Annotated in this window: 214 protein-coding genes (1 of these 214 only partly in view); 105 read left to right on the forward strand and 109 right to left on the reverse strand. The window is 45.5% G+C overall.

The features are described 5' to 3' along the window. Positions 1-205: 205 nt before the first annotated feature. Genes J4N44_RS24840 through J4N44_RS24865 form a run of 6 tightly spaced genes read left to right on the forward strand, consistent with a single transcriptional unit; the run spans position 206 to position 7,201 of the window. Positions 206-1,162, forward strand: coding sequence for an AAA family ATPase (locus J4N44_RS24840; RefSeq protein WP_045486434.1), 957 nt, complete (start codon positions 206-208; stop codon positions 1,160-1,162). A gap of 14 nt (positions 1,163-1,176) precedes the next feature. Continuing rightward, a complete protein-coding gene (locus J4N44_RS24845; protein WP_005452842.1) occupies positions 1,177-2,103 on the forward strand; it encodes a DUF58 domain-containing protein in 927 nt (308 codons plus the stop codon). Positions 2,104-2,143: 40 nt separating this feature from the next. Beyond that, positions 2,144-2,620, forward strand: coding sequence for a DUF4381 domain-containing protein (locus J4N44_RS24850; protein WP_005452844.1), 477 nt, complete (start codon positions 2,144-2,146; stop codon positions 2,618-2,620). Beyond that, complete coding sequence (locus J4N44_RS24855; protein ID WP_017189581.1) at positions 2,613-3,617, forward strand: vWA domain-containing protein; 1,005 nt, start codon at positions 2,613-2,615, stop codon at positions 3,615-3,617. The genes J4N44_RS24850 and J4N44_RS24855 overlap by 8 nt, the downstream gene beginning before the upstream one ends. After that, positions 3,610-5,550, forward strand: coding sequence for a vWA domain-containing protein (locus tag J4N44_RS24860; protein ID WP_152164486.1), 1,941 nt, complete (start codon positions 3,610-3,612; stop codon positions 5,548-5,550). The genes J4N44_RS24855 and J4N44_RS24860 overlap by 8 nt, the downstream gene beginning before the upstream one ends. A 4-nt stretch (positions 5,551-5,554) precedes the next feature. Continuing rightward, positions 5,555-7,201: a BatD family protein gene (locus J4N44_RS24865; RefSeq protein WP_252045367.1), complete on the forward strand. Its 1,647-nt coding sequence runs from the start codon at positions 5,555-5,557 to the stop codon at positions 7,199-7,201. 67 nt (positions 7,202-7,268) lie between these two features. Here J4N44_RS24865 and J4N44_RS24870 read toward each other — a convergent pair whose 3' ends face one another. The 5 genes from J4N44_RS24870 to J4N44_RS24890 form a co-directional block, all read right to left on the reverse strand. Beyond that, the gene (locus J4N44_RS24870) at positions 7,269-9,335 is read right to left on the reverse strand and encodes a sensor domain-containing diguanylate cyclase (RefSeq protein ID WP_038899360.1); all 2,067 of its coding nucleotides are present in this window, start codon (positions 9,333-9,335) and stop codon (positions 7,269-7,271) included. Between the two features lie 371 nt (positions 9,336-9,706). Beyond that, positions 9,707-10,456: a phosphate ABC transporter ATP-binding protein PstB gene (gene pstB / locus J4N44_RS24875; protein WP_005452851.1), complete on the reverse strand. Its 750-nt coding sequence runs from the start codon at positions 10,454-10,456 to the stop codon at positions 9,707-9,709. A 60-nt stretch (positions 10,457-10,516) separates the two neighbouring features. After that, positions 10,517-11,380: a phosphate ABC transporter permease PstA gene (pstA, locus tag J4N44_RS24880; protein ID WP_009697868.1), complete on the reverse strand. Its 864-nt coding sequence runs from the start codon at positions 11,378-11,380 to the stop codon at positions 10,517-10,519. Between the two features lie 22 nt (positions 11,381-11,402). Further along, complete coding sequence (gene pstC, locus J4N44_RS24885) at positions 11,403-12,335, reverse strand: phosphate ABC transporter permease subunit PstC (RefSeq protein WP_005452855.1); 933 nt, start codon at positions 12,333-12,335, stop codon at positions 11,403-11,405. 98 nt (positions 12,336-12,433) lie between these two features. Then, a complete protein-coding gene (locus tag J4N44_RS24890; RefSeq protein ID WP_005452857.1) occupies positions 12,434-13,255 on the reverse strand; it encodes a phosphate ABC transporter substrate-binding protein in 822 nt (273 codons plus the stop codon). Positions 13,256-13,588: 333 nt separating this feature from the next. Here J4N44_RS24890 and J4N44_RS24895 point away from each other — a divergent pair, with 333 nt between their 5' ends. Then, positions 13,589-15,232: a methyl-accepting chemotaxis protein gene (locus J4N44_RS24895; protein ID WP_009697869.1), complete on the forward strand. Its 1,644-nt coding sequence runs from the start codon at positions 13,589-13,591 to the stop codon at positions 15,230-15,232. A gap of 218 nt (positions 15,233-15,450) precedes the next feature. Here the strand turns inward: J4N44_RS24895 and J4N44_RS24900 are convergent, their stop codons facing one another. Continuing rightward, positions 15,451-15,642, reverse strand: coding sequence for a hypothetical protein (locus J4N44_RS24900; protein ID WP_029788223.1), 192 nt, complete (start codon positions 15,640-15,642; stop codon positions 15,451-15,453). Between the two features lie 493 nt (positions 15,643-16,135). After that, positions 16,136-17,479, reverse strand: coding sequence for a DEAD/DEAH box helicase (locus J4N44_RS24905; RefSeq protein WP_017818510.1), 1,344 nt, complete (start codon positions 17,477-17,479; stop codon positions 16,136-16,138). Between the two features lie 423 nt (positions 17,480-17,902). On the opposite strand from J4N44_RS24905, the gene J4N44_RS24910 reads away from it, so the two are divergent. After that, positions 17,903-18,151 (forward strand): Lpp/OprI family alanine-zipper lipoprotein, encoded by a 249-nt coding sequence (locus J4N44_RS24910; protein ID WP_005441096.1) that lies wholly within the window; start codon positions 17,903-17,905, stop codon positions 18,149-18,151. A 26-nt stretch (positions 18,152-18,177) separates the two neighbouring features. Here J4N44_RS24910 and J4N44_RS24915 read toward each other — a convergent pair whose 3' ends face one another. The 4 genes from J4N44_RS24915 to J4N44_RS24930 are packed head-to-tail and all read right to left on the reverse strand — an operon-like array spanning position 18,178 to position 22,293. After that, positions 18,178-19,104: a L,D-transpeptidase family protein gene (locus J4N44_RS24915; RefSeq protein ID WP_252045368.1), complete on the reverse strand. Its 927-nt coding sequence runs from the start codon at positions 19,102-19,104 to the stop codon at positions 18,178-18,180. A gap of 6 nt (positions 19,105-19,110) precedes the next feature. Further along, positions 19,111-20,526, reverse strand: a complete 1,416-nt coding sequence (gene phrB / locus J4N44_RS24920; protein WP_029788225.1) for a deoxyribodipyrimidine photo-lyase — start codon at positions 20,524-20,526, stop codon at positions 19,111-19,113. Positions 20,527-20,549: 23 nt separating this feature from the next. Then, a complete protein-coding gene (locus J4N44_RS24925) occupies positions 20,550-21,353 on the reverse strand; it encodes a MerR family transcriptional regulator (RefSeq protein WP_252045369.1) in 804 nt (267 codons plus the stop codon). Further along, a complete protein-coding gene (locus J4N44_RS24930) occupies positions 21,343-22,293 on the reverse strand; it encodes a YbgA family protein (RefSeq protein ID WP_005452880.1) in 951 nt (316 codons plus the stop codon). Before J4N44_RS24930 ends, J4N44_RS24925 begins: the two co-directional genes overlap by 11 nt. A gap of 397 nt (positions 22,294-22,690) precedes the next feature. Between J4N44_RS24930 and deoD the strand changes: the two genes are divergently transcribed. The 4 genes from deoD to J4N44_RS24950 all read left to right on the forward strand — a co-directional run bounded on the left by deoD (position 22,691) and on the right by J4N44_RS24950 (position 28,160). After that, positions 22,691-23,401, forward strand: coding sequence for a purine-nucleoside phosphorylase (gene deoD, locus J4N44_RS24935; protein ID WP_005375140.1), 711 nt, complete (start codon positions 22,691-22,693; stop codon positions 23,399-23,401). A gap of 68 nt (positions 23,402-23,469) precedes the next feature. Then, the gene (locus J4N44_RS24940; RefSeq protein WP_009702545.1) at positions 23,470-24,939 is read left to right on the forward strand and encodes an L-lactate dehydrogenase; all 1,470 of its coding nucleotides are present in this window, start codon (positions 23,470-23,472) and stop codon (positions 24,937-24,939) included. 169 nt (positions 24,940-25,108) lie between these two features. Then, on the forward strand, positions 25,109-26,593 hold the full coding sequence (locus J4N44_RS24945; RefSeq protein WP_252045370.1) for a tetratricopeptide repeat protein: 1,485 nt from the start codon (positions 25,109-25,111) through the stop codon (positions 26,591-26,593). Further along, complete coding sequence (locus J4N44_RS24950; protein ID WP_033008588.1) at positions 26,577-28,160, forward strand: GGDEF domain-containing protein; 1,584 nt, start codon at positions 26,577-26,579, stop codon at positions 28,158-28,160. Before J4N44_RS24945 ends, J4N44_RS24950 begins: the two co-directional genes overlap by 17 nt. 49 nt (positions 28,161-28,209) lie before the next feature. Here J4N44_RS24950 and J4N44_RS24955 read toward each other — a convergent pair whose 3' ends face one another. Beyond that, entirely contained in the window at positions 28,210-29,100 is an 891-nt protein-coding gene (locus J4N44_RS24955) for a DMT family transporter (RefSeq protein WP_005452886.1), read from the reverse strand. A 146-nt stretch (positions 29,101-29,246) separates the two neighbouring features. Between J4N44_RS24955 and J4N44_RS24960 the strand changes: the two genes are divergently transcribed. From J4N44_RS24960 to J4N44_RS24980, 5 genes are all read left to right on the forward strand, one after another. Continuing rightward, the gene (locus J4N44_RS24960; RefSeq protein ID WP_009697879.1) at positions 29,247-29,633 is read left to right on the forward strand and encodes a DUF3302 domain-containing protein; all 387 of its coding nucleotides are present in this window, start codon (positions 29,247-29,249) and stop codon (positions 29,631-29,633) included. Then, positions 29,633-30,763, forward strand: a complete 1,131-nt coding sequence (locus J4N44_RS24965) for an HlyD family secretion protein (protein ID WP_005452888.1) — start codon at positions 29,633-29,635, stop codon at positions 30,761-30,763. The genes J4N44_RS24960 and J4N44_RS24965 overlap by 1 nt, the downstream gene beginning before the upstream one ends. Positions 30,764-31,073: 310 nt before the next feature. Next, entirely contained in the window at positions 31,074-31,622 is a 549-nt protein-coding gene (locus tag J4N44_RS24970; RefSeq protein ID WP_005452889.1) for an ECF-type riboflavin transporter substrate-binding protein, read from the forward strand. A gap of 6 nt (positions 31,623-31,628) precedes the next feature. Then, positions 31,629-33,386, forward strand: coding sequence for an ABC transporter ATP-binding protein (locus J4N44_RS24975; protein ID WP_005452890.1), 1,758 nt, complete (start codon positions 31,629-31,631; stop codon positions 33,384-33,386). Then, positions 33,383-34,222 (forward strand): energy-coupling factor transporter transmembrane component T family protein, encoded by an 840-nt coding sequence (locus tag J4N44_RS24980; protein WP_252045371.1) that lies wholly within the window; start codon positions 33,383-33,385, stop codon positions 34,220-34,222. The genes J4N44_RS24975 and J4N44_RS24980 overlap by 4 nt, the downstream gene beginning before the upstream one ends. Before the next feature lie 87 nt (positions 34,223-34,309). On the opposite strand, the gene J4N44_RS24985 is transcribed toward J4N44_RS24980, so the two are convergent. Next, positions 34,310-35,491 (reverse strand): MFS transporter, encoded by a 1,182-nt coding sequence (locus J4N44_RS24985; RefSeq protein ID WP_009697882.1) that lies wholly within the window; start codon positions 35,489-35,491, stop codon positions 34,310-34,312. A 347-nt stretch (positions 35,492-35,838) separates the two neighbouring features. Here J4N44_RS24985 and J4N44_RS24990 point away from each other — a divergent pair, with 347 nt between their 5' ends. Continuing rightward, positions 35,839-36,582, forward strand: a complete 744-nt coding sequence (locus tag J4N44_RS24990) for a metalloregulator ArsR/SmtB family transcription factor (RefSeq protein ID WP_252045372.1) — start codon at positions 35,839-35,841, stop codon at positions 36,580-36,582. Positions 36,583-36,633: 51 nt separating this feature from the next. On the opposite strand, the gene napH is transcribed toward J4N44_RS24990, so the two are convergent. Together napH and napG are read right to left on the reverse strand one after the other, a co-directional pair. Next, complete coding sequence (napH, locus tag J4N44_RS24995) at positions 36,634-37,488, reverse strand: quinol dehydrogenase ferredoxin subunit NapH (protein WP_017818501.1); 855 nt, start codon at positions 37,486-37,488, stop codon at positions 36,634-36,636. Then, positions 37,488-38,258, reverse strand: coding sequence for a ferredoxin-type protein NapG (gene napG, locus J4N44_RS25000; protein WP_005452896.1), 771 nt, complete (start codon positions 38,256-38,258; stop codon positions 37,488-37,490). The genes napH and napG overlap by 1 nt, the downstream gene beginning before the upstream one ends. Before the next feature lie 683 nt (positions 38,259-38,941). Here napG and J4N44_RS25005 point away from each other — a divergent pair. Beyond that, positions 38,942-39,442, forward strand: coding sequence for a GNAT family N-acetyltransferase (locus J4N44_RS25005; protein WP_152164494.1), 501 nt, complete (start codon positions 38,942-38,944; stop codon positions 39,440-39,442). 91 nt (positions 39,443-39,533) lie between these two features. Here the strand turns inward: J4N44_RS25005 and J4N44_RS25010 are convergent, their stop codons facing one another. Beyond that, complete coding sequence (locus J4N44_RS25010) at positions 39,534-40,523, reverse strand: phosphotransferase (RefSeq protein ID WP_252045800.1); 990 nt, start codon at positions 40,521-40,523, stop codon at positions 39,534-39,536. Then, a complete protein-coding gene (locus tag J4N44_RS25015) occupies positions 40,523-40,798 on the reverse strand; it encodes a GNAT family N-acetyltransferase (RefSeq protein WP_005452902.1) in 276 nt (91 codons plus the stop codon). Before J4N44_RS25015 ends, J4N44_RS25010 begins: the two co-directional genes overlap by 1 nt. A gap of 142 nt (positions 40,799-40,940) precedes the next feature. Here J4N44_RS25015 and J4N44_RS25020 point away from each other — a divergent pair, with 142 nt between their 5' ends. After that, positions 40,941-41,687, forward strand: coding sequence for a flagellar brake protein (locus tag J4N44_RS25020; protein WP_017189597.1), 747 nt, complete (start codon positions 40,941-40,943; stop codon positions 41,685-41,687). A gap of 63 nt (positions 41,688-41,750) precedes the next feature. Here the strand turns inward: J4N44_RS25020 and J4N44_RS25025 are convergent, their stop codons facing one another. The 3 genes from J4N44_RS25025 to J4N44_RS25035 form a co-directional block, all read right to left on the reverse strand. After that, a complete protein-coding gene (locus J4N44_RS25025; RefSeq protein WP_252045373.1) occupies positions 41,751-43,379 on the reverse strand; it encodes a methyl-accepting chemotaxis protein in 1,629 nt (542 codons plus the stop codon). Between the two features lie 207 nt (positions 43,380-43,586). Next, the gene (locus tag J4N44_RS25030) at positions 43,587-45,215 is read right to left on the reverse strand and encodes a methyl-accepting chemotaxis protein (RefSeq protein WP_005452908.1); all 1,629 of its coding nucleotides are present in this window, start codon (positions 45,213-45,215) and stop codon (positions 43,587-43,589) included. A gap of 227 nt (positions 45,216-45,442) precedes the next feature. Continuing rightward, complete coding sequence (locus J4N44_RS25035; RefSeq protein ID WP_005452910.1) at positions 45,443-47,803, reverse strand: Lon protease family protein; 2,361 nt, start codon at positions 47,801-47,803, stop codon at positions 45,443-45,445. A 197-nt stretch (positions 47,804-48,000) separates the two neighbouring features. Here J4N44_RS25035 and J4N44_RS25040 point away from each other — a divergent pair, with 197 nt between their 5' ends. Beyond that, positions 48,001-48,498: a hypothetical protein gene (locus tag J4N44_RS25040; RefSeq protein ID WP_005452911.1), complete on the forward strand. Its 498-nt coding sequence runs from the start codon at positions 48,001-48,003 to the stop codon at positions 48,496-48,498. Between the two features lie 101 nt (positions 48,499-48,599). Next, a complete protein-coding gene (locus J4N44_RS25045) occupies positions 48,600-50,231 on the forward strand; it encodes an ABC transporter ATP-binding protein (protein ID WP_252045374.1) in 1,632 nt (543 codons plus the stop codon). A gap of 282 nt (positions 50,232-50,513) precedes the next feature. Here the strand turns inward: J4N44_RS25045 and J4N44_RS25050 are convergent, their stop codons facing one another. Together J4N44_RS25050 and J4N44_RS25055 are read right to left on the reverse strand one after the other, a co-directional pair. Next, positions 50,514-52,553, reverse strand: a complete 2,040-nt coding sequence (locus tag J4N44_RS25050; RefSeq protein WP_252045375.1) for a prolyl oligopeptidase family serine peptidase — start codon at positions 52,551-52,553, stop codon at positions 50,514-50,516. Positions 52,554-52,690: 137 nt separating this feature from the next. After that, the gene (locus J4N44_RS25055) at positions 52,691-53,590 is read right to left on the reverse strand and encodes a LysR family transcriptional regulator (protein ID WP_005452914.1); all 900 of its coding nucleotides are present in this window, start codon (positions 53,588-53,590) and stop codon (positions 52,691-52,693) included. Between the two features lie 156 nt (positions 53,591-53,746). On the opposite strand from J4N44_RS25055, the gene J4N44_RS25060 reads away from it, so the two are divergent. Continuing rightward, positions 53,747-55,438, forward strand: coding sequence for an L-lactate permease (locus J4N44_RS25060; protein WP_005452915.1), 1,692 nt, complete (start codon positions 53,747-53,749; stop codon positions 55,436-55,438). A gap of 291 nt (positions 55,439-55,729) precedes the next feature. Beyond that, positions 55,730-56,869 carry an FMN-dependent L-lactate dehydrogenase LldD gene (lldD, locus tag J4N44_RS25065; protein WP_005452916.1) on the forward strand — a complete coding sequence of 380 codons (1,140 nt, stop codon included), beginning with the start codon at positions 55,730-55,732 and terminating at the stop codon, positions 56,867-56,869. A 66-nt stretch (positions 56,870-56,935) separates the two neighbouring features. Here lldD and J4N44_RS25070 read toward each other — a convergent pair whose 3' ends face one another. Continuing rightward, positions 56,936-57,283, reverse strand: coding sequence for a helix-turn-helix domain-containing protein (locus J4N44_RS25070; RefSeq protein WP_005452917.1), 348 nt, complete (start codon positions 57,281-57,283; stop codon positions 56,936-56,938). 349 nt (positions 57,284-57,632) lie between these two features. On the opposite strand from J4N44_RS25070, the gene J4N44_RS25075 reads away from it, so the two are divergent. The 5 genes from J4N44_RS25075 (at position 57,633) to fusA (ending at position 64,322) form a co-directional block, all read left to right on the forward strand. Then, positions 57,633-58,736 carry a mechanosensitive ion channel family protein gene (locus J4N44_RS25075; RefSeq protein ID WP_029788240.1) on the forward strand — a complete coding sequence of 368 codons (1,104 nt, stop codon included), beginning with the start codon at positions 57,633-57,635 and terminating at the stop codon, positions 58,734-58,736. A 170-nt stretch (positions 58,737-58,906) separates the two neighbouring features. Beyond that, complete coding sequence (locus J4N44_RS25080; protein ID WP_252045376.1) at positions 58,907-59,791, forward strand: LysR family transcriptional regulator; 885 nt, start codon at positions 58,907-58,909, stop codon at positions 59,789-59,791. 179 nt (positions 59,792-59,970) lie between these two features. Beyond that, positions 59,971-60,975 carry an N-acetyltransferase DgcN gene (dgcN, locus tag J4N44_RS25085; RefSeq protein ID WP_252045377.1) on the forward strand — a complete coding sequence of 335 codons (1,005 nt, stop codon included), beginning with the start codon at positions 59,971-59,973 and terminating at the stop codon, positions 60,973-60,975. A gap of 26 nt (positions 60,976-61,001) precedes the next feature. Beyond that, positions 61,002-61,988, forward strand: coding sequence for an N-acetyl-D-Glu racemase DgcA (gene dgcA, locus J4N44_RS25090; protein ID WP_252045378.1), 987 nt, complete (start codon positions 61,002-61,004; stop codon positions 61,986-61,988). Between the two features lie 309 nt (positions 61,989-62,297). Then, on the forward strand, positions 62,298-64,322 hold the full coding sequence (gene fusA, locus J4N44_RS25095) for an elongation factor G (protein ID WP_252045379.1): 2,025 nt from the start codon (positions 62,298-62,300) through the stop codon (positions 64,320-64,322). A gap of 73 nt (positions 64,323-64,395) precedes the next feature. On the opposite strand, the gene J4N44_RS25100 is transcribed toward fusA, so the two are convergent. The 4 genes from J4N44_RS25100 to J4N44_RS25115 form a co-directional block, all read right to left on the reverse strand. Next, positions 64,396-64,590, reverse strand: a complete 195-nt coding sequence (locus tag J4N44_RS25100) for a hypothetical protein (protein WP_009697894.1) — start codon at positions 64,588-64,590, stop codon at positions 64,396-64,398. Between the two features lie 101 nt (positions 64,591-64,691). Continuing rightward, positions 64,692-64,898, reverse strand: a complete 207-nt coding sequence (gene nqrM / locus J4N44_RS25105; RefSeq protein WP_005452936.1) for a (Na+)-NQR maturation NqrM — start codon at positions 64,896-64,898, stop codon at positions 64,692-64,694. After that, the gene (locus J4N44_RS25110) at positions 64,898-65,395 is read right to left on the reverse strand and encodes a NifB/NifX family molybdenum-iron cluster-binding protein (protein WP_005452938.1); all 498 of its coding nucleotides are present in this window, start codon (positions 65,393-65,395) and stop codon (positions 64,898-64,900) included. The genes nqrM and J4N44_RS25110 overlap by 1 nt, the downstream gene beginning before the upstream one ends. Next, positions 65,392-65,682, reverse strand: a complete 291-nt coding sequence (locus J4N44_RS25115; protein WP_005452940.1) for a DUF134 domain-containing protein — start codon at positions 65,680-65,682, stop codon at positions 65,392-65,394. The genes J4N44_RS25110 and J4N44_RS25115 overlap by 4 nt, the downstream gene beginning before the upstream one ends. 341 nt (positions 65,683-66,023) lie before the next feature. Between J4N44_RS25115 and J4N44_RS25120 the strand changes: the two genes are divergently transcribed. The 3 genes from J4N44_RS25120 (at position 66,024) to J4N44_RS25130 (ending at position 69,238) form a co-directional block, all read left to right on the forward strand. Next, a complete protein-coding gene (locus tag J4N44_RS25120; RefSeq protein WP_005452943.1) occupies positions 66,024-67,016 on the forward strand; it encodes an ABC transporter substrate-binding protein in 993 nt (330 codons plus the stop codon). 88 nt (positions 67,017-67,104) lie between these two features. Continuing rightward, positions 67,105-68,004, forward strand: coding sequence for an ABC transporter permease (locus J4N44_RS25125; RefSeq protein ID WP_029788247.1), 900 nt, complete (start codon positions 67,105-67,107; stop codon positions 68,002-68,004). After that, positions 67,997-69,238 carry a quaternary amine ABC transporter ATP-binding protein gene (locus J4N44_RS25130; RefSeq protein ID WP_009697898.1) on the forward strand — a complete coding sequence of 414 codons (1,242 nt, stop codon included), beginning with the start codon at positions 67,997-67,999 and terminating at the stop codon, positions 69,236-69,238. The genes J4N44_RS25125 and J4N44_RS25130 overlap by 8 nt, the downstream gene beginning before the upstream one ends. Before the next feature lie 69 nt (positions 69,239-69,307). Here the strand turns inward: J4N44_RS25130 and J4N44_RS25135 are convergent, their stop codons facing one another. Next, positions 69,308-69,523, reverse strand: a complete 216-nt coding sequence (locus J4N44_RS25135) for a hypothetical protein (protein WP_005452947.1) — start codon at positions 69,521-69,523, stop codon at positions 69,308-69,310. A gap of 198 nt (positions 69,524-69,721) precedes the next feature. On the opposite strand from J4N44_RS25135, the gene J4N44_RS25140 reads away from it, so the two are divergent. Continuing rightward, positions 69,722-70,231 carry a copper resistance protein NlpE gene (locus tag J4N44_RS25140; protein ID WP_005452949.1) on the forward strand — a complete coding sequence of 170 codons (510 nt, stop codon included), beginning with the start codon at positions 69,722-69,724 and terminating at the stop codon, positions 70,229-70,231. Positions 70,232-70,407: 176 nt separating this feature from the next. Here the strand turns inward: J4N44_RS25140 and J4N44_RS25145 are convergent, their stop codons facing one another. From J4N44_RS25145 to J4N44_RS25155, 3 genes are all read right to left on the reverse strand, one after another. After that, on the reverse strand, positions 70,408-72,075 hold the full coding sequence (locus J4N44_RS25145; protein ID WP_045486354.1) for an ABC transporter substrate-binding protein: 1,668 nt from the start codon (positions 72,073-72,075) through the stop codon (positions 70,408-70,410). Positions 72,076-72,219: 144 nt separating this feature from the next. Next, positions 72,220-72,834, reverse strand: coding sequence for an outer membrane beta-barrel protein (locus J4N44_RS25150; RefSeq protein WP_045486351.1), 615 nt, complete (start codon positions 72,832-72,834; stop codon positions 72,220-72,222). 167 nt (positions 72,835-73,001) lie between these two features. Then, complete coding sequence (locus tag J4N44_RS25155) at positions 73,002-73,886, reverse strand: LysR substrate-binding domain-containing protein (RefSeq protein WP_005452955.1); 885 nt, start codon at positions 73,884-73,886, stop codon at positions 73,002-73,004. A 94-nt stretch (positions 73,887-73,980) separates the two neighbouring features. Here J4N44_RS25155 and J4N44_RS25160 point away from each other — a divergent pair, with 94 nt between their 5' ends. After that, on the forward strand, positions 73,981-74,886 hold the full coding sequence (locus J4N44_RS25160; protein ID WP_252045380.1) for a DMT family transporter: 906 nt from the start codon (positions 73,981-73,983) through the stop codon (positions 74,884-74,886). A 121-nt stretch (positions 74,887-75,007) separates the two neighbouring features. On the opposite strand, the gene J4N44_RS25165 is transcribed toward J4N44_RS25160, so the two are convergent. Beyond that, the gene (locus J4N44_RS25165) at positions 75,008-75,667 is read right to left on the reverse strand and encodes an alpha/beta hydrolase (protein WP_252045381.1); all 660 of its coding nucleotides are present in this window, start codon (positions 75,665-75,667) and stop codon (positions 75,008-75,010) included. Positions 75,668-75,962: 295 nt separating this feature from the next. On the opposite strand from J4N44_RS25165, the gene J4N44_RS25170 reads away from it, so the two are divergent. Then, complete coding sequence (locus J4N44_RS25170; protein WP_252045382.1) at positions 75,963-77,054, forward strand: substrate-binding periplasmic protein; 1,092 nt, start codon at positions 75,963-75,965, stop codon at positions 77,052-77,054. A gap of 81 nt (positions 77,055-77,135) precedes the next feature. Here J4N44_RS25170 and J4N44_RS25175 read toward each other — a convergent pair whose 3' ends face one another. From J4N44_RS25175 to J4N44_RS25185, 3 genes are all read right to left on the reverse strand, one after another. Continuing rightward, entirely contained in the window at positions 77,136-77,654 is a 519-nt protein-coding gene (locus tag J4N44_RS25175; RefSeq protein ID WP_252045383.1) for a glycine zipper 2TM domain-containing protein, read from the reverse strand. Between the two features lie 220 nt (positions 77,655-77,874). Continuing rightward, positions 77,875-78,222 carry a GlpM family protein gene (locus tag J4N44_RS25180; RefSeq protein WP_009699273.1) on the reverse strand — a complete coding sequence of 116 codons (348 nt, stop codon included), beginning with the start codon at positions 78,220-78,222 and terminating at the stop codon, positions 77,875-77,877. An 18-nt stretch (positions 78,223-78,240) separates the two neighbouring features. After that, entirely contained in the window at positions 78,241-78,600 is a 360-nt protein-coding gene (locus J4N44_RS25185) for a hypothetical protein (RefSeq protein ID WP_005452972.1), read from the reverse strand. Between the two features lie 227 nt (positions 78,601-78,827). Between J4N44_RS25185 and J4N44_RS28230 the strand changes: the two genes are divergently transcribed. Then, complete coding sequence (locus J4N44_RS28230; protein WP_005452974.1) at positions 78,828-79,010, forward strand: hypothetical protein; 183 nt, start codon at positions 78,828-78,830, stop codon at positions 79,008-79,010. A gap of 65 nt (positions 79,011-79,075) precedes the next feature. On the opposite strand, the gene pncB is transcribed toward J4N44_RS28230, so the two are convergent. Beyond that, entirely contained in the window at positions 79,076-80,386 is a 1,311-nt protein-coding gene (pncB, locus tag J4N44_RS25190) for a nicotinate phosphoribosyltransferase (RefSeq protein WP_005452976.1), read from the reverse strand. A 390-nt stretch (positions 80,387-80,776) separates the two neighbouring features. On the opposite strand from pncB, the gene J4N44_RS25195 reads away from it, so the two are divergent. Beyond that, complete coding sequence (locus J4N44_RS25195; RefSeq protein ID WP_009697909.1) at positions 80,777-81,502, forward strand: NUDIX domain-containing protein; 726 nt, start codon at positions 80,777-80,779, stop codon at positions 81,500-81,502. 31 nt (positions 81,503-81,533) lie between these two features. After that, positions 81,534-82,187: a nicotinamidase gene (locus J4N44_RS25200; RefSeq protein WP_005452981.1), complete on the forward strand. Its 654-nt coding sequence runs from the start codon at positions 81,534-81,536 to the stop codon at positions 82,185-82,187. Between the two features lie 99 nt (positions 82,188-82,286). On the opposite strand, the gene sodC is transcribed toward J4N44_RS25200, so the two are convergent. The 3 genes from sodC to katE1 form a co-directional block, all read right to left on the reverse strand. Then, a complete protein-coding gene (sodC, locus tag J4N44_RS25205; protein ID WP_017818482.1) occupies positions 82,287-82,799 on the reverse strand; it encodes a superoxide dismutase family protein in 513 nt (170 codons plus the stop codon). A gap of 27 nt (positions 82,800-82,826) precedes the next feature. Next, positions 82,827-83,291: an ankyrin repeat domain-containing protein gene (locus tag J4N44_RS25210; protein ID WP_009697911.1), complete on the reverse strand. Its 465-nt coding sequence runs from the start codon at positions 83,289-83,291 to the stop codon at positions 82,827-82,829. A 100-nt stretch (positions 83,292-83,391) separates the two neighbouring features. After that, a complete protein-coding gene (katE1, locus tag J4N44_RS25215) occupies positions 83,392-84,906 on the reverse strand; it encodes a catalase KatE1 (protein ID WP_252045384.1) in 1,515 nt (504 codons plus the stop codon). Between the two features lie 259 nt (positions 84,907-85,165). Between katE1 and J4N44_RS25220 the strand changes: the two genes are divergently transcribed. The 3 genes from J4N44_RS25220 to J4N44_RS25230 all read left to right on the forward strand — a co-directional run bounded on the left by J4N44_RS25220 (position 85,166) and on the right by J4N44_RS25230 (position 87,542). Further along, positions 85,166-85,522 (forward strand): VOC family protein, encoded by a 357-nt coding sequence (locus J4N44_RS25220; RefSeq protein ID WP_172581126.1) that lies wholly within the window; start codon positions 85,166-85,168, stop codon positions 85,520-85,522. Positions 85,523-85,710: 188 nt separating this feature from the next. Further along, the gene (locus J4N44_RS25225) at positions 85,711-86,514 is read left to right on the forward strand and encodes an alpha/beta hydrolase (RefSeq protein WP_005452997.1); all 804 of its coding nucleotides are present in this window, start codon (positions 85,711-85,713) and stop codon (positions 86,512-86,514) included. A 134-nt stretch (positions 86,515-86,648) separates the two neighbouring features. Next, on the forward strand, positions 86,649-87,542 hold the full coding sequence (locus tag J4N44_RS25230) for a DMT family transporter (protein WP_050902581.1): 894 nt from the start codon (positions 86,649-86,651) through the stop codon (positions 87,540-87,542). A gap of 101 nt (positions 87,543-87,643) precedes the next feature. On the opposite strand, the gene manA is transcribed toward J4N44_RS25230, so the two are convergent. The 3 genes from manA to malX all read right to left on the reverse strand — a co-directional run bounded on the left by manA (position 87,644) and on the right by malX (position 91,695). Then, entirely contained in the window at positions 87,644-88,831 is a 1,188-nt protein-coding gene (manA, locus tag J4N44_RS25235) for a mannose-6-phosphate isomerase, class I (protein WP_252045385.1), read from the reverse strand. A gap of 21 nt (positions 88,832-88,852) precedes the next feature. Next, complete coding sequence (locus J4N44_RS25240) at positions 88,853-90,031, reverse strand: MalY/PatB family protein (RefSeq protein ID WP_252045386.1); 1,179 nt, start codon at positions 90,029-90,031, stop codon at positions 88,853-88,855. A 92-nt stretch (positions 90,032-90,123) separates the two neighbouring features. Further along, positions 90,124-91,695 carry a maltose/glucose-specific PTS transporter subunit IIBC gene (malX, locus tag J4N44_RS25245; protein WP_005436347.1) on the reverse strand — a complete coding sequence of 524 codons (1,572 nt, stop codon included), beginning with the start codon at positions 91,693-91,695 and terminating at the stop codon, positions 90,124-90,126. Positions 91,696-91,932: 237 nt separating this feature from the next. Between malX and malI the strand changes: the two genes are divergently transcribed. After that, positions 91,933-92,955: a Mal regulon transcriptional regulator MalI gene (gene malI / locus J4N44_RS25250; protein ID WP_005453001.1), complete on the forward strand. Its 1,023-nt coding sequence runs from the start codon at positions 91,933-91,935 to the stop codon at positions 92,953-92,955. Here the strand turns inward: malI and J4N44_RS25255 are convergent. Then, positions 92,952-93,692, reverse strand: a complete 741-nt coding sequence (locus tag J4N44_RS25255; RefSeq protein WP_050902639.1) for a DeoR/GlpR family DNA-binding transcription regulator — start codon at positions 93,690-93,692, stop codon at positions 92,952-92,954. The genes malI and J4N44_RS25255 overlap by 4 nt on opposite strands. A gap of 91 nt (positions 93,693-93,783) precedes the next feature. Next, positions 93,784-94,173: a VOC family protein gene (locus J4N44_RS25260; protein ID WP_005453003.1), complete on the reverse strand. Its 390-nt coding sequence runs from the start codon at positions 94,171-94,173 to the stop codon at positions 93,784-93,786. Between the two features lie 158 nt (positions 94,174-94,331). Between J4N44_RS25260 and J4N44_RS25265 the strand changes: the two genes are divergently transcribed. Further along, positions 94,332-94,808 carry a peptide-methionine (S)-S-oxide reductase gene (locus J4N44_RS25265; protein WP_038899326.1) on the forward strand — a complete coding sequence of 159 codons (477 nt, stop codon included), beginning with the start codon at positions 94,332-94,334 and terminating at the stop codon, positions 94,806-94,808. Positions 94,809-94,960: 152 nt separating this feature from the next. Here the strand turns inward: J4N44_RS25265 and J4N44_RS25270 are convergent, their stop codons facing one another. The 10 genes from J4N44_RS25270 to J4N44_RS25315 all read right to left on the reverse strand — a co-directional run bounded on the left by J4N44_RS25270 (position 94,961) and on the right by J4N44_RS25315 (position 106,746). Further along, positions 94,961-96,373, reverse strand: a complete 1,413-nt coding sequence (locus J4N44_RS25270) for an alginate export family protein (RefSeq protein WP_005453010.1) — start codon at positions 96,371-96,373, stop codon at positions 94,961-94,963. Between the two features lie 101 nt (positions 96,374-96,474). After that, on the reverse strand, positions 96,475-98,061 hold the full coding sequence (locus J4N44_RS25275; RefSeq protein WP_005453012.1) for a PTS transporter subunit EIIC: 1,587 nt from the start codon (positions 98,059-98,061) through the stop codon (positions 96,475-96,477). A gap of 3 nt (positions 98,062-98,064) precedes the next feature. After that, the gene (locus tag J4N44_RS25280) at positions 98,065-99,471 is read right to left on the reverse strand and encodes a Sapep family Mn(2+)-dependent dipeptidase (RefSeq protein ID WP_252045387.1); all 1,407 of its coding nucleotides are present in this window, start codon (positions 99,469-99,471) and stop codon (positions 98,065-98,067) included. Positions 99,472-99,530: 59 nt separating this feature from the next. Beyond that, the gene (gene rpiA, locus J4N44_RS25285) at positions 99,531-100,226 is read right to left on the reverse strand and encodes a ribose-5-phosphate isomerase RpiA (protein WP_009697920.1); all 696 of its coding nucleotides are present in this window, start codon (positions 100,224-100,226) and stop codon (positions 99,531-99,533) included. Beyond that, positions 100,226-102,223: a transketolase gene (gene tkt, locus J4N44_RS25290; RefSeq protein ID WP_252045388.1), complete on the reverse strand. Its 1,998-nt coding sequence runs from the start codon at positions 102,221-102,223 to the stop codon at positions 100,226-100,228. Before tkt ends, rpiA begins: the two co-directional genes overlap by 1 nt. A gap of 12 nt (positions 102,224-102,235) precedes the next feature. Beyond that, the gene (gene tal, locus J4N44_RS25295) at positions 102,236-103,189 is read right to left on the reverse strand and encodes a transaldolase (RefSeq protein ID WP_252045389.1); all 954 of its coding nucleotides are present in this window, start codon (positions 103,187-103,189) and stop codon (positions 102,236-102,238) included. A 4-nt stretch (positions 103,190-103,193) separates the two neighbouring features. After that, the gene (locus J4N44_RS25300) at positions 103,194-103,928 is read right to left on the reverse strand and encodes an HAD family hydrolase (RefSeq protein ID WP_017189624.1); all 735 of its coding nucleotides are present in this window, start codon (positions 103,926-103,928) and stop codon (positions 103,194-103,196) included. A 23-nt stretch (positions 103,929-103,951) separates the two neighbouring features. Beyond that, positions 103,952-105,109, reverse strand: a complete 1,158-nt coding sequence (locus J4N44_RS25305) for an iron-containing alcohol dehydrogenase (RefSeq protein ID WP_005453032.1) — start codon at positions 105,107-105,109, stop codon at positions 103,952-103,954. A gap of 71 nt (positions 105,110-105,180) precedes the next feature. Continuing rightward, positions 105,181-105,891, reverse strand: a complete 711-nt coding sequence (locus J4N44_RS25310) for a ribulose-phosphate 3-epimerase (RefSeq protein WP_005453033.1) — start codon at positions 105,889-105,891, stop codon at positions 105,181-105,183. 9 nt (positions 105,892-105,900) lie between these two features. Further along, on the reverse strand, positions 105,901-106,746 hold the full coding sequence (locus J4N44_RS25315; RefSeq protein ID WP_069687812.1) for a Cof-type HAD-IIB family hydrolase: 846 nt from the start codon (positions 106,744-106,746) through the stop codon (positions 105,901-105,903). A 212-nt stretch (positions 106,747-106,958) separates the two neighbouring features. Here J4N44_RS25315 and ulaR point away from each other — a divergent pair, with 212 nt between their 5' ends. The 8 genes from ulaR to J4N44_RS25355 all read left to right on the forward strand — a co-directional run bounded on the left by ulaR (position 106,959) and on the right by J4N44_RS25355 (position 123,237). Then, complete coding sequence (ulaR, locus tag J4N44_RS25320; RefSeq protein WP_005453036.1) at positions 106,959-107,735, forward strand: HTH-type transcriptional regulator UlaR; 777 nt, start codon at positions 106,959-106,961, stop codon at positions 107,733-107,735. A 291-nt stretch (positions 107,736-108,026) separates the two neighbouring features. Further along, positions 108,027-108,467 (forward strand): PTS sugar transporter subunit IIA, encoded by a 441-nt coding sequence (locus tag J4N44_RS25325; protein ID WP_252045390.1) that lies wholly within the window; start codon positions 108,027-108,029, stop codon positions 108,465-108,467. Between the two features lie 11 nt (positions 108,468-108,478). Next, entirely contained in the window at positions 108,479-109,879 is a 1,401-nt protein-coding gene (locus tag J4N44_RS25330; RefSeq protein WP_252045391.1) for a PTS fructose transporter subunit IIBC, read from the forward strand. Between the two features lie 121 nt (positions 109,880-110,000). Continuing rightward, positions 110,001-112,832 (forward strand): GH92 family glycosyl hydrolase, encoded by a 2,832-nt coding sequence (locus J4N44_RS25335; RefSeq protein WP_252045392.1) that lies wholly within the window; start codon positions 110,001-110,003, stop codon positions 112,830-112,832. A gap of 133 nt (positions 112,833-112,965) precedes the next feature. Next, positions 112,966-115,386: a GH92 family glycosyl hydrolase gene (locus J4N44_RS25340; RefSeq protein ID WP_025534386.1), complete on the forward strand. Its 2,421-nt coding sequence runs from the start codon at positions 112,966-112,968 to the stop codon at positions 115,384-115,386. Positions 115,387-115,432: 46 nt separating this feature from the next. Continuing rightward, a complete protein-coding gene (locus J4N44_RS25345; RefSeq protein WP_252045393.1) occupies positions 115,433-118,138 on the forward strand; it encodes a GH92 family glycosyl hydrolase in 2,706 nt (901 codons plus the stop codon). Positions 118,139-118,210: 72 nt separating this feature from the next. Next, a complete protein-coding gene (locus J4N44_RS25350) occupies positions 118,211-120,667 on the forward strand; it encodes a GH92 family glycosyl hydrolase (RefSeq protein ID WP_005453046.1) in 2,457 nt (818 codons plus the stop codon). 89 nt (positions 120,668-120,756) lie between these two features. Continuing rightward, positions 120,757-123,237 (forward strand): GH92 family glycosyl hydrolase, encoded by a 2,481-nt coding sequence (locus tag J4N44_RS25355; protein WP_252045394.1) that lies wholly within the window; start codon positions 120,757-120,759, stop codon positions 123,235-123,237. A gap of 64 nt (positions 123,238-123,301) precedes the next feature. Here the strand turns inward: J4N44_RS25355 and J4N44_RS25360 are convergent, their stop codons facing one another. Both J4N44_RS25360 and J4N44_RS25365 read right to left on the reverse strand, forming a co-directional pair. Continuing rightward, a complete protein-coding gene (locus J4N44_RS25360; RefSeq protein WP_029788275.1) occupies positions 123,302-123,667 on the reverse strand; it encodes a VOC family protein in 366 nt (121 codons plus the stop codon). An 81-nt stretch (positions 123,668-123,748) separates the two neighbouring features. Continuing rightward, positions 123,749-124,615 carry a LysR family transcriptional regulator gene (locus J4N44_RS25365; RefSeq protein WP_252045395.1) on the reverse strand — a complete coding sequence of 289 codons (867 nt, stop codon included), beginning with the start codon at positions 124,613-124,615 and terminating at the stop codon, positions 123,749-123,751. Between the two features lie 103 nt (positions 124,616-124,718). Between J4N44_RS25365 and J4N44_RS25370 the strand changes: the two genes are divergently transcribed. Continuing rightward, positions 124,719-125,330 carry a LysE family translocator gene (locus J4N44_RS25370; RefSeq protein ID WP_252045396.1) on the forward strand — a complete coding sequence of 204 codons (612 nt, stop codon included), beginning with the start codon at positions 124,719-124,721 and terminating at the stop codon, positions 125,328-125,330. 108 nt (positions 125,331-125,438) lie between these two features. Beyond that, positions 125,439-125,789, forward strand: a complete 351-nt coding sequence (locus J4N44_RS25375; RefSeq protein ID WP_017189635.1) for a rhodanese-like domain-containing protein — start codon at positions 125,439-125,441, stop codon at positions 125,787-125,789. Positions 125,790-125,869: 80 nt separating this feature from the next. On the opposite strand, the gene J4N44_RS25380 is transcribed toward J4N44_RS25375, so the two are convergent. After that, complete coding sequence (locus tag J4N44_RS25380; RefSeq protein ID WP_252045397.1) at positions 125,870-126,952, reverse strand: AarF/UbiB family protein; 1,083 nt, start codon at positions 126,950-126,952, stop codon at positions 125,870-125,872. Positions 126,953-127,080: 128 nt separating this feature from the next. After that, the gene (locus tag J4N44_RS25385) at positions 127,081-127,950 is read right to left on the reverse strand and encodes an SDR family oxidoreductase (RefSeq protein ID WP_069217764.1); all 870 of its coding nucleotides are present in this window, start codon (positions 127,948-127,950) and stop codon (positions 127,081-127,083) included. A 187-nt stretch (positions 127,951-128,137) separates the two neighbouring features. Between J4N44_RS25385 and J4N44_RS25390 the strand changes: the two genes are divergently transcribed. Then, positions 128,138-128,683, forward strand: coding sequence for a TetR/AcrR family transcriptional regulator (locus J4N44_RS25390; RefSeq protein WP_017818455.1), 546 nt, complete (start codon positions 128,138-128,140; stop codon positions 128,681-128,683). Between the two features lie 92 nt (positions 128,684-128,775). Here the strand turns inward: J4N44_RS25390 and J4N44_RS25395 are convergent, their stop codons facing one another. Further along, entirely contained in the window at positions 128,776-129,726 is a 951-nt protein-coding gene (locus tag J4N44_RS25395) for a LysR family transcriptional regulator (RefSeq protein WP_252045398.1), read from the reverse strand. A 189-nt stretch (positions 129,727-129,915) separates the two neighbouring features. On the opposite strand from J4N44_RS25395, the gene J4N44_RS25400 reads away from it, so the two are divergent. The 3 genes from J4N44_RS25400 (at position 129,916) to J4N44_RS25410 (ending at position 133,456) form a co-directional block, all read left to right on the forward strand. After that, on the forward strand, positions 129,916-130,731 hold the full coding sequence (locus tag J4N44_RS25400; protein WP_180826913.1) for an enoyl-CoA hydratase/isomerase family protein: 816 nt from the start codon (positions 129,916-129,918) through the stop codon (positions 130,729-130,731). A 216-nt stretch (positions 130,732-130,947) separates the two neighbouring features. After that, positions 130,948-131,379, forward strand: coding sequence for a DUF2000 domain-containing protein (locus tag J4N44_RS25405; RefSeq protein WP_252045399.1), 432 nt, complete (start codon positions 130,948-130,950; stop codon positions 131,377-131,379). A gap of 340 nt (positions 131,380-131,719) precedes the next feature. After that, a complete protein-coding gene (locus J4N44_RS25410) occupies positions 131,720-133,456 on the forward strand; it encodes an ABC-F family ATP-binding cassette domain-containing protein (RefSeq protein WP_252045400.1) in 1,737 nt (578 codons plus the stop codon). Between the two features lie 45 nt (positions 133,457-133,501). Here the strand turns inward: J4N44_RS25410 and J4N44_RS25415 are convergent, their stop codons facing one another. Both J4N44_RS25415 and J4N44_RS25420 read right to left on the reverse strand, forming a co-directional pair. Further along, positions 133,502-134,386 carry a glutathione S-transferase C-terminal domain-containing protein gene (locus tag J4N44_RS25415; protein ID WP_252045401.1) on the reverse strand — a complete coding sequence of 295 codons (885 nt, stop codon included), beginning with the start codon at positions 134,384-134,386 and terminating at the stop codon, positions 133,502-133,504. Between the two features lie 63 nt (positions 134,387-134,449). Beyond that, entirely contained in the window at positions 134,450-134,989 is a 540-nt protein-coding gene (locus J4N44_RS25420; protein ID WP_039840493.1) for an NADPH-dependent FMN reductase, read from the reverse strand. Positions 134,990-135,138: 149 nt separating this feature from the next. Between J4N44_RS25420 and J4N44_RS25425 the strand changes: the two genes are divergently transcribed. Then, positions 135,139-136,089: a LysR family transcriptional regulator gene (locus J4N44_RS25425; protein WP_252045402.1), complete on the forward strand. Its 951-nt coding sequence runs from the start codon at positions 135,139-135,141 to the stop codon at positions 136,087-136,089. A gap of 117 nt (positions 136,090-136,206) precedes the next feature. Here the strand turns inward: J4N44_RS25425 and J4N44_RS25430 are convergent, their stop codons facing one another. The 6 genes from J4N44_RS25430 to J4N44_RS25455 form a co-directional block, all read right to left on the reverse strand. Beyond that, positions 136,207-136,638 (reverse strand): VF530 family protein, encoded by a 432-nt coding sequence (locus J4N44_RS25430; RefSeq protein WP_005436283.1) that lies wholly within the window; start codon positions 136,636-136,638, stop codon positions 136,207-136,209. 165 nt (positions 136,639-136,803) lie between these two features. Then, positions 136,804-138,408, reverse strand: a complete 1,605-nt coding sequence (locus J4N44_RS25435; protein ID WP_078609968.1) for an ABC-F family ATPase — start codon at positions 138,406-138,408, stop codon at positions 136,804-136,806. 206 nt (positions 138,409-138,614) lie between these two features. Further along, positions 138,615-139,073, reverse strand: a complete 459-nt coding sequence (locus tag J4N44_RS25440; RefSeq protein WP_009702257.1) for a hypothetical protein — start codon at positions 139,071-139,073, stop codon at positions 138,615-138,617. A 13-nt stretch (positions 139,074-139,086) separates the two neighbouring features. Next, entirely contained in the window at positions 139,087-140,760 is a 1,674-nt protein-coding gene (locus J4N44_RS25445) for an LruC domain-containing protein (RefSeq protein ID WP_252045403.1), read from the reverse strand. A gap of 236 nt (positions 140,761-140,996) precedes the next feature. Beyond that, the gene (locus J4N44_RS25450) at positions 140,997-141,416 is read right to left on the reverse strand and encodes a VOC family protein (protein WP_252045404.1); all 420 of its coding nucleotides are present in this window, start codon (positions 141,414-141,416) and stop codon (positions 140,997-140,999) included. A 4-nt stretch (positions 141,417-141,420) separates the two neighbouring features. Then, the gene (locus J4N44_RS25455) at positions 141,421-142,221 is read right to left on the reverse strand and encodes a PhzF family phenazine biosynthesis protein (RefSeq protein ID WP_252045405.1); all 801 of its coding nucleotides are present in this window, start codon (positions 142,219-142,221) and stop codon (positions 141,421-141,423) included. A 346-nt stretch (positions 142,222-142,567) separates the two neighbouring features. Between J4N44_RS25455 and J4N44_RS25460 the strand changes: the two genes are divergently transcribed. The 8 genes from J4N44_RS25460 to cydX all read left to right on the forward strand — a co-directional run bounded on the left by J4N44_RS25460 (position 142,568) and on the right by cydX (position 148,951). Further along, positions 142,568-143,524: an MBL fold metallo-hydrolase gene (locus J4N44_RS25460; protein WP_252045406.1), complete on the forward strand. Its 957-nt coding sequence runs from the start codon at positions 142,568-142,570 to the stop codon at positions 143,522-143,524. Further along, entirely contained in the window at positions 143,514-143,828 is a 315-nt protein-coding gene (locus tag J4N44_RS25465; protein WP_005453102.1) for a hypothetical protein, read from the forward strand. Before J4N44_RS25460 ends, J4N44_RS25465 begins: the two co-directional genes overlap by 11 nt. Continuing rightward, positions 143,816-144,682 (forward strand): MbnB/TglH/ChrH family RiPP precursor modification enzyme, encoded by an 867-nt coding sequence (locus tag J4N44_RS25470; protein ID WP_010453176.1) that lies wholly within the window; start codon positions 143,816-143,818, stop codon positions 144,680-144,682. Before J4N44_RS25465 ends, J4N44_RS25470 begins: the two co-directional genes overlap by 13 nt. After that, positions 144,675-145,406 (forward strand): HvfC/BufC family peptide modification chaperone, encoded by a 732-nt coding sequence (locus J4N44_RS25475; protein WP_252045407.1) that lies wholly within the window; start codon positions 144,675-144,677, stop codon positions 145,404-145,406. Before J4N44_RS25470 ends, J4N44_RS25475 begins: the two co-directional genes overlap by 8 nt. Next, entirely contained in the window at positions 145,403-146,002 is a 600-nt protein-coding gene (locus tag J4N44_RS25480; RefSeq protein ID WP_009697956.1) for an HvfX family Cu-binding RiPP maturation protein, read from the forward strand. Before J4N44_RS25475 ends, J4N44_RS25480 begins: the two co-directional genes overlap by 4 nt. Positions 146,003-146,091: 89 nt before the next feature. After that, a complete protein-coding gene (locus tag J4N44_RS25485) occupies positions 146,092-147,687 on the forward strand; it encodes a cytochrome ubiquinol oxidase subunit I (protein WP_252045408.1) in 1,596 nt (531 codons plus the stop codon). 9 nt (positions 147,688-147,696) lie between these two features. Further along, positions 147,697-148,833 (forward strand): cytochrome d ubiquinol oxidase subunit II, encoded by a 1,137-nt coding sequence (gene cydB, locus J4N44_RS25490; protein WP_009701255.1) that lies wholly within the window; start codon positions 147,697-147,699, stop codon positions 148,831-148,833. 10 nt (positions 148,834-148,843) lie between these two features. Beyond that, entirely contained in the window at positions 148,844-148,951 is a 108-nt protein-coding gene (gene cydX, locus J4N44_RS25495; protein ID WP_005453120.1) for a cytochrome bd-I oxidase subunit CydX, read from the forward strand. Between the two features lie 75 nt (positions 148,952-149,026). On the opposite strand, the gene J4N44_RS25500 is transcribed toward cydX, so the two are convergent. The 6 genes from J4N44_RS25500 to J4N44_RS25525 all read right to left on the reverse strand — a co-directional run bounded on the left by J4N44_RS25500 (position 149,027) and on the right by J4N44_RS25525 (position 152,729). Continuing rightward, positions 149,027-149,521, reverse strand: coding sequence for a GNAT family N-acetyltransferase (locus J4N44_RS25500; RefSeq protein ID WP_009697959.1), 495 nt, complete (start codon positions 149,519-149,521; stop codon positions 149,027-149,029). Positions 149,522-149,616: 95 nt separating this feature from the next. Continuing rightward, positions 149,617-150,084 carry an Sbal_3080 family lipoprotein gene (locus J4N44_RS25505; RefSeq protein ID WP_009697960.1) on the reverse strand — a complete coding sequence of 156 codons (468 nt, stop codon included), beginning with the start codon at positions 150,082-150,084 and terminating at the stop codon, positions 149,617-149,619. Positions 150,085-150,228: 144 nt separating this feature from the next. Then, positions 150,229-150,693 (reverse strand): NUDIX domain-containing protein, encoded by a 465-nt coding sequence (locus J4N44_RS25510; RefSeq protein WP_252045409.1) that lies wholly within the window; start codon positions 150,691-150,693, stop codon positions 150,229-150,231. A gap of 30 nt (positions 150,694-150,723) precedes the next feature. Continuing rightward, entirely contained in the window at positions 150,724-151,053 is a 330-nt protein-coding gene (locus tag J4N44_RS25515; RefSeq protein WP_005453130.1) for a hypothetical protein, read from the reverse strand. A 141-nt stretch (positions 151,054-151,194) separates the two neighbouring features. Further along, positions 151,195-151,743 carry a nuclear transport factor 2 family protein gene (locus tag J4N44_RS25520; RefSeq protein WP_252045410.1) on the reverse strand — a complete coding sequence of 183 codons (549 nt, stop codon included), beginning with the start codon at positions 151,741-151,743 and terminating at the stop codon, positions 151,195-151,197. An 11-nt stretch (positions 151,744-151,754) separates the two neighbouring features. Further along, complete coding sequence (locus tag J4N44_RS25525) at positions 151,755-152,729, reverse strand: alpha/beta hydrolase (protein WP_252045411.1); 975 nt, start codon at positions 152,727-152,729, stop codon at positions 151,755-151,757. Between the two features lie 191 nt (positions 152,730-152,920). Between J4N44_RS25525 and J4N44_RS25530 the strand changes: the two genes are divergently transcribed. Continuing rightward, the gene (locus tag J4N44_RS25530) at positions 152,921-153,826 is read left to right on the forward strand and encodes a helix-turn-helix transcriptional regulator (RefSeq protein WP_252045412.1); all 906 of its coding nucleotides are present in this window, start codon (positions 152,921-152,923) and stop codon (positions 153,824-153,826) included. A 2-nt stretch (positions 153,827-153,828) separates the two neighbouring features. Here J4N44_RS25530 and J4N44_RS25535 read toward each other — a convergent pair whose 3' ends face one another. After that, positions 153,829-154,776, reverse strand: a complete 948-nt coding sequence (locus tag J4N44_RS25535) for a helix-turn-helix transcriptional regulator (protein WP_252045413.1) — start codon at positions 154,774-154,776, stop codon at positions 153,829-153,831. Positions 154,777-155,083: 307 nt separating this feature from the next. Between J4N44_RS25535 and J4N44_RS25540 the strand changes: the two genes are divergently transcribed. Further along, positions 155,084-156,328: a dipeptidase gene (locus J4N44_RS25540; protein ID WP_252045414.1), complete on the forward strand. Its 1,245-nt coding sequence runs from the start codon at positions 155,084-155,086 to the stop codon at positions 156,326-156,328. A gap of 61 nt (positions 156,329-156,389) precedes the next feature. Here the strand turns inward: J4N44_RS25540 and J4N44_RS25545 are convergent, their stop codons facing one another. Both J4N44_RS25545 and J4N44_RS25550 read right to left on the reverse strand, forming a co-directional pair. Beyond that, positions 156,390-158,813, reverse strand: a complete 2,424-nt coding sequence (locus J4N44_RS25545) for a formate C-acetyltransferase/glycerol dehydratase family glycyl radical enzyme (protein ID WP_252045415.1) — start codon at positions 158,811-158,813, stop codon at positions 156,390-156,392. A 2-nt stretch (positions 158,814-158,815) separates the two neighbouring features. Then, complete coding sequence (locus J4N44_RS25550) at positions 158,816-159,757, reverse strand: glycyl-radical enzyme activating protein (RefSeq protein ID WP_045387086.1); 942 nt, start codon at positions 159,755-159,757, stop codon at positions 158,816-158,818. Between the two features lie 256 nt (positions 159,758-160,013). On the opposite strand from J4N44_RS25550, the gene J4N44_RS25555 reads away from it, so the two are divergent. Further along, positions 160,014-160,688 (forward strand): fructose-6-phosphate aldolase, encoded by a 675-nt coding sequence (locus J4N44_RS25555; RefSeq protein ID WP_009697968.1) that lies wholly within the window; start codon positions 160,014-160,016, stop codon positions 160,686-160,688. Between the two features lie 238 nt (positions 160,689-160,926). Here the strand turns inward: J4N44_RS25555 and J4N44_RS25560 are convergent, their stop codons facing one another. From J4N44_RS25560 to J4N44_RS25575, 4 genes are all read right to left on the reverse strand, one after another. Next, positions 160,927-161,355: a ribosomal maturation YjgA family protein gene (locus J4N44_RS25560; protein ID WP_085319610.1), complete on the reverse strand. Its 429-nt coding sequence runs from the start codon at positions 161,353-161,355 to the stop codon at positions 160,927-160,929. Then, complete coding sequence (gene creD, locus J4N44_RS25565) at positions 161,342-162,682, reverse strand: cell envelope integrity protein CreD (RefSeq protein ID WP_252045416.1); 1,341 nt, start codon at positions 162,680-162,682, stop codon at positions 161,342-161,344. The genes J4N44_RS25560 and creD overlap by 14 nt, the downstream gene beginning before the upstream one ends. 75 nt (positions 162,683-162,757) lie before the next feature. Then, complete coding sequence (gene creC / locus J4N44_RS25570) at positions 162,758-164,200, reverse strand: two-component system sensor histidine kinase CreC (RefSeq protein ID WP_239924924.1); 1,443 nt, start codon at positions 164,198-164,200, stop codon at positions 162,758-162,760. Beyond that, positions 164,200-164,910 carry a response regulator gene (locus tag J4N44_RS25575; RefSeq protein WP_017189660.1) on the reverse strand — a complete coding sequence of 237 codons (711 nt, stop codon included), beginning with the start codon at positions 164,908-164,910 and terminating at the stop codon, positions 164,200-164,202. Before J4N44_RS25575 ends, creC begins: the two co-directional genes overlap by 1 nt. 261 nt (positions 164,911-165,171) lie before the next feature. Here J4N44_RS25575 and J4N44_RS25580 point away from each other — a divergent pair, with 261 nt between their 5' ends. Next, complete coding sequence (locus J4N44_RS25580) at positions 165,172-165,684, forward strand: DUF2799 domain-containing protein (protein ID WP_009697974.1); 513 nt, start codon at positions 165,172-165,174, stop codon at positions 165,682-165,684. A gap of 26 nt (positions 165,685-165,710) precedes the next feature. On the opposite strand, the gene J4N44_RS25585 is transcribed toward J4N44_RS25580, so the two are convergent. Then, complete coding sequence (locus J4N44_RS25585) at positions 165,711-166,169, reverse strand: GNAT family N-acetyltransferase (RefSeq protein WP_252045417.1); 459 nt, start codon at positions 166,167-166,169, stop codon at positions 165,711-165,713. 91 nt (positions 166,170-166,260) lie between these two features. After that, entirely contained in the window at positions 166,261-166,731 is a 471-nt protein-coding gene (locus tag J4N44_RS25590) for a GNAT family N-acetyltransferase (protein ID WP_026000275.1), read from the reverse strand. Between the two features lie 132 nt (positions 166,732-166,863). Here J4N44_RS25590 and J4N44_RS25595 point away from each other — a divergent pair, with 132 nt between their 5' ends. Further along, the gene (locus J4N44_RS25595) at positions 166,864-168,054 is read left to right on the forward strand and encodes an MFS transporter (RefSeq protein ID WP_252045418.1); all 1,191 of its coding nucleotides are present in this window, start codon (positions 166,864-166,866) and stop codon (positions 168,052-168,054) included. Next, positions 168,029-169,000 (forward strand): HTH-type transcriptional regulator YidZ, encoded by a 972-nt coding sequence (gene yidZ / locus J4N44_RS25600; protein ID WP_005453192.1) that lies wholly within the window; start codon positions 168,029-168,031, stop codon positions 168,998-169,000. Before J4N44_RS25595 ends, yidZ begins: the two co-directional genes overlap by 26 nt. A gap of 44 nt (positions 169,001-169,044) precedes the next feature. Here yidZ and J4N44_RS25605 read toward each other — a convergent pair whose 3' ends face one another. Beyond that, the gene (locus J4N44_RS25605) at positions 169,045-169,935 is read right to left on the reverse strand and encodes an alpha/beta hydrolase (protein WP_005453194.1); all 891 of its coding nucleotides are present in this window, start codon (positions 169,933-169,935) and stop codon (positions 169,045-169,047) included. Positions 169,936-170,083: 148 nt separating this feature from the next. Between J4N44_RS25605 and J4N44_RS25610 the strand changes: the two genes are divergently transcribed. After that, positions 170,084-171,001, forward strand: a complete 918-nt coding sequence (locus tag J4N44_RS25610) for a LysR family transcriptional regulator (RefSeq protein WP_009699284.1) — start codon at positions 170,084-170,086, stop codon at positions 170,999-171,001. Between the two features lie 8 nt (positions 171,002-171,009). Here J4N44_RS25610 and J4N44_RS25615 read toward each other — a convergent pair whose 3' ends face one another. Both J4N44_RS25615 and J4N44_RS25620 read right to left on the reverse strand, forming a co-directional pair. Continuing rightward, positions 171,010-171,885 carry an aspartoacylase gene (locus tag J4N44_RS25615; protein ID WP_252045419.1) on the reverse strand — a complete coding sequence of 292 codons (876 nt, stop codon included), beginning with the start codon at positions 171,883-171,885 and terminating at the stop codon, positions 171,010-171,012. 61 nt (positions 171,886-171,946) lie between these two features. After that, positions 171,947-172,825 carry a 6-carboxytetrahydropterin synthase gene (locus tag J4N44_RS25620; RefSeq protein ID WP_005453207.1) on the reverse strand — a complete coding sequence of 293 codons (879 nt, stop codon included), beginning with the start codon at positions 172,823-172,825 and terminating at the stop codon, positions 171,947-171,949. 202 nt (positions 172,826-173,027) lie between these two features. Between J4N44_RS25620 and J4N44_RS25625 the strand changes: the two genes are divergently transcribed. From J4N44_RS25625 to J4N44_RS25660, 8 genes are all read left to right on the forward strand, one after another. Continuing rightward, the gene (locus J4N44_RS25625) at positions 173,028-173,897 is read left to right on the forward strand and encodes a DMT family transporter (protein ID WP_050902860.1); all 870 of its coding nucleotides are present in this window, start codon (positions 173,028-173,030) and stop codon (positions 173,895-173,897) included. A gap of 392 nt (positions 173,898-174,289) precedes the next feature. After that, positions 174,290-176,464 (forward strand): FUSC family protein, encoded by a 2,175-nt coding sequence (locus tag J4N44_RS25630; protein ID WP_005453210.1) that lies wholly within the window; start codon positions 174,290-174,292, stop codon positions 176,462-176,464. Positions 176,465-176,474: 10 nt separating this feature from the next. Next, positions 176,475-178,160 carry a TolC family protein gene (locus J4N44_RS25635; RefSeq protein ID WP_252045420.1) on the forward strand — a complete coding sequence of 562 codons (1,686 nt, stop codon included), beginning with the start codon at positions 176,475-176,477 and terminating at the stop codon, positions 178,158-178,160. Beyond that, on the forward strand, positions 178,160-178,363 hold the full coding sequence (locus J4N44_RS25640; protein ID WP_005453214.1) for a DUF1656 domain-containing protein: 204 nt from the start codon (positions 178,160-178,162) through the stop codon (positions 178,361-178,363). The genes J4N44_RS25635 and J4N44_RS25640 overlap by 1 nt, the downstream gene beginning before the upstream one ends. Positions 178,364-178,375: 12 nt before the next feature. After that, positions 178,376-179,263: an HlyD family secretion protein gene (locus tag J4N44_RS25645; protein ID WP_005453216.1), complete on the forward strand. Its 888-nt coding sequence runs from the start codon at positions 178,376-178,378 to the stop codon at positions 179,261-179,263. 19 nt (positions 179,264-179,282) lie between these two features. Then, on the forward strand, positions 179,283-179,969 hold the full coding sequence (locus J4N44_RS25650; protein ID WP_005453218.1) for a potassium channel family protein: 687 nt from the start codon (positions 179,283-179,285) through the stop codon (positions 179,967-179,969). After that, positions 179,962-181,107, forward strand: coding sequence for an AI-2E family transporter (locus tag J4N44_RS25655; RefSeq protein WP_005453220.1), 1,146 nt, complete (start codon positions 179,962-179,964; stop codon positions 181,105-181,107). The genes J4N44_RS25650 and J4N44_RS25655 overlap by 8 nt, the downstream gene beginning before the upstream one ends. 193 nt (positions 181,108-181,300) lie before the next feature. Further along, positions 181,301-181,972 (forward strand): DUF2057 domain-containing protein, encoded by a 672-nt coding sequence (locus tag J4N44_RS25660; protein WP_252045421.1) that lies wholly within the window; start codon positions 181,301-181,303, stop codon positions 181,970-181,972. Between the two features lie 63 nt (positions 181,973-182,035). Here the strand turns inward: J4N44_RS25660 and J4N44_RS25665 are convergent, their stop codons facing one another. The 3 genes from J4N44_RS25665 to J4N44_RS25675 form a co-directional block, all read right to left on the reverse strand. Continuing rightward, positions 182,036-182,872 (reverse strand): outer membrane beta-barrel protein, encoded by an 837-nt coding sequence (locus J4N44_RS25665; protein WP_252045422.1) that lies wholly within the window; start codon positions 182,870-182,872, stop codon positions 182,036-182,038. A 126-nt stretch (positions 182,873-182,998) separates the two neighbouring features. Further along, complete coding sequence (locus J4N44_RS25670; protein ID WP_009697987.1) at positions 182,999-183,442, reverse strand: RDD family protein; 444 nt, start codon at positions 183,440-183,442, stop codon at positions 182,999-183,001. Between the two features lie 118 nt (positions 183,443-183,560). Further along, positions 183,561-184,325 carry a ferredoxin--NADP reductase gene (locus J4N44_RS25675; protein WP_009697988.1) on the reverse strand — a complete coding sequence of 255 codons (765 nt, stop codon included), beginning with the start codon at positions 184,323-184,325 and terminating at the stop codon, positions 183,561-183,563. Positions 184,326-184,534: 209 nt separating this feature from the next. Here J4N44_RS25675 and J4N44_RS25680 point away from each other — a divergent pair, with 209 nt between their 5' ends. After that, entirely contained in the window at positions 184,535-184,987 is a 453-nt protein-coding gene (locus J4N44_RS25680; RefSeq protein WP_114092016.1) for an acyl-CoA thioesterase, read from the forward strand. A 1,632-nt stretch (positions 184,988-186,619) separates the two neighbouring features. Here the strand turns inward: J4N44_RS25680 and J4N44_RS25685 are convergent. Next, positions 186,620-186,838 (reverse strand): VF530 family protein, encoded by a 219-nt coding sequence (locus J4N44_RS25685; protein ID WP_005436214.1) that lies wholly within the window; start codon positions 186,836-186,838, stop codon positions 186,620-186,622. Positions 186,839-186,970: 132 nt separating this feature from the next. Between J4N44_RS25685 and J4N44_RS25690 the strand changes: the two genes are divergently transcribed. Further along, entirely contained in the window at positions 186,971-187,900 is a 930-nt protein-coding gene (locus J4N44_RS25690; protein ID WP_029788322.1) for a LysR family transcriptional regulator, read from the forward strand. On the opposite strand, the gene J4N44_RS25695 is transcribed toward J4N44_RS25690, so the two are convergent. Both J4N44_RS25695 and nfsB read right to left on the reverse strand, forming a co-directional pair. Continuing rightward, positions 187,897-188,187 (reverse strand): putative quinol monooxygenase, encoded by a 291-nt coding sequence (locus J4N44_RS25695; protein WP_005436210.1) that lies wholly within the window; start codon positions 188,185-188,187, stop codon positions 187,897-187,899. The genes J4N44_RS25690 and J4N44_RS25695 overlap by 4 nt on opposite strands. A gap of 5 nt (positions 188,188-188,192) precedes the next feature. Continuing rightward, the gene (gene nfsB, locus J4N44_RS25700; protein WP_252045423.1) at positions 188,193-188,846 is read right to left on the reverse strand and encodes an oxygen-insensitive NAD(P)H nitroreductase; all 654 of its coding nucleotides are present in this window, start codon (positions 188,844-188,846) and stop codon (positions 188,193-188,195) included. Between the two features lie 195 nt (positions 188,847-189,041). Here nfsB and J4N44_RS25705 point away from each other — a divergent pair, with 195 nt between their 5' ends. Together J4N44_RS25705 and J4N44_RS25710 are read left to right on the forward strand one after the other, a co-directional pair. Beyond that, positions 189,042-190,478 carry a helix-turn-helix domain-containing protein gene (locus J4N44_RS25705; protein WP_154202934.1) on the forward strand — a complete coding sequence of 479 codons (1,437 nt, stop codon included), beginning with the start codon at positions 189,042-189,044 and terminating at the stop codon, positions 190,476-190,478. 129 nt (positions 190,479-190,607) lie between these two features. Next, positions 190,608-193,265 carry an alpha-amylase family glycosyl hydrolase gene (locus J4N44_RS25710; RefSeq protein ID WP_353505867.1) on the forward strand — a complete coding sequence of 886 codons (2,658 nt, stop codon included), beginning with the start codon at positions 190,608-190,610 and terminating at the stop codon, positions 193,263-193,265. Positions 193,266-193,387: 122 nt separating this feature from the next. Here the strand turns inward: J4N44_RS25710 and J4N44_RS25715 are convergent, their stop codons facing one another. Beyond that, entirely contained in the window at positions 193,388-194,554 is a 1,167-nt protein-coding gene (locus J4N44_RS25715) for a D-alanyl-D-alanine carboxypeptidase family protein (RefSeq protein ID WP_252045425.1), read from the reverse strand. Positions 194,555-194,807: 253 nt separating this feature from the next. On the opposite strand from J4N44_RS25715, the gene J4N44_RS25720 reads away from it, so the two are divergent. The 4 genes from J4N44_RS25720 to J4N44_RS25735 all read left to right on the forward strand — a co-directional run bounded on the left by J4N44_RS25720 (position 194,808) and on the right by J4N44_RS25735 (position 197,124). Next, positions 194,808-196,103: an alpha/beta fold hydrolase gene (locus J4N44_RS25720; RefSeq protein ID WP_252045426.1), complete on the forward strand. Its 1,296-nt coding sequence runs from the start codon at positions 194,808-194,810 to the stop codon at positions 196,101-196,103. A gap of 189 nt (positions 196,104-196,292) precedes the next feature. Next, positions 196,293-196,508 carry a DUF4177 domain-containing protein gene (locus J4N44_RS25725; RefSeq protein ID WP_005447484.1) on the forward strand — a complete coding sequence of 72 codons (216 nt, stop codon included), beginning with the start codon at positions 196,293-196,295 and terminating at the stop codon, positions 196,506-196,508. A gap of 20 nt (positions 196,509-196,528) precedes the next feature. Next, the gene (gene yidD, locus J4N44_RS25730; protein WP_226982152.1) at positions 196,529-196,735 is read left to right on the forward strand and encodes a membrane protein insertion efficiency factor YidD; all 207 of its coding nucleotides are present in this window, start codon (positions 196,529-196,531) and stop codon (positions 196,733-196,735) included. Continuing rightward, positions 196,735-197,124: a hypothetical protein gene (locus tag J4N44_RS25735; protein WP_005447482.1), complete on the forward strand. Its 390-nt coding sequence runs from the start codon at positions 196,735-196,737 to the stop codon at positions 197,122-197,124. Before yidD ends, J4N44_RS25735 begins: the two co-directional genes overlap by 1 nt. Positions 197,125-197,206: 82 nt before the next feature. On the opposite strand, the gene J4N44_RS25740 is transcribed toward J4N44_RS25735, so the two are convergent. From J4N44_RS25740 to J4N44_RS25755, 4 genes are all read right to left on the reverse strand, one after another. Next, a complete protein-coding gene (locus J4N44_RS25740) occupies positions 197,207-197,695 on the reverse strand; it encodes a GNAT family N-acetyltransferase (RefSeq protein WP_005441955.1) in 489 nt (162 codons plus the stop codon). Positions 197,696-198,218: 523 nt separating this feature from the next. Further along, positions 198,219-198,461 (reverse strand): glutaredoxin family protein, encoded by a 243-nt coding sequence (locus tag J4N44_RS25745; protein ID WP_026000276.1) that lies wholly within the window; start codon positions 198,459-198,461, stop codon positions 198,219-198,221. A 25-nt stretch (positions 198,462-198,486) separates the two neighbouring features. After that, a complete protein-coding gene (locus J4N44_RS25750; protein WP_252045427.1) occupies positions 198,487-199,419 on the reverse strand; it encodes a ribonucleotide-diphosphate reductase subunit beta in 933 nt (310 codons plus the stop codon). 51 nt (positions 199,420-199,470) lie between these two features. Beyond that, positions 199,471-201,729 (reverse strand): ribonucleoside-diphosphate reductase subunit alpha, encoded by a 2,259-nt coding sequence (locus J4N44_RS25755; RefSeq protein ID WP_252045428.1) that lies wholly within the window; start codon positions 201,727-201,729, stop codon positions 199,471-199,473. A 465-nt stretch (positions 201,730-202,194) separates the two neighbouring features. On the opposite strand from J4N44_RS25755, the gene trhO reads away from it, so the two are divergent. Beyond that, on the forward strand, positions 202,195-203,175 hold the full coding sequence (gene trhO, locus J4N44_RS25760) for an oxygen-dependent tRNA uridine(34) hydroxylase TrhO (RefSeq protein ID WP_252045429.1): 981 nt from the start codon (positions 202,195-202,197) through the stop codon (positions 203,173-203,175). Between the two features lie 57 nt (positions 203,176-203,232). Here trhO and J4N44_RS25765 read toward each other — a convergent pair whose 3' ends face one another. Further along, positions 203,233-203,538 carry a DUF6482 family protein gene (locus J4N44_RS25765; protein ID WP_005447470.1) on the reverse strand — a complete coding sequence of 102 codons (306 nt, stop codon included), beginning with the start codon at positions 203,536-203,538 and terminating at the stop codon, positions 203,233-203,235. 109 nt (positions 203,539-203,647) lie between these two features. On the opposite strand from J4N44_RS25765, the gene J4N44_RS25770 reads away from it, so the two are divergent. The 3 genes from J4N44_RS25770 (at position 203,648) to J4N44_RS25780 (ending at position 206,443) form a co-directional block, all read left to right on the forward strand. After that, positions 203,648-205,129 carry an FAD-binding domain-containing protein gene (locus J4N44_RS25770; protein ID WP_252045430.1) on the forward strand — a complete coding sequence of 494 codons (1,482 nt, stop codon included), beginning with the start codon at positions 203,648-203,650 and terminating at the stop codon, positions 205,127-205,129. Positions 205,130-205,208: 79 nt separating this feature from the next. After that, complete coding sequence (locus J4N44_RS25775; protein WP_009703236.1) at positions 205,209-205,709, forward strand: fasciclin domain-containing protein; 501 nt, start codon at positions 205,209-205,211, stop codon at positions 205,707-205,709. Positions 205,710-205,753: 44 nt separating this feature from the next. Continuing rightward, positions 205,754-206,443, forward strand: a complete 690-nt coding sequence (locus J4N44_RS25780; protein WP_005447467.1) for a flavin reductase family protein — start codon at positions 205,754-205,756, stop codon at positions 206,441-206,443. Positions 206,444-206,462: 19 nt separating this feature from the next. Here the strand turns inward: J4N44_RS25780 and J4N44_RS25785 are convergent, their stop codons facing one another. Then, a complete protein-coding gene (locus tag J4N44_RS25785) occupies positions 206,463-207,335 on the reverse strand; it encodes a patatin-like phospholipase family protein (protein WP_029788335.1) in 873 nt (290 codons plus the stop codon). 191 nt (positions 207,336-207,526) lie between these two features. Further along, positions 207,527-208,168: a MarC family protein gene (locus J4N44_RS25790; protein WP_005447464.1), complete on the reverse strand. Its 642-nt coding sequence runs from the start codon at positions 208,166-208,168 to the stop codon at positions 207,527-207,529. Between the two features lie 213 nt (positions 208,169-208,381). Between J4N44_RS25790 and nfsA the strand changes: the two genes are divergently transcribed. The 4 genes from nfsA to J4N44_RS25810 all read left to right on the forward strand — a co-directional run bounded on the left by nfsA (position 208,382) and on the right by J4N44_RS25810 (position 213,453). Beyond that, positions 208,382-209,104 carry an oxygen-insensitive NADPH nitroreductase gene (gene nfsA / locus J4N44_RS25795; RefSeq protein WP_252045431.1) on the forward strand — a complete coding sequence of 241 codons (723 nt, stop codon included), beginning with the start codon at positions 208,382-208,384 and terminating at the stop codon, positions 209,102-209,104. A 534-nt stretch (positions 209,105-209,638) separates the two neighbouring features. Next, a complete protein-coding gene (locus J4N44_RS25800) occupies positions 209,639-210,760 on the forward strand; it encodes a polysaccharide export protein (protein WP_252045432.1) in 1,122 nt (373 codons plus the stop codon). A 71-nt stretch (positions 210,761-210,831) separates the two neighbouring features. Next, complete coding sequence (locus J4N44_RS25805) at positions 210,832-211,272, forward strand: arsenate reductase/protein-tyrosine-phosphatase family protein (protein WP_005447459.1); 441 nt, start codon at positions 210,832-210,834, stop codon at positions 211,270-211,272. 30 nt (positions 211,273-211,302) lie between these two features. Further along, positions 211,303-213,453 carry a polysaccharide biosynthesis tyrosine autokinase gene (locus tag J4N44_RS25810; RefSeq protein ID WP_009698013.1) on the forward strand — a complete coding sequence of 717 codons (2,151 nt, stop codon included), beginning with the start codon at positions 211,303-211,305 and terminating at the stop codon, positions 213,451-213,453. A gap of 113 nt (positions 213,454-213,566) precedes the next feature. On the opposite strand, the gene J4N44_RS25815 is transcribed toward J4N44_RS25810, so the two are convergent. Continuing rightward, positions 213,567-213,938 carry a hypothetical protein gene (locus J4N44_RS25815; RefSeq protein ID WP_005447457.1) on the reverse strand — a complete coding sequence of 124 codons (372 nt, stop codon included), beginning with the start codon at positions 213,936-213,938 and terminating at the stop codon, positions 213,567-213,569. A 4-nt stretch (positions 213,939-213,942) separates the two neighbouring features. After that, a complete protein-coding gene (locus J4N44_RS25820; RefSeq protein WP_038898260.1) occupies positions 213,943-214,251 on the reverse strand; it encodes a monooxygenase in 309 nt (102 codons plus the stop codon). Positions 214,252-214,360: 109 nt separating this feature from the next. On the opposite strand from J4N44_RS25820, the gene J4N44_RS25825 reads away from it, so the two are divergent. Both J4N44_RS25825 and J4N44_RS25830 read left to right on the forward strand, forming a co-directional pair. Beyond that, entirely contained in the window at positions 214,361-215,254 is an 894-nt protein-coding gene (locus J4N44_RS25825) for a LysR family transcriptional regulator (RefSeq protein ID WP_050902677.1), read from the forward strand. 326 nt (positions 215,255-215,580) lie between these two features. Beyond that, a complete protein-coding gene (locus tag J4N44_RS25830) occupies positions 215,581-216,852 on the forward strand; it encodes a DUF1835 domain-containing protein (protein WP_239968633.1) in 1,272 nt (423 codons plus the stop codon). A 42-nt stretch (positions 216,853-216,894) separates the two neighbouring features. Here J4N44_RS25830 and J4N44_RS25835 read toward each other — a convergent pair whose 3' ends face one another. Further along, complete coding sequence (locus tag J4N44_RS25835; protein ID WP_029788340.1) at positions 216,895-217,491, reverse strand: TetR/AcrR family transcriptional regulator; 597 nt, start codon at positions 217,489-217,491, stop codon at positions 216,895-216,897. 284 nt (positions 217,492-217,775) lie between these two features. Here J4N44_RS25835 and J4N44_RS25840 point away from each other — a divergent pair, with 284 nt between their 5' ends. The 4 genes from J4N44_RS25840 to J4N44_RS25855 all read left to right on the forward strand — a co-directional run bounded on the left by J4N44_RS25840 (position 217,776) and on the right by J4N44_RS25855 (position 222,451). Then, entirely contained in the window at positions 217,776-218,615 is an 840-nt protein-coding gene (locus J4N44_RS25840; RefSeq protein ID WP_005447451.1) for a hypothetical protein, read from the forward strand. A gap of 12 nt (positions 218,616-218,627) precedes the next feature. Beyond that, on the forward strand, positions 218,628-219,752 hold the full coding sequence (locus J4N44_RS25845; protein ID WP_252045433.1) for a BamA/TamA family outer membrane protein: 1,125 nt from the start codon (positions 218,628-218,630) through the stop codon (positions 219,750-219,752). Between the two features lie 9 nt (positions 219,753-219,761). After that, positions 219,762-220,826 (forward strand): DUF4056 domain-containing protein, encoded by a 1,065-nt coding sequence (locus J4N44_RS25850; RefSeq protein WP_050924046.1) that lies wholly within the window; start codon positions 219,762-219,764, stop codon positions 220,824-220,826. Positions 220,827-221,146: 320 nt separating this feature from the next. Next, complete coding sequence (locus tag J4N44_RS25855; protein ID WP_005437888.1) at positions 221,147-222,451, forward strand: dicarboxylate/amino acid:cation symporter; 1,305 nt, start codon at positions 221,147-221,149, stop codon at positions 222,449-222,451. Positions 222,452-222,529: 78 nt separating this feature from the next. On the opposite strand, the gene J4N44_RS25860 is transcribed toward J4N44_RS25855, so the two are convergent. From J4N44_RS25860 to J4N44_RS25885, 6 genes are all read right to left on the reverse strand, one after another. After that, positions 222,530-223,654: a lipase family protein gene (locus tag J4N44_RS25860; RefSeq protein ID WP_199451472.1), complete on the reverse strand. Its 1,125-nt coding sequence runs from the start codon at positions 223,652-223,654 to the stop codon at positions 222,530-222,532. 3 nt (positions 223,655-223,657) lie between these two features. Continuing rightward, a complete protein-coding gene (locus J4N44_RS25865; protein ID WP_252045434.1) occupies positions 223,658-224,173 on the reverse strand; it encodes a DUF6795 domain-containing protein in 516 nt (171 codons plus the stop codon). Positions 224,174-224,424: 251 nt separating this feature from the next. Then, the gene (locus J4N44_RS25870) at positions 224,425-224,799 is read right to left on the reverse strand and encodes a YkvA family protein (protein WP_009698021.1); all 375 of its coding nucleotides are present in this window, start codon (positions 224,797-224,799) and stop codon (positions 224,425-224,427) included. A 205-nt stretch (positions 224,800-225,004) separates the two neighbouring features. After that, the gene (locus J4N44_RS25875; protein WP_252045435.1) at positions 225,005-226,129 is read right to left on the reverse strand and encodes a M20 family metallopeptidase; all 1,125 of its coding nucleotides are present in this window, start codon (positions 226,127-226,129) and stop codon (positions 225,005-225,007) included. A gap of 9 nt (positions 226,130-226,138) precedes the next feature. Then, entirely contained in the window at positions 226,139-226,606 is a 468-nt protein-coding gene (locus J4N44_RS25880; RefSeq protein ID WP_005374849.1) for a YjiG family protein, read from the reverse strand. Next, positions 226,606-227,346 (reverse strand): nucleoside recognition domain-containing protein, encoded by a 741-nt coding sequence (locus J4N44_RS25885; RefSeq protein WP_005437881.1) that lies wholly within the window; start codon positions 227,344-227,346, stop codon positions 226,606-226,608. The genes J4N44_RS25880 and J4N44_RS25885 overlap by 1 nt, the downstream gene beginning before the upstream one ends. 422 nt (positions 227,347-227,768) lie before the next feature. Here J4N44_RS25885 and J4N44_RS25890 point away from each other — a divergent pair, with 422 nt between their 5' ends. After that, the gene (locus J4N44_RS25890; RefSeq protein WP_009703347.1) at positions 227,769-228,092 is read left to right on the forward strand and encodes a hypothetical protein; all 324 of its coding nucleotides are present in this window, start codon (positions 227,769-227,771) and stop codon (positions 228,090-228,092) included. Between the two features lie 90 nt (positions 228,093-228,182). Continuing rightward, on the forward strand, positions 228,183-228,899 hold the full coding sequence (locus J4N44_RS25895; protein ID WP_252045437.1) for a DsbA family protein: 717 nt from the start codon (positions 228,183-228,185) through the stop codon (positions 228,897-228,899). Positions 228,900-229,011: 112 nt separating this feature from the next. Here the strand turns inward: J4N44_RS25895 and J4N44_RS25900 are convergent, their stop codons facing one another. After that, a protein-coding gene (locus J4N44_RS25900; RefSeq protein ID WP_050908560.1) for an alpha-amylase crosses the window boundary here: on the reverse strand, positions 229,012-230,686 show its 3' portion. Its footprint extends 386 nt past the window's final position; the window shows 1,675 of its 2,061 coding nt (coding positions 387-2,061); its start codon lies off the right edge, out of view; the stop codon is at positions 229,012-229,014.

The following is a 230,686-nucleotide window of genomic DNA, read 5'->3' on the forward strand; positions in this document are numbered from 1 at the left end:
ACTAGAGAAAATTCTCACAAAATTATGCAAATGCGATGTAACAGACTGTCGAGTAAGGTAATTCACGCTTTTCAATGGCTTGCAATCACTTTACTCGCCCCAATATTGAAAAGATAAATTACGCGGACGTACTGGAACTTTTCCCCTTGAGAAAGTGACCAATACTCAAAACAAGAATCATATGGATACCCAGAGAGTCCAAAAAATGCACAAAACAAACTTCGAAACTCTTCAAAGCTACTTAGAGTCTCAGATCATTGGTCAGCATGATCTCGTTAAACAGCTTCTTATTGCTCTACTTGCCGATGGGCACATCTTGGTTGAAGGTCCTCCAGGATTGGCTAAGACTCGTGCGGTTAAGTCTCTGTCGGATTGTGTAGAAGGTGATTTCCACCGAATTCAGTTCACACCTGACTTACTGCCAGCAGACTTGACGGGCACCGATATCTTCCGTCCAGAAACAGGCGAGTTTACCTTCCAGTCTGGTCCAATTTTCAACTCATTGATCCTTGCCGATGAGATCAACCGTGCGCCGGCTAAAGTGCAAGCTGCGATGCTTGAAGCAATGGCTGAGAAGCAAGTGACAGCGGGAAGAAACACCTATGCCCTACCAGAGCTATTTTTGGTGATGGCGACACAAAACCCGATTGAACAAGAAGGTACTTACCCACTTCCAGAAGCGCAGCTCGACCGCTTCTTGTTGCACCTTGATGTAGATTACCCAGATGCAGAGCATGAACTGGCGATCTTGCGCATCAACCGTGGGGAGGCAAAAGGTGAAGCAATGGTTGAGCGTCCAAGCTTAAGTCAAGAAGACATCTTCACTGCGCGTAAAGAAGTACTCAATATCCATATGGCAGATGCGATTGAGCAATACATCGTTCGTCTTGTTATGGCAACTCGACAGCCAAGTGACTACGACTCAGAATTAGCAAAATGGTTGTCTATGGGGGTGAGCCCACGCGCGACAATCGCCCTTGACCGTTGTGCTCGCGCTCATGCATGGCTAGCAGGTCGTGACTTCGTTTCACCAGAAGATGTTCAAGCCATGGCCTACCCTGTGCTACGCCACCGTCTTCTACTTAGCTACCACGCTCAAGCAGAAGGCATTACAGCGAATCAGGTTATCGACAAACTTCTTAGCCTTGTAGGTAGCGCATAACGTAGGTAGGTGACATGTCTGCATCATATACATTGCCACCTCATGCGAATGGGGTGACATTGACCCTAGAAGAGCTGCTTCAATATCGCACTCAATCGGTTCGTTGGTTGCCACCAGCCCAGAGTATTTGGTCACAAATGAGCGGTAATCATACCAGCCGTCAAAAAGGTCGTGGTATGGACTTTATGGAAGTGCGCCAATACCAAGCGGGTGATGATATCCGCAGCATCGATTGGCGAGTTACTGCTCGAACGGGAAAAGCGCACACCAAGTTGTTTGCTGAAGACAAAGAACAAGCGGTGATTTTGTACATCGACTTGAGTCCTAGTATGCACTTCGGATCGCAATACGTGTTGAAATCGGTTCAACTGGCGCACTTCGCTAGCGTCTTGATTTGGCTAACATTAGCCAAGAAAGACCGCATTGGCGCGGTGATTGATGATGGTTCCCAGTGCATTGAGTTCCGCCCTTCCTCTTTACAAAAGCAAGGGCTGAGAATTCTTGACGCGATAGTGAATACTCACAATCAATTACTTACAAATCAACAAGCTGCCAGCACACGCACGTTGCCATACATGAGTGCAATTGAAACGCTGCACAACCTCACTCCGAAAGGCAGTGAACTGATTCTGCTGAGTGATTTTGCTCAAGTTGAAGAGAAAGAGTTGGTTCAACTACGCCGGTTAAAACAACACAACAGTGTTCGTGCAGTGCAGTTTTATGATCCTCTAGAGCGAGGCGAAACTGACTTTAGAGGACAAGCAAAAGCGTCTGATGGACACCGTAGTCAATGGTTTAACTTCGGCTCAAAGGGACAACGTAAGGAATTAGAGTCTCACTTTGTCAAACATCAGCAAGCAATCAAACAACAATGTCATTCTATGGCAATTCCGTTTAATAGCCTATCGAGCGGGTTACCGCTGGTTCAGCAATTAAGCTAATAACAGCAACAACATACAAATCATTCAAGCAGTAGTAATAATGACAACGAATAACCAAAGCCTAAACCTTGAACCTTTGATCCTACCTAATGCACCTGATTGGTTCCCACTCGCTTGGGGATGGTGGGCTGTTTTGGGCGGTGTAATTCTTTCCATCTTAATTGTCGCATTGTACTTAAGGTGGCGTTCAAAGCGTCTTGTTGCAAAGAAGACCGCATTGAAACTGTTAACCAACCCAATAACACCACATACGCCTTCTTCTGCATTAGAGGTTCTTCGTCAAGCAGCTTTGAGTTACTTCCCTCGTGAAGACATCGCGCCATTAACAGGCTCTGCTTGGTACGAGTTTCTTGATAGTTACACCAAAGAAACTCGATTCGTCGACAAACAACAACAGTGGCAAGCGGCGCTGTATCAAAAATCTGGTCAAGAGCAACATCAGGATTTGATTGATGATTGCACTTTCTGGATTTCGACCGCATTGCCACCAAAGAAAAAGGCAAAAACTCGTGACTGAGGCAACTCTCGTTTCGAGCCTTTCTCAGTGGATGAACATTGAGTTTGTCTGGTGGTGGGCACTGCTATTACTGCCCCTACCTTGGATAATTTTTAAGTTCTTCCCTGAAGAGACTCAGCAAGCTGAAATTAAACTGGCGTATTTGCCAGATAGTCAGCACAACAGTAAACCAAAGCAACTGGTACAAAAAGCCCTGTCTGTTGGAGTATGGGCTTTATTGGTCATCGCCTGTGCTCGCCCCGTTTGGTATGGCGATCCGGTCGACTTCCAACCCAAGTACCGCGATATGATGTTAGTGGTCGACTTATCTGGCTCAATGCAGAAAGAAGACATGAACTACAATGGCGAATACATCGACCGCCTAACCGCAGTCAAAAAAGTCTTATCCGACTTCGTAGCAAAGCGCCAAGGTGATCGTTTAGGTGTGGTTTTATTCGGTGACCACGCTTATCTGCAAACGCCTTTGACCGCAGATCGCAAAACCGTGATGCAACAAATCAACCAAACCGTAATTGGTTTGGTGGGCAATAGCACCGCGATTGGTGATGGTATCGGTCTAGGAACAAAAACCTTTGTCGATAGTGATGCGCCACAACGTGTCATGATCTTGCTTAGTGACGGGAGCAACACATCGGGAGTTCTCGATCCTATCGAAGCGGCTAAGATTGCCAAAAAATACAATGCCACTATTTACACCGTTGGCGTAGGTGCTGGCGAAATGATGGTGAAAGACTTCTTCATGACGCGCAAAGTAAATACGGCTTCAGATCTTGATGAGCAGACACTTACAAAGATCGCAGAAATGACAGGTGGTCAGTACTTCCGAGCGCGTGATGCTAAAGAACTTGAAAAGATCTACGACACCATTAACCAACTAGAACCAGTCTCTAGTGAAACCCAAACCTGGCGTCCTCAGTCGGAATGGTTCCCTTATCCACTAGGCGCAGCACTTGCACTTTCCGTGTTCTTGTTTGTAGTAAGGAGAAAACATGGCTGAGTTTACTTTCTTACACCCATATTGGTTGCTAGGCTTGCTCGTCGTTCCCGTCGCGCTTGCCCTTAATAGTCAGTACAGAACGAAAAAGTCATCATTAATTGCTCCTCATTTAGCAAAGATGCTTGGTCATTCAGTCAAAACCAAACATTACTTTGCAGTATGGGGAGTGGCTTGGGCAGTAGCATGTATCGCCTTGGCAGGTCCTAGTTGGCAAACCAACACTCGCCCAAGCTTTGAGTTGAGCCAAAATCGAGTGCTAGTTCTGGACATGTCACGCTCTATGTACGCAACGGACGTGAAGCCAAATCGACTGTCACAAACACGCTATAAAGCACTGGATTTACTGCCGAAATGGAAAGAAGGCTCCACTGGTTTGGTCGCCTACGCTGGTGACGCTTATACACTTAGTCCACTCACGACAGACTCCAGCACACTTGCAGGCATTATCGAAAACTTGTCTCCAGAGTTAATGCCCTACCAAGGCTCTAACTTACCATCAGCAATTGAAACAGCAGTGAACCAGTTCACTCAAGCAGGCGTGAGTCAAGGTGATATCGTTCTATTAGCGGACGATTTAGATGACACCGAGCTTTCTCGCTCATTGGCATTGCTTAACGGCAAAAACATCCGTGTGTCAGTACTCGCTATCGGCACAGCAACAGGTGCGCCTATTGCCTTGCCTGACGGTTCATTAATGAAGAACCGACAAGGTAATACTGTGGTAGCCAAAACAAACCTAAAAAACTTGCAAAAGCTAGCAAAGGAAACCGGCGGACTGTTTGTGCCAATTCAGCACAATAACCGTGATGTTGAGAACATCGCAGCCTTTACCAACAACGCTAGCCACAGCCTAGGTGCGAAACAAAGTGACGATGTCAAAACCGATTCTCGCTTGAATGGTGGTTTCTGGTTGCTACCTTTGTTGCTTTTTCCTGCCGCTCTGCTCTTTCGACGCGGCATGATTTGGGTACTCATCGCAACAGTATTGCCAATGACTTGGACGCCGAAAGCAGAAGCTAATGCCTTCCTAAACCAAAATCAGAAAGGTGAGCAACTCTACCAGCAAGGTGAGTTTGAGAAAGCGCAAAGTACCTTTACCGATCCAAATTGGAAAGGCGCGGCAAGTTATCAAGCGGGCGACTATGAAAGCGCTATTGAAGCATTCTCAAATAACCCAAGTTTGAATGGGCGTTATAACCTTGCGAACGCACTTGCCCAAAACGGGCAATTGGAAGATGCAGAAAAACTCTACGAACAGTTAATCAAAGAAAAACCTGACTTTGATGCTGCGAAAAAGAACCTGTCGGTTGTAGAGGAGAAACTGAAACAGCAACAGCAACAGCAACAGCAACAGCAACAGCAACAGCAACAGCAACAGCAACAGCAACAGCAACAGCAACAGCAACAGCAACAGCAACAGCAACAGCAACAGCAACAGCAACAGCAACAGCAACAGCAACAGCAACAGCAACAGCAACAGCAACAGCAACAGCAACAGCAACAGCAACAGCAACAGCAACAGCAACAGCAACAGCAACAGCAACAGCAACAGCAACAGCAACAGCAACAGCAACAGCAACAGCAACAGCAACAGCAACAGCAACAGCAACAGCAACAGCAACAAAAGTCTCAAAATGAGGCTAAGAAAGAGCAAGGACAACAGTCACAAAATCAGCAAGAATCTGAAAATAAAAAAGAAAAGCAGAAAGCCGAGCAGCAACGCGCTAAACAAGGAAAAGAGAAACTGGATGAGCAGAAAGGTCAGCCAATGCAGGCTCAAGCTCAACCAGAGAAAACGCATCAGGATGACCCTGAGTTCCGACGCTTAGAAGCGGTGGAAAGTGCTCGTGACCCAAGCTTCCTGATTCGTGCTCAAATGCAGTTGCAAGCTCAACAAAAACAACCTCCACAACAATCAAATAAGGAGTGGTAAGTCCATGATGAAAAAAGGCGCAAAACTGGTCTTTGTTCTAATGGCCAGCCTACTAACTAGCTTTTCGGTTTTTGCTCAAAGCCTTCAAGCCAGCGTAAATAAGACTCAGGTGGCTAAAAACGAAGTGATCAACCTTAGGATCATGGCAGACACAGAGCTAGGCTCAGATGCGATTAACTTTGATGCTCTGAAAGATGATTTCTTTTTGGGTCAGCCGCGTTATGGTCGCTCGAGTAATAACATCAATGGTCATAAAACCGTTCGCACTGAATGGAGTATTTCAATTGCTCCAATGAAAGAAGGTGTCGTGACCATCCCTAGCTTCTCTGCTGATGGAATGACAACAGAGCCTATCAAACTGCGCGTCACCAAAGATCAAACAGAACCAGACATGGATGAACTGTTTAGTTTCAACATGGACGTGGATAACCATACGCTTTATCCCCAGCAGTCTACGACGGTGCGAATGCAGTTAGTCATAAAGGCAGATCCTCGTCGCCTTGATAACCCTCAAATCCTCCCACCAAGTATTGAAGGGATGAAAATCGAGCCAGCAAGCGATGCCAAACAAGGTCGTCGCGTTATAGATGGACTTGAAGTTACGGTGTTAGAACAGTCATTCCACATTACTGCGGATCAACCAGGCACGTACACGCTTAACGGCCCTAAGCTGACTGGTTCATATATCTATGGGGACAGCTTAACTGGCTCAACCAAGATCATGCCAATCAACACAAAAACAGAGCAAATGACAATTACCGTCAAGCCAATTCCAAAAGACTTCAAAGGAAACTGGCTGCCTGCAAGTGCGTTAGAAATGACACAGAGCTGGCAAGATGATCAGGGTAATCCTCTGTCTGTGAATAAGATAAACACTGTGAAGCAGGGTTCTTCTATCACTCGTACGATTCGCATTCGAGCACATGGTACTCAAGCGGAATACTTGCCACGTATTGGTATCATTTACCCAAGTACATTACGTGTTTACCCTGAACAACCACAGTTTGAAACCTCGCGCGATGGCACAGTGACGATGACCGTCAAACAAGTGCTAATCCCTACCGAGGCAGGCAGCCTGACACTCCCGGGGTATTCTGTAAATTGGTGGGATAGCAATCGAGATCAAGAGAGAAAAGCAGAGATCACCCAGCTCAAATTGAATGTCGAAAAAAGTGATAGTGGTTTAATTGCCTTGCCAGAAAGTGCGTTACCAACGCAACCTGCAGCTACTTCGGCACCCACTGTGCCAAGTGGTGTAGATTCAATTTGGCAAACACTCACTTTCGTATTCGGCGTATTGTGGCTTGTCACTTCTGCTATCGCGTTTGGACTATGGAAAACACGCGCGACTCAACAAACAGAAAAGGCAGTAAGCGCGCGTCATGGTTCGCCAATTCAAGATTTAGAGCGCACCATCAAACAAGGTGACAGCGTGATGATTGAAAGAGCAGTTAATGACTACCTAAACACCCATCATAGCAGCAGCGAATCTGACGCAGTAAGAGCGGTGAAAGAGGAGTTAGCCGTTATGAACCAATCTCGCTTTAGTGCGACACAACAAGTGTGGAAAGCAGAAACTCTACTCGTCAAACTTAAACAACTGGCGAAAGAGAAGCACACTAAATCTAGCCACCAGCTAGAAAAGTTGTAATCTCCTTCATCTTACTAACGCAAAATGGCCGCTCAATCAGAGCTGCCATTTTTGTATTTTGGTGATCTTAAGCAACGATTTGATCCGGCGTGTCGAACATACGAACACAATTTCGACCGCTATTTTTCGCCTGATAAAGCGCTTTATCTGAAAGTTGATAAAGGTGATCAAAATTAAAATCTTTTCCTTGAGTTTGATAACAGGAATAACCGACAGAAACCGTAAGCAATTCACCTTCTGGGTTGTGACAATGCTTGATTCCTTCATCCTCGATACAACGTCGAATACACTCCGCACGTAGCCTAACCTCTTCTTGGTCAGACCCGATCATCAGAAGGACAAACTCCTCACCACCAATGCGACAAAACACTTCGTCTTCATCTTTGGTATGATGCTCAAGAATATTGCCAATTCGCATTAAGGCAATATCCCCTTCTAAGTGCCCATAATGGTTGTTAAACAAACCAAAATGGTCAATATCGATCAGAATAAGACCGAAAGGCATCACCTCATTATGTTCGATATAACAGTACTTTTGCATCACATGCTCTAACATGCGGCGGTTGCCCAAACGTGTTAGCGGATCAAGTTTGGACAAAACCTCCAATTGTCGATTCGCTTCTTCCAGCTCTTTTGTTCGATTCTTGACTTCAAGCTCTAGGTTTTCATTCAGCTCTCTAATCGCTTCCTGTGCTTGCGTTCTTTGCAACACTTCAGCAAGGCTTGAAGCAAACATTCGAATCACTTCACGTAGCTGAGATGTCAACGGTGCACGGGTAAGAAGGTTATCCACGGCGATAAAAGCGATAGGACCGCTGCTATTCGATGTCAGCACTGTCATGGCAGCCCAACCGAACCCTACAATGTTACAGTCATGGTAAATAGGTACCGATTCTTCAAAGGCGACCTCATTTGGCATCGAGCGGGCTAGATTGATCAAAGAGAAGTCTTGCGTCTCACCAAAAAAGTAAGATTCATCAACCACATTCCCTTGAATGTCGGTTCCCCACGTTCCTTGCATATAAGAGCAATTTTCATCGGTTAAGAACACGGCCATACGGTCAATGCCAAGGTTCTTAATTGCAAACGTCACCGCAGATTTACAGACATCACTCACGGTCGTACAACGTGATAATTCAACCATACTGGAGTGCAGCATACGCACATTTTGCTCTTGGCGTTTTCGGATAAAAATTTGAGAGAAAAGCGAACCAAAAGACTCCAGCATTTGCTTTTGGTAAGCGGTAATCGGTTTACGGTGAATAAAGTTGTCCAACGCAAACCAGCCAAATGGCTCATTCCCATCGCGTAAAATCAACATCGCGTTCCATCCCTGCCCGACAACTTTGCCTGCGGTATATATAGGGGCATCTTCAACGATGACCAGATTGCGCTCTATGCTCGACAAAGCGGCGATATACTCTTCACTCAATTGGTGAAGATCATACTGAGTGTGGAACTCGTCAATAGTAGTACCCGACTCATCTGTACCGTACGTGCCACTGAAACTGCGCTTTTTCATATCAAGCAGCATCAAGGTTGAGCGATCAAAGCCTAGACGCTCACGCAGTGCCTCTACTGCTTTTATATACAGATCTTTCAAAGAGTCTGGGTTGGAAATTTCTAAAGCGACTTGTTGTACGAGCTTCATATTTTCGATGAACCGTTCACGTTGGCTGAGTTCATCAACATATTGGGCTTCTCGTACATCGCGGTGCTTCATCTCAAGCGACGCGTGTTTTTCAGCTCGAATGCACTGCCAACGAGCAGCAGCGAGCTGCATAGCGTCGTAGCTTTCTTCGTAAATATTGTGAGCCGATCGGGCTTGAACGTTTTGTACTAGTAGATAGGTGCGCTTAATCGGTGTGTTATCGAGCATCATGATGTAGCTGTCGCCACCCAGATCTTGAATGTGTTCCCAATTGCAGGTGTTGATCGCAAGGGGAATAATACTTTCTGAGGTATCAAACTGGCTTGCCCAATCCCAAAAAGCTTCTGGATACTGACGAATTGGAAATAAGTCACCACGGGAAAAAAGAATGGTCCCGGCTGGATTAGTCAGCGGATCGTCGAAAATCGCTATCGCGCTGGGGGAAAAGTGCTGTTCTAGATGCTCGAAGATGGCTTCCGCCAAGAGCCTATGATCTCTCGTCGAAGAGACTGTTCTTGTAAAACTTTTTAAACTCACCTGACCAACCTAATCTACTTTTTTATTTTCGATAAAAAACTACTTAGGTGTAGATATGCAATCAATGGAATCCAAGTTGAGCTGTTAAGTCTTTCGCAAAAAATATTAACTTAATTTCACATTCGAGAACCTTTCAACATTTTTAGACAGGTGTTTCATCAGAATTACATACTGCAAAAAAATGAGCAAAAATGAATCAACATGAGCATTGCTAATAACGATAGGCAGTCACACCCAAAATAAAAAAAGCCCCTCACTAGGAGGGGCAAGAGTACCATCGCTTATAGTTATTAACGTATATGCTTGTAAATACTGTATTAACCAAAGTCACCGTTTACATAACCTTGGGTGCGGTCGTCTTTTGGATCGCTAAAGATAACTTGTGTATCGTCATGCTCAACCAATTCGCCCATTAGGAAGAACGCAGTACGATCTGAGATACGACGCGCCTGCTGCATTGAGTGCGTTACGATCACGATGGTGTAGTTCTTCTTCAACTCTTCCATCAATTCTTCGATTTTGTGGGTCGCAATCGGGTCAAGTGCTGATGTTGGCTCATCCATTAGAATCACATCAGGCTCCATCGCGATTGTACGTGCAATACATAGACGCTGCTGCTGACCGCCAGATAGACCAAATGCGTGAGACTTAAGACGGTCTTTTACTTCATCCCAAAGTGCTGCACCACGCAGGGATCGTTCCACGACTTCATCGATGTGCTTCTTGTCTTTGATGCCTTGAGCTCGCAGACCGTACGCCACGTTTTCATAGATACTCATTGGGAATGGGTTTGGCTTCTGGAATACCATACCAACCTTAATACGAAGGTCAGCAACATCGATATTGCCGTAAATATCTTCACCGTCCATTGCCAACTTACCCGTAATCTTCACGCCTTCAATCAGGTCATTCATGCGGTTCAAGCAACGTAGCAATGTTGATTTACCACAACCTGAAGGACCGATAAGCGCCGTCACTTGGCGTACTGGGATTGGTAAGTTGATTGATTTCAGTGCTTGGTTGTCACCGTAAAACAGATCTAGGTTTTCAATATCAAACTTGTTCATTTTCTTAATCTCTTAAATCTTGAATTCGTGTCTTTTAACGTGCGTTCTTAATTCGTTTTGTTAGTAAGTTGCGGTGTTAAAACGTCGTGCGATAAGTTTTGTAAACATGTTGATCAGTAGAACAACAACAATCAGAACTGTCGCGGTACCGTAAGCCTGATTCCATTCTTCAATGGTAAACAGTTCGGTAGTCAGTTTGTATAGGTGAACGGTTAACGTACGACCTGAATCCAATAAAGAATCCGGAATACGTGCAACCATGCCTGCTGTCAGGAATACTGGAGCAGACTCACCAATGACACGACCAATACTTAGAATGACCGAGGTTAAGATACCTGGCATTGCGCTTGGAAGAATTAAACGCCAGATAGTGTAAATCTTAGAAGCACCCAGACCGTAAGAACCTTCACGGTATGTTTGCGGTACTGCCATCAACGCCTCTTCCGTAGTACGGATGATCACTGGCAGGATAAGGATACTTAGCGTTAGGGCACCTGATAGAATCGAGAAGCCAAGACCAAGAATTGCCACAAAGAAAGTCATACCAAATAGACCGAAGATGATCGACGGAATACCCGCCAATGACTCAGTACAAAATCGGATAATCTTCACTAAACGACTGCCTACTTTCGCGTATTCGGTCAAGTAGATTGCTGTCATGATACCGAGTGGAGCGGCCACTGCGATAGATGCGATAACCATGTAAATTGTCGCCACAATCATTGGGAAGATGCCCTGCTCTTCACCTGTACGCGTATAGTTATCAGTAATGAAGTTCCAATCTACATGTTGTAGACCGTTTGATAGGATGTACCAGATAATCCAGAACAAAAAACCTACCGTCAGTGCTGCCGAGATCCAGACAAATGCGCTAAAGACATTATCTTTGAACTGGCGTGCTTTTTTAAGTTTTGCGCGATCCATAATAGTCACCTTTAACGAGCGATTACTTCGCTTTTTCTCGGTTTAGGTAAAGTAGTACAGCGTTCAACGACATGATGAAAACAAGAAGTACCACACCTGTAGCGTAAAGTGCGTTTGCGTGAACACCACTTGCGTAAGACATTTCAATAGCGATGTTTGCCGTTAGCGTACGAGCCGAATCCAAGATGCCTTCTGGCATAGCTGGCGCGTTACCCATAACCATAATGATCGCCATGGTCTCACCCAACGCACGACCGATACCCAGAATCACACCTGTCATGATGCCTGAGCGAGCCGCTGGAACGAGCAATTTAAAGATGGTGTAGATTTTAGATGCGCCTAGCGCCAAAGAACCTTCTTTGTAAGTACGAGGAACCGCGCGGATAGACGTTTCAGAAACCGTAATTACCGTTGGTAGAATCATCACACCAAGAACGATGATACCTGCAAGGATAGTGTTACCCGCTGGCACATCAAAAACGTTTTGAATCAGTGGAACGATAATAACTAGACCAAAGAAACCGTAAACGACGGAAGGGATACCTGCGAGCAGTTCTACTGCCGGGCGAATAATGTCCGCCAAGCGCTTTGGTGCGATTTCCGCGATAAAGATAGCAGTCAAAACACCAATTGGAACACCCACTAAAACCGCGCCAGCTGTCGATACGATAGAAGCGACGATCATAGTGGCAACACCGTATAGTGCAGGTGGTAACCAGTTTTGGCCTAGGACAATGCCCGAGACGCCCGCTTCTTGGAATGCTGGGATACTCTCTCGAACGATGAAGTATGCGATAACTGCTAATGATACGATGCCGATAACAGCACTCGTTAGGAACAAGCCGTGGAAGATGCGTTCTCTCCAATCGACGCGGCGTTTTTCGCGTAAACCTGGCTTGCTGATCGCTTTAGCGTCAGTAGTCATAAGCTTTTCACTATTTGTTGCGATGGTCATAAAAATCTCACGGTTCTTGGCAATGCCGTTGAACACAATGGATAGAAAAGGCTCAGCCCGAAATGTTGGGCTGAGCAAACTTTAGAGTCCCGATAGGATTAGTTAACTGAGATGTAACCTTTTTGGTCAACTAGCGCTTGCGCTTCGTCAGTTAGCATCCAGTCTAGGAATTTTTGAGTTTCAGCAGATGGCTTGCCATCTTTGTAAAGGACAAGGAAAGGACGAGCAACTTTGTAAGAACCGTTCTTCACATTGTCTACCGATGCTTCGATACCATCGATTGGAAGCGCATTTACAGAGCCATCAACAGTACCAAGAGAAATGTAGCCGATTGCGTATGGGTTAGAAGCAACCATAGTCTTCAGTGCACCGTTACCGTTAGCAACTTGAGCGCGTTGAGAGATTGCAGATACTTTCTTACCAGAAATTTTCATTTTTAGAGACATGATGTCTTCGAATGCGCCACGAGTACCAGAAGCCGTATCACGAGTGATTGCTACGATTGGCTTATCTGCACCGCCAACATCTTTCCAGTTTGTCACTTCGCCTTTGTAGATAGCAGTAACTTGCTCAGCCGTTAGACCTGATAGTTTGTTTTGTGGGTTTACAACAACTGCGATACCGTCTAGAGCAACTGTCTCTTCTTTTAGAGCAGGCTCTTTCTCAGAGTCTTTTAGGTTACGAGAAGACATACCTAAGTCTGCAGAACCGTTTTTCGCTGCTTTAACACCAGCAGATGAACCAGGACCTTGAACTTCGATAAATACGTTCGGGTTTGTCTTCATGTATGTTTCAGAGAAAACTTCCATCAGTGGAGTTACGCTGCTAGAACCCACTGCAGAGATAGTTTCTTTAGCAGAAACAGGAGTCACTGCCATTGCGCCTAGAAGTGCGATTGCACCGATTACTGTCTTTTTCATCACAATTTCCTTTAAGTGGCCTTATTGCCGTTGCGTTTCACTTGAACGGTGCTCACTTTAGAATCCAAATATGACAGTTGTGTTTCACTTAGTTGAAGCCTCTATGACACGTTGTCATTTCTGCTTAATAAATCAGCAATCAAACTTTATTTACTTTCGAGCTCAAAATACTTTGACTGCTTTTTGTAATAGCAAAATGCCAACTACATCGCTTTTAATATATTTCATAACAAATAAACATTGTTAAATGATTGATATATCGAGACTAATGATTAGAATCGTTACGCTTTACTTACAAAAATGATAATAGTTACAATCTTTAGAGGGTCAATCATGCGTCAATTACTTAGTGCGCTGTCTATTAAGCTACAGGTTTTCGTGCCCGTACTTTTCACTGTCATACTTCTCATCGTAGGTTTGAGCGTAGGCATAGGAAAATTAGAGCAAGCGTTCGATAAAGTTACGGTTTCAACAAATAACCTTATCGTGCACAAAGAAGAACTGAGCTCAATCGTAGACAACACTTATGCCATGCGCATTAAGGCTATCTACAGTCTTTTCAGGGCTGAGGATGTCAAAACACTTAACCAAGAATTACAACGACGTCAGGCGACAAACCAAGAATTTTTAAACTCAATCGATCAAATTGAAGGTATTCATGCAGAGGTAAATGCCATGCGTGAGGCGATGAACCACTATGTGGATTTCACTCGAGTCACCATGACACCTCTGTTAAATACCAAGCATTCATCGGACTACACAACATCGGATTTTGACCGAGAATACGAAACCGCTATGGGCAAATACCGCCTCGCTGGTGAGGCAATGATCAATGCCATTGACAGCTTGTCTAAAAAGCTCAATCAAATCGTAACGGATGAAGTAGAAGAAAACGGAGTATTGCACTCTAATACGCTAACCTACAGCACCATCTCGCTGGTCATCATCCTTTCTATTGCTTCATTAATCAGTTGGCTGCTGGCAAGCTATATTGTTGCGCCTATTCGTAATCTGCAACAAACCATGAGAGAAGTAGCAAAAGGCAACTTGCTTGTAGAAGCAGAAGAAGTAGGTAAAAACGAAGTATCCGAATTGGCGAGTGACGTTAACCAAACGATCCATCAGCTTCGTGGCACCGTCGATTCTCTAGTACGAATCAGTGAAGATGTCGCTTCGGCCTCTACTGAGCTTGCGACAGTCATGACACAAAGCAGCGCAAACTCTGATCAAGAAAAACAAGAAGTAGAACAAGTCGCTTCTGCAATTAATCAACTTGAATCTACCGCTGCGGAAGTGTCAACTAACGCACAACAAGCGGATAGCGCGTCTAATGAAGCGACGAAATTAACTTCACAAAGTTTGAGCATGTTTGAGGAAAGCACGCGTGCAAGTACTAAGATGGCAGATCAACTCAACGAAGCTGCCCACGTAGTGACATCACTAAAAGACCAGTCGGAACAGATTGGTAAAGTGATTGAGGTTATTGAAAGCATCTCTGAACAAACCAACCTGTTGGCACTCAATGCCGCTATTGAAGCAGCACGCGCAGGTGAAAGTGGTCGTGGATTTGCCGTAGTTGCAGATGAAGTACGTATGCTTGCAGCAAGAACTCAAGAATCGACCAAAGAGATCCAAACCATCATTGAAGAGCTACAACAACAGTCTGGTCAGGCAAACGAAAGCATGCATTCAAGCTTAGCCATGCTAGAAGACAACCAGGCGCTTGCTGCAGAAGTAAGCCGATCTCTGAGCGACATCAACAGCGCGATTTCTGACTTGAACGCGATCAATACTCAAGTCGCGACTGCTTCAGAAGAACAGAAACAAGTAACCTCTGACATCAACAACAACTTAAGCACTATTTATGAGTTGGTCAGCCAGAACGTAACGGGTATCACCCAATCAGCCGCTGCAGCGCAAGAGTTGTCTGGTTTGGCAGAAAATCAGAAACACCAGCTTAAGCAGTTCCAAATCTAAGCGTTCGACTCAACGCGTAATTTACACACGAGAAAACAAAAAGCTCCGCAATCGCGGAGCTTTTTATAAACAACAAAACGATTCAAATATCAGGTCACAGGAAAGCAAGACTCAATTAGAAAAGATGTGTCGTTACAACCCAAATTAGAGCGAGGAAGCCAACAAAATAAAGTGAGGAAACAACAATGGATTTTATCAACTCTCCCATCTGTGATTTCTCAGTAATCATGGGTTCCTCCACGATACATAACCAAAGCACAGCTTATTACTGCCATACAGAGAAACGAAAACATCTCAACGAACAAAGTTGTTTGTTCCCACCCTAGTTCTCGACATTGTTGCTCGGTAAGGGTCATGTCTATTTCTTCTAACCATTGCTCTTTTTGCTGCTGAAGATCTTGTTGCTGCATGTCGTATTCTCCTCTTCACACCCCACTCATGCTAAGCAAAAAATCCGTTCAGAAAAATCAAAGTGTCTTTAACCCACGTTTAGAATAAATAAACAAAAAGCTTATACCCAAGTAACCTCGAGATGCTTGGTTCAGCGAGGATGACTTGGTTTGCAGACGCGGCGGCGATTTAAAGGCTTAGTGGGTCTAAATCAAAAATCGACAACAAAGTATACAAGCCAAGGCCCTTACTATTTACAAAGAGTGCCCTTCGGGAGAGTGTCTTTGACTCGCTTTTTTAGTCAAACAAATGGCTACGTCAAACCAACTTGGAAAGAGCTGGCTATTACGCTGCGTCGTTTTCCTTGAAGTCAAATCAATAACAACGCTCTGAACTCTGCATCTTGAAGTCACTTGGGTATATCTGTATCGTTTGTTTGAAAGAATAAGGCATAAAAAAACCGAGCTCTTAAGCTCGGTTTTCGTCTATCAGTTTTGTCACTTTCGCTAAAGATTAATCTTCAGAACTTGGTGCTGCTGGCTTCTTTTTAGGGATAAACACGTTATCACCCACTGCCACGTTTTGATAGAAACCTTTGTCGCGCTGAGCTGGTTTCTTCGGCGTTTTCTTAGCTTGAGGACGTGCTTTCTTAGGAGCCACTTTCTTATTGCGGAAATCTGGCTTACGTGGCTTCAGACCTTTGAATTTACCTTTTAGATCTTCAAACACAGAGAAGCTCAAATCTTGCTGTAAGTATGTTTCTACACGCTTGAAGCTATCCCAATCTTTAGGGCCGACCAATGAAACTGCATCACCTTTGTTACCCGCACGACCAGTACGACCAACACGGTGAACGTATTCTTCTGTATGCTTCGGCATATCGAAGTTAATTACATGTGTCACAGTCGCGATATCAAGACCACGAGAAGCAACGTCCGTTGTCACCAGAATCTTAAATACCGCACGCTCAAACTGGCTCATGATGGTATTACGTTGAGTCTGGTTCAAGTTACCGCTTAGTGCGATAGCTTTCAGTTTCTTCTCGTTCAACTTCGCTGTTAGACGCTCAGTATCATCGCGAGTCGCAGTAAAGATGATCACCTGACGGTATTCAGCTTCTTCTAGAACTCGTTCAAGAATCGCTTCTTTGTGATCTAAGTGATCACATAGGTAGAATTTCTGAGTAATGTCTTTGTGTTCTTCGTTCGAAACACCAATTGCAATACGTTTTGGCGCATTCAGCATTTCTGCCGCGATGTCATTCACTTCTGCGTGATCAAGTGTTGCAGAGAACATCAAAGTTTGACGACGACGGTGTTTTGCCGCTTTATGAATGCGACGCAACTCTGGAGCAAAGCCCAGATCCAACATACGGTCAGCTTCATCTAGAACCAATGTTTCCAGACCATCAAGGAACAAAGAACGGTGCTCCAGATGATCAGCCAAACGACCTGGAGTGGCAACGATAAACTTAGGGTAGCGACGCAGTGCTTTAACCTGATCGTTAAAGTTTTCACCACCAAGAATCAATGCAGCATCGTAGGACAAACCACCAAGCATTGAGCGAAGCTCACCATATACTTGTTTTGCTAGCTCACGCGTTGGCGCAAGAATCACAGCTCGTGGGTCTTTTGCAGAAAACGACTTATTCTTTAGTGACTTATGTAGCATTGGCAATACAAACGCCAAAGTCTTACCCGAACCCGTTTTCGAAGATGCCAATAGATCCTTGCCTGCAATCGCAACAGGAATCGCCTGCTGCTGAATGTCAGTCGCTTTTTTGAAATCGTAGTGTTTTAGGTTCTTCAACAATCGGTTGTCTAGGCCTAGATCTTTAAATTGCAAAGTATTCTCCAATAAATAGTCAGCGTCTTGAGCGCTTTTTCAGTGTCGTTTCCGCTCTAACGCAGCAAAAAATAAAAGCTCGATATAATACCGCAAATCATAGGAGTATAGATAGAGATCACACAAACTAATTCCAATAGAAAAAATAAAGTTTCCGCTTAGAAACTTTCATTTGTGTCAATATCGTCTAAATTATTGATATCAGGTAGTAGCAAAAGAGCTGCTGTACTACCTGATACTGGCGTTAGCAAGTGAGTAATCACTTACATTTGTAAGAAGAAAGTTAGCGTCCGTATCAGGTACTCTATGAAATCCTTGGATTTTTTTGACTTTTGCTACATCATGTTCTGATAGAATGTATTCACATTTGACCCTATGACTATATGACACAGAATTTATAGCGTAGGAATTTCACTATATGCAAGGAGTTCTAATATGAACAAAACGTTGATCGCAGCTGCAGCAACTTCAGTACTTCTACTAGCAGGTTGTGCTTCTTCTGACGAAGCAGCAACAGCTACTAAACTAGACGAACTAAGCAACCAAGTTAGCCAACTAAGCCAAGACGTACAGTCTCTACAATCTGACGTTCAAAAGTCTAACGACGCGGCTATGGCAGCTCAAGAAGAAGCTGCACGTGCTAACGAGCGTATCGACAACATCGCTCAGTCTTACACTAAGTAAGATTTGATTCCGCGCTTTAACGCCCGTTAAGGCGCGGTTATTTCAACTGGAACACCATTCTGCGCAGCAATCGCTGCTTTCGCTTTAGCATTCGTCATACCAAACTCATCAAGCCACCAGTCCAATTCTTTTGGAATGACTAAGTGATCTTTCTCGCCATTGCTGCGAGTTAACGGCTCGTGGGCTTCAACAAACACACTACGATCTGGTTCTAATGCGACTTTAACCGGTTGATTGATGATTTTTACTTTTTCGCCACGACGTACTTTATCAAATAACCATTCGATGTCTCTTGGGTCCATACGAATACAACCCGCACTCACACGCATACCAATACCAAAATCTTTATTGGTGCCGTGGATCAAGTATTCACCATGCCCATATGCCAAACGAAGTGCAAACATACCTAGTGGGTTATCTGGTCCAGCAGGAACGACAGCAGGTAGGTCAATCCCCTTTGCTTTGTACTCTGCACGAATAGAGGCAGGTGGCGTCCAAGTCGGATTAGGACGCTTTTGACTGATGCTTGTAGTCATTTCTGGAGTGTCTCGACCAATTCGACCTATACCTACAGGAAAAACATGAACCACGTTTTCGTTTCCTGGGAAATAGTAAAGTCGCAATTCGGCAAGGTTAATGACAATACCTTTATGAGGGACATCAGGAAGAATAAGCTGAGTAGGAATCGTTAAAACGTGACCATCTTGAGGGAGAAACGGGTCAACCCCTTTGTTTGCAGCCATTAGCGCGAGCATGCCAACATCATATCGCTTCGCAATATTCGCCATAGTTTCGCCTTGTTCAACCACATGGTTTTCCATGCGACCTATAACGCGAGCTCCGTCCTCTGGTAGTTGGTACATTTTAGCGAATGACAAACTACTCACTAAAGACAACGATATAGACAACAGGGTTCTTTTAGCGATACTCATTGGACGCTTCTTGCTAGGCATCTCTCTCTATTCCTTGGCATTTTTGAAGAGCCGTAAGGTTATCTCTCTTTCCACCTTGTGATCAACCATCGGCTTGTGATAATCCAGTAAATTAAAGCCACTCCATAGCCAAGGGTTATGAATGAATTTGTTTGGTACTTGTTTTATTTCCGGCACCCAATGGCGAACAAAGGTTCCGTCAGAGTCAAATTTCTCGCCTTGGCTGATCGGATTGAATATGCGGAAGTAAGGCTGCCCGTCGCACCCTGTTGATGCCGACCATTGCCACCCACCATTGTTGGCGGCAAAGTCTCCATCCACCAGCTTACTCATAAAATAAGCTTCACCCCACCGCCAATCGATATGAAGATCTTTGGTTAAGAAGCTTGCCACTATCATACGTAGTCGATTGTGCATCCAACCTGTTGTATTAAGTTGGCGCATTGCCGCATCCACGATAGGGTACCCAGTATTTCCTGCTTTCCAGCGTTCAAAGGCTTGCTCATCGTACGACCACTGAATCTTGTCTTCCCAAGCAATGAAGCCTCTGCCCTTGACCAACTTTGGCTCGAATACCAATAAGTGTTGATAAAATTCTCGCCAAATGATTTCGCTCAGCCACGTCGCTTTACCATCTGATAGGTCAACCATAGGGCTTTCAGCATACAACCTAGCGATGCACTGCCTTGGTGACAGAGCGCCGATAGCCAAATACGGAGACAATTGACTCGTACCATCAACAGAAGGGATATCCCTTTCAGCTTGGTAGGCATCACTACGGTCTCGAGCAAATTCTCGCAAATGCTGAACAATATCACTGGTTGCTGCGAACCATCGCTTGCTAGATTCTCTAGGATAAGAGAATGCGACACCATCATGGTAGCGATCTGGCTGAATCGGCTGGAGGGTAGACGGTGACAGCTCGGCTTGCGGCTCAGGTTTCGATACAACTGGCATTTGAAATTTTGCCAACCAAGCACGTTTAAACGGAGTGAACACTTTAAAGTACTCCCCCTGTTTATTTAAAACGGTAGTCGGAGCATGAACGCACTTATCGTGAAAAGTATCAAAGGCAATGCCTCGACTTGAAAGTGCGTGAGAAACCTCTCTATCTAGTACTTGTTCATTCACCTCGTAATGGATGTTCGCCATGACACGTTGAGCGCTTAAAGAAGTAGCCCAATCATTTATGACATCTGTTACATCGGCAAACTCGGGCACCTCTTTGTATAAAAATGGGATGTTGAGTTTGGCGAGCTCTTCATTAAGGTGAGATAAACGTCGAGCAATCAAATCAGCTTGCATCGGTGCCATATGGTGCTCTCGCCACTGCTCAGGGGTCGAAACAAAACAAGCAACAACCGGAAGCCCAGTATCCAATGCAGCCTTAAGTGCTGTGTGGTCTAACGTTCTTAGGTCACGTCGAAACCATACAAGAATCATGTCGCCTCCTTACGAGGATGGATTTATTGCGGGAAATGCAGTTTTTCGATGACTTCAGATAGCTGCACTTGCTTCGGAGCTTGCTCTAATAACGTCGCCAAAGCTTCAACTTGCTTGATAGGCAGCGCTTTATTCGAGAAGAAATGCACGTATTGGTAACGTGACATCACATCATGCTCAACTAAACCCGAGATGTCTTCGACTTTATCAATCAGAGTAATGTGATACCCCTGTTCACACAGCTTTGCCGCCTGAATCCAGCTCTCTGAGTCACGAACTTGTTCAAAACTCAAAAGCAAACATTTTCCCTTGGAAGATGCCTTATTTTCCGAATCGACAACCAAGGCTAATCGAGTAATCAAGCAAGTTTGGAACAAACCAAGCTGTAAAGAACGTAGCGAGACTTTCACCAAATCTAACGCTTCAAACACAGGATTGATCAGTTGCTCGATGACAATGTTGAGTGGGTACTCTTTTAACACGTTTGATAACAGCGTTTCGGTTTTGCCACGATTTAGATCCGATAACGCTTTTAACATCTCTTCTACTTCATCAAGTTTTTGCTGCTCTGGTGAAACCAGTACTTCAGAGTCTTGACCTAATAACCCTTTAACTTTACCGATGGCAACGCCTTTCGCAAGCCAGCCTTGTATTTCACGAATGGTATCCAAATCCTGTTGTCGGTACAGGCGATGCCCCTTTTCTGTTCTTTGTGGTTGGATCAAGTTATAGCGTCTTTGCCAAGCGCGCAGAGTAACGGGTTTTACTCCCGTTAACTCTGATACATCTCGAATTGCGTATAGTTTGTCTTCTTGGCTACAATCCATAACGAAGTCTCATCTCCTGTGGATACGGTTCTAAGTATTTTTGTTTCTGTAAGTACGCGTCGGGGTACGTATTGAGATAGTGCTTAATTAACGTTAACGGGGCAAGTAATGGTAACAAGCCCGTACGATAATCACTGATCACCGTCGCCAGCTCCGCTTTTTCATTAGCGGTTAAAGAGCGTTTAAAATAGCCTTGCAAATGCATCAGGACGTTCGTGTTGTTTTTTCGACTGGCGCGATTCTGTAACGCTTTCATCAGACCTAGACGATATTCGTTGTAAAACTGTTCCATTTCGTAACTTGATACATCTGCAACCAAGCGTCCCAGCGAACGATAAGACTCTGGATGGTGCGCCATTAAAGTCAGCTTATAGCGAGAGTGAAAATCAATAATTTTGCCGCGTGTGGGCTCGCCGCCCATCGACTCATAAAAGTCATTCAAACAGTAAACACGCGTAATGAAATTTTCTTTTAAAACCGGATCGTTTAGACGACCGTCTTCTTCTACAGGCAACCACGGCATTTTTTCCATTAATGTTCTGGTGTACAAACCGATACCTTCTTTCGCCGCACTATTTTTGCTGTATACCTTCACTCGCTCCATGCCACACGTTGGTGACTTCGCACAGACGATGTAGCCGCACAGCTCTTCACCCTCTAATTCGTTCACTTTATTTTCTGAGTACGCAAGCATGTTGTCAGTGTGGTCGTTTTCTGGATTTTTCGTTTCTACCAGCGCGATTCGCTCCTCATTGCTTACCAAACGAATGGTAGGGCGTGGAACAGACATACCAACACCGACTTCTGGACATACGGGAACAAAGCTAAAGTAGCCGTCGAGCTCTTTCGTTACGAAGTTACTGATTTTATGTCCCGAATCGAAACGAACTCGTTCGCCTAGTACACAAGAACTGATACCAACTTTGATTGAAGATTCCATAACGAAGCGTCCTATACAAAATGTTTTGTTGTATAACTTATAGCAAGTCAAATAGCATTGTACAAGAAAATAAATTGTACAATTTAATCGTTTTACTCACTCTCTTCGAATATCGATCAGAAACTTTTAAGAAAAAATTTTGTGCTGAAAGACGAGATTTTGTGCGCGCAATCGACAAACTGCTCAAAAGCAAATCGATTGCCTTTTTGCTTTCAACAGATTTAGTTATCAACAGATTATTTAAACAATAAAACCGACCATTTTGTGACTCAACTCTCATGCCCCCTTACCCTGTCCCGATATTATTGCCTCAACGAAAACGAACAAGTTCAACAGAATTGGTAATAGCATTCTATAATTGATGCGTTTTACCTGAACAAAACTTTGGAGAGCACTTATGGCAACCCCACACATCAACGCACAACCAGGTGATTTCGCTGAAACAGTACTAATGCCAGGCGACCCGTTGCGTGCAAAATACATCGCAGAAACTTTCCTAGAAGATGTGAAACAAGTTTGTGACGTTCGCAACATGTTCGGCTTTACTGGCACATACAAAGGTAAGAAAGTGTCTGTTATGGGTCACGGTATGGGTATCCCATCTTGCTGTATCTACGTACACGAGCTAATCGCTGAATACGGCGTGAAAAACGTTATCCGCGTAGGTAGCTGTGGTGCAGTACGTGACGACGTGAAACTAATGGACGTTGTTATCGGTATGGGTGCTTCTACAGACTCTAAAGTTAACCGTATCCGTTTCAACAACCACGATTTCGCAGCAATCGCTGATTACGGTCTTCTAGAAGAAGCGGTTAACCAAGCGCGTGCTCAAGAAGTACCAGTTAAAGTAGGTAACGTATTCTCTGCAGACCTATTCTACACACCAGAAGCTGACATCTTTGAGAAGATGGAAAAACTAGGCATCCTAGGTGTAGATATGGAAGCGGCAGGTATCTACGGCGTAGCTGCAGACCTAGGCGCGAAAGCTCTAACTATCCTGACAGTTTCTGATCACATCATCCGTGGTGAAAAACTAAGCTCTGAAGAGCGTCAAAAGTCGTTCAACGACATGATGAAAGTTGCTCTAGAAACTGCAATCAACATCTAAGAAATACGTAAGTAGTAATTTGCAGCCGGAGCCTGACCGGCTGCCTGAATTATCCCGAGGGGGCGATTGTGTCTAACGGCGAACTGCCAAAGGACGCAGATGGGTTACAACTCAACTTTTGTAAAACATTGGCGTGTGACAACTTTGGATTGAGTGATGCAAAGCGTTACGTCTTGCAGCATGCTAACCCTAAACGTCCGGCGATGGTGTGCCGTGAATGTGGAGCTTTCCCCCCCTTACTTAACAACCGCGATGTGGTCAACGAACTTCATCGTTTGAGACACGTCCACAGTGATGGACTACCTGCTTGTCGCAATGATGACTGCGACAACTTCGGACTTTCTGTCCACACTCATAAACACCTCTATCACGCTTTTGGTTACAGTGGCGATCGCCAACGTTACCGCTGTAAAGTGTGTCAAAGTACTTTTGTCGATAAATGGTCTGGTGCCAACAAAAAGCTTCAATTTCAAGAGAACTTGATGGGATTGCTGTTCACGGGATATTCCGTCCGAGAAATCTGCCGTAAACTGAGCATCAATCCAAAAACCTTTTACGATCATGTTGATCACATTGCTAGTCGTTGCCGCCGTAAGCTTGCAACCATTGATGCACGCTGGGTAAACCACGCGCAGCATTATGAGCTCGCTTCTAGCTACGTTGCATTGCAACCCCATAGTAATAATGGCGTGTATTGGATTGCTTCTGGTGAGGCACATTCGGGCTACATTCTTTGTCAGCATGTGAACTATTCATCTGATGATGAGCCAGTGGCGTCCTTGGATCACAATCCATACGATGAAGTTTCTCGCTTTGTATCACAAGAATACACCGCTGAAGCAAGTGAACCACCACCAGAGCCATCAAAAAAGCTGCGTGAGCGCATTGATCAGAAATACCAAACGATTTTGGCCCGTGGTAACGTCGAAGATCCAATGGGAAATCTCTCTATTTTCCACTATCCGTCTAAAGGTGCCTTAATTCGTCCACCTTATACCTCTTACGCACACTATCTTCATGTATTGGATATGTGTTGCCCAGAAAAACGCGTATCGATCTACATGCCACAAGATCCCCTGCTCCGCTCAGCGGCGTTGAGCGTCTGTTTGTCTCGTATTCAAGAGAAAAATGTCGATCTTATGTACGTAGAAGAAGACGCAATTTGGGATATGAATGCCCCGTTTGGTAAGGTAGATATCGCTTATATGAGTTGGTGGCGAGATCGCTGGGCGATTTCTAGTCAATACGAATGTAACAAAGGTATTTGTTATCTAGCTGGTGATAAAAATGAACCTGAAGCTTGGTTCAATGTAGCAACAACTCGCCACATCCAATTCTATCAAAACCGTTTCCAACTGCTGTTTGAGAGCTTCATCAACGAGCCACGTCGCAAATTAAGACCTGCTGGTATATTGCCTCTTTTAGATATATTCAGAGCTTGGCATAATTTGTGCTATCAGGATAAGCAAGGACTCACTGCCGCTCAGAGACTGAAAGTCACCGACGCACCACTAACGATCAAACAATTGTTGTCATGACTATTTAACAGTTTACTCATTTAGAAGTGGTAAGTAAGCGCTGAACACGGTATACATTACAGTATCCGATCCCTTATTGGTGTGGCGATTTTCCACACCGAAATGATAAACGCATCTAACCACTTGTTTTTAGGTGTAAATTCCAGTTCTATAGTCATGGATGTGAACGTTGGATAAAAGCCAAATTCAGCTCGAAACTGAGCTAACTGCGCTTGAAGGCCAGATAAAATCTGATCCTGAGCGTGCATTTCGAATTGCAGAACAATGCCGGATACGCGCAGAACAAATTCTGTTTGTTGACGGTGAGATTCGTGCGCTTATTGTTATGTCCCATGCCTGCTGGTGTAGCATGGATTATCGACACGGCTTAAAGCTGGTTAAAGACGCCTATAACCTTCAAATTCAACTCGACACTGACGACCACTTACCTGAAATACTTCACTTATTTGCCCTACAATACTGGGGACAAGCTAAGTACTACTCTGCTCAGCAATACTGGATTAATGCTCTAGAGCAGTCTGCGCTAGTCGACGATATCGAGATTCAAATCGAAGCTTTGATTGGTCTTGGTAATGTTTGGCGAATCACCAATGAACACAAACTTGCCGCCTCAACCCATGAGCTCGCGGTAAAAGTGGCAAACAACGTTCGCATAGCTTGGCTAGAAGGGAAAGCCAGAATCCTGCTTGCTTGGGATTACTACTTGCTGAATAACTTTGTCGAAATGCTAACAGTGCTCGACGGTGCAACCGAAGTACTTCGAGATCACGAAGACAGCACTTGGCACGCAGAAATCTGGGATTTCAAAGGTCTCGCTCTACTGGGTTTAGAACGTTTAGACGCAGCGGAAGAAGCTACTCAAAAAGCCCACCAACTCGCAATTGAACAAGATCTTACGTGGATGAAAGCGCATTCTTTCATCAGCCGAGCAAGACTCGAATTACTACGTAAAAATACCGAAAGTGCATCTGAGCTACTGCAATCAGCAGAACAATCCGCCCTCGCGTTTGATAACGGCGAATTGCTCAGTCAAATTTGTTTCCAACAATCGCGCGTAGCGGAAGAGCAAGGTGACTATCAAGGTGCTTTCCAAGCGTTCCAGAAATACCGCAAACACGCACTCAAAATGCTGAAAGAGCAAACGCATCGAGTGAGCATGGACAAAGCACGAGGCTCAAAACGCCAGTTAGAACAGCGAGCACGAAAGCTCATCAATCGTATCCGTGCTCAACATGAATATGACCCAGAAAAGCAGTTCTCAAATGTAGTATCAGAAACTTACTGGTGGGAACAACTGGTTCTGTTTAAGACCGAATTAAAACGCTCTAATCATGCGATCATCATGATCCGCCACGCTGAGCCCGCATTTCTCGATATTTGTACCGAACTGGTTCACTCATTGACCACTTCCAGTGATTTAATTTCCCGCCTAAGCAGCGATCGCTTAGCCATGCTTATCGCAGAAAAAGACCAAGCGGCAGAAGATCTGTATCAAACCGTGTGTTCGATGTTAGACATCTATCCTTGGAGGCGTCGTGGTCTTGATGGTCCAAAACCGACACTTTATCTACAGGACATCCTAACCTTCCCGTTCACCTTAGAGCAGTTGGAAGAAAGCCATATTGAGGTATTGAAGAATGGAACAACTGCTTAGTAAGGTCACTGATGCGGGAATGGATCCCTCTTCTGTCGCCGGTGAAGAGGCATTGATTCTGTGGGAGCACATTCGCCTTCATATCGCCTCGACCAACAAAGAAAAAGCGCATTGCTACATCATTAGTGCTGAATATCGTAGCAAGATTAAACAGTTAACCGAGAGTATTGAAGAGCTACGTCTCGCGCTTGATCTACTAAAACTCCCAGAGGATGTAGAAGATATCCTATCGGTAAAAGCGAGTCTAAGTGATCGCTTGGTAGAAAAAGGAGACTATAACGCAGCACTGACCGAATACATCGCCTCAACCAACATCGCCGTTGAGTACGGCTATATCGATGAATATGTTCTCGCCATCATTGGTATGGGCAATCTTTGTGATGCGTATGGGGATCATAATCGTGCCCTACGTTATTACCAGAAAATCGACGCGATTGACCATGCAATCGGTAGCCGTTCACTAAGACTGCGTTACAAACTCTACATGCTAGCGTGCTACATCAGCCTGCAACGCATCGGCGCAGCAACCGAGCTACTAAGTGAATGCGAAGAACTGAGTATCCTAGTAAGTGATAAGAACTTAACTGGGCAAATTCATTTATATCGCGCGAAGTTATATCGTCTCCAAAAGGAATATGAACAAGCCTTACTTGCGATTTCGCAAATCCAGTATGCGACAGGCAAGCAACATACTTACTGGCTCTCAACCATGGTAAAAATTGAAACGGCTTACTGCTTAAATGAGGTCGGTCATCAATCTTTAGCGAACTTGCTGCTGGCATCAACGGGCAAACGCATTAATGAGCACTCCTCACCACTTATTGCGAACCGATTCTACAATGCAATGAGCCAAGTATGCGCGTCGCAAGGCTTGTTCAAAGAAGCGTTAAACTACGAGAAGAAAGCTTTTCGAGTTGAGTCTGACTTAGTCAAACATATTCCGATTAGTGAGTTGGGACCAGCACAGTTGCGCCGCCTCACTCGCTTTGAGCTGCAACTAAAACTCATTCTGTCTGAGATTGAAAACAAAGAACTCAAAGAGACCACCAAGCAACACAAAAATACCGTAGCTCAGCTTCAACAAGATGTATTCACCGATCCGCTGACTTCTTTACATAACCGACGTTGGTTGGAAGTGAAACTAAAAGATCTGCTGCTGCACGACACGCCATTTGCACTTATGGTGATCGACATTGACCACTTCAAATCGATTAATGACGAACTCAGCCACCTTGTTGGTGACAAGGCGATCGTCAATGTGTCGAAAGAACTCTCAGGTTACTTCAAGTTCCGCGGTTCATCGTGTGTGCGCTTCGGTGGAGAAGAGTTCTTGGTCATTTTAGAGAACACCGAAGTGAACAAGGCAGAAATGCACGCAGAAAACTACCGAGAACGTATTTACCAATTTGGGTGGCATGAGATTCTTGGTGAACGAGGTCTGACCGTGTCGATAGGCATTACTTTGCATCGGGAGGGAGAGAATACGCAACGTACCTTCTATCGCGCCGACAAAGCCCTATACCGCGCCAAAGCCAATGGTCGAAACCAAGTCTGCACTGAACTATAAAAAACGCCCCAGCAACAACTGGGGCGTTTTGATAAGCCGAATGACAAGCTTAAAGAAAAAACAAAGAAATACCGCCAAGTGCGACTAATGTACCAAGCATACTCTTCACGCCGACCTTTTCTCCTCGCAGAGCATAAATCACCAAAATAAACAGTGGGCTGGTTGCAATTAACGTCTGAGCAATGGCGGGGTTAGCGTATTTCAACGCGATTTGTTGTAACCATAATGCCAGAAATGTCCCCACGAAAATTGCCAACAACAGCCAAACTAGCGCTTTGTTGCCCATTGCTTTTAGGTGCTGTTTAATGCTGCTAAACGGCGCCGGTTCGACAATTTTCACCACCAAACACACTGCCAACACGCCAACACTAAGACGAATGAGAGCACCGAGCAGCGGTGGAAGATCGCCCGCAACCAACGCATAGTGAGAGATCACCACACCTGAGGCTTGGCACACACTCGCGAGTAACCCAAATCCGATACCGCTCCAGTTTGTTGCCGCTCCCGAGGTTGATGGTTGAAATACCACAAACGTAACCGCAACCGTGGTCACTACCACGCCCAGCCAACTTTGTAGTGTGAGTTCAGACCCAAGAAAAACCATGGCAAGCACGCCGGATAAAGGCGGTGCAAGGGATTCTAAGAGTAATGTTTTGTTCGGACCAATGCGCTTTAATGCAGCAAAATAGGCACTGTCACCAACAGCAATACCAATCACACCAGAAATTGCCAACACCGCGAGATGTAACGGCTCAATGTACGCAGGTATACCTTGAGGTAGAAAAGGAATAACAACCACCATCATCATTGAGGCGATCACACCTTTTACTATGTTCAACTGCATTGCTGAAAATCGGTGGCTGAATTGGCTGTAAATCCAAGTCGCAACCGCCCAAACGATGGCTGCACTTATCGCGGCAAGTTCACCAGAATAATGCACTACTCACTCCTTAGTATTCCATGCCGTATCTCTCAATAACTGTGTATCAAATTATAAATTACTTGATCCACCTATTGTTCTATCAAATACTTAAACAGTTAATTTACGTAAGTTTTTCTATTTAGCAACAAGCACAGGGAAGTAAGATGTTTCTAGACTATTTTGCACTTGGGTTACTCATTTTCGTTGCTCTGGTTATCTTCTACGGGATCATTGTCATTCACGATATTCCTTATGAAATAGCGAAGGAACGTGAACACCCTCATCAAGACGCCATTCACTATGCAGGCTGGGTCAGTCTTTTCACACTTCATGCTCTTTGGCCATTTCTGTGGATCTGGGCAACCTTATGGCGCAAAGAACGCGGATGGGGTTTCAAACAACTTGAGCAAGAAACGCATGATATCCATCATCGCCTCGAAGAGCTAATTGACGAAGTCAATGAATTGAAAAAAGAAGTCTCAACACTCAAAGGTCAAAAACCTGCACAAAGTGTTCCTGCACAAAAAGAACAAGGTAAGGAGGAGCAATAATGGATTTACTACTGGTTCTGACTTACGCCGCATTATGTATCGCCATTTTCAAAATCTTTAACATTCCACTTAACAAATGGACAGTGCCAACCGCAGTGCTTGGCGGCGTTGTATTGGTCGGCACACTAATCTTGTTGATGAACTATAACCACCCGTTCACACAAATTGGTAATCAAGTATTCTCTACCACACCAGTGGTGTCAGGCGTTCGTGGGCGCGTCATTGAAGTGCCTGTACAACCAAACCAACCTCTACAAAAAGGCGACGTTCTTTTCCGTATCGACCCGATTCCATTCCAAGCAGAAGTCGATAAGTTACGTGCAAAAGTGAAAGAGGCAAGCCAAGGTGCACTTGGGCTTGAGTCTGGCGTGCAAGAAGCGGAAGCAGCGGTTATCAAAGCGCTTGCCGAGCGTGACAAAGCACAGCGAGAATTTGACCGTTATCAACGCGGTTTTGATCGCGGAGCATTCACTGAGCAGCAATTGGATACTCGACGCCAAGCATACAAAGCCGCACAAGCCGCATTGGAAGTCGCACAATCTAAGCAACAACAAGCGCAAATCGCGCTGGATTCTGAAGTGGGTGGTGAAAACACCCAAGTCGCTTCATTGCTTGCAGAACTTCGCCAAGCAGAGTTCAACCTAGAACAGACCGTCGTTACAGCTCCTACTGATGGCTATGTTACCCAGCTCGCACTGCGTCCTGGTGTTATGGCAGTACCATTGCCTCTTGCTCCAGTGATGACCTTTGTTCATACCGAAGATAAACTCTATACCGCTGCGTTTCGCCAAAACTCACTACAGCGTTTAGAACCGGGATTTGAAGCGGAATTTATGTTCCGCGCGCTACCGGGCAAAGTCTTTAAAGGTGAGGTTGTTGATGTATTGCCAGCCATCGGCGAAAGCCAATTCCAAGCTCGTGGCTCCCTGCTTGGTACAGAGGCATTGCGTACCAGCGGTCGTGTATTCGTGACGCTGAAAATTACCGATGACCTTGCTGAATATCACCTGCCTATGGGTACGGCGGTAGAGGTTGCTGTTTATTCTGACAGCTTCACTCATGTCTCCATCATGCGTAAGGTTCTCATTCGAATGAAGAGCTGGCAAAACTACCTATACTTAGACCATTAATTTATCGATAAAAATCGCATTAAAAAGTGTAATCAGGGGCTGACAGTTAGCCCCTGATTTCATTCTAGCCATCCAGACAGATAGCATTCCCACTTTTATCAATATTCTGTATAATGCGCGCCTTATTTTTGATGCTTGCTGAAAAACTAAGCCAGTCAATAGAGTGCGTGAATCCAATCACACATTTCTTGAAGAAAAACAGAGCAAACAATAAGCAGCTTGGTTGTTTCTTAACTTTGTTACACAATCAGCGCTATACAAAAAAGCAAGTGAACGTTCTTTAAAATCGACAATTGAACTGAGGTTATCTATGAATCTTTCCGCTAAAACCGTTGTGGTTATTGCAATCGGTGCTGCATTGTACGGCATCGGTGGTCTGCCAATGTTCGGTATTCCAGTATTTGCAAACACGACGCTAAAACCAGCAATGGCGGTATTAGCATTGTTCTCAGTACTATTCGGTCCTCTTGTGGGCTTCTTGGTTGGCTTTATTGGCCACTGGGTCACTGACCTGTTCGCAGGTTGGGGGGTATGGCTTACTTGGGTACTTGGTTCAGGTATTGTCGGTTTAATTATCGGTCTTTTCCCTTCTCTGACGCGTAACCGCTTGGAGAAAGGTGATTTCAATATGAAAGACTTTGTGTTGTTCGTGGTACTTGCTCTATTGGGTAACGTATTTGGTTACGGTTGCTCAGCCTTCCTAGACACCATCTTGTACGCAGAACCGTTCACTAAGGTATTTACTCAGCTATCTATCATTGCAGCTGGTAACACCATTCTTATTGCTATTGTGGGCTTCTTCATTCTTAAGTCTGTCGCAAAACGTAACAAGCAAAGCCGCAACTTAACAGAGGCTTAATGTCGAATGACAATCGAATTTTCTAACTTCTCTTTTAGATATGAGTCGCTGGACAAACCGACGCTAAAAAATATCAATCTAAGGATAGAGAAAGGAGAGAAAATCGTCATTATCGGTCCAAGTGGTAGTGGTAAATCTACCCTTGGCCAATGTCTTAACGGACTAATCCCACACGCAATCAAAGGGGAGAACAGTGGCAAACTGACCATCAATGGTCAAGACACAACCCCTTTTGACATGCACCAATACACCGAGCAAGTTGGCACCGTTTTACAAGATACAGATAGCCAATTTGTTGGGTTAAGCATCGGCGAAGACATCGCGTTTGCACTAGAAAACCAGCTCACTTCTAACATCGACATGTACCCGTTAGTCAAAGCAACGGCGAAAATGGTCGACCTAGAACAAATGCTAAACCGCTCCCCTCATGATCTATCTGGTGGTCAGAAGCAGCGTGTTTCTTTGGCTGGTATTTTGGTGGACGATGTCGATATCCTACTGTTTGACGAGCCTCTAGCGGCACTCGACCCGAAAACCGGTAAAAAGACCATTGAAATCATCGATGACTTGCACCGTGAAACAGGGAAAACCATCATCATTATCGAGCATCGTCTTGAGGATGTGCTGCACCGTTCTGTCGATCGCGTTATTTTGATGGAAAGTGGTGAGATCATCGCCGATACAACACCTGATGCAATTTTGGCGTCCCCATTGCTGGAAGAATATGGCATTCGTGAACCTCTGTATCTTTCTGCATTGAAAGAAGCGGGCTGCGCGATTGAAGGTGACGCGAAACCATCAAGCCTAGATACGTTGCCACTGGCTCAGTACCAAGCAGCTGTCGACTCTTGGTTTAACACTTCACAAGAGACTTCAATAGCCGCCCCACTCGACTCACTGCTAGAAGTGCGTAACTTAACCTATTCTTATGACGGCGAGAAAAATGCCCTCGAAAACGTCAGCTTTGATGTTAAACGTGGCGAGTTCGTTTCTGTTTTGGGAAAAAATGGTTCTGGTAAATCGACGATAACAAAGTTGGTGATGGGCGTTATCGAAGCTGATCAAGGCTCGATGTCGCTAAATGGTCAAGACCTTAGTGAACTCTCCATCTTCGAACGCAGCCAAAAGGTTGGCGTAGTCATGCAAAACCCAAATCATATGATTTCACATCACATGATTTTTGATGAAGTGGCATTTGGACTGCGCAACCGTGGTGTTGAAGAAAAACAAGTCGAAGCGAAAGTACTCGAAGTCTTAAAGTTATGCGGTCTCAGTAAATACCGTCATTGGCCAATTGAAGCTCTTAGCTACGGTCAGAAAAAACGCGTAACCATTGCTTCTATTTTGGTGCTAGAACCTGAGCTATTGATTCTTGATGAGCCTACAGCTGGCCAAGATTACCGCAACTACACATCGATGCTGAGCTTTATCGAGAAACTCAACAGAGAACTCGGCATCACCGTGATGATAATCTCTCATGACATGCATTTAGTCTTGGAGTACACCACTCGTTCCATCGTGATTGCCGACAGCAAACTCATTGCTGACGCGCCGATGACGGCGGTTTTCAGCGACCCTGCACTGTTAGATCAAGCAAACTTAACGACCACCAGTTTGTATGAACTCGCAACTAAGTTGAATATTGAGAATACGAACGGCTTTATGCAGCACTTTATCGATGTAGAGAAAGCGAGGCGAGCAAACAAAACCGAAGCTGAGATTACCGTTCAAGCACGAGAAAACGTTGAGAAAGTAGTGGCATGAAAGACAACAAAATGAAGTTTGGTATCAACTATATTGATACACAGTCGCCACTGCACAAGCTGAACGGCATCACTAAGTTCTTGATGTTTATCGCTTGGGTGACAGTAGTGCTGACGACATTCGATTTACGCTTCATCGCATTATTGATCATTGTCGGTCTTGCCCTGCTCAAAATGACTAAGGTGCCATTCCACGTATACAAGCCATTGTTAATTGGTACAGGTAGTGTATTGCTTATCAACGCATTGTTTATGTTTGCATTAGCCCCACAACAAGGCACTGAGTACATGGGGTCAACGACCGTTTTATTCTCATTGCCAGGTAACTACTCCCTGACTCAGGAAACCTTGTTTTACCTTGTAACGGTAACGCTGAAATACTTCAGTATGTTCCCTATCGCTTTGGTGTTTGTGTTTACGACACATCCTACTGAGTTTGCGGCAAGTTTGAACCGTTTGGGAGTGCCTTACAAAATCGCTTATGCCGTCAGTTTGACCTTACGATACTTACCTGAGGTGAAGAAAGACTTTGTAAATATCATGCATGCACAACAAGCTCGTGGCGTAGAACTTAGTAAGAAAGCACCGTTGTTTACTCGAATGAAGAATGTCGCCAAGATTCTGGGGCCGTTGATTTTCTCTAGCCTAGATCGCGCAGACCAAATCTCCAATGCAATGACATTACGTGGTTTTGGTCGTCACTCATCTCGCACTTGGTATAGCTTAAAACCGCTAACTAAAGCAGACATGCTGTGTATGGCGGGCATCGCTGTTATTGTTGCGGCAGCAATCGCTAAACGAGTATTAGACGCTCAACTGTTCTGGTATCCGCTGTAATACCGCAACACTAACAATAAAAAATGGGATGCCGCAGCATCCCATTCTTGTATCTAACATCTCATTTATTGAGAAGTGAGCACTAACTCAGTTCCATCTCAACACGCGTGTTTCATTACCCTCTTGCGGCTTGGCTGGGATGTTCAACGAAAGCAACAGGCTCACCGCCGCCATGCCTGCGCCTATATAAAATACGCTTGATGGCGATACCAACCAAATCACCCCGAAAGTAACTGGGATGACGACAGCTGCAATGTGGTTAATCGTAAACGCCACGCCGGCAGTTGAAGCCATATCGGCAGGATCGGCAATCTTTTGAAAATACGTTTTGATCGCCAATGCTAACGCGAAGAACAGATGATCAATAACGTAAAGCGCAGCTGCCCATTCCGCTGTTTGAACCAAACCATAGCCAACAAAAACAAAAATCAAACCAACGTATTCGAACATCAAAGCCTTACGCTCACCAACAGCGCCGATAAAACGTCCAATACGTTTAGCAAACAAAAAGTTAAAGACGTAGTTAATAAGGAAAAGTAACGTAATGTCCGCAGCCGAATAACCGAACTTCTCTACCATCAAAAAGCCAGCAAATACGGTGAAAATTTGGCGACGCGCCCCGCTCATAAAAGTCAGAGCGTAATACAACCAGTAACGCTTACGTAAAACCAGCTTCTTATTTTGTGGTACTTCGGTTTTAAACTCAGGGAAAGCAAACGCCATCACGATAATCAAGACAAAACCAATCCCCCCAGCAAGTAAGTAAACGGTTTTGAAATCGAACTTAAGTTGCTCTAACAGCACCCAAATCGCACCGTAAGTAAAGAGTGAAGCCAACGCACCAACCGAGATGAATTTACCCAGCATCTCTGGCGCCTCTTCTTTAGAGAGCCACTGCAGCGACAAAGATTGCTTTAATGTTTCAAAATAGTGGAAGCCCGTCGACATCAACAGAGTAGTAAAAAGAAGTCCAAATAAAGATGGGAAGTAACCTGTTATTGCCGTCCCTAACGTCAGCATTGCCAACGAGACCAACATAAAGCGCTGCTCACGAATAAACAGCAATACAAATACGACGGTAAAGGCTAGAAAGCCAGGGATCTCTCGCACGCTCTGTAGTAACCCGATATCTGCGCCATCAAAGTTAGCTTTTTCAATGACAAAGTTATTTAACAGCGCCATCCAAGTCGAGAAGGCGATAGGAACGATAATGGAAATCAGCAGAAGAAAGTTTTGTGGTGTTCTCCAGCTTTTCGGTGACGTGCTCATGATGTGTCCTTAGAATATGAAGCCGCCATCATACCGCCAAATGTAACAAATTCGCAATATCATTATTATTTCCTCGTTTGCTTGGCTTTCTTTTTTATTTCATCGTGTTAGCTTAATAAGCAGATTCATCTCCTCGTTTATCAAACGATTTTATGTGACTATTTTTAAAGTATATTTTACAAAATTATTCCGTATTTCTAGACACCAACATTGAACCGCAACATCGTGATGATGAGCTAGGTGATGAGATAAAGGAAAGATACGTGCTTCTTGTTACACACCGGCAGGGTTATACTGTGCCAATCAACGTTCATTTTGACGTAAGTCTCTGCAATTCCTAATTTGATATGATGAAAAAACAAGTTTTGTTCCTTTGCACAGGTAACTCCGCGCGCTCGCAACTTGCCGAGGCAATTTTCAATCACATGGCGGGGGAGTTGTTTCATGCGGACAGCGCAGGTCTTCATCCTAGTGAGGTCGATGAAAGAGTATTTGAGGTATTACAAAGCCATGGAATGAGTGGCGAAGGTTTACGCTCAAAAGATTACGCAGAAGTCGAAGACAATCACTACGATTTCGTTATCACGCTGTGCGATAACGCAAAAGACGAATGTGTCATCTTCGAACAAGATATCGACCAGCTACACTGGAATCTTACCGACCCAAAACCGCTTGATGGTATTCAACCATTCCAGAATACGGCAAAAGAGTTGGTCGAACGTATTAGCTTGTTTTTGTTGTTAAATAGCGGAGAAAACACCAGTCATGTGGACCCAAGCAGTTTCTTCAAACTGATGAGCGATCCCTTGCGTCTGAAAATTTTGATGTTGCTGGAAGATGAGCAAGATCTGACGGTGACTGATCTTAAAAACGCACTAAATGAGAGCCAACCAAAGGTATCTCGCCACTTGGCATTACTGCGTGATACCACGTTTTTAAAAGACACACGCCATGGGCTTTGGATTCATTATCGTCTCTCACCATCGCTACCAATGTGGATTAAGCATCTGTTGCAAACGGTGCGTGTCGGTAATCCTGGTATCATCAATATTGAAAAAACACGTCTGAAATCACTCCAGAATCCAGAGTGATTTCACTTCTTTTAGTGGTCCATCTTTCCTAGCGTCAGCTTAACTGGACCACTAATCAATGTTCTTCACCTTGAGTCGGTTTTGGAATTCAAACACTTTTTCAGGGCACACATCTAAGCATCGACCACAACTCATACAAGTTTGATCCATGACTCGTCGGTCACCTTCTTTGAGGGGTTGGCGCAAAATATCTGGTTCAGGACATACATAAAAACAGTCCATGCATTTGGTACAATCTTCTCGACGAACAGCCGTCACTCGCAACAAACTCTTACTACCAATTACGCCATACGTTGCTCCCAGAGGGCACAAATGACCACACCAACCATGCTCAACCAAGAGTAAATCCAGCACAAACACAAGTAGTATCAATACCCATCCAGCACCCATGCCAAAGACTAAGCCTCGATGAAGGGCGGCGACGGGGTCCAACCATGTCCAAAGCACAGAACCTGATATCGCACTGCCAAGCATTAGAGCAGGGATCAACCAATAACGGATGTTCGGCGACCAACGGTAGCTCGCTTTAAGGTTAAGCTTTCTGCGCAACCACGCCGCAAAGTCTGTGACAATGTTCAAAGGGCACACCCAAGCACAAAACGCTCTTGGGGCAAGAATCGCGTAAAAAACTAAGACAATCACAACCCCTAGCAGAGCATTAAACTCTGGGATATGGCCTGTCGCCAGCGATTGGAGAACAATCAGAGGATCGCTTAACGGCACTGTATTAAGCAACATACTCGAAGATAAGTTACCTTGCAGAATGCCCCATGTGGGACCGGCCATAAACAGAGCAATGATCGTCAATTGGCACAATCGGCGAACAATAAGAAAACGATGCGCTTGCCACCAGCCAAGCTTCTCGACAGCTTCTTTGCCAGCATCTTGCGCTAAATTCTTGGCCATCACTGACCTCCTTTAAGCGACTCTAGAGCACCACTAGGCACAGGTGTTTCTTCAGGCAATACGTTTTCGAGCGGCTTGTCGATTTCTTGCCAGCCAAAATTGTAGTGACTACCAACTTTGCCCTTGGCTAAATCTGTTGGAACAACTTTAATCGCCGCAACATCTAGCACACATGCTTGCTCACACTTACCACAACCAGTGCACACATCAGAATTAACCGTTGGAATCAATTTAGCGTGATAACCCGTTCGATCATTTCGGATGTTTTCTAGCGTTATCGCTTCATCAATCAGCGGGCATACGCGGTAGCAAACATCACAGCGTAAACCTTGCCAGTTGAGGCAGGTTTCATGGTCAATAAGCACAGCCGTTCCCATTCTTGCATCGTCAATGTCCGTTAAATCATGGTCTAAAGCCCCGCTTGGGCAAGCGACGACGCAAGGGATGTCTTCGCACATTTCGCATGGAATATCACGCGCAGTGAAGTAAGGAGAACCTGTTGCGACAGGAGACAGTAAACTAGCAAGCTTTAACGTGTCGTAAGGGCATGCTTGAACGCACAACCCGCAACGGATGCAAGCCGATTCAAATTCACCTTCAGGTAACGCGCCAGGAGGTCGAATCGGTACGCCTTTAGTTTCTCGCGCTTGGCTTTGCATTGACTGCAAGCCAAGAACACAAGCCGCAGCACCAACACCAGCCGCAGTGCGTGCGGTGTCACGCAGGAATCGTCGCCGACTTTGCGAGACTTTTGATTGAGAGGATTTCATTATTATATTCCTCAACTACGCTCTAATTGCTCTTAAATAAGTTAAGCATAAATAGCGTTAAAAAGGCGGTCTCCCCATACCCCATAAGAGGTAACTCCAACCTGTCTTGATTAAAATCAACTCGTTGCAGATACCCAGTTCACATTTTGGTGAAATGGCTTTATTTCGATCAATATACCCAAGTGACTTCAAGATGCTGGACTCAGAGCGTTGTCATTGATTCGAGGTCAAGGAAAACAACTTGGAACGGCGAGTTCTTTCCAAGTTGTTTGAAGCAGAGATCGAGTCAATGACCCCCTCCCTAAGGGCACTCTTTGCAAATAGTAAGGACCTTGGCTTATATACTTTGTTGTTGATTCTTGATTTAGACCCACTAGACCTTTAAATCGCCGCCGCATCTACAAACCAAGTCATTCTCGCGGAACCAAGCATCTCAAGGTTACTTGGGTATGCAACTTCACCATTATTCCCCATAAAGGTGAAGTTCTTTAGTATAAAAATTCAACACAAAATCACTCTCATTGGTGTTTTCAATGATAATTCACTATAAAAAGTTGAAATAAGCACTCGATAACCCACTAAATTAAAAGCGATTTAGCCTATAAAGTTCAAAAAATGCTATTCAAAACAGAATTCTCTCGTTAGATTGAAGTTAATTCCAAAAAACTACAAAGGAGAGAAGCATGGAAATTATCGTTCGTCCAACCGCTGTTGAAGACGCTGCTGCGCTAGTCGAAATTTATTCACAACCAAAAGCACAACGTGAAACCCTGCAACTCCCTAAGCCATCTGTCGCTATGTGGGTCGAACGGTTATCGAAGATACCAGCAGGTGTGTATAGCTATGTCGCAGAGATCGATGGCAAAGTAGTCGGAAATATAGGCTTTCATCACTCACAGCGTCCAAGAACATCACATACCGCATCATTTGGTATTGGTGTTCATGATAAGTACCACGGTTTAGGGGTTGGCAGCGCATTGATCAGCACGGTCACCGAGTTGGCGGATAATTGGTTGAATGTAAGACGCATACATATTGAAGTAAACTCAGACAATGAGGCAGCCATTGGCTTGTACAAAAAACATGGCTTCGAGATAGAAGGCGAGTTTGTCGATGCATCTTTTCGTGATGGTGAGTTTATAAATACTTACAGTATGGCTCGCATCAAAAAACCGAAAAACTAACCAACACTAACGATAAACCTCCCAAAGCACCAATACCCAAGTAACCTAAAGGTGCTTGGGTATAACGCAGCAATTTCCTGGGAGTTTTTATTTACTGGTGAGAACCTAAATCGAGCTCATCGAGGGCGCGTTTGGTGAGTGATTCCGTATAGGGATTAATTTTCCAGTGCTCTGGACTCCATCCTTTCACAAATCGTTGAAAATCAGCCCAAGCAAGTGCGAACAATGGTCGCCATTCTTGCTCGACGACGTTGTTATCAAGGTCGGGCTGGTAGTGATTCAGCGCATTCGTTAACGCAGAAAAATAGTTATCTAACACCCAAGACTCCATCTCAGTACACTGACTCGGCTCGATTGCACTGCTCATAAACAACGCAACATCTTTCATCGCACAGCCATGCCCCACGTACTGGAAATCTACCGCTGCCGCCGCTGAGCCTTGTTCGTTAAAGCAAAAGTTTGCCAGCTTGGCATCACCATGCACTAAGGTTTGAAACCGAGCCTGACGCAACGTTTGGTCAATGCTCTCCGCGCGTTGCTTGAGCCTACTATCTTGTAACGCAACCAATTCATCCGGTCGCGTTTGCAAATGCCAGTAGGTTCCGGTTTGCCAAAGTTCATCATGGCAAACCCCAATATGGCGCGCATGAAAGTTGGCTAACCACGTCAAGCAAGCTTTTAACTGACCTTTGGTCGCGTCTTTGACGACGTTTGGATAACCCGCCAGAGCCAGATCTTCCATCACAATCAACCACTCTGTTTCATTCTGAAAGCACTTCAATCCTTGTGGAATTCGACAACGTTCATCAACAGGCTGGCTGAAGTGCTGATACCAACTCACTTCAACTTGATAAGAATGCAGTTTACGTTGATGCGAGCGGTCTGTATTCCACCCTCTCGGATGTTGTGACGGTCTTGGTAATTTGACGTGTTTTACGATAACGGAACGGTCTGGAAAAGTCAGTCGAACTAACTCCCCATAACCGCCCCATAAAGATTGAATCACATCGATGTGATCTAAAGTGCCAAGCGCTAGCTCGTCACCGATGTTCTGATAAAGCGGATTATTCATTGGCTCCATTACGCGAGTAAATGTGCCCATTCAGGGTGCGTTGCCATGTATTTAATCACGTATGGGCAAACGGGTACAATGCGATAACCTTGCGCTTCGATCTCTGGTAAAACAGCTTCCATCATCACTTTGCCATACCCCTTCCCTCTTACTTCTTCAGGAATAAGCGTTGAAATGATATGCATATCTTGCTCATCGAGCTTATAAACCACTTTCGCTTTGTGGTTTTCCTCCAAATCGACCCATAAAATTTGGCTTGTTGTGTCTTGTGTCACTTTCTGCATTATCCGTGCCCCACTTTTCACTTGTGCTTTATTGAAACTCGCTATGCGACTGCATAGAATGATATCCACGCAATAGTCTAGTAATTTAGTATTACCATAACATAGCGCGAAACGTCTTCTCACATTAGGTACGACAATAATAATGAGAAATATGATGACGAGTGCAAGGGACAATCGTTCGTCTCAGCCAAGCAAAAATGCACCTGAACGTCAGGCAACAACATTAAACAGCACTGATGCAATGGCAATGGTGGAGCACGGTAGTGAAGTGACATTGAATGTTACGACGCCCGTGGGGACTAAGTTCATCACCACCAGCACCTTTATGGGCTGTCATTCCAACAATACCGCGCTAATTGAGATCCCAAATATCTCCGATGACGATTTAAAGTTTTATTTTCAAGAGGGATTTTGGATTAACGTGAAAGCTTATTCACACCGTGGTGAAGGCGCTGTTATTCCTTTTCGAGCACAACTTCAACATCGCCTTGGAGACCCATATCCACTCTTAGTTTTAGGCTTGCCAAATACCATGCAGGTCTACCAATTGAGAAAAGAAGTGCGATATGAAGTGAACTTACGCTCTCGACTCCAGTTTGAACAATTCCGTGCAGAGTGCGAAATTCGAGATCTATCAAAAAGCGGTTGTCGCTTTGTGACTTCACCGATGAGCCGAACACTTCAAGTTGGTGATCTTGTCACGTTGGATATCGCGATGCCCGGGAATGGGCGTATGCTCGCACCACTCAAAGGGCGAATCTGTAACTTACAGAAATCCACACATTATGCGCGATATGGCATGGAGTTTGATGACTTCGGCAAAGCAAATGCAAAGAACCTATTGAGCCATCTTAAATTTGATGGCACGAAACTGAAGCTGAAGGGATAACCCTCCTCAGCCCCCAAAACAAAAAGGCACCGATAGTCGGTGCCTTTTGCTTTTCTGCTCAAATTACAATTTGAAGAAGCTTAATTGCTCTTTTTGCTTTTCCGCCAATTTAGACAGCTCGCTGCTTGCACTTGCACTTTGGCTAATACCAGCAACGTTCTGGTTGACCAGTTCAGACATATTGACCACATTACGGTTGATGTCTTGAGTCACCTGAGATTGTTGTTCTGCCGCCGTTGCAACTTGTGTATTTGAGTCGTTGATGTCTGCAACAGACTCTGTAATTCCCACCAACGCTTGGTTCGCTTGATGAGCCAACTCGTTGTTGCGAGACAACATATCTAAGCTCACTTGCATGCTGTCATTCGCCAAACCCGATTGCGCTTGCAGTTCTTCAATGATGGATTGGATCTCTTGTGTTGATTTCTGAGTGCGAGCAGCCAGCATACGAACCTCATCCGCTACGACCGCAAAACCACGTCCGGATTCACCTGCACGAGCGGCTTCAATCGCAGCATTCAGCGCTAACAAATTCGTTTGTTCTGATACACCGCGAATCACCTCAACCACGTTGCTGATTTGCTCAGACTGAGTTTGAAGACGCTGAACCACCTGAGCTGCATCGTTCAGTGCTTCTGACATCTGTTCACTAGCGTGTGCACTCTCTTTGAAAATGGACAAGCCCGACTTCGCCAAGCCATCAGCTTCACGTGCCGTGGAGTCTGCTGCTGTTGCATTACTGCTTACATTGTCTGCGGTACTTGCCAATTCATTGACTGCCGACGCGACTTGTTCAATCTCGATCAACTCTTGTTGCGCGTTAGCTTCTGCTTGAGTCATCACAGCAGCCAGTTCGGTTGACGCCGAAGCAACCTCTTCACTGATACGCATCAATTGATCTACGGTGCTACGCAATTGTTCTGCGGTTAGGTTTACATCTTGGCTTAGTTTCGCCATTTCGTTTTCACCATCCGCTTCCGCACGCACGTTCAGATTACCCTGGGCAAGCTGACGCATCACACCTTGTAGATTGATGATTGGTGTCACTATCTTGCCAGACAGTAACCATGCACCGATAAGCGTTAGGGCAAACACTGACAGAATCGTGAACGTCGCATTGTCTTGCACACGTAGGTTTTGACGTTCACTTTCTGCCATGCTTTCTGCAGCAACTTCATTAACACGCTTAGACAACGCATTCATTACTGTAACCATGTCGTTACCTGCACGGCGGTATTGAGTGATCATCTCCTCACGCTGATCTGCGCTGAGTAAACCTTGATCGTATTTTGTCACAGCATCAATCACTCGATGTGCTTGCTCGATATATGCGCTTACTTTCTCACGCACATCGTTAGTTTGCGAATGGTAAGCTGGGTTCGCACCAATTTGACTTACCTTATTGTCTATCTCTTTTGCGATGTTGTTGAGCTCATTGATGTAATTTGTACGACGCTCAGGGATGTACATGGCGTAAATGCCGTTAATTCGAAGGGGATAAACCAAGTTGTCGATTTCTGACAATAGGTCTTTGTACAGAATGACAGACTCGCTATTCTCCGTACTGCGTTTTAACTCTACTTGCAGCTCATTACGTGTGAACCACAGAGCAATAACCACTGCTAACGCCGTTGCCAAAACTGGCAAAAGTACCTGCATTCTGACTGACAGGTTTTTTAATAATTTCTGCATTTCCGAACCAATAAAAAAAATAAAAGACGTGAGGGCACGTCAAGTTTTGTAAAATGGGCGGGAATGTTATAGATATCAGTAACTTTCAGCCAACAAATTATGTTTATCGTATTGATAAGCAAGCTCAATAAAATGCTGGAATTATGGATAAAAAAATCCCCAAGCCTTCGCTTAGGGATTCTCGTAATATCAATTGGCGCGGATTGCTTATAGTTTAAAGAAGCTCAATTGCTCTTTCTGTTTCTCGGCAAGGTGAGAAAGCTCTGTACTTGCGCTCGCGCTTTGGCTGATGCCTGCTACGTTTTGGTTTACCAGTTCAGACATGTTAACCACGTTACGGTTGATGTCTTGAGTTACTTGAGATTGCTCTTCTGCGGCAGTCGCCACTTGCGTGTTTGAATCGTTAATGTTTGCAACAGACTCTGTAATGCCAATCAACGCATCGTTCGCTTGTTGTGTCAGCTCGTTATTGCGGTTAAGCATTTCTAGGCTCACCTGCATGCTGTCGTTTGCAAGACCAGACTGCGCTTGAAGCTCTTCAATAATTGATGAGATTTCTTGCGTTGAGTCTTGAGTGCGCGCTGCCAGCATACGAACTTCGTCTGCTACGACAGCAAAACCACGACCAGATTCACCAGCACGTGCAGCTTCGATCGCTGCGTTCAGTGCGAGAAGGTTAGTTTGCTCAGATACGCCACGAATCACTTCAATCACATCGTTGATTTGAACAGACTGCTCTTTTAGGCGCAATACCACTTGTGCTGCATCGTTCAGTGCTTGAGACATCTGCTCGCTTGCTTGAGCGCTCTCTTGGAAGATCGACAAGCCAGACTGTGCTAGACCATCAGCTTCACGCGCAGTCGCATCTGCAGATGTCGCGTTATCACTCACATTGTTTGCTGTGCTTGCTAGCTCGTTAACCGCTGATGCAACTTGCTCGATTTCAGCCAATTCTTGTTGAGCATTCGCTTCAGCTTGCGTCATTACCGCTGCAAGTTCTGTTGAAGCAGACGCCACTTCTTCACTGATGCGCATCAATTGATCAACCGTATCGTGAAGCTGTTTCGCTGTTTGGTTTACGTCTTTGCTTAGCTGAGAAATTTCGTTGTCGCCATCAATGTCTGCACGCACTGACAGGTCACCACCTGCTAGCTTACGCATCACTTCTTGCAGTTTTTGGATTGGCGTAACAATCATGCCAGATAGGAACCAAGCACCCAGCAAAGAGAACGCAAATACCGCAATCACAGAGATCATTGCATTGTTTTGTACGCGAGTATGCTCACGAGCGCTTGCTGCAGTTGCTTCAGTCGCAATCTCATTCACACGTTGTGATAGTGCGTTGATGGTTGCCACCATTTCGTTACCAACACGGCGGTAACCTGAGATGAAGTTTGTGTATTCGCTATCAGAAACCAGACCACGATCATGACGGTTGAAGAACTCTACAGCACGTGTTGAGTAATCAATGTATGCATCGATGCTTTGACGTACTTTTTGCGCTTCTTTACTGAACGTGCCGCGCTCATCAACAAGATCAAGATCGATATCAATCGCTTTCGCGCCTGACTTTAGATCAGCAAGGAATGCATCACGACGAGAAGCATCGTAGATCGCGTAAACCGCGCTTATGCGCAATGGGTAAACTTGGTCATCGATTTTCGCTAATGTGTCTTTATAGAACACAAGAGAATCGGAGTTAGAAGCAACCAATTCTTGCTCTGCTTCTAGGTTGTTTTGAGTGATCCACAATGTAATAAACAGAGTGATCGCGGTGAATAAAACTGGAACCAAAACTTGCGTACGTACCGACAAGTTTTTCAGTGATAGCTGCATGAGTAACCTCAGGTATTTGAGTGTTGGCTTCCTTGCGATGGGATTATTCCCAGACGAATAAACAAGGAGGCAAATACTAGAGGTAGATCACACTTTTGTCCAGAACGAAAAGCCACCAATTTCATAACTTTATCGACAATATCCCGTCAAGTGCGACGGGATATTGTCGTTATGACAAGTTATGAAAATTTGTACGCTTTTCTATCAGTTTTTATGTTAATAAGCGCCTATTTTCTCAACGCATTGAGCTTAGCTTGTGCCAAACCAAAAATAGTATCGATTGGGTATGTGCCTTCATCTGTTGCTTCGCCCGCCGCTTTGCCAGTGAACAGCTCAACAGCCTCAGTAACATGGTCGATTGCCCAGATATGGAAGTCCCCTTTCTCTACCGCTTTAACAATGTCAGAACGAAGCATCAGGTTATGTACGTTTGAGCGCGGAATAATCACCCCTTGTCCATCGTGACGACCTTTAATTTCGCACACATCGTAGAAACCTTCGATCTTCTCATTTACCCCACCGATAGGCTGTGCTTCACCAAATTGGTTCATCGAACCTGTGATAGCAATGTCCTGACGGTTTGGCTGCTTCGAGAATGCCGATACTACCGCACAGAACTCCGCCATACTCGCACTGTCACCGTCAACACCACCATATGATTGCTCGAAAGTAATCGTGGTTGTCAGTGGAACACGTGCCGTCTTACCAAATACAGACGATAGATAAGCCGACAGAATCATCACACCTTTCGAGTGAATGCTGCCGCCAAGATCAACGCTTCGCTCGATATCAATCACGTCGCCATCGCCATAACAAGTAGTCGCTGTAATTCGGTTAGGTGCACCGAACATGTGATCGCTGGTGCTCAGCACTGACAATGCATTTACCTGCCCTACCGCAGAACCTTCGGTATGGATCAAAGTCGTGCCGTTGACAAAGGTTTCCATCACGCTGTCTTGCAAACGACTCACTCGCATTTCCTGATTACTCAGCGCCTCTTCTACGTGCCCGATACGAATCATATTGGAGTTCGCTTGGCGAGCCACGTAGTTAGACTCACGTAATAGGTTTGCAATGTTGGCAGAGTGCAGTGAAATCTTCGTCTGGTCACCAGACAAACGAGAGCTGTATTCAATGATGCGTGCGATGGCTTTCTTATCGCAATGCAGCATATTATTGTCATTCACCACGCTTGAAATAAAGCGTGCATATTGTAGTTCTGAATCCGGTGTACGCTTCATCTCATCTTCGAAATCAGCTGTAACACGGAATAGTTCACCAAATTCTGGATCGTAGTGCTGTAGCAATTGGTAAGTGCGGTAATCACCAAACAAGATGATCTTGATATCCAATGGAATCGGTTCAGGATCAAGCGAAACCGCCCCAGTCAACGTCACCTCTTTCTCTAGCGAAGTGAAGCTCAATTGGCGAGAACGCAATGCGCGCTTCAACCCATCCCACACATAAGGTTGCTCAAGCACCTTTTGTGCATCCATCAGCAGCACACCACCGTTCGCTTTGTGTAAGCTACCAGCTCGAATCAAAGAAAAGTCCGTGAACACGGTACCTTTGAACGTCGCCGTTTCAATTGAGCCAAACAGTGAGTGATAGTTTGGGTTTTCTTCCACCACAATAGGGAATTCACAATCTTTACGACTCACCAACACGTTTACTTTGTAGCGGCGTGGGAGCTTCTTATCTAAAGATGCTGTTGCAATCTCACCTTGCTCTCCACTCTGCTCCAAGAAGATCTCTGCATTTTCAACAATGTCTTTTTGCAGATCGGTCAGGTACGTTTTGATTTCTGGGTACTCTGCATAATCCAATTTCAATTGCTTAATGAAATGGGTGATCACATCCAGAGTCACGTCATCGTTGAGCTTTTTGATCTTCTCACTGAACGTGTCTTCCCACTCGGTCAACTCGCGAACCATGTTGCGCAGGCTGATTTCCAATTCATCAATGCTGCTGCCGAAATACTCTTGTTCTTTCTTACTTAACTCATCGAAAGATTCTTCGGTGTGCAGATCTTCACCGTTCATCGCCACAAATTGGTAGTCGCCTTGTGCCGTAATCGTTAGACTAATGCCCTTCTCTTTGGCTTCTTTACTGATACTGTCTAACTCTGATTGCTGCTTATTCGCCAATTGGTTTTTTAGGCGATCGGCACGGCTATAGTACATCTCGTTATCGAAGGCGAGTGGCAATGCGTTAAGCAATTTGCCCATCAGCTTTTCGATATCCACTTTCAGCTTATTACCAATGCCACAAGGCAGCTTAAGCACTTTCGGTATACGCGTATCTTCAAAGTTCGCAACGTAACACCAATCAAACAGTGCCGCAGCATCATGTTGATGACGGTTTAAATAGCGCAGGATCATCGTGCGCTTACCTAGACCATTCTGACCTATGGCGTAGATGTTGTACCCTTTCTCCTTGATTGACATAGCAAACTCAACCGCTTTTTGTGCGCGCTCTTGTCCAACAATTTCGTCAATCGGAGGTAATTCCTTGGTCGACTTACATGGCATATTCTCTAACTCAGCTACAGAATACAGCTGTTTAGCTTCCAATCTTTGTACTGCCATACTTGCCTCCTTTTCTTATTGTCTTTACCTCAGTGTAGAGATTATTTGTTTAAATTTAAGTGATTTATCTTCCACCCCGGTTCGTTTGCACATTTTACGAGCAGCTGTTCTAAGTTTAAAATGCTAATAAGTCGCACTTGCAATTGATAATTAATTTCATTTAATATCTACCCAAATCGAATTTTGTGGAGACGAAGATGAATATTGAGCAATGCTGGATGCGCTACTTGAAAGCAGAGCAATTGATGGAGCAAGGTCACTGGCCTGAAGCCCATCGTCTGTACGAAGATGTGCTCAACCATTTGCCAAATCACATTCACTCCGCTCTTGAAAATGAACAAACTAAGCCATGCCAGTTCGTATGTTTAGTGAGTGGTTTACGCGATGCCAGCGTGGCGCAATCTGAAATCCTAAACAAACTAGGAATGCAGCAAGAAGCGTTCTCGGCTCTTAATCAATCTTATGCGCTACTCCAGTTTTTACAGCTAGAAAGCCACGATTTAATTGGTCGAGTGAGCCAGATGCTCAGCAAACACAGTGAAGATTTGTTGGCTCATATGGCAGCGTTTTGCTCTGCTCAGAGAAATGCAGAGTGGATGATAGAACTCGATCATGTCACTCGTGCTCATGAGCAGTTCTTGTATTTACAAACCATGAGTTCTGCAGAAACCGGAGCGACTCAGCTATATAATTGATCGTTCAAGATAATTGATCATTTGAGCGATAAGGCATAGGAATTTGCCACGGCAAGGCGACAGCATAAAAGTAATAACAACTCGATACACAAGGAAACGTGATGTCCACACAAACCATTCTTTCGGTGAGTAACCTATCTGTCAGTTTTACGACAAACGATGGTATCGTCGATGCAGTAAAGAAGGTGAGCTTTGATCTCAAAGCTGGTGAAACACTGTCTATCGTAGGCGAATCCGGCTCAGGAAAATCAGTATCAACCAATGCGTTGATGAAACTACTGCCAGACAATGCCATTTTGCACTCAGATTCTTCTATCTTCTTCGAAGGCGAGTCCATACTAGATAAAACCGAACGTCAGATGCAGAGCATCCGCGGCGATCGTATTGGCATGATCTTCCAAGAGCCGATGACTTCACTCAACCCTTACATGCGCGTTGGTATTCAAGTGGCAGAAGCCATTATGTGTCATCGTCCTGTAAGTAAAAAACAAGCCAAAGCAAAAGTACTTGAACTGTTCGATTTGGTGCATCTACCAAATCCTCAACAAGCTTATGATAAGTACCCGCACGAATTTTCAGGCGGCCAGTTGCAACGCATCATGATTGCCATGGCATTGATCAACGAACCAGATATCCTGATTGCTGATGAGCCAACCACTGCGCTCGATGTCACCGTCCAAGCAGAAGTGCTTTATCTGATTAAAGAGATTCAAGCCAAGATGGGCATGGCGATCCTATTTATCACTCATGACTTAGGCGTTGTGAAGCACTTTGCAGACCGAGTATTAGTCATGTGTAAAGGTGAAGTCGTCGAAGAGGGCATCACTGAAGCGCTCTTCTCAGACCCGCAACATGATTACACTAAGATGTTGATTAATTCGATTCCAAAAGGCAGCAAAGACCCAATTGAAGAAGATGCGACTGAACTGCTAAAAGCCGATGACATCCGCGTTAAGTTTCTTGTTAAACCTCACTTCATTGCGAGTAAAAATGAATACTTTGAAGCCGTGAAAGGCATCTCCTTAGCGTTAAAACAAGGAGAGACCCTAGGTATCGTTGGCGAGTCTGGCTCCGGCAAATCGACCCTTGGTCGTGCATTGATTGGCTTACTGCCGTCAACGGGTAAAATTCAGTTCAAAGGGCAAGACCTAGCGCTTCTGACGGACAAAGAACGCTTTGCGCTGAAGAAAGACGTGCAGATGGTTTTCCAAGACCCATACGGTTCGCTTTCGCCTCGTATGACCATTGGCGAAATCATTACTGAAGGACTAACCGTTCATCAACCTCAAATGAACAAAGCGGAACGAATGCAAAAGGCGCGTGATGTGCTGCGTGAAGTGCGTCTAGATCCAGCATCTATTAACCGTTACCCACACGAGTTTTCTGGCGGTCAGCGTCAACGTATTGCGATTGCGCGCGCGTTGATTCTTGAGCCTTCTTTCATTTTGCTTGACGAGCCAACCTCAGCTCTCGACCGCTCTGTTCAGTTAACCGTCATTGATTTGCTAAAAGATCTGCAGAAAAAGCACAATATTGGCTACCTCTTTATCAGCCATGACCTTTCTGTCGTTAAAGCACTCTCTGATCGTGTATTGGTCATGCAAAAGGGTGAGGTAATGGAGCAAGGGACTGCGGAAGAGATCTTCCATAACCCGAAAAGTGATTACACTAGAAAGCTGATTGATGCCTCATTTGATCTTGAAAACAATGAAAATCAACATGATGCTGCTTAGATTAATCACAGTTTCATATTCATACACTAGGATTAAAGCATGGTGAAATTTTCGCCATAACTACGAAAATGGTATAGCTGCCATTCGGTTTGGCCGCCGAGACTGGTTGGTTCAAAGTTAGGCTTAGTCACCCTAACTATCAAATTGAGTTCCCCCAACCATGAAAAATGCCGCGAATGATTTCGCGGCATTTTTTTATTGTGTTTCAGATGGTATCTCCCACCTGACTGGCTGCTAGCCTCTGACGCCAAGGAAAACAACTTAGCGTCAGGTCGTTAGCCTTTAAATATCGAGTGCAGTAATGCCCATGTTATGTAACGCAAACGCGTAAACATCCGTGGTCAGGTCGATTTGTTTACTCAAAGGCATACCCGCGCCATGTCCAGCGTTAACATCAATACGAATCAATACTGGATTGTCTCCCTGATGCTTGTCTTGCAACTCTGCGATGAATTTGTATGAGTGTGCAGGTACCACACGGTCATCGTGGTCTGCGGTCGTGACAAGCGTCGCAGGGTACGACACACCCTCTTTCACGTTGTGTACGGGTGAATAACCGAGTAGATACTTGAACATAGCCTCTGTTTGCTCTGACGTGCCGTAGTCGTACTTCCAGCCTTCACCAGACGTAAAGGTGTGGTAGCGAAGCATATCCAATACACCAACCGCAGGAATCGCGACTTTAAACAGCTCTGGACGTTGAGTCATACACGCACCAACTAACAAGCCGCCATTTGAGCCCCCACGAATCGCAAGACGCTCTGAACTGGTGTAGTTCTTCTCAATCAAATATTCCGCTGCGGCAATAAAGTCATCAAACACATTTTGCTTTTGTTGTTGAGTACCTGCATTGTGCCAAGCTTTGCCATACTCACCGCCACCACGCATGTTTGCCACCGCGTAGATGCCGCCCAGTTCTAGCCAGTTCGCAACATTTCCCGAGAAGATCGGCGTCAAACTGATATTAAAACCACCGTAGCCATACAGCATGGTTGGTGCGCTACCATCGAGTTTGGTGCCTTTTTTGTAAGAGATGATCATCGGTACTTGCGTGCCATCTTTCGAGGTATAGAACACTTGTTGAGATTCGTATTCTTGACGGTCAAACGGCGCTTTTGATTCTTGGTAAAGCGCTGAACCACCACTTTCTACATCAAAAGAGAAGATGGTTGGAGGGGTCACGTAGTTAGTAAAAGTATAATAAAGCGTCTTGTCTTCTGCTTTTCCTTGTAAGCCATATACGGTGCCTTGATCGGGTAGAGTGACTTCGCGTACCAACTCCCCCTGATAAGTAAACTGCTGAACCTTGGAGAGAACATCAACCATGTAAGTGGCAAACAAATAACCACCACCTTTGCTGATATCCAGTGGTTGTTCCTGCTCGGCTATGATCTCTGTCCATTGTTGAGATTGAGTGTTGTAGCCAACCACCTTGCCGTTTGGCGCATCCAAATTGGTGTAAAAGATCAATGTGTCATCTTGGTTATCGATAAGATAAGTGTCACCTTCGACAGTATCTTGAAGCGTACTAACTGCTTGCTCTTCTGAAGTAAGATCGACATAAAACAGTCTGTTTCCTGATGTCGATTCTGCACCAGTGATAATCAAGAAACGATCATCTTTGGTTGTCACTCCTCCTACATAACGGTGCTTTTGTGACTCCAATGCACCAAAGATCACTTTGTCTTCAGATTGTGATGTGCCTAGCTCATGGTAGTAAAGCTTGTGCTGCTCAGTGCGCGCTGAAAGCTCACTGCCTTTTGGTTTGTCATAACTTGCATAATAAAAGCCTTTGTTGCCAAGCCAAGAAATCGTAGTGAACTTAGCATCTACGATTTCAGGCTCAAGTTGCTCTTTCGTTTCGACGTCAATGACAAAGATCTTACGCCAATCACTACCACCCTCAGAAATTGAATAGGCGACAAGAGTGTCGTCATTAGAGAACTTCACTTCCCCAAGCGATGTCGTTCCTTCCTCTGAAAACGTGTTTGGATCGAGAAAGATTTCCGCTTCTTCATCCCCTTTACGGCGGTATAAAACGCTCTGGTTTTGCAAACCGTCATTTTTATAGAAGTAGGTATAGTCACCATGAACAAAAGGTTGAGAATACTTTTCATAGTTCTGACTGTTCGCCACTAGTTCACGAATTTGTTGACGGAAAGGAATCTGACCTAAGTAATCGAAGGTGATTGAGTTTTGTCCTGAAACCCACTCTGCGGTTTCTTGGCTCAAATCGTCTTCCAGCCAACGATATGGGTCTGCGATGTCGTGACCAAAATAAGTGTCGACGACAGAATCTTTACGAGTTTTTGGGTAATGCATAACGTCCGTGTTACTCCATTTGAAGTTAAGTGTTTAGTTTTATTATTTTATTGAGATTTATTCTCAATACCTACCTTAGGGTTCAGGTACAGAATTTCAACCAATAGATTGAAACATTTCTTATATTTATGAACCGACTAAAAGTAATGTGAGATAGTGAGATATCGCTCTCGAATGTGTTCTATTAAAAGCTTCACTTTGTTAGGCGGTTGACGAGTAAAAGGGTAAACCGCGTAGATACCTAGCTTTTTACCAACCAATTCTGGGAAGATATCCACCAACTCCCCACTACGAATGTCATGATAAACCAAGCAACGCGGTACGTAGGCAATGCCGTGCCCACCCAAAGCTGCTTTTCGTAATGCGGTAGCGTTATCTGTCGAGAAACATCCAGAAACTCTAACGATGTAATCGCCATCTTTGCCTTTGAACTGCCAATCCGTTGCCCCCGTGGTTTGATAGGCGTATTGCAAGCAGTTGTGTGTCGTCAGATCGATCGGTTCGATCGGTTTACCATGTTTAGCAATGTAAGAAGGAGAAGCACATACTACCCATTGAGAGTCCAGAATATGTCTCGCAATCAGACTGGAATCTTCCAAGTAACCGGTACGAATTACCAAGTCAAAACCACCAGCAACCAAGTCGACAAAGCGGTTATCAAGCGACATATCCACTGTTAAACCAGGATGCATATTACAAAACTCTGCAACCGCGTCCGCTAGAATCAAATCACCGGAGATAGTCGGCACCGACATTTTAATATGACCACTGACATTCTCACCAAAGCCTGAAACTGCATCCATAGCCTCCTGAGTGGCTTGCTTCACATTTTTAGCACTATGTAACAAAACCTTTCCCGCTTCGGTCAGGGTCAATTTACGCGTTGTTCGATATAATAGCTGAGCGCCAATTTCTTCTTCCAATCGAGCAATTCTTTTACTAACTACCGAATTTGTAAGGTTATTTTCTTCAGCCACCTTACTAAAGCTGCCCATTTCTACTACCTGAGAGAATAGGATTAGGTCGTCTGCACGCATCGATTATGTCACTTTTGGAATAAATTAATTTCATTATTTCCCTATATCTATAAAAAATAAAGGGGTAAATTCACGCCAAATTAACAAAACCATTACAACAAAAATCATCTCTACAGCATAAAGCCGTTCGAGAAGTCAGCGTACGAGGATGTACCAATGAGTGAAACCCTACTTGCCCTTGTGGCGTTTTCGCCAATTGTTGTCGCCGCCATATTATTGGTTGGTCTCAACTGGCCTGCTAAAAAAGCTATGCCTGTTGCGTTCGGTCTAACCGTCGCTATCGCCCTAATGTTTTGGGATATGTCAGCTACTCGCGTACTGGCCTCTGTATTCCAAGGGTTAGGAATTACTGTCTCTGTTCTATGGATCGTGTTCGGTGCCATCTTCTTGCTCAACACTTTAAAACATACCGGAGCAATCACGACTATCCGCAATGGATTTACTGATATTTCGGCAGACCGTCGAGTGCAAGCCATCATCATCGCTTGGTGTTTTGGTTCATTCATTGAGGGTGCATCGGGGTTCGGTACACCTGCAGCTATCGCAGCACCACTATTGGTTGCGATTGGTTTCCCTGCTCTTGCAGCGGTCTTGATGGGCATGATGATCCAATCAACACCAGTATCATTTGGCGCGGTTGGTACACCAATCATCGTGGGTGTGAATAAAGGTCTAGATACACACAACATTGGTGAAGCACTTGTCGCACACGGTTCAACGTGGGATGCCTACCTGCAACAAATCACCGCAAGTGTGGCAATGATTCACGCGACCGTTGGCACGCTAATTCCTGTACTAATGGCAATGATGCTGACTCGCTTCTTCGGTAAAAACAAGAGCTGGAGCGAAGGTCTAGACATTCTGCCATTTGCACTATTTGCTGGTGTTGCTTTCACCGTTCCTTACGCACTTACAGGCGTGTTCTTGGGTGCAGAGTTCCCATCACTCATTGGTGGTCTAGTGGGTCTAGCCATTGTGGTTACCGCGGCGAAGAAAGGCTTCCTTGTTCCAAAAACAAAATGGGATTTCGAAAGCGAAGATAAATGGCCAGCAGAATGGCTCGGCTCTCTAAAGATCAATCTGGATGACAACCCAGGCAAACCAATGAGTCTGACCAAAGCATGGGCTCCATACGTACTACTAGCGATTATCCTCGTAGCAAGCCGTGTGAGCCCTGAGTTCAAAGGTCTACTTAAGAGCGTAAGCCTTTCGTTTGGTAATATTCTTGGCGAGACAGGCATCAGCACAGCGATTCAACCTCTATACCTTCCTGGTGGCATCCTAGTCTTCGTAGCATTGCTTGCGGTTCTTCTACAAGGTGGTGGTGCGAAATCATTGGGTAAAGCGTTTGGCGAATCGAGTAAGACGTTAATTGGTGCAGGTTTTGTTCTTGTGTTCACCATTCCTATGGTTCGCATCTTCATTAACTCAGGTGTCAACGGTGCAGATCTCGCAAGTATGCCAGTAACCACGGCAAACTTCGCAGCAGACCTAGTTGGCTCAGCATTCCCGGCGTTGAGTGCTACCGTTGGTGCCCTTGGTGCATTCATCGCCGGCTCTAACACAGTGTCGAACATGATGTTCAGCCAATTCCAGTTCGAAGTAGCACAGACACTGACCATCTCAAGTGCCATTGTCGTGGCTCTACAAGCGGTAGGCGCAGCTGCGGGTAACATGATTGCTATCCACAACGTGGTTGCTGCATCCGCAACCGTTGGCCTGTTAGGACGCGAAGGTGCAACGCTACGTAAGACGGTAATTCCAACGTTCTACTACCTCGTGGTAACTGGCATCATCGGTCTGATTCTAATTTACGGTTTCCAAATCACCGACGCTTTAATGAATTAATAATAAATGCAGGGCTTCCCCCGCCCTGCTCTTTCTCTGGTACATCGGTCTGCACTACTACCCCGACACTTTTGGTGTGGCTTGCTGCATCAATCCCCCGACCGATGTACCAGTCTTTTTCAGTGCAGATAATTGATTGTTCAGTGTATGGAATCCACCACAGCTCAATCACTTATCTATACTCTATTCTGACGTCGACTGCCGAAAGGATGGCAGTCAGTGGAACACTGACAGAGCAGGTGCTCATTGACTCAGGACGCAATCTTAGAATAACAGCCAGGACACACTATTATGATTATCTCTGCTTCTACAGATTACCGCGCTGCTGCGAAAGCCAAGCTGCCTCCATTTCTTTTCCATTACATTGATGGTGGTTCATACGACGAGCGCACGCTGAAACGCAACACCGATGATTTAGGTGATGTTGCGTTGCGACAACGTGTTCTGCGTGACATGAGCGATCTAAGCCTAGAGACTGAGATCTTCGGTGAGAAACTTGCTATGCCAATCGCACTTGCTCCTGTTGGTCTTACTGGTATGTACGCAAGACGTGGCGAAGTACAAGCCGCGAAAGCCGCAGAAAAGAAAGGCATTCCTTTCACCATGTCAACGGTATCCGTTTGTCCTATTGAAGAAGTCGCACCTGCGATCGAACGCCCAATGTGGTTCCAACTGTATGTTCTAAAAGACCGAGGCTTTATGAAGAACGTACTTGAGCGCGCGAAAGCGGCAGGTGTAACGACACTGGTTTTCACCGTAGATATGCCAGTTCCAGGTGCTCGTTACCGTGACATGCACTCTGGTATGAGTGGTCCAAATGCGGCGATGCGCCGAGTATTCCAAGCCATGCGCCATCCAAGCTGGGCACTGGATGTCGGTGTATTAGGTAAACCTCACGACTTAGGGAACATTTCTACTTACCGTGGCGAACCAACGAAGCTGGAAGATTACATTGGCTGGCTCGGTGCAAACTTTGATCCTTCGATTTCTTGGAAAGATCTAGAGTGGATTCGTGACTTTTGGGACGGACCAATGGTCATCAAAGGCATCCTAGACGAAGAAGATGCAAAAGACGCAGTTCGCTTCGGTGCAGACGGTATCGTTGTATCCAACCACGGTGGGCGTCAACTTGACGGTGTCCTTTCGACAGCGAAAGCTCTGCCTAGCATCGCAGATGCAGTAAAAGGTGACCTAAAGATTTTCGTCGACTCCGGTATCCGCACTGGTCTGGATGTCGTTCGTATGTTGGCGCTTGGTGCTGACTGTACGTTGCTTGGTCGCTCTTTTGTTTACGCCCTAGCGGCACAAGGCGGTGCGGGTGTTGAAAACTTGCTTGATTTGTATGACAAAGAGATGCGCGTAGCGATGACACTCACTGGCGCAAAAACTATCGCCGATCTGTCGCGTGATTCTTTGGTGAAGATTCCATAGACCTTGCCGACTCTCCCCCTAACAAAAAAGCGAGCTCAATGAGCTCGCTTTTTTTAGAAATTTGAATTAGCGGACGTGATGTTCGTATTCAATCACCACTTGGTTGCCTTCAATAAAAACGTTACGAATGTCGCCGTCTACGGTCACTCTGTTTTGTAAGTAAACCGAACCAGAACCCGATACATCGCGTTCGGTCATTGATGGGATAACTTGTCCGGGACGAACGTGCAATTGCTCACATAACTGCTTAACAAAGCCCAAAGTCAACGGTGCGTTACCGCGTAACAACGAAGAGAACTCATGTAGACTTAAACCTAGACGTTTTGCCATCTCCATTTGGGTAAGGTGCATTTTTGCTTTTTGCGACATCCAAATGTCGTAGAGCGCATTTCGGTCTAGCTCTGTAAATTCCATGGTTCATCTCCGCATTTCAAAGTGACCTTAAAGTCTCATATTTAAATGTGATAAATGTTAGCGATGAGTCAAAGAACCTACAATTGATGGTTCGTATGGTAGTGCTTATCTTTCAATCTACGAGTTCTATCACATCTCATAGGTTGATTTACTCATACTTTACATTTCGTCATACCTATCATCATCTTGAATTAATATAAAAGTCATTAATGCCAATGTAAACAGCAAAACATCCCTGTTACAACACAACGAGACTTTGTCACTTTCGTTCCGCCTCATCATTTTTCTAGGGCGAATTGGTAAATTCTGCTACCTTTCCCCCATTGTTCTATAAAAAGAAACTTTACTTATGCCACAGTGGTTTACAGAACTTCAAACTTACGTCATGGCTAACCACCAAGATTGGAGCAGCAGCGTTTTATTTATCACGATAGCCAGCTTCTTTGCTTGGATTGCTTGGCGTGTCTTGCATTCGCGCCTCGCGATTCTTGTAGAGAAAACCCCCTTCCATTGGGATGACCTTTTATTAGAAGCGTTAAAAACCCCCGTCAGCACACTCATTTGGTGTTGGCCCGCTACGGTATCAATCGGCATTGTTTTGCAAAGTGAGTTAGGCAACGAGTTCAACTGGCTTAGCACACTCAAACTCATCCTAGTGATCAGCATATTAGTTTGGATAGTGATGCGTCTTATCACTAATGTTGAAGACTATGTACTGGAACAGAAAACTCGTGATGAAACCACGGTGCAAGCGATCGCCAAAGTCGCGCGCCTGTTCTTCATCGTGATTGGTGTGCTTACCGTCATGCAAGCATTCGGGCTTAGCCTTTCTGGTTTGCTAACCTTTGGTGGCGTCGGTGGTTTGATTGTCGGTTTAGCAGCAAAAGACTTACTGTCCAACTTCTTTGGCGGCTTAATGATTTACTTCGATCGCCCATTTAAAGTTGGCGATTGGATTCGCTCGCCAGATCGTAAAATCGAAGGCACTGTTGAACGTATTGGATGGCGCATGACCAGTATCCGTACTTTCGATAAAAGACCGCTCTATGTACCAAACTCAGTGTTCAGCAATATCGTCGTAGAAAACCCATCGCGCATGCTAAATAGACGCATCTTTGAAACGATAGGATTACGTTATGATGATGCAGAAAAAGTACCCGTCATCATCGATGCAGTACGTGAAATGCTACAAAACCACAAAGATATTGATACGCGCCAAACTCTGATTGTGAACTTTGATTCGTTTGGAGCTTCCTCACTAAACTTCTTCATTTACACCTTCACTAAAACGGTGAACTGGGTGCGTTACCATGAAGTGAAGCAAGATGTGTTACTGCAAGTAATGGCGATCATTAAAGAACACGAAGCGGACATCGCATTCCCAACTCAAACGCTCAAACTCGATCCAATTCAAATGGCGAAAGCACAAGCTCAAGAAGAGCAAGGCTACTAGCGATGCAGACTGCCGTCATCTAACGATGGCTTATCGAATAAGGACCAAGCCCCGGACGTTATGCTGGGGCTTTCTTTTTATCTATAGGACAAGTTCGAGCAAGTATTGTTAAAAAGCGTAGGAATTGGATAAGCTAGCTTCAAGCTCAAACGAATGAACAGGACAGCGCAGTGAATTTAAGACAATTGGAAGTCTTTTACGCCATCATGCAAACCGGAACCGTTTCTGGTGCCGCGCGCTTATTGCATGTATCGCAACCCAATGTCACTCGGGTACTTGCCCACACGGAACAACAACTTAGCTTTGCCCTGTTTGAGCGCGTCAAAGGCCGCTTAGTACCGACCCAAGAAGCCAAAGCCCTATTACCAGAAGCCGAGAAAGTCTACCAACAGCTTGGGCTATTTCGTTCCCTCACCAGTAAAGTGAAACAAGGCACTCAGCACTTGAGAGTCGGAGCACCTCCTGTCTTAGCTTCCCAACTGCTTGCTCCAACGGTTGCTGCACTGTCGAAGCAACAAGGCATCTCATTTGAACTATTAACGGCAAACCGTGATGAGCTGTGTTCAGGCTTACTTAAGCACGAATTGGATGTGGCGATTGCCTTCGGTGAAGAAGCGCCACCCGCAATTTTGAGTGAGGTGTTACTCAAGCAACAACTTGTTCTGATTGCGCCAAAAGAAGCGCTCAGTTCAACTGAGGACTCGGTATCGTTTGATGATTTGATTCAGCACGAATTGCCAATCATCGGCTTGGACAGTCGAGACCCACTCGGTTTGTTGCTTCATCAAACACTCTCGGCACGCGACGAACATTATCACCACGCTATCACAGTACGCAGTTACGCCGCTGCTGCTGAACTGGTCAAACACCATGCCGGCTTTGCGATTGTCGACCCATGGACAGCAAAACAGTATCAAGATGATGAATCGGTAAGCGTGCGCTCACTTTCTCCTGCGCTGTCATTTTCAATCTCTATCATGTTTGCGGAACATACACCGCAATCCATTTCGACCAAGCTTTTTATTGATTCACTTAAGCGACATGTGAATCAGTAAGTTAGCACTCACCTTACCCTATAACCTCAAGTTATAGACGCACAACAAATAGGCATTCGGCTTCCCTCTTCAAACTGGCTACATTGTTTGAAAACGCCATTACTTGAACGTATTGGTTAAAAACGTCTTGTTTGAAAACGTACTGTTTAAAAACATACAGAATGACAGAGGGAACCATCATGCAAATTGCTCAACCTTACTTACTTTTTCTTGGTGACGTCACCGATCCATTAGCCGCAAAAACTGCGCGCGGTATCCATCAATGGCGCCCAGAGATTTGCTTAGGGCAGCTTCGTCTTACGTCAGAAACCGTTTCATTAGGTTTAACCGATATGACGCTGCAACAGGCTCAGCAGCAAGGCGCAAAAACGCTCGTCATCGGCACAGCAAACCCTGGTGGTGTTATTCCTGAATCATGGCAAGCGACGTTACTAGAAGCGGCGGAAATGGGGTTTGAAATCGCCTCAGGTATGCACCAACGTCTTTCTGAATTCGCTCCTTTAGATGACTTACAACAACGTGGCTTAACCAAGTTACACGATGTACGCCATTACGGTGCCTCGCTCAAAGTGGGTAATGGTAAAGCGCGCTCGGGGAAACGCTTACTAACGGTTGGCACCGACTGCTCGGTTGGCAAGATGTTCTCTGCCCTCGCGATTGAGAAAGCTTTACAGCAATCTGGTTGTAACGCTGAGTTCAAAGCCACAGGTCAAACGGGCATCTTAGTCGCGGGCAGTGGTATTTCGATTGATGCGGTTGTCGCGGACTTTATCTCTGGTGCAGTGGAAGCCATTAGCCCTGAGTTTACTGACCACGAATGGGACATCATTGAAGGGCAAGGTTCACTGTTCAATCCCTCTTTTGCGGGCGTGAGTTTAGGCTTGCTTCACGGCGCACAAGCGGACGCTTTGGTATTGTGTCACGAGATCGGTCGCCCACACATTCGCAACCTTCCTCATGCGAAATTGCCAACGATTGAACAAACCATCGAGGCAAATTTACAAGCAGCACGTTTAACAAACCCTGACACACAACTTGTTGGAATCTGCTTGAATACCTCTGCAATCAGTGAAGATGATGCCGCACAGCTTTGCCAAGAATGGACGGAGAAATACCAAGTGCCCGTAACCGATCCTGTGCGTTTTGGCGTAGAGCAAATTGCTCAACAGATTATTGCGATTTAAGTTGCGATTTAAGGATTGTAGACGCGATGAAAATTCATGTAGAGCCCGTCACCATTGCAATGGCGACGCCTTTCCGTATATCCCGTGGCAGCCGAACCGAATGTCACGTGGTGCGCGTAACCGTAGAACAAAATGGCATCAGTGCCCAAGGTGAATGTACGCCTTACCCTCGTTACGGCGAGTCGGTGGAATCGGTAATCAAAGCCATTTCTCAAGCCGCTCATGAACTGCAAGGTTTGTTTGCCAAAGGTGACGCGAACATAGTCTCCCTCAGAGAAAAACTACAAACTCTTCTCCCTGCCGGTGCGGCACGTAATGCGCTCGACTGCGCGATGTGGAACTTACAAGCCAAACTCGCAGGCAAGCAACATGCCCAAGATCTATTTGAATTGCCAACATCGATTGTTACTGCGATGACCGTGTCGATTAACACGCCAGAGGCAATGGCAAACCAGACCCGCAACTACATCGAACAAGGCGCAAAACTACTTAAAGTGAAGCTCGATGGCGAACAAGTGATTGAACGTGTTCGCACAGTTCGTGAAGCGGCAGGCGATACGATGATCGTGCTGGATGCAAACGAAGCATGGCAAGAGCTGGATTTAGACGCCACGTTTGCCGCGTTAACGCCACTGAATATTGCGATGATTGAGCAGCCTTTACCCTCGAATGACGATGACAAGCTAAAAGACATTTCGCACCCAATTCCACTTTGTGCCGATGAAAGTTGCCATACACGCCAACAATTGCATGAATTGGTAGGCAAATACGAAATGGTCAACATCAAACTCGACAAGACGGGTGGTCTTACCGAAGCCTTATTGCTTGCAGAAGAAGCGAAACACCTTGGTTTTACCTTGATGTCCGGTTGCATGTTAGGCACTTCATTGGCGATGCGTGCAGCGCTACCCATCGCGGTCCAATCGAAAGTGGTTGATTTAGATGGTCCGATTTTACTGGGTCAGGATATTGAGCCCGCTTTGGTATATCGAGAAGGAGAAATCGTTCTGTAAAGAAGCGATGATAACCCCATCACCGATTTCATGACCTAGATTAAAAAACAATCACCATCAGCATGAAATAAGTCACATAAATTACGAGGTTATTACGGCATGCTAACACGGTAGTAACCTCTAATGCGCTTTTTCAGCAAGGTGGTGGTTGTATGTATAGAGTCATCCGAAAAATGACATGGAAGACGAACAGGCGGTAAACCCGCCCTACTCCAATGCAGTTCGTACCTGATATCAGGTTTGCTTTGGAACCGTTGATTTGCCGATAACGGCTCACTCGGTTTCGCACGTCATTTGCAAGGAGGCTCTATGCCTATCAATAAGATCCGCAACGTCGCCTTTGTCGGTCAAACGGGTACCGGCAAAACCACACTGATAGAAAAACTGCTCTACACCTGCCAAGCCACTAGCCATTTAGGGTGTGTGGAAAAAGGCGATACGGTGACCGATTTCGACCAACAATCCATCCAATATCAACACAGTATCGAAGCCACACCAGTCGCACTAAGTTGGAACAAACACCGACTCAATATCATCGACACCCCCGGACAAAATGAATTACTCGGACGCACACTCAGCGTGTTCCCTGCCGTTGAAACTTCCGCGTTGATCATCGACCCACAAATGCCTATCAACCAAACTTCTGACCGCTTGTTCGCCTTTGCTAAAGAGCAGCAAAAGTGCCAGATGATCATCATCAACAAGCTCGACAATCACGGCAACCAACTTGAAGCCGTGATGGAAAATATCATCGAGCACTTTGGTGATAATTGCTTACCAATCAACTTACCTTCAGCCGATGCTCAATCGGTGGTGGATTGCTATTTCGAACCAGAGATCGAACGCGACACTTTGCTCGCTAAAGTCGAAGAAGCGCATGAAACCTTGATAGACCAAGTGATTGAAGTCGATGAAGAGCTGATGGAACTGTATCTCGAACAAGGCTCAGAACTGACAGCAGAACAGCTGCATGATCCGTTTGAAGAAGCATTGAGAACCGGACACGTAATTCCCATCTGCTTTGTGTCGTCCGAAACAGGCGCGGGGGTAGAACTGCTGCTGAGAACTCTCGCGGAAATCATGCCGATGCCAAATGAAGGCAACCCACCGCTGTTGGAGAAAAACGGCAAGAAGGTCAAAGTAAACTGTGAAGCACTTGAGCACAGCGTGGCGCATGTGTACAAGATCAGCGTCGATCCTTACATGGGTAAACTCGCTTATTTGCGTGTTTACCAAGGTGAAATCAACGCAGGCAGCCAACTCTACATTGGTGAAAGCAACAAAGCGTTCAAAGTTGGTCATCTTTACCAGTTGCAAGGCAAAGACAGAACGGAGATCCCAAGGGCGCTTGCCGGCGATTTCTGTGTGCTCGCCAAAGTGGATGAGTTGGAATTTGATTCCATTGTTCATGACTCTCATGAAGAAGATGGCGTACAACTCAAAACCCTCAACTTCCCAGATTCGATGTACTCACTGTGCCTCAAGCCCGTTAAGCGTGGCGACGAGCAAAAGCTTGGGGATGTGCTGAATAAAATCGCCAGCGAAGATCCTTCTCTTCGAATCGAACATCGTGCACGCACCAATGAAACCATCATCAGCGGTCAGGGTGAATTCCACCTCAAAGTAGCGCTTGAGAAAATGTCTGCAGTCTACAAACTGGAAGTGGAAACCAGCCAGCCAAGCGTCGAATACTTTGAGACCATAACCAAACCAGCAGAAGGCCACTATCGTCATAAGAAACAAAGCGGCGGCGCGGGTCAATTTGGTGAGGTGCAATTAAAAGTACGCCCACTCGAACGCGGTGCGGGCTTCAAGTTCATTAATAAAGTGGTTGGCGGCGCGATTCCTACTGCACTCATCCCAGCAGTGGAAAAAGGCATTGTTCAGGCATTGGAAGAAGGGGCGATTTCTGGTAACCCAATCAAAGATGTCGAAGTGACCGTTTACGATGGTAAATACCATTCGGTTGACTCGAAAGAAATCGCGTTTGTCATCGCAGGTAAGAAAGCCTTCTTAGATGCGATCAACAACGCAGACCCGATTGTGCTCGAACCGATTGTTCAAATGGAGCTTCATATTCCAACCGCGAATGTGGGGGATGTATCCGGCGATTTATCTGGTAATCGTGGGCTGATTGAAGGCACAGAACCTATCGATGCGAACTTCACTATGTTAAGAGCCAAGTCTCCGGTCAACGAGTTGCAAGATTATGCTCGTCGTCTGCGCTCAATTACTGGCGGTGAAGGCAGTTTTAACATGACACTCAGCCATTACGAACCAGCGCCACCAGCAGTACAAAAACAGGTCTGCAACGAAGCGACGCAGCAAAGCTAAGACTTGACACATTTCACTTCACCAACAAAAAACGCCCTCGAAACTTGAGGGCGTTGTTGTATTCAGTTGAGGTCTATTTGTCTAACGACATACCAATATGTTCAAGCTTGGATTGGAACTGTTCAACACTGTCGGCTTTATAGGTAGGAGAACCGTTAAAATAGCGCGGCTTTTCTGGCAACATCGCGTTCTTGAGTTCTTGTTCCTGATCGACATTGTCATGGTACACCGTTACACGGTTTGGGATATCCTGCTTCATAAATGCCATTTTGGTTCTCCTTTGTTAAGACGAATCTTAAGCGTAGAACTGAACAAAAAATGCGCAAAAACTCATCATTAAAAATTTGATCTTCTAGACAATATTAGGATCTATTGACCTTTCGAACTTGGCTCTTGGATCTGATAGAGGCGGCGTTCATTCTCTGCGCAAGTAGTCTCACAGTTACACACTTTGTCAACGCCGACGTTATTCAAGCCACCGCAACTGCCTTGAATGCGTTTATTGTGAAAGATCACGCCCAGTGACATCAACAAAATGATGGCTAAGAACCCAAGAAAAGTGAACAACCAAACCATTACTTCACCTCTTTCACGTAAGAAGAAACCAATGCTTTAAGTTTAGTTGGGCGCAACGTCATGAGTGTGTTTTTTGATTGAGATTGAGGATTGATCAATAGCGAAGGCGCTTTTTTGCTACCACAGCCACCGCAACCACCTTTTTTGACGTGATTGGTCGAAGGGCGACCTTGCGTCGCAACCGTTAATGGCGATCTAGGCACACCCATTACATCATCCAGTGAACTGCGAGTCGATAGCTTAAAGACTTGTTTACCACTGCTCAAAAGCTTACCAAGCGCACGTTCCCCAATGTTGCGAACCAACACTGCATCCACATGATATTCTTGCAAAGATTGAATAAGTTGAGATTTTGCTTTACACCCAGCTTGTGGCATAGAAGCAATATTAGCTAGGTTTTTCAACAGCCCTTCCGTGTCGGAATAAATCGCAATGTATGGGGCTTTTACAAAATGATTGGCGACACGTTCGCCGTCATTCGGAATAGCGTAAATCATGAGTTTGACTCCTGGTCAGGAAAAACAAGTGCATGACCCTCAACTAGGCTTTTCGCGACTTTAAAACGCGCGCTTTTAACCGTATTACCAAAGGTCTGGCGAGAGACTCCCATTTGGTCGGCAGCTTGCTGCTGGCTCAATCCTTCCAGATCGGCTAATCGCAATGCCTCTAGTTCTTCTGGCAATATGTTGACTTTCTCCAGCTCATAAAACGGTACGCCATTGGGCTTAAAACAATGGTGTGCTGCACGTCCACATATGCGTCTTTCTATTTTTGGTCTCGCCATCACATCCTCTCTACAAAACGCCTTAACCTTACGCTCGTTTATGGCATATGCCAATTATAGTTTTTAGCATATGCCAATATCTTAGTTTGCAAAAATCGTATTTATGGCGAAATATTCGTTAGACATCTAATAATAATGCAACAGTACATACAAACCACCATACGATTCATTGACATGAGTCGATAAAAAACCTTTCATTTCTGTGGCTATTTTCATCAAAAATTCACCAACACTTTCACGCTCATTAATAAACAAAGCTATAATTCACCTAACACATTAGTTTGAACACTAATGATTAATTAGTTACCCTAAGTGAGCAATTTAGAGAAAGGAAACTCAATATGACGTACAAAACTCCCTTACTACTAGCGATTGGTGCGCTAGCAGCGACCAACGCAAACGCAAGTGAGTGTGGAACGGTTACCATTGCAGATATGAACTGGAACTCTGCAACACTGATTGCCAACGTGGACCGTTTTATTCTTGAGCACGGCTACGGCTGTGATGCCGAACTCATCCCTGGCGACACCATGCCAACTGGCACCTCAATGATCGAAAAAGGACAGCCCGATGTGGCACCAGAGCTTTGGAGTAACAGCCTTAAAGATGCACTAGATAAAGGTGTTGAAGAAAAGCGCCTACGCTATGCAGGTAAAGCACTCGTCGATGGCGGTGAAGAAGGTTTCTGGATCCCTGCCTACCTTGTTAAACAATACCCTGAAATGAAAACCATCGAAGGTGTGAAAAAACACGCGAAGCTGTTCTCTCATCCAGAAGACAAAGCAAAATCGGCATTTTACAGCTGCCCAGCTGGTTGGAACTGTCAAATCAGCGCCGGTAACCTTTTCAAAGCGATGGACCTTGCCGGATCAGGCTTTGATATTATCGACCCAGGGTCAAGTGCAGGTCTGTCTGGCTCAATAGCAAAAGCCTACGAACGTGAAGAAGCCTGGTTTGGTTACTACTGGGCACCAACTGCGGTTCTCGGTAAGTACGATATGGTGAAAGTGGATTTCGGTAGCGGCGTTGATGAGAAAGAATTTGTCAGCTGTACGACACAAGCTGATTGCGAAAATCCAAAACCAACCATGTACCCACCTTCACCGGTTCACACCATTACGACTGAAGAGTTTGCTTCACGCTCTCCGGCTGCATACAACTACTTCACTAAACGTGGTTTCACCAATGCAGACATGAACCAATTGCTGGCTTGGATGGAAGACAACCAAGCGGACGGTGAAGAAACCATGTTCCATTTCCTAGAAAACTACCCACAGATCTGGACCGCATGGGTTCCTCAAGACGTAGCTAAAAAAGTGCAAGGTGCACTGTAAGACTTAGACGTTTCGTAAATGGTATAGGAATACCAAAATTGTTGTATGCCGAGGCTCATTTGGGTCTCGGCAAGAAAAGGAAGTAAACATGTCTGACTCGAATTGGCTTAGCGAATTCCCAGAAATGGATCGCTCAGATCTCAGAGCCATCCGCAAAACCTTAGATGGTGCCTACCGCGATTTCTCTCGCGAATATGGCGACCTTATTGAATCATTCTTCGATCCTCTTCTCTCATTTCTCGTTTGGTTCGAAAAACTCCTCATTTCTACACCATGGATGATCATCCTTGGTGTATGTACCGCGTTGGTTTATGCCGCAAGCCGATCGTGGAAACTGGCTGTCGCGTGTTTCGTGTCATTAATCCTGATTGGGTACTTTGGCATGTGGGAAGACACGATGCGGACGCTCAGCATCATCACGGTGTGTACCATGCTCGCCATTGCGCTCGGCATTCCTATCGGTATTGCCATGGCTCGCTCCAATCGCGTGCAATCCGTCGTGACACCACTGCTCGACGTGATGCAAACCATGCCCGCGTTCGTCTATCTGATTCCGGTCGTTATGCTCCTTGGTATCGGTAAGATCCCAGGTTTGATTGCTGTTGTGATCTACGCGATTCCACCAGTCATTCGTTTAACCAACTTAGGCATTCGACTCGTAGATAAGGAAGTTCTTGAAGCCGCCACCGCCTTTGGTGCAAGTAACAAGCAACGCTTAATCGGCGTACAATTACCTTTGGCAATGCCAACCATTATGGCCGGTATCAACCAAACCATCATGATGGCACTTTCTATGGTTGTTATCGCTTCTATGATTGGCGTTAAAGGCTTAGGTCAGCCAGTATTAAAATCAATCACCAACCAGTATTTCACCCTTGGTCTGCTTAACGGCCTAGCAATTGTGGCACTGGCGATTTTGTTTGACCGAGCGTCGCAAGCTTACGCGAAGCGAACCCAAGCACACTTAGGAGATCTGAAACATGACTAAGCCACTTATTGAAATTAGCGGGCTGTATAAGATCTTCGGACCAAAGCCAAAAACAGTGATTGAGCGAGTAAAACAAGGTCAGAGCAAAGACCAAATTCTGGCTGATACGGGTCATACCGTTGGTTTAAAAGACATCAATCTGCAAATTAACAAAGGCGAAATCTTCGTTATTATGGGGCTATCTGGCTCTGGTAAGTCGACCATGATTCGCCACTTCAACCGTTTAATTGACCCAACCATGGGGCAAATCTTAGTTGAAGGCGTCGACGTAATGCAGCTGTCACCAAAAGAGCTAGAAGAGTTTCGCCGCCATAAAATGTCGATGGTATTTCAACGCTTCGGTCTTTTGCCCCATCGTACTGTGGTTGACAACGTAGCTTACGGCTTGGAAATCCAAGGCATCAAAAAAGAAGCGCGTCTTGCGAAAGCCAATGAATGGTTGGAGACAGTTGGTCTGAAAGGTTACGAGAACCAATACCCTGCGCAGCTTTCTGGTGGTCAGCAACAACGTGTAGGCTTGGCTCGTGCACTGGCGACTGACGCCGAGATCCTATTGATGGATGAAGCGTTCTCGGCACTCGATCCTCTGATCCGTAGCGAAATGCAAGATCAGCTGATTGAACTGCAAGAGAAGCTACATAAGACCATTATCTTTATCACTCACGATTTGGATGAAGCGCTTCGCTTGGGTGACCGTATCGCTATTTTGAAAGATGGCGAATTAGTACAACAAGGTTCTCCAGACGAGATTCTGCTCCACCCTGCCGATGAATATGTAGAGGCCTTCGTGAAGGACGTAAACCGAGCACGCGCTCTGACGGTTGAAACCGTGATGCAGCCACCAGCTTATCGCATTGCAGCGACAACCATTGAAGAAGCCCTTGTTGAGATGAAACGCGTGAAACAAGACTACGCGTACCACGTGACCGATGATGGCTATCAAGGAGTGGTTACCAAAGAGAGCTTGCTAGATGCTGCGAAAACCAATGCAGCACAAGAGCTGGCAGAAGAGATCTACGAAGAAGTGCCTGTTGTCTCTCCTGATTCCGTAATTGAAGAAGTACTTCCAGACACCATGTCTTGTGACTACTCACTGCCGGTTGTGGATGACGAAGGTAATCTGCAAGGTGAACTGGAACGTAGCGCCGTGGCTGAAATCTTTACTGATAATACCGAAGAGGAGTCTCCGTCAAAGGAGGTCAAAACACCACCCGCAATGGATAAAGCATCCTAATACGCAAAAGGCTCATCAGATGATGAGCCTTTTTTATCTGGTGGCGGTTTAAAAATTGCGCTACGAAAGTCAAAACATAAACACAAGGAACACAACCAACAGAAAAATACCAAAATAGCTGATGCGTATTCGCATCGCTTTCGACATTGGTTTGTGCGGACGCTTGCCTAAAGTGATAATCGACAGCCCGATATAACCGGTGCAATAACTCAATCTCCACAGGAAAATTTCGATAATAATAGAACGAACAATTGCTCGAAGAACGACTGTAACCAATTCTTCCATTTTCTTCTCCTATCCCTTTTATTTGCAAATCACTGACGTTAAAGATTTTTTCTTACAGAGGTCGTTCAATGGTTTGCTTTGTTCTGACGCAGGTTTAGGAAACAAGTCTATTATTATCACGGTATACCTAAGTGACCTTAGCATACATGCAACGAGATTACTTTGGTATATCAACTTGTTGATTTAGAGAGGAATAAAATGAAAAAGACACTATTAGCACTCACTGGTGCGGTCGTTATTCTAGCAGGCTGTCAGGATGAGAAACCAGCAGAGACAACTGCGGTTGACATTCCTCAGGCCTCAGAAGTTGAAAGCACCGTTGATGCAACACCGATTGAAGAAGAGCAAATGATCACGACAGATACCTTTGTAGATTCTGGTCACAATGCGCAAAATTCGCTGGATTGGAACGGCATTTACAAAGGCAAACTTCCTTGTGCAGATTGCGCGGGTATCGATACAACGCTAACCCTTAACGAAGACGGCACTTATACATTAGTAGAGCTGTATGAAGGCAAAGAAAGCGACCCAATCAAATCAGAAGGTAAGTTCACTTGGAATGAATCAGGCAACACCATTACATTGGTTGATGAGTCTGGTCCAAACCAGTACTTCGTTGGTGAAAACATGCTAATGAAGTTGGATATGAACGGCGAAAAAGCGACTGGCGAACTGGCTTCATTTTACAACCTGAGCAAGATGCCTTAATACGGTATAACCATTTAATCTAGTCCTGATAAAGACCAAATCCGAGCCTCCCCCGCTCGGATTTTGTTTTTTAAAGCTACCATTGATGACTGAAATTGTTAACGCACGCCACGTTAAATCAGCAGAATATTGACACTATGACTCGCTAATTTCCGAACAACTATTAATATTATCAGCTAGCTACTATGAGTAATCCAAAGCCTGTGTAAGTCGCTATAACCAGTATTTTTTACTTGCACACCGTGCACTTGTTGCGTTTTCGTCACTTCTTCGTAGCCAACAAATAGAGGCAAACAAACATATTGCTCGCGCAACTCTTTTTCTACGTTTAGTAGCGATTGTAAAACTTGTTCACTGGCTATAGCCTCATTAACTTTACTCCTCAAACTACACATTTGACTTTCATCAAAACTAAAACGTAGACCTGTTGCTATCAAAAGCCACTCAAATACACCATATTCAAACGGCGCTTCTATAACTTCTTCAATAAGCAGCAAATCAGCTTGGTGAGAAACTGATTCCGGAAAGCTAATATCATCGATAACAATAACCTCCAACTCTAAGCCTGTCGTTTGAATAACCTTGTGTAGCCATCTAGAATGTTGAATCAAGCTGGGTATTGTCCACACCGGTTCAGCAAGCACTACTTTTCCTTGTAGCAACGGCGGTGTAATTACAGAGCTTGATATCGGTTCATGCTCTTCAACATCTAAGCAAATGCTACCAACAGAGCTATCAGGATCATAAATTCGCTTTTGCATGCCAATATAATCAGCGAGTTGATGCCAATCTTTTTGCGTAAGTTTAGAATCAGCTCGCTTACGGTAAGTTAAATATGAAAATGCATTGATCTTCTCAACTTCAACAAGATCAGAGGTTTGGTTAAAACTCAACATATTCCATGTATTAGAATCACCATGAGATAATGTAATTTGATCCAAAAGTGCTCGAACTGAGAAATATTCTTTATGAACTTGGAGAGTGATACTTTGCTTATTCCAAGCACTGATATTAAACCTTCCTGTACCAATGTGATAACTTTTACCAGACTCGAAAAAAGAAACATCTCGACACAATATGGAAGCATGAGGGGTGGTAAGCATGTAAGGAAATAGCTTGTTTGGATATTTTAGGTGTATTTTTAAACAACTTGATGTCTCCGCAACCACACGGTCAATGCATTGCCAAAGTTCTTTAACTGGTCCATCGGCTTCCTTAAGCCTATTCAAGCTCCAAACGACATCTTGGATATTAAGAAGCTCACCGTCATGACGATAGATACCAGGTCTCAGCCATAGCGTCATCACCGTGCCTTCCATTTTCCAGGCATGTGCTAAGGAAGGCTCAACAACACCGTCGGAGTCTTGCGTCAACAAAACATCATAAACACTCTTAACGATGTGCAATTCAGTGTGTCTATATGTGCGAGTAGGATCGATGGTTGAAACCCAAGGGTATGAAGAGATAAGAACTGCATTCTTTGACTCATTTAGTTGGTTCACTTTTTCAGATGCTACGGTTAACGCTCTAACTGCAGTCTGACCAAACCAATCAATGAGTTTGGTTATGGAGCTCACCTTCCCCTTACCAAGCTCCTCAACCAAAAATTCGGTGATTGCTTGTTGAAGTGAAACAATGATATTTAAGCTATTCTGATTGCCTCTTCCAATCGCAGGCTGCCACTCAACCCAACCGTACATTGCAAGTTTTTTCATCACAATTGAAACATTGCGTCTGGAGGTAAAAATCACAACTTCCAACTCAGCCAACGTAACTCGATACTGTTGATATGGCTCAAAGTGTTTTAAAAGCAGCTCTAAATATCTAAGATTTACATCGACCACAAGGCTTCCCGAAACGTTATTCAAAATAAATAAAAATAGCGTAGGAAGTTTAACCAGAAAACTTCCTACGCTAGGTCTAAGCTAATGCATTTCTAAAATTAGAATTACTAACCATTACGCTAATGGCGATAACAATAAGCACTATTAAAAACGGTAGTTCATACCTACAGAGAAAACACTAATGTCGGCCTCAACGGTGGCTTTATCGTTTCCAGCTTTTGCAATTTCAAGCTCTGGTCTCATGTACTCCCATTCAACCTGTAATGCGAAATTTTTCGTAATCGCAAACTCAGCCCCTAAGCCATACATACCAGTGACAGTACTATCAGATAAGGTAGTGTACCCTGAGCTACCATTAATAACAGAATTACTTACTTTAAGCTCTGCGTTAAAATAAGAAAGGCCCGCTTTAGCAAAAAGGTTGAAACGATCTCCAATTGGTAATGTCGCTTTTGGTTGGATAGATAAAAACTTCATATCACCAACTGTCACAACCTTACCGTCTAATGCGTCATAACCACCAATAGCCCCTTCCAGAGAGATGTATTCGTTGAACTTGTATCCGCCAAATACCTTACCCGAAAGACTACTATCATCTTCCGGTTTAAGCTTCATGCTGGCATTCTGTCCTCCCTCACTGATTGATCCATGAACATCACCAAATGATGCTTGACCTACTGATGCACCAATGTATGGAGCTGCGTTTGCAACAGAACATGTTGCAAGGAGAGCGGTCATTAACCATGTTTTTTTTAACATTTTACTTCACTGCCTGTTTAATTATGTAGATTATGTTCAGCCCTTCCTTAAGCAAATTATGCTATCCATTTCGTTAGGTTTGAAAACCAAGTCGATATTAGTGAATAAAAAATCAATAAAACACGAAATAATTACCCGCTTTTTTTCTACTTTTCATAATTCAATACTTACAAACACTGCTGTTTAAGCCAGTTAGTCAACTTGATGATTTCAGGCTGGCGAGCACGATTCTTCTTATGTACAAAGTAAAAGCTATCCCCAGTTTCTAAGCCGTGAGAGGGGATATAAACCAAGTCTTGAGCCTTATCCCGTTCATTCAACATAAAGTCATTGGCAAACGTAATGCCTTGGTCATAGCGAGCAGCTTCGATAGCCAGCAGCATGTGACTGAAGTGCTGCATATCAATATCTTTTGGCAACTCAAACCCACCGGCTTTGCACCACTCTGACCAATCTTTACCGCGCTCACGATAGATAGAATCAGTCGAAAGAATCGGATAGTGCCAGAGTGCATTCGGCATTGGTTGGTCTTGAATTTCTTTCCAGATATTGAGGCTACATACCGGATACAAAGTCTCATCATATAAACGCACAGCCATGTAATTACGCTTAGGCTTCTGCACTGTGATAAAACAGTCACCAACGCTGTCGGTTTGTTCTGGATCTCCTGCAACCATGTTGAGCGTAAGATCAATTTCCGGATGCTGACGCTTGAAGTCCGCCAATCGTGGGATTAACCATTTCACCGCCAGCGAGCTGTAAATTGCCAAGCGTAGACTGCCCTTTTCGCCTTCACGCACTTTTTGACTCGCCATCGCAATGGCACTAATAGCAGGACTGATATCTTCAAGATAACGAAAGCCAGTATCCGAGAGCGATAACTTACGCCCCTGACGAATGAACAGGGCTTCACCAAGGTAGTCTTCTAATATACGAATCTGATGACTCACCGCACTTTGCGTCACGTTGAGCTCCTCTGCTGCAAGGGAAAAGCTCAAATTACGAGCAACGGATTCGAAACAGTGAACCGCTCTAAGAGGTGGCAATTTCATTATCTAAAAATCTCATACTTAAACTAATAAATATCATTTCACTTCATCCTATGACATCACCTACTCTTTGGCAAAGAATGAGGAGAGGAATAACGTGAAAGTCACATCTGTCGGCGCAGCCATGCTGCTATTAATTGTTGGTAACCTAATTGCGGTGCTCTCAGACGCTTTGATCAAAAGCGTCGGTAATGAGGTGCCGGTTTTTCAGTTTGTGTTTTACCGACAATTGTCAGCTGTGATGATGTTATTACCCGTGTACCTACTCACTAAACAAGCCCCATTAATGGAAGGCTTTAAATGGCATGCGGTTCGTGCGCACGTTTGGTTAACTGGTGCGATTTTTATGGTGTTTGCCATCTCATCAATGCCACTCGCGACCGCGAATGCGATCTTCTATGCCGCACCTTTAATCATGTTGCCACTGGCAGCCATCTTCTTTGGAGAGAAGCTTTCTGCACAATCTATTGCGGCAGCAGTGATGGGATTTGCAGGTGTACTTGTGATTATTCGTCCTGATCAGATTGATTGGGCGGCGCTATCGGCATTGGTAGTCGCAGTCACTTTGGCGATCAACAACCTGCTAATTCGGAAGTTACCGAAGAACCAATCCGTACCACACACACTTTTGATGACGAATCTAGCCGGTATGCCTGTATCACTCTTGTTGGTGTTTATCGAGGGCGAAGTATGGGATTGGAGCTCATTCCCTGTAGCAGCAGGTTCAAGCTTATTCATCATGATTTATGCAGCAACCTGCGTGTTGGCTTATCGCTCTATCGATAGCAACAAAATTGCTAGCGCAGAATACAGCGGCTTAATTGGTGCCGTGATCGTTGGTTTGATTTGGTTCGGTGAAGTGCCAGATATCTTTATGGCAATCGGCACGGTAATGATTGTCGTGCCTCTGATTTGGCTATCCAAACGAGAACGCCGCAAACAAAAGCAAGCGCAAGCCGCCAAACTCGCAGAAGAGCAACATCACCGAGCCCCTGCAGCGTAAGTATCTAAAAAGCCGAGCGTTCATCGCTCGGCTTTTGTATTTTAGTATCCGATATTCATGCTCGCTTCTGAAATTCGGTCTATGCACAGACATCAACACAACACCCGAATTGTCGTTGCCCTTAATTACTTGTAGAAGAGGTGATCTTACCTAGCCCGTACAGCGTGATTTCTCGCTCATTCATATTGTAGATATTGTCAGCCGATGCTGCGTTTATAGTGAAGTAGTAAAAGCCTTCTGGGTCGGGTAATCCCATTTTTCTGTAGTAATCAATGTATGGCTGATGATATTCGTGACCAACAGGAAAGTCTGTGGCAACGTCATCCCCAGCTCCCCAAGAATGCACTCCGATCGTCGCCCCACTTTCTATCGTTCTATTCACGCCAGCTACAAACAAATCTGTACCACCAGAGGCTATTTCTCCATCAGCAGCAATGTAAGAATCTAAATGGCTTGCACGTACTTGATAAGCGAGCTCTAGGTTTGCATCATCATCAGCAGAGCCATCAATACTAATAAACTTAAGTAGTTTAATCTCTGGGTGCTTTTTCATCATACGTTCAAATGCAACAGGTGACCCTTTACAAACGACCCCTTGTAATTCTGCCACATCCCCCTTAACTGCAAAGGACAGACTAGGTTCATCTGGAAACAGTTGATCTCCACATTGTGATACAAACAAATTAGGTGCATTAGCTGGAGTAGAAGAATGGCTTTGTCCTTCGATACCACAGCCTGTCAACGCAATCAGAATAATCATCGTCAGTGTTTGTTTTTTCATCACTACTCCAATAAAACATCATTCAATAAAGAGACAAATTTTAAACAAAAAAACAGCCTCTTCTATCGATGCTTACATACGCTTACAGACTCTCCCAACGCTCGTCTCGCAGTTAACGTCATCGAACTTGAAATTCAATGAAGCGTTGCCTGCTATAGTTAAAACAGTAAATAACAAAATTAAGGCAGTATTGAATTCATCATTACCTCTCGGAAACTCTCAACACTCGGGCTTTTTTGTGCAAGAAATCGCTCTTGATTCAATTCAGCGCTGCCACTTTTTTGAGGGTCTGCGCATGCAAATTGGTTTGAAAACCACACTTCAATTCCTTGTAATTACAACATGTTTGCTTCTTTCTTTACTGACTAGTTCCTCTAACGCTTCTCCGCTTAAGGTCGGGACTTACCCATGTCCTCCTTTTGTTATTGGTTCTGTTGACAGTGATTTGAACGGTCTCAGCATTGAATTATGGGAGCAAATTGCCAAAGAAATGAACGTCGAGTTTCGTTTTGAAAACCAACCTTTAGACGATCTACTCAACGCGATAGAAACAGAACAAATAGATATAGGTGTTTCATGTATTTCTATCACTCCAGAACGCGAACTGTTCGCTGATTTTTCTCATTCTTTCTACGAAACCCATCTCGCGATTGCGGTAAAAAACCAAGGCTATCTGCATACCTTGCAATCTATCTTTTTGAACCCGGCTTTGTGGCTCATCGTTGGTGCCATCATATTGGTAGCTGGCTTAGTCGGAGCATTTTTCTATGCGTTAGAAGAAGGGAAAAACGAAAAGCTATATTCAATGAAAAACAGAAGCGGTCGCTGGGTTGAAAGCTTTATTCTTGGCTTGCTGTTTATTACCCGAGGACCGTTTAACTACTTTGAATTTAAAAGCTTAACTGGGCGAATTGTGACGGTATTCATTGGTGTTTTCAGCATGCTTTTTATCGCCAGTATTACTGCTGTTTTGGCTAGCAAACTCACCCTTAGCCAAGGTTATTCACAAATCAAAGGTATCAATGATCTTGCCAATGTTGAAGTCGGTACCAAAACGACCACCACCTCTTCCTCGTTACTCACTAGCTTTGGCATTCGCCACAAAGACTATGCAGACATGACGGCGCTTTTAACTGCCTTAGACAAAGGTGAAGTCGAGGCGATTGTCGCGGATGATGTTGTGCTCAAATACATGATTGGCAGTAGCAGACTATCTGGGCAATTTGAGGATTTAGAAGTGTTGCCGTACCAACTAGAAAAACAGAACTATGGCTTCATCATCACAGAGAACAACCGTTATGAGGAAGAGATTAACCGCGCGCTGTTACAAATCCGTGAATCACGAAAGTGGCGTAAAACGTTGGTCGACTATTTCGCAGACAAGTAGTATTCACCACTATCTTCTAAAACGAAAAAAGCCCTTAAGTTCAATGAACAAAAGGGCTTATGTATTCAATCTAGTTGGCGATTATTGCGGTAGAACCACTTTACCATCTTGAATTGGGAAAGTTTTGCCTGCAGGTTTGCTCTTCATGCGCACAGTCGTTGGTGCACCTGCAATTTCATAAGTGACATCGTAACCTACTACTTTTTCTGAAGTAGTGTATTCAGTGTGACATTGTTTCTCTGTTGAAGTCACAACATCGCCCTTCTGCACATTGTCTTGAATTTCACGCCCCGCCATTGCACCGGCGATGGTTCCTGCCGCCGTTGCAATCACTTTGCCTGAACCACCACCGATTTGGTTACCTAGTGCAGCACCCGCCGCCGCACCGCCAACCGTGCCAAGGATCTTGTTGTTGTCTTTAGGTGCAACTTGATGCGTCACTACGACATCTTTACACACTTGATGTGGGTTCTTCACGGTTTCAGTTACCGCTTCAACAAGCGTAATGTTTGCTTCAGTTGGTGCAGGTGGCGTTTTGTCTTTACAGCCTGCCAGTACAGCAACCACTGCCGTCGCGATTGCGATAGATTTCATATTCATGGATTACTTCCCAGTACAGTTATCTTTGATTGGCGGTATAGTAAATCGTGAACTGTAATTCACATCAGGTAAAAACAAGCCCGAGGTCATTAGCAGGTTAAAAAACGGCGTTTTATAAACGGAATGTCAGGAGGTAATCTTGAAAAGGTCAATCGGAGCCAGATCACATCAATGCTGACTATGAATCGCCCAGCAACTACTAAGTCAGATTGAGCAAACTTTAAGCAACTACCATCCATCGAGTCCAAAAGGCGAGCAAAATCGATGCGAACATGACCCAAACCAGCGTCGCGGCTGTCAGTGTACCCACCAAGCTCAAGCGGTAGCTAAAGTAAAAGACAGACATCAGATACGCCGCATAAGGTATTAGAGAGTAGATACCGAACAGTGCGGTTTGGCGCAGTGCCTCCATATCTCGCTCGCTGCCCACAATAAAGTGCGCAATCAATGCGAAGGTCGGAAACAAAGGCACCAAACCTGCAATATAGAAGCTTTTTGATTTAGAGAGCATGGCAATGACGAGTACTGCCACCGCACCGAGTAACGATTTGAGAAAAAGACTGGTCATCAATATCTATCAAACCGTCTAAGCTAAACTCAAAAACAGCTCATCATCTGTCAGATATTTATGACGATGGCTTAGACTGCGTAAGTGCATAAACATAAAGTCAGGAAAACCTGGAGCAATGACGTTGTTTGGCTCCCAGAAGATGCCACCCACGAAAACGTAGCGGCCTTGCTTTTCATCATCATGCAAAGGGTTATTGATTGGTGTCGACAATTCAGCGCGGCATCCTTCAACTACACAGACGATTTGCCCTTTAAAAATGCCAATTACACGTTTAACAAGGTTCGCTTTTATTCCGCACTTCCATGCTTGGCGCGTTGCCCACTCATAACCGTGTTTGTTAATCGCTTTTTTCTGTAAATGCACAACCAAATTCATCGCTCATTCCCGAGTTGACCTTTGTTTGTACTATAACCAAATCGCCTTCTCGGTTTGCCGATTTTAATTTGTCGAAACCATAGAAGATAAAAATCAAGAAACGGGAGCTTTACAACAATTCGCCTTTTCCTTAACGAATTTTAGGATTTTTCTGACAATATAAAACAACTTCTGTTGCATAGAATGGCGTCATATTTATAAAAATAACGACAACAATAAGGTGACGTATGGCTTTTGATGACTATTGGAAGAAGGTTCGTGAAAAGCACTTAAAGAGTGCCAACTTAGAAGGGCTTATTGTTAAAAGAATACGAGCGAATACAGGCAGTAAGAGGCTCCCATATCGAACGAAGTGTGGCGCACTGTGTGAAATCAAGTACAACGAAGTGTGCGACAGTCAAAAAGAGTGATGATTCTGCACCACCCTTTTCTCAGTATTTCAACTTTACCGCCGATAAACACCGTTCTTACCGGACTACGCGTCAATAAGGTAGTTATCGCCTTCGTTTTCTAGGCGATCGATCAGTACACGACACTCATCGAGATCAAGCGGCTGCTCAAAACGACGCTTCAAATTCATCAAAAAGAAGATGTCTTCGCACATCGCTTTCTCTGGCTCATCGCTGATTTTCGCAACAGGTGAGCCATTGCATGACACCATTTTAATAACGATAGACAAAGGTTTGTACGCAACACCTTGTGCGTTCACGTAATCACCCATATCGTTCGCAAGCGACGTACCAATGCCAAAACTCACTTGAACACGACCTTGGAAGTGCTCACAAATATCTAGCGCTTGATCGAAGTTCAAACCATCGGTAAACACCAAGGTTTTCGTCATTGGATCGATGCCAAGCGATTGATAATGCATAATCATCTTTTCGCCCCATGTGTAAGGGCAGCCACTATCATGACGCACTCCCACATAAGCATTACTGAGCTCTTCATCAAAGTCTTTTAAGAACGCATCAATACCAATGGTATCCGTTAATGCAATGCCTAACGCGCCATTAAACATCTTTTGCCAACGCTGCAGTGCTACCTTTTGTGAATCACGAACATTCACGAGCGCTTGGTGCCCCATAAACCATTCGTGTGCCACTGTACCGATTGGCGTGAGATCGAGCTCTTTCGCCAAATGGTAGTTACTGGTTCCAGTTAGACTGTCAGGCAACTCTTCGCTCAGATACTGCAACATTGATCGCTGAGCTTGGAACGAGAAACGACGACGAGTCGACATATCAGCAAACTTAAAGTTGGTGATATTACGACGTTTCAGCTCTGCTTTAAGGAGACGAACCTTCTCTTCTAAAACCGATTGGAACTGCTCGACTGGGATCTCTGCCCAACGTGCACGGCTACGCACTTCGGACACAATACTCATGATGATGGTTTCGTAAAGAATGGTTTCTTTCCAAAGACCATTGATGGTAATGCGTAATTGGCTTGTGCCATCAGCCATGGTTTTCGTATTGAAAGAAACATCGCGTTGAGGGTTAAAACGAAACGCATGCAGTGCATCAACAAACTCAGGACTTAGATAAGGCGCAACACCTTTCATGTACTCAATTTCTTCTGCAGAGAAGGTGATATCTTGCAGTTTAAGTACTTCAGCTTTCACCTCTGGCAGCAATTCAGATAGGTCTTCTTCACTGCGCACGATGAATTTATAAGACACCATCGCATCGGGATAAAGCGCTGCAACAGCACTCATCATGTTCACTTTGTATACGTCAAAATCTAACGCACTTTGGATGATGCGAGACGAAAATAAATTGGTGGTCATTCGGAGCCCTTCTACACGCCCTTTTTCGTTTATACCCAAATTCCCTCAGCACGGTACAAACCGCATCTTATTGTTTTCCCGACAAAGTTGGGGGAAAGTTCTCAACAAGGCAAACTTGGGTATATAACTTGTTGTTACTAACTTAATTGCGTAAACAATAAACACCCACTTAGGGTTTGTCAACTTTTGTTACTAACCACTCATTTTTATAAGGTTTTTACGCACAAAATTCGGACAGTTATTGTGGATAACCTGAGCAGATAAGCACACCTTTGCTTAAAGAGGAACGCTAGACAACAATGAACACGTTTCTAACAATCGGTTACTTACCCATTGATTGACTACTTGTTATGCGCTAGATTACTTACAAATTATTCTCAGGACCAAATCATGATCGTAACCGTCGACATTATTCCATTCAGACTATCTGGCTGCGCCGATAAGGGGTTGGAAGTGTTGCTGATCAAGCGTTCGAACCCGGAACGTCCGTACCACGGTGTATGGGCCCTACCCGGCGGGTTTGTGTTTGATAAAGACATGACCCACGAAGGTGGACGCCCGGCGGACGAGAACTTTGAAGCAGCACGACGCCGTATCTGCCGCGAAAAAATCCATACCTACCCTCGTCACTTTAGTGAAGCCTTTGTCGATGGTGACCCAAAACGCGATCCTGAAGATTGGAGTCTGAACATCACTCACTACGCCTTGGTTGACCGTAACAACAAAGAGCAAATCGACAACGCTGGCGTTCCAGAATGTCATCTAAAGTGGTTCCCACTACAAGCAATCCTTGATGGCGAAGAGACCCTCGCTTTTGATCACCAAAAGATGATTGAAAAGGCATGGCAGAAGTTGCGCGCCTCTATCGAATACACCTCGGTCCTATTGTTCGCACTTGATAAAGAGTTTCTGGTTGCCGACATCATTGCCGCCTATCAAGAGTTCGGTATCGACATCAGTCGCATGACGATCAAACGACGCTTGATTGATTCTGGTGTACTCAAGCCAACCAACAAAGTCGCTTCCACTAACAAAGGTAAAGGCGGCAAACCAGCGATGGTCTACACCCTAGCAAGCGACGAAGTAACCTTTTTCCAAAACTGTTTGCGTGGCTAACGCAAGCATAAAGACAGACAAGGAGTCTGCCATGACAGTTCGAGTTAATTACCAAACCACAGCAGTGATCGACGTGGATCCTGAGAAAGGTTTCACCGAACTTTGCCCTGACGAACTGCCAGTCACTGGCGCATTAGAAATCGTTCCAGAACTACTAAAGAACCACGCGAAAGGTCGCTTAAAGCTCGTCAGCCGCGATTTGCATCCACCAAAAGCGGCGTGGGACGCAGAAACGCCAGCGAATATGCTTGAACCAGTAGGCTTACCTAACGTGGATATTAAGTGGAACCGCCATTGTGTGCTTGGCACTACGGGCGTTGAACTGTTGGACGGCCTACCTCCTGTTCTGGAGTACGATTTCCAAGTGAACAAAGGCATGGACCCAGACGCACATCCTTACGGTATCTTTTTCCACGACGTGGCTGATACCAAAACCACAGGTGCGAATGAGTTCCTCAAGTTCAACAACATCGATACAGTTGTTGTCGGCGGCTTAGCGCTCGATTTTTGTGTAAAAAAATCCGTCACTCAAGCACTCGACTTAGGCTTCAAAGTAATTGTGAACCTAGCTTCTAGCCGTGCGGTCTTGCCAGATACCGTCGATGCGGTAATTGCAGAGATGAAAGAGAAAGGTGCGATATTTGTCGACAAGGCGGATGACATCATCGTTGAAAACTTCGCGTAATATATGTCGATTTAAATCTAAGCCCATCAGCTTTTGCTTAAAAAGAAAACGGTCCAGCTTATCTGGACCGTTTTTTGTTTGTGGCGTCTAAGAAGGGGATTACTTAATCACACCACACACAATGCGAGCACCGCCACCGCCAAGTTTCGCCGGATGGTCAGAGTGGTTATCACCACCAGCATGAACCATCAAAGCACGACCTTTTACGTCATCAAGTTTCACTCGTGGTGCCAATACTGGCTGATCCGCCATTCCATGTGCATTCACGTAAAGCGCCGGTAAATCGCCAAGATGATTGTCGTCCGTCCAAGGGAAGCCATGCTTGCCTGTTTTTTCTGGGTCATAATGCCCTCCAGCAGCACCACCAAGAATGGTTTTACCTTCTTTGGTAATGCTGTCACACGAGCCGTTAGCGTGTAAATGGAAGCCATGCGTACCAGCGGGTAAACCCTGTAGTTTCGGTGTAAAAACGGTGCCGTAATCACTGTCGCTGATCATCACGGTACCAGTTGATTGCCCAGAGCCAAGGTCAATCATTTCTACGCTTACTGTCTCGGCAAAAGTTGGGGAAGAGAGAAGCGTTAGTGCAGCAAGCCATGTTGTTTTATTCATACTGTGGGTCCTATTTATTGTTATTTATCAGTGTTGAAGCGATTTCAACACATTGGATTGACCATAGATCTCGGCAAATTCTTTCAAATTTAGCCCAGCTTTATTGCGCAGCTCTGGTGAACAATCCGCTTGATACAGGTCTTTAGCTATGCCTATTTCACGTTTGATGAGTGCCCCCATTAATGCAGTGTTACCACGCTTATCTTGTAGGCAGGCGTTGGCTCCGGAGTCGAGCAGCAAGCGAACGGTTTCTCTATGTCCTTGATATGCGGCCACCATCAATGCGGTATAACTTTGGTTATTGCGTTGGTCGATTGGGAAGCCTTGAGAAACAAATGTATCGACCACTTCGTTATTACCAATTCGCGCAGCATCGAAGAACAGTTCAACCAGAGATTGGTATTCCTCTTCCAGCTTGTCTTCGGCGGCCAATAAGCTCAGCGAAAAGCTCAAAGAGAACAAAACGGCACTGAGCAAAAACACGGTTTTCATTTACTCACCCTCATTAACAGAATTGGAGAATGACCCACGGGAGCCCTGATTTTCGGGCAGAAAAGAGCAGATAAATCTCCCGCAGGTCAAAACTTATTGCTTACATCATCGCTTTGTTTTTCACTTGCTTGAGATTGGTATCTGTCGCCTCAGCCAGACGCGTACCGTACTCTTTGTCTGCGCGGTAGAAATAGCTCACCATGGTTTCCTTAACGTCTTTATCCATCACCTTGTTCAGGTCACTCGCTAAGTTGGCAATCAAATCACTCTGGTCTTGCTTGTTCATGCTGCGGAACAACACACCCGCTTGGTAGAAGTTACGAGGATTGCTGATCGCTTTTTGTTGAACAGTGCCAACCAACTTGGTTTCAACTGCTTTAAATTGCGTGTCTTCTGCCAGTGCCAGTTTGCGGCTTGGTTCGTAGTTCACATCACCATTGCCTTGCTTCGCGTTGTTGCTCAATCCATCTTGGTTATGGTTATTCACTGATGCTAACGGACGGTTTACTGGCAGTTGGAACAAGTTCACACCCAAACGGTACAACTGTGTATCTGCATAAGCGAACAAACGACCTTGTAGCAAACGGTCTTCCGATGGTTCGATACCAGGAATCAGATTCGAAGGCGCAAATGCCGACTGTTCAGTGTCTAAAAAGAAATTTTCTGGTAGGCGATTCAACGTCATAGTGCCGACTTTTTGATCCGGTACATTCAGCCATACTTTGGTTGCATCCAACCCGTTGTAATCCAGTTTGCTCAGAGCTTCTGGTGACAGCACTTTCACGTAGAGATCCCACTTAGGATAGTTACCACGCCCAATTTCTTTGTACAGATCATTGGTTAAATGGTTGAAGTCCTTACCCTGCATCGCAGTTACTTCATCAGGACGAAGGCTTTCAATACCTTGTTGGCTCTTCCATTGGAACTTCACGTAGTTCACATCGCCTTGCTTATTGATCCACTTGTAAGCGTGCACACCAAAGCCATCCATCGTGCGATAGCTTGCTGGCGTGCCTAAGTTGCTATAAACCCAAGTCAGCATGTTGGTCGCACTCGGCTCATGACTGAAGAAATCAAAGAATCGGTTTGGATCCTGAACGTTGTTAACTGGAGACGGTTTGAGAGAGTGCACCATATCCGGGAACTTAATCGAATCACGGATGAAGAACACAGGCAGGTTGTTCCCTACCAGATCCCAGTTACCCTGTTCAGTATAAAATTTAGTGGCGAAACCACGAGGATCGCGAAGTGTCTCTGGTGATCCTTTTGAGTGAATAACGGTCGAAAAACGTACGAAAACAGGAGTTACCTTTCCTTTGTTAGTAAAAGGAGCGGAAACCGTTAAGTCACTAAAATCACCCGATGCAACAAACTCACCGTGAGCACCTGTACCACGAGCATGCACAACACGCTCAGGAATTCGCTCTCTAGCAAAACGCTGCAATTTTTGGATCAGGTGAACGTCTTGCAGTAATACGCTGCCATTTTCACCTGCTGTGATTGAATTCTGGTTGTCACCAACTGGTGCACCATTGTCTCTTGTCAGGGGTTGCGCCTGTAGAGATGTGCTGGCTAAGCCAACTGTAATTAATAAAAAGCTTTTTGACATCTGCATGGTTGCTCTCCAATGCGTGCTAACCATTTGACCAGTCGAGTGGTCAATGGATACTCAAAAGCTCTTTTCTGCCCACCGAGAATATATCTTCAACAATTACATTTGTTTAATGGGAAATAACGATAGATTTAATAGGGAGAACCAATGAAATTTTTGAGGTTTTATCGGTTTGATTAATAAAACCTAGACTCGGGCTGAGAAACTCGACGGAAGAGTTAATACACTGACAGAAAAGCACAGCGATGAAAAGGACACCAGAATGCACCAAGATGAAAAGTTAAATTACGTTGAGTTTGGCACGCGAGACATCAATGCGACTAAACAGTTTTTCGAGCAAGCCTTTGGATGGGGCTTCGTTGATTATGGTCCAGAGTACAGCGCCTTTTCAGATCAAGGTTTAGACGGTGGCTTTTTTGCAGCAGAGCAAGTGAGCCAAACAACAAATGGGGCGGCACTACTGGTGTTCTATAGCTCAGATATTCACGCTACGTTAGCTAAAGTCGAACAGTTCGGGGGGCAAGTAATTCGTCCGATCTTCGAATTTCCCGGCGGTTGTCGTTTCCATTTCACCGAACCAGGTGGCAATGAATTCGCGGTCTGGTCTGAAAACCATTAATTAATGACAGGTAAAACAATAATTAATGACAAGTAAAACAGCAACGTACCATTACATTCGATAGTTGACTCGAAGAGTTACAAACCAGCTCGCCTCGCCTTCTCATTTATTGATAACGCGGGGCTTTTAGAGCGGTTAAATCTTATACAGTTGTTTTTGTTCTTTAAATACAAAAGCAAAGGTAAAACATGGAAGTTTTGAAGCGTTGGTTCATCGCCCTTTCAATAGGGGTTGTATTATCGGCATGTGGCGGGGGAGATGGCTCCTCTGTTGACAGCAGCTCCGCATATGTTCCTGCGGAAAAAATACAAGACAATATTTTTTCCAATATCACTGGCGTTAGTTATCCCTACGACATCTACTTGCCAGAAAACTATGAAGAGCGCACGACATCTTTACCCGTCATCTACGTTTCCGACGGTAATGGGACAGGTCAGGGGTTTGGTAACCTCATCGCCAATGCCGAACTCGATGTCATCCTAATCGCCATTCATGAAGGTCCTCCTGGACGCAGAAACATTGATTATTTGCCACCAGGCGTCGATGACTTCTACCTTTTCTTAACCCAAGAACTCATCCCAATTGTTGAAGCCGAATACGATATTGATCCAAATGAACGCACACTGGCTGGACATTCATTTGGAGGCGCAAAAACTGCCTATATCATGCTAACGGAAGACATCGGCGTCGAGTTCTTCAAAAATTTCATCATCTCTGACGGGTCATTTTGGCGCATTGATGACACCATCTATTCTTTGGAGGAGCAACGTTACGAGGCTTCACCATGGTTAGAAGCCACCGCTATATTGAGCTCAACAAACATCGGAAATCATCCATCGGTTGATGCTTTCTATAAACATATCCAATCGAAGGGCTACATGGGTTTTAATTTGCCACCGCTCATCGAGTACAAAAAATTAGATCACGGGAAGATGTGGTACCACACCTACAGAGACAGTCTGCCAATCTTGTTTCCAAAAGAAGAAATTTAAGACAATCAAAATAAGTCAGTGGTAGCCAGATTCGGAACTGACATTGCATTTCTGGTTGATCTCATCCTTGGTTTAATCCACTGTTAGCGCAACAATTAATCAATGGGGCGCTAGACCTCGATCAAGGATGTATCATGACTGCAGCCAGTTTTTTTCGCTTACTTTGTCTCGCTGCTATTTGGGGTGGCTCGTTTCTGTTTATGCGAGTCGCCGCTAATACGTTCGGACCGGCTTACTTAATCGAGTTTCGTGTTGCATTTGCGGCAATAGCATTGCTCTTGATAGCTTTCTATCTCAAAAAGAAACTTGCCTTCACAAAACACATTAAGCACTTTTTCATTATTGGCTTATTTAACAGCGCCGTGCCCTTTCTGCTTTTTGCTTACGCTGCTCAAACACTAAATGCGTCGACCTTAGCCATTCTCAACTCAACCGCACCGATATGGGGCGCGTTAATTGGTTTTGTTTGGTATCGCAGTCCTTTAACGGCAAAAGCCATTCTAGGTATGATGATTGGTATTGGTGGTGTGGCTGTACTTGTCGGCTTGGATTCTTCAACCATCGGCAGAGAGGCTATCTTCCCCATCGGGGCAAGCCTAATGGCTTCTTTCAGCTATGGGATTGCAACCAACTACACTAAAAATGCTCCGCAAGTTCCAGCTTTCGACAATGCACACGGCAGTATGTGGGCAGCGGTTATTTGGGTTCTACCGTTATTGCCTTTTCTACCGATGCGCGCTGAACCAAGCAGTTTTGAATGGAGCTCCGTCATCGCTCTTGGCGTTGTGTGTACCGGTCTCGCTTATTTACTCTACTTCCGCTTAGTTTCGGATATTGGTCCTGCTTCTGCCTTGACCGTCACTTTCCTTGTCCCCGTTTTTGGTATTTTATGGGGTTACTTGATTCTGGGTGAACCTGTCGGTTTTAATACCATCATAGGGACAATTTTGGTGCTAGGCGGAACCATGTTGGTGACAGGTTTCTCTCCTGCTGCAATGCTGGCAAAGCGAAAACAAAGAGTGGCATAACGACCGCTGTAGTACACAGTCACTTCATTTATGCCCAAGTAACATCAAACCATTTGAGAGCGCGGGAATAGCGGTCTCAGTGTATGAGATAGACAAAGCACTCAGTTATACGCTCTTGCTAGCAAGCCACTGCCTTGATATTGGTAAAACTTACAATCGTTAGTGATAAATGCAGATTCTCCGGCTTTAAGGGTCAGACTTGTCTCTAGTGTCATGATCTCAACTTCGCCTTCAACACAAAAAACAATCTCTGCACCACGCACAAACTGTTGTTTGCATTCGCCATCGGAAGAGAGAATGTCAAAACCAAAATCATCTACCGGAATTGGATAGCTCAACTTGCCCTCTTTATGAATTGGCGGCAGCTTAATCAGTTCCGGTTGCGTGGTGTGAAATGCCGTATTTGAGATAAGCTCATCCACATCAATGTACTTGGGCGTTAACCCAGCTCTAAGCACGTTGTCAGAATTCGCCATGATTTCCAACGCTGTACCTTGCACATACGCATGAGGCGTTTCGGCATGGAGAAACATCGCTTCACCAGGTGCAAGTTCTATCGTGTTCAACATCAACGGAGACAGCAATCCAATGTCTTTCGGGTAATGCTTTTGAAACTCAGCCACATAACTGAGCACTTCTCTTTCCAATGCCGTCTTTGGACCACGCTCTAATGCCGCGTCCAATTCTGCCAAGGCTTGAATTTTATGAGCTTCGCTCAAGGTCATGATCGCCGTGAAGAAGTCTTTCAGCCCGTCTTGATTTGGGTGCTCGGCTAACGCTGCCACCTTACCATCTAAACTGCGAATACCAAATTGGCGGAACAGCGTCAGTATCTGTTCTATCGGACGAAAGCCATTCATCGCCTTGTAGAAAGTCAGTGCGTAGACTAACTCTGGCTTGTGATTAGCGTCTTTGTAGTTGCGATTAGGAGCATCAAGTGGAATACCTTGTTCATTCTCTCGTGCAAAACCAAGCTCAGCTTTTCGCTTGTTAGGATGAACTTGAATCGAGAGCGGAGAATCCGCCGCAAGCACTTTGAATAGGTACGGAAGTTCACCGAAACGCATCATGGTGTAATCACCAAACATGCTTGCTTTGTCTCTCGCAATCACATCAGATAATAACTCACCAGTTGCTGCGAGGCGCGAGCAACCATTAGGGTGCGCTCCCATCCAAATTTCAGCTTGAGGTTGATGTTTCGCATTGTCGATGCCAAATAGTTTAGAAATCGACTCTTTACTTCCCCAAGCGTAGTTTTGAATCACGTTATCTAACTTGAACAGTGACATCTCACTCTCTCCCGCGGTGTTTTAACACTGCAATTTGATCGCTTGAATCAAAGCTGAAACGCCCTGCTCGACTTTGCTTCTTGGGCAACCCAGATTGATTCTGAGATAGCCTTTCCCAGAATCGCCATAAACATCTCCAGACATGATGGCAATATTGAATTGCTCAATTAACGCCTGATTAAGCAGCGTCATATCTAGATTCAAAACAGATAAGTCAATCCATGCTAAATAGGTCGCGTCTGGGACAAGGTAACTCACTTCAGGAAAGGCGCTTTCCAGTGCTTCTTTCACGTATTGATGGTTAGCCAACACATACTCGTTGAGCGCCTTTAACCAAGGTTCTCCGTGACGATAAGCCGCCATCGTACCAAGCACGCCCATAATAGAAGGCGATGAAAGACCATCCACCTCTTTGAGTTTATGCAGATAACGTTCGCGAGTTGGTGAATCCGCGATCAACGCATACGCGCCATTCAAGGCTGGAATATTGAATGATTTAGACGCCGATGTGACGACAGCCCAATCTTGTGAACAACCAAACCCCACGTAAGGGACGTGACGCTTAAAGCACACATCCATGTGGATTTCATCGGAAATCACTTTGACTTGGTGTTGGTTGCAAAGCTCCGCCATCTTTTCCAACTCGCTTTGGCGCCACACTCGCCCTGTTGGGTTGTGAGGGCTGCACAACAACAGCACTGTGTTATTCTGGTCAGCGAGTTTGGTTTCCAGATCTTGCCAGTCAATTTCAAATCGACCCTGCTGTTTGATGAGCGGACTGCGAACGCACGTACGGTCTTGCCCTTCAATCATTTTGTCGAACGCATCATAAGCTGGCGTATGGAACACCACGCCCTGCCCCGGCTGACTCCATTGCTCAATCAACTTTGACACAATGTAGATAACCGAAGGTCCGTACACCACTTGCTGAGTATCGATTTCGCAGTCAAAGCGAGTCTGATACCAGTAGCGAATCGCGGACTTAAAATCCTCATGATTCCAGCGGCTATAACCTAATACCGGATGCTCTAAACGTTGTTTAAGCACATTCATTACAGGCTCTGGCGCAGCAAAATCCATATCTGAAATGGTAAACGGGAGTAGACCCGCTTTACCAAATCTATCCTGAACGTAGTCCCACTGCGTGCAGTAAGTGCCAGTGCGATCAATCGGTGTATCAAAGTCGAAATTCTGAGTCATACGAATATTCCAATATTAAGGTCCCTCGTCACAATCTCATTGGGGGGGAGGATGGAGATTGTGCCGAGGGGGAGCATCTATCAAAGCAATGATTAGCTAGCAGACATGATGGCTTGCATTTCATTCTTCACTAGGTGAACTTGCGTGCCAATCACGACTTGCAGGTTGTGCTCATCAAGCTTCACTACACCCAACGCACCGTTGGCTTTCAACTTCGCGTCGTCGACCAAACTCATATCGTTAACAGACAAGCGAAGACGAGTGATGCAGTTATCCAAAGCCGTGATGTTCTCTTTGCCACCAAGGGCTGCCAATACTGCGGCACCTTTGCCAGATTCGTTGATGAATGCCGCTTCAAGCTCTTTGTCCACTTCCGCCGTATCGACTTCACGACCTGGTGTTTTTAGGTTGAACTTAGTGATCGCAAACTTAAATACTGAGTAATAAACCACGAACCAAACACCCGCCACCAGCGGTACTAAGTACCATTTCGTTGCCGTGCCTTGCAGGATACCGAACACCAAGAAGTCAATCAGGTTGCCGTCTGTGTTACCGATGGTGACATCAAGCAAGCCCATCACCATAAAGCCCAGACCAGTCAGAATCGCATGGACAAAGTAAAGCACTGGCGCAACGAATAGGAACAAGAATTCAAGCGGCTCAGTGATACCGCCTACCACACAAGCTACGACGCCAGAGATAAGCAGTGCTTTGATTTTTGAACGGTTCTCAGGGCGAGCACAGTGGTACATCGCAAGAGCTGCACCCGGTAAACCGCCTAGGAAAGTTGGCATTTTACCTTGAGACAAGAATGCCGTGACTTCCGGTGTAAATGCCGTTGTGTCAGGACAAGACAATTCAGAGTAGAAGATGTTTAATGCGCCAGACACGGTTTGGCCACAGACGTCCATAGTACCGCCTGCTTCAGTGAATCGAATCAGCGCAACCAAGATATGGTGAAGACCGATTGGCAGCAATAAACGTTCGCCTGTACCAAACAGCATAGGACCGAAATCACCCGCGCCTTCAATCACATGACCGATACCATTGATGCCTGCAGCAAAGTAAGGCCATACGAATGGGATAAACACACCGACAACGCCCAGTACCAATGCAGAAATGATTGGCACAAAACGAGCGCCACCAAAGAACGCTAGCGCATCTGGCATTTTGAAGGTGTAAAAGCGCTGGTGAAGTTTCGCAACAATCACACCAACGATTACCGCGCCAAGGATACCAGTATCAATCGATTCAATGCCGATGATGCTTTTCACACCGTAAGCGGCACGTTCCGCTTCACTGTCTAGTACACCAGCGACGGTTAGGAAGAAGTTGATCGCAAGGTTGAAGGCAGCATAACCAACAAAACCCGCGAAACCTGCCACGCCTTTTTCTTCACGCGCTAATCCAAGCGGGATAGCTACTGCGAACATCACAGGCAAGTAGATGAATGCGACAAGACCGATTTTGGTCATCCACATAAACAGGTATTGCAGAGGGGTGTTGTCTAAAAATGGGATGGCTTCTTTGATTGCGGCGCTAGAAAACGAGCTGCCGACACCAAGAAGAATACCTGAGAATGCCAGCAGCGCGACTGGCAACATGAAGGTCTTGCCGAGGCTTTGCAAGAACTCCCACATGGTCGATTTATTGCTTTTAGACATAGTTTGTCTCCGGAAATTGAGAACTTGTAGGGCTCATACACATCACATTATGTGCGCATGAAGTGTTGTTTTTATGCACTCAATATACGCTGCTAAAAATTTTGATAAAACGTTTTACCAAAAATTCTGTGATCGAGTTAGATATCTTTTTCCACAAACTGTGTAGGGCTTTTAAAATCAACCTAATAGGGTTACAGTTTGATGATAAAACGTTTTTCTAATCCATAAAGTGAATCTATGTCGTCAAAAAAAGTGACCATTACAGAAGTCGCTAAACATGCTGGCGTGTCAGTTACCACCGTCTCTATGGTGTTGGGGAATAAAGGGCGGATCTCTCCAGACACAATAGAAAAGGTCAACGCTGCGGTAGAAGAGCTCGGCTATATCCGTAACCGTGCCGCTGCCAACCTACGATCCAATTCCAGCGAAATCATTGGATTGATCCTCAAAGACATCAGTGATCCCTATTACGCAGAAGTCGCAGCAGGATTGAGTGAAGAAATCGAGCAGCAAGGTTACATGCTGTTTCTGGCTCAAAGTGGGGATAGCCAAGAAAAGTTTGAGAAGTGTGTATTAACCATGGCACGCCAAGGTGTCGGTGGTATTGCCTTTTGCCCGATTGGTGAAAGCCAGCAGTTCAACGTCGAAAACCTCAAGCAGCACAATCTGCCAATGGTATGCATTTCACGCGCTTCGGTGGATAAGCAAATCGACTACGTGGGACCAGACAACATGTATGCAGCCAAGTTAGCGACGGAGCATCTGGTTAAGCAAGGGCATCGCAGAATCGCTTATGTCGGTGGCGCGAGCAGTTCTTTGTGTCGTGCTGAGCGTATTGGTGGGTATTGTTCAACCCTGATGCAGTTTGGTTTGCCTTTCAAACCAGAGTGGGTGGTCGAGTGTGAGAAAAGCCAAGCGTCTGCCGCTCAAACTGTGCAGCAATTGTTGTTGGAACATCCACAGATTACCGCGGTTCTTTGTCACCATTCCTCGACGGCACTAGGCGCGGTTTATGGCATACATCGAGCAGGGCGATCCATCGGTAAAGATCAGTTTATCGGCGAACAAGTATCGGTGATTGGTTTTGATGACGTTGAAGAAGCAGAGTTAATTGAACCACCGCTCACCTTCGTTAATTCCAATGCACGAGAGATGGGAAGACAAGCGGCAAAACGATTGATCAATCAACTCAAGCAAGAAGACAGCGAACCTTACAGCTTGATCCTGCCTCCCAAACTCATTGTTCGTGAGTCGGCTTAACCCAACGCCACTTCCACGCCTTGCTTTCTCAACTGTTCGAGGTCGCTTTTCGGAGCGGCTTTGTCGGTTAACAACACAGAGATTTCACTCGTTTTACCAATCGAAGATGGGTAGATTTGCCCAAACTTGCTTGAGTCCGTCAGCACGATATTACGGCGCTTTTTCGCAATGATGGTTTCAGCTATTTCTGCACGCATCATGTCTCGGCTAGTAAAGCCTGTGTCTTGATGGAAACCGTCAATACCCAAGAAAGCCGTGCTGAAATGAATGTTCTCAATACACAGCTTAGTCAGCGGTCCAACCAAGCTCTCGCCTTGATGCTGATACACACCACCAAGCAAGATGATGTTAGCTGAGGTGTTACGGATGAGGTGGGCGATGTACGCTGATGGAGTAATGAGGGTGACGTCACCACGTTCAGCCAATGTGCGAGCCAAGAGCGCATTAGCACTGCCGCCTTCGATCAATACAGTTTCGTTTGGTGATACCAAGTCTGCCGCTTTGTTGGCTAACGCTTGTTTGATGTCGAAACGCACTTCGAGTCGCGTATCAATATCGTCACTTTGTAGCGCCATCGCAGCGCCGTGTACGCGCTTTAAGTAGCCTTGTTGCTCAAGGAAGTTCAAATCCTGCCTGATGGTCACGCCCGACACGCCAATGATGTCAGAAAGCTCCGTCACTTGAACGCGTTTGCGGTCATTAACCAATTGCAGGATTTCATTTTGTCTTGAGTTCACAGGCTCGCTCCTTATTGATGAGCTTGCAGTATACGCCCGAACACTTTCATATGAAAGCACCCTGTGAACGATAGAAATAAGCTAAGCTGCGTTACACCGTAAGCTCAAGACGGTTGCCATCCGGATCTAAGATGCAGCTTTCATAATAACCATCACCTGTTTGTCTCGGACCGTCGACCCATTGGTAGCCATCATCTACTAAGGTTTTGGTTAGTTGGTCCACCGCCTGCTCTGATCCTAAGGCGAAGGCAAAGTGTGCCAACCCTGTGACCTGCATTGCATGAGATTTTTCACAGGCGGTCACACCTTCCATCGACATCAACTCCAATCGTGCGCCACTTTCAAACGAAAGAAAGTAAGATGAAAACTGCTTGGTTGGATTGTGGTATTTGTCGTTAGACACCGCGTTAAAGTATTTCTCATAGAAGGCTTTTAGCTCTTCCAAACGTTCAGTCCAAATCGCGATATGTTCTATTTTCATTAGGATTCCCCCTAGCTCTTAACTGCGCTCAATCTAGCGAGGAAACACAGCACAAAAAAGAGAGCAAATCACTTCTGAGTTGTTCCTGTTTTATGGTTGGAGTTGTGTTTGAATGAAAGTGATGCCCATAATGGCGCAAAGTTTTTCAGGACAGAATGATGGAAGAAATTTACTTCGCAGGCGGCTGCCTTTGGGGCGTTCAAGAATTTATGCGTCACCTTCCGGGCGTAATCAGCACCGAAGCAGGACGAGCAAATGGCACGACGGACAACACTCAAACCGAATACGATGGCTACGCGGAATGCGTGAAAACCCAGTTCGACCCTGAACAAGTGTCGGTTGAAACTTTAATGGGGTATCTGTTTGAGATCATCGACCCGCACAGTGTTAACAAGCAAGGTGAAGACGTAGGTGAGAAGTACCGTACCGGTGTTTATAGTCAAAACGAACAACACCTAGCGATTGCCAAAGCATTTATCGCTGCAAGACCAGATGCCGATAAGATCGCCGTAGAGGTGCTGCCACTCACGAACTACGTGCCAAGTGATGATGAGCATCAAGACCGACTCACACGCTTTCCAAACGACTACTGCCATATCCCGTTAGATTTGCTGCATAAGTACAAGCAAAACTAATGGTATCCACTGAGCACTTCCCAATTTTCCAATAAAAAAGCCCAGCATGTCGACTGGGCAAAATTGCTGCTTAAAAAACATGACGTGCCTTAATCAAGGCAAATAGGACAGATAAAAGCAGTATGCTTGGATATTTATCGTCTATCGCAATACTAGAAGTTGTAGATCACTGCGATTTCGGCACGAGTAATGTTATCGCTTTGAGGACCGACAACATCACGCGTATAGTCACTATCCAACGCATAGTACAGGTTCAACTCCGTTTTTAGGTTGCCCGTAATGTAGTTGTGGAACTGCAGATAAAATTGAGTGTAAGCGTATTTTTCATCAGAGTTTTCACCGAACAAAATATCCTGATTTAAGGTATAAATCGCATCGTCTGTATCGGCGCGCCACGTTGACATAAAGCCAGTGATAATGCTCTGTTTTGGCATGTACTCAATAACTGAATAACCGCCAACCTGCATCGCGTTACCGTAAGCCCCGTCATGAGCAAAACCTAGAGGATCCCCCGTCCATAGTGGGTTGAACGTGTTCACTTTATCGCTATCCTTGCTTGTTCCCGATGCATAATGAAGGTTTAAACCTGCACGTACATTCCAATCTGCACTCCAGTTGTAGTTCAGATCTGCATAAGCCATATACGCTGAAATATCTTTGCCAGCATGGTCACCAAACTGATAAACACCATCAACCATGTACCCGAAACCTTCACGAACAAAATCATGTGCGTGCAAGCCCAGTACTTGAATATCCACATCCCCATCAGGAGCATTAACGAATGAACTGTTGGTCACGTCATTGCTCATGAAATAAGCCTGCATTGCGCCATAGTCCGTGCGCCAATTCGCAAAGATACCAGTGGAGGTTTTTCCGTTGGTTTTGTCATCCCAGTTCCCACTCCAACTGCCATCTTTGCGCAATGGGAAGACTTCTTCACCGTAATAAACATCAAAGTTGATGCCATTCACTCTGTATTTGGCACTCGCCGCATTCCAACTCGATTGCACGGGTGTTGGTTCTCGGTTCATCATTTGCCATTCATTGAGGTAGATCTCTTGGCGTCCTAAACGTGTACTCAAATACTGTTCACCATCATCGAGCAACTTGAACTCTGTGAATAGTTGGTGGAAGTCAGTACCAGCATCATCTACCGGACCAGGGTTATCTAAGTTGGTGTAGTTGGTGCGGATTTCACCGTAGATTCGAGCCCAATCTTGGTATGTCACATCAGTAGCAAACTGCATTCGGCTACGGAACTCATTTTTCTTACGTACATCAGAGTCATACATATGATTCCAACGATTATCAAAAGCCGCTTTAATGTTACCGCTAAATGAAACTTTCCACTCTCCATCATCAGTAATATCAAGGCGTTTTAACTTCTCTGAAAAGCTCTTTTCGCTCTCCGCAAGATTGTCTACGTAGCTCCAATCTTCATTTGCACGATCACCCCAAAACACGATTGGGTTTCTTTCAGACCATGTAGGGGCTTCGGTTGCGTGTAGCGCACCAGAAATACTCACTGCAAGCAAGGTTAGGGACACTTTTGTTATATTTTTCATAATTATATTTCCATATTTTGGGTACAGAAATCCCTACCCGTGGTGCTCGCACCACAGGAGGGTTCACTTGTTATTGGTTTTTTATTTGTAGGGGGGAATGATTAAGAGTCGACGCCCAGCGCTTCTTTAATACCTGACGCAATGGTAATAACGTTCGCACCGTAGATGACCTGAATTCCTTTTGGCATTCTCACCACGCCAATTGCATTCAGTTGTTTTTTCCAGACATCATCTGCTGCCGCTAACGTTTCATCATGTAGGGAAACCCTTAAGCGTGTGGCGCAGTTTGAAACGTTATCGATGTTCTCAGCACCACCCAGCGCTTTAATAATTTCGACTGGAAGACCTGCAGAGTTCTGCTCTTTTTTCTTCTTGAAGTCTGCTTTTGAGTAAAGAGCGATATCTGCATCATCGTCCTCTTCACGACCTGGTGTTTTAGAGTTGAACTTCAGAATCACGTACTTAAATGTGTAGAAGTAAACAACGAAGTACAGTGGGATAATCCATAGCAACGCCCAAGCATGTACCTTCTCTGGCTGCAGTAGATTTGGCACCATAAACAACAGTTGGTTACCATGAATAGAGACGCCAAACATCTCAGTAATGACATAAGCCAAACCATTTAATGGCACGTGCACAGCAAAGAACAAGAATGGTTGAACAAACAAGAAAGTGTATTCAAGTGGCTCTGTGATCCCGATAACTGCTGCAGTAAATACGGCAGGGATCATAATCGCAGCGACTTTCTTTTTGTTTTGTGGTTTCGCGGTGACATACATCGCATAAGCCGCACCTGTAAGACCACCAATCTGAATTGGAATACGACCACTAGTAAAGTTATGTGTGATGTAACCAGTTGCCTCAGGGGAGCTCATTTGACCATTCATGATATTACGTACACCTTCGTACACAACGCCATCAATTTCCATTACCCCACCCACACGAGTGTATTCAATTGGGAAGGCGATGAGATGGTGGAGACCAAATGGTAGTAACCCCTTATCAAACACGCCGAATAGGAAAGAGCCAAAGATACCCGAGCTAGTAATAAGCGTCGTGATAGATTGCAGCCCACCCGCGATCGGTGGCCAAGCATGATAAGCGACAAAGCTGATCGGCATAATCGCAAGATAAGCAAAGATTACGACAGCACGTGGACCAGAGAAGAAGCTCAACATTGCTGGCATTTCAAATTTGTAGAAACGGTTGTGCAGTGCCGCTGTGATACAGCCCACAATGATCCCGCTAAAGATCCCCATGTTGTATGAGAATACGCCTAGGTTTTCACCCCATAGTGAATTGAAATTTTGTGCGGCAACTTTGTCGTAACCCATGTTGTTAACAAGGTAATCAACACTGGTCGTTTCCGGTGTCCAGCCGTTAAAAGCGGCAATGGAACCAATCGCGACGTTGAAACACATAAACATGGTAAAGCCTGTAAATGCTGCCCAACCTTTTTCAGATTTTGACAAGGCAAAGGCTAAACCAATCGCAAAGAATGGTGGTAGGTTTCGCATTACCATCAAACCAAGATCGAGCATCAGTTTGAAGAACGCAAAAATGACAGAGTCTTGAGCTGACATTTGGTTTACAACGCCAGCGCCTATCCCTATAAAAATACCTGCAATGACCAGTACAATGATGGAAACCATCATACCGCCGGCAAGTGCTTGAACCTTATCTCTCATAATTTACTCCTGAAGTGATATGAGAACTTTCACGTATATCGTTATTGCTTTTATTAGTGACTCTAGGTTGAGCTGTTCATTTGGCTCGTGCACAAAGGTCACTTCTTCAGGGAAAGTTGGTCCAAAAGCTACTCCATGCTCCAATGCACGCGCGTACGAAGCCGCGCCTTTACTAAAGCAATTTGCATCCGTTCCAGTAACATCGGAATAAGCTTTCCCCATCGCTTGGATAAGGGCACTTTCGGGAGAGAGGTAGGATAGAGGTAAGTACTGATGTTCGACAAAGTTCACACCAGCTTGTTGGGATAAAGCCAGTAATTGGGAACGAACTCTCTCGATACTCAGTCCTTTAGGAAACCGAAAATCAAAATCCAAATTGTAGCCATGCGAATCCATGTTGATGGCAGAAACACAACACGTTGTGTATCCCATCTCATCATCGTTATGGTATAGACCTAACTTATGCCCGACGTAGTCATTTGCAAAGTGGGAATCAAGCAAGTGGACCAAGCTGGCAGAGTTTGGATCTAATCCTTCCACATGACGCATAACGTTGACGAACTTGTCCATGCAGTTATCAACTTTATGCGGGTTGCGGGATTTCTCCCACGGCGTTGAAATCTCAACGCGGTAATGTGAATGACAGTCAATCACATCAGCAAAAGCAGCAAACTGATGCGCTACTTTTTCAGCACTAGAGCCTGCCAATTCAAGCACCAAAAAGTGACAAGTGGATGTTCTATCTCGTTCACTCTCGATGCGTCTAATTTGGCATGCGCTATCACTGCTTCTGGCAGAAAATTGCTTCCCCAATGACGCATACAAAATACCCTTTTCACCGTTGACGATTGGGAAGTCGCCATCTGGAGAAAAGCCATATTCTGGCTGCGGATTGTGTTGAAAGTAATGCTCTACACATTCCCAAGTTGTCTCTTCTGCACCGCCAATAATGACTCTTATTTTCTTATTGAGAGGGACAGTAAGTTGTTTAAACAACTTGAGGATGTACAAGCTAGCAATCAGTGGACCTTTGTTGTCTGTTACGCCTCGTCCAAAAACCATGTTATCAATTTTAGTCATACGGTATGGCGGCGTTCGCCATAGCATCTCATCCCCTGCTGGCACCACATCAACATGGTGCAGCAGAGCGATTTCTTGATCACCTTGCCCAAAGCTTATATCCAAAGCATAACCTTGGTGATCACGCACTTCTAAACCTTCTCTTTCAGCAAATTTGATTAAGTAATCAAACGCTTGCCTAATTTGATAACCAAACGGAGCATTCTCTGTTTGTGTCGTCAAATCACGTACTGATGGAATAGCAACTAGCTCAGATAAATCGTTAAGTAACTCATTAATATGCTGTTCAAGATACTCGATTGCTTCTGTCGAAAACTTGCTTTCCATCATGTTTAATCCCTTAAATCCCTAGCCAAGAAGAGGTTATTAATAAACTTGTTATCAGGCTCTCAATTTACCGATAACCAACGAACGCCTTGTGTATTTGAAAACGCCATATAGTGCGCACGGCATTGAGAAAATATGCCATTCTCAACCACACCTGAAAGGGAGTTCAGTCGCTGTTCTAATTCGGTTGGCTCACTCATATCTAGACCAGAAACATCCAAAATAATATTGCCATTATCAGTAACGCAATCAGGGCGTTGCAAAGGACGGCCACCAAGGGATTTTAAGGCGAGAATAACTGGCATTTTCGCCGCTGGGAGGACTTCAATTGGCAGAGGGAATCTCCCCAACGTCTCCACTAAACGTCCTTCATCTGAGATGGTGATAAAGCACTTAGTCATAGAGGCAATGACTTTTTCACGCCCTAAAGCCGCGCCCCCACCTTTGATTGTGATGCCGTTTGTTAACCCTTCATCAATGCCATCAACGTAATAATCCACGTACAAGCAGTCTGCGAGAGGGATTTCTTTCAAACCTGAACTCTGGATGGCTTTAGAAGAGCGTTCTGAACTTGATACACAGTGAGCAAACGCCACGCCACTAGCTGCCAATAATTGGACAAATACTTCTGCTGTTGCACCTGTACCAATTCCAATAACCGTATCTGGAGTGACATTTTGTAGAATGTGGTCCAAGGCTGCTTTCGCAGCCTTAACTCTGACACATTCATCCACCGTATTTGTGATGAAAGTTTCCATTACGCGTTCTCCATCATACGCTTGGCAGTATCCACAACGTTTGCCACAGTAAAGCCGTACATTTCAAAGAGCTGATCAGCAGGAGCAGACTCACCAAAGCTCGTCATACCGATGATCTCTCCTTGTAAGCCCGCGTACTTAAACCAGTAATCTCGAATACCAGCTTCAATCGCGATACGATTGGTCACATTGGTTGGGAGAACGTGTTGCTGGTATTGTGCACTCTGCGCGTCAAACACGTCGGTTGCAGGCATCGAAACCACACGACAGCGAACATTGTTCAACTGCGCCTTTGCGTCCATAGCAAGAGCAACTTCAGACCCCGTGGCAATGAGAATAAGCTCAGGTTCACCGTCACAGTCGGACAAGATGTAACCACCTTTCGCGATGTTTTCTAATGTCTCCTCATCACGCTCAAATTGAACAAGATTCTGGCGCGAGAAAATCAGTGAAGTTGGACCATCCGTTCTCTCGACAGCGGCTTTCCAAGCGACTGCGGTCTCGACTTGGTCACAAGGACGCCATGTGCTCATGTTTGGCGTTAAACGCAGTGATGCGATTTGTTCCACAGGTTGATGCGTTGGACCATCTTCACCCAAACCAATTGAATCATGCGTGTAGACAAAGATGCTGCGTTGCTTCATCAATGCGGCCATACGCAATGCATTACGTGCGTATTCCATAAACATTAAGAATGTGCCGCCATAAGGAATAAAACCGCCGTGGAGAGCAATGCCATTCATCATGGCTGACATGGCAAATTCACGAACTCCGTAACTAAGGTAATTACCTGAAGCATCCTGAGCGGTAATTGCTTTTGAACCAGACCAATTCGTTAGGTTTGATGGAGTTAGATCTGCCGAGCCACCTAGGAATTCAGGTAAGTGCGCGCCGAAGGTCTCAATCGCGTTTTGCGATGCTTTGCGAGTCGCGATAGTCGCAGGTTTGGCTTGCAAAGTTTTAATCACATCTTCACTGATTTGAGCCCAGTTTTCTGGTAGGTCGCCCTTTACTCGACGATTAAACTCTGCTGCCAGCTCTGGGTATGCCGATTCATATTCCACAAAGCGATTCGCCCATTGCGCTTCCGCATCTTTACCTGCAACTTTGGCATCCCACGCTTGATAGATTTCATGCGGGATTTCAAACGGGGCGTATTCCCAACCTAGGTTTTGACGTACTAGCGCTACCTCTTCTTCACCTAACGGTGCACCATGACAATCGTGGCTTGCTGATTTGTTTGGCGATCCAAAGCCAATAATGGTTTTACAGCAAATTAACGTTGGCTTACTGGTTTCTGCCTGAGCCTCTAGAATCGCTTGGCGAATTGATTGAGCGTTATGACCATCAACATCCGCAATGACGTGCCAACCATATGCTTCAAAACGTTTAGGCGTATCATCCGAAAACCATCCTTCAACCTCGCCATCAATTGAAATGCCATTGTCATCCCAAAACGCAATCAGCTTGCCTAAACCTAGTGTGCCAGCTAACGAACAAGCTTCGTGGGAAATGCCTTCCATCATGCAGCCATCACCCATAAACACATAGGTGTGGTGGTCAACGATATCATGACCAGGACGATTAAACTGATCAGCTAATACCTTCTCAGCGAGTGCCATACCAACCCCATTGGTAATGCCTTGACCTAGCGGACCAGTCGTTGTTTCAATCCCCGGTGCATAACCATATTCTGGATGTCCCGCAGTCTTAGCATGCAACTGACGGAAAGATTGAATATCTGCCATCGTCAAATCATAGCCAGACAAATGCAATAAGCTGTAAATCAGCATAGAGCCATGACCGTTAGAAAGAATGAAACGGTCACGATCCGGCCAATTAGGGTTGGTGGGATTATGTTTTAGAAAATCACGCCACAGAACTTCCGCAATATCCGCCATGCCCATCGGTGCACCAGGGTGACCAGAGCCAGCTTTTTGCACCGCATCCATACTCAATACACGAATCGTGTCTGCAAGTTTATTTCGAGAGATCATCTTCACTGCTCCTTACAGACGTGCTTCAATCATTGCTTCTAGTTTGCCTTGGTCTACGGCAAAGTTACGAATACCCTCAGACAACTTCTCTGTCGCCATTGGATCTTGGTTCATTTCCCAACGGAACTCAGCTTCAGTCATTGCCGTTGGCGCAGGGTTCACATTCGTGCGTTGAGCATAAAGCTTTGGTTCAACCTCACCTTCTTGCGCTGCAAGTTGATCTAAGATTGCAGGACCAATCGTCAGACGATCACAGCCAGCTAGAGCGAGCACTTCGTCAGCATTACGGAAGCTAGCGCCCATAACCACAGTGTTGTAGCCATGATCTTTGTAGTAGTTGTAAATCTTAGAAACCGAGACAACACCCGGGTCTTCATGTGGAAGGTATTCTTTTTGATCAGTATTGTTTTTGTACCAATCTAAGATACGACCAACAAATGGAGAGATAAGGAATGCCCCCACTTCTGCACACGCTTTTGCCTGAGCAAAGTTAAACAGCAGCGTTAGGTTACAGTTAATGCCTTCTTTTTCGAGTACTTCTGCTGCACGAATGCCTTCCCATGTTGACGCCAGCTTGATCAAAATGCGCGCTTTCTCAATGCCAGCTTCTTGGTACATGGCGATCAATTTTCGCGCTTTCACCAAACTGGATTCTTTATCAAATGATAAGCGAGCATCAACTTCAGTAGAGATACGCCCTGGTACGGTTTTTAAGATTTCCACGCCGATGTTGACCGCCAATTTATCGCTTGCATCGATGATCTGCTGTGCTCTATCTGCGCTTTGTTTTTTCGCCCATTCAATCGCATCTACAATCAAGTGATCGTATTGAGGCATCTCTGCCGCTTTAAGCACTAATGAAGGGTTTGTCGTCGCATCTTGAGGCTGGAATGCAGCAATCGCATCAATGTCACCAGTATCAGCAACAACCGTTGTGTATTTTTTCAATTGTTCTAATTTGTTCATAACTCTATCTCGATAAGTTGATAATCAATTGCGCTAGCGAAATTTGACTCATTGACGATAAAACAATGTCTGCATGCGAGACATCTAAGTGCTGAGTCAGGTAATTGGTTACCGCAACTGTTGAAATACCTGCCGCTCGAGCCGCTGTAACTCCTGGAGGAGAGTCCTCAAAGGCAATGGCTTGACTGGCAGAAACTCCGAGTTTTTCTAGGCTAGTGAGATAAACGTCCGGAGATGGCTTACGACGTTCAATCGAGATTTCTTCTGCTCCGGTGAAACAGTCAAAGTAATGTTCTAAATTCAGGCGCTTCAGAATCGGCATGTAATGCTCGTATTCAGAACTTGTTGCTAACGCCATCTTAAGCTCCATTTGCTTTGCTGTGTCTAGATAGCAGCGAACACCTTTTCGTTCTGTTTGAAGTGCAATCAGTCGATAAGCATGACTAAAGACTTGTTGTCTGATTTCATCATCAGATAACACTTGCTTTGAATGATATCGATAAAGGTCACAAAGAGAGGTTGCTGGTACTGAGCTCCCAACTAGACCAGCAACCTGGAGTGGCGAAACATCAATCCCGAATGGCTTCATTAGAGCTTCCCAGGCCCTAAACAAACAGGTTTCTGTATCGACGAGTAGACCATCGAAATCGAAGATTAACGCTTGAATATCACGACGTTTGATGTCCTCTCTATCCACATTCAACGCTGCAAATTTCATTGTTTTTACTTCGTTTTCCATGTTCTCAACCCCTTTTTGTTCTGCTATACCAAGCTGGCGTGCAGAATCGTTTTCATCTCTTCGCCCGTTGTCAAAGGTAGGTTGAAGCAAAACGCTGGTTCTAATGCCTTTACGTCTTCCTCTGTGACTCCTACCTGCGTTAGGTTGTGCTCTAAACCAATTTGCCCTAAAAACGTGACTAAGTGCGTTGCTAGCGATTGCGCTTTTTCTTCAGTGCTTCCCACGGCACCAAATAGCTCAGCAACTTTTGCGTAACGTTCTGGTTGTTTACGCCATTGCAGTTGAACATAAGCGGGATAAACCACCGCTAGTGTCAAACCATGAGGTAAATTCGTTTTTCTACTACCTAAGATTTCCCCTAGAGGATGCGGTGCGCCTGCGCCACCATTAGCCAAGGAGATCCCAGCCAACGTATCAGCGCTTGCCAATCGACAACGACCTTCGATATCGGAGCCGTTCTTCACAACCGCAGGCAAGTTTTCTACCACCAGCTTCATGGCTTCTAGCGCCAAACTATCAACTAATGGTGAAGGTTTTGTGCCGGTGTACGACTCAAACGCATGTGAAAACGCATCAAAACCAGTCATCGCTGTCATACGAGGTGGTAAGGTCAGCATTAATTCAGGATCAATAATGGCTTCACATGGATAAAAATCAGGATGGAACAATGTCAGTTTTGAGTGGCTATCAAGATCAGTAATAACCGCTGCATGAGTAACCTGAGAGCCCGTTCCAGATGTTGTTGGTATCGCAATCAAAGGCACAGTTGATGCTGGCAGCGCCTTAATATCACCAAAAGGCGAATCATAATTTTTAAACCAGTGTGCCCAATCAATTGTGTCAACCTTCATGGTTGCTGCGATGATCTTCGCGGTATCGATCGATGAACCACCGCCAATGGCAAGTACAACGTCACAGTCAGCTTCGATACCAACTTGTCGTCCAAGCTCAACAACCGTCGTTGGCGGATTAGGTACAACGCCATCGAAGTGCGTTACATGAATATCTTGTTCGGCAAGCAAAGCAAAAATACGCTCATAAGCTGGTTTAACTGCTTCAAATATCGGTTCAGAGACAATCAAACAGCGTCGACCGTATTTGGCAATCATATGACCAATTTGGCTCACATTGCCCGGGCCAAAGCTCAGCTTAGTCGGTTGGTAGTGATTAAAATGTGTCATGGCAATTCCTTGGTTGGTGTCGAGCCGGAGCATTTCGAGGGGGAAGTTCAGCCCGACACCATTAACTCTAATTAAGCTAGTTCAGCGGCAACGGCTTCTTCAGCAGCATTCAGTGCAGCACGGAAATCTTTTACGCCAGCTGTAATGCCTTCTTTGTGACCGAAGATGTTGGTTGATGCCACCATCACATCAATGTCTTCTTTCAACAGCGGCTCTAGGTTGTGGTTACGGATACCACCGTCAACACACAATTCACAGTTAGGGTTACGCTCGTTAATTAGCTGACGCGCTTCGCGAATCATTTCAATCGCAGACTCACGCCATAACCATTCATCGTTGTTCACGCCATGAATAACAATGTGTAGTCGGTCTAGGTAGTAAATTGCTTCTTTAACGAAAGAGACAGGAGTAAAACAGCCAACGGTTAGACCAAACTTCATGTTGTAGTCACGGCAGTACTTCATCATGTACGCCAATGGCGCACCCAAGAAGTTCTCTGCTGGAAGAATCAGCATGTCTGCGCCAGCTTTAGCAATCTTTTCTACAAATAGACGATCACAATCTTTAAAGTAAGCGTGGACTTCGATTGGCTTATCCGTGTACTGACGAATACCTTCAACGATTTGATGACCACCCATAAGCTGCATGTTTTTCAAATCATGCATATCAGCAGCATCACAGTGAATGTAATCCGCACCCGCGTCAGACACTTCTTTTACGATATCTGCGATGTGGCCGTAATCTACGTGTGCAAGACCTGCTGCGATTTTTACTTTTTTCATTGTGTTTCCTTAATAGAAGTAAGAGTGTTGGCATGAATGCTGACCTTCAGACACGATCAATCTGAGGTACTGCCCAATGCCGCAACCGTTGTTATCTGTGACAATTAAGTTCGCTAACCCACGAATGGCTGGACTAGCGTTTTCCATTGCTACGGGTTCTCCAACAACGCGTAACATTTCTGCATCGTTGTCTCCGTCACCAAAAGCAATGGTGTATTTCGGATTCAGGTTGAGTTGATTAAGTAGGTGAAGAGTTGCGGTGCCTTTGTTCGCTCCCTTCGCTGTGATATCAAGCTTGTTCGGCGTTGAAAGATCGGCTTGTACATGATGATGAATCAGCACATCACGTAATTCACAGAGAGCGACTTTGTCTTCGCTAGAGACCAAGACTTTATATACATCACCACATTCATTAAGTAGTGAACGAACACTCGGTACAATTTTCATGTTGTCCTCAACGCCCAGTGCCAACATCTGTTGCTGAAGACCTAAGAAGTGTTCAGATTGTTGAGTCGCAAAAATGCCGTTTTCGCAGTAAAGCGTGAAGTAAAACTGACCAATATTGAGAGTGTCGAGTAATGCATTGAGTGCATTTGAACCAATGACTTGGCTATCATTGATGCTGCCTTGAACAGGGTCAAACTGGTAGGCGCCATTACAGCAAATCATCGGCAGTTCAATGCCAAGCTGCTTGGCAAAAGGAAGCATCAGGTTATGTGGACGACCACTTGCTAATGTGACTTTATAACCTTCACTAATCGCAAGTTTGATCGCTTCGATATTGTTACTACTGATCTGATTATGGTCATTTAACAGTGTGCCATCTAAATCGATAATGATTGCTTGATACTTCATTTTGGTCTCCAATGACTCTTTATGACGCAAAATGACTATAAACGGTCAAATAACGTCACGTAAAGTCATTTTTGACTTAAAATGATTCAAAACAAGCTAAAGATCACAAAAATCGGTCACAAACAATTCAAAAAACGTCATTTTGATTTTTTATTTGCTCAAAACGTCAAATTCGGTCAAAATTGGTCAAAACAAAAATCAAGGACTTAACTATGAATGAAGCTCAGCGTCATAGAAGGCTTTTGGAGTATCTAGAAAATCACACGTATATCAGCACGAGCGACTACGTTGAGATGCTTGATATTTCTCTATCAACAGCCCGACGCGACATAACAAAACTCGCAGAAGACGGGAAACTCACTAAGATCCGCAATGGTGCGGAAGTGATTAAATCAGAACAAGTAGCCACACAATCTCATGTTGCTTCTCATTTCATTCCTTCAGAAAAAGACATTGAGAATTTTGCAGCTAAATCTCGGATTGCCCAAGCCGCCGCTGAAATGTGTGATGAAGGTGATAGTGTGGTGGTAAGTGGCAGTAACACAACGTTATTGTTGGGTGACTATTTAGCTGGCAGCAACATTCAAGTGGTGACCAACTTTATGCCACTTGCTTACCAACTCATTCAGAAGAAACATTCTAGTTTGATCATTCTAGGTGGGCAGTATCTACCAGAGCGTCATATTACCATCTCACCAGATGCTGAAAATACTGACGACTATTCAAGTCGTTACGTTTTCTTCACAGGTACCGGTGTTTCGAAAGCTGGCGTGTACACTTCTGATCTCTTGGTTTACATGGCTGAGAAGAAACTATTGGAATACGGTGATCGTCTAGTAGCATTAGTCGATAGTAGCAAGATAGGCAAACACGGCGGAAAGCTTCTGGCTTCTGCCTCTCAACTTGATACCCTAATTACGGATCAAGGTGCCGATGAAACAACACTTAAAGCACTAGAAGAAGCTGGCGTTCAAGTAATTACGGTATAGCAACGTATTACCATAGACATAACAGCCGGAAGCAACAGTCATGTTCTTCCGGCTTTTTCAATTAATATTTGATTCCCTTCTCGTTTATTTTCAAGCTTCATTATTAATTTCAAAATAAATGGAATATAAGTCACAATACTAATTCCCTTCTAGCTCATTGATATTAATGACTTCTATCACACTTAGCTCTCAGTGATACAAAAATATAGTTATTGGATTTTTTTTACTATTTCAGAAAACCGTAACATTAATTAAATTTGCCTCATTACTTCAGTACCAATGAGTCAAAAAATGATTACAGAACTAACAAACGTCAATTTAATTAAAGGCAACCTTCAAGCAAATAATAAAAAAGAAGTCTTTGAAGAGCTAGCACAGATGCTATTCGAAAATAATCGAATCAGCAGCAAAGAGGCTTTTTTAACCGACATCGAAGCACGTGAAGCATTAAGCGTTACTTCAATGGACGGCATCGCTTACCCACACGCAAAAAGCAAAGCGGTTACAGAGCCTGCAATCGCTGTTGGCGTAAAGCGCGAAGGCATCGAGTATGGCGACGAAGAGGGAGTCAAACCGACCGTATTCTTCATGATTGCCTCACCAGATAACGGTGCCGACCACCATATTTATGTTCTTCAAGAATTATTCGGTAAATTTAGCGAAGAGTTTATTGAAGATATTCATAACGCAAAAAACGAAAACCAAATACTAAATATTTTAATTAATTCATAAGGCGTGAAATTATGAGTACAATCACAGCTCAAGCTACTAATAATAGCGATTTCAAAAAAATCCTAAGTACCATGAAAGGTCACCTTTTATTCGGTACTTCTCACATGCTTCCATTTATCGTTGCGGGTGGTGTACTACTGGCGCTAGCAGTAATGGCATCAGGTAAAGGTGCGGTTCCTGCGGACGGTTTATTGGCTGATATTTCTAATATCGGTATTAAAGGTCTGGTGCTGTTCCCAATTATTCTTGGTGGCTTCATTGGTTACTCAATTGCAGACAAACCAGCACTAGCACCAGCGATGATCTCTTCTGGCATCATGGCTGACATGGGCGGCGGCTTCCTTGGTTGTATCGTAGCGGGTTTCATCGCAGGTGGTGTGGTATTCCAACTTAAGAAGATCCCTCTTTCTGCTAACATGACTGCGTTGGGCGCCTACTTCATCTACCCTCTACTAGGTACGCTTATCTCTGCAGGTATCGTTCTATGGGGTATCGGTGAGCCAATCAAGATCTTCATGGCTTCTATGAACGAATTCCTAGCTTCTATGGCTGGCGCTTCTAAAGTGGTTCTAGGTACGATTCTTGGTGGTATGACTGCATTCGATATGGGCGGTCCAATCAACAAAGTAGCAACGCTATTCGCTCAAACTCAAGTTGATACTCAACCGTGGCTAATGGGTGGTGTTGGTATCGCAATCTGTACGCCTCCTCTAGGTATGGCACTAGCAACATTCCTATTCAAGAAGAAGTTCACTAAGCAAGAGCAAGAAGCAGGTAAAGCAGCAGCAATCATGGGTTCTATCGGTATCTCTGAAGGTGCTATCCCATTCGCAGCAAACGACCCTGTACGCGTTCTTCCTTCAATCGTTGCTGGTGGTATCGTTGGCTGTGTGTTCGGTTTCCTAACAGACGTACTACTACACGCACCATGGGGCGGTCTAATCACAGCACCTGTATCAAGCAACATCCCAATGTACGTTGTGGGTATCGCACTAGGCTCTCTAACAACAGCAGTTATCGTTGGCTTCTGGAAACCAGTTGCTGAAGAAGAAGCAGAAGACGAAATCGCAGAAGCAGCACCTGCACAAGCTCAAGCGGCTCCAGCAGCAGGCGAAGGCGAGTACGACATCGTAGCAGTAACATGTTGCCCATCTGGCGTAGCACACACATTCATGGCAGCGAAAGCACTAGAGAAAGCAGGTGCAGCAGCGGGTCTGAAAATCAAAGTAGAAACTCAAGGTCAAAACGGTATCCAGAACCGCATCACTGACCTAGATGTAGCAAACGCGAAGCTGGTTATTCTAGCTCATGATATCCAAGTAAAAGACGCTCACCGCTTTGCAAAAGCAAACGTTGTTGAGTGTTCAACGAAAGAAGCGATGCGTAACGCAGCGACTCTTGTGAAAGCTTAAACCTTAAGCTCCTCCCCCTAAGAGCCCTTTCCCCCAAAGGGCTCTATTTCAAGTTTTTAAGTTTTAGTAATACCCCTGATTTTTTTAATTATATAACCCTACAATTTACAAGGCTTTAAAAATGAAATTCAAACCTTCCCTACTCGCTTGCGCAGTTCTCAGTGGTCTAGTCGGTCTGACTGGCTGTAACGACGACACAACCAACATTTATGAAGGCGGTGACACCAACCCTGCACTGCCGGATATTCCTGACGGCGGCAAGCCAGTATGTCCTCCAGTTGGCGATGGCGACTGTGATGACAAGCCAAACCCAGAAACACCTGAAATCGACATGGGCGTTCACATCCCGGTAGATTTCGCCGATATGGACGTAACACGCTACGTCAACCCATTCATCGGCACAGGTAACCTAGGCAACACCTACCCAGGTGCAACCACACCACACGGCATGGTGCAGCTTTCTCCAAACAACGGTTCTAACGGCTGGGAATACATTTCAGGCTACTACTACCACGACGCACGTACTTCCGGTTTCTCTCATACCCACCTTTCCGGAGCAGGTGCTGGCGACTTGAACGACATTCTCGTCATGCCAATCAACTCGCGTTCGGATTACATGATTGATGAAGGTTCGGCAACGCTAAACCTAGAAGCGTCTCGCTTCCAACATCGTGACGAGCAAGCGACGGCAGGTTACTACAAAGTCGATCTATTGGATTACGACATCAAAGCAGAATTGACGGCGTCTGATCGCGTTGGTGTTCACCGCTACACCTTCCCTCGTGATGAGAAGTCAGAAATCATCGTTAACACTGGCTTCAAAATTAACTGGGACTACACTTCAGATTCTTACTTGAAATGGGACAAAGACAATAACCGTCTTGAAGGTCACCGTTTCTCAGATGGTTGGGCACCAAGCCAAAAAGAATTCTTCGTGATGGAATTCGACCAACCAATCAAAAACGTTCGCTTTGCTTACTACGATAAAGAGCAAGGTCGTTACATGGACGTGCCAGAAGGCATTACGGAAATCGGTAACGAGACACGCGGCAAGTACCAATACGCGCGCGCTTACGTAGAGTTCGACACATCCAAAGACGGCTTAACGGTTGAAGCGAAATTGGCGCTATCAAACGTTGAGATTGGCGAGAATGGCAAGTCTGGTGCTTCTCTTAACATGACAGAAGTTGCGGGCATGAACTTCGACCAAGTACGCGAAGCGGCAACGAAGAAATGGAAAGACGAACTCGGCAAGATCCAAGTCTCTGGCGACGAAGATTACAAACAGACGTTCTACACCGCGATGTACCACTCGTACCTAGGTCAAACCATTCACTCTGACTTAGATGGTCGCTACCGCCAAGTTCACCAAGGTCGTAACGCTTACCCAGATGGCAACACACCTTGGGGCGATAAGATTGATACGCTGAAAGAGTCGATCCGCACTGCCGATGCCAACAAAGATGGCAAAGCAGACTTCACGCGCTACGACACTTTCTCTCTGTGGGATACCTACCGCGCAGTTCAACCGTTGTCTTCGATTCTTGAGCCAGACCGCTTAGCAGATGTGGTGCTGTCTATGCTGTCTTACGCCGAAGAAGAATGGGTGGATGACAAAGGCAACGTGCGCAAAGGTCGTCTGCCTGAGTGGACATTCAAAGGCAACGAAACCGGCATGATGATGGGCATGCACTCAACGCCTGTGATTCATGATGTGTTGTCGAAAGGTTCACTAGAAAAACGCATGATCGACCTTGGTTTTACAGAAGCAGAGCGCAAAGACGTAAAAGAGCGCTTAGTTGAAGCGATGATCACTGACGCACGCGCAGCAACGAGTCAAGGCGTAGCATGGATCAAAGAGTACGAAGAACAAGGTTACGTGCCAGCGCAATTGCACGACACTCCACCAGATTCTTACGGCGGTCACTCACCATTTAAAGACTCTTGGACAGCATCTTACTCGCTTGAGTACTCAATGAACGACTGGGCAATCGCGCAATCGATCAAGGAAGTCTTCGGTGAAGAAGATCCACGCTACACCGAGTTCGCTAACCGCTCTAAAAACTGGCAAGCGCAATTCGACTTCGGTGGTAAGCAATACCAAGGTTGGTTCAAAGCCCGTGACTATGATGGCGAGTTTATCGATGCAGGTTGGGTAGACCCAATCACCGGTCGTGCGGTTGGTAAAGACTGGCGTCCAGACATGTTCAACTGGTCATTCTCTGAATCGAACGGCTGGCAATACTCGTTCAGTGTTCAGCACGACATTCATGGCTTGATTGACCTGATGACACGCTTCGACAAGACACAAAACCCTGAAGCAGAACGCGGTGACTTGTTTGCAGCGCGCTTGGATGAGTACTGGTCAACCTACCCAGACCGCAACGCAGGCGACAACCAATTCCCAGTGTTCAACACAGGTAACGTTGGTCAGCACGTTCAAGGTAACGAACCAGATATCCACGTGCCGTACTTGTACAACTACGTCGGTCAACCTTGGAAAGGTCAGGCAGCCATCGCCGCAGCAACCAACATTTGCTACAAGAACACCGCTGACGGCATTTGTGGTAACGACGACTTCGGTACGCTCTCTGCGTGGTTCGTGTTCCGTGCACTTGGCTTCTACCCAGTGAACGCTTCTTCTGGCATCTACGAAATCGGTACTCCGCTGTTTGAAAGCGCGTCTATCGATGTCGGCAACAACCAGAAGTTCACGGTGACCGCGAAGAACGTTAGCCGCGAAAACATCTTCATTCAATCGGCTCGCTACAACGGCAAAGACTTCAACCGCACTTACCTAACTCATGACGAAATCATGTACGGCGGTGAGTTGGAGTTCGTGATGGGCGACAAACCAAATCAACGTTGGGGCTCTCTAGAGCAAGATCTTCCACCAGCACAAGGCATCGGTGAGTTCTTGCATGAAGACGAGATGCCAGCAGGTTCTCGTTAATCCCAATAGTGACAACTCAGCCGGGGGAACGCATCTCCCGGCTATCCCTACAAGCAAATTTTATAAGCAGTCCTTTATAAACAGTCTCTTATAAACACTTTTTATATACGAATAACGACAAAACGGTATGCACATGTTTAAACGTAATCTTATCTCTTTGGCTATCCTGGTTGGTCTGACGGGTGGCTTAGCTGGCTGTAACAGCGACAACGATTCTTCCTCTTCACTGCCGGGTGATCCAATTGTTGATCTTGCGGTATTGAAATACGTCGATCCTATGATCGGCACAGCAGCTTCTGGTCATACATTCCCGGGCGCGACGGTACCGGCAGGTATGGTTCAACTGTCTCCAGATACTTTCATCGGTTCTAACACAGACCATGAATCAGGACTTAACCCTTGGCACTCAGCATCTGGCTACTGGGATTCATCCAACTACGAAACTGGCGAAGTAGTTAACACTGACGTTCCGCTGTACGGCTTCTCCCATACTCACCTTTCAGGTACAGGCGCAACGGACTTAGGCGACATCTTGGTTCTGCCATACGCAGACATGGCAAACACTCAGCTGAACTCTTTCGACAAAGCCAATGAAGAAGCAAGCGCAGGCTACTACAAAACCAAGCTAAACCAAGGTCAAATCGAAGTAGAACTGAGCGCAACCAAACGCGTTGGTTTGCATAAATACACCTTTGCTGATGGCGCAGACCGCAACGTGAAGTTCGATTTGGGTCATACCCTAATGAACAACAACGGCAAGTCTTTGAAGAACAAAGTAGAAGTGGTGGACGAATACACCATTCGCGGTCGTAAAACATCAACAGGCTGGTTCCAAGGGCAAGACCACCAAGGTCAAGACATCTTCTTCTACGCTAAATTCAACCAACCAATCGCCAAGGCACTGTTAGGCGAACAAGATCTAGAACCAACGCGCGAAATGCGTAATGGTGCGGTTTACTCAGGCGATGATCTGACCGCTTACCTAAACTTCGGCACAGGCGAAGAGCCAATTGAAATCCGCGTGGGTATCTCTCCAGTTAACTGGCAAGGCGCACAGAAAAACTTAGAAGCAGAAGCACCAAGTTTCGACCTAGCAAAAGTGAAAGAAGACGCGGAATACGCGTGGGCTGAGAAGCTAGCAAAAATCAAAGTAGAAGGCGGCACAGACGCAGAGAAAACCAACTTCTACACTGGCATGTACCACATGATGATCGCACCAATCGAATTCTACGATGTGGATGGTCAATACGTGGATATGCTTGGCACGGTGCGCACACTGAAAGATGGCGACACACCAAACTACTCTATTTACTCAACGTGGGATACGTTCCGCGCGGTTCACCCAATGTGGACCATCATCGACCCAGACCAAGCGACGCTATACGTGAAAGACTTGATTCGTAAATCCAACGACGAGTTTGGTTTATTGCCGAAATGGGAAGGTCACGGCTCAGAGACAGGCACCATGATCGGCTACCCATCGGCAGCGATTCTGGGCGATGCAGTAACCAAAGGCTTGATTGATGCAGAGCAAGCTTACACCGCATCAGTGAAATCAGCACGCTACACACCGCATGAGTACCCACAGATTCATGACGACATCCTAAGCTCACTCATGGCAGGTCAGTTGAACTACCACGAGAAAGAACAGTGTGTTCGTTACCCGAACTGGAACTCAGTGTCGTACTCATTGGAATTCTCATTCTACGATTGGACGATCGCAGAAATGGCAAAAGCCGCTGGCGATATGGACGCGTATGAAGAGTTCAAAGCTCGTTCTTACAACTCATTGAAACACTGGGATGCAAAAGCAGGTAACGCAGACGGCACGGGCTTCTTCGTACCAACAGAATTGAAAGAAGGCGACCCATGTGCACTGAAATACGCTTCAACTGACTTCGACCCTTACAAGTCTGACGCGTTCTACTACACAGAAGGTAACGCGTGGCAATGGCAATGGGCGTTCATGCAAGACTTAGACAAGCTGACTGAAATCATGGGCGGCACGCAAGGTCTGAACGACAAGCTGAACAACCTATTTACTGCCGATCCAAATGGCGGTGAAGCGCACCAAGACATGACAGGCTACATCGGTCAGTACATTCACGGTAACGAGCCTTCGCACCACGTTATCTACTTGTACAACCGCACTGAAGAATCTTACAAGGCGCAGGAATACCTAGACCAAGTTTACGACCAGTTCTACAAACCGACGCCAGACGGCATCATCGGTAACGAAGACGTGGGTCAAATGTCGGCGTGGTACTTGATGTCGGCACTGGGCTTCTACCAAATCTCGCCAACCGATCCAACCTACAGCATCGGTCGTCCAATCTTCGACAAAGCGACGGTAGACATTGGTTCTGGCACGTTCACGGTAACGGCTGAGAACAACGGTCCAGACAACATGTACATCAAAGAAGTAACCATCAACGGTAAGCCTCTGGATGTGTACAACACCTTCCAGCACAGCGAATTCAAAGCAGGCGGCGAACTGCACTTCGTGATGACGGCTGACAAGTCTGAAGCAATGCAAGCCAACCTAGGCGAATAATGATTTTGAGGGGACCTCGTGTCCCCTTTTCTCGTGGAATAAAACAATGAAACTAAAAAGAACCCTACTCTCTACCGCAGTGTTAACCGCCATGCTTGGTCTTGCTGGTTGTGGCAGCGACTCTGATCCAGAAACTCCAGTTATCTCTACCCCTACTTTGGAATTCGTTGATACCTTGATCGGCACTAAAGGTCTTGGCAACGTTAACCCTTCTCCAGTCATGCCAGAAGGTATGATTCAACCTTCACCAGATAACTTCGATCCAAACGGTTGGAATGGTAAAGGCTCGCCTGTTGAATACGATCCTGTGCACAGCTTGCTTTCTGGTTTCTCAATGACGCACATTTCTGGCGCAGGTAAAGGCGACCTAAACGACTTCGCTTTCTTGCCATACACCAGCTTCAATACCGATGCCGTGACCATGGATAAAAGCTCGGAAGTGGCAGAAGTTGGTTACTACTCGGTTGATCTTGTAGAAACTGGCGTAAAAGCTGAGCTGTCAGCAACCGACCGCGTGGCGTTCCAGCGTTACACCTTCAAGCCGGGTGAAGACCGCAAAGTGCGTATCGACCTGCAACACGAACTGTTGGAGCAATACGGCAACCATTCTCGCAGCATCTACTACAAACGCGTTAACGACACTACAGTCGTAGGCGCGCGTACCTCAAACGAATGGGGTCAATGGCAAACCGTGTTCTTCGCAGCAGAATTCTCTGATCCAATCATTGAAGAGAACCTGTACACCAAGCTGGCTTCTGAGAGCAAACTCACCCCAACTGACGCTACCGAAGTCGGCTTGGAAGATTACCGTGGCTACGCAGAGCACAAACCAATGCCGGGCGAACCAGAACCTGACCCAGAACGTTTGGCAAAACGCGCAAACGATGTCCTGACGCATTTGAACTTTGGTAAGAGCGATGAGCCATTGGTGGTCAAAGTAGCGATTTCTGGCACTGGCGTTGACGGCGCACTGAAAAACCTAGAAGCAGACACTAACGGCTGGGACTTCGACAACGTCGTACAACAAAACCGCGTGGCTTGGGAAAACATCCTTGGCGAGTTTGAACTAGAAGGCGGCAACAAAGCCGACAAGACCATGTTCTACACCTCGCTCTACCGTACGTTTGTTGCTCCATTCCTATACCAAGACGTGGATGGCAAATACCGTGGCATGGATGGCAAAGTACACCAAGCAGAAGATGGCTTAGTGAACTACTCAGTGTACTCAATGTGGGATACCTTCCGCGCGGCACACCCACTGAAAACCATCATCGATAAAGACCGCGCGATTGAACACGCACGCGATCTATTGAACAAATACCAAACGGGCGGCGTGCTGCCAAAATGGGAACTGCACTCGGATTACACCGGTGAAATGGTCGGTCATCCTGCGGTCTCGGTTATCGCCGATATCATGGTCAAACACCCAGAAGCCTTTACCGCAGCTGAGTTTGATTTGGCGTTGAAAGCCGCTGACGAAACCGTCAACTTCAACCTTGATAAAACTGAAAGTTGGGTGCCTTACCAAGACGCTTGGAATGGTGACAAACGCTTCACGGTCATGACGCGTCATAACGACTACCAAGAAGACGTCGGCTTTATTCCAGCTAACACCAAATGGGCACCGGACTCTGGCGACAAACCGGGTTACGTGGAAGGCTTAAAAGTCGATAAATACGACGAGCTCGTGAACGAGTCGGTGTCTTACGGTCTTGAGAACGCATACTACGACTGGTGTATCGCTCAGATTGCTAAACTTGCTGGCAACGACCAACAGTACGACCGCTACATGGCACGCTCAGAATCGTTCAAGAACTACTTCGATTACAACCCAGAGCAATACGGCAAACTGCAAGACACCAAAGGCAACGCATTGGGTGCGACGGGCTTTATGCGTCCGGCTTACATGAACAGCGGTAGCAAGGTTTGGGCAAACAACCTGAAAGCCGAATGTTTGGACGAGAACATGGCGCTGTCTATCCCAGAAGGTATGGACTACAACGCGTGTAAAGACCGCAAAGCACTCAACGAAAGTGACGTGTTCTGGCCTTACCGCGCCGAGCACCGTGGCGAAGACTTCACCGAAGGCAACACATGGCAATGGACATGGTTTGCACCGCACAACTTGAACGGTCTGGCTAACGTGATGGGTGGTGAGCAAATCGACCGTACTGACTTCTCTCTTCCTGAAGACGTAACCGAACAAGGCAAAGCGGCATTCTTAGCCAACTTGAATGCGCTGTTTAATGCAGACTCCAACGCCGATACGAGCCAATCACACGACATGTCGGGTTACATCGGTCAGTTCGTGATGGGTAACGAGCCTGATCACCACGTGCCTTACCTCTACAACTGGACGGCAGAGCCTTGGAAGACACAAGAAATCGTCGACCAAGCGATGAACGAATTCTACCACCCAACGCATGAAGGTCTGATTGGTAACGAAGACGTCGGTCAAATGTCTGCGTGGTACGTGATGTCTGCATTGGGCTTCTACCAAGTCACACCGGGTGAAGCAAGTTACACCATCGGTCGTCCTCTGTTCGACAAAGCCGTGATTCCAGTCGCGGACGGTAAATTCACCATCACCTCAGAAAACAACAGCCAAGAGAGCATCTACGTGAAGTCGGTGACCATCAACGGCAAACAATTGAGTGACAACTTCAGCTTCGCGCACAGCGATTTGAAAGATGGTGGTGAGCTGCATTTCGTCATGACTTCAGACAAATCTGAAGCGATGAAAGCGCAGTAGTCGACACCTATCCAAATAACGAAAGGGGGCATCTAGCCCCCTAAAAAACTTCACTTCAGTGGAACCATAAAAATGAAACTAAAAAGAACCCTTATCTCTACCGCTATACTCGCTGCCATGTTTGGTCTTGCTGGCTGTAACAGTGATGACGACAACAGCAAATCTGGAACACCATCCCTCGACACCACGCTAACCCAATACGTCAATCCATTGATTGGTACAGGCGCAGATGGTCACACCTTCCCGGGGGCGGTTGTGCCTTACGGTTTAGTGCAACTTTCTCCTGATACCGAAATGGAAGGCTGGGGCTCTGCTGCCGGTTACTTCGACCACGGCAAGCTGACTGAAATCCCAGTGTATGGCTTCTCCCACACTCACCTTTCTGGCACAGGCATTACCGACCTTGGTGACATCTTAGTTCTGCCTTTTACCAAAAAAGAAAACGCCGTTTTCAACACTTTCGATAAAGACAACGAAACTGCAGAAGCGGGTTACTACGCGGTTGAACTGAACAAAGGCGAAATCAAAGCCGAGCTAACTACCACGCAACGTGTTGGCTTCCACCGCTACACCTTCAAAGAAGGCACCACGCCACATATCAAGTTCGATTTAGACCACACCCTCAACAAAGGTCACTTCAACAACCGCACCATGAAGGGTGATTTAGAGTTCATCGACGCTTACACCATCCGCGGTTTACGTAGCTCAAACGGATGGGCGAACAACCAGCACGTCTACTTCTACGCCACCTTCAACCAACCTATCGTCAAAGCCATTGCTTTGGTTGACGGCGCAGAAACCGAAATCGATGTAAACAACGACAACATCGACGCAGTGAAAACCATCGCTTACCTAGAATTCGCACCATCATCAACACCGCTAGAAATCCAAGTAGGCTTGTCACCAACAGGCACAGAAGGTGCGGAGAAAAACCTAGAAGCAGAAGCGAAAGACGTGTCATTTGATACTGCGCGCGCTCAAGCCAACGACGCATGGCACCAAGAGCTTAGCCGCATGATGGTATCTGGCGGCACGGAAGATCAGAAAGAGATCTTCTACACCGCGCTTTACCACGCTTCTATCGCGCCAATGATTTTCCAAGATGTCGACGGCCAATACCCTGCGATGCGTACTCGCATTCAAAAAGACGCGGGCGACACACCAAACTACTCCGTGTACTCCATGTGGGATACTTTCCGCGCTGCGCACCCACTGAAAACCATTATTGACCCAGAACGTGCCGAAGAGTTTGCTAACGACTTGATTCGTAAATACGAAGACGGTGGCATTCTGCCGAAATGGGAACTGCACAGCCATTATACGGGCACTATGATCGGCTTCCCTGCGGTCTCTATCATTGCTGACGCGATGGCAAAAGGCTTAGACATCGACCCACAACTTGCCAAAGAAGCGGCTGAGTTTACGGTGCGTTACCACGAGGCGTCTGAATTCCCAGATTGGACGGAAGACAACAACATCGGCGCAGCAAACGTTGTGCAAGTGAAGGTGTACGAAGAAAACGGCTTTGTTCACCACGGCTACTGGAACAGTGCCTCTTACACGCTTGAGTTTGCTTATGGCGACTGGGCAATGGCAGAAATCGCGCGCATGGCTGGCGATGTAAAACTGCAAGAAGAGTTTATGACTCGTGCCGACAACTGGCTCAACCATTGGGATGCAGAGACGGGCTTCTTACGTCCGAAAAACCACCCGCTGAGTTCATCACCAAACAAACCGCCTTTGGAGTTCAACCAACCGATTGATGAAGATCGTTTGGATGAGTGTGAAATGGTTGAATGGCCAGAAGGCTCAGGCGTGATGAAAGAGAAATGCCCACTGCTACCATTTGACCCTTACTACGTGGACGAGTTTGCCTACACCGAAGGGAACGCGTGGCAATGGAAGTTCCAACCAATGCACGATTTCAACCGTCTGAAACAAGAAATCTACCAAGCAGACTTGGCGCAAGGCAAAGACACCACACCAGAGAAAGCCTTCCGTGAAGACTTGGACGAACTATTCAACGCGCGTTCTTCAAACACAGGTGAAGAGCTGCCAGACCTAACGGGTTATATCGGTCAGTACATGCACGGTAACGAGCCATCGCACCACATTCCTTACCTATATGCGCTAACGGATGAGCCATGGAAAGCGCAGGAGTACCTAGACCGCATCATGTCAGAGATGTACACCAGCGAACCAACTGGTTTGATTGGTAACGAAGACGTAGGTCAGATGAGCTCTTGGTACTTGATGTCAGCAATGGGCTTCTACCAAGTGACGCCTGCGGATCCGGTGTACACCATCGGTCGTCCTATGTTTGATGAAATCACCATTCCAGTGGAAGGCGGCGAATTCACAGTCATCGCAGACAACAACAGCCCACACAACAAGTACGTGAAGTCCGTAACCATCAACGGCAAGCCGCTGGATGCCAACTTCACCTTCAAACACAGCGAAATCAAAGCGGGCGGCGAGCTTCACTTCGTCATGACGGGTGACAAGCAAGAAGCGCTTCAAGCTCAGTAACGTTTTATGTAATTCGTGTTTAAAGAATAAGCAGATAGATTAACTCAGTGGCAGGAAGTGACGCGCTTCCTGCCTAAGGAATCAAGATTATGAACTTTACGAAAACCGCTATCGCCACCGCTGTGATTGCAAGTGTTATTGGTTTGGCTGGCTGCAACGATGACGACGATAACACCTCACCAAGCGTCGATACTTCCAACCTAAAATACGTCGACCCATTCATTGGAACAGGCTTTAACGGACACACCTTCCCGGGTCCTGTTGTGCCAGAAGGCATGGTACAACTTTCTCCAGATACCGAGCTGATCGGCTGGCACTCTTCATCAGGTTACCACTTTGATAAAAAGACCCTATTTGGCTTCTCCCACACTCACCTATCTGGCACGGGGATGGGCGGCTTAGGTGACATTCTGTTCCTGCCGTTTACCGAAGATAAAGCTAAATACATCGAAGACAGCGACGACTACCGCGAAGCGATTTCGGTCAAGATGGACAAAACCTCTGAAGTGGCAGAAGCGGGTTACTACTCGGTGAAGATTGCCGAGAACGGTATCAAAGCCGAGCTTACGGCGTCTGAACGTGTCGGCTTCCATCGTTACACCTATCCGCAAGGTCAACCACAACGTTTGAAAATTGACCTCAACTCCATCCTTAACAGTGACTGGGGTTCGACCTCTTTGCGTAACAAACTGACGGTGAGCGAAGACGGTCATACCATCACGGGCGAGCGCGATGCAGCGCACTTCTCTGGTTGGGCGAAAAACCAAAAAATCTTCTTCTATGCGACTTTCGATAAGAAGATCAAAGACGTCTACATCCTTGCCAATGGTAAGCCTGTTGACGACCTAACGGCAGAGCACGTTTCTGAATTGATTTACGATGACCAAGGTAATCCAGTTAAGCGTGTCAAAGCGGACGTCACTGCCTACATCGAATTTGAAGATGAAGGCTCACAAGAGTTGAATGCGCAAGTGGCGTTATCTGCGGTTGACCCACAAGGCGCAGAAAACAACTACGATGCCGAAGCGAATGTCTCTTTCGATACTGCGCGTAACAATGCACGCGAGAAATGGGCTAAAGCACTCAACTTCTCAATTGAAGGGGGCACGGAAGATCAAAAAGAGATCTTCTACACTGCACTTTACCACACCAAAATTGCACCTATGGTGCATCAAGACGTGGATGGTCGATTCCGTGGCATGGGCAAAGGCTCGATTCGTGAAGGCGAAGGGGAATACTCCATCGCTTACGGTCAAGCAACGGAAGAACAGCCAAACTTCTCGGTTTACTCTCTATGGGATACCCAACGTGCATTACACCCACTAAAAACCATCACAGAGCCAACTCGCGCGGTGCAATACGCGAAGAACCTAGTTCAGAAGTACACTGAAAGCGGCTTGCTGCCGAAATGGGAGCACTTAGGTGACGAAACAGGCACCATGGTTGGCTACCCAGCGGTAGCAGTGATTGCGGATGCAATGACCAAGTTCCCAGAAGAGTTTACTCAACAAGAGAAAGAGCTGGCGCTGAAAGCCGCGATCGACTCTTCGACTTACGACAACTACCCGGTACTGCAAGCAGATTGGGATCAGGGCGTATTGGATCGCACTTTAACCAAGCACATCGACTACATTGAGAAAAACGGCTTCACGCCTGCTATCCAGCGTGTCGATGGTGAACCAGTATTTGAAGACTACACGGTTGAGTCTGTTTCTTACGGTCTAGAAAACGCGTTCTACGATTGGGCTATCGCACAAATTGCCAAAGCAGCCGGTGATACTAAAGTGGAAGAGCAATACCTTGAACGCTCAAAAGGCTACAAAAAATACTTCGATTACAACCCAACAGAATACGCAGAACATGGCGTGACGGGCTTTATGCGCCCAGTGATGATTGATGAAACCTTCATGACGCCATTCGACCCATACGGCACAGAACACGAAACAGGCAACTACACCGAAGGTAACGCGTGGCAGTGGACTTGGTTTGTACCGCATGACATCGCGGGCTTAAAAACCATCATGGGTGGCGATGCTGAGTTCCAGAAAAACCTAGAAGCAACCTTCACCGCAGAAAGCCAAGGTACAGAAACACCGGATATGTCTGGTTTGATTGGTCAAGTTGCGTTTGGTAACGAGCCTTCACACCACATTCCTTACCTATTCAACTGGACCGCAGAACCATGGAAGACGCAACAAGTCGTCGACCACATTCTTGATGACATGTATTTCGCTGCCCCAGAAGGCGTAGTTGGTAACGAAGACGTGGGCGCCATGTCCGCTTGGTATGTGATGTCTGCATTAGGCTTCTACCAAGTGAACGCAGCAGAACCTATTTACACTGTGGGTCGTCCGCTATTCGACAAAGCGGTGATTCCGGTGAAAGGCGGCACGTTCACCATCACCACAGAGAACAACGCCGATGACAACATGTACATCAAGTCTGTCACCATCAATGGCAAAGCTTTGGATAACGGTTTCTTCTTCGACCATTCCGAGTTCAAACCGGGTGGTGAGTTGCACTTCGTGATGACGGGCGATCAATCAGAAGCGATGAAAGCGCCTCAATAAACCTCTATCACTCTTCCCTCTTCAAAGGTCAGTTCGCAAGCGCTGACCTTTTTTCATAAACAAATCAATCGATGTTCTGACCAATACGCCACAACACGCCACTAGGATCGTGCAAACAGAACTCTCGCATCTTCCAAGGTTGATCAATCAGTTCCGTCATCTTGGCTCCGAATGATTCCAAATCTACACTTGAAACATGTTCATGCCAGCTGACAACATCTTCCACCAACAAATGCATCATGAAATTATTGCAATGTTTCGGCTCATAAAAATCTTGCAGCAAGAATGAGCAACTGCCCTTGAAGAAGTACGCCACACCACCAAAATCCGAAGGCATCTCAAAACCCAACGCCTGATAAAAACGCTTTGATAGCTCATAATTTTTCGCCGGAACAAAAGATTTAATTTCAACAATATTGAGGTTTTCCATTTCCTAAATTTCCATTATGTAGCACGTATTCAACCACTCTAGGTAACTCAGCGCGCCCTGACTAGGGTCTCTCTCTGTTTCTTAGGTGCAAGGCACACACTCCGCCATTTGGGTTTGCAGCCAATGGACAAATTTTTGTTCCAGTTCAGAACGTGCTTTGTCTTGAGTCAATAAGACATAGTCATGCCCTGACGGCACAAAACCAAATGGTGCAACGAGATTGCCGCGTTTGAGATCGTCCATCACCAAAGGATAAGAGCCCATCGCCGCTCCTAAGCCGTCGACTGCAGCTTGAATGCAGAAATAGAAATGTGCGAAAGACTGTTCTGCTTTGCCATTCATCGACGCTTCACCAGAGCGCTGCATCCATTCTTGCCATGCTTCAGGTCTGGTTTGGCTGTGTAATAGCTTCACAGAGTTCAAATCACTTTTCACTTGCTGCCAATAGTCAGGTGAAAACACAGGACCCACCCACTCTTCCACTAACTTGGTTTTTGGATAGTGATACAAAGGCTCAAAGTCATCTCGACGAATTGCCATAACAAGCCCCGTCGAGCCAAGCGTTACAGATCCTCCCGCAGTCGAAAGACGAACGTCTGCGTCACAACCATCATTAAACGCGGAAAGCCTCGGCATCAACCAACGCATGGTTAGCGTTGGCTCACAAGAGACTTCAAGGTATTGATGCTTCTCCTGCACCAGCTTGTTCACGCCAGTTTCCAACGCTTGGAATGCTTGCTCGGTATAGCTTTTCAGCATCTCACCCTCTTTAGTGAGCAGCATATTGCGCCCCTGTTTGTAGAACAGAGGCTGAGCCAGATAGGTTTCCAACACTTTGATCTGCTTACTCACTGCGCCATGCGTAATACTGAGCTTATTTGCTGCCTCACTAAAACTCTCAGACGATGCTGCGACATGGAAAACATGGAAGGATTTAAGATGCCTCATCTGTGACTTTTTCTCACACTTAGCGGAATTTGTTTCGATTATAGTCTCCGAACTCTCGACCTACAATTGCCCCATTCATAACAACAAAGAAACAGGAAACACCATGGAGCTTTTCAGCCTTGCCTTATTAGGCATACTCATTGTCATCAGTCCCGGAGCCGATTTTGTCTTGGTTCTTAGAAACAGCCTCAACAGGGGCAGACAAGCCGGAATTTGGAGCGCCGTGGGCATCAGTCTTGCGATTTCGGTGCACATTACCTATTCATTGCTTGGCATCAGTTACTTAATTTCACAGAACGAATGGTTGTTCAGCTTGATTCGCTACTTAGGTGCGGCTTATCTGATCTATCTCGGATTGAAAGGGATTTTTGGGGCTGATTCTCAGCAGAAGATAGAGGGGGAAACACAAGAAAGCATCTCCATTTGGCAGTTCTTTTTCCAAGGCTTTTTGTGCAACGTACTTAACCCAAAAACCATGTTGTTTTTCTTAAGTATCTTTAGCCAAGTCATCGACCCGAATGCAGAATCACAGCACCTAGCTTTAGGTTACGGTGTCTACATGATTACGCTGCACGGGATTTGGTTTTCTATGGTTGCCATCTTGTTTACCTCACCGCGATTACAGAGCTTATTACTGCACGTGAAACGCAGGTTGAACCAAGCTTGTGGCGCTGGCTTACTGGTGTTTGGTGCCATGTTAGGATTAAAGTCATAACACGCTGAGTTACGACATTTCGACTGGCGCCACATCGAAGTTTGATAATCACACGTATAATTCTCGTCAATACTGTTTAGGGCAATTGACCTTGAGGAAAGGAACTCAATGAAAAAACTACTACCGATTGTATTCACTTGTTTAAGCTTAGCTTTCACCGCTCCACCGGTATTGGCTTCTGAACGTGCAGAGCAGGGTTGGCAATGGATTGAGCAAGGCGCAATGATTGTCGATGTGCGCACACCACAAGAGTTTGCCGATGGTCACTTGGACAATGCGATTAACTTTCCGCTTTCTGAGTTGGATAAACACTTTGCTAATGTCGATAAAGATACGCAAATCGTGCTCTACTGCCGCAGCGGTAATCGCTCAGGGCGAGCGTATCAATATCTACAATCGCAAGGATTTACCAACCTTCATAACGCGGGTGGCTTGGTTGAGATGCAACAAGCGAAGTAATGCCACGTAACACCTGCCTAGACAATGGCATGGAAAAGCACACCGCTCGTGTGCTTTTTTTGTTTTCTCGACGCCGAAAACTAAAGTTGGTACTGCAGCACCAATTCGTGTTTCTCTTGGTAGGTTTGAATCAGTTCGGCTTTACTCTTAGCGGCATTTTGATAAAACAACGCACCTCCTTCAACCAACAAATCATAATGTTGCTGCAGCATATCTAAAACAAACTGCACACGTTTAATTGTGGTTGGCGTGCAACTCTTACCATCCAAATCATCTTCAATATCGAGCACATGCGAACGAAACATCTCAAGCGTAAAAAGATGTTCCAACTCAGCATCAGATTTTAGCGCTGTTTGTATCTTTTCCATCGACGTTTGCACTCGCTCTACGATTTCTGGCACGGCATAGTTTTGAACTAACCAGTCCCGCTTGTATTCAAGCATCTTAACGCCTTGTTGTTTCACGTTTTTGAATAGCTGCATTGCCTCTTTTCGGGAATAATTTTGCTCCAATAACCAACCAGAGAAGAAGCGCGTTTCAAATCGCTCACAAGCATCAAACATAGGGTCATGCATACCATTGCTGTTGAACTCTCTTAACGGGTCAAACCGATACATATAACCAAAATCGAACAACTTTAGCTGACCTTGTTTATCCACCAGCAAGTTCCCTGAACACAAATCCCACTCAAACAATCCACTTCGCTCACAGACAAATAGAGTCGAGAATAACTGCCTTAGTAAGTCCTCAGTTAGGGCTTGAATTGGCGAACCTTCAATCCAATCTGAAACAATGATCCCTAAACGATAATCAGCATAAACAGTCTCAACAATATGTTTAAAATCCTCAGTTAAATTCGGATTGTCTTTTTGAGTTTGAAAATCAAGACGGCGTTGAACTTCATTCAGAAAGGAGTACTGACCATCAGGGTTTTGCACTTTCGGCTGTGGGCGTTTTTTCTTGAGCGTATAGTCTCGTCCGCCGACACGAATATGAAATACCTGCGCCGTCAAACCACTTTCAAACGTTTCGACAACATACTCTGAGTTCGCTGTCGTAAACGCCAAGATTTCTGGTGGCAATGGACATTGATCCACATTGCCGACAATTAAGTTTTGATCACTTAAGTCAAATACTTGCTGCTGTAATTGTCGTTGGTTCATGAAGTGCTCCCTGCTAACGATTCAGATATTGTTTACTTTATCGACAATGAAGCACATGACCTCCCCCTTTCTGACCAAAGTCATGGTTGAGTACTTGGGTGGAGTCCTGTTTAAATCGATGAATTGATTCAGCTGTTGTCTTCTTCAGAGAGCTTGCGAAAGTAGTCTTCCAGTCGATGATGCCCATAAGTCGGCGCGATGTTATCTCCACCTAACATGGTCAGGAAGAACTCAGCAGGACCGCCCCACTTCTCTGGTAGGTGGCTTACTATTACGAGAGCAGCTCTGCGTAACAAATCCGGCAAATGCGTATTTTTCTCCGGCTTATTCTGAGATTTGAATGCAAGCTGAGCAATTTGGTTTACTGAAAACACATTCGGTCCGCCTACGTTAATCTCCGTTTCAGTGCTATCGATAGCCTCAACACAAAATCTCGCCAAATCTTTTCCGTGAATGGGGTTAAGCAGGTTTTCACCATCGCCAAAAGTAAACACTCGACCCGATTTCGCCATGTTGTACACCTCGGTAATATCAGAGAAAAAACCATTCGGACGAATCACACAAGGGGTTAATTTTGTTGATTGCAAAAGTCTACTCGCAAAGCGCTCTTTCGCCTCTAGCAGACGAACTTGAGGATATTTCTGAGCATTGAACGCAGAGATATAAATGAATTTACCAACACCTGCTCGCTCTGCTTCTTCGAGTAAGTTCAAGTTTGCTTGGTAGTCGACATCCAAATAACCTAATCCATCTTGCTGACGAGTAATGCCCAAGCATGAGATAACAACGTCCACACCCTCGCAAACTCCTTTTAGCTCATCGGGGTGAGTCACCTGAGCTTCTACTGCCTGCGACTCTTGTAAGCCCATCGCAAGGAGCTTGGTTTTGTTTCTCGCCAACGCTTTAAACTCGGCGTGCTGCGCCATGAGAAATTCAACAATATTCGATCCTAAATAACCCGTTGAACCGACAATTAAAATTCGAGGCTGCGTTTTCATATCGATGTTTCCTATTCTTGGTAGAGGAACAAGACAAAGAGTCCCTTAGCCTTTATTTGGACCAATTGGTCTTTTTAAGTTAGTACGATTCAAACACAAGGTAAAGATCTTTCTTGCCCACTTGGTCTAAAAAAAGAATCTTGTGATATACTGCCGTGATTACGCTAACCATCGAAAAGAGAAAAATATGCCTAAAATCGTCGATCACGATAAAAAACGAGAAGAAATAGCGCTAAAAGCAACAGGTATATTTCTTGAATTTGGCTACAAAAATCTTGGGATGAGACAGCTTTGTGAACAGCTTGGCATGAGTAAAAGTGCGGTCTATCACTACTACAAAAGTAAAGATGAGCTGTTCAAAGCCGCCACCGAGGCAATGGTTAACTTCGATGCAGAAATATTGGCAGGAAGACCGAGCTCAACAAGCGCTAACCCTGAACAACAAGCAGAGAACTTTGTATTAATTTTCCAACAGATGGCACCGCGTTTCTTCCAAGAGATGAAGTTAGTGTCTGATTATATTGATGTGATTGGGCAAGAAAACGTAGCTACCGATCCATGCATGTTACTAGCGAATCAAAAGTACATGACGATGCTAGAAAACTACGTTTCAGCACAACACAAAGAATCACTTTATACCCTAATGCTTGGACTGCTAAACCATCAGTTAATGTTAGGTAAAGCACTAGAAGAAGCGTTTATTATTGAGCAAGTTGAGCGCATTTTAGTTTAGATTCAAACTCGCCTTTAAAATCAACGTGAAAGAGGCTCCGTCGAGCCTCTTTTGTCTAGGTTAATATGGTGAAGCCTAGTCGCTTAATAGCTCTACTTCCCTCGCCCATACATCTTGTCGAAGTTTGGGATGTTCTTCTCCCAAATGGGCGTCTCTTCTCCCACAATGGATTTGAGTGTATCGATAAACAACTTGGTTTTGATTGGTGCATCTCGGTGCGGATACACGGCGTAGAATGTGCCGAAATCATCAATGTTCAAGTGCGTCATGATTGGCACTAGCTTGCCTTGATTGATTTCGTCTTGAACCATTTGTGCAGTCACCACAGCAAGCGTATTTCCTCCTGCTGCGCTTCTTGCCAACATTTCCACATCATTCACTTTATAAGCGACATTAAGCTGAAAGTGCTGTTGTTTACCTAGAGCATCTTGATAGCCGAATTTATCGAATAACAAACCAGGAGCGGCGTAGATAGTGGCGGGTAAAGATTCCAATTTATCAAGACTGTTCACCTCACCATGCTTTTCTAAAAACGCAGGGGCAGCAACAATCAAAAGGCGACTTCGCGCAATCTTACGGGTAATCAAGCTTGAGTTTTTAGGTCGCCCAATGCGGAAGCCAATATCAAAGCCCTCTTGCACCATATCCACCATGCGATCTTCTAAGCGCAATTCAAACTCCACATCTGGGTATTGTTGTTGAAACACTGAAATCGCATCTTGAACGTATTGACGCCCGAACATGGTCGAGCTGGTAATGCGCAAGACACCGCGAGGCTCTTCGTGATAATTCTGCGCCAAACGGTGAGTATCACTAAGAAGTGACCGAAGGGATTTGGCTTGGTTGACCATTTCACTCCCTGCTGCCGTCAATGATAAGGAGCGCGTAGTTCGGTTGAGCAATCGAACACCCAACTCCTCTTCCAAACGGCTGATCTGCTTTGAGATCACCGAACGATCCACATTCTTCTGTTCTGATACCTTAGTGAACGAGCCAAGCTCGACCACCTCAAGTAACAGCAATAAACGACTAGAGAAATCCATAACGTCTTACCTAAAAAACTATTGTTGCTTTTATGGCACCAATTATATGCCATTTAGCTTATTTTTCTCATCTTATAACAAATCTATAGTGGCTGCACACAACGGGAGAGAGACAAACCTCTTCAATACCAAACCAATAAATTCGCGTTACCGAGGTCTGCTGATCTTACTAACGCTGAGGAAACAGCTATGAAAACTCTATCAATCACAACACACAACGGCATCGCTACTGTTGAAATCAACAACCCACCAGTGAACGTACTGACCATCGATTTGATTAATGAAATCAACGAATTTGTCCTATCACTTAAAGATGACCGCGATACGAAAGTGGTGGTATTCAAATCACTTCATGAGTCTTTCTTCTTGGCGCATTTAGATTTGAACGTTATCAACGGCACACAAGGTGGTCAGGCAGCATCAATTGAATTCAACCACATGATTGCCAACATCAAAGCGATGAAACAAGTATCGGTTGCTGTGGTTGATGGTGTAGCTCGTGGCGGCGGTAATGAGTTTGTGATGGCGTGTGACTTGGCTTACGGTACTGAAAACGCGGCATTTGCTCAGCCAGAGATCCACGTCAACATCCCAACGGGTGGCCAAGGTGCGGTGCAGTTCGCTCGTCGTATGGGTAAAAACAAAGCGCTTCAAGCACTGCTACTTGGTAACGACTTTACGGCACAACAAGCGGAGCAGTTAAACATCATTACTCAGTTTGTTCCTAAAGCAGAGTTGGATGGATTCTTGGCGGCAACATTGGGCGTGATTAGCCAACTAGAAGTGCGTGACATCGTAATGTACAAAGAGATCATCGCAACCTCTATCAAAGATGAAGACGCAGGTGCAGAGCTAGAGTTGCGTTACTTCTTAGAGCGCGCAAAAGAGCAAAAAACCGCAGCGATCATCGACGCGTTCCTAAAACACGGTGGTCAAACAGAGCGTGAAGCGAAAGACATCCAAGGCATCTTTGTTGATACAGCGGCTGAGCTAAACAAACAATAGAACTTGGTTCATCATCGACCTAAGGCACCGACAGTCCGTTGGTGCCTTGTCTATTAGAAAACTCGGGAAATCTTATTGCATGAAAAACAATTAAATCATTCGTTTATTGCAAACTTGGCTTTTCGACAGCAATGTTAGAAACAAAATTGCGCGTGCGAGGAAATACAATGGAGGCAGTTAAACAATAGCCAGATCAATAGAAAAATGAGGTCCTCCATGAATCAACTTCCCGACGAAAACCAAAAACGATTTGTTGCCGTAATCAGTAAAAAAGTCGAGGTGGGACGCGCCGTTAACGTATTAGGACACTTGAGCGTAAGCCTTGCGGATCAACTTTCTGATGGCGACGCAGTCTACACCGACTATCACGATCTCGACGGCAATGTTCATCCAAATATCTCCCACTATCTGTTTATCGTCTTGAGAGCGGACAACTCCAACAAAATCAGAAAACTTCGCCAAGAAGCACTCGATAAAGGCATCCCATTCTCTGATTTTACTCACACCATGGTAGAAGGCGGCTCTGAAATACAACAGCAAACCACCAAAAACACACCGGAAGCCGAGTTAGAATACTTGGGTATTTGTTTGTTCGGCGAGACTGAAACTCTTCGAGAATTGACCAAGAAGTTCAGCTTATATCGCTAAAAGCGCGTGATACCTTGGTGATCCTCTCATCATTTTTTCATCAAGCTATCTGTACATTGCCACTTTTAGGTTTAGAATCTAGCGCATCTATCAACCAAAAGTGGCAACACTTACAACGAAATTAAGGAGGAATTTATGTCTTTGTGGTGTTCAATCAACCCACGTTTTTATGGCATGAAGGACCGCTCAAGAGTTTCAGATTTCGCGCTGCGATAATCTCGACTTGAGCGAATAATTACCTTTCGACGAAAACACGTCACCCGAGTACTTTCCCTCAAGCTCGAAGAATTATTGTCAGCTATGACAACGGCGTCTTGCGCCTAAAATTCTTGAGAACACTATGAGTACTTTTTTAACTGCACAATCACTAACCCTTTCTCACACAGCAACACCAATCTTCAAAGATGTAACGTTTACGATTCATCGTGGCGACAAAATTGGTCTTATCGGTCATAACGGCTGTGGTAAAAGCTCCCTACTCAAACTGCTTAGCGGTCAATTTGAACCAAGCCAAGGCACGGTTGCCAAAGCCAGTTCATGTTTGATGCGTTATGTTGAGCAGCATTTACCTAAGTCTTTAAGTACACATTCTGTCTTAGATGCGTTAGCGGAATCCTTATCCGATGATGAGATTTGGCGCGCCGAACTCTTATTGGATGAACTCGGATTTTCGACCACAGAACGACACATGCCGGTTGAGAATTGCAGTGGTGGTCAGCAAATGCGACTCCTGCTTGCTCGTGCGATTATCCATCAACCTGACTTACTGCTTCTGGATGAGCCGAGTAACCACTTGGACTTGCCATCGCTCCTTTGGCTAGAGCAATTCCTATCGAACTGGAAAGGCTCATTCGTATTGGTATCTCACGATCAAACCTTACTCGATCGCGTCACCAATACCACTTGGGTCATGCGAGATCGGTCTCTGCATCATTTCTCTTTGCCTTGTTCTCAAGCGAGACAAGCATTGAAAGAGAAAGATGAAACCGATCAACTTCGCCATGCCAGCGAGCAGAAAGAGATCGACCGAATCGAAAAAAGCGCCAAGCGTCTAGCCACTTGGGGCAAAGTCTATGACAACGAGGATCTTGCTCGAAAAGCCAAGACGATGTTTGCGCGCAAAGAACGTTTAGAAGAAGAACAAACCGAACTGACAGAAGGCACACCGTGGGCGCTGCAACTTCAAGGTGAATCAATGCCAGCAAATCGACTGTTAGAGGTTTTGCCTTTCTCGGTAACGCCACCAAACAGTGATTATCACTTGTTTGATATGGCAGAAATGCGCGTGAAAAGTGGCGACCGAGTTGCCGTTCTAGGCAGTAATGGTTGCGGCAAATCGACTTTGTTGAATCTGCTTTATCGTCAGTATGAAGCCATCCAAACCGACCTAGGCAACCAACATGAGAGTGTGACTTTCCACGATCGCTGTCGCTTGGGTTACTACGATCAATCCCTAAAGCAACTCGACGATCATCAATCCATCACAGATGCGTTTCAGTCGTTTGCCAGCATCAGTAGTGAACAGGCAAAACGTTCGCTAATTGGTGCAGGATTCGAGTACGCAAGACACGAACAGAAAGTCGTCAGTCTAAGTGGTGGAGAGCGAGCAAGGCTACTGTTTGTGGGCTTAACCCTCGCTCGCTATCACATGCTGTTTTTAGATGAACCGACCAACCATTTGGATATGGAAGGCAAAGAAGAGCTGATTGATACTCTGCAAAACTTCGAAGGTGCCGCCCTATTGGTGAGTCATGACCGAAGCCTGATAGAACAAAGCTGTAATCGATTCTGGTTTATTGAAAATGGCTTACTGACGGAGTATTTGAGCGCGGAAGATGTGTATCAACGCGTAACTGATACTGCTCCCAAATCTGCCATACCGCATCATTGCAATGAAGTAATGTCGATGGAAACAAACACCGCGCCTGATGAGCAATCCGAAGAGCAAATGCTGGAAAGACTGTTGGAGCTAGAAAGCTTGCTGGAAGCTGATTTAGGGCGGAAACCCAAACATCAAAAACCAGCGATGCAAAAGCAATGGCAGCAAGAGATAGAGGAAATTACGGCGCAGCTATAAAAACAAAGCCGGAGGTAATCTCCGGCTTTCTTTATTAGATTCGAATTAGATCCACTCAATCTCAGGTCCAGCAGGCACAATCCCATTTGGGTTGATGTGCTTGTGCGAGAAGAAATAATGCAGCTTCATGTAATCAATATCGATGGTGCTGCGAATGCGATCATCGGCAACCAAATCCAGCATGTAGCGATACAAGTTTTGGTGCGCCTTTAGGGGCTTTTTGTTAGCTTTGAAGTGCACTTCATACACCGCCTCGAAACGCACCAATGTTGGCAACAAGAACAAGTCAGATAGGGTAACGTCTTCGCCATGCAAGTAGCGCGATTGTGCCAAACGCTGATCCAATTGCTCTAGCGCATCAAACAGGGTTTTGCTCGCTTGGTCATATTGCGCTTGCGTGGTTGCAAAGCCGACTTGATACACTTTGCCATTCACATTGCTGTGAAGGCATCGATTTAGGCTTTCGATCTCTCCACGCAATGCGGCGGGTACCAACTCCACCGGATGTTTTGCCAAAGGTAGCCAATTCGTAGCGAGGTCCATTGCCATGGCGGCTGAATCATTGCCCATAATCGCATGGTTTTGCTTATCCCACAGTAGAGGGACGGTCACACGTCCGGTGTAGTCGCTTTTCGCTTTCACATACAACGCCGCTAGATTATCCGCGCGGTATAGAGGATCAGGATGCGCGTCATCAAACTCCCAACCATTGCTGTAACGCTTTGCAGCAACGGAAGAGACGGAAATGACCTCATCCAAACCAAGGTACTTGATCACTAGGTAAGGGCGATGGGCAAATGGACAAGCCAACGACATATACAAGTGATAGCGATCCGCTTCGATCTGACTTGGTAACGCGAATTGATCTTCTGCTGTCAGCTCACTTGCGTCTTTGTTTGGATACCAAACGCCTTGTTCTAATACCGCCATACCTTACCTACCTTTCTTGATTAGCTACCCTGATGAATCACTACTTATGCGAGTATAGATAACTTACAGAGACTTCTCGAAAGACGTCATTAGCTCACTCAATTCCGCTGAGGTCGCAGCATCAAATTTGCCATCTTGGAACTTGTCGTAGAAGCCGCCTAGGCTGTATGTGCCTTTTACATCGCCACCCCACCACGGCATCAACTCAGCCATGGTTTTGATGTTAGTTGCGCCGCCGTTTGCACCTGGCGATGTGCTCACCAGTAGAACTGGTTTCTTAGTGTCACCAAAGAAAGATGTACCTTGAGGTGCAACACGTGATAGCCAATCAATCGCATTTTTCAGGAATGCTGGCATTGAGCCGTTGTGCTCTGGTGATGCAATGATGATCGCATCGTATTCGTTTAACGTTGCACGCAGTTTGTGTGCGTTTTCTGGGATGCCCTGACCTTCAACGTCCAAACCGTACATTGGCAATTCAAAGTCATTTAGGTCAATGGTGTTTACTTCTGTTTGTGTAGCTTGGTTTGCCAACGCTTGAACCAATAGGCTGTGGATTGATTGACTGTTGTTGCTACCAGTAAATGCGACGATCTTTTTCATAGTGGAATCCTAATTACGTTTGCCCCTACTTATGTCGGGCACTCAGTGAATGAGGTGATATTAATTAACTCCCACCAGTGAATAAACACTATAATAGTGGCTATATAGTTCACCATGAGTGAACAATAAAAACATGAGGAAACTAATGCGTGGATAAGATCAGAGCATTAACCGTATTTCGTCGAGTGGTGGAGCTAGGTAGCTTCGTCGCGGCAGCAGAAGATTTAAATCTCTCAAAAGCCGCAATAAGTAAGAACATCAATGAATTAGAGAGCTATTTGAAAAGCCCTCTGATTAACCGTACTACCCGCAATTTACACATTACCGATAATGGTCAGCTCTATTATCAACAAGTGTGTCAGGTTCTCGATGCACTCAACAACGCAGACCGCTCAGTGATTGAGTCTTCCCACACATTAAAGGGCACACTCAAAATCAGCATGCCGATGTCATTAGGCTTGATTGAGCTAAACCCCATCATCTGTGAATTTATGAAGCTGCATCCAGAACTGTCCATCGAAGTGGTGATGAGTGATGAACATATTGATTTGATTGAGCAAGGGGTTGATATTGCCATTCGTGGCGGAGGCGAATTGGGTAACTCTAGCCTACGCTCGCGCAAACTATTGGATATCCGCCGTGTACTTTGCGCTTCCCCTCAATACCTTGAAGAGTCGCAGCCGTTTAAATCTCCACGTGACGTTATAAACCATCGCCTACTTAGCTATAGCCTCTCTTCAACGTCTCGCCGTTGGACATTTCAAAATGGCAGTGAGGTATTGGAAGTTGATCTGCCTGCGAGTGTTTACACCGTCAATAGCGGTTTGGCGCTCACCCAAGCGGCATGTGCCGGACACGGGGTTGCGTTGTTGCCAGACTTCTTTGTTGAGCCTCAATTAGCATCCGGTGAATTGGTTGAGATTACCCCTGAATGGCAGATGGAGAAGCACGCGCTGTATATCGTTTACCCCTACCACAAAGAGCAATCGCAAAAGTTACGAGCCTTTATTGATTATGTGGTAGAGAGCTTCCAAACGCGATTCAGCCGTCAGTCAGATCCGCAGCAGATGTACTCTTCGATTATCAAGCTAGGGTCTTAATAACTGGGTTTAGCTAAAGAAAAGGCAATAAAAAAGCCAAACTGGATAGTTTGGCTTTTCATCAAAATCAGCCTTGCTCTTAGACATCAAGCCTACAAGAACAAGAGAATTGAAAGTTTATCGGCGACGATTATTAAAGCGAGCACGATCTGAGCGTTGCTTTGCTGAACGCTCTTTGTGCGCAGACGCAGCCTTCGCTTGTGACGCCAGAATCGATTCAACCGTCAGTTCCATTGGCTCACGTGGTTCCAATCCATGACGGAAAGTACGTGCACGTGGTGGCAAGTTGTATTCGTATTCAGATGCCTTTGGCATGCGCTTGTAGCGGTATAGGTAGAAATTCTCTACACGCTCGCGAGCCCATTCTGTTTTCTTCAGGTACTTAACACTGCTCGCAATGCTTGGCTTAGTATTGAAACAGTTCATACGCATTGCTGTGTCGAGGATTTCCCAACCGTAATGGTCAACAAGCTGCTGCAACATGTCTTCTAATTTAAGACCGTGCAGAGGGTTGTTCTTCTGCAGTTCAATACGTTCTTCGTCGGTCATAAATTCATGGCTCATGAACGGCTCCTTAATTGTGGGTGGCGAGCGTTGTACTCACCACCTTACCTCTATTAGGTTTAGATTAAATCACTATTGCGAATAATCTGTTGTTTTCTTCGTCTCAAAGACGAACTTTACGTCCAATTATTCACGATGATCGGCGCTTGGCTACGCAGCGCTAAGCACCTTTTGTTGGTGTGCCATGTACTCTTCAAATGTACCTTGGAAACTCACCAACTGTTTGTCTTTTACATCAATGATTGAAGTCGCCAATGACGATACAAACTCACGGTCATGACTAACAAAGATCAAAGTGCCCGTGTAGTCTTTTAATGCGCTGTTTAACGCTTCAATCGCTTCCATATCCATGTGGTTAGTTGGCTCATCCATCACCAAAACGTTGATATCTTGCATCATTAGCTTACCAAACAGCAGGCGGTTCTTCTCACCACCCGAGCAGTTTTTCGCTTTTTTGTTGGCATCGTCAGCGGTAAACAACAAGCGACCTAGAATGCCACGCACCATTAAGTCATTGTGCTTCACGGTACGCCATTGTGAGATCCACTCAAAGATGGTCAGATCATTATCGAAGTCCGCACTGCTGTCCTGTGGGCAGTAACCAATTGAAGCGTTTTCAGACCATTTTACTACGCCCTGAGTTTGCTCTAACTCGTTCACTAGGCAACGCAGCAAGGTCGTTTTACCCACACCGTTTTCACCAATGATCGCAAGGCGAGTGCCTGCTTCAAGTAACAAGTTGCCTTTTTCAAACAACAACTCATCACCAAACGAGTGACCAAGGTCTTGCAGTTCCAAGGCTAAACGATGCAGTTTTTTGCCCTCACCGAAATCAATCGACGGGCTAACACGGCTACTTGCTTTCACTTCGTCGAGTTGGATTTTTTCCATCTTCTTCGCGCGAGAGCTGGCTTGTTTTGCTTTCGATGCATTCGCACCAAAACGGTTTACGAATTCTTGAAGTTCGTTGATTTCAGCGGTTTTCTTTGCGTTGGAAGCCAATAACTGCTCACGACGAAGACCAGATGCTTCAAGGAAGTATTCATAGTTGCCAGGGTAAATGCGCAGTTCACCGTAATCGATATCTGCCATGTGAGTACACACAGAGTTTAGGAAGTGACGGTCGTGCGAGATGATGATCATCGTACACTTACGTTGGTTCAGCTCTTCCGCCAGCCAGTTGATGGTGTGGATGTCCAAGTTGTTGGTTGGTTCGTCGAGCAGCAAAATATCTGGGTTAGCAAACAGAGCTTGCGCCAAAAGCACACGCAGTTTCCAGCCTGGAGCAACTTGTTGCATCAAACCAAAATGCAGCTCTTCTTCAATACCCGCTTGAAGCAGAATATCGCCAGCACGGCTTTCTGCTGTGTAGCCGTCCATTTCTGCGAATTCGCTTTCAAGCTCAGCGACTTTCATGCCGTCTTCTTCACTCATTTCAGGTAATGAATAAATGCGGTCACGTTCCTGCTTCACTTCCCAAAGCTTGCGGTCGCCCATGATCACAGCATCAATCACACTGTATTGCTCGAACGCAAACTGATCTTGGCTCAATACGCCCAGTTTCAGCCCCGGAGTAATGGAAACGTTGCCCGAGCTTGGCGCGAGTGCTCCGCTCAGGATTTTCATAAATGTCGACTTACCACAGCCGTTTGCGCCAATCAGACCATAACGGTTGCCGTTGCCAAACTTAGCAGAGATATTTTCGAACAGTGGCTCGGCACCAAATTGCATGGTGATATTGTTTGTACTAATGATAGCGGCGTCCTCGAAGGAAATTTCTTTTAAATAACAAGTTGTTAATTCACTTTCGAGATACGGTTAGAAAAGGGCATATTGAAAGTGGCCGCCATTCTATCTGATTCGTTCAATAGGTGATATAGATCACGCTAATGTTGCGAAGGATTTTTATCAAAAATAAAGCGTGGCTTTAACCACGCTTTGCTTATTAACGACATCTTGGATTAAAAATCGAGATGGTAATTGTTGTTGGATTGATTCAACGAAATCACCCAGTTCTTCTCAGATTCACCAGCATTCATTGGGACCCATTGCGCGTATAACTTGGTCCAATTGCCATTCACCTCTAACTCAACCTGATTGGTTCGGGTTGGATAAATGGTGGTGATGCGTGACATTGGGTCTGCAATCACATCGCCGTTTTCCGCCGTAAATGCCTCTTTGGTGTAGAGATGCAATGCACCATCAGAAGCCCCTTGGTAGTTCATAGACAACGTTATGGTCTCGCCAACATCAAACGAAAAGTCACGTTGTGCCACAATGTCTTGTGTGTCATCAGTCTCATCCACCACTGGCGCAGGAGCTGGGGTTGAAGAGCCGCCCCCTCCGCCGCCACCGCCTCCGCAAGCAGCGACTAGGGTTGAAGCAAACATGATGGTCAGAAGTTTTGTCGAAGTATTCATGTGATGCTCCTTGCTATTCCGTTGCTGAGATAACTTTGCCACTCGCTGGCGCGTTGTACCAACTGGTGTCCGTTTCGCCACTGCTGGTTACCCAAGTCGGGAATCCTGTGTAGGCATGGCTGATGTCTGTGTTCTCGGTTGGGTGATCCCATTCATCACGAATGTTGATTGCCCAAGGCATGTTGTTGCTGGTTAGGAAGTATTCCGAGCCGCCTGTGTCATCGTCATGCAAGTTGAACAATGCGTTGTTCATATCCCCAGTGCCTGAGAATGTCTTAAAGTGGGTTTGCCATGTCATGCCCGGGAAGGTCGCAACAAAGTCCCCGTGGTAGGTACCTTCTGCCGCAAAAATGAATGAGTCATATGGCGGGTAACCGATTTGATCTCGTGCGACTGGCGTGGTCAGTTCGACGACCATCTGGTAGCTGAGGATATCGGTCGCTTGCTGATTCAAACAATTGCTCTGAGTACGGTAATAAGTACAACCTGAAGTCAGAACGCCAAGCGCATCCAGTTCTGCTCTTAAATCCTCCGATACCACCAACACAGTTTCGCTGCCAGATTGAAGCACGGTATGTTCCACTGCTTGACCATTTTTGGTCACCGTTACCGATGCCACGTTGGACGAATCCACATTAGGCAGCTTCACGGCAAAACCATTGGAATAACCTGCCCCCATCGCTTGTAGGGTGTAATCGACGGTAATGGTCTTCAATTCACGTTGACCATTCAAAAGTTCGGTCACACGATAGCGCCACACCACATCGTTAAAGTCGTAGTCACCCATTAACGGCCAGCGATCTTCGAATGCCATCGTCGCATAAGTATCAGAACTTGGGTAAACCGACGTCACTGTGACCTCTGGGTTGTTCTCTTGGACCAACACTTCGTATTTCGAGTCGGTAGTACCATCGGTGTTCACACCATCCACCGCCGAGAAAGGTGAAATGTCCACGGTAAAAATCAAGTCGTTGAAATCGTTATCGCCACTCGGACGGCGAATGTCTTCAAAACCAAGCACCAAAAATTCATTCTCGGTATCCAAGAACGCAACGTTATGGCGGCGGTAATTAGCGGTCGTCTCTGGATTCAAGCTGGATAGACTGTAGAAAGGCGTATTCCAGGGACCAAGATACGGAATGTTATTGTAAGTACTTGCACTCCAACCATTTGGAATAACAAAGAAAGCTAAGGTTTGTCCTGCGGTCAGTTGAACATCAAGTTCAATCGTGTCCCCTTCTTGCATATCCCCATCTGGCGCTTTCGAAGCATTTGGGAAGATCACCATGTGCGTTTCGATATCATCTTTACTGGTTGGCGGGTTGTTGGTGTCGTAAACAAAATAGCCTAGTGAATTTCGATAGCCAGCCCCCTCGTTGAGAAACGTCACTGAGGCCGTCGCGTACTCAGCGCCATCAAGCTCGTCATCGATATCAATGTTTGAATAGCGTTCCGGTGCAATAAACGCACTGTTAACGTAAGTCCCTTCAGGAAGCATCGAGTACACATTGGTCAACGTGTCCTGAGGTAAGGTTTCCGCAATAGAAGTGGTCTCTAATGGTTTACCTTTGATGGTGTAGTTTGCATTGTCACTGCCTGATTCGAACGATAAATCACTGGTAGTGAGCGCGTATCCGGACATCGATACGCAGCAACTGGTTAGCGCAATAAGTTTCCCTGCTTTCATGTTATTCCCCTCATCAACTGAATCGTTGGTCGTAGAGGGTTAACGCAAATATGATGCCGAAATTACCTCATTTAAAAACATAGAGTTATATTGATTTAAATATCATTCTCATTTTGAGAATTAAGCTGATAGGCAAAGTGAAGCGAAATGGGAAGAGAAGAAAGAAATGCGAGAGGCAGACACCTGAAACAAAAAGAGCGCCCCGAAAGACGCTCTTAATATCGATGAGTTCGAACCTACGAACGCGACGCCATTGGGTGGCTTGGGCTCATCTCTAGCAAGTCCCACAGGTTGCCATAGAGATCTTCAAATACGGCGACTGTGCCGTAGTCTTGCTCCGCTGGCGGACGAACAAACTTAATGCCCTGCTCTACCATTCGGTTGTAGTCGCGCCAGAAGTCATCGGTATTCAAAAATAGGAACACACGTCCACCGGTTTGATTACCGACAAAGTCATGCTGCTCGGGCTTAGACGCTTTGGCTAGCAATAATGTCACACCATTAGAACCCGGTGGAGAAACCACAACCCAGCGTTTATCTTGCTCTGGTTGGTAAGTATCTTCCACCAGCTCAAACTTCAACTTATTCACATAAAAATCAATCGCTTCATCGTAATCTTTTACGACCAAAGCAATATGGATAATGGATTGTTTCATCGCGTTATACCTTTAGTTTTCCGCTGATTACCGTCTTTGCAGAGCCAATCAGTTTAATGCGTCCGTTCTCTAACAGCTCGGTTTGTAAATGTCCACCACGGGCTGAGGCTTGATAAGCGCGGAACTGATTTTGACCGAGTTTTTGCGACCAAAACTGAGTCAGTGCGCAATGGGCTGAGCCTGTGACAGGATCTTCATTCACGCCCACCCAGGGGGCGAAGTAACGCGAGATAAAGTCGAGATCCGGAGAATTCGATTGAGCAGTGATCACCACACCACGCCCTTGAATGTTCTTTAATGCGTCAAAGTTAGGCTCGAGTTCCAACACGGTTTTTTCATTGTCGACTTCAATAAAGCCTTTGCTGTCAAATTGAGCATAAGAAACCACTTGCTCCGCTTTCAATCCAAGTCCTGCTAGCAATGCGATGTCTTGTTCAACATCCATTTTAAACTGAGTAGCAGGAAAATCGAGCTCAATCGTCGACTCGTTTACTTTTGCATGTAGCTCACCTGAGAGGGTTTGAAAGGCAATGGTATCGCCAACCTTTGCGAATCCTTGTTCTTTTAAGATTTGCGCTGTAGCTAATGTGCCATGACCGCATAGCGCCACTTCGACTTTAGGTGTGAACCAACGCAGTCGCATGTCTTTCAAACAGAGAAAAGCGGTTTCTGATACCGCCATTTCTTCAGCGATAGAGAACATCAATGCTTCTGGTAAAGGTTCTTGTGAAAGGCAAACTCCGGCAGGGTTTCCTTTAAAAGGTTCGGTGGTGAAAGAGTCCACTTGGTAGATATCGAGATCCATGATGCGCTTCCTAACATTGCGATTTTGGCAAGGTGCCAAACAGCTTATCGGTTTCATGGTAAAGCGACAATGCATGCCCTGATTGTTCTTGCAAAACACAAATAAAAGGCACCTTTCACGGTGCCTTTTTACATTCCGATGCTTGTTCAGCTCAAACTAATAACGTTCAATTTACCTGAACGAAACTTTAAAATTACTAGATATAATTAACCATTCATATTGGATATCTTATTCCCGTGCTTTGACGGACATCAAAAACAAATCGTTTTTCCTGCCTCTTCAACACTTCTTTGGATGCTCACCCAAAGGAAATAAATAAGAAAAATCAAACTCATAGGTATTTGATATGAAACAGCCTTTAAAAGCGTTAGTGCTGGCTCTGGGGTTATCTCTCGGAGCCACCAACAGTTACGCACTCTCTCTCGAACCGCTAGACAAAGATTTTACTTTGCAACTTCTTGGTTCTGGCGGACCAATCTCTGATGACCTTCGTGCCTCGTCTGGTGAACTGGTTTGGTGGAAAGGAAAATCACGCGTGATGATCGATGCCGGTGGTGGTGTCTATCTGCGTTTTGGGCAGGCGGGCGGCAAACTGGAAGACTTAGATTTCCTTGGTTTAAGTCACTTTCACACCGACCACGTCGCCGACGTTCCAGCCCTGCTAAAAGGGGGGTACTTCTTTGATCGTGAAGATCCTCTCGATATCGCGGGTCCAGAAGCGGGCTCTGCATTTCCTAGCTTGACTGGTTACATGGAAGCGCTTTTCGACGGTGATGAAGGCGCGTACGCATATTTGAACGGTTTGTTTGATGGCAGCGATGGCTTGTTCCCTGTCACCATTACCGATGTGCCATACAAAACTTCCCAAGGCACCAAGGTGTACGAGCAAGATGGATTAACCATTTACGCACTGGGTATCCCACACGGCGACGTTCCTTGTCTCGCTTTTCGAATCGAAAGTGCCGAAGGCGTGATGGTGATTTCCGCTGACCAAAACGGCAGTAACCCTGACTTCATCGACTTCGCTAAAGGTGCGGACATCTTATTGATGCCATTAGCTATTCATGAAGAAGCCGACGAAGTCTCATCGTTTATGCACGCTAAGCCATCGGTTGTCGGCAAGATCGCCGCAGAAGTGAATCCAAAACTTTTGGTGCTTAACCACTGGATGGGCTTAGGTCTAAAACTTAAACCAGCTTCCATCAAGATCGTTAAAGAGTACTACCACGGTCAAGTTATTGCTGGTCACGATTTATCTAGCTACCCAATGAGCGCAGCGAAGGAGATGTCTCATGAACAATAAACTTGCTCTATCTATCGCGATGACGTCTGTCATTACTTTGAACTCAGGCATGGCGTTTGCCGATGCACCCACAGAAGCTCCCGTAGAGGCTCAATCCAGCTCTCAACATGGCGGTAAGTGTGCGGCTGGTAAATGTGGTACAGAGAAACGCTTTGAGAAACAAGAACTAAAGAACGATCCACAAGGTCGCTTGGTACGCGCTCGTGACGGCAAATGTGGCGTGACTGGCGAAGGTATTAACCCTTCAGAAGAAACCATCAAACTCACCAAAAGCAAAGTAACAGGTGGCGTATGCGGACAATAACCGATACATCAAAAGGGATTGGGCTGCGCAGCGAACACGTTGATTTGCTGTGTCAGTTGCCCGAGCACCCAGATATCGATTTCCTCGAATTAGCACCGGAAAACTGGATGAATATTGGCGGCTTGAAACGTGAACAGCTGCAAGACATTGCGAAATATTATCCACTTGTCGCTCATGGCTTGAGCTTATCGATTGGTGATTGCCAACCGTTAAACGAGTCTTTTGTACGAGACGTCGCACGCTTTCTCGATGAATTTAATATCGACATCTATAGCGAACATCTGAGTTTCTCTAGAGACAATCAGGGCTATTTGTATGAACTGCTTCCGATCCCTCGACATAAAGAGAACATTCCGTATTTGGTCGAACGCATTCAACGCGTGCAAGACATTATTCAGCGTCCATTGGCGTTAGAGAATATCTCTTACTACCACGATTACGGACATGAAATGCCAGAGGGCGAGTTTATCGCTGAAGTGAGTGACCGCAGTGGATGTGAGCTGCTTATCGACATCAACAATGTGTTCGTCAACAGCCGAAATCATCATTTCTGCCCTTACGACATGCTGAGTACTTTACCAAGCGACGCGATTCGTTATTACCACATTGCGGGTCACTTGAAAGAGCGTGATGACTTCTTGCTCGATACCCATGGTAAACCAGTGCCTGATGAAGTGATTGATCTGGCTCGTTACACCTACTCGGTGCATGGCAGCAAGCCTTTGCTTCTTGAGCGCGACCACAATGTGCCGTCGCTGCTTGTTCTGGCCGAAGAGCTTCGCAGCATTCATGGCGAGATCTTGGATTTCAGTCAAACACTCGAAGTGTTGTGTAAGGAGGTGCTCAATGCTTAATCCTCCGAGCAAAATGCGCGCGCAAACCGAGTCCCTAACGGCTCTAATTCGCACGCCTATGAATCAGCATGCGCTGTGTCGATATAGCGAATTTATCCGCGACAACATCTTGGGTGTCGTTGCGAATACGTTCCCTCTATTTTCTTCGCAGTTCGCTGATGAACAACTTGAACGCATGGTGGATGACTTTGTGGTGATGCATGGCGCGTCCGAGCCTGAGTTTCATCATATTGCCACCGAGTTTGTTCAGTTTTTGCAGCAGAAAGCGCATCAAGATTCCAGCTTCACCTCTGCCGATCAGAAGGCGTTGTTGGAATATGAATGGGTGGCGTTCAATGTAGAAATTGACACCTTAGTCGCGGCATTCACTTCTTCATCGAATCCGATACTAGAAGAGAACCAAGTGCTGCAACTCAACCCAACATTAAGGCTGCTAGAAGTGCCTTTCTTGCTGCATCAAGACTCCGTGACTTTCCTAACTGACAGGCGTCACCCTGTGTTTTATGGCGTGTTTCGGAACTCACAACATCATGTGATATCGCAAAAGCTCAGAGAAGTGGATGTCGCATTGATTCAGCTATTACAACAGCAACCAAACCTGACTCTGGCGCAACTACAACAAATGATTGCTCAGCAACTCGCCAGATTCAGTTTCATGGAGTGGGCTCAACACTTCAATGAACTAGGACTCGTCAGCGTCCGCCCTTCAGGAGAAAAATTATGATTAAGTCAGCCCTCAATTGGTTCGACGGTCTCGTCGAGAAATGCAAAAGATACGATTACTTAGCGTTGCTTGCGATTCGTCTCTACCTCATTCCGGTCATTTTCGTTGGCGCTCGCTCTAAGGTGCTGGGCTTCTCTGGCACCGTCGCGTGGTTTGGCGCGTCCACCGCAGATGGAGGTTTGAACTTACCATTTCCCGAGTTGTTAGCGTTTCTTGCCGCAGGTACGGAAGTGCTTGGCTGTATTTGTATCGCTTTGGGTTTGTTTACACGAGTGATGTCGATTCCGATGATTTTCTTGATGAGCGTTGCGAGCGCAATGGTGCACTGGAAACACGGTTGGGATGCCATCGCCACCAGCGGCATGGAAGCAACGGTACGTTTGAACGGCTTTATTGAATGGTTAGCAACCAACTTCCCAGGTCGATACAACTACATCACCGAATTGGGCGACCCAGTAATGCTCAACAACGGTATGGAGTTCGCAGCCACCTACTTTGTGATGTTGCTGGTGCTGTTCTTCTACGGCGGTGGTCGCTATGTAAGCTTGGATTACTGGTTGAGAAAACCTTTCTCTCGCATACCAGCAAAGGCGTAATTCAAGTGCGCCCAAGCTTTAACGCTTAATTAAACAGACTAATAATAACCTTATCTAACCCGCTACTCTGGTAGCGGGAAGGAGTCCTTATGTTTGCAGATGTCGCTGATCTGTCGCGGTTTCAGTTCGCTAGTACCGCACTCTATCACTTTATATTCGTCCCACTGACCATAGGTTTGTCTTTCTTGCTGGCCGTTATGGAGTCTTTGTACGTCATGACGGGGAAAACCATCTACAAGGACATGACCAAGTTCTGGGGTAAGTTATTCGGGATTAACTTTGCCGTGGGCGTGGCGACCGGTCTTACCATGGAGTTTCAATTTGGTACCAACTGGGCGTATTACTCTCACTATGTGGGCGATATTTTCGGGGCACCGCTTGCCATCGAAGCCTTGATTGCCTTCTTCCTCGAATCCACCTTAGTCGGCATGTTCTTCTTCGGTTGGGATCGATTATCAAAACGCCAACACTTGTCGGTCACTTGGCTGACGGCTCTGGGTTCTAACTTCTCTGGCTTGTGGATTTTGATGGCAAACGGCTGGATGCAAAACCCTGTCGGCGCAGAGTTCAATTACCAGACCATGAGAATGGAAATGATCAACTTTGATGATGTGGTGTTTAACCCCGTCACGCAAGTCAAGTTTGTTCATACCGTGGCTGCCGGTTATACCACAGGTGCTTTGTTTGTAATGGGCATCAGTGCTTACTACTTACTCAAAGGTCGAGATATCTCTTTCGCTCGCCGATCGTTTGCAGTGGCGTCAGCATTTGGCATGGCTGCGATTGTGTCGACATTGATGCTGGGTGATGAATCAGGTTACGAGCTTGGTGATGTTCAACAAGTAAAACTCGCGGCAATTGAGTCCGAGTGGCACACCGAAGAAGCACCTGCCTCGTTCACGCTATTTGGCTTACCAAACCAAGAAACCATGGAAACCGACTACGCCATTAAGATTCCATATCTAATGGGGATCATCGCGACTCGATCGCTGGATGAACCAGTGATGGGCTTACGCGATCTGATGGCGCAGAACGAAGATCGTATCCGCGATGGTATCCAAGCTTACCGCATGCTAGAGGAACTTCGCGCAGGTAACGACAGCCCTGAAAACATCGCTCAATTCGATGAGATGAAGAAAGATCTCGGCTACGGTCTGCTATTGAAGAAATACACCGAGAACGTCACCGACGCGACCGAAAGCCAAATCAAGCAAGCGGCGCAAGACACGATTCCTCAAGTGGCACCACTGTTCTGGAGCTTCCGAATCATGGTGGCGTGTGGGGTATTAATGTTCGCCATTATCGGTTTGTCTTTCGTCCAAGTCTGCCGCAAAAAGTTGGGTTCGAGCCCTTGGTTATTGAGAGCGGCACTATGGGCGATTCCATTGCCTTTCATTGCTTGTGAAGCAGGTTGGTTCGTTGCCGAATACGGACGTCAACCATGGGCAATTGGTGAGGTACTTCCGGTCAATATGGCGGTATCTAACCTCGCACCAAGTGACATTTGGATTTCGCTCGGCTTTGTTTATGTACTCTACACAGCGTTCTTGATTGTAGAAATGTTCTTGATGGTGAAGTTTGCCAAACGTGGACCAAGCGTGCTTAAAACGGGTCGCTATCACCACGAAGAAAACAACAAAAAAGACAAACAATCCGACACATTCAAACTGATTGATCAGCACTAAGGAAGCACTATGTTTGATTACGAAAACCTACGCCTATTTACTTGGGCGATCGTTGGTGTGCTGTTGATTGGTTTTACCATCACCGACGGATTCGATATGGGGGTAGCCGCGCTGCTCCCTGTTATGGGGAAAAAGAACCTAGAGCGCCGCGTAATGCTTAACGCTATCGCGCCGCACTGGGACGGCAACCAAGTTTGGCTGATTACCGCTGGCGGTGCCATCTTCGCGATATGGCCCTTGGTATACGCCGCAGCGTTCTCCGGATTCTATATTGCCATGCTGTTGGTGCTCGCATCCCTTTGGTTGCGTCCTATTGGTATGGATTACCGAGCTAAAATCGATAATCCGCAATGGCGCAATGTGTGTGATATCGCCTTGTTCATCAGCGGTGTTATTCCACCAATTATCTTTGGGGTTGGCTTCGGTAACTTGTTGGTTGGCGTACCGTTCGAGTTAAACAACTTGCTGATGCTCGATTATCAAGGTGGGTTCTTTGACTTGCTCACTCCATTCCCAATTCTGTGTGGCTTGGTGAGTTTGACCATGGTGGTGACGCAAGGTGCTGCTTTCCTTCAAATGAAGACAAAACATGATCTACGTGCACGAGCACAAAACATCACGTTGTGGGGTGCGGGCGCAACCATGATGTTATTTATGTTCGGTGGTTTGTTTGCGGCATCGCAATCCGGTTACATCATCATCGGCGCGATGCTAAAAGATGGCATTTCAAACCCACTCAACAAACAAGTGGTGAGTATTGCTGGTGATTTATTGCATAACTTCAGCGAAATGCCACAACTTTGGCTGATTCCCTTCACTGCGGTAACCAGCTTACTCGTGTGCTTTTGGGCAACCGTCTCTCGCCGTGCTGGGGTGGCGTTTACTATGTCGAGCATTGCGATTGCTTGCATCATCTTAACGGCAGGCGTCACCTTGTTTCCGATGATCATGCCGTCAAGCATCAACCCATCGCACAGCTTAACGTTATGGGATGCCACATCGAGTGAGAAAACGCTTGGCATTATCTCTATCGTTGCCATCATCGTTGTGCCTGTGATTCTGGGCTACACCGCATGGTGTTACTACAAAATGTTCGGACGTTTGGATAACAACTACATCCGCAGCAACAGCTCATCGCTCTATTAAGGAGGCAAGTATGTGGTACATGTGTTGGGTACTTGGCGTATTACTCGCCTGCGCCTTTGGTGTCATCAATGGTTTATGGCTAGAGAACGCAGGACGCTTTGAAGAGGATGAGTTCTAATTTCTCACTTCATAATGGAACATTCTCAATAACAAACGCCCTCATTCACGAGGGCGTTTGTTCATCTCAATGAATTTACTCTGCCGACAATCGATAGCGGCGCACTTCGTATTGGTCTTGTTCTGAATAAAATGTATTGAGAAACTCGCCACCCGCCTTTTCGATCACGCGCCTTGATGCGGTATTGTTCACATCACAAGTAACGATAGCGCTGTCTTCTATAACCTCGGCTTTCACCCAATTCAACATGAATGTGGCGATGCCTTTGCCTTGAGCATCTGGCGCGGTTTCGTAACCAATATGCCCTATCACATTTTCAAGATAGTCGTTATTACCATCACGAACCCGAATCGAACCAAGTATCACCCCTTCCTCTATACAGAAGTATGTCGAAGACGGCGTCCAACCTTCCGGCAAGCCTTCGCCTTTCGCGTATCCAATTCGTTTTTTCAGCAACGCTTCACTGTCGCTTTGGGCGATGATGTACATTTCCATTCCCGCCAGAGCACACTTTTCAACATACTGCTCAAACGCTTCAAAATGGCTGAGATTGGCTTTAACTATTTCCATATAGCACCATCTTTTCAGGCTTAAATATCACAAAAAATAAAGCTCAAAAGAAGGACATTACTTTTGAGCTTTCATTATGTTCTTAAGCTGTGTATTTAGATTTCACCAGATTTGATTTTCTGTTGAGCATCGCTAATTGTCTGCTCTCCAAATAAGATCTTAATCATCGACTCGATACGCTTGGTATCTGTACCAAATTTGTCCAAATTACCATTGTTTGGTGCTTTAAATTCAACTTGACCAACTTTCTGGTCATTTTTATAAGCGTTAATCTTTGCATCCGCAATAAAGGTTCTAAAGTCCCAACTCCAGCGAGACACATAGGTTAGCGTCAGTTCATCTGCCTTAGGTGCAGTGCCATCACTGACCACTGTACATTTACGCGCAGTGTCTAAGCACCATTCTTGCAAAGAATCTAAGAACACTGCTCTTGTCGCATTATCTTTTACGATGGTGATTTCTTTGCTTTGATTCGACTGCGCAATCGGCTCAGCCGTATATTTAGGTGCGGAACAACCTGCTAATACAACAGGAAGAGCTAGAACTAGAGCTTTTTTAAACATATTTTTTCTCTGCTTATAAATAACAACCAATGACGCCAAATGAATAATCAGCATCGAATGTTGGATACTGACAGTTTTAATTCAATGCCTCAATAATCTTTCTCACAAAATCAACAGGATAAATACATTCTAGTTCGATGATTATTACGAAACTAATGGCTCGATGTTTTCTGCAAATAAGCACTCAAGAGGATAAGGCAAAGCAAGTGTCGGCATATCTGATTTCGAGAACCAAGCTAGCTCGCTAGTCTCCTCATCTAAGTCTTCTGCAAACTGTCCTGTTTGTTGACACTTAAACATGATCACTGTGTATTCAACTTGGTCTCCGTTTGGATAAGCAAAACCAAATCCCTCTCCACCGAAAACACCGAGCACACGTTCAACTTCAACCGCGAGTCCGGTTTCTTCTCTTACTTCTCGAATCACAGCTTGCGAAGGTGACTCACCTGGTTCAATCATGCCTGCTGGTAAGCTCCAACTGCCATCAGATTTCTTTTGCAACAGAAGTTGGTTGCTTTCATTAAGGATCACAGCGGCAACGCCCGGAATCATTAATACTTGATTACCTACTTTGCTGCGTAGCTCTTTTAGGTAGTGACTGGCACTCATTTATCTTCCTTGAGCTTAGTGTTTAGTTTCTCACCAGACATTCATTTTGAAATACAACAAGAAACAGCTGATAAAGATCAAGCCACACCATGAAAAAAAGCTTATCGCCTTCTGTTCAGTCGTTGCTTCCTCAGGATCTGGGTGCAAAATGCCATAAAGGCAGGCAATGGGGATCAACTCGTAAGTTTTGCCAATGTATTGATGCCCCATTTCGAGAAATGGTGGAATGTACAAATACACCACAGCGTAAGTAATAAAATAAAGTATGCCGAGGATCCGGTTCAAGCCAATGACTTGCCCTTCTCGATAAAACCAAATTAACGCCGCTACCCCTGCAAGTATTGCGATGAGTAAAAACATCCGTTCTTCTACCCTTCTTTTTAATTTTCTCCTACCCTATTTAAACCACTTAATTAATCAATCAGTTATGCAACTAAACACGATACAGCTCAAATAGAAAAAGGCACCAATTGGTGCCTTTGTGACGCTCTGACGCGTTTATTAGTACGTCACTTTCAGTGCTTCGCGCGCTTTTAAGTTCTGCGCTGCATGCTTAGGCGCGTCTGCCAAGATATTTCGGCTACCTTGTTCTGATTTTCGATTCAGTGTCACTGAAGTGATTTGCCAGTTATCGCCCGCCCGTTGCAAACCAAACTCGTATTCACCCGAAACCGCCCAGAAACCTTCTTCACCGAGCCAATGACTAGCGATGAAATCCACTGTCACACTCGCCTTATCGCCATCAATAGAGACGCGTAGATTGCTCAAGTCATGGAATGTCGCATCAAACCCAGGCAGGAATCCCGCCCACTGCTGCATTAAATCTTGGCGTTTAACTTGTTGGGCTTCACCACCAAACAGCGTGGTGTAATCCACCGTCAATTCTGGAGCGAACAATCGACCTAAGTATTCAAATGCACCTTGGTCTGCCAAAGCCGAGAAGCTGTTAATGTTGCTACGAATTTTCGCTTCTTCCAAGGACATGGTTTGAGCATTCACATTCATGGCAATCACACCGATAAACAGCAACGACAGTTGTTTAAGTTTCATGACACCATTCCTTATAGGTTCGCTTCGAAGTGCTCTACAACTTCATCGACAGCCAGTTTTACCGCTTCTGGTTGGTCATAGAAATCGAATTGATTGATGTCGTATAGCCATACTGAGTTAACGTTGCTACCAGCATTCTCGATGTAACGATGCGCACCAGCAGGCAGAGCCATGGCTTCAGAAGCCACCATTAGCACTGGTTTATCTTGTGTTGCTGCACTTGCTTGAGCGTCGTAGTTCAACCAACCAGTCCATGATGCAACGTTGTATTGGTTGTCATATTCAGGAATCAAACCGCGGTCAGTCTCCGTGTAGTAAGGCGCTTGGAACATCAGTGCGTTCTCATTGGTTGTGCTTGCCGCTTCGATGTAAACCGGAGTCGCTGAGCGTGCTGCTTCTTCCGCTGCTGCGAGTAGGTTTTTCGCGCTTTCTTCGCCACCATAAATTTCAGTCGCCATCGCTTTATCGTGCAGCCAAGGAGCAACCACTGCCGCGGCTTTTACTTTGTCATTACCGGCAACCGCATCTAGCATGTAGCCCGCCGATGCACAGATACCCAAACCACCGATGCGTGATGCATCAACGCCATCGAGTTGACTCATCGCTTCAATCACTGCGCGAATGTCTGCGGTTTTACGTGCAGGGTCTTCTAAGTACATCACTTGGTCTTTGCTTTCACCCCAACCACGGAAATCAAACGTCAATGCCGCGTAACCTCGCTCTGCCAATGCTTGGGCATAAACCGCCGGCATCTGCTCTTTCACCGTTGTCCACGCACCAGTCACGATAACAACTGGGGCATTCTTCGCACCTTTTGGTAAGTAAAGGTTTGCAGCTAGTTGACCAACTTGAGTATTGAGTTCGATGTGTTTCATGGTGGTGTCCTCTAAAGCTAGGTTCGTGTTGTTGTCATTTGCAGAAACTGAGTGAGCAAAGGTGGTAAACGGCAAACTACCTAATAGTAGTAAAAGCGATTTCTTAAACATGGCATCCTCTCTGTCTTATGTTTTGCCTAAGCTGTCCGGCTAACTTGGGTATAGATTAGCGCTGCACCGCGAGAGAAGATTGAACATTCCTGCCCAAGTTTTTGTACTTTATTGCCCCCTCAATGAGTTGACGAAATGTGCAAAACTCGGCTAATTTCAGCTAGCAAGTGGAAGAGAGCAAAGGAAAGAAAATGAAGTCCGAGCTTAAGTTTTATGACTCTGAATCTAATGCGCTATCAAGCTGTGGCGACGTGCTGGATATTGAGTTTTCAAACCATGGATTAGATTGGTCGGGCGTATTGGTAGAAAAAGGCACGTCCCCTTATTTCTATCCGAAGAATGTCTACACCCCTTACTTCTACTTTGCATTGGCACTAGAAAAAGATTTGAATTGGAGTGTTGAAAAAGATGGCACGTTCGCCGATCTAAAAACCAGCCCGGGCAACATTTGGATTAACCCACCTAAAACCCCGTTTACCCATGATGTGGCAGAGCCTTGTTACTTCGTGATTTTAGCGATTGAAGAGCAAGAATTTTTCTCACACTGCCCGCTCAATTTAGACGGAATTGAACTGCAATTTTTGAACAACTACAACGTGTTGGATGAAACTATCAAAGGCATCATTGAGCTGTTTATGTTGGAAGCGAAAGCCAAAGGGCGAAATGGCAGAATCTACCTCAATAACTTGGTTTCACTGCTGGCAACCCACTATACCCAAAACTACTCCAACTACTTTGACCTTAAGAACAACCAGCTTGCAGCCTCTAAGTTCGACCAACACCAAGTCGATAAGATTGACCATTACATCGAAGAAAACATCGGCGACAACATCGCGGTCGATGATCTTGCAGACTTGCTCGGTTGCAGTAAGTTTTACTTTCTGAGGGAATTCAAAAAGCTCATCGGCGTTACGCCTTATCAGTACCTGATGAACAAGCGTTTGGAGCAAGCACGAGTGGCACTCTCTTCTGGTTCAGTCAATATTGCTTTAACGGCGCACGAGCTTGGCTTTAATGATCAATCCCACTTTACTCGAGCGTTCAAAAACCATTTCGGTATGACACCGGGACAATTCGTCAAACAACAAGAAAGCTAAGATTAAGACTGGTTAGCTTTCTTCCACTGCAAAGGGGTGATGCCATTCGCGCGTTTAAAGGCACGCACAAACTGAGTGGCATCAGCGTATCCCAAGTGCACAGCAATATCTCCAACGGCACTGTTTCTTTGAATCAAAACGCGTTTGGCAAAGGCAAAGTTGAGCGCCTCTTTTACCTCTCGAAAACTGGTGCCTTCTTGCTTCAAACTGCGCTGCACCGTGCGCTTTGAAATGCCAATTAACTCGCTAAACACTTCCAAAGACATATCAACTCGCCCTGCATACGCAGACAAAGCTTGCTCAATATAGTAAGCAAAAGGCTTGTCTTCCGCGCACACATTTATGCTATCGATCCCTTCTAAAGCGGGATACTCCAACGCCAAATGTTCTTGACCAAGAAACTGCGGAATATCGTTTCTGATTTGGAGCTCAGTTAAGGGCTGGTCTTGCGAGTGAAGCAGATAGTAAGCGCTCGGCTCTCGCAGATTTGGGTACCAAGCTTTCATATACGTATGAAGATAAACCGTCAGAAACAGCTCGGCTTCTATTTGCTCAAAAGCACTAGCATGAGCTTCTACACGAGTGACATGAGCTGACGTTTCAACATTCAAGGCTCTTAGCCCTAAGCTCATTATGACGTTTTCTGGCGTGGCTTGATTGAACTTCAAACTAATACTCGCGTGCTTCGCGATACGTTGTAATGAAGAGACAAATACCGTTGCACCTAAGTGCTGTCTCAACCCAGATAGCAACCGAGAAAAAGCATGGAAAGGAATGAACTCAGCCGTTGAAGTGTCTAGCGCAAATGACATGTCCGCTTGCTCTTGAAGTTGCGCCAATGCTTTAGGCTCCAGAGCTAACTGACCAAGAAAATCATACACGATTGTTTTTCTAATCAATGGGATGGAATGAATCACACCTTCTCCTAAATTCAACACGTCTCTTTTCATTACACGACTTCTGACGTTACTTGACTGGCTTTTCAAAAGATAGGAAATGTGGCGCAAAATGCACATTTTCATATTCCTAACTGGCTAAGATAACCACATCACTTGAGTGAAGCTAAGGCAAAAAATTTGAGCCATAGATCGTATTTCACATCAAGTTTCCGTTATCGCTTAGAGATTGGCAGCAAGAATGTGAGTTTTGACTAATATTCAATTAGTTGAATTAAACCGTTCACGACAAAAGCCATCTCTAAACGCTAGATGCATCCATCAAAATAAACGGACTTACACTCACTATTGAGAGGTTACTATGATCAAGAAAATGTCATTGGCAGCAATCACTATCGCCGTATCAATGGGCTCCGCTTACGCCAGCGTAGAAAGCAAAACGTGGCCAGCCTCAGACAAAGCAAAAGCCTTTGTTCAAGACACCATTGTGATTGGCATGCTAGCAAGCCCTTATGGTGCTGGTTGGACAGACGATCAACAACTTCTCGATTACTTCCAGTTAGCACGCGATAACGGCATTACTGGTCATGAATATACGATTACTGCGGCTGACCATAACTTTGATGACTTCATTTTCCACCACCACAAACACCGTGCAGCCATGGCAAAAGAACCAGACAATTTTATTGTTGCCCACTCCAACCAAGACATTGAGAAAGCGCACGTAGAAGGCAAAACCGCCGTTCTTTGGAATAGCCAAACTGCCACCATTTTAGAAGAAGACGTGACTCGTATGGCTCTGCTTAAAGACATGGGGTTGAAAAGCATGATCTTGGCGTACAACGATATTTTTCGTACCGGTTCAGGTCAATTAGCCGCCTATAATGGCAGCGATATTGGCTTAACGTCCTGGGGCCAATCAGTGATTGATGAGATGGTGAAATACCGCGTAATTCTCGACTTGAGCCATACCGGTTCCAAGACCGCCAATGATGCGATGGATTACATGGAAAAGAATCATGCAGGAACGCCATTTATCTACTCTCACTCAGTCCCTGCGGGTTTATATAAGAGTGAACCTGATGCAACACCAAAAGGCTGTTATCGTGCAATCCCTGATGATGAAGCAATTCGTGCTGCGAAGTCAGGCGGCTATGTATCTCCAACCTTTACTGAGTGGATGATGGATGGTCTATGGCCTGAGGACATTTCGCCAAAGCAAGCGGCAGATATGATTGATTACTATGTGAAATTGGTTGGCGTTGACCATGTTGGTATCGCAACCGATGACATGTTCTCAACAAAGGGCGTGGTCGATTTTGCGATGAAAAATGCCAAGATGTATGACGATGGCGGCTACATGATTGACGCCTTCAACAAGGGCGCAACAGGCAACGGCGAACTATCCAAGATCTTAGCCGCAATTACTGATGACTTATGGGCACGAGGCTACAGCAACGAAGACTTGGCGAAGATTTACGGCGGCAACAAGATGCGAGTATACGCCCAAGTTTCTGAAGGCGTTGACCCAAAAGCCTTCCAAGAACAATATTCAAAACGCTTAGAAATGCTAACAAAAATGCGCCACGAGCATATGGCTAAATAAACTCAGACCAAACCGCAAAAAGGCACCAACCGGTGCCTTTTGTTTTAGTTAGTCAGTGTACTTATAGCTCGTGCTCGGTACGTGCGATGATGTCGTCTTGCGCATCTGGTGATAGCGCGGTGAAGAAGGCTGAGTAGCCTGCAACTCGCACAACAAGATCACGATATTGCTCCGGGTTCTTCTTCGCAGCTAGCAAGGTCTCACGAGAGACGATGTTGTATTGCACGTGCCAACCTTTGTGGTGGTTGAAAAAGGTGCGAATCAGCATAGAGAGCTTGAGCTTATCCCCTTCAGACTCAACCGCCGCCGGGCTTAACTTCTGGTTAAGCAGCACGCCACCAAGGATCTTATTCGCTTGGATCTTACCGACCGAGTTGTACACAGCTGTTGGACCTAAACGATCTGAGCCAGACGACGGGCTTGCACCTTCTGCCAATGGTGTTTTCGCTTTACGACCGTCCGGCGTTGCCATGGTTGAAGCACCGAATGGGACGTTTGCCGAGATACTTGAAGTACCTGCGTAGTAACCTCCGCCAATTGGACCACGCCCATGACGCGTATTAACAAACTGCTCTAGCTCATCAATGTACACTTGGTACGCGTCTGCCAGTAGTTTGTCTACCGCATCATCATCGTTACCGTATTTTGGTGCAAAGTTGATAAGACGTTGGCGAAGCTGCTCGTTCTCCATGCCGTCGAAATCTTCTGCTAGTGCTTTTGCCAGCTCTGGCTGAGTGATTTGTGCGTCATCGAAAACAAGGTGTTTGATTGCTGCTAGGCTGTTACCCAAGTTTGCGATACCGACTTGCAAGCCAGATACCCAGTCGTATTTCGCGCCGCCTTCTTTCACAGTTTTACCACGAGCCAAACAGTCATCCACCAGCGTTGAACAGAAGATGTCTTGTGCTTGCTGTTCAAGTACGCTGTCGACTACCGTATCAATCTCAATCGATTTACGGGTGTAGTAGCGGATTTGCTCTGCCCAAGACGTCGTCACTTGCTCAAAGCTCTCAAAGTTACCTTTTGCTAATGACTTATCGTGTGGCAAGAAAGCTTTACCCGTTGTTGCATCCACACCTTCGTTCAATGAAGCGAGCAGGATACGAGCAAAGTTAATGAAGCTCATGCCCGTACAACGGTAACCCCATTTGCCCGGAACCGCCGTCTCGATACAGCCGATAGATGCGTAGTTGTAAGCGTCTTCTTTCTCTACGCCAAGCTTGATGAATTCAGGAATGACAATCTCATCGTTGTTGAAAGCAGGCATGCCGAAGCCACATTTAATCACTTCAACACAGCCCATCAGGAATTCTTGGTTTAAGCCTTCATGGTAACGCACACTCAAGTTAGGTTGCGTCGAACGTAACTGACCACAAGATTCCAGAATCGCCCAAGAAAGAGGATTTACTGCATCTTCAGGCTCACCCTTTTCATTCAACTTCTGACCGCCGATACACACGTTTTGATACAGCGGAGAACCTGCCGATGCTTTCGAATGTGCACCGGAGCGAATCTTGTTTACTTCAAGCAGCTTCAACCAGCAGCTTTGTAAAAGCTCTAGTGCGAAGTCTTTTTCAAGCGTGCCGTTTTCGATATCACGAACATAAAACTCGTTGAGGAATTGGTCCATACGACCGAAAGAAACCGAGTGACCATTCGATTCGATTTGTAGCATCAATTGAACGAAGTAGCTCAATTGCAGTGCTTGCCAGAAGTTTTCCGGCGCATCACTCGCGACATGACGACAGTTTGCAGCAATGCTTTCTAACTCAGCTTTGCGTAGCGGGCGCGTCTCTTCTAACGCCATTTTTGCCGCCAATTCAGAGTAGCTCACTATGTGGTCTTGAATCGCAAGCAGTACTATTTCGACTGATTTATAGAACTGCTCTTTCTTCAAGCCTTCAAAGGTCGAAACATCATTGTTAGCACGGTGCTGACGAACATCCTCTAGCAAACCGTTCATGCCTAGCTTCAAGATTTTCTCGTTATCCACTGCTAGGTGCGCGTCACCCGAAGTCATGTTGCCTTCGGCTTTAATGATGGTGCTGGCTAAGATTTCTTGCTGCTCATCAGTGAACAAGCCATAACAACGGTCTTGAACGGTTTTACCACGCCAATACGGTGTGATGCTGTGGATGCTTTGCTTATCTTCTTCGGTAACGGCAAAGCCTGCACCTGGGCGGTCGGCTAGATCATCAATTTCCGCTTCAATCCAACGTACAGTGTATTCCGGGAAAATAGGCGCAGCACGCACTTTGCTCGCTTGGTTACCGACGATCAACTCATCGTGTTTAATCCAAATAGTACGAGTGCGTAAATGCTCTTGCAGTGCTAGCGCACGTTGGACAATCACAGGTTTGTCTTCGTTTGCTTGATAAGCACGAGTGTATGCCTCTGCACGCTCGGTACAGACAGGTGGCGTTACGATATTTACCAGTGCCAATTTGTGCGCTTTGATACGCTCAGGAAGGTAATTCAGGTCCATAGTTAACCTCTTACAATCACGTTAAGTTGGGTGTTTTCGCTTGCGTATTGCATGGCGCTTTCTAGCAGTTCTGGTTTGTTTAATGGCTTGTCAGAACACTCGTAAGGCATATCGAGCAAACGGTATTTATTGATGCCGAGCGTGTGGTACGGCAGCAAGTGAAGTTCTTGGCAGCTTTCTAGTGAAGCCGCAAAATCGATGATGTCTTTCAACTCTTCGATGGTGTCATTGAACCCCGGCACCACTGGAACGCGAATCACAATGCGTTTCGCGATAGGTGCCAGTTTTCGGAAATTGTCTTTGATGCGTTTTAGTGAACCTTTCGCCCAGCTAAGAAACTTTTCTTCGTCGGTGTGTTTTAAATCCGCCAACCAGCAATCAATATGCGGCGCAGCTTTTTCGACGTTCTTCCACGGCACATGCATGCACGATTCAATAGCGGTAGAGACTTGGTTGTCATGCAGACGTTGTGCGAGTTCTGCCACCAAATCGGCTTGCATGAGTGGCTCACCACCGGAGAATGTCACGCCACCTTGGCTTTGGTCGTAGAACGGTTTGTCTTTCATTAAGGTGTCGAACAACATGTCTGATTTCGCCTCTTCACCGCAGACAGTCAGTGCTTGCGTAGGACAGACGTCTCGCAGCGCGATCAGTTGGTCCTCTTTGATGGCTTTGCGATTGATGATGATCTGGTTGTCGATGCGTTGAATACCATCGCTCACCGTTTCACTACCCGCAGTAGATTGAGTTGTAGCTTGATAAGCAGAAACGCACAGCTGGCAATCTTCCATGCAGCTGCGCTGATCAAACAGCAGTGAATGCTTTTCGTTGCGGCTTTCTGGGTTTTGACACCAAGGGCAAGACAAGCTGCATCCTTTAAGAAAAAGAATGGAACGAATGCCATCACCATCATGGGTAGAGAATCGTTGAATATTGAAATACATCTCTGCTTGCCTCTTGGTCTGTGCTACCGCTGTGTACCTAATTCGTTTCTTTTGCTCGTTGAGTCTTATGAACGGCTTTTCTGTTTTCTAACTGAAAGCTTCATTTGAGCGTTTACAAGTTTCACCCAACTTTCATTTAATGAAATTATTATAGTTTCAAATGAAATTTCAATTGATCAAAATCAAGATCTCGTTCGATTCTCAGATCTATAGTGATCCCATCATCAAAACGAAGATTTTGTTTAAGGTAGAAACCATGATTGAACTTTATTTAGATACTGCTGATGTGGCAGAAGTAAAACGCTTTAACCAGTGCCTACCGCTAAAAGGCGTGACGACAAACCCAAGCATTTTGGCGAAGTCAAAACAGGGACTGAATGAAACCCTAGCAGGCATGCAAGAAGCACTTGGCGGTACACCTCGCTTTCACGCTCAAGTCGTGAGTTCAACCGTCGAAGGTATGCTGGCAGAAGCGCGCCAACTGAATGAATTACCTTACGATATGGTGGTAAAAGTGCCAGCAACAGAAACCGGCTTAGCGGCAATTAAGCTAATGAAAAAAGAAGGAATTCAGGTTCTTGCTACTGCTATCTATTCAGCTCAACAAGGTTTCCTAGCGGCACTGTGCGGTGCAGACTACCTAGCACCTTACGTAAACCGCATTGATGCGATGAACGGCAACGGTGTTGAAGTGGTCGCGGATCTTCAATTGTTGCTCGATCAAAACCAACTACCAGCGAAGATTTTGGCAGCCAGCTTCAAGAACACTCAACAAGCGATGGAGGTGATGAAACTGGGCATCGAAGCCATTACATTACCTACCGATGTGGCGGCACAAATGTTCGCTCACCCAGCAGTAAAACCGGCGGTTGAACAGTTCGATAAAGACTGGAAAGAGACGTTCGGCGATAAACTTTCATTTGAAAGCTGATTAAAAGTAGAAGCTAGACGTCTCAATGAATAATAAAGGGAATCTTAACTCACCTGTGCGCCGGTGAGTTTAAGATTCCCTTTTGTATTTCAGATAGAGAAGTAGCGCTACAGTAGTTCTCTATTAGTCAGTGACCAAAGGTACACGCGCTTGAGTAAACTGATTTTGATCCTTTTACGAATACCTCGTTTGGAATGGCGGAGTCGGTTTGGTAGCGCAATGGCTTTCATCTCAGTTTTCATTTCTTTTCCATCCAACAACACAGTAGACCTCCGATGCTATAAGCCAGCAGATCTTTCCAATCAAATGTGGCGCCCAAAATTACAGCCAGAGGCGATGAAGGTTCGATACCAAGCCAAGCTACGACCTGAAGCAATTGCCCCAACTCGACAGCAAACGCAATCAACACCACCAGTGAAACCAGCCAGTTAACGGGCATGGAAAACAAGCTTGCAAGAAAGTAGTAGAGCCAAACCACAACGAGAACATCACCAAATGTCGGGCGAATAAAGCTGTCTCGAACATAGAGCGCAATAACGACCAATGCGATAAAACACACCAAGCTTTTCAGTCCATTTTCTGCAGAAAATTGCAGGCGGATAGCGGACGTCTCTTCCACCATATCGCTTGGCTGCCCAGTGAGAACTGCTCGCTTAAACGTCTTCATGATTCGCCTTTGCACTTTCTTCTGCTTTCTTATTTCGTGCGTACCAGTCGATGTTGCGTGTAATAACCATAGTGAAACTCAAAATCGCGAAACACAGTAATGTCCCCATGACCAATGCGTAGCTTTCTGCTTGTAGCAAGCCAAACAGTAATCCGTAGAGAGTGAGCAAACACGCTCCGAATATCGCGCCGTGTTTGGTGTTGCTCAACATACCGCTCACGTACACACTTAAAAGCCCCGTCGATGCGACTGCCGACACCACATATGCCCAGTTAAAGCCCAGATGTTCACTCATCGAAATCAGCAATAGATAGAAAAGCGCTAAAGCCAGACCAATAAAGCCATATTGCACTGGGTGAACCGGACGCGCTTGGAACAGCTCCAGTAAGAAGAAACTCGCAAATACTAATGTGATAACCAACAGTGAATAGTTCACAGCTCGGTGAGACTTCAAATAGTGATCAACGGGGTCAATCAAATCTACGCCCATTTGTCGCTGTTCAAGCTCGTGACAAGCGTGATTCGATGACAAACAGCTTTGGAACAACTGCGCGATATTGGTAGAGAAGTTGTTGCTCGCCCATTGTGCGTTAAATCCATCTTCAGATACTTCTGATGACACCGGTAAGTAATCACCGATAAAGCTTGGATGCGCCCATGTTGAAGAGAGCTCCACTGTTGTTTGACTGCCGATTGGTGTGACTTGAAGCTGTCCCATCCCTTGTAGCAAGAAGTTAAGATCGAATGCCAAAGGTTGTGCTGGGTTTAGGTCTGCAAGTGTCAGATCACTGTGGAAGCCTTGTGGTAACTGATTTAACCCCGTTCCCGGTGCGACTTCGATATCAGAGCTCGCCATGGTCATGTCATCCAAACGAATCAATCCACGGCTGTCTTCAATGCCAACGACTAGGCTCATGTTTTCAATATCAAGCCCCTGCAATGCCGCGAGATCGTCTGCATCGAAAGTGCCTTTCAGCGCCACTTGTGCTTTGTATAAACGCGCGCGGTAAATACCTCGGTACTTTTCAAAACTGTCCAGATTTGCGCTCATATCAAAAGTGCTAGGTAAAAGAAATTTACGACGCTCTTTAATCTGTTCTTTGTCATCTCGGTAACTGGTTTCGGTGTAGTTAACCATGATGAATGGACCAATGATGCGCTGTTCGCCGCTGCTGCTGCGTGCGATGTCGTTTCTGACTTCATCTTGGCGATATGAGCGTTCTGAGATCAGTCCTGTGACCATTGAAAGCGGGATTTGCAGTAAGACAAACAAAAACAGCACGAAGGCGAACTTCGTGCCGAGTTGGTTATTGAGGATCTTTTTCATGTTTCATTCTCCATTTGCTGATGGAAGTAATCTAAATCAGCAATTTGGAGAACGAATGGAGCTAATGTGGAGTTTCTATGGAGTTGGTAAAATCAGGGTCACTTTCACGCCAGCATCGACGTTTTCGACTTGCAACTGACCTTTGTGCAGCTTGATCACTTCCTCAACAAAATTCAGCCCGAGCCCAGTGCTCTTAACACCATTTTCCCGAGCGAGGGAGTAGAAGCGCTCGGTTAAACGAGGCATTGCATAGTCGGGAATGTGAGGACCTGAATTGAAAATCGACAGGCACACCTTTTCTTTCGTGACCTCAGTTTTCCATTCAATGCATCCCTCTGAATGAACAAAATCCAGCGCATTGTCCATCAAGTTAAAAACGGCTTGTTTCAGTAAGAAGGCATCACCAAGCACGGAGAGATGGTCATCAATTTGGATTTTGGCAGTGACCGACTTAGCACTCAAACGCGCATCCGCCGATTCAACCACTTCATTGACCATTTGTTTTAGCGAGATAGCTTCGACTTGCTCTAGCTCAGGGCGCTTTTCAAGACGAGCAAGTTCTAACAACTTATCAATCAATGACTGCATGCGATCGCTTTCTCGCTCAATGTTGCCAGCAAAGCGCGCGACCTTTTCTTCAGGCAACGGCATTTGCAATATTTCACTCGCGCCTTTAATCGCTGATAACGGGCTTTTCAGCTCATGAGTCAGCGTCTGTACGTACTCTTCCACATACTGTTTGCCATCGAGCTGGTTGCGCATTTTCTCTAATGCGTCGCTTAGCGTGCCGTACTCATAAAAGATACGAAATGTCGGCTTAGAAACCTTTTCGCCTTCACCCATTTTGGTTGCGTAATCTTCTAGCTTGTTCAGTGCCGAGTGAATTCGCCAAGCAAACAATGCCCCTGCCAAAAGCACTAAACCACTCATCCACACCATCCAAAACAGCACATTGCGTTTAGAAAGATCTATGAAGGGTTGTACTGAGCGATTGGATTTTGCCACCGTCACGCTGCCAATGATTTCGCCTTTATGATAAATGGGCGCAGCCACGTGCATAACGGTTGAGAGCGGATCTTTCGGGTCTTCGATGGTACTGCGCGCGCCGTATTGACCACGCAACGTGAGATACACATCATTCCATTGCGAGTAGTCTTTGCCTACGTCTTGCTGCCAAGAATCCGCAATCACAATCCCTTGTTTGTCGGTAATGTAAATTCGATGGTTAATCGCTTTTTTGCCAATTTCCCAAATGCGCGCTTGAGGTTCTCGCTGCCCATAAGCCGCTAGTAGTTTGGAGAAGCGACTCTCAGGCAACTTTCCGTTTGCAACGTCTTCTTCCGCCAATACCGCAAGCAAGTTCGCCATATCCACCAGCGTCTCTTCGGTGGTTTGACGCACGGTTGGCTTAAGTTCTTGGACGACAGTTTTGCTCACCATGTAAGCCGTCATTCCGACTAAGATGAAGTAGAGAAAAAACAGTCTGAGTCCAAGCGGGATCTTCGGCCAGCGATTCATCATTCACCTTTAATGCAGTAAAAGTAACCAAAGCCACGCTTGGTACAGATGCGTTCAGACATCTCAAACGGCTTCAACTTATGGCGAATCGCTTTGATATGGGTATCGATATTACGCTCATATGCAGCCTCTGGCGCCATGTCTGCCGCGATCATAAGTTGCTCTCGACTCAATACATTGGAAGAGACGGAAATCAGCTTATCGAGGATCTTAAATTCCACCGCTGTTAACCCAAGCATTTGTCCACCGACACCATAATCAAAGTTCTGCGCAACCAAATCGTGACTAAATTGAGATTGCTCTATGGTTAATGTTGGTTCTGGTTTATGTTCCACCATCGGTGCTTTGGATTTGATTCGTAACTTGATGCGCGCCAACATTTCACGCGGACTAAATGGCTTAGTCACGTAATCATCCGCGCCAATCTCCAAGCCCACTACACGGTCAATTTCATCGCTTCTTGCGGTGAGAAAGATAATTGGAATATCAGAAAACTCACGGATAGCTTTGCAAAGCTCAAATCCGTTGCCGTCTGGCAAGCCAACATCCAATACAAGCAAAGCCGCGGTATTGTGCTGCAAAAAAGCGAAACCTTCTCCTGCCGTTGCAAACCACTCTACGTGGTAGCCATCCATCTCCAATACATGAATCAAGTTGTCGGCAATAGCAGATTCATCCTCGATAATGACAACGGTTGATTGGTCACTCAATGTCTAAACCTCATTGACTATATTTATTTTAATGTCGTTGTTGCGTGTCTACTTTGATGCAAAGGCTATCGAATTGATACAACAAAGGCAAAATCCGTGAACAATATTAATCAAACTCGAATTCATTCAGCGAATTGAACTTATCACTGATACTGATGACTCACTACAATTGCGAATACAATGATTTCAACTATTGATATGAACAGTGTTCATTTTACACTCAACCATATCAATTCGATTTTGTTTAAAGGACAGTAACTGATGAAAAGAGCGCTAATCCCCCTAGCAGTACTCACTTTGCTCTCTGGTTGCGCCAGCATGTCTCCAGATGAGTGTAAGACAGCTGACTGGTATAGAGTAGGCTACAAAGATGGGCAGGAAGGTAACAATCCGAGCATCATTAACAGCTACGCTGAAGACTGTGGTGAAGCGGGTGTCACTCCAGATCGAGAACAGTGGAAAGAAGGCTTTGATAAAGGCACGATTCTTTACTGTTCACCAGACAATGGCTATACCGTCGGTATTGAAGGGAAAGAATATTATGGTGTGTGTAGCAATAAACAGTTCATTGAAAACTATCAGTTAGGCCATCAAGAGTACCAACGCCAACAGCGTATCCAAGAGATCGATAATGAAATTTCTATCATCGATAATCAACTGGATAACAACCCAGATAAAGACAACGCTAAACGCTTAAAAGAGAAGAGAAAGCGATTGGCTGACGAACGTTCAAACCTCTTGTCGCCAACCATCAATTTCAATTTGAACTTCTAATTTCAACTCACTATCAATCAATGACCCTAGCTCAGTTCTAGGGTCATAAACTGGCTATTTGGATCGAGTTCGTAGTCACCAAACGGATCGCAATACACAAAGCCATGCTTTTCATACAACAGGCGCGCAGGTTTAAAAAATTCCATCGAGCCAGTTTCTAAACTTAAGCGCTGCAAACCTTTTTGCTTCGCTTGCTCAATTACATGAATCAATAATTGAGACGCCACACCTTGGTTTCTTGCCGCTGGCGTGGTGCGCATGGATTTAAGCTCAGCATGTTGATCATCCAGCTCTTTAATCGCTGCACACCCAAGCAGTTGCTCATCCTTCCATCCGGTCCAAAATGTCACTTCTGGCGCTTTGAGCTTAACTAAATCTAACGCATGCACACTCTCTGGCGGCGATGTGGCATACATGTCTTGTAGATGTTCTTCTAGTAATGCGATTACGGCTGTTCTTTCTAAATTGTCGACTTCAATTTTCACATATCGTCCTTGAGAGTTCGTGGTTATTCATTCAGTTGCATCAAATTTATTGCAAAATTTTAGTAGGTACAATCTATTGCTTTGTTCTTCTTTACAATTCCTGTCGCATGATGTGCTGAGGTCCAACTGGTCCACCATGATAAAGCTCATTAGTATCTTCAAAACCCGCCTTTAGGTAACACTGATAGGCGGGGACGTTTCGACAATTAACCGTTAGGTAGAGAAATTCAAATGTTGGATAGTGCAACTTAACAAAGTCCCTAAACAAACCAATGGCTTGCTTCGCAATACCTTTGCCTTGATGGCGATGATCCACCAGTAATGAGCGAACACCTAAACTTCTTTGAGGGCAAAAGTCATAATCTTCACTGTACGCAGCATCAAATAAAAAGAACCCGACCACACGATCATCTTCAAGGATCAAATGAGGCAGCTCTGTCGGTTTAAGACTTTCCAATCGCTGACCAATATTCTCAACCGTAAACTGAGCTTGATCTTCCAAGACTTGCAGCTCAATGGTTTGCGCGTGTCGACATGGCGTATACTTTTCAATAGTAATCATGGTCATCCTTGTTGAATTTACGTTCGATTTATACAGGGTATGTCGTAAATGGAAATACCTACGGTCGCAATTCCCACTCGCTGGCAAACGTTTCACACATTATGATCCTCACCAATTGTTAGTGAGGTTGCCATGTTCCGTTTTTTGCTTTGTAGTTTTTCCCTTGTATTACTCTATCCTACCGCGATTGATCTTTACCTTGTAGGTTTGCCTCAAATTGCCGCGGATTTAAACGCCAGTGAATCACAGTTACACATTGCGTTCTCTATCTACCTTGCCGGTATGGCAACGACTATGTTGTTTGCAGGAAAGATCGCCGACTCCATTGGTCGAAAACCTGTTGCTATGGTTGGCGCTGCGATCTTCATTGCAGCATCACTACTTGGTAGCATGGCTGAGCAGTCCGAGGCGTTTTTAATTGCTCGATTTACCCAAGGTATTGGAGCTGGCTCTTGCTATGTGGTTGCTTTTGCCATTCTTCGCGACACGTTGGATGACAAACGTCGCGCGAAGGTACTATCTATGCTCAACGGCATTACCTGCATCATTCCGGTCATCGCGCCAGTGATTGGGCACTTGATCATGCTTAAATTCCCTTGGCAAAGTCTGTTTACCACTATGGCAGGCATGGGTGTGATAGTTTGTTTGCTTTCAACCTTGATGCTCAAAGAATCAAAACCTAACGTAATCCCACAACAAAACGCCGCTTCAGCTTCTAACCAAGAAACCTTCTGTGAGCGCTTTTTTATTAGCCGACTCATCATTACTGCCATTGGCGTGACCACCATTCTTACCTACGTGAATGTCTCTCCAATGCTGGTGATGGGCGAACTTGGTTTTGATCGCGGTGGCTATTCTTCTGTCATGGCAGGCACGGCACTTGTCAGTATGATCACCTCTTTTTCTGCGCCATTGGCTTTGTCTTACTTTAAACAACGTACACTGATGCTGACGTCGCAAACCGTGCTTGTCAGTGCTGCGATGGTGATTGGTTTTGCGCATCTAGACCAATGGGGAATCCCATTTTACTTATTCGGATTTGGGCTGATTTGCGCTGGCTTCTCGATTGGCTTTGGCGTGGCCATGAGTCAAGCGCTCAGCCCATTCTCTCAACGTGCAGGTGTAGCAAGCTCATTGCTAGGCATCGCTCAAGTGTGTTGCTCTGCGATCTACATCTGGTTCATGGGATTGATTGGCGTTAATGCGCTGAATATGTTGGTGTTTATCTTAGCAATAGGTGGCGTAATCAGCTTGGCTCTAATACTATTTATTCCTAAGCCTGCTCATGAAAGCCACTATGAAGAAATCACTAGCCCGTCTTGATCTCAACTTATTGTTCACTCTGCAATTGCTGCTGCAAGAGCAGAGTGTTTCCAAAGCGTCGAAGAAATTAAACGTTACGCCGTCAACGGTAAGTAAATCGCTCAATAAGCTTCGTGACTGGTTTGATGATCCTCTGTTTGTCAAAACACCGAAAGGATTAGCGCCGACTCCGTTAGCACAAAGCATGGAGCAAGATCTGGCGGAATGGCTACAAATTGGCAGCCAAATTGCGGAAAAACGCAGCGATATAGCACCAAAAGGCGTACGCTTTGATTTGACCATTGAATCCCCGTTAGTGCTGACGATTCTTGATGATCTTCTTATCGCAATCCACCAGCGTTACCCGGATGCTAAAGTCAAAACCAGTAATTGGGATTATGATTCACTCGATGCGATTGTGCGTGGAGAAGCAGACATCGGCTTTACCGGAAGAGAGAGCCATCCCCGCTCGAAAGAGTCACTCGACCTGCTCCCTTACTTCCTCGATTTTGAAGTGCTGTTCTCAGACCTACCTATGGTGTACCTGCACAAAGATCACCCTGCTTTGAAGCAGGAATGGAATCTTGAGACCTTTTTGAGCTATCAACACATCAATATTGTTTGGGAAAAGAGTGAAACATGGGCATTGGATGAAGTATTGAGTGAACTGGGCTTACAGCGCTCAATTGGCTTAACCATGTCGAGCTTTGAGCAGTCTCTATTTATGGCCGCACAGCCACACCACAATATGCTGACCACCGCACCGCAATACTGTGAAAGTTACACCAAGAAGCTACACCCAGATTTGGTGTGTCTACCCATTCCATTGGAACAAACTCAACAAGATAAACTGCTGATCCCGTTCACCATGATTTGGCACAAACGTAATGCGTACAACCCAAAACTGGTGTGGTTACGAAATACCATTAAGTCACTTTATGGTTGTTCCAGTGACATCGATAAATAGCAAAAGGGGCGATATTCTCGTCCCTTTTTCTTCTAATGGTGTGATTAGCTAAAAAACTCAATGATCTGCTCAACAGCTTGATCAACGTATTCGTCTTCGTCATAGAGCCCAATGTGATTCGCACCTTCAATTCTAATCAATTGTTTAGGCTGCGAAGCCGCATCAAACATTTGCTCACTTTCGTATGCGGAATCCGCTTCTGTACCGACAATCATCAGCAGTGGTGTCGGTGTCAGGTTTGCAGCAATATCCAACGCAGAAAAGTTAGCCAACGTCTCATAAGACCAAGGCAAAAACTTGCTTTCGTATAAACCTTTTGCTCCGCGCTCTGTCATGTAGTACTGGTAGAACTCTCTAAACAGACGTGGCATTTCCTCACTGTCTTCAGTTGGTGCATGAGGCAGAAAATCAATCTGTCCAGTAGCAAGATAACGTTCTCTCGCTTCATTACCTTTAAGCAGTAAATCTAACAACCCCTCTCGACCAATTACGTTGTGATAAAAACCTCGGTGGTCAAAGTAAGCACTCACAGTCGCAAGTGATTTTACGCGTCGATCTGTCGCAACGGCATGAGCTAAATACCCGCCGCCAGAACAAACACCTAACCCATGGATTTGCTCGTTGTTCACATACGTTAAAGAACGTAAATAAGTGACCCCATTGCGGCAATCTTCCGCTTTACTGTATGGGTTCTCATGAAATCTTGGTGCACCTTCACTCGCGCCAAAACTGGCATGGTCAAACGTTAATACCACAAATCCCTTGGCAGCAATTTTCTCGGCGTAGATTCTTACCGTCTGCTCTTTCACACCCGCCTGTGGCGCTGCAATCAAAACCGCGGGTAAAGGATTCTCCACTACGGATGGACGATGAATTTCCGCTGCAAGTCGGTTGCCATTGCTGAAAAATGAAGCCTCATATCTTGTTACTGTCACTCGATTCACTCTCTATGGTTAACGGTTTTTTAGACGATAGAGACGAGCATTCACAAACATTTGTACTCTGCTCCTCTCTTTTAAACCAGTATAAGGAGCGCTATTATTCAGATATATATAAGCATTATGAAAACACTGTTAGGTTTACATGAACAATCTATCTTGGCGAGGTATTCGAGCGTTTATTTATGTGGCGGAATGTGGAAGCTTTACCTCCGCAGCCGAAGCGATGGGCGCATCAAAGGCAAACGTGAGTCAGCTCGTGAGTGAATTAGAGTCCTCGCTAGGTGTTCAATTGCTTTATAGAACCACACGTCAGCTTCGCCTTACTGAAATTGGCGATGGCTACTTTCGCAAGTGCAAAGAAGCAATGCTACAACTGGATGCCGCCGCAGAGTGGGCACAGCAAACCACCAGCGAAATTAAGGGTCGGATCCACATGAATTCTGTCGGAGGACCGATTGGCGAAGAGCTCATTGCACCATTGGTGATGAGTTTTCAATCCGCCTACCCGAACGTAGAAGTAGAGCTCGATTTCTCAAAACATCGCGTTGATCTTATTGAAGATAGCTACGACTTAGTCCTCCGTGTCGGCGAAATGCCAGACTCCACTCTCATCGCGCGCCGACTCACCACACTTCGCACGCACTATGTCGCAAGTCCAGATTTTCTGGAACGACACCCGAACATCCTCGTCCCAGAAGATCTTAAAGCCTTGCCTTTGATTCATGGCAGTGTTGATCATTGGATTATGAAAAATCACAAAGAACAGCGCATTATCAATGTAGGGCAAGGTATTAAAGCGGCTACTGGCAGGACCATGCGGCACGCGGCGGTTTCTGGACTAGGGGTAACGCGACTAACCGATGTGTACTGCCATGCTGATTTGGCATCCGGAAGACTTATCGAGGTGCTCCCGGAATGGTCAGAAAAAACCTTACTTTCGCTCGTCTGTCCGCCAGTCAAATATCAACTACCAAGAGTCAAAATGCTTATGGACTGGATAAGCGACCGATTCGAAGAACACTATAAACAGTTCAGAATTGAGGGCGAACATTCAAGCTAAGCTCGGTTTCAATCACTCGTGCGAACGCATTTTTTCTCAGCAAGTGCCATAGCGATATTGGCTTTGCTGTACGCACTCTCGTTGATGAAATGCGGATAGATATCCTGTTTGCCTTCCCAGAAAATATCGTAACCAAAGAAGGTCGCGAGTAGTGGTTCGCCCGGTTTGACTACCTCGAAATCTCGTCCACAGATCATAGGATGTACTGTCGCGACACGCATACCATCATAGTCGACAGGGATCATGACTTCTTCGGTGTAAAAATACGCGTCGTAGTCATTCAACTCACCAACTCGACCAAGGTTATGCTGTTCAAGGTAATCGAGCACCATGGTCAGCATCTTCTTCATTAGCTCTAGAGTGTCGTACTTCAGTGAACCATGTGCTTGAGCTCCAACTTCGATCATCACGCCATGCTGCCCGGTGGTGCACAAATAAGGTTGGTCATCCCACGCTTTTCTGTCTTCAAACAAGATGTTGGCTTCTGGCATGCGTTGCTTCACATACGCCCCCATCTTGCGATAGAACACGTCATTAGAAACCAAAATCAAGGTCGCACCCATGTTACTGGTGGTGTTGTGCAGATCGATGATCAATTGATTCTCTTGGTGAGCATGTACTTGCGTGAATTGCTGCGCGATTTCAGTTTCTTGCTGAGTCGCAGGCGATGATTGATTCGCCAAGGCAAATTCACGGTTGAGATCGGTCTCCACATAACGAACGTTTTGCTTTACCGCTTCAGGGTTGCCAAGCACACACTGAGTATTGAACGTCGAACGGTCAGCAACATAGAGGCGATCTTTGATGAGCTTTTGAAGATAAATGCCAGAAAGCTCGTTACCATGCGTACCTGCCACGAGCAGAACACGATTAAGTTTGTCCATAAAAGTGATATTCCAAATATTGAGTAAAAGTGAGTTTTAATTGAGATTGAGCAGCGCCCTCTTAGCGAAACGCCATCGCTCCTTTTCCCACACCTTCATAGGCGATAATTTGCAGTGACTGCCCCTCATTTAATGAAGGAGCAATTTCATTAGCGATAAATACGGCAAGCAGTTCCACCGTTGTATCCGTGTTCAGCACTTCGGTTTCACTGTGTGCAATCGCTAATTGGAAGTCCCCTTGAGACGTGGTGTAACGAAAGCCAAAGTGGGTATCGCTACTGCTGCCATTAGCGTGTTCACTCAACTCTAAATGCTCAACTTCAACTAAGTCTTCGATGGAGGCGAGATAGATATCTTGCCAACGCTGTGCAAAAGCGTGCTCGCGTTCGATATCACGCTGCCCATCCACTAGGATTTGGATCGGTGAACGATGTCCGTGTGCGATACGCTGACAATTACCATCGTGTTTTTTTAAACCGTGGGTGTAGTGATAGTAAGCGCCATCGAGTTTTTCATGACGTAAGGTCACATCAATCGATGCCACATTACTCGGTAGATGACCTTGTAGAACATGGTGAATGTGTTTCGTCACGCTTTCTATTGAGATTTCTTTAGCATCAACAAAGCAAAAGGCTTCATCCGGACAATGTAGATGAATGCCCTTTTCACCACGCATAAGGTCGACTTGGGAATAGCCTGATTGAATACTTGTCGTTTCCACCGCGTCATTATCTACGGGAACAAGCAAACGGTGATCAACATATTGATCGACCAATTGTTTGATTTGCTTCTTCACTTTCGAGAAATCCAGCACCATGCTCATCTCATTGAGATCGCCATGCATTACGACATCCAGAATCCAGCTCTCGCCGACCATGCCTCGTTTTTCACACAAATACGATGCATCAATAACCGTGAGATCATTAACAAATAGATTCAACCCGAATTCCTCATTCTGTATTTATTACCGAACCAAATTGTTATGTTATAACAATTACTATTTTCACTCAATTTGGCAAGACTTCGATATCTCAATGCACCATGAGTGTGCGTTTTCAGCTATAACTAATCACTTTATCAACTAATTAGCTTCTTATGTTTGGCGCTACACTGCGTATCTTGCTTAGGATTGAGGATAAGGAATGTCGACATTTTTACTGACCGCGATTGCTATGTTGGCGTTTGCTGCCAATTCACTGCTGTGTCGCTTAGCATTAGCAGCAGGTCTCATAGACGCGGGCAGCTTCACCCTTATCCGTTTACTCTCTGGTGCAGTCACCTTAGTTGCCATCCTACTTCTGAGAGGAAACTTTCGCAGCCAGCTACCGACAACCAAATTCAGTCTGTTTGCAGGAGTAGCCTTATTTGGATATGCCGCCCTGTTTTCTTTCGCCTATATAAAACTAGCAGCTGGAACCGGAGCCTTGTTACTTTTTGGTGCTGTACAGCTGACCTTACTCGCCCTTTATTGGTGGCAAGGGCAGCGCTTTAAATCGCTCGAAGTGTTAGGCATTGCGGTGTCGTTAGCGGGGTTTGCTTGGCTCATGCTGCCATCGGCAACTCGACCAGATGTCTGGTCTGCTGTATTGATGGTACTTTCCGGTGTTTGCTGGGCAGGCTTCACCGCTCTAGGTAAACACGCCCCAACTCCGAGCAGTGGGATTACTTGGGGGTTCATTACCGCTTCCATCTTAGGACTCTTACTTTCCCCACTGTTATTAGATTCAATTCAAGTAACCTTAAAAGGTACATTATTAGCCATTGCATCGGGTGCCATCGCCTCAGGTTTTGGTTATGTACTTTGGTATCAGGTAATGCAAAAGTTATCTCTGTTACAAGCAGCGGTTAGCCAGCTTTCTGTTCCTGTCATCGCTCTGATTTTAGGTAGCATATTGTTAGGTGAAGCCCTGACCCTACATTCGTTAATAACCAGTGCTATCATTCTTGGCGGCATTGCATTGGTCTTTTTATCTCGCTCCCAAAAATCCAAAACCACATCTACAAGCCAGTAAAAAACAAAAACTTCCCTCTCAACTTATTCCTCATCATCTATGCTTTTTGTTAGGCACTTGTTTTCACAATAATTTGGAAGTGAGCAAGACCTAACATGCTGGCGATGGGCCTTGAATAGAAATTTGGTTTGATAATTCCTGCAAAACTGTATCAGTAATGAGACTTTCTAGTTAAACGTTTTCTTGGTCGTTTTTCCTCCCACGCTATGAGCAACGGGGCTCGAAGAACGATTTAGGCTTTTCAGTCCGATTGGGTTTTGACAAAGGATTTACAAACCTCTTCATTTCAATCGCTATATTCCGCGTCCGCAATTTTTTCAGAACGAAATTCTGATTATTGATTGAATAAATTCATCCACCTACAAGCATAAGCCTGAGCTAACGTTGACACTATGAACGAGAAAATCAAATTCGCCACAAAAGTAGCGCTTAGCCTAACTCTGGCTTATCTGATCCCGTTTGCAATGGGTTGGCCGCAAGCATCTACCGCGGCTACGACAGTCATGTTAATCGCTTCTACCGGTAGTCGACGTGAGTCTCTCGCCAAAGGCACATTGCGTGTGCTGGGTACTTTAGTAGGTGCGGTAATCGGTTTGTTGCTTGTCGGCATGTTTGCCCAAGATCGCTTGCTGTATATGCTCAGCGTTTCTGTCGTTGTTTCCTTTATTTTCTATTTCCGCAACGCGTACCAAAAAGACCCGACCTTACTTGCCTTAACTGGCGTAATGGTCTTAATGATGTCGAATGGTGGAGATGCAGAAGGCGCATTCATGTATGGCGTTGATCGCGCGTACATGACGATCTTTGGTGTAGTGCTTTACACCTTAGTGGGCACATTCCTATGGCCGACCAAGACAGAGCAAAATCTGCGTCAGCTCATTGAGCAACTGAATCAAGCTCAACAAGCGTTGTTTAATGCCATTTTGCAAAACTTCGAACAAAAAACAGCGCTACAACAGGATGTGGTCACCAATGTGGAAGCGACTGAAAACGATGAAGCACCGTCACCAACCATCGATGAGTTGTTAGAAAAAGTATTCGCCGCACAAAACGCGCTAGAACAACGCTTTGCAACCGTCAGTGTCGAGTGCAGTGATGTCTCGGCCTATATGAAAGAGTGGCAACTCGCGGTCCACTTCAATAAGCAAATCACTCAAGAGCTTAGCGTGGCTGCACATAGTCACTTTAGCCACCAGCAAGACCGAAGCTGTATCAACAACTTTGATCAAGCGACTCAAGAAATCCAACAACTGTTCAAGATCAGTCAAGAGATGTGGGACAACGAGGGAGCGGCTTACCGAGCTCAAGAATTAAACATCGAATACAACCAAGCTGCGCTAGCAGACGCGTCTCACCTTGTGAAAGGCTCAGCACTCACACTTGGTCACTTACTTAAACTCATGCACCAAAGCTTGTCTCGCTTAGCTGAGAGCATTAGCTGTATTGATTCTGTGACCAACAATGTGTCGTTTAAGCAAGAATTGCCGAAGCAGAAGAGTAAGTTCCTTTGGTGGGATGCTGAGAACTTCAAAACCGCAGTGAAAACCTTCACCACCTACTGGGTGGCAGGGTTAATTTGGATTTATTTCAACCCGCCAGGTGGCTACTCATTTGTTACCTTCTCAACCATCTTTATGTCACTGCTGTCGTTTGTACCTGTTCACCCATTCATGTTGCTGATTTTGTTTACGTTTGGCTTCCTATTTGCAGTGCCTTCGTACGTCTTTATTTTGCCGGGTTTAGAGCTAGGTGCCGAACTGGGCTTGTTCATCTTTATCTATACCTTTATCGGTTTCTATCTATTCAAAGGACCGGTGACTATCTTCTATATGATTGGCTTGTTCGTGCTCGGTCTCGACAACAATATGACCTATCACTTTGGCATCCTAATGACGATCATGACCTTGTTCTACATGGTGGTGTTCATGATCATTTTCGCTCATTACTTCCCTTTCAGTTCACGTCCAGAGCATTTGTTCTTAACGCTGAAAGAGCGGTATTTCAGGCATGTTGGTGACCTATTTGCTAGCTATCACCAACAATCCGAGTCCTCTTTTAAGAAGCTGAAACGTTCTTTGCATTTGGTGACACTAAACGTCTCTTCTAAAAAACTGATGGTTTGGGGCTCAAAGATCAACCACAAGTTATTTGATAAAACGCCGCCAGAGGCCATCGGCGCATTCAGCAAGTCATGCAATGCCCTAAGTAACCACGTCAACATTTTGATTGCTGCCGAACAAAAGCTGTTAAGTAACCGACTTATCAAACAGTTACGCAGCAAGCATACCGATTCCATATTACCTCTGATGGCTGGCGCACTAGCAAGCCATCAGACGACCGACGAGCTCAATTCTGTGTTCGAACAATACAGCCAAGATTACCAATCCTTTGAAAATAAACTGGAAGAATTCTTTAGTGAGTTGGATTTATCTGACTACGCTTATTCAGAGATAGCCGGTTTTTATATCTTGCTGAATTTAAAACGGAACGTGTTCGAAGCAATAAACCAATGCAAGCAAACCTACGAGGATATCGATTGGGTGAACTTACGTCAGAAGCGGTTTTAAAGGTGAGGATATGATGCTTCTAAAACTAACTAAACCTAGCCTCGCCATACTCTCTGTACTCGGATTGAGTGCGTGTACGACTTTGGGTCCGGATTACGTCCATCCAGAGCAAACCGCCTTGCCAAGTGATTGGTCATTAGAAAAAGCGGCGCAAGACACACAGCAATCCGAGCAAAAACTGCAGCAGTGGTGGCAGCAGTTCAACGATCCAACACTGAACCAACTGGTTGAGATGGCGAGCCAACAAAACCTCGATCTTGAGGCGGCGGGTTTGCGCATAGTCCAAGCACGTTCGCTATTGGGCATCTCCACAGGATTGCAATACCCACAAGTGCAAACTGTCTCCGGTAACTTAGCCAGAGCTTATGTGAACGACCAAGGTGTAAATAACGCCGCGCTGTCATTTGATGCAGGGTGGGAAATGGACATCTGGGGCAAATACGCGCGTGGCATTGAATCTGCTGAAGCTGGCTACTATGCGTCGATTGCGTCTTACCACGACATCATGGTGACCATCACTGCGGAAGTGGCACGCAACTACATCAACTACCGCACGTTCCAAGAGCGTATTTTACTCTCTCGTCGAAACATCGAGATCCAAGAGCGCGTAGTGAATATTACTCAGGTGCAATTTGATTCTGGTAACGTAACTGAGCTCGACGTTCAGCAAGCGAAAAACCAGCTCTTCAATACTAAAGCGGCGCAACCTTCGCTTGAAATTGCAATGAAGCAGTCGCGCACTGCATTAGCATTGCTGTTGGGTGTGCTGCCAGAAGACGTTGAAAAGCTGTTGCAATCTGATGGCTTTGCTCAGCGGATGGCTGATTACGAAAACCAGTTTAAATCCTCAGGCAGAAAACCCGCACTATCAGGCAACGACGAACGTTCCATCGTACCTCGTCCACCTTTACTGGATAACAAAGTGGATGCAAATTTGGTGATGCGCCGACCTGATCTTCAAGTATCAGAAATGCAAGCTCGTGCTCAGAGTGCTCAGATTGGCGTTGCCGAAACAGCCTTGTACCCAAGCTTCTCTCTGTTCGGCTCTATAGGTATCGATAGCACGGTTCCAGATGGCAGCAGCTTCAGTTTCAGTGACTCGCTAACCATGGTGGTAGGTCCAACGTTCAGTTGGAATATCTTCCAATACGGACGAGTGAAAAACAACATTCGATTTGAAGATGCGAAGTTTCAAGAAACGCTGACCAACTACAACAAGAAGGTGCTGCAAGCGGTTAATGAAGTGACTAATGCACTGGAAGCTTATGACTTGTATTTGGAGCAAAAATCGCTGCGTCTGCAATCGGTCAATTCGTCGATTCGCGCGTTCAATATATCGATGACGCAGTACGAAAACGGTCAGATTTCCTTTGAGCGTCTTCTGAATTCAGTAGAAAAGATGACTCGCGCAGAAGACAGCTACGCCACCATCAAAGGTAACGTCGCAAACCAAGTTGTGGCACTTTACAAAGCGCTCGGCGGTGGATGGGAGGCTCAAACAGGTAAACCATTTTTATCTGAAACCGTCGCTAAACAGATGCAAGACCGCAGCGATTGGGATGGTTTGCTGGATGAAAAAGAACGTGTTCTGCCACCAATTCGCATCGAGCCATCTTCAGACAAAGCGCAAGCAGACAGTGCCGAGCAACTAAGTACCCAGAAAAATAGTTCCGAGCAAGATGGGGAGGTGCAGTAATGCCACACGAACTCTCTTGGGGGGACGTTTACTTTTCTCCCTTGTTACTGGTGCTGATTCTTGCCGTCACTGCCACATGGATAACGGTGATCATCTTGAACAAGACACGCTTGTCACGCTTCATTGCATTTCCGTCTCTGACATTCATTGCCATCATGGTGTTTTACGTGGTGGCCATCGACAGTTTTTATATACAGTTTTAGGTGCCCAACAAGATGAAAAAACTACTCGTTATTGCACTCAATCTTGTCATTCTTGGTGGCGCGGCGTGGTTCGGCTATCAGAAGTTCGAAGAGTATTTTAATAACCCATGGACCCGCGATGGTCAGGTACGTGCGAACGTTATCAAGGTTGCACCTCGTGTATCTGGTCCTATCGTTCATGTTGCCGTGATGGACAACCAAGAAGTGAAGAAAGGCGATCTGCTGTTTGAGATCGATCCAACCACTTACGACGTTGCCCTATCACAAGCAGAAGTGGCGTTAGAGAAAGCCATCGTCAGTTCACGCGGTAAAAAGATCGAATACGATCGTTTAAAAGACATCCGAGCCAAAGACCGAGGCGCAGTTTCTCACAAAGATCTCATTCGTCGCGAAATCACCTACGAAGAATCGTTACTGCAAATCAAATCAGCAGAAGAACAGCTTAAGTCTGCGCGCCTGAACCTTGGTTACACCAAAGTGTACGCATCGGTTGATGGCTTTGTATCAAACCTAGATATCCGTGACGGTACACAGGCGGTTGCAAACCAACCGTTAGTCGCACTTATCGACAAAAACAGCTTCTGGGTCTTTGGCTTCTTCCGCGAAAACCAATTGGCTCAAATTGCCCCGGGCAATGAAGCTCGTGTCACCTTGATGTCTCACCCAGACACACCTATCGACGCTACGGTGGACTCCATCGGTTGGGGTATCGCCCCTAAAGACGGCACCGTTGGCTACAACCTTCTCCCTAATGTGAACCCTGTATTCCAGTGGATTCGCTTAGCCCAACGCATTCCCGTTCGCGTGTCATTGCATGAATTACCAGAAGGCGTCGACCTACGCTTTGGTCTTTCTGCTTCCATCATGGTGATGAAGGACTCATCACAAGAGCAAGAATAGGAGTTAAACAGACATAACCATGGCTATCGGAAAAAAACTCAAAAACATCAATGAAGAAAACAACTTCTTCTATCTGACCCTAGCGTTAATCGGGCTCTTAATTGGCGGTGCGTTTGTACAGGTTGTAGGAGAAGGAGCGATGGAACACCTGTTACAAGGGTTCACCATCATCACTTTTATCGTCTGCATGGCGAGCTTACGCTTTGACAAAAACTGGTCACGTTTTCTTTATACCTTGCTCGGTACTTGGGTATTGGTGATTGGTATTAAAGCCGCTCTCGGTATCAAAGAAATGGACGTGGTGATGCTCGCCCTCACCTTCGCCTTCTTCTTCGGGACATTCAAATCCATCGCAAGACAGATTCTGTTCACTGGGCATGTGAACACCAACAAAGTCATTGGTTCGGTTGCCCTATTTTTGCTGCTGGGACTGATGTGGGCAATTGCCTATCTCATCCTTCTTGAGTTCTCTCCAAACTCATTCACCGGGATGGAAGCCATCTCTTGGGGTCAGAACTTCTCTAATGCAGCGTATTTCAGTTTCGTCACCTTAACCACGTTAGGTTACGGCGACATCAGCCCTCTAACACCATTGGCACAAGTCGTTGTGTATTTAGAGGCCATTGTAGGCGTGTTTTATATGGCGATTGTTGTTTCAAGTCTCGTCAGTTCCAACATTGAACATCAGGTAAACAAAAATGGATAAACAATCGGAAAAAACAGAGAGTAAGATTTTCATCAGTAATATGGTGGAATCTGCGATACGTATCGGCTTGATCTTAGTCTTGCTGATGTTTACGTATGACATTATCAAACCTTTCATTCTTCCTGTGATTTGGGGTGCGATCATCGCGGTTGCATTGATGCCAATCTGTAAAAAACTAGAAAGAGTGTACGGTGGTAAACGAGGTCTCGCGGCAACGACAATTGCGTTGTTGGGTATCGCCCTACTGGTCACGCCTCTAGTGATGGTATCAGGCTCCATTGTTGATGGCGCAACGCACGCACTAGAAGTATTGCAAAATGGCGACATCAAAATCCCTGGTCCAAAACCTTCTGTTGCTGATTGGCCACTTGTCGGTGACAAGCTTTACGAAGTATGGACGCTGTTCGCGACAAACTTAGAGAAAGCAATTCAAACCTTTATGCCACAAATCAAGTCAGGCTTAACGTCTCTACTTGGCATGGTAGGTGGTGCTTTGGGTAGTCTGCTTCTTTCTATCCTATCGCTTGCGATTGCTGCTGGCTTTATGACTTACTCAGAGTCTTTGGCATCAGGTCTTAGCACCATTGCCGTTCGCACCGCTGGCGACAACGCCAAGAGCTGGACAACACTTATCGCCGCAACTATTAAGAGTGTGTTGCTTGGCGTGGTTGGTGTCGCTGCGATTCAAGCGCTATTGATTGGTGCAGGTTTCTTCATCTTCGGCGTACCTGCTGCAGGTCTACTCACACTTATTCTGATGATCCTGTGTATCGCACAGCTTCCAGCACTGCTTGCCGTACTGCCTGTAATTGGCTACATGTACATGACCCAAGACACCAGCACTGCGACTATGTTCACTGTGTGGGTTGTGGTTGCTGCATTGTCAGAGAACCTGTTCAAACCGATGCTAATGGGACGCGGTGTTGATGTACCGATGCCTGTGATTCTTCTTGGTGCCATTGGCGGCATGCTCTTCTACGGCATCGTTGGTCTGTTCTTAGGTGCCGTTATCCTAGCGATTTGGTATGAGCTATTCGTATGGTGGTTGAGCATAGAGAAAGCACAACAGCAAGAAGAAGCGGTCATCGAAGAGAAAGAAGCGTCGCAAGCGGAATCTGGTCACGGCGCTGGTATCTAACCTTGCAAGCATTTGAAACAAACCGCTGTCTTTGCAGCGGTTTGAGCTATTTAGCTCACAGTTTCATCGCTTGGAATCAGATTAAAATGACGTTCTTGTTAAATTTTCAATCTTCTAACATTCGAGAGTTGCAATCAGACAATGAACAATGCAATCTCGATGACCACTAATGACAGTGCTTAGGATAAAAACAATGAAATTGATCAAGCCTTTAACTTGCGCGCTTGCTTTGGCAATGAGTGGCATGGCATTCGCGGATGTGACGGTAACCGTTCCTGACGACGTTTCAATCTATGCGGCTAACGGTGAAAAAGTAAAACTATCTGGTGGCTTTTTTGCTTCTGAAAGATCATTCACTCTGCCTGACGGTGTAAACCAAGTTGTTTTCCGCTACGCACCTTACTTCAGCCAAGGCAATGATCGCCTAAGTGTTGAGAGTGACGTTATCGTAGCTCGTTTCGACGCAACCGATGCTGAGCTAGCGTTCCTGCTTCCTGAATACCGTGATCTTCGCCAAGCAGAAGAAAGAATCAAAGACCTAGATTGGAAACTGGTTGATGCTTCAGGCAATGCAATTGCGGTAGAGCAAGACAAGCTAATCAAACCAGGTATGCAAATTGGTCGTGACTACGTTCGCGAAGTGGAAGACTACAATAAAGCAGGCGGTGTAGCGGCAATCGGCGTTGCAACTGCAGCGGTCGTTCAGCCTGTAACGCTTCCAGCAGCAATTCCATCAGACATGAAGCAAACTAAGCCTGCGACAATGAAAGCAGATTCAACGGCTGAAGAAATGCTGCACTTCTGGTACCAAAAAGCAGACGCTGAGACACAAGCGCGCTTTAAAGACTACATCAACAAGCAATAGCTCGTTGTCTGGTAGACGAAATATTCAATACAAAAAGCCACACTCCTGTGTGGCTTTTTTAATTCAGAATTTGTACGCCATGGTCAGCATTGGACCATAGAATCGGTAGGTAACATCGAGCGCAGAATTGTCGCTTTCGTAATCAACCCCTACTTCGTAATAGTTAAATGAACCCGTCATGCTGAATTGGTCGGTAAAGAAGTACTTTGCGCCAATGTCCACTTCAAACAAATAGCCTTCTATATCATCCACAGCTAAATAGAACACCTGTGCGTGGCTTTTTAAAATCCAGTCTTGCGTCAGTGAATACTCTGCTCGAATCCCCAAATCAGGCAAAGGGGCAGTAACATCATTTAAAACCGCATCATCAACAAAAATTACTGGAATTTCATCCACCCCACTCACTTTTGCGCCAAGCTTGCCATCTAAACCTAATGACAGCCACATCACGTGCAGCCCCGCCAATACATCCACCGCCCATTTATCACTGGTGTAAAACTGATAACCGTAACCTAGGCGTGCAATATCAATGTTCAGTTCTGTGGTCAACTTAGAGCCAGCTTGAACCGCATAAGTGGTGCCATCAACGGTAATTTCAAAAGGTTTGGTTACCGCTGTGCGGGTTGCCTCACGGTGCAAACTACGCCAATCAAGATACACGCTATGTTTTTTATTGAAGTAATACTCCACTTCAACATAAGGCAGCACGGTAAACTCTTTCAAATCGAGATCAGATTCGAAATCAATGGTACGTATTTGGTCGAGGTAAGGGTCGTAGGCGTTAAGTTTGGTGTCAGTGCGAGAGAAAAATCCCCCCGCTTCAATCTCCCACTCTCCAGCAACGACGCCGGAAGAAATGAGAGTAGCGAGGCACACTGTCCAACCAGCTTTGTTCATCATCCTTGAGTCCTAAGCGATTGAATTTATGTTTGAAGTAAGTGTAGTCGTAGGAAGAGAGATATGGAAAGACAATTCGATCGCAACTCTGCATGAAACTGATCATTCAACGTCAAATCAGCAGTTGAGTTAGCAATTCACCACTTTAGTACCTGAAAGCAAATCGTGTAACAAACGACGCTCAGGGTGAAATAAAAATAGAGCAAGGTTGACCAATGGTGTAAACGGGATAAGCATTTCAATCAAATAGCTCATACACAATCGTAAAGACGTGGTCACTTTCGTCGTGTCGTGACCGTTCTTCATCACCACTTTGATCCTAACCAAACGCATCCCAACAGTTTGTCCCTCACGGAGAAAATTCCAATTCGCCATCATCAACATAGGAATGGTTAGCACGTAGCTTGCTTTTGTGTCCTTAACTAATTGAAGGTTTTCACTCAAAGAAAGTTCGAAGCCATTTACAACAGAATTGATGGTCAAAGCGATTGTAAGCACTAAACCAGTCACGATCATCAGATCGATGAAACCACCAATAAATCTTCGCCTTCTATCGGCAATTGAGCACCACATACTTCCCCCTGAAATGCAAGCTGATGCATTCTAGGGATGGGTTGTAAGGCGCTCAATTGTGAGAAGCCATATTTGTGACCCTCTCTCAGAACTGAGATGGTCAAATATCAATCAAACCTTACCAATATCTCTCGTAAATGATATTGCCACCTGTTCGGGCACGATACTTCTCTAAGCCTAAACCTTGCAGTACTGGAGAGGTATCTTTAATCATCTCTGGGTTACCACACATCATCACAAAACTGCTTTGTTTAGAAAACGGCAAGTCAGCACGATTAACAAGCTCTCCCGACGCAATCAACTCTGGAATGCGGCCTTGAAGCTTACCCGGAATACTCTCACGGCTGACAATCGGCACATAACGCAGACGACCTTCATATCGCTGTTGGAGCTGCTCAATCAGGTATTTGTAAACTAAATCTCTTTCGTAACGCACACCATGCACCAGCACAATGTGGTCGCTGTGTGGAAGTAGATTGATGTCGTCTAACAAAGAGAGAAATGGACCAATGCCTGTCCCCGTTGAAAGCAGCCATAGATCGTTTGCGTGTTTGGGAATGGTATCGTGGATAAGATCGCCATGAGCCGTTTCACCAACATAAATGCTATCGCCAGTTTGAAGCTGTTGCAGCCTTGGCGTCAGTTGCCCTTCAGGGTTCGCGACGACTAAGAATTCGAGCCACTCGAACTGTTCACTGGGCGCATTCACCACCGAGTATGCACGGCTAATGGGATTGCCCTGTTCGTCGAGCAAGGCGAGTTTGGTAAATTGTCCGGCTTTGAAGGAGAGAGGCGCACCGGAAACTCGTAAACTGAACAGCTCACCTGTCCAGTCGATTCGTTTTTCTACTTTGGCAAGATTGAAACCTTTCAGTTCTGTCATTGGACATCTCCTTTTGGTTACGCTTACTTAAACCTACGCCTCACAACTGACTATGTAAAGTTTTTAGTTTACAAAAATAAGCATCTAATTCATTTCACATTTTACATACAATTTTATTACATCTTAATCAGTTCCATCTAGAATAAATACTCAAAGTGATAAGTCGCTTAGCAAATTGCGGCAACGTCGATGAAAAAGGAACATGAGTAATGGATACGTTATTAAAAGAATTCCCAGTGATTACGGAAATCAAAGTCGCCTGGGGAGAGATGGATGCCCTGCAACACGTCAATAATGCGGTGTATTTTCGTTACTTCGAAACTGCGCGTTTGGACTACTTCAACAAGATTAATCTGTTGGTAGATTTGCAGACGTCTAACATCGGTCCGGTTCTAAGTGAAACCCAATGTCGCTATAAGCTACCCGTTACGTTTCCAGATACGCTTTTGATTGGCTCACGCGTAATCGACATGCAAGAAGATCGCATCACGATGGAATACCAAGTGCTGAGTAAGAAGTGGGGCAAGATTGCGACCATCGCGACCGCTACTGGTGTGATGTTTGATTTTAAGAACAACGTGAAAGCTGCAATTCCAGACCACGTTCGCCAGTCGATTTTAGACTTGGAAGGCTCCGTGGGCAGTACGCATCATTTGGAATAATAAAGAGGCGAGAAGCGAGAGATTAGAATCGAGATTCCCGACTGCGCTCCTTCGTCGCTATCGGGAATGACGCAGAGGAACTATTCCAGTCTATGCGATAAGGAAAGCTGTGTCATTCTAGTGAGCTAAGGCGAGACTAAGAATCTACTTACCGCTTGCTGCAAACCATAGAGTGATGAGTTACCTCAATATATTCTGAAAGTAGATTCTGAATCACGCTCGTTCCTCGCTGTTCAGAATGACGGTTCTCACTTGGGGGCTCCACCCTACAATACGAGCTCAGACGTCATTCCGGACGAGCCTAAGCGAGCCATCTGGAATCTCGCTTTAAACATCACAACAGAGCTCCCCGACTACGCTCCTTCGTCGCTATCGGGAATGACGCAGAGGAGCTCTTCCAGCCTATGCGATAAGAAAAGTTGTGTCATTCTAGCGAGCCAAGGCGAGACTAAGATCTACTTACCGTTTGCTGCAAACCATAAAGCGATGAATTACCTCAATATAATCTGAAAGTAGATTCTGAATCACGCTCGTTCCTCGCTGTTCAGAATGACGGTTCTCACTTGGGTGCTCTGCCCTACAATACGAGCTCCGACGTCATTCCGGACGGGATTAAGCGAGCCATCTGGAATCTCGCTTTAAACATCACAACAGAGATCTCCGACTGCGCTCCTTCGTCGCTATCGGGAATGGCGCAGAGGAACTATTCCAGCCTATGCGATAAGAAAAGCTGTGTCCTTCCAGCCTACACGGTAAAAAGTTGCGTCATTCTAGCGAGCCAAGGCGAGACTAAGAATCTACTTACCGCTTGCTGCAGACCATAACGCAATGAATAAACTCAATATATTCTGAGAGTAGATTCTGAATCACGCTCGTTTCTCGCTGTTCAGAATGACGGTTCTCACTTGGGTGTTCTACCCTACAATACGAGCTCAGACGTCACTCCGGACGGGACTAAGCGAGCCATCTGTAAACATCACAACAGAGCTCCCCGACTGCGATCCTTCGTCGCTATCGGGAATGACGCAGAGGAACTACTCCAGCCAAAGAGATAAGAAAAGTTGTGTCATTCTAGCGAGCCAAGGCGAGACTAAGAATCTACTTACCGCTTGCTGCAAACCATAACGCAATGAATAAACTCAATATAATCTGAGAGTAGATTCTGAATCACGCTCGTTCCTCGCGGTTCAGAATGACGGTTCTCTGCCCTACAATACAGGGTCAAACGTCATTCCGGACGAGCCTAAGCGAGCCATCCGGAATCTCGCTTTAAACATCACAACAGAGATCCCCTACTGCGCTCCTTCGTCGCTATCGGGAATGACGCAGAGGAACTATTCCAGCCTATACGATGAGAAAAGCTGTGTCCTTCCAGCCTACACGGTAAAAAGTTGCGTCATTCTAGCGAGCCAAGGCGAGACTAAGAATCTACTTACCGCTTGCTGCAGACCATAACGCAATAAATAAACTCAATATATTCTGAGAGTAGATTCTGAATCACGCTCGTTCCTCGCTGTTCAGAATGGCGGTTCTCGCTTGGGTGTTCACCCTACAATACAAGCTCAGACGTCATTCCGGACGAGCCTAAGCGAGCCATCCGGAATCTCTCTTTTAGACCAGCACCAAATCCGATTAGCAGAACGTCTCGATGTACAGCGCTTCTACTTTATCTCTTGCCCACTGCGTCTTACGTAGGAACTTCAACGACGATTTGATTGAAGGATCTTTCTTAAAGCAGTTCACACGAACGCGCTCATGCATTCCGTTCCACCCAAAGTGCTCAACTAAACGGGTAAGGATTTTCTCTAAACTCAACCCGTGAAGTGGGTTATTCGGCTGCTGTTGGCTCATGCTATTGATCCGGTAAAGTGAAGTTGCGCGCTAATCTAACTCAAACTCGCCGTGCAACCTAATGTTTTAACCTTGAATTGCCCTGTGACTCTCCCCTATAGTAGCCCAAACTTCTTAAAAGCCCTTTTCATTATGAAAGCCCTCAACGATCTGAATATCTTTGTCGAAACCGCACGCCAAGGCAGTTTTTCGAAAGCCGCCAACAGCATGGACATGACACCAGCAGCCATCAGTGCATCGATCAAACGTCTTGAGGGACAAATAGGCTTTCCGCTGTTTGTGCGCTCCACTCGCAGCCTTCGCTTAACGTCGGAAGGTGAGCTGTTCTTAGACAAAACCACTCAAGCGCTCGCAACGCTACAAGAGGGGTTAGATCAGATATCAAGCGCGCGTGGCGAGTTATCTGGTCAACTGCATATCACTGCGCCATCTGATTTTGGTCGCAACATGCTGCTTGATTGGGTTGATGAATTTATTGATGTTTACCCAAACGTCTCTATCAAATTAGAGCTGTCTGACAGCTTAACCGATATGTACACCAAGCCCGTCGATATCGCGATTCGTTACGGCGAACCGGCTGACTCTAATCTCGTCGTATTGGCATTGTGTGGCGCAAATGAGCGAATCCTGTGCGCCTCTCCAGAATACGTCGCAAACAATCCAGTACTGACCAAACCAGAAGACCTAAACCAACACAACTGTTTGTGTTACATGGTGGCGGATTCGGTTTACAACAAATGGACGCTGACTCGCGGAGACGAAACAGAACAAGTTGTTGTAAGTGGCAAGCTGCTTAGCAACGACAGTGACTTATCCCATCGCTTAGCAATCAAAGGCAAAGGCATCGCCAACAAATCACTGATGGACATCAGCCAAGATTTGATTGAGGGAAGATTGGTAAGAGTATTACCTGAGTGGGATTGTGGTCCAGTACCGCTATACATGGTGTGCGCTGATCGTCGTTTGCTGACGCCAACCATTCGTACTTTCCGTGAATTCATTCATGAAAAATGCTGCCAGCAACGTAAGAAAGTGCTGGCAACATTCTGCTCAGAAGCTTAACCGACAAACGTCATTGGGCGAATCTGAGAATATTCAACCCAATCGTTATCTTCTAGCGTCGAGATAAACTGTGCGATATGTGGGCTTTGTAAGTGCTTATCTAACGCTTCTTGCGATGCCCAAATTTCTTGGAACATAAACAAGCCTTCGATCTTTTGATCCAAATACAGTTCGTATTGGCAACAACCCTCTTCTTCACGAGAAGGTTCTAGTAGACCAGAAAGTAAGTTGGTTACGTTGTCGATACTATCTGGGTAGGCTTTAATTTCTGCAACTAAATGAATCATCTTGATCAGATCTCGGTTAATACAGTTTCTGCTTCCCAGCGTGACTTAGGCGTCTTGGCATTAAAGTCATCTTCTGCGTGGTAGCCAAGCGGCACAATCACAACACCAGTGTAGCCTTTTTCGCGAAGACCAAATTCTTCATCCAGCACTTTCGGATCAAAACCTTCGATTGGCACCGCATCGATTTCTAGCGTTGAAGCGCCCAGCAATAATGTACCTACGTTGAGGTAGACCTGTTTCTCCATCCAATGATTGGCGTCTTTCAGGTCAAAACGGTGCATGTTCACAAAGTAACTACGACCGCCACGTACCGCTGCTTTTGCTTCTTCGGTTGGGAATCGACCGTCTTTTTCTTCCTGCGCCAATAGCGCTTCGATGTAGTCATTATCGATACCCGTTTTGGCACAGAACACCAACACGTGTGACGCATTCAAGATCTTCGCAGCATTAAACGCGTAGTTTTCTTGTGCTGCTTTTGCGATACGTTGCTTGCCCTCTTCTGTGCTTGCCAGAATGAAGTGCCACGGCTGAGAGTTCACACTCGATGGACTAAAACGGATCAGCTCTTTGACTGCATCGATCTTTTCTTGTGGCAGCTTACGAGTTGGGTCAAAGACTTTGGTTGAGTAGCGAGATTTAGCAGCTTGAACGATGTCCATCGGGGTCTCCAGTCGAGTAGTTTATGCTGGTTATCACTTTAACCTTATGAGTTACAGGGAAAAACCGATTTCAGTTAAAAACATCTTCAAAATAAATTTGAAAATCGCCGATGTAAGAAGCTTTGAGCACTCTCACTGAAGCAACACCTGGTTTAAGCAATAATGTCGCCTTTGCTCTGTTACCGAACCATTTTCATGCTGCCTCAAGACAACATCATCACGCCCTTTCTCTGCAAAAAACTTGGGCATAATCACCTAAGAATTGCTGGCGAATATTGGCACATTGAAAAGCTGGTTGCCTTGCAATGTATGATGTTGCAAGAGGCACCGACGCTGCGTGAAGGTCTGCTGTGGTGGAGCAAAAGTGTTTCGATGTTCGACCGTCGCTTGTACATTGTTTTCGACCACAGTGATAACCAGGTTCAGATGCGGCTAGAGTGCAGAGCTACCGAAATGCCAAGCTGGGCAGAATCGGTTTATGACTTGCTGCTGATGCAATTGGAACAGATAGGTTTGAGTGCATCTGTGCGCATTCAGCTTCACAACCATGACCTTTATTCTGCTCATTTCGAACTAGGAGAAGACAGCAGCCCGAAACAGAACTCGGTTGTGTTCGACTTGGTGAAACATGTTTATTTGCTGCTGTCTCACCAACCAATTGAACAGCCAGAATTGCTAAGCGTGCTGAATGCTCTGTTCGTCAAAAACAGCAATTACGCACTGAAACTAGAACAAGCCGCACTGCAACTGGGCGTATCTAAGCGCACCTTGCAACGTCGCCTGCAAGAAAAACAAATGAACTATTCGCAATGCGTCGACTTCGCCAAGAAAAAGCACGCATTAGCCCTACTTGCAGACACTCAACTCACGACACAGCAAATCGCTTATAAACTGGGTTACGAAGAGCCTTCCAACTTCCACCGAACCTTTCGCCGTTGGTACCCGTTTTCGCCAATGCAATATCGCCAGCAGTGTTTGGATAATCGTACTCATCTCAATAACCAACCCATCCGCTTGTACTATGCCAAAGCCAATACTTTAGCCGATAACGACATTGACCAACCCGTCGGTAAAATCTGGATGGAAGTGGATAATATTGCGTTTGAAAAAGTGGTCTCCGTTGAGTGTCGAGACCGTGATGGCGCGTGGCGTCGCTACCCCGCCTTCTTCGAGCGTTTTTTGAATAATGGCACTGAACTATGGGCAACAACAGAGCTTCCTGTTGCTCATCCACTTACGTTTAGACTGTGTTATGAAGTCGATGGTGAGCGCTACATTGATAACAACCACCAGCGTGATTACGTGGTTTCTAAAGGGCTTTTAATTGGCGCAACGGAATACATTGTCCCGACAAGACAACTTATCCAACTCGGCACTCAGCACACCTTGTTTGTGGAACTCGCGTGTCGATTAAAAGACGTAGCGAAGATCGATTGCTACGTGGGTGACGCGCCATCTCCACACACAATGAGCCAAACTCAGAATGCAGAAGATTACACATGCTGGGCGCTGCAACTGCCCCTCACTCAAACGGCTAAACAGTGTCGATTCCGACTCTATGATCATTCTGGTAATGAGTTAGCCAAAGACCATTACCCGATTCAATACCCAATTGTGCAACCACTCAGTTAAATATGTAGCACAGTTCAAATTCAGCACTTCGTGACATCATTTCACGTCTCTTTTGGCGTGAAATGACACTCTCAATTTCAAACCTTTGATTTATCGTTTCCGCATTGCTGCATAACGGAGACAAAAACCGTGTTTGAAACCTTACCTAACCCTATGAATAAAATAAAAATACTCCCTCTAGCGATCGCCATAGCTCTTTCTGGCTGTGGTAGCGATGAAACTACGCCAACCGATACAGGAAGCCACGTGGCATCTCCTGATTGGCAAGACCAGATCATTTACTTCTTGATGATCGACCGTTTTAACGACGGCGACAACACGCTTAACGATCAAGGTCAGAATGAGTACGATCCTACCTCAGACAAAAAATTCAGTGGTGGTGACCTTGTTGGTGTCAGTGACAAACTGGGTTACATCGAAGACCTAGGCGCAACCTCTATCTGGATTACGCCGCCAGTGGCAAACCAGTGGTGGGACGCAGAACAAAACTACGGCGGCTACCATGGCTACTGGGCGCGTGACTTCCAAAAAGTGGATGAGCACTTTGGTGACATGGAAAGCTACCAAGCGTTAGCGCGAGAAGTGCACGCTCGTAATATGTTCTTGATTCAAGACATCGTGACCAACCACGTTGGTAACTTCTTCACTTACGATGACCCATACAATTACGACCCTAGCCTACCTTGCCAAGGTTTCCGTTTGATTGAAAATGCGCTGCCAGCAGGGCAAGAACTGCCTTATCCGCTCAACATGAATGAGTGTAAAGAAGATGGTACTGGCATTTACCACTGGACACCAAGCATCACCGACCACAACGACCCAGTACAAGAAAAAACCTGGCAACTGTCGGACCTAGATGACCTGAATACATCCGATCCTGAAGTACGCGCTTATCTAAAAGAGAGCTACCGTAAATGGATCCGTGAAGTGGGCGTTGACGGTTTCCGTATCGATACCGTGAAGTTTGTTGAGCACGATTTCTGGAACGACTTCCTGCACGCCGATGATGGTGTGATGACTCAAGCGGTTGATACTGGTCGCGATAACTTCCTAACCTTTGGTGAAGTCTTCGAAACATCTACGCCTTACAACACAGAAGGCGAAGAGAAGATGCTGACTTACATCGGCGAAAGCGGCTCACCGGAGCAGTTAACCTCGGTGTTGAACTTCCCATTACAAGCCACCATGACGCGCGTGTTTGCAGCAGGACAACCGACCGATTACTTACGCTTCCGCCTTGAGAAAATGATGGAGATGTTCCCGAATCCATACATCATGCCGAACTTCATTGATAACCACGATATGCCACGTTTTCTATCGCAAGGCAGTGTCAACGATATGAAGCAAGCGCTGATTACCATGATGGCTGTACCGGGCATTCCTGTGATTTACCAAGGTACTGAACAGGCGATGTCAGCGGCGCGCGATGCGATGTTTGCTGGCGGTTACCGTGAAGACGGCGACTACGTAGACTCATTCGACCAAAACAGCGAGATGTACTTGTTCATCCAAGAGCTTGCTAAGTTGCGTACCGAGAACAAAGTCATGACACGCGGCGAAATGAAAGTGATTGGCAGCGACAAAGCCGGTGCCGGTGTGTTCGCCTTTACTCGAACGTTGGATAACGACGAAGTCTTGGTGGTAATAAATACATCGAATTCCCCGATGTTGATGAACCAACTCGATGTAGAGCAAGCAGGCGGCACCGTCTTCCAACAACAAATCACGTCGAACTGGGCAGACGCTCCGGAGCAGTTAATCACCGATGAAAACGGTCACGTCACCCTTGAGCTACCAGCCAAAGCTGCTGTGATTTACTCGAAAACTAACGACACCCAATCGGTAAATACCCCAGACCTCAACATCCAACTGGCGCAAGATTGGGAAGGACAAACCATCACTGATGACATCGTGATTACTGGTACTGCTAACGCAAACGAGAAATTGAACCTTGTTGTGGACGGTAATCTAGAAACCGCACAAGCGATTACCGTTGGTGCTGACGGTCAATTTAGCGTCACTTTATCTACCCGTCACTTCGCGATTGGCGAACAGCAACACCGCTTCGCGATTTACTCCACTGAGAAAAAAGCAGGCACTGAAGATGTGAACTTTGTGTCGGACTTAAGCTGGTCGAACACGCCAGACGACACGATTGATGACGCAGGTGATGCGCAAGATGGCATGGGCGGTCCTAACGGTAACTACTCGCTACCAACGGATCCAACGTTCGACAAAGACAACAGCCAACTCGCAATCAACAAAGCCGAGGTGTTTACCGTTGGCAGTAATGTGCGCTTGACCTTCACCATGGACAAGATCACCGATACTTGGTTGCCGCCAAACGGCTTTGACCACGTTGGTTTCACCATCTTCATTGATTTACCGGAAGAAGCGGCGTCCAACCTAACGGAACTGCCTAAGATCAACGCTTCTATGCCAAGCGGAACATGGAGTCGCAATGCCGTGGTCTTCGGCTGGCAAAGCTCGATTTACAGCACTCAAGGCGCAAACGCGACAACATGGGGTGAAGCGGTAACACCGGCACCAATGGTGACGGTAGACAAAGCTAACAACACCATTTCGATGGACTTTGCGAGTGATGCGCTGGGTCGACCTGATTCACTGGATGGCATTCGATTCTATGTGACAACTTGGGACTTGGATGGATTGTCTGCCACTTACCGTCCACTAGAACAAGACAAAGGTCCTTGGAACTTCTCTGGCGGCGCATCGGATGAAAGTAAGATTTGGGATGACTTACCAATCATCACCTTGTCTGAATAATCACTGAAACCGCAATAAACGCAAAAGTCGTTTCAACTATAAAAAACAAAAAGCAGCTCACCTTCGAGCTGCTTTTCTTTGTTCGAAATTCTGAAATCACTATCGCGAAACTCGCCCTTGCGCTAGTTAAACAACGACTTCACCCACAACACTAAACTGTCCCATAACTTCCCAATCCACGAGCCCTCTTCCACCGCTTGGTTACTTACCAACGGATAGCTCGCCACAGTTTTATCGTCACTCTTCCACACGACTTTACCAACCACATCCCCTTTTGCGATGGGTGCAATCAGCGGTTCATTCACGACCACGCTCTTGTCTAAACCAGCGGTTAGAGAGCGAGGCAGCGTCAGGTAAGCATCTTGCGCAAAGCCCAAATCAATCTCACTGACATCGCCTTTCCACACTTTAGCTCTCGCCTGAACTTCCCCCTGTTTTGCCACTTGTTTGGTGTCATAAAAGCGGAAGCCATAGCTGAGTAGGTTCTTAGACTGGCTGATACGCGACTGTTTGCTTGGTGTCCCCATCACTACCGAGATAAGTCGCATCTTTCCTTGCTTAGCAGAACTGACCAAACTGTACCCAGCATTGCTGGTGTAGCCCGTTTTGCCGCCATCGACATCCATCGATTTGTCCCACAACAGTTTATTGCGGTTGTATTGGGTGATCTTGTTCCACTTAAATACCTTCTCACTATAAAGCGCATAGACTTCAGGCACGTCATTGATGATGGATTGCATCAGCGTCGCCATATCATTAGGAGAAGTTTGAATACCCTCGCTATCCAGACCGTGCGAGTTAACAAAGTAGGTATCGTTCAAGCGGAGCTTATCTGCCCAACCGTTCATCAACGCAACAAACGCCCCTTCACTACCGGCGACATGTTCGGCGAGCGCCACACAAGCATCATTACCAGATTGAATGATCACTCCACGCATTAGGTTGGCGACGGTGATTTCATCTTTGGGTTGGATAAACATTTTTGAGGAGTCTGGGAATTTGGCTGACCATGCGTTCTCACTCACCGTCACTTTATCGTCCCATTGGAGCCGCCCGGATTTGATTTCTTGCCCTACGACGTAAGCGGTCATCAGCTTCGTTAAACTGGCAGGGGCTAATCCGGCACGTGCGTTTTGCTCAGCAATGATGGCACCGGACTGAAAGTCCATTAACACATAGCCTTTTGCCTGCAACTGAGGCGGATTCGGCGTTACGACTGCCAATGCAGGGGCACTGATGGTCTGTAGTAATAAACAAGTGAGCGTTATTCGGGTAAGTGACGTGTTCATCAAGCATCCTCCATGGTCAATGACCGCCAAATGTCTCGTTTCATAAAAACGGTAAGACAGTGATGTCTAAACTGCACCTATCAGATCATAGTTCACTCAGTGCATACCAACACAGAAAGATCGAAGAGTTTCTGTTTTGAGTGCCATTCCTTGCCTTTCCCGCTTCAGAAATCGAGTTCTTACAACAAATCTATTGTTTCTAATAAGGAATTCGATATCGTAAAGCGACTATAAACAAGGACAGACCATAACAATGAACGCTCAATCATTTATCGACGCAGGACTGCATTACACACCTCACTCGTTCACCGTGCCACTGGATTACCAAGATCTAAGCAAAGGCACGATCAACGTCTTCGCTCGCTCCGTTTGTTTAGTCGGCGATGAAGACTCAGACAAACCGTGGTTAGTGTATTTTCAAGGCGGTCCGGGCTTCCCTTCTCCTCGTCCAAACGGAAACAATGGTTGGATCAAACGCGCACTGAGTGAGTACCGTGTACTGCTACTCGACCAACGCGGTACTGGCAACAGCAGCGTGATTAATCACCAGACGCTTGCACACCTCACGCCTAAGCAACAAGCGGACTACTTAAGCCACTTCCGCGCAGACAACATTGTTCGCGATGCGGAATTTATCCGTGAACAATTTGGTGTTGAGAAGTGGGCGATTTTGGGTCAGAGCTTTGGTGGTTTCTGCTCACTAACTTACCTATCGCTGTTCCCGAACAGCCTTCTGCAAAGCTACATCACGGGCGGTGTACCTTCGGTTTCTCGCCATGCGGATGATGTCTATCACGCAACCTTCAAACGCACCATGGAGAAGAACCAAGCCTTCTTCCAGCAATTCCCACAAGCGCAGCAACTGTGCCAAAACATTGCTGATCACTTATTGGAGCACGAAGAGTTTCTGCCAAATGGTCAGCGCTTTACTGTCGAACAGTTCCAACAAATTGGGATTAACTTTGGTGTCAGTGACACCTTCTTGCCAACTTATTACTGGCTAGAAAGTGCCTTGATTGAAGTGAACGGAATACCTCAGCTTCGTTATGAATTCCTCAACGACATGCTGGCGCAGCAAAACTTCCAGACCAATCCAATTTACGCGATTCTGCACGAGTCGATTTACTGCCAAGGGTTTGCTTCTCAATGGAGCGCACACCGAGTACGCCAAGAACACAACGCGTTCAACTACGAACAAGGTAAGCCGTTCTTCTTTACTGGAGAAATGGTCTTCCCTTGGATGTTCGATCAATACGTGAACTTAAAGCCACTGAAAGAAGCGGCGGAATTACTGGCAGAGAAAGCCGATTGGACGCCGTTATACGATGCGCAGCAACTGGCAAACAATAAGGTGCCTGTGAGCTGCGCCGTCTATGCCGACGATATGTTTGTAGAAATGGACATTAGCCGTGAAACACTCGCTGCAATGCCAAACTCAAAAGCGTGGATCACCAACGAATATGAGCACAACGGTCTTCGTGCAGATGGTGAGCGTATTCTCGACAAGTTAATTGCGATGGGTAAACAAACCGTAGCAACGTTGAAATAAGCGGCTAACGCTCAGAATTTGCTAAAAACCTAGATAGAAAAACGCCTCTTTGTCACAAGATAGAGAGGCGTTTTTTGGTTCAGCATCAAATATTAATAAATACCATTAGGCAAACCCGACAAATGCATCTTGATGCATTTTATTTCTTATTGTAACATCCTGTTTTTATTAAATTAGTTGGTTATAAAAATGACAAAGTTTACAGAATATAAAGTGGTTCACATTGTTGAAGGTGGTTGCGGCACAATTCTACTAGGTGCAAGTGGCTTGCCTGTGCAAAAGATGGAAGCAGAGCTGAACAAGTACGCACAAGATGGTTGGCAAGTTGTATTCCAAGTAGTGGAACAAAAACGCTTTATGCTATTTTGGAAGCGTGAGGCTGTAATTATCACTCTCGGCCGATAAGTTTGCTTAAATATATCTCTTTGAAATTGATCCATCGCTACCAGGCTAGCGGTGGTTCAAAGCAGTTATTGAATATTGAATGTAATTTTGAGCCCACTTGCTCAGAGTACACCAAACAATGTATTGCTAAGTATGGGGCAATAAAAGGTTGGAAACTTGGTTTGGCAAGAATTAAGCGGTGTAACCAACCCGACCTCATTGAAAAAATATATGACGAGGTACCGTAATGCGCTTATTTGAGCCAATTGAACAGCTAGAGAAACAGGAAGAATTACTGAGAAGTCAGGTAAACTCATTACCTGAACATCAAAAGAAAGAATTCTATGAACGCCAGTCTAAAAGTCTCAAGGACCCCGATACCTACGCAACGTTAAACTGGTTCTTTCTTGGCGGTTTTCACCATTGCTACCTAGGTAAATATGCTTTGTTTGCTTTAGAGCTAATATTGTTAATCGTAAGTATCGTTGGCTTTGTTCTTGGACATCCTAGTGCGTTCCTTATCCTCGCGTTACTCATTATATATGAACTACCACAATTGTTTTTTTCACAGAAAATAGCAAGACAGCACAATTATCAGTTATCTTGTGAAATCTTCAATGAAGTGCGAAGAAACTAGATGGTTAAACGATATAGCACTCCCCAACGTTTGGCATTTTCAGTTTAAGGTTGGGGAGCGTGTCTCACAACATAATGTGGCGTTAGTCTTTGACTCGCTTGGTCATCATTTTGGTGATCACTCGGTAGCCCATCTTATGGTAGAAATCTTCACCTTCGTGATTAAATGACGCCACGGTTAAACCGAGCTCTTCAATATCTTGGCTGCACAAATCACTCTCGATTTTATCCATCAAAGACAAGCCAATACCTAAGTTACGGTGGCTTTCAGACACCACCAACTCATTGATATATCCAACGCGTCTTTCCGGAGAGAGAATCGAGTTTACCTCTCGCACGGTACCAGAGATAAAACCAACCACCTGTCGGTTCGAACAAGCTATAAAAGCCGTGATGCTGCCATCAAAATATTTATCGAAGATGTTGCGATCTTCCCTTAACTGCGCCATTTCTTCCGGAGAACGGTAGAAATCTGGCTCAGCATTATAATGAGAGGTGTCGAGTTCGACCAAGAGCGTTTTCAACAGAGGGACGTCTTCTTCTCTTAGTCTTCTGATATGAAACTGTTGCATGTTGAATTCCTTTGCCAACCGACCTGTATCAAGCACAGATCTTTGCTTCAACTGATTATCGGATAAGAAGTTTTAGGAATGTGAAGCGAATCAACAGTACAAATTTCGACCATTTATGTCGAGTGCGTTTTCAACAGTTTTATGAGTTTTTACTGATAATTTGAACATCCACAAAATTTAAGTGGAAATAAAAATCCCCTTTTCTCAATAAAAGGGGTTATACCCAAGTGACTTCAAGATGCAGGATTCAGAGCATTGTCATTGATTCGAGAGCAAGGAAAACAACGCAGTGTAATAGCCAGCTCTTTCCAAGTTGTTTGACGCAGCCATTGGTTTAATTAAAAAAGCGGGTCAATGACACGCTCCCAAAGGGCATTCTTTACAAATAGTAAGGGTCTTGGCTTGTATACTTTGTTGCCGATTCTTGATTTAGAACCACTAAACCTTTAAATCGCCGCCGCGTCTACAAACCAAGTCAGTCTCGCTGAACCTAGCATCTCGAGGTTACTTGGGCATACATAACTTAGAAAGCAGCGCTTTGCTCAAAAGCGAGTGCCGATTTTAAGCGACTGAAATCACCAATGGGTTCGCCATCAAGCATAAACTGCGGGTAGCTTCTTGCGGTTGGGAATAACTCGAACAAAGTTTCCCGCTCAAACTCCACACCTAACTTGAGCGTTGCCACGTTAAAGCCCTGATTTTGCAACCACATTGCCGCGGTTTCACATTGGGAGCACTGCTCCTTGCTGTACATTTCTATTTTCATCACTCTTCTCTGCTATTCCTTGCCGTTAGAAATCTGCATCAAAACTCAATTGGCGATCTTGAGGTCGTTTGTACTCAGTAACGCGTTTTTCGAAGAAGTTGGTCTTTCCTTCCATATCCAATAAGCGCATGTAATCAAATGGGTTTTCAGCACCAAAGATCGGGGTGAAACCAAACAAACCAGCGATAACATCAGCAGTGTGCTCAATGTATTGGCACATCAGATCAGCATTCATACCAATCAAGTCCACTGGTAGGGCTTCAGTAACAAACTCTTTCTCAATTGAAACCGCTTCACGGCAAATCTCTTCAAACTCTTGTTGTGTCACTTTACCCTGCCCCAAGGTTTTGAATAGCAGCGCAGAAAAGCTAAAGTGCAACCCTTCATCACGGGCAATCAAGTCATTGCTTGCTGCCAAACCAGCCAGCAAACCACGTTTACGGAAGTAATAAATGGCACAGAAGCTGCCAGCGAAGAACAAGCCTTCTACCAGACCAAAGGCGATCAAACGCATTGCCAATGGTTTATCGGAAGAGATCCACTTCATTACCCACTCCGCCTTACGCTTCACGGTCGGGACGTTTTCAATCGCATTGAACAAACGCTCACGCTCTTCAACATCGGGAATGTAAGTTTCGAGTTGCAGTGCATAAGTCTCTGCGTGAATGACCTCATTAAACGCCTGCAAAGCAAGGAAGCAGCGCGCTTCTGCGATTTCAATTTCGCCATAAAATCGAGTCAACAAGTTCTCGTTGATCATCCCTTCGCTCTGAGCAAAGAACGCCAACACATGTCGAATGAAGTGCTTTTCGCCTTCGGTCAGCTTGGCAAGATCAGCAAGATCTTGAGCAAAATCGAGTTCTTCTGTGGTCCAGAAAGCCGCTTCGTGAGTTTTGTACGCTTGCCAAATCTCTTCGTATTGAATGGGGAACAAGCTAAATTTGTTTTTAACAATCATACCGTTTCCTTACTATCGGTTGATGTGAATCTTTTTAATTGACGAGATAGGTTATGCGCCGCAGTTTAGGCAATCTTCATCTTCGCTTTGCTGACCAACGGTGACTTTCACCGCATTCGTTGATGGCTTGGAACGCAAGTAGTACATGCCGGTTTTCAAACCACGTTTCCACGCGTAGAAGTGCATCGCATTGATTTGGGCGAAAGTTGGTGACGCAAGCCATAAGTTGAGGCTCTGCGATTGGCAAACAAACGGGGCGCGTTCTGCCGACATATCAATGATCACTTTCTGAGAGATTTCCCACACGGTGCGATACACGGATTGAAGATCGTCTGGAATAGCATCGATGCCTTGTACTGAACCGTTATTGAGAATAATGGCGTCACGGATTTTGCTCGTCCAAAGACCACGTTGTTCCAGATCGCTTACCAAGTGTTTGTTGATGATGATGAACTCACCCGACAATGTTTGGCGTTTATAGATATTGCTGGTTTGCGCTTCAAACGCTTCGTTGTTACCTAAAATTTGCGCTGTCGACGCCGTTGGCATTTGAGCAATCAGTAACGAGTTGCGCACACCATGCTCTGCGATTTGGCGCTTGAGCTGTGACCAATCCCAGCGGCTGCTTGGTTGTTCATCCCACAGATCAAATTGGAACTGACCATGACTGATTGGTGAGCCGTCATAACTGGAGTACGCACCTTTTTGCGCCGCGATTTCACAAGACGCTTCAAGGGAGGCGTGATACATGGTTTCCGCGATGTCACGGTTAAGCTGCAATGCTTCTTCGCTATCGAATGGAAGGTGCATTTTGAAGAACACATCCGCCAAACCTTGGATACCCAAACCAACAGGACGATGCGCGTGGTTCGATTTTTCAATCTTATCGGTTGGGTGATAGTTCACATCGATAACGCGGTCGAGGTTCTTAATCGCGACTTTGGTAACTTGGTGAAGTTTGTCGAAATCAAACCCCGTGTCTGTAACGAACTTAGGCAGTGCCATAGACGCCAAATTACAAGCCGCCGTTTCATCTGGCGTTGAGACTTCCATGATCTCTGCGCACAAGTTACTAGATTTGATGGTGCCAAGGTTTTTCTGATTCGACTTTTCATTACACGCGTCTTTGTAGAGCATGTACGGCGTACCCGTCTCGGCTTGCGACTCAATGATTTGCGTCATCAATTGGCGGGCTTTGATGGTCTTCACGCCCAAGCCCATTCGCTCGTATTCTTGGTACTTCTGAGTAAATTCAGCACCATATAAATCAGACAAGCCCTTGGTATTGTGAGGGCTAAATAGAGTCCATTCCGCGTCGTTTTCGACACGTTCCATGAACAAGTCTGGCACCCATAGCGCGAGGAACAAATCACGTGCGCGGAACTCTTCTTTACCGTGGTTTTTACGTAAATCGAGGAAGGATTCGATATCCGCATGCCAAGGTTCCAGATAAACCGCGAACGAGCCCTTGCGCTTGCCGCCACCTTGATCCACATAGCGAGCAGTTTCATTGAAGACTTTCAGCATTGGCACGATGCCATTCGACACACCGTTAGTACCAATAATTGGCGCCCCAGTCGCTCGAATATTGTGGATGTGTAGTCCAATGCCACCCGCCGATTTAGAAATCAGCGCACAATCTTTGAGGGTGTCGTAAATGCCGTTGATGGAATCTTCTTGCATCGCTAATAGGAAACACGAAGACAGTTGCTGCATCTTACAGCCAGCATTAAACAGCGTTGGCGTAGCGTGGGTGTAGTAGCCAAGACTGAGCAAATCGTATAGCTCTCTAATTTCTTCAAGATCGTCACCCGCGACAGCGACCGCTACACGCATGAACATATCTTGTGGTCGTTCAACCACCACACCTTTTACTTTCAACAAGTAGGAACGCTCGAGAGTTTTGTAGCCGAAGTAATCAAACTGATAGTCGCGTTTGTAGTCAATCATGTCTTCGAGCGCAAACTGATTCTTGGCAACAAAGTCGACGTAAATATCGGAAAGAATACCGATTTCAGAGAGCTCACGTGTTGCAGTTGCGTATCCGCTGGTTTCTTTTTGCAGAGAACTCACCATCACGCGAGCCGCAAGCTTGGCATAATCAGGGTGTTCCGTCGCGAGGCTTGCTGCCGTTTCAGCGAGGAATACATCGATTTCCGTCACCTTAATGCCGTCGTACAAACCGCTTACCACGCGTTGTGCAACCGCAATAGGTTCGACTTTTAGTCCATCAGCCAGCGCTTCGGCTCTTCGAGTCACCTTATCTAGACTGGCTTTTTCTTTCCGTCCATCTCGTTTTATAACGTCCATAATCTATATCTTGTGTGTAGTTTAAATATTGAGCACCATATGTACGCAATAGATCTAAATGATAATGGTTATCATTACAAGAAAGTTTTTTAAAAGTTAGAACTGACCATGGAGAGGGTAAGGAAACATATTGACACTGACACCAAGCTCGATAGGAACAGCAATCAGAGGCAAGCACCACAAACGTGATAAAGTGATGAAGTTTTCCACAAAGCTTTAATTTTCATTAACTTAGTTCATTTTTAGAAAAGAATAACAAATGTGATCTGGTTCAAATTTTCACACCCTTTAACTTCCAATGCTACGCGCTGAAATTTGTTGAAAAAAACGCCGGGGAAACATGACTAAAAATATCCGCATAGTTTGTCCGTATTTCCGACTAAATTACTCAGGTATACTCCGAGCCGCTAAAATTGTTAGGTATCGAGTCGTCGAACCATCAACCTTTTAAAGTAAGGAATAATCATGAGTCAGTATGTTGTCTGCGCCCTGTATAAATTTGTGGAACTGGAAAACTACCAAGAGTTACGCGAGCCATTGCTTGCACTAATGGAAGCCCACGGTGTACATGGAACGTTGCTACTGGCGAGTGAAGGTATTAACGGTACGATTGCAGCGAAACGCGAAGGTATTGATACACTGCTTGCATGGCTAAATGCCGAGCCTCGCCTTACTGGTATTGTTTACAAAGAGTCGTACTCAGATACTCAGCCGTTTAACCGCACCAAAGTAAAGCTAAAGAAAGAGATCGTGACATTGGGCGTTGAAGGCATCGATCCTCGCCATGTCGTTGGCACCTACGTAAAGCCGCAAGATTGGAACGATCTGATTGCTGATCCAGAAGTATTTGTGGTTGATACTCGTAATGACTATGAAATCGAGATCGGAACATTTAAAGGTGCAGTTAACCCAAATACTGACACGTTCCGCGAATTTCCTGACTATGTAACACAAAACATGGACCCAGAGAAACACAAAAAAGTCGCGATGTTCTGTACGGGTGGTATTCGCTGTGAGAAGTCGACCGCTTACATGAAAGAACAGGGCTTTGATGAGGTGTACCACCTAGAAGGCGGTATTCTGAAATACCTTGAAGAAGTACCAGAAGAAGAAAGCTTGTGGGAAGGCGATTGTTACGTATTCGACGGTCGCGTTGCGGTGAACCACCAGCTAGAAAAAGCGGACTACGACTTGTGTAATGCTTGCCGACTGCCTATCACAGAAGAAGACAAACAATCAGAGCAGTTTGAGCAAGGCGTAAGCTGCCCGAAATGTTTTGGTAAGCACAGTGACGAACAGGTAGCGCGCTTCCGCGAGCGTGAAAAGCAAGTATCGTTAGCTGCGGTTCGTGGCGAGCAGCACGTCGGTGGTGAGAGTGCCAAACAACGTCAGCAACGACGTGCAGAAAAACTGGCAAAGAAAGACGCACAACGTAAACAAGCGTAATTAGTAAGGTGCGAGCTAACAAACCTAGCTCGCACTTTCTCCCCTTTCAATCTAATTTCAATAGAGGTCGTTGTCTTTCAGCAACACTTCCAGCTCGTTAGTACCACTCCTACTTGGCTGCCCAACCATTTCATCATAGGCACTTTGTTGGCGAAGCACCTGTTTGTTCGCTTTCAAATTACGACACTGTTTTTGCAACTCCAGTATCGAATGCGCCCTTAAAAACTTCCCTTTGTCATCTGTGACAAAGTGCTCTTCTCCATCGACAAATACTGAAACCTGATACAAAGCGAGATCGAGAGAGTAGATGACAAGCTTGTCGATATAGAAGAATTTTTCCAGTTTACTGAGTGGCATAGACATAAAGCACCTCCTTGCTCCGTGCCTCTACGTCAACCGTAATAAAATCGATCACCGAGTGAGAAATTTGCCTCTCTCATGCGTAGAAGTCGGAAAACCAGTGAGGGCTCCGATGCAAACAATCAACTTAGTATGGCTAAAACGCGACTTACGCCTGACCGATCACCTCCCTTTGCAGCATGCTCTATCTTCTGAGAATCCAACAGTGCTGCTCTATATTTTTGAGCCCATGCTGCTAGATGACCCACATTACTCCGAACGTCATTGGCGCTTTGTTTGGCAGTCACTCCAAGATATGGACGTACAGCTTGCCCAACATGATCAAAAGATCTCAGTAATGTTTGGCAATGCTCGGGATTGTTTGAGTGCAATTCAAAAACAATTCAACATCAATGCCGTTTTCTCTCATCAAGAAATTGGATTGAATTGTACGTTTGAGCGAGATAAACAAGTATCAGCATGGCTTCAAGCACAAGGCATTCCATGGCATGAGTTTGAACATGGTGCAGTTGTGCGAGGCGCAAAAGACCGATTCGGCTGGGACAAACACTGGGATACCGTTATGCGAGCTCCGATCGAAGAGGTTGAGCTTGAAAGCTATTCTCTTATTACCCTCGATATCGACGCGCTAGGTTTCACCTTTACTCCTCCCCCTTCTTGGCTAGAAAAAGTAAAAGGCATGCAAACTGGCGGGAGCTCACTCGCTTGGCAAACATTGGAAGACTTTTTTCAACGCCGAGGACGAGATTATTACCGCAGTATTTCCAACCCGACGGCATCTCGAACAGCCTGTACTCGCCTCTCTCCCTATCTTGCATGGGGGAACATTTCGCTTCGAGAAGTGTATCAGTACCTCTTGCAACATTGGCAAGTGACGGGGTTTCGTCGCAGCCTAATTGCGTTGTCTTCAAGGCTTCATTGGCATTGTCATTTTATGCAGAAATTTGAATCTGAATGTGAGATGGAATTTCGCTGTGTGAACCAAGCCTATGACCCTTTGCTTCGCCAAGCGAGCAACATCGACCCAATCCGACTAGATGCTTGGAAGGAGGGAACCACTGGCATACCTCTCGTCGATGCCTGTATGCGCTGCCTTCATCACACGGGATACATCAACTTTCGAATGCGCGCGATGCTAGTAAGCTTTTTAACGCATCACATGAACATGGATTGGCGCGATGGCGTAACTCACCTAGCGCAGCTATTTCTCGACTTTGAGCCGGGTATCCATTATCCACAATTTCAAATGCAGGCTGGAGTGACTGGCACCAATACCATTCGTATCTACAATCCGACGAAACAAGCACAAGAACACGATGCCGATGGTGAATTCATTCATAAATGGATTCCGGAGCTCGCTAAGGTACCCATCCCACTGTTGTTTGAGCCTTGGAAAATGACCGCAATGGAAGTCGTGATGTACCAGTTAGAACCGGACTCAAAATACCTCGCCCCAATAGTCGATGTAGAAGCGAGTGCGAAAGCAGCCAGAGAACGATTGTGGGCTTGGCGAAAACGTACCGACGTAAAAATGGAAGGTACACGCATTTTAGCTCAGCACGTCCGTTCTTCTAATAAAAAGAAAGCCAGTTGATCGCCAAGAAAAGGGCGTGCGTACAAACAGGGACTTTATCAGGGAGAGAGCGGTACCCAAACAACAAAAGGAATGCATTATGTTGAAACGCATCTTGGTTACGACCACGGTTTTGTTCGCCACCCTAACTTTTTTACTGCCAGCGAAAGCACATGAACATGGAATGATGAAAGAAGACATCGTTGATGTGGCCGCAGCAAATGGCTCGTTCAATACGTTGGTCGCAGCAGTCAAAGCCGCAGGCTTAGTGGATACGCTAAAAGGTAAAGGTCCATTCACTGTATTTGCACCCACAGATGAAGCTTTTGCTAAGCTTCCAGATGGAACAGTCGAAATGCTACTCATGCCCGAGAACAAAGATAAGCTGGTTGCGATTCTCACTTACCATGTGGTTCCGGGAAAAGTGATGGCTGCAGACGTAGTCAAAATGAATAAAGCGACGACAGTCCAAGGGCAAGACGTGATGATCAAAACCATGGGCGATAAAGTGATGATCAATAACGCTACCGTAATTGCCACCGACGTCAAAGCTAAGAATGGTGTGATACACGTGATCGACACCGTCATCATGCCGAAATAGTGACACAACATGGAAGGGCGAGGTTTCTCGCCCCTTTTTAGGACATGGAAAACATCAAACTCTCAAAGCATGATATACAAACGATGGAGCAGCGCCAAAGAACTCGATTGGTCAACTCCCTTGCGGGATACAAAAGCGCGAACCTCATCGGAACAAGAGACAGGCAAGGACAAGAGAACCTGGCTATCGTAAGCTCTGTGATCCACTTAGGCTCACATCCGCCACTGTTTGGTTTTATTGTTCGTCCACGCAAAAGCCGTCGTCATACATTAGAAAACATCCTCGATACCAAGCACTTCACCATTAATGCCGTCGGCGTCGATTTCGTCCAAAAAGCACATCAAACCTCCGCCCGCTATCCAAAACAGATATCAGAGTTTGAAGCGGTAGGACTTACTCCTTACTATGATGATGCGTTTCCTGCGCCATTTGTCCTAGAGAGCAATCTCAAAATGGGGTTGGTGTTGAGAGAACACATCAAGATTGAAAGCAATCAGACGGAGATGCTGATTGGTGAAGTGTTGATGGTACACGCACCTGAAAGAGCCATCATGCCCGATGGCTACCTAGATCTAGAGCTACTCGACTTAGTGACCATTTCCGGGCTCGACAGCTACCACGTCACGCAACGTCTGCATAGGTTAAGTTATGCCAAACCAGACGCTCGCCTATTCCCTCTGACGAGGGAGGGAGAACCTTCATCTTGGGGAGCACTTGAAGTTGATATGGACTAACCGCTTTAGACATCAAAAGCTAAATACAGAAGTGGCAGTTTTCTCTGTCTAAGCCGTGTTCACCGGCCAGGTTGGTAAGGTGGGCGCGCCCTGCTTCCAATCCCATTTCGTAACCTTCTAGCAATACCGACTGGCGCATTGATAGACGTTGTACACTGAATTCATCCGGCGGTGCAATAACGCGAATGTGCGTGTCTTTTGGAGGATTACGAATGAAATCTAACGATTCGTTGTAGTTCTCTGAACGGCGCAGCATTGCCTCTGCCATCTGTGGATGCTCAGCGAACAACTTCTTCATTAACCAAGGCGTTTTTACCGGCTTTTTCTCATAAGCCAAAGGATGAGAAAGGATAACCGTGATATCACGAGCGCCGCGACGATGTGCTTCTCGAACTGGAATGGAATCCGCCACACCTCCATCGGTATAACAACCACCAGAGAAGCAAGGAGTATGCTTGTACGCAATAGGCAGTGCCGTCGTCGCTTCCATCGCATTATGGAAGTTATGACGATTTACACGGTAATAATCCGCTTTACCCGTATTTACGTTCGTTGTCGCCGCTAAGAAAGGAATGCCTTCAAACAGTTTCGCTTCATCGACTGGGTACAAACGATTTGATTCTTCAAACAACCATTTCACATCGATCAAATCACCGCCTTTTAAAAAACGAGTAGGATCGAAAAAGCGTTTGCTGGTTGCTAATTTAGTAATGACGTTGATGCTACGGTGCGGGTAATCGGTCAAATAACCGATCAAATTTGAAGCCCCTGCCGATACGCCAATCGCAAAATCAAATGGTTTGTAGTCTTGTTCTAAGAATGCATCCAATACGCCGCTAGCAAAGACACCACGCATTGCACCACCTTCGACTACGATTGCTTTTGTTGCCATGTTTCCCCCCAATAATTGCTCTGAAAAGGTTACTGAAATTCGTGCTACAGCAACAATTGGTTATTCTTATTATTGAGATAGGCGAAGTCTATGTGTTTCTTGCTTTTTAAGTGGAAACTTAGGATCAAAAAATCCACATCAACTGCCTAGTCAATGTGGATTCAAAGTAAAGTATTCAGATGCTAAAGAAATTAAGCAAAAACGGTTTTATACGCCTCTGCAGCGCCATCAATAAACATTTGTGTGCCAATCACGGCGAGGATCAGCCCCATCATTTTGGTGATCACATTTAACGCACTTGGACCAACAGCTTTCACTAACTTGTCGCCAAAGAGAAACAGAACGTAAGTAATAGCACAGAGCACGGCAAAGGATGCGATAGTAATAATGGTTTCCGTTATTCCACCCGCTGTTGCAAAGTTCATTGCTGTCGCGAGAGTGCCCGGACCAGCTAAAATCGGCATTGCCAGTGGGGAAACTGCAATACTTAAAGCCGCCTGTTCTTGCTCTGGTGAGTAGGCTTTCTCTTTGGTCTTCTTGTGCGTTGATTCACCTTGCAGCATGTGAAAGCCAATTAAAAAGACTAAGATGCCGCCGGTAATACGCAGCGCGTATAACGTAATGCCGAACAAGTCGAAAATCACCTTACCCGCAACAGCAAACACAGCAACAATAACAAAAGCGATAAAGACCGAACGAAATGCAATTGAGCGGACCGTTTGTTTATCATCATCCGCTGTTAGGCTTAAAAAGATAGGAATGTTAGCGATAGGGTTCATGATGGCAAAAAAGCCCATAAACACTGTGACCGTATGAAGTATTAGCTCTTTCATGTTCTCCACATTTGGTAAGCTATTGATTATTAAAAATCAGTATATACCCAAGTTTATAAATAACGTCACTTTATGTTCAATTTGCTCGATTGCACTTCGTCAAGTTTTGTCCTGTGGCACACTTTGTAGTGCATCTCTGTTTACGCTCCCAATAAATGCCGTTATGGTGAAGATTCAGCCAAATAGAACCACTCTTCAGGAAGCCAGAACATCATGAACAACACGATTGAAACCATTCTTGCTCATCGCTCTATCCGAAAATTCACCGCAGTTCCTATTACTGATGAACAAAGACAAACCATCATTCAAGCAGGTTTAGCTGCGTCTTCTTCTAGTATGCTTCAAGTCGTCTCAATCGTTCGAGTGACTGACTCTGAAAAGCGTAAGCAATTGGCTCAATTTGCTGGTAACCAAGCTTATGTTGAAAGTGCGGCTGAGTTCTTAGTGTTTTGTATTGATTATCAGCGCCATGCAACCATCAATCCTGATGTACAGGCAGACTTTACAGAACTAACTCTGATTGGATCAGTAGATTCTGGAATCATGGCACAAAACTGCTTGCTTGCAGCCGAGTCCATGGGATTAGGTGGCGTATATATTGGAGGACTAAGGAATAGCGCCGCTCAAGTTGATGAGCTATTGGGCTTACCGGAAAATAGCGCGGTGTTGTTTGGTATGTGCTTAGGGCATCCCGATCAAAATCCCGAAGTAAAGCCACGCCTACCTGCACATGTGGTTGTTCATGAAAATCAATACCAAGAGCTAAACTTAGATGATATTCAGAGCTACGATCAAACTATGCAAGCGTATTATGCGAGCCGTACAAGCAATCAAAAACTGAGTACATGGTCTCAAGAAGTCACTGGGAAGCTTGCTGGTGAGTCGCGACCTCATATTCTGCCGTACTTGAACAGTAAGGGGCTAGCAAAACGCTAATATCATTGAAATGATGGTTTGTTGTATGAAGTCGTTCATCAAACCATCACTTTGTTGAACCCACATCAAATTTTGACCATACGTTGCCAACTTTCTGGCAAAACCATAACAAAGCGCTATTGACGCAGAACAAAAAATAAGACACACATCACATTTTAAAACAAAGCATATAAATTTTTTTAGAAAAATGGTCGCATCAATAACTAATTGAAAAACTGTCAAATTACAAATTTCGTGAGCTGATACGGAAAATTAGAGCTAATTAATAAACACTTTTGTCAAATCCACGCTACTCAACGCACAGAAATATAAAATTCAGCAATATATAGCTGGCTTTTTATCAATTTATCGTCTATTGCCCCTCCTCAAAAAATTCTTTAGAGTGCGCTCGCCAGATGCAACCCGTTTCTTATTGAGTATTTTATAAATTAAAACAAATAATACTGCCCAATAAAATTGTGACGTGTTGTTGTTTAGGCAAAAAACAATGTTGTTCTTAGCAACTCGCTCTTTACGTCAGATGAATGAAAAAGCATGAATTTCAACTATACAAAGCTAGGCAGTTTACTCCTTTCCTCTGTACTTCTCGCTGGATGTACAGTACCGGGCAGTCACTTATCCACGAGTGGAAAGCACATCGTTGAAGACAACAGCGCCAATACGGCGGCAGATTTTAACGTCTTTCCACTGACTCTTGATGAAGTCTCGCAGCTAAAAAGCTCAGATGTAGAGACCAAAGCGAACCCAACACTTGACCATCAACTCGCGGCTTACGAGTATGAAGTCGGTCCTGGCGATATTCTGAATATCACTATTTGGGATCACCCTGAACTTACCATTCCAGCAGGCTCTTACCGTAGCTCTGAAGAAGCGGGTAACTGGGTGCATGCTGATGGCACCATCTTCTATCCATACATCGGTATTGTTGAGGTTGCGGGTAAAAATGTTCGCCAAATTCGTACCATTATTGCTAACAAGTTGGCGAAGTACATTGAGAGTCCACAAGTGGATGTGAGTGTTGCGGCATTTCGTTCCAAGAAATCTTACATCACTGGCGAAGTTAACAAGCCAGGGCAGCAACCTATCACTAATATCCCACTTACGCTTCTTGATGCAGTTAACCGCGCTGGCGGTCTAGCAGAGGATGCGGATTGGCGTAACGTCACACTGACACGCCAAGGCAAAGTCGAAAACATTTCTCTCTATGCGCTAATGCAAGAGGGTGACCTTACTGAAAACCGATTACTTCAACCTGGCGACATCGTACATGTGCCAAGAAATGACACTCAAAAAGTGTTTGTTATGGGTGAAGTTAACGATCCTAAGCTACTGAAAATGGATCGCGCAGGCATGAGCTTGACCGAGGCTCTAAGCAATGTTGGTGGTATCAACCAACTTTCTGCGGATGCAACTGGCGTTTTTGTCATCAGAAAATCTCAAGACAATCAAGTATTAGGCGACATTTACCAACTTGATGTCTCTGACGCAGCGGCGTTAGTGATTGGTACTGAATTTGATTTGGAACCTTACGACATTGTGTATGTTACTGCTGCACCAGTCAGTCGTTGGAACCGCGTTATTGCACAGCTAGTACCAACGATTTCAGGCTTCAATGAGCTTTCAGAAGGTGTTCTACGCGTTAGAAACTGGCCGTAGTTCAGACGTTCTTGAAAGGGCTTATGTGAAGAGGTAAGCCCTTTCCAATAGTTATTGATAAGGAACAAACCATGTTTTCAAACATTCTTGTCGTATGCGTAGGTAACATTTGTCGCTCTCCGACTGGGGAACGAGTGCTTCAACAACTTCTTCCGAATAAAACCATTTCTTCAGCCGGTATTGCCGTTGAGAAAAGTCGACTGACTGGGAAACCAGCGGATGAGACAGCAACGCTCATTGCCTCGGAAAAAGGGTTTTCTCTTGAGAATCACCAAGCGCAACAACTTACTGCGCAGCTTTGTGCGAAACAAGATCTTATCTTGGTAATGGAACAAGGTCATATCGATGCATTAACTGAGATCGTTCCAGAAGCAAGAGGCAAGACCATGCTGTTTGGGCATTGGATGAATTCTGTCGACATTCCAGATCCATACAGACAAAGCAGAGAAGCATTTGATCATGCGTTTTCTCTGATTGAGCAATCCGCTCAGGCTTGGGCAAAAAAACTATAACTTCAGATTACTTGGCGAAATAAAAAAACAATGGCTAACCAAACTATAAGTTCATCTGCACCAACCGATGATGAAATCGATCTCGGTAAACTGTTTGGCATATTGATAGATGCGAAATGGTTCATCATTGGCATTACGCTTCTCTTTGCAACAATCGGTATTGCCGTGGCATTGCTATCGACACCTATCTACAAAGCTGATGCTCTGATTCAGATCGAACAGAAAAGCTCTGGTGGTATTTCGGCGATGGTCGGCGATATGGGCGAGCTTTTTGCTGCAGAATCGTCAGCAACGACTGAGATTGAGATCATCAAATCACGTATGATCCTTGGTGATACGGTCGATAAATTTAACCTAACGACGATTGCCACTCCGGACTATCTTCCTTTTATCGGTAAAGGTCTTGCTCGCATCAATGGCACTCAAGATTACATCTCAGTTTCAACTTTCGAGATGCCACGTACCGCGCAAGGTTACAAGCATCAGCTTGTGGTAACAGATGCAGAGAAAGGCAGTTTTGATCTGATGATTGAAGATCAAATTGTGCTTTCTGGCGTTGTTGGTCAAACGATTGAAATGAATGGCTACCGCATCAAAGTACGTGAACTGGTTGCGCAAAACGAAGACAGTTTTTCAATCGGAAAAATTAGCAAGCTTGACGCGATCAACCGATTGGCTTCACAACTGTCTATTTCAGAACGTGGCGCGAAAACAGGTATTGTGTCACTGAGTATTGAAGGCGAATACCCTGAACGTAACCAGCAAATTTTGAATGACGTTGTGCAAAACTACTTCCTACAGAATGTAAGAAGAAACTCAGCGGAAGCGGAACAGAGCCTAAACTTTCTAAAAGATCACCTACCGGAAATCAAAGAGAAACTGACAGGGTCTGAAGACGTACTGAATCGTTTTAGACAAGAAAACGAATCGATCGACTTAAACCTTGAAGCACAATCAACACTCAAAGTGATGGTCGCTCTTGAAGCGCAGCTGAACGAACTGACATTCAAAGAAAGTGAAATCAGCCAAAAGTTCACGCAGGATCACCCAGCATATAAATCACTATTGGATAAACGTCAGACGTTACTGCAAGAAAAAGCTCGTTTGAACCGACAAGTTCAGAAGCTGCCAAAAACGCAGCGTGAAGTCCTACGTATGACTCGTGACGTTGAAGTTAACCAACAGATCTACATTCAGCTTCTAAACAAAGTTCAAGAGTTGAACATTATTAAAGCTGGTACCGTTGGTAACGTACGCATTATCGATAGTGCACAGTCTTACGCTATTCCAGTGAAGCCTAAGAAGCCTCTTATCGTTGTTCTAGCAACATTATTAGGCGGTATGGTTGCCGTTGCTTTTGTTCTGGTTAAAACCGCTTTCCACCGCGGCGTCACTTCTCCAGACGAGATTGAACAAACGGGTATTTCTGTTTACGCAAGTGTTCCTAAGTCAGTACAACAATTAGAAGTTGCGAGCAAACTTAAGCGCAAGAGCAACAAAGACCTGCTTCTATTGGCAGAAGAAAACCCTGCGGATCTTTCGATTGAAGCACTACGTGGACTTCGCACTAGCCTTCATTTTGCGATGATGGAAGCGAAAAACAACGTACTGATGATCTCTGGTCCAGCGCCTTCAATTGGTAAGACATTTGTATCGACAAACTTTGCGGCAGTAGCTGCGAAGACAGGTCAAAAAGTGTTGTTGGTCGATGCGGACATGCGTAAAGGTTACTTGCAACAATGTTTTGGTCTGACGGCTGATAACGGTCTTTCTGATTTCTTAAGCGGTAAGATTAGTCAAGATATGGTGATCAAGCCGACTAAAGTTGAGAACTTAGATGTAATTACTCGTGGTCAAGTACCACCAAACCCTTCTGAGCTTTTGATGCACCCACGATTTGTTGAGTTTGTAGAAAAAGCATCACAAGAGTATGACCTAGTGATCATCGATACACCGCCAGTATTGGCAGTGACTGACCCTAGTATCGTTGGTGCGATTGCAGGAACCACTCTGATGGTAGCTCGCTTTGACCAAACGACATCGAAAGAGCTTGAAGTCGCTCGCAGTCGATTTGAACAATCGGGTGTAGAAGTCAAAGGCGTCATTCTTAACGCAATTGAGAAGAAAGCGGCGAGTTCATACGGCTACGGTTATTACAACTACGCCTATAAGAGTGAGTAATGTCGCTACACCCAAGTGACTTAAGCATACTTGGGGAAAACCATAAATAGAAACACAAAGCCCCGCAATTATCGCGGGGCTTTTTAATAATGATCTAATTAAGATAAGCTCTATTATTGCTTCTTCAATTGAAGAAAAGTGAGCACACTCAATAGCAAGAAGAAGGCGGGATCACTCCAACCAAAGCCAACAAAAACCCCCGTGATGCCAGCATAAGTAGTGATCGCTACGCCCAAGACATTCGTGACCAACAAAGCTTTAAACAGTTGTTTCGCCGTATTGCCAGATTCAACATCACGCAACATCAAACTTACCGCAGCAATCCCACCTAAAAAGATTGACGTATGCTGGGACAAAAACAGTGCGTACTGGTCATTGATTTGTACACCATACATCGGCCACATCATGGTCGGAACAAAAAATAACGCAAAAGCAAATACCGTATAAATCGTGCCATGAACGGTTAGAAAGGTGCGGTTAGTCATAATATTACTCTCCGATTGGACCTTGATTGATGGTACTTAGTGGCGCGTTGATATCAAATATCTGCCCTCTTACTTGTTCAACCCCCATCTGTTTCAGACGAGCAGTGTGCATTTCGAGATAAGCTTGCGCCGTGGCTTCATCTTCAAAAAGATAGATGCCACCACCAAGTTTATCTGTCTCACTTTCCGTCCAAATTTTCCAAATCATACCCGGTTCTTGGTTAATTGATTTAGCTAAATCGATCAGAGCATTCGACATCTCTTCACCAAACGGACCATGAAATTCAAAATCAACTTGCAATAGTTTCGCCATCTTGAGTCTCCTCTTCTTATTGACTCGCTTTTGATGGGAAGATTATTACCTTTATAAAACTGACAAAAAAGTTCATAATTTTGCCATTAACTGTGGAAAAAACTGACTAATGAGACTCAAAACAACCTTAGAGCAATGGCAAACACTACAAGCAATTGAACAGGCGGGGAGCATTCAGTCAGCCGCAGTGATGCTCAATAAAAGCCATACCACGCTTATCTATTCGGTGAAAAAGCTCGAAGACCAATTAGGTATCAAGCTGATAGAAGTAAAAGGTCGTAAGGCCGGATTAACCGAACACGGTCAGACGATATTGCGCCGTGCACAATCAATGCTTGAACAGGCTCGTGAACTTGAAATGATCAGTGAGCAGCTAAATAGTGGTGTAGAATCACAGATAACGGTAGCGATCGATCACTTGTGCGACCCAAGTTGGCTCTATACTCCACTTAGTGAATTTCTCACACATAACAACACGACTTCCGTTCAAGTTGTAGAGACCTCTCTGAGTAAAACCACAGACATGGTGATCAATGAACTTGCGGATATTGCCATCATCAACCTTCCGATCACCAACTACCCTGCTGAAGCGTTCGGCACTACCACTATGGTCCCTGTGATCGCAGCTCGACATCCACTAGCAAAAAAGGAACATATTTCATTGGCGGACTTTGCAACCACCAGCCAAATTGTGGTTCGAGACTTAGGGGAATCAAACAAAGAGAAGCGAGACGTAGGCTGGTTACGCGCGCGTCAAAGAATCACGGTAGATAATTTTGACCACGCATTTAGAGCGGTTGAGCAAGGTGTCGGCTTCTGCCGCCTCCCAAAACATCTCGTTGAGTACCGTCAAAACGACCACATCAAAGAGATAGATCTTGAACATTCGAACCAATATCAAGTCGCTCTACATCTTACCTTGCCGAAAGGGGCGAAAAGTGGACCCGCCGCCCTTGCCCTCTATAAAACACTACTTGATAGTGCCAAAGTGCGAGTTGGATAGAGCGACACAAAACAAGCTCAACAGGCGCAATTCTTAAGCCTTCATCATGGATGCTTTCTCTTCTCCAACTTACTCCTCGCTTAAGTTCTAGAACTGTTTTATGTGAAGTTAAGTGCAGTTTTGCTTCTTTATATTATTCAAAGTTGCGATACCTGTTTCGATTACATACCATTGAAGCAGCTCAAGCCTAAAGCACCCAACACTCGCGGAAAGGACTCGGTTCACGGCACCTCAACCACCCTGCTTTTGTTAGCAGGAACAATCTGTTTTTACCTTCTTTTTAACTTCTAATAAAGCGAGTGTGGAAGAGATAAGAAAGGTGAAAAATGCGATCTTACAATAGCTTCTCCATTAACCTTAACCAGCAAAAGTCTGTAGCAAAAAAACGCTTAAAGGCGATCCGCCAAAAAGACACCATTGCACTCAAACAGGTTAAACAGTTTCACTCTCAACCAGAAACGCTTACTCCTGACTCTATCCAGCTGTCAGACGTTCAACACGCTCTAGCTAGAGAGCTTGGCTTACCCAGTTGGAGCAAGTTAAAAGCACATATAGAGGAATTAGAAAGGCACAAGCACGCTATTGACCACCAAGCAAACCCGCTTGATGCAGATTTAAAAACACTCCATGTCCGCTGTGGGCACGATATTCAGCAACTATTAAAGACTTGCGGGTTTGAAGGTGATTTCTTACCTATGATTGATCCACTGTGCATCGGCCCTATTCCCAATGATAAAAAAGGCTTTGTCGCCATTCGAGCACAATACGTCGTAGGCACATTGCTACCCGTGATGGGTCGCAAAGATTCGGTTCAAAATGTAGCGCAGTTTGAGCAAAACAATATCCATACTCTACTTAACCATCAATATGAACGTATTGTTTTTTGGGTTGAACACGATGCCTATGATCAATTCATGCTACTTCGAGGACTTTCCTTGTTAGAGAACAGGGTAGGTAAAGTGATAGAGATCATCGAATTCAACCAGTTTCCAGGAACAGAACGGTTTATTGGCTTTGGGCAACTCCCTGCCGAAGCTATTCGCTCATGTTGGCAACACCGAAAGCCGGTTACAGCGAAGCTTTTCAGTCAAGCCAAAAGCTGCTGGCAAGCGTTGCGGGCTCAAACACCGCAGCCGCTCCTTAACTTGCTAGAACAACATGAATTAGATTGCTTACCGAATATCAAAGCAGTGATGAAACGACACCTTCAAGAACTGCCTAACTCGGAGTCAGGATTGAGCTTCACCCAATATTTGGCGTTGCAAGTATTGGGCGAGCAAAGCACAGCCATCACCGTTAAAGATTGGTTTCAAAGAAGTCAGCAAAGAGAGCCCCTTCCCACTCTCGGTGACGTAATGTTTTATGCATTGCTACTACCACTCGCACGAGCGGAAAAACCACTGTTTGCTGTGGATTCATTTGATAAAAATTGGTGGGAACAACAAGTCAGTATTAATGCTCGTGGCAAAGCTTGTTTGAGTGGGAAAGACTTTTTCATTCAAGACTATTGGGTCGGAGGGCTCCATAACCGAGAACAAGACTATTGGACGTGGGATCACACCTCTCTATCAACACTGCGTCATGTCGTGATGAGTTAAGCATTTGAGGCAATAAGCAATAAGCAATAAGCAATAAGCAAACTAACGTCGGTAGCCATCTAAAAACAGCGTAAGAATATCCTCAACGACTTTCTTGCGCTGCTCAATACTCGGCACCGCTTGATTAGCAACCAATTGTGGCCACAAACAGTTTCCTTTCAATAAGCACATTAGCATGCAACTCATCATGACTGGGTCAAGCGCTTTGACCTTGTTATCCGCAATGGCTTCTTTAAACCAGTTTTCCAGCAATGCATCTTGGCGTTGAAGTTGGTGTAAGTAGTTCTCTGCCAATTCTGGTGTGCGCATAAACTCACTGATCACCATCTTGGCGAGCGGCAAACCAAAGTCTTCATACATAGAGTCCAACTTGGCATGCAGATAGGTTCTAAGTTGTGTTTCGATATCGCTCTCTGGTGAGTAATTGAGTTGCAATCGTGCACGCTGAGTTTCGAGCACGCTTTGTATCGACTCGATAAACAACACATCTTTACTTTCAAAATGGCGATATAAGGTACGCTTCGATGCCCCAGCTCGCTCACACACTCTATCCATATTTGCGCCACTAAATCCGTGCTCAATAAACTCCTGTTGAGCCGCTTCAATCAGCGCAATGCGTTTTTTTTCCGAAAGTTTCATCGTTCTAGATTCACCAACCTCATGTAAGTGGCTGCAGAGTATAGCGCGCAAGAATCTAAAGTACACTTTAAAGTTTACTTTTTAAATTTTAAGAGTAAGATGCGCTCGCCGAAGTTAAGAAGCCTCTCTAAAAACACATAAAAGCCGCGGATCTTAACTCTCGTTTTGGTGCTTTTTCCTTATGAGAAAGCAGTGATTTTTCCGTGACGATAATTGAATCTCATAAGCTAAAAGTAACCTATCTTCCGCTTACATTGAGATCGCCACGATTTATGAAGTGACTTATGAAATTACCTTCTTTGCTTGTTGCTGCATCTTGCTTGTTTACCGGAGTCGCGAATGCGGATTCCATTTCTCTTCCTATTTGGAAAGAGAAAGCAGAGGCGCTTGGCTACAATTTGCCAAAACCTTTCGGTTTAAACCTCAGCTATATGAGTATGGAACAAGGCATCAATGTCGACTCTATCGCTTTAAAAGGCTTGGGCGGGATTGAAAAACTAGTCGATATGCAAGCAGAGCCAGGTAAACAAGCCACCGATGTAATGACATTGCGTGCTGATGTCTGGCTATTTCCTTTCTTAAACGTTTATGGCTTGATCGGCACGCTCGACGGCTATTCAGAAACGGATGTAAACGTCAAAGTTAAGTTGCCGTTTGTGAAACCACAACGTATTGAGAACTTTCGTCTAGACCTTGACGGTTACACCAAAGGTCTTGGCTTTGTACTTGCCGGCGGCTACGACCAATGGTTCGCACTGGTCGATGCAAGTTACACTCAAACCAATTTAACCGTTATTGACGGTTCAATTGATGCGCTTGTTGTATCTCCTCGTGTTGGTTACGACTTCCATCAAAATGGCGTGCCAATTCGATTTTGGGTTGGTGCTATGTATCAAGATGTCGAGCAAGAACTCTCTGGTTCACTCAAAGATCTTGGACTACCACAATCTTTAGGTGGCGTAATCCCATCAGGCGCGCGTTTTGAAGTAAAACAGCGTTTAGAATCTGAATGGAACACCATCGCAGGCATGCAATACCAAATTAATGAAGATTGGTACCTTTTGGGTGAAGCCGGTTTTGGAGATCGTCAAAGCATCTTCTTCTCTTTAGACCGTCGTTTCTAGGGTAACGAGAAGATGAAAACCTCTTATAGTCTTGCGCTCACCGCGCTGCTTAGTTCGTCATCTGCTTTTGCTATGCAGCAAGACGAAAGTAGCTTAATGGATGACATCCTGACCAAGCTTGGTTCAAGTGAGACCGTGGATGAATCTAAGTTAATCGACTGGGGCGTATTACCAGGTCCTTTTGTTAACCCAGAACAAGGGTTTGGTATTGGCGTTGCCGCAGTGGGGTTGTACACGCCTTATGACTGGCAAAAAGGCGATCCTTACTCGACCGTCACCGTTACTTCTTATGGTTCAACCTCAGGTTCTTACGGCTTGGGGTTAAACAATCGCACCTATTTAAAAAATGACAAAGTCCGTCTTTTAGGTGAGGCATGGATAAGCCATACCCCCGGTTACTATTGGGGTATTGGCAGCCAAGCCGCAGAAAACGAGAACAATAAAGTGCAGTATGAAGGGCAACGCTTACAGTTGAGCCCAAAAATCGCCGTTGAAGTCGCGCCAAATACTTACGCCAAACTTGGCTGGCAATGGCAGTCATTCAGTAAGGTCGACGGTGTCGATGGCGATATTCTCCCTTCAGAAGTTGCCGATGCCACCAGCAGTGGTGTCTTAATTGGAATGGAATACGATACGCGTGATTTCGAACCGAACCCAATGCGTGGACAGTTTCTCGATATTGAATGGATAGCGAACCGAGATTCACTCGGTAGTGATGAAGACTACGACAACCTCGTTGCTAACTATCGTGTTTACCAACAATGGTCTGACACTACGATTATCGCAATGGAGGTATATTCACAATCGATTTTCGGTGACGCTCCTTGGTTTGATTACGCCCAGCTAGGTGATGACCAGCGTATGCGTGGCTATTACCAAGGGCAATATCGCGATAAACACCAGCTTTCTACACAAGTAGAGATTCGCCATACCATTGCAGGTCGTCATGGTGTGGTTGGGTGGCTAGGTGCCGGTAATATCGCACCGACTTATCACGACCTCTTTAAAAGTAGCTGGTTACCTACTGTCGGGGTTGGTTATCGATTTGCCTTTAAGGCACGTATTAACGTGCGCGTCGATTTGGGCGTCGGCAAAGACAGCACTGGTTTTTATTTCCAAATTAATGAAGCATTCTAGGAGTAGGGTTTGAAGAAAACAGCACTATTACTACTGAGCCTTTGTAGTGGACTCGTCCACGCGCAAGAACTGAAAGCACCGGTTGGCGTAAGACCGTGCTGTGCATTTGGTGTCGATCTCAAAGCGCAACTAGGAAGCGTGCCTGTTCCATTCTTTTCTCTTGAGAATGTCTTATCCAGCAACGAAGTGGGTACTCACCACTATAACGATGGCAGTGAGTCTGTCTCTGGTAGCCTGCTAGGTCTGAATGAAGAAGCTAACGGCATTATCTTTACCGAACTAGGCGGGTTTATTGATACTGCCCACGTCCGTGATACAGCAGATTACACCTATTATTTATTCACCCTAAATCAACATTATCTCGGTCGCGCAGCGCATCTGGACTTGCCTGAAGAACTTCGTGTTCGTCGTATTCGTTGGTATGAACAAAAAGAGAAGCTTAGCGAAGAAGAGAAGCTAGATCGCAGTGCTCAAGCAGCAGCGCTAACCGCGTTTCGACTGGCTCAATGGCATGAAATAGCTCAGTGGTTCGGTATGGTGTCCGTTAGCGGATTTAAAGAGCTAGCATCTGCCTTTTCATCCGAAGACCTCTACTCCAACATGCTCGGCGCAAAATTAGCCAAGCAAGTATTACTGGACAACCCCGAGCTCGATCAAAAAGGCTTTTCTAGAGCCATGGACAGCGCTTTCAAACAAGCTTTAAAGGATTTAAAAGCTCAATCGAAAGAGATAACGAAACAGAAAATCCAGCAACTCGATGGTGATTGGTGGGATAGCTCGCGACGCTTACCTGATAAATGGGTAGTTCGATTCCGAGATTACCATATGGCACTGAACTTAACGCCCAACTACTCTGGTGCAAACCATGAGCTTTCGTTATCCGCGACCTTTGCCGATCAACAACCAATTGACCAGTGGATGAGCGTAGAGTTTAGAGCAAGCGACAATGAAAAAGCCTTCTCAGCACTGCCTAAGTCTCTGACCTCAAAATCAATTTGGACACCTAAAGATTATCAACAGATTTCAGATTTTGCTCGTACCATCGATAACCAAACCCGCCCTCCATTGAAATAACACCGCAATAAACAACTGAATAAAAGATGCCTAGTTATGCACTTGGCATCTTGCCCTCTACTTGTATGCAAACAGTTTTCTACCAATCAAGAATGTAAGAATTCATTTCTATCGGTTGTAAATTCGATAAATTTGTTAATTAACAAACTTTTCAACCAGCCTTTTGGTTGCCATTTAGTTAATATTCTATTTTTTAAAGTGACTAACTTCACATCTATCGACCATTCAGAGGATTATTCTTTCGTATTTTCACACTCCGCTGCTAATCTGCACGCCGCCTTGAAGTGAACTCAAGGTGCATAACTATAAGGAGTGTTCTCATGAATACCAAGAAACCGATGTCGCTCACCAGCCGCGTAATTTTGGGTATGGTAGCGGGTATCTTGACAGGATTTGCAATTCGCACACTTTTTGCCGACAACGGATTTGTCGACGCGTACATTGTTAATGGATTATTCGAAGTTGGTGGACAGATCTTCGTTGCCAGCTTAAAAATGCTTGTTGTACCGCTAGTATTTGTTTCGCTAGTTTGTGGTACCAGCTCTCTAAAAGACCTATCTACATTGGGTCGCATGGGTGGTAAAACCCTTGCTTTCTACGTAGCAACAACCGCTATCGCAATCACACTTGCTCTAACCATGGGTACGCTATTCCAGCCGGGTGCTGGTGCAGACCTAACCGCAGCAAGTTCATTCAAATCAGCAGAAGCGCCATCTTTGGGTCAGGTGATCATTGATATGTTCCCGACTAACCCAATCAGCGCAATGGCAGAAGGTAAAACCCTGCAAGTTATCGTGTTCGCCGTCCTATTCGGTATCGCGATCAGTGCAGCAGGTAAGCCAGGCGAGCGTATCGCAGCATTCTTCTCTGATCTGAATGAAGTAATCATGAAATTGGTTGCGATTCTGATGAACCTTGCGCCTTACGGTGTGTTCTTCCTAATGGCGAAGCTGTTTACAGGTCTTGGTCTAAGCGCAATCTTCAACCTTGCTGAATACTTCGTTGTACTAGCAGGTACGCTATTGCTGCACGGCCTTGTGACTTACAGTCTGATGCTAAAAGGCTTCACTGGTCTAAACCCAATTACGTTCCTACGTAAGATGGAAGACGCAATCATGTTTGCTTTCTCTACAGCATCATCAAACGCGACCATTCCAGTGACAATGGAAACGGCTAAGCACCGTATGGGGGTTGAGAACCGCGTATCATCGTTCACAGTACCTCTAGGTGCAACCGTGAACATGGACGGCACGGCGATCATGCAAGGTGTGGCGACAGCGTTCATCGCGCAGGCATTCAACATCGACCTAACTATGGGTGACTACCTAATGGTTATCATGACGGCAACATTGGCGTCTATCGGTACCGCAGGTGTTCCTGGTGTTGGTCTAGTAATGCTAGCAATGGTATTGAACCAAGTAGGTCTGCCACTAGAGGGCATTGCACTTATCATGGGTGTTGACCGTCTACTTGATATGATTCGTACCGCAGTTAACATCACCGGTGACAGCGCAGTGACTATCATTGTTGCTAAATCGGAAGGCGCACTGGATGAAACTCGCTTCAACGATCCAAAAGCTGGGGTCGCAGAAGAAGAAGTGCATCTGAAACGCGCGGAAGCTTAACCCCTTCCAAACTAAATTATCCTGTCTAAATGAAAGCCCCGATGGAAACATCGGGGCTTTTGTTTTATTTGAGGAAGTTCAAGCTGCAACTTTAAGTGCGCTTCTGGCTAATGAATCAAGTTTATTTATCAGCCTCGTAAAAGACCACTTGATCACTGAGTAAGTTATAATGGAAAGATTAACAGCGGGGTTGCCAGACATTATGTTTATATGACCTAATATACCTTTAACACGTGAGGCATAGTTGTCTTTGAGACTAGATAATTTCTCTAATGTTCTTGCTAATACATCCCACATAGTTAATGCCGAGGAAAATCCTCCCTGCAAGATATGAGCAAATCCGGAATCTCTCAATAGAGTTAGTATTGCAGAAAATACTCTTTCAATCCAAGTCGTATTGAGAGTCGCTTCTTTTCTCCTCTCATAACTTAAGTTAACACGTTTGTTCAAAAAATCCGTTGAGCGTTGTTGTAGCTTTTCCCATTCTTCATGACTCGCTGTATTTATATATCCAGGGGTCCCTCGCTTCGGTAAAGTATGTGTAAAAAAGTAAACTCCTGAGCTTCCATCTAGTCGATACTCAGTACCTGAGTGAGTAAATGGCCACAACGGAATCATTGTCACTGGATCTGCACCATGTGTACATCTATAAGATTTATCAACGTTCCTCAGAGCATAAGACTTGAGTCCAACCCTTGGGGCACCAAACGTATATAAATGAACGCAATACTTGTATTTCGCTTTAATCCAGTCAGCCGTAAGAGAAGCAATAGCTCCACCTAAACTATGCCCTACACAGTGCACGACTTTAGGAGCTTGTCTTCCTGAAAAAAAGTTAGTGAGTTGAGGTCTGAGACTGTTGAATAGATTAACAAAACCAGCATGTGCGGGCTGACCATTAGAAGATCCCTTCAAGCCAATATTACCATCAGCAAGCTTATCGCCTATATTGTCTTCAGTTCCTCTAAATGAAAGTACCAAATGATCGGAAAACTCACCTTTACCATACCCTATAACCATAAAGTCAGAAGTCATGCTACCAAGTCCAAGGAAACCTCCCGTTACTCCTTGAAAAACATCCCGGCGAGTATTAAATGAAAATGACCTAGCGATGTAAGGTTGTACTCTTTTGTTATCTTTGCCATAAGCTAAATATGGTATTTCAGCTATTCTTGATGCTAATCGTGGTGATAAAGACTTCATTACTTATTCCTCATATATTCCAGAATCAACATATCCAAACAATCGACACTGACTATATACATAAGTATCGTCATCACCATTTTCGGAATAAGAGAAAGCAAAGTAGTAAAGTTCATTATTCACTTCACAATTTAAATCATTCATATTTTTTCTAGCAAAGTCATCAATCTCGTAACCATCAATAGATGACTCCCAAATAGTTATTTCTTCACCAGATTTCAAATATGTCTTCAGGAACACCAGTACATATTTTTGATCTAAAAAACTAGAACTAGTAGGTTTAGTTTCTTGAACAGATTGAAATGAAAACCGACCTTGGTCATCAGTTCGTGCGATAAATTCTTGTATATCTCCTCGAACTCCAACTCTTAAAATGACTTCCTGATCATTCATCGGAGTACCACTTTGCGTCAACACACCATGAATCTCTGGAGTGTACTGGTACACTTCTTTCCCAACCAAGCTACTGCTCCCTAAAAATAATAGAATTGATAAACTCAAAGATTGAATTAACTTCATAATGTCATACAGAATTAATTTACGTTGACATTAAACTTTTGAGAGAAAGCATTCGATAGGAAGCTCACTAGAATGCGACCAACTCTTACTGAAAGGGAAACTGTTAGAATTAATATTTACACTCAAGCAGGTTTAAAGATAGGACTATTTTGTTTGAATATCGCCATCGGCAATTACACAGCATAGTTCAGGCTGTTCGAAATCATATTATTTAGCTTTGGAGCGATACAGATTATATGAAGAATTGACGCCTACTCCGTCATCGAACTCAGCTTTTCTCTCGCTTGCTCTTCATGCTCATCGGTGATGGCATTGCCGACCGAGTTCGCCGCTAGGGTAAGTGCAGCCATGTCATCGGTAAAGCCGACACCTGCTAGTACGTCTGGTACCATATCTGTTGGCAGGACGAAGTAAGCCAGCGCACCACCTAAAATAGCCTTGTGGCGAACAGAGGTATTGGAATCTGCCATCGCAAGCCATGATTTGATGCCCATAACAGCAATCTCTTCGCCTGCTTTCTTGACGGAATTTTTCATTTTACGCCAGAAGGTTTTCTCATCTGGTGCTTGCATCGTTTGGTCTAAGACGTCATCGGACGCCGAATTTACAGACATGCTTGTGGTCATCGTGCCTCCTAAACTTATGACTGTGGCATAGATATTAAGACGATGAACCTGAACGTAGGATTAATAGCGAGTAATGATAATGAAGAAAGGAAGCCAATTGGCTAGATAAAAAAATCCCCAAACCGAAGTCCGGGGATTATTGCCTTGGAAACTAAAAGTTTTGAAACCAAAAGCTTTGGGAACCAAGCTTTAGAAGCAGAATGCCTTATTGAGCAATCTTCTCCAGTACACGCATCAGCATTTTGATACGTGGTTCGATAGACTCAAGTAACAAGTACTCTTGATCGCTGTGGAAGCCCGCGCCGATAGGTCCGAGACCATCCAAAGTTGGAACGCCAAGAATCGCCGTGTTGTTTGCATCAGAGCCGCCACCCACTTCTTTCCAGTTGATGTCGATAACCAGTTCACTTGCCGCTTCTTCAACTAATGTCATTAAGCTTTCTGTTTGGGGGCTTGGCACCATAGAAGGCTTATATGCTTCACGAACCAACTCAATGCTCACGCCATCAACGAATGGTGTTTCCAGCATGCCATTTAGCTTGCTATCGACATCATCGTAGTCTTCGTTGCTCCAGAAACGCACATCCACGATCGCTTCAGCGTGCTCAGGGACGATGTTCGCACCGTTACCACCAGAGACAATACCGACGTTCAACGTGGTACCAGATTCAAAGTTGGTCATTGCATTGACAGCCAAAATCCAATTCGCCATCTCAGTGATTGCGCTGCGACCGTTTTCTGGCTCGTTACCTGCGTGAGCAGCAACGCCATTAAAGGTCATTTTGTAGCGAGCCATGCCTTTGCGCGCTTTGACTAAACCACCGTCTGCACGTGCTGCTTCTGCAACCAGTACATTCTTAGCGTTTTTCGCAACTGATTGAATCCAATCCACAGAATCCAGAGAGCCTGTCTCTTCATCTGGGTTCATGCAGATAGCGATAGATAACTTATCCAACACCGCTTGGTCTAGATTGCGCATCGCGTACACGATGTTCAGCAAACCAGATTTCATGTCCGAGACGCCAGGACCATAGGCTTTCTCTGCATCTTGAGACATTGGACGAAGCTCAGCGGTACCCACAGGGAACACGGTATCCATATGACCAATCAGCATCACGTCGATTTGCTCAGCTTCCGGCTTGTTTCGAACTTCAAGACCGATGCCCGCTCTGCCACAGTCGATGCGTTTTACGCTCCAACCTGACATCGCTTGGTACTTCTCTTCAAATTGAGAAGCGATAAACTCGATACCATCAGTAGTGTAAGTGCCACAATCCACATTGATTAGCGGACGTAGCTCTTCTAGATATTCATTTAGAGAGAATTGCATGACTCACTCCTAGACAAACAGATTCATCACTAGCATTGCGCCAAATGCGTTCAATACTGAGATTGCAATCATAACTGGGATGTAACGACCTTCAGTACCAATTGGACCCATGATACGACCCATGTACTGAACTTGAGAGCCCATAAGGTAGATAGCAGGCGCAAGAATCGCAATGTGCGTGCCGTTCAGGATGCCTTGGTCAAATAACGTAATCACTACACCAACCGCGCCGCCCATCGACATCCAAGCCCCGATCAATACCGCTGCTGCTTCACCCGGAAGACCAAACACTGCCATGATTGGAGAAAACACAGTGCCCATCAGATCCAGCGCACCAGTGATTTGCAGCGCTTTGATGATAACGAAAGCCATCAATACGTTAGGCACCGTAGAGGTAGTCGCAATCACCCAACCTTTCTTAGCACCTTCGACGAAGATATCCGTCACCATTGGTTTTTTCGCTTTAACGTCACCCATTATGCCGTCTCCTCTTTTAGGTTCTCTGATTTGTTTTGGTCTTGCTTGTCTTCTTTACCTTCCGTCATGTTTAGGTAGATACGGAACAGATTCGCACCAATGATCTTAAACGCGAACATCACCACAACCGCCAAACCAATAGAAGAAGTTACTGCTAGAGAGCCGTCAGCCATCGTCAACGTGAACAATACCGCACCCGATGAGAAGAAGTTCACGATGGTTGCACCCGCAGTGAACTGGAACATGGTAAATACGTCCGTTTCACGCTTAGTTAGGTGACCTTCATCTTTTAGTTGACGCGTCATAGCCGCACCTGCATCGGTACTTTGTAGAGAAGCAATCAGAGCCAGACCAGAGTTACCAGGGATGCCCATTAGAGGACGTAGAAGAGGAGTAAGAAGCTTGCGAGCGGCTTCAAGTGCACCGTAGTGCTCAAGTACGTTGATCATACCTAACGCGAACATAACGGTTGGAATCAAAGTAAGCGCAAAAATGAAACCGTCACGAGCACCGCTACCACCAGTACCACGGAAAGATGTGGTCGCAGCTTGTACCGCGCCATCTGCACCTTCCGTCACGCCGTAAGCGACTTTACCGAAAGAACCATTAAGCGTTGTAAAGTCGAATACACCGTACCATTCGTTGGATTGCATCAGACCAGAAAAGAACACAACCGCAAACGCGAGTGCAATGTAGCACCCGATCGTCACCTTGCGTTCAGCATGAACAGGGCTTGTCATAAATTCACCTATATATGTGGAACAGAACGCATAGATGATCCCCTGAACGACGTGCTAGAGAGATGATCAAAATCAATCCATTTACCGAACAGTCATGCTGCTTAGTTATGAAGTTTTATTTTATGATTTGAATCACATTTAAAAGATAATAAATATTTATGACCAAGATAAGGTAGATTTATCTGAGAATCAGCAAGTTCAATCCATTAACAAAGCAAGTTAAAGTTTGGAACAAGTTTGCTATTAGCCACATTCTCGACGTGCTTCATGATTTGTTGCTTATTTAAGATTTCTTGACCGAAAACTAACAAATTTTCTGTGCAATTTAATTTAGGGTGGTGCGGTCATTACTTAGAGACTTACTCAGGGTTTGCCTTTTGCTTCGATCACAATCCAACATCGCTCGATGGACACTCGCCCTTGTGGCTTGGGTTGTCGTGATCTGTTTAAGTAAAAATGCAGGTATCTTTCAATCTTGTCCTCTCATTGGCGATCAAGTGACGACTGAGCATGCCACTGGGCAACAGCAAAAAAGCGAAAAAGGACTGACTAAGCAGTGTGAATTGTCTGAAAAACTGATTCAGGTTTCACAAAACCATCTCGACAGCTTCATTGTCCCCTTATTCCTATTTGCGTTTGTCTTGCTGTCTATCAGTGGCAGCGAGCGCAATGCTTTCCGCCATCATACTGAACCGATACCCGACAAATATCGGGTGCACCTCAAGCTATGTGTGTTTAGAGAATAAAACCCGATTGCTATTCACCCCCAAATCAATTGTTTTATTTTTAATCACTTCGCACAAGAAACGCGAAGAAAAAGAGTTTTAGGAAAAATCATGAAATTCACTCGCACACTATTAACTGTGGTTATCGCACTTGTTCCGCTATTTTCACACGCAGCAGAAAAAACGTCAGAAGAGAAGCTGCAAGAAATTACTCAACTGCTGAAAGAAAACCCGCAGATCCTCGATTCACTGCATCAAAACCTACAAGACTACGTCGCTTATCAAAAGACGTTTAGCGCAACTTTGGATGAAGCGCGCGCCTATCTTAACGATGGCAAGCACTCTTATTTCGGTGCAGAGAACCCAGAGCTGACGATCATCAACGTGACCGATTACAGCTGTCCTTTCTGTAAACGTCTTGAAGGTGAGCTAGTGAAGGTAGAGAAAGAATACCCGCAGGTAAAAGTGCTGAACATGACGGTATCGTTCAAAGAACAGTACGAAAAGAACGGTTACAACTCGGCAAGTTACGCATTGAACGTTTGGCAGAACCAACATGACAAGTACAAAGAAGTGCACGACTTGTTGGTGAAGAAGCCGGGTCCACATGATGCAAGTTCACTACAAAAAATCGCTAAGAAGACCGGCACAGAAGCACAGCTTGTCGACGACAAAGAGACCAAAGCATTGTTGGATAAAAACTACGAGTACTTCACTCGCTTAGGTCTACGAGGCACACCAGCGATCATCATTAATGACCAAGTCATTCCGGGTTATGTGCCTTTCGAAGAGCTTGAGAAAGTTATCGACCAAGAGCTAAAGAAATAACTATCGAAATCGATAGCTATTGAAATAGTAAGTAAACATCAAAAACAACAAAGCCCTTCCCTGAGAACTCAAGGAAGGGCTTTTTCTATCTAGGCTTAAAACGAAGTTCTAACTACTTGTCACGCCCCACAAACGCTACAACGACTTTGTCATTGCCAAGCGAGCGAGAGAACACGTACGCGCCTTCTTGTTCAATCACTTGATGCTGACCCGCACCAATCGCTGGATGCGCTTTACGGAACTGACCTAGAGTTTGCCAGTGTTTGAGCAGCGCTTGCTTCTCATCAGATAGCTTCCATACCATGTCAGAGCGTGTGCCTTGGTGGAAATCATCCGCGTAAGGACCAATGTTACGACCCACTTCGTCACCGTAGTAAACCTGAACAGCACCAGGACTTAGAAGCAGTGCATTCGCGGCGTTACGCTGCATGCCGTAGTCTTTGAAGCGAGAGAAGAACAGCTCGGTATCGTGAGAAGACATGTAGCTCACTGGGTTGAAGTCTTTCTCGTTGGCGATTGTGTCTGCGTAACTTTGGTAGGTGTCTGCCATTTGGCTGAAACACGCCGCGCCTTTATCTAATTTCTTCTGCATGTCGAAGTTAATCAACGCATCAAAGCCATCGTCAAAGTAAGGGCTGCGATAAGCGGTATGCCCCCATACTTCACCCATCATCCAAAATGGCAGACCCGATTTTCCGTTCTCTTTGCGCCACTGCTCTAGACTGCTTGATGCTTCTTCTTTCAAGCGCTTCCACACATCACCTTCAACGTGCTTCACCGTATCAACACGGTAACCATCAATACCAAAGCGTTTCACCCAATCAGTTTGCCACTCAATCAAGTAATCGGAAACGGTATAATTGTCACGCGCTTCTACACGCGTGCCGGGGTTATCCAATAGCCATTGCGCTGGCTTCACGGCTTTGTCTGATTCAGTGATAAAGTCAGGTAAACCCGCCAATGACATAGTGATATCGCTGCTGCCCGGAGCAGGGTAGCCCGGCAAACCGGTTCTTACCCAATCACCGCCCCACCATTTCGCCCAGTTTGGACTCTGGTAATCAATATTCTGGTGGTAGCTATGCCAATTTTCGCCCGCTTTTGGTTGCCAATCCCCCCACTTCTTCGGTAGGTCAGCGTTTGGCTTTAACACCTCAATACCGTCAAATTGCAAATCGGCTAACGTTGAGTAGCCAGTGTGGTTGATTACCGCGTCCATCAAGACTTTGAGACCACGCTTATGCGCCTCTTCCACCAGCACTTTAAGGTCATCTTCGTTACCAAAGTTCTCATCAATCTTGGTGAAATCACGCGTCCAGTAACCATGGTAAGCATAGAACGGGAATGAGCCGCTATCGCCGCCGCCCACAAAGCCGTGTACTTGCTCAACGATTGGCGATAACCAAATCGCATCTGTACCTAGGCTCTTGATGTAATCCAGTTTCTCGATCACGCCTTTTAGATCACCGCCGTGGAAGGTACCGATCTCTTCTTTGCCGTCTTTCTTGCGCCCATAGCTATTGTCATTGCTCGTATCGGCGTTGTTGAAACGGTCGACCATCACGAAGTAAATGTTGGCATTACGATAATCAAACGGCACTGCTTCTTTGGTTTTCTTCGCTGGCTCTAGTAGCACCAAACCGCCGGAGTCTTTGCTTGGCGTCAGCGATACTTGCTGATCTTTTACTTCAACCATTTGCCCAGTGTAAGCATCACGCAACTTGGTGCCATCTGGGAAACTGTCACCTAACGCGATGGTGACTTCGCCACCTTGGTAAACCTCACAT

Origin of the sequence: Vibrio sp. SCSIO 43155 (assembly GCF_023716605.1) — a bacterium.
In the GTDB taxonomy this organism is placed as follows: domain Bacteria; phylum Pseudomonadota; class Gammaproteobacteria; order Enterobacterales; family Vibrionaceae; genus Vibrio; species Vibrio harveyi.

Excerpts from the sequence above, each read along its gene's own strand:
- J4N44_RS24840 (WP_045486434.1), top strand. The coding sequence starts at position 206 with ATGCACAAAACAAACTTCGAAACTCTTCAAAGCTACTTAGAGTCTCAG.
- J4N44_RS24845 (WP_005452842.1), top strand. The coding sequence starts at position 1,177 with ATGTCTGCATCATATACATTGCCACCTCATGCGAATGGGGTGACATTG.
- J4N44_RS24850 (WP_005452844.1), top strand. The coding sequence starts at position 2,144 with ATGACAACGAATAACCAAAGCCTAAACCTTGAACCTTTGATCCTACCT.
- J4N44_RS24860 (WP_152164486.1), top strand. The coding sequence starts at position 3,610 with ATGGCTGAGTTTACTTTCTTACACCCATATTGGTTGCTAGGCTTGCTC.
- J4N44_RS24865 (WP_252045367.1), top strand. The coding sequence starts at position 5,555 with ATGATGAAAAAAGGCGCAAAACTGGTCTTTGTTCTAATGGCCAGCCTA.
- pstB (WP_005452851.1), bottom strand. The coding sequence starts at position 10,456 with ATGAACAAGTTTGATATTGAAAACCTAGATCTGTTTTACGGTGACAAC.
- pstA (WP_009697868.1), bottom strand. The coding sequence starts at position 11,380 with ATGGATCGCGCAAAACTTAAAAAAGCACGCCAGTTCAAAGATAATGTC.
- pstC (WP_005452855.1), bottom strand. The coding sequence starts at position 12,335 with ATGACCATCGCAACAAATAGTGAAAAGCTTATGACTACTGACGCTAAA.
- J4N44_RS24890 (WP_005452857.1), bottom strand. The coding sequence starts at position 13,255 with ATGAAAAAGACAGTAATCGGTGCAATCGCACTTCTAGGCGCAATGGCA.
- J4N44_RS24895 (WP_009697869.1), top strand. The coding sequence starts at position 13,589 with ATGCGTCAATTACTTAGTGCGCTGTCTATTAAGCTACAGGTTTTCGTG.
- J4N44_RS24900 (WP_029788223.1), bottom strand. The coding sequence starts at position 15,642 with ATGCAGCAACAAGATCTTCAGCAGCAAAAAGAGCAATGGTTAGAAGAA.
- J4N44_RS24910 (WP_005441096.1), top strand. The coding sequence starts at position 17,903 with ATGAACAAAACGTTGATCGCAGCTGCAGCAACTTCAGTACTTCTACTA.
- J4N44_RS24915 (WP_252045368.1), bottom strand. The coding sequence starts at position 19,104 with ATGCCTAGCAAGAAGCGTCCAATGAGTATCGCTAAAAGAACCCTGTTG.
- phrB (WP_029788225.1), bottom strand. The coding sequence starts at position 20,526 with ATGATTCTTGTATGGTTTCGACGTGACCTAAGAACGTTAGACCACACA.
- J4N44_RS24925 (WP_252045369.1), bottom strand. The coding sequence starts at position 21,353 with ATGGATTGTAGCCAAGAAGACAAACTATACGCAATTCGAGATGTATCA.
- J4N44_RS24930 (WP_005452880.1), bottom strand. The coding sequence starts at position 22,293 with ATGGAATCTTCAATCAAAGTTGGTATCAGTTCTTGTGTACTAGGCGAA.
- deoD (WP_005375140.1), top strand. The coding sequence starts at position 22,691 with ATGGCAACCCCACACATCAACGCACAACCAGGTGATTTCGCTGAAACA.
- J4N44_RS24950 (WP_033008588.1), top strand. The coding sequence starts at position 26,577 with ATGGAACAACTGCTTAGTAAGGTCACTGATGCGGGAATGGATCCCTCT.
- J4N44_RS24960 (WP_009697879.1), top strand. The coding sequence starts at position 29,247 with ATGTTTCTAGACTATTTTGCACTTGGGTTACTCATTTTCGTTGCTCTG.
- J4N44_RS24965 (WP_005452888.1), top strand. The coding sequence starts at position 29,633 with ATGGATTTACTACTGGTTCTGACTTACGCCGCATTATGTATCGCCATT.
- J4N44_RS24970 (WP_005452889.1), top strand. The coding sequence starts at position 31,074 with ATGAATCTTTCCGCTAAAACCGTTGTGGTTATTGCAATCGGTGCTGCA.
- J4N44_RS24975 (WP_005452890.1), top strand. The coding sequence starts at position 31,629 with ATGACAATCGAATTTTCTAACTTCTCTTTTAGATATGAGTCGCTGGAC.
- J4N44_RS24980 (WP_252045371.1), top strand. The coding sequence starts at position 33,383 with ATGAAAGACAACAAAATGAAGTTTGGTATCAACTATATTGATACACAG.
- J4N44_RS24985 (WP_009697882.1), bottom strand. The coding sequence starts at position 35,491 with ATGAGCACGTCACCGAAAAGCTGGAGAACACCACAAAACTTTCTTCTG.
- J4N44_RS24990 (WP_252045372.1), top strand. The coding sequence starts at position 35,839 with ATGATGAAAAAACAAGTTTTGTTCCTTTGCACAGGTAACTCCGCGCGC.
- napH (WP_017818501.1), bottom strand. The coding sequence starts at position 37,488 with ATGGCCAAGAATTTAGCGCAAGATGCTGGCAAAGAAGCTGTCGAGAAG.
- napG (WP_005452896.1), bottom strand. The coding sequence starts at position 38,258 with ATGAAATCCTCTCAATCAAAAGTCTCGCAAAGTCGGCGACGATTCCTG.
- J4N44_RS25005 (WP_152164494.1), top strand. The coding sequence starts at position 38,942 with ATGGAAATTATCGTTCGTCCAACCGCTGTTGAAGACGCTGCTGCGCTA.
- J4N44_RS25010 (WP_252045800.1), bottom strand. The coding sequence starts at position 40,523 with ATGGAGCCAATGAATAATCCGCTTTATCAGAACATCGGTGACGAGCTA.
- J4N44_RS25015 (WP_005452902.1), bottom strand. The coding sequence starts at position 40,798 with ATGCAGAAAGTGACACAAGACACAACAAGCCAAATTTTATGGGTCGAT.
- J4N44_RS25020 (WP_017189597.1), top strand. The coding sequence starts at position 40,941 with ATGAGAAATATGATGACGAGTGCAAGGGACAATCGTTCGTCTCAGCCA.
- J4N44_RS25025 (WP_252045373.1), bottom strand. The coding sequence starts at position 43,379 with ATGCAGAAATTATTAAAAAACCTGTCAGTCAGAATGCAGGTACTTTTG.
- J4N44_RS25030 (WP_005452908.1), bottom strand. The coding sequence starts at position 45,215 with ATGCAGCTATCACTGAAAAACTTGTCGGTACGTACGCAAGTTTTGGTT.
- J4N44_RS25035 (WP_005452910.1), bottom strand. The coding sequence starts at position 47,803 with ATGGCAGTACAAAGATTGGAAGCTAAACAGCTGTATTCTGTAGCTGAG.
- J4N44_RS25040 (WP_005452911.1), top strand. The coding sequence starts at position 48,001 with ATGAATATTGAGCAATGCTGGATGCGCTACTTGAAAGCAGAGCAATTG.
- J4N44_RS25045 (WP_252045374.1), top strand. The coding sequence starts at position 48,600 with ATGTCCACACAAACCATTCTTTCGGTGAGTAACCTATCTGTCAGTTTT.
- J4N44_RS25050 (WP_252045375.1), bottom strand. The coding sequence starts at position 52,553 with ATGCATTACCCAAAAACTCGTAAAGATTCTGTCGTCGACACTTATTTT.
- J4N44_RS25055 (WP_005452914.1), bottom strand. The coding sequence starts at position 53,590 with ATGCGTGCAGACGACCTAATCCTATTCTCTCAGGTAGTAGAAATGGGC.
- J4N44_RS25060 (WP_005452915.1), top strand. The coding sequence starts at position 53,747 with ATGAGTGAAACCCTACTTGCCCTTGTGGCGTTTTCGCCAATTGTTGTC.
- lldD (WP_005452916.1), top strand. The coding sequence starts at position 55,730 with ATGATTATCTCTGCTTCTACAGATTACCGCGCTGCTGCGAAAGCCAAG.
- J4N44_RS25070 (WP_005452917.1), bottom strand. The coding sequence starts at position 57,283 with ATGGAATTTACAGAGCTAGACCGAAATGCGCTCTACGACATTTGGATG.
- J4N44_RS25075 (WP_029788240.1), top strand. The coding sequence starts at position 57,633 with ATGCCACAGTGGTTTACAGAACTTCAAACTTACGTCATGGCTAACCAC.
- dgcN (WP_252045377.1), top strand. The coding sequence starts at position 59,971 with ATGCAAATTGCTCAACCTTACTTACTTTTTCTTGGTGACGTCACCGAT.
- dgcA (WP_252045378.1), top strand. The coding sequence starts at position 61,002 with ATGAAAATTCATGTAGAGCCCGTCACCATTGCAATGGCGACGCCTTTC.
- fusA (WP_252045379.1), top strand. The coding sequence starts at position 62,298 with ATGCCTATCAATAAGATCCGCAACGTCGCCTTTGTCGGTCAAACGGGT.
- J4N44_RS25100 (WP_009697894.1), bottom strand. The coding sequence starts at position 64,590 with ATGGCATTTATGAAGCAGGATATCCCAAACCGTGTAACGGTGTACCAT.
- nqrM (WP_005452936.1), bottom strand. The coding sequence starts at position 64,898 with ATGGTTTGGTTGTTCACTTTTCTTGGGTTCTTAGCCATCATTTTGTTG.
- J4N44_RS25110 (WP_005452938.1), bottom strand. The coding sequence starts at position 65,395 with ATGATTTACGCTATTCCGAATGACGGCGAACGTGTCGCCAATCATTTT.
- J4N44_RS25115 (WP_005452940.1), bottom strand. The coding sequence starts at position 65,682 with ATGGCGAGACCAAAAATAGAAAGACGCATATGTGGACGTGCAGCACAC.
- J4N44_RS25120 (WP_005452943.1), top strand. The coding sequence starts at position 66,024 with ATGACGTACAAAACTCCCTTACTACTAGCGATTGGTGCGCTAGCAGCG.
- J4N44_RS25125 (WP_029788247.1), top strand. The coding sequence starts at position 67,105 with ATGTCTGACTCGAATTGGCTTAGCGAATTCCCAGAAATGGATCGCTCA.
- J4N44_RS25130 (WP_009697898.1), top strand. The coding sequence starts at position 67,997 with ATGACTAAGCCACTTATTGAAATTAGCGGGCTGTATAAGATCTTCGGA.
- J4N44_RS25135 (WP_005452947.1), bottom strand. The coding sequence starts at position 69,523 with ATGGAAGAATTGGTTACAGTCGTTCTTCGAGCAATTGTTCGTTCTATT.
- J4N44_RS25140 (WP_005452949.1), top strand. The coding sequence starts at position 69,722 with ATGAAAAAGACACTATTAGCACTCACTGGTGCGGTCGTTATTCTAGCA.
- J4N44_RS25150 (WP_045486351.1), bottom strand. The coding sequence starts at position 72,834 with ATGTTAAAAAAAACATGGTTAATGACCGCTCTCCTTGCAACATGTTCT.
- J4N44_RS25155 (WP_005452955.1), bottom strand. The coding sequence starts at position 73,886 with ATGAAATTGCCACCTCTTAGAGCGGTTCACTGTTTCGAATCCGTTGCT.
- J4N44_RS25165 (WP_252045381.1), bottom strand. The coding sequence starts at position 75,667 with ATGAAAAAACAAACACTGACGATGATTATTCTGATTGCGTTGACAGGC.
- J4N44_RS25170 (WP_252045382.1), top strand. The coding sequence starts at position 75,963 with ATGCAAATTGGTTTGAAAACCACACTTCAATTCCTTGTAATTACAACA.
- J4N44_RS25175 (WP_252045383.1), bottom strand. The coding sequence starts at position 77,654 with ATGAATATGAAATCTATCGCAATCGCGACGGCAGTGGTTGCTGTACTG.
- J4N44_RS25180 (WP_009699273.1), bottom strand. The coding sequence starts at position 78,222 with ATGACCAGTCTTTTTCTCAAATCGTTACTCGGTGCGGTGGCAGTACTC.
- J4N44_RS25185 (WP_005452972.1), bottom strand. The coding sequence starts at position 78,600 with ATGAATTTGGTTGTGCATTTACAGAAAAAAGCGATTAACAAACACGGT.
- J4N44_RS28230 (WP_005452974.1), top strand. The coding sequence starts at position 78,828 with ATGGCTTTTGATGACTATTGGAAGAAGGTTCGTGAAAAGCACTTAAAG.
- pncB (WP_005452976.1), bottom strand. The coding sequence starts at position 80,386 with ATGACCACCAATTTATTTTCGTCTCGCATCATCCAAAGTGCGTTAGAT.
- J4N44_RS25195 (WP_009697909.1), top strand. The coding sequence starts at position 80,777 with ATGATCGTAACCGTCGACATTATTCCATTCAGACTATCTGGCTGCGCC.
- J4N44_RS25200 (WP_005452981.1), top strand. The coding sequence starts at position 81,534 with ATGACAGTTCGAGTTAATTACCAAACCACAGCAGTGATCGACGTGGAT.
- sodC (WP_017818482.1), bottom strand. The coding sequence starts at position 82,799 with ATGAATAAAACAACATGGCTTGCTGCACTAACGCTTCTCTCTTCCCCA.
- J4N44_RS25210 (WP_009697911.1), bottom strand. The coding sequence starts at position 83,291 with ATGAAAACCGTGTTTTTGCTCAGTGCCGTTTTGTTCTCTTTGAGCTTT.
- katE1 (WP_252045384.1), bottom strand. The coding sequence starts at position 84,906 with ATGCAGATGTCAAAAAGCTTTTTATTAATTACAGTTGGCTTAGCCAGC.
- J4N44_RS25220 (WP_172581126.1), top strand. The coding sequence starts at position 85,166 with ATGCACCAAGATGAAAAGTTAAATTACGTTGAGTTTGGCACGCGAGAC.
- J4N44_RS25225 (WP_005452997.1), top strand. The coding sequence starts at position 85,711 with ATGGAAGTTTTGAAGCGTTGGTTCATCGCCCTTTCAATAGGGGTTGTA.
- J4N44_RS25230 (WP_050902581.1), top strand. The coding sequence starts at position 86,649 with ATGACTGCAGCCAGTTTTTTTCGCTTACTTTGTCTCGCTGCTATTTGG.
- manA (WP_252045385.1), bottom strand. The coding sequence starts at position 88,831 with ATGTCACTGTTCAAGTTAGATAACGTGATTCAAAACTACGCTTGGGGA.
- J4N44_RS25240 (WP_252045386.1), bottom strand. The coding sequence starts at position 90,031 with ATGACTCAGAATTTCGACTTTGATACACCGATTGATCGCACTGGCACT.
- malX (WP_005436347.1), bottom strand. The coding sequence starts at position 91,695 with ATGTCTAAAAGCAATAAATCGACCATGTGGGAGTTCTTGCAAAGCCTC.
- malI (WP_005453001.1), top strand. The coding sequence starts at position 91,933 with ATGTCGTCAAAAAAAGTGACCATTACAGAAGTCGCTAAACATGCTGGC.
- J4N44_RS25260 (WP_005453003.1), bottom strand. The coding sequence starts at position 94,173 with ATGAAAATAGAACATATCGCGATTTGGACTGAACGTTTGGAAGAGCTA.
- J4N44_RS25265 (WP_038899326.1), top strand. The coding sequence starts at position 94,332 with ATGGAAGAAATTTACTTCGCAGGCGGCTGCCTTTGGGGCGTTCAAGAA.
- J4N44_RS25270 (WP_005453010.1), bottom strand. The coding sequence starts at position 96,373 with ATGAAAAATATAACAAAAGTGTCCCTAACCTTGCTTGCAGTGAGTATT.
- J4N44_RS25275 (WP_005453012.1), bottom strand. The coding sequence starts at position 98,061 with ATGAGAGATAAGGTTCAAGCACTTGCCGGCGGTATGATGGTTTCCATC.
- J4N44_RS25280 (WP_252045387.1), bottom strand. The coding sequence starts at position 99,471 with ATGATGGAAAGCAAGTTTTCGACAGAAGCAATCGAGTATCTTGAACAG.
- rpiA (WP_009697920.1), bottom strand. The coding sequence starts at position 100,226 with ATGGAAACTTTCATCACAAATACGGTGGATGAATGTGTCAGAGTTAAG.
- tkt (WP_252045388.1), bottom strand. The coding sequence starts at position 102,223 with ATGATCTCTCGAAATAAACTTGCAGACACGATTCGTGTATTGAGTATG.
- tal (WP_252045389.1), bottom strand. The coding sequence starts at position 103,189 with ATGAACAAATTAGAACAATTGAAAAAATACACAACGGTTGTTGCTGAT.
- J4N44_RS25300 (WP_017189624.1), bottom strand. The coding sequence starts at position 103,928 with ATGGAAAACGAAGTAAAAACAATGAAATTTGCAGCGTTGAATGTGGAT.
- J4N44_RS25305 (WP_005453032.1), bottom strand. The coding sequence starts at position 105,109 with ATGACACATTTTAATCACTACCAACCGACTAAGCTGAGCTTTGGCCCG.
- J4N44_RS25310 (WP_005453033.1), bottom strand. The coding sequence starts at position 105,891 with ATGAAAAAAGTAAAAATCGCAGCAGGTCTTGCACACGTAGATTACGGC.
- J4N44_RS25315 (WP_069687812.1), bottom strand. The coding sequence starts at position 106,746 with ATGAAGTATCAAGCAATCATTATCGATTTAGATGGCACACTGTTAAAT.
- ulaR (WP_005453036.1), top strand. The coding sequence starts at position 106,959 with ATGAATGAAGCTCAGCGTCATAGAAGGCTTTTGGAGTATCTAGAAAAT.
- J4N44_RS25325 (WP_252045390.1), top strand. The coding sequence starts at position 108,027 with ATGATTACAGAACTAACAAACGTCAATTTAATTAAAGGCAACCTTCAA.
- J4N44_RS25330 (WP_252045391.1), top strand. The coding sequence starts at position 108,479 with ATGAGTACAATCACAGCTCAAGCTACTAATAATAGCGATTTCAAAAAA.
- J4N44_RS25335 (WP_252045392.1), top strand. The coding sequence starts at position 110,001 with ATGAAATTCAAACCTTCCCTACTCGCTTGCGCAGTTCTCAGTGGTCTA.
- J4N44_RS25340 (WP_025534386.1), top strand. The coding sequence starts at position 112,966 with ATGTTTAAACGTAATCTTATCTCTTTGGCTATCCTGGTTGGTCTGACG.
- J4N44_RS25345 (WP_252045393.1), top strand. The coding sequence starts at position 115,433 with ATGAAACTAAAAAGAACCCTACTCTCTACCGCAGTGTTAACCGCCATG.
- J4N44_RS25350 (WP_005453046.1), top strand. The coding sequence starts at position 118,211 with ATGAAACTAAAAAGAACCCTTATCTCTACCGCTATACTCGCTGCCATG.
- J4N44_RS25355 (WP_252045394.1), top strand. The coding sequence starts at position 120,757 with ATGAACTTTACGAAAACCGCTATCGCCACCGCTGTGATTGCAAGTGTT.
- J4N44_RS25360 (WP_029788275.1), bottom strand. The coding sequence starts at position 123,667 with ATGGAAAACCTCAATATTGTTGAAATTAAATCTTTTGTTCCGGCGAAA.
- J4N44_RS25365 (WP_252045395.1), bottom strand. The coding sequence starts at position 124,615 with ATGAGGCATCTTAAATCCTTCCATGTTTTCCATGTCGCAGCATCGTCT.
- J4N44_RS25370 (WP_252045396.1), top strand. The coding sequence starts at position 124,719 with ATGGAGCTTTTCAGCCTTGCCTTATTAGGCATACTCATTGTCATCAGT.
- J4N44_RS25375 (WP_017189635.1), top strand. The coding sequence starts at position 125,439 with ATGAAAAAACTACTACCGATTGTATTCACTTGTTTAAGCTTAGCTTTC.
- J4N44_RS25380 (WP_252045397.1), bottom strand. The coding sequence starts at position 126,952 with ATGAACCAACGACAATTACAGCAGCAAGTATTTGACTTAAGTGATCAA.
- J4N44_RS25385 (WP_069217764.1), bottom strand. The coding sequence starts at position 127,950 with ATGAAAACGCAGCCTCGAATTTTAATTGTCGGTTCAACGGGTTATTTA.
- J4N44_RS25390 (WP_017818455.1), top strand. The coding sequence starts at position 128,138 with ATGCCTAAAATCGTCGATCACGATAAAAAACGAGAAGAAATAGCGCTA.
- J4N44_RS25395 (WP_252045398.1), bottom strand. The coding sequence starts at position 129,726 with ATGGATTTCTCTAGTCGTTTATTGCTGTTACTTGAGGTGGTCGAGCTT.
- J4N44_RS25400 (WP_180826913.1), top strand. The coding sequence starts at position 129,916 with ATGAAAACTCTATCAATCACAACACACAACGGCATCGCTACTGTTGAA.
- J4N44_RS25405 (WP_252045399.1), top strand. The coding sequence starts at position 130,948 with ATGAATCAACTTCCCGACGAAAACCAAAAACGATTTGTTGCCGTAATC.
- J4N44_RS25410 (WP_252045400.1), top strand. The coding sequence starts at position 131,720 with ATGAGTACTTTTTTAACTGCACAATCACTAACCCTTTCTCACACAGCA.
- J4N44_RS25415 (WP_252045401.1), bottom strand. The coding sequence starts at position 134,386 with ATGGCGGTATTAGAACAAGGCGTTTGGTATCCAAACAAAGACGCAAGT.
- J4N44_RS25420 (WP_039840493.1), bottom strand. The coding sequence starts at position 134,989 with ATGAAAAAGATCGTCGCATTTACTGGTAGCAACAACAGTCAATCAATC.
- J4N44_RS25430 (WP_005436283.1), bottom strand. The coding sequence starts at position 136,638 with ATGACCGACGAAGAACGTATTGAACTGCAGAAGAACAACCCTCTGCAC.
- J4N44_RS25440 (WP_009702257.1), bottom strand. The coding sequence starts at position 139,073 with ATGAATACTTCGACAAAACTTCTGACCATCATGTTTGCTTCAACCCTA.
- J4N44_RS25445 (WP_252045403.1), bottom strand. The coding sequence starts at position 140,760 with ATGAAAGCAGGGAAACTTATTGCGCTAACCAGTTGCTGCGTATCGATG.
- J4N44_RS25450 (WP_252045404.1), bottom strand. The coding sequence starts at position 141,416 with ATGAAACAATCCATTATCCATATTGCTTTGGTCGTAAAAGATTACGAT.
- J4N44_RS25455 (WP_252045405.1), bottom strand. The coding sequence starts at position 142,221 with ATGGATCTCGATATCTACCAAGTGGACTCTTTCACCACCGAACCTTTT.
- J4N44_RS25460 (WP_252045406.1), top strand. The coding sequence starts at position 142,568 with ATGAAACAGCCTTTAAAAGCGTTAGTGCTGGCTCTGGGGTTATCTCTC.
- J4N44_RS25465 (WP_005453102.1), top strand. The coding sequence starts at position 143,514 with ATGAACAATAAACTTGCTCTATCTATCGCGATGACGTCTGTCATTACT.
- J4N44_RS25470 (WP_010453176.1), top strand. The coding sequence starts at position 143,816 with ATGCGGACAATAACCGATACATCAAAAGGGATTGGGCTGCGCAGCGAA.
- J4N44_RS25475 (WP_252045407.1), top strand. The coding sequence starts at position 144,675 with ATGCTTAATCCTCCGAGCAAAATGCGCGCGCAAACCGAGTCCCTAACG.
- J4N44_RS25480 (WP_009697956.1), top strand. The coding sequence starts at position 145,403 with ATGATTAAGTCAGCCCTCAATTGGTTCGACGGTCTCGTCGAGAAATGC.
- J4N44_RS25485 (WP_252045408.1), top strand. The coding sequence starts at position 146,092 with ATGTTTGCAGATGTCGCTGATCTGTCGCGGTTTCAGTTCGCTAGTACC.
- cydB (WP_009701255.1), top strand. The coding sequence starts at position 147,697 with ATGTTTGATTACGAAAACCTACGCCTATTTACTTGGGCGATCGTTGGT.
- cydX (WP_005453120.1), top strand. The coding sequence starts at position 148,844 with ATGTGGTACATGTGTTGGGTACTTGGCGTATTACTCGCCTGCGCCTTT.
- J4N44_RS25500 (WP_009697959.1), bottom strand. The coding sequence starts at position 149,521 with ATGGAAATAGTTAAAGCCAATCTCAGCCATTTTGAAGCGTTTGAGCAG.
- J4N44_RS25505 (WP_009697960.1), bottom strand. The coding sequence starts at position 150,084 with ATGTTTAAAAAAGCTCTAGTTCTAGCTCTTCCTGTTGTATTAGCAGGT.
- J4N44_RS25510 (WP_252045409.1), bottom strand. The coding sequence starts at position 150,693 with ATGAGTGCCAGTCACTACCTAAAAGAGCTACGCAGCAAAGTAGGTAAT.
- J4N44_RS25515 (WP_005453130.1), bottom strand. The coding sequence starts at position 151,053 with ATGTTTTTACTCATCGCAATACTTGCAGGGGTAGCGGCGTTAATTTGG.
- J4N44_RS25520 (WP_252045410.1), bottom strand. The coding sequence starts at position 151,743 with ATGAAACTTAAACAACTGTCGTTGCTGTTTATCGGTGTGATTGCCATG.
- J4N44_RS25525 (WP_252045411.1), bottom strand. The coding sequence starts at position 152,729 with ATGTTTAAGAAATCGCTTTTACTACTATTAGGTAGTTTGCCGTTTACC.
- J4N44_RS25530 (WP_252045412.1), top strand. The coding sequence starts at position 152,921 with ATGAAGTCCGAGCTTAAGTTTTATGACTCTGAATCTAATGCGCTATCA.
- J4N44_RS25535 (WP_252045413.1), bottom strand. The coding sequence starts at position 154,776 with ATGAAAAGAGACGTGTTGAATTTAGGAGAAGGTGTGATTCATTCCATC.
- J4N44_RS25540 (WP_252045414.1), top strand. The coding sequence starts at position 155,084 with ATGATCAAGAAAATGTCATTGGCAGCAATCACTATCGCCGTATCAATG.
- J4N44_RS25545 (WP_252045415.1), bottom strand. The coding sequence starts at position 158,813 with ATGGACCTGAATTACCTTCCTGAGCGTATCAAAGCGCACAAATTGGCA.
- J4N44_RS25550 (WP_045387086.1), bottom strand. The coding sequence starts at position 159,757 with ATGTATTTCAATATTCAACGATTCTCTACCCATGATGGTGATGGCATT.
- J4N44_RS25555 (WP_009697968.1), top strand. The coding sequence starts at position 160,014 with ATGATTGAACTTTATTTAGATACTGCTGATGTGGCAGAAGTAAAACGC.
- J4N44_RS25560 (WP_085319610.1), bottom strand. The coding sequence starts at position 161,355 with ATGAAGACGTTTAAGCGAGCAGTTCTCACTGGGCAGCCAAGCGATATG.
- creD (WP_252045416.1), bottom strand. The coding sequence starts at position 162,682 with ATGAAAAAGATCCTCAATAACCAACTCGGCACGAAGTTCGCCTTCGTG.
- creC (WP_239924924.1), bottom strand. The coding sequence starts at position 164,200 with ATGAATCGCTGGCCGAAGATCCCGCTTGGACTCAGACTGTTTTTTCTC.
- J4N44_RS25580 (WP_009697974.1), top strand. The coding sequence starts at position 165,172 with ATGAAAAGAGCGCTAATCCCCCTAGCAGTACTCACTTTGCTCTCTGGT.
- J4N44_RS25590 (WP_026000275.1), bottom strand. The coding sequence starts at position 166,731 with ATGATTACTATTGAAAAGTATACGCCATGTCGACACGCGCAAACCATT.
- J4N44_RS25595 (WP_252045418.1), top strand. The coding sequence starts at position 166,864 with ATGTTCCGTTTTTTGCTTTGTAGTTTTTCCCTTGTATTACTCTATCCT.
- yidZ (WP_005453192.1), top strand. The coding sequence starts at position 168,029 with ATGAAGAAATCACTAGCCCGTCTTGATCTCAACTTATTGTTCACTCTG.
- J4N44_RS25610 (WP_009699284.1), top strand. The coding sequence starts at position 170,084 with ATGAACAATCTATCTTGGCGAGGTATTCGAGCGTTTATTTATGTGGCG.
- J4N44_RS25615 (WP_252045419.1), bottom strand. The coding sequence starts at position 171,885 with ATGGACAAACTTAATCGTGTTCTGCTCGTGGCAGGTACGCATGGTAAC.
- J4N44_RS25625 (WP_050902860.1), top strand. The coding sequence starts at position 173,028 with ATGTCGACATTTTTACTGACCGCGATTGCTATGTTGGCGTTTGCTGCC.
- J4N44_RS25630 (WP_005453210.1), top strand. The coding sequence starts at position 174,290 with ATGAACGAGAAAATCAAATTCGCCACAAAAGTAGCGCTTAGCCTAACT.
- J4N44_RS25635 (WP_252045420.1), top strand. The coding sequence starts at position 176,475 with ATGATGCTTCTAAAACTAACTAAACCTAGCCTCGCCATACTCTCTGTA.
- J4N44_RS25640 (WP_005453214.1), top strand. The coding sequence starts at position 178,160 with ATGCCACACGAACTCTCTTGGGGGGACGTTTACTTTTCTCCCTTGTTA.
- J4N44_RS25645 (WP_005453216.1), top strand. The coding sequence starts at position 178,376 with ATGAAAAAACTACTCGTTATTGCACTCAATCTTGTCATTCTTGGTGGC.
- J4N44_RS25650 (WP_005453218.1), top strand. The coding sequence starts at position 179,283 with ATGGCTATCGGAAAAAAACTCAAAAACATCAATGAAGAAAACAACTTC.
- J4N44_RS25655 (WP_005453220.1), top strand. The coding sequence starts at position 179,962 with ATGGATAAACAATCGGAAAAAACAGAGAGTAAGATTTTCATCAGTAAT.
- J4N44_RS25660 (WP_252045421.1), top strand. The coding sequence starts at position 181,301 with ATGAAATTGATCAAGCCTTTAACTTGCGCGCTTGCTTTGGCAATGAGT.
- J4N44_RS25665 (WP_252045422.1), bottom strand. The coding sequence starts at position 182,872 with ATGATGAACAAAGCTGGTTGGACAGTGTGCCTCGCTACTCTCATTTCT.
- J4N44_RS25670 (WP_009697987.1), bottom strand. The coding sequence starts at position 183,442 with ATGTGGTGCTCAATTGCCGATAGAAGGCGAAGATTTATTGGTGGTTTC.
- J4N44_RS25675 (WP_009697988.1), bottom strand. The coding sequence starts at position 184,325 with ATGACAGAACTGAAAGGTTTCAATCTTGCCAAAGTAGAAAAACGAATC.
- J4N44_RS25680 (WP_114092016.1), top strand. The coding sequence starts at position 184,535 with ATGGATACGTTATTAAAAGAATTCCCAGTGATTACGGAAATCAAAGTC.
- J4N44_RS25685 (WP_005436214.1), bottom strand. The coding sequence starts at position 186,838 with ATGAGCCAACAGCAGCCGAATAACCCACTTCACGGGTTGAGTTTAGAG.
- J4N44_RS25690 (WP_029788322.1), top strand. The coding sequence starts at position 186,971 with ATGAAAGCCCTCAACGATCTGAATATCTTTGTCGAAACCGCACGCCAA.
- J4N44_RS25695 (WP_005436210.1), bottom strand. The coding sequence starts at position 188,187 with ATGATTCATTTAGTTGCAGAAATTAAAGCCTACCCAGATAGTATCGAC.
- nfsB (WP_252045423.1), bottom strand. The coding sequence starts at position 188,846 with ATGGACATCGTTCAAGCTGCTAAATCTCGCTACTCAACCAAAGTCTTT.
- J4N44_RS25705 (WP_154202934.1), top strand. The coding sequence starts at position 189,042 with ATGCTGCCTCAAGACAACATCATCACGCCCTTTCTCTGCAAAAAACTT.
- J4N44_RS25715 (WP_252045425.1), bottom strand. The coding sequence starts at position 194,554 with ATGAACACGTCACTTACCCGAATAACGCTCACTTGTTTATTACTACAG.
- J4N44_RS25720 (WP_252045426.1), top strand. The coding sequence starts at position 194,808 with ATGAACGCTCAATCATTTATCGACGCAGGACTGCATTACACACCTCAC.
- J4N44_RS25725 (WP_005447484.1), top strand. The coding sequence starts at position 196,293 with ATGACAAAGTTTACAGAATATAAAGTGGTTCACATTGTTGAAGGTGGT.
- J4N44_RS25735 (WP_005447482.1), top strand. The coding sequence starts at position 196,735 with ATGCGCTTATTTGAGCCAATTGAACAGCTAGAGAAACAGGAAGAATTA.
- J4N44_RS25740 (WP_005441955.1), bottom strand. The coding sequence starts at position 197,695 with ATGCAACAGTTTCATATCAGAAGACTAAGAGAAGAAGACGTCCCTCTG.
- J4N44_RS25745 (WP_026000276.1), bottom strand. The coding sequence starts at position 198,461 with ATGAAAATAGAAATGTACAGCAAGGAGCAGTGCTCCCAATGTGAAACC.
- J4N44_RS25750 (WP_252045427.1), bottom strand. The coding sequence starts at position 199,419 with ATGATTGTTAAAAACAAATTTAGCTTGTTCCCCATTCAATACGAAGAG.
- J4N44_RS25755 (WP_252045428.1), bottom strand. The coding sequence starts at position 201,729 with ATGGACGTTATAAAACGAGATGGACGGAAAGAAAAAGCCAGTCTAGAT.
- trhO (WP_252045429.1), top strand. The coding sequence starts at position 202,195 with ATGAGTCAGTATGTTGTCTGCGCCCTGTATAAATTTGTGGAACTGGAA.
- J4N44_RS25765 (WP_005447470.1), bottom strand. The coding sequence starts at position 203,538 with ATGTCTATGCCACTCAGTAAACTGGAAAAATTCTTCTATATCGACAAG.
- J4N44_RS25770 (WP_252045430.1), top strand. The coding sequence starts at position 203,648 with ATGCAAACAATCAACTTAGTATGGCTAAAACGCGACTTACGCCTGACC.
- J4N44_RS25775 (WP_009703236.1), top strand. The coding sequence starts at position 205,209 with ATGTTGAAACGCATCTTGGTTACGACCACGGTTTTGTTCGCCACCCTA.
- J4N44_RS25780 (WP_005447467.1), top strand. The coding sequence starts at position 205,754 with ATGGAAAACATCAAACTCTCAAAGCATGATATACAAACGATGGAGCAG.
- J4N44_RS25785 (WP_029788335.1), bottom strand. The coding sequence starts at position 207,335 with ATGGCAACAAAAGCAATCGTAGTCGAAGGTGGTGCAATGCGTGGTGTC.
- J4N44_RS25790 (WP_005447464.1), bottom strand. The coding sequence starts at position 208,168 with ATGAAAGAGCTAATACTTCATACGGTCACAGTGTTTATGGGCTTTTTT.
- nfsA (WP_252045431.1), top strand. The coding sequence starts at position 208,382 with ATGAACAACACGATTGAAACCATTCTTGCTCATCGCTCTATCCGAAAA.
- J4N44_RS25800 (WP_252045432.1), top strand. The coding sequence starts at position 209,639 with ATGAATTTCAACTATACAAAGCTAGGCAGTTTACTCCTTTCCTCTGTA.
- J4N44_RS25805 (WP_005447459.1), top strand. The coding sequence starts at position 210,832 with ATGTTTTCAAACATTCTTGTCGTATGCGTAGGTAACATTTGTCGCTCT.
- J4N44_RS25810 (WP_009698013.1), top strand. The coding sequence starts at position 211,303 with ATGGCTAACCAAACTATAAGTTCATCTGCACCAACCGATGATGAAATC.
- J4N44_RS25815 (WP_005447457.1), bottom strand. The coding sequence starts at position 213,938 with ATGACTAACCGCACCTTTCTAACCGTTCATGGCACGATTTATACGGTA.
- J4N44_RS25820 (WP_038898260.1), bottom strand. The coding sequence starts at position 214,251 with ATGGCGAAACTATTGCAAGTTGATTTTGAATTTCATGGTCCGTTTGGT.
- J4N44_RS25825 (WP_050902677.1), top strand. The coding sequence starts at position 214,361 with ATGAGACTCAAAACAACCTTAGAGCAATGGCAAACACTACAAGCAATT.
- J4N44_RS25830 (WP_239968633.1), top strand. The coding sequence starts at position 215,581 with ATGCGATCTTACAATAGCTTCTCCATTAACCTTAACCAGCAAAAGTCT.
- J4N44_RS25835 (WP_029788340.1), bottom strand. The coding sequence starts at position 217,491 with ATGAAACTTTCGGAAAAAAAACGCATTGCGCTGATTGAAGCGGCTCAA.
- J4N44_RS25840 (WP_005447451.1), top strand. The coding sequence starts at position 217,776 with ATGAAATTACCTTCTTTGCTTGTTGCTGCATCTTGCTTGTTTACCGGA.
- J4N44_RS25845 (WP_252045433.1), top strand. The coding sequence starts at position 218,628 with ATGAAAACCTCTTATAGTCTTGCGCTCACCGCGCTGCTTAGTTCGTCA.
- J4N44_RS25855 (WP_005437888.1), top strand. The coding sequence starts at position 221,147 with ATGAATACCAAGAAACCGATGTCGCTCACCAGCCGCGTAATTTTGGGT.
- J4N44_RS25860 (WP_199451472.1), bottom strand. The coding sequence starts at position 223,654 with ATGAAGTCTTTATCACCACGATTAGCATCAAGAATAGCTGAAATACCA.
- J4N44_RS25865 (WP_252045434.1), bottom strand. The coding sequence starts at position 224,173 with ATGAAGTTAATTCAATCTTTGAGTTTATCAATTCTATTATTTTTAGGG.
- J4N44_RS25870 (WP_009698021.1), bottom strand. The coding sequence starts at position 224,799 with ATGACCACAAGCATGTCTGTAAATTCGGCGTCCGATGACGTCTTAGAC.
- J4N44_RS25875 (WP_252045435.1), bottom strand. The coding sequence starts at position 226,129 with ATGCAATTCTCTCTAAATGAATATCTAGAAGAGCTACGTCCGCTAATC.
- J4N44_RS25880 (WP_005374849.1), bottom strand. The coding sequence starts at position 226,606 with ATGGGTGACGTTAAAGCGAAAAAACCAATGGTGACGGATATCTTCGTC.
- J4N44_RS25885 (WP_005437881.1), bottom strand. The coding sequence starts at position 227,346 with ATGACAAGCCCTGTTCATGCTGAACGCAAGGTGACGATCGGGTGCTAC.
- J4N44_RS25895 (WP_252045437.1), top strand. The coding sequence starts at position 228,183 with ATGAAATTCACTCGCACACTATTAACTGTGGTTATCGCACTTGTTCCG.